221 protein-coding genes, 1 pseudogene and 4 riboswitches (1 of these 226 cut by a window edge) are annotated in these 227,529 nt (G+C 70.5%); of the genes and pseudogenes, 91 read left to right on the forward strand and 131 right to left on the reverse strand.

All coding sequences use genetic code 11. From position 1 onward, the window contains the following. A protein-coding gene (locus caldi_RS05575) for a tetratricopeptide repeat protein (protein ID WP_264844113.1) crosses the window boundary here: on the reverse strand, positions 1-368 show its 5' end (the start). Its footprint begins 820 nt before the window's first position; the window shows 368 of its 1,188 coding nt (coding positions 1-368); it begins with the start codon at positions 366-368; its stop codon lies beyond the left edge, outside the window. Positions 369-617: 249 nt separating this feature from the next. Here caldi_RS05575 and caldi_RS05580 point away from each other — a divergent pair, with 249 nt between their 5' ends. The 6 genes from caldi_RS05580 (at position 618) to caldi_RS05605 (ending at position 8,783) form a co-directional block, all read left to right on the forward strand. Then, complete coding sequence (locus caldi_RS05580) at positions 618-1,244, forward strand: response regulator (protein WP_264844114.1); 627 nt, start codon at positions 618-620, stop codon at positions 1,242-1,244. Between the two features lie 18 nt (positions 1,245-1,262). Continuing rightward, on the forward strand, positions 1,263-2,180 hold the full coding sequence (locus caldi_RS05585; protein ID WP_264844115.1) for a substrate-binding domain-containing protein: 918 nt from the start codon (positions 1,263-1,265) through the stop codon (positions 2,178-2,180). Positions 2,181-2,182: 2 nt separating this feature from the next. After that, positions 2,183-3,559, forward strand: a complete 1,377-nt coding sequence (locus caldi_RS05590; protein WP_264844116.1) for a HAMP domain-containing sensor histidine kinase — start codon at positions 2,183-2,185, stop codon at positions 3,557-3,559. A gap of 116 nt (positions 3,560-3,675) precedes the next feature. Continuing rightward, positions 3,676-4,425 carry a 4Fe-4S dicluster domain-containing protein gene (locus tag caldi_RS05595; protein ID WP_264844117.1) on the forward strand — a complete coding sequence of 250 codons (750 nt, stop codon included), beginning with the start codon at positions 3,676-3,678 and terminating at the stop codon, positions 4,423-4,425. Positions 4,426-4,438: 13 nt separating this feature from the next. Then, positions 4,439-5,572, forward strand: a complete 1,134-nt coding sequence (gene nrfD, locus caldi_RS05600; protein WP_264844118.1) for an NrfD/PsrC family molybdoenzyme membrane anchor subunit — start codon at positions 4,439-4,441, stop codon at positions 5,570-5,572. After that, positions 5,556-8,783 (forward strand): molybdopterin-dependent oxidoreductase, encoded by a 3,228-nt coding sequence (locus caldi_RS05605; RefSeq protein WP_264844119.1) that lies wholly within the window; start codon positions 5,556-5,558, stop codon positions 8,781-8,783. Before nrfD ends, caldi_RS05605 begins: the two co-directional genes overlap by 17 nt. A gap of 46 nt (positions 8,784-8,829) precedes the next feature. Here the strand turns inward: caldi_RS05605 and merA are convergent, their stop codons facing one another. Together merA and caldi_RS05615 are read right to left on the reverse strand one after the other, a co-directional pair. Next, positions 8,830-10,530: a mercury(II) reductase gene (merA, locus tag caldi_RS05610; RefSeq protein WP_264844120.1), complete on the reverse strand. Its 1,701-nt coding sequence runs from the start codon at positions 10,528-10,530 to the stop codon at positions 8,830-8,832. A 199-nt stretch (positions 10,531-10,729) separates the two neighbouring features. Beyond that, positions 10,730-11,089 (reverse strand): ArsR/SmtB family transcription factor, encoded by a 360-nt coding sequence (locus caldi_RS05615; RefSeq protein WP_264844121.1) that lies wholly within the window; start codon positions 11,087-11,089, stop codon positions 10,730-10,732. Between the two features lie 326 nt (positions 11,090-11,415). On the opposite strand from caldi_RS05615, the gene caldi_RS05620 reads away from it, so the two are divergent. The 4 genes from caldi_RS05620 to caldi_RS05635 all read left to right on the forward strand — a co-directional run bounded on the left by caldi_RS05620 (position 11,416) and on the right by caldi_RS05635 (position 16,294). Then, positions 11,416-12,288, forward strand: coding sequence for a metalloregulator ArsR/SmtB family transcription factor (locus tag caldi_RS05620; protein WP_264844122.1), 873 nt, complete (start codon positions 11,416-11,418; stop codon positions 12,286-12,288). Positions 12,289-12,345: 57 nt separating this feature from the next. Continuing rightward, positions 12,346-13,065 carry a metallophosphoesterase family protein gene (locus caldi_RS05625; protein ID WP_264844123.1) on the forward strand — a complete coding sequence of 240 codons (720 nt, stop codon included), beginning with the start codon at positions 12,346-12,348 and terminating at the stop codon, positions 13,063-13,065. A gap of 595 nt (positions 13,066-13,660) precedes the next feature. Then, positions 13,661-14,056, forward strand: a complete 396-nt coding sequence (locus caldi_RS05630) for an ArsR/SmtB family transcription factor (RefSeq protein ID WP_264844124.1) — start codon at positions 13,661-13,663, stop codon at positions 14,054-14,056. A gap of 3 nt (positions 14,057-14,059) precedes the next feature. Continuing rightward, positions 14,060-16,294: a heavy metal translocating P-type ATPase gene (locus caldi_RS05635; RefSeq protein ID WP_264844125.1), complete on the forward strand. Its 2,235-nt coding sequence runs from the start codon at positions 14,060-14,062 to the stop codon at positions 16,292-16,294. Here the strand turns inward: caldi_RS05635 and caldi_RS05640 are convergent. The 10 genes from caldi_RS05640 to caldi_RS05685 form a co-directional block, all read right to left on the reverse strand. Beyond that, positions 16,228-17,544, reverse strand: coding sequence for a polysaccharide deacetylase family protein (locus tag caldi_RS05640; protein ID WP_264844740.1), 1,317 nt, complete (start codon positions 17,542-17,544; stop codon positions 16,228-16,230). The two genes, caldi_RS05635 and caldi_RS05640, sit on opposite strands and share 67 nt — an antisense overlap. A 176-nt stretch (positions 17,545-17,720) precedes the next feature. After that, the gene (locus caldi_RS05645) at positions 17,721-18,107 is read right to left on the reverse strand and encodes a TIGR04086 family membrane protein (protein WP_264844126.1); all 387 of its coding nucleotides are present in this window, start codon (positions 18,105-18,107) and stop codon (positions 17,721-17,723) included. 140 nt (positions 18,108-18,247) lie between these two features. Further along, positions 18,248-19,048, reverse strand: coding sequence for a CDP-diacylglycerol--serine O-phosphatidyltransferase (gene pssA, locus caldi_RS05650; protein ID WP_264844127.1), 801 nt, complete (start codon positions 19,046-19,048; stop codon positions 18,248-18,250). Beyond that, positions 18,955-19,683, reverse strand: coding sequence for a phosphatidylserine decarboxylase family protein (locus caldi_RS05655; protein WP_264844128.1), 729 nt, complete (start codon positions 19,681-19,683; stop codon positions 18,955-18,957). The genes pssA and caldi_RS05655 overlap by 94 nt, the downstream gene beginning before the upstream one ends. 64 nt (positions 19,684-19,747) lie before the next feature. After that, positions 19,748-22,642 carry a helicase C-terminal domain-containing protein gene (locus caldi_RS05660; RefSeq protein WP_264844129.1) on the reverse strand — a complete coding sequence of 965 codons (2,895 nt, stop codon included), beginning with the start codon at positions 22,640-22,642 and terminating at the stop codon, positions 19,748-19,750. A gap of 13 nt (positions 22,643-22,655) precedes the next feature. Next, positions 22,656-23,048 (reverse strand): hypothetical protein, encoded by a 393-nt coding sequence (locus caldi_RS05665; protein ID WP_264844130.1) that lies wholly within the window; start codon positions 23,046-23,048, stop codon positions 22,656-22,658. Positions 23,049-23,118: 70 nt separating this feature from the next. Then, positions 23,119-23,766, reverse strand: a complete 648-nt coding sequence (locus tag caldi_RS05670; protein WP_264844131.1) for a histidine phosphatase family protein — start codon at positions 23,764-23,766, stop codon at positions 23,119-23,121. Positions 23,767-23,831: 65 nt separating this feature from the next. After that, entirely contained in the window at positions 23,832-24,908 is a 1,077-nt protein-coding gene (locus tag caldi_RS05675) for a YeiH family protein (RefSeq protein ID WP_264844132.1), read from the reverse strand. Positions 24,909-25,009: 101 nt separating this feature from the next. After that, positions 25,010-26,233, reverse strand: coding sequence for a sulfate adenylyltransferase (gene sat / locus caldi_RS05680; protein ID WP_264844133.1), 1,224 nt, complete (start codon positions 26,231-26,233; stop codon positions 25,010-25,012). Between the two features lie 26 nt (positions 26,234-26,259). Continuing rightward, entirely contained in the window at positions 26,260-26,958 is a 699-nt protein-coding gene (locus tag caldi_RS05685) for a phosphoadenylyl-sulfate reductase (protein ID WP_264844134.1), read from the reverse strand. 179 nt (positions 26,959-27,137) lie between these two features. Between caldi_RS05685 and caldi_RS05690 the strand changes: the two genes are divergently transcribed. Together caldi_RS05690 and nirK are read left to right on the forward strand one after the other, a co-directional pair. After that, positions 27,138-27,449: a cupin domain-containing protein gene (locus caldi_RS05690; protein ID WP_264844135.1), complete on the forward strand. Its 312-nt coding sequence runs from the start codon at positions 27,138-27,140 to the stop codon at positions 27,447-27,449. A 405-nt stretch (positions 27,450-27,854) separates the two neighbouring features. Further along, on the forward strand, positions 27,855-28,940 hold the full coding sequence (gene nirK / locus caldi_RS05695) for a copper-containing nitrite reductase (RefSeq protein ID WP_264844136.1): 1,086 nt from the start codon (positions 27,855-27,857) through the stop codon (positions 28,938-28,940). Between the two features lie 594 nt (positions 28,941-29,534). On the opposite strand, the gene caldi_RS05700 is transcribed toward nirK, so the two are convergent. Beyond that, positions 29,535-30,617: a hypothetical protein gene (locus caldi_RS05700; protein ID WP_264844137.1), complete on the reverse strand. Its 1,083-nt coding sequence runs from the start codon at positions 30,615-30,617 to the stop codon at positions 29,535-29,537. A 186-nt stretch (positions 30,618-30,803) separates the two neighbouring features. Here caldi_RS05700 and caldi_RS05705 point away from each other — a divergent pair, with 186 nt between their 5' ends. The 4 genes from caldi_RS05705 to caldi_RS05720 are packed head-to-tail and all read left to right on the forward strand — an operon-like array spanning position 30,804 to position 33,537. After that, positions 30,804-31,970: an aminotransferase class V-fold PLP-dependent enzyme gene (locus caldi_RS05705; RefSeq protein WP_264844138.1), complete on the forward strand. Its 1,167-nt coding sequence runs from the start codon at positions 30,804-30,806 to the stop codon at positions 31,968-31,970. 19 nt (positions 31,971-31,989) lie between these two features. Further along, complete coding sequence (locus caldi_RS05710; RefSeq protein WP_264844139.1) at positions 31,990-32,940, forward strand: CopD family protein; 951 nt, start codon at positions 31,990-31,992, stop codon at positions 32,938-32,940. Positions 32,941-32,973: 33 nt separating this feature from the next. Beyond that, a complete protein-coding gene (locus caldi_RS05715; protein ID WP_264844140.1) occupies positions 32,974-33,291 on the forward strand; it encodes a cupin domain-containing protein in 318 nt (105 codons plus the stop codon). 27 nt (positions 33,292-33,318) lie between these two features. Continuing rightward, positions 33,319-33,537 carry a DUF3343 domain-containing protein gene (locus caldi_RS05720; RefSeq protein WP_264844141.1) on the forward strand — a complete coding sequence of 73 codons (219 nt, stop codon included), beginning with the start codon at positions 33,319-33,321 and terminating at the stop codon, positions 33,535-33,537. Here caldi_RS05720 and caldi_RS05725 read toward each other — a convergent pair. The 7 genes from caldi_RS05725 to mtnP all read right to left on the reverse strand — a co-directional run bounded on the left by caldi_RS05725 (position 33,527) and on the right by mtnP (position 40,811). Beyond that, entirely contained in the window at positions 33,527-34,912 is a 1,386-nt protein-coding gene (locus caldi_RS05725; protein ID WP_264844142.1) for a hypothetical protein, read from the reverse strand. The genes caldi_RS05720 and caldi_RS05725 overlap by 11 nt on opposite strands. Before the next feature lie 61 nt (positions 34,913-34,973). Then, entirely contained in the window at positions 34,974-35,336 is a 363-nt protein-coding gene (locus tag caldi_RS05730; protein ID WP_264844143.1) for a YlbF family regulator, read from the reverse strand. A gap of 15 nt (positions 35,337-35,351) precedes the next feature. After that, entirely contained in the window at positions 35,352-36,407 is a 1,056-nt protein-coding gene (locus tag caldi_RS05735; RefSeq protein ID WP_264844144.1) for a hypothetical protein, read from the reverse strand. An 81-nt stretch (positions 36,408-36,488) separates the two neighbouring features. After that, on the reverse strand, positions 36,489-37,805 hold the full coding sequence (locus caldi_RS05740; RefSeq protein ID WP_264844145.1) for an amidohydrolase: 1,317 nt from the start codon (positions 37,803-37,805) through the stop codon (positions 36,489-36,491). A gap of 27 nt (positions 37,806-37,832) precedes the next feature. Beyond that, positions 37,833-38,729 carry a hypothetical protein gene (locus caldi_RS05745; protein WP_264844146.1) on the reverse strand — a complete coding sequence of 299 codons (897 nt, stop codon included), beginning with the start codon at positions 38,727-38,729 and terminating at the stop codon, positions 37,833-37,835. A gap of 4 nt (positions 38,730-38,733) precedes the next feature. Further along, a complete protein-coding gene (locus caldi_RS05750; protein ID WP_264844147.1) occupies positions 38,734-39,999 on the reverse strand; it encodes an adenosylhomocysteinase in 1,266 nt (421 codons plus the stop codon). A gap of 26 nt (positions 40,000-40,025) precedes the next feature. Beyond that, positions 40,026-40,811: an S-methyl-5'-thioadenosine phosphorylase gene (gene mtnP, locus caldi_RS05755; RefSeq protein ID WP_264844148.1), complete on the reverse strand. Its 786-nt coding sequence runs from the start codon at positions 40,809-40,811 to the stop codon at positions 40,026-40,028. Between the two features lie 107 nt (positions 40,812-40,918). On the opposite strand from mtnP, the gene caldi_RS05760 reads away from it, so the two are divergent. Then, complete coding sequence (locus caldi_RS05760) at positions 40,919-41,734, forward strand: LysM peptidoglycan-binding domain-containing protein (RefSeq protein WP_264844149.1); 816 nt, start codon at positions 40,919-40,921, stop codon at positions 41,732-41,734. A 4-nt stretch (positions 41,735-41,738) separates the two neighbouring features. Here the strand turns inward: caldi_RS05760 and ndk are convergent, their stop codons facing one another. Then, entirely contained in the window at positions 41,739-42,194 is a 456-nt protein-coding gene (gene ndk / locus caldi_RS05765) for a nucleoside-diphosphate kinase (protein ID WP_264844741.1), read from the reverse strand. 192 nt (positions 42,195-42,386) lie between these two features. Then, positions 42,387-42,818 carry an adenosylmethionine decarboxylase gene (gene speD / locus caldi_RS05770; protein ID WP_264844150.1) on the reverse strand — a complete coding sequence of 144 codons (432 nt, stop codon included), beginning with the start codon at positions 42,816-42,818 and terminating at the stop codon, positions 42,387-42,389. A 229-nt stretch (positions 42,819-43,047) separates the two neighbouring features. Between speD and caldi_RS05775 the strand changes: the two genes are divergently transcribed. The 7 genes from caldi_RS05775 to caldi_RS05805 all read left to right on the forward strand — a co-directional run bounded on the left by caldi_RS05775 (position 43,048) and on the right by caldi_RS05805 (position 50,858). Next, complete coding sequence (locus caldi_RS05775) at positions 43,048-44,934, forward strand: sigma 54-interacting transcriptional regulator (protein ID WP_264844151.1); 1,887 nt, start codon at positions 43,048-43,050, stop codon at positions 44,932-44,934. A gap of 243 nt (positions 44,935-45,177) precedes the next feature. Further along, complete coding sequence (locus caldi_RS05780) at positions 45,178-45,939, forward strand: enoyl-CoA hydratase/isomerase family protein (protein ID WP_264844152.1); 762 nt, start codon at positions 45,178-45,180, stop codon at positions 45,937-45,939. 103 nt (positions 45,940-46,042) lie between these two features. Further along, a complete protein-coding gene (locus caldi_RS05785) occupies positions 46,043-47,383 on the forward strand; it encodes an amino acid ABC transporter substrate-binding protein (RefSeq protein ID WP_264844742.1) in 1,341 nt (446 codons plus the stop codon). Between the two features lie 92 nt (positions 47,384-47,475). Beyond that, the gene (locus tag caldi_RS05790; RefSeq protein ID WP_264844153.1) at positions 47,476-48,369 is read left to right on the forward strand and encodes a branched-chain amino acid ABC transporter permease; all 894 of its coding nucleotides are present in this window, start codon (positions 47,476-47,478) and stop codon (positions 48,367-48,369) included. Then, positions 48,366-49,388 carry a branched-chain amino acid ABC transporter permease gene (locus caldi_RS05795; RefSeq protein ID WP_264844154.1) on the forward strand — a complete coding sequence of 341 codons (1,023 nt, stop codon included), beginning with the start codon at positions 48,366-48,368 and terminating at the stop codon, positions 49,386-49,388. Before caldi_RS05790 ends, caldi_RS05795 begins: the two co-directional genes overlap by 4 nt. Continuing rightward, entirely contained in the window at positions 49,385-50,125 is a 741-nt protein-coding gene (locus caldi_RS05800; RefSeq protein WP_264844155.1) for an ABC transporter ATP-binding protein, read from the forward strand. The genes caldi_RS05795 and caldi_RS05800 overlap by 4 nt, the downstream gene beginning before the upstream one ends. A 7-nt stretch (positions 50,126-50,132) precedes the next feature. Beyond that, a complete protein-coding gene (locus tag caldi_RS05805; RefSeq protein ID WP_264844157.1) occupies positions 50,133-50,858 on the forward strand; it encodes an ABC transporter ATP-binding protein in 726 nt (241 codons plus the stop codon). A 37-nt stretch (positions 50,859-50,895) separates the two neighbouring features. Here caldi_RS05805 and caldi_RS05810 read toward each other — a convergent pair whose 3' ends face one another. Beyond that, positions 50,896-51,348, reverse strand: a complete 453-nt coding sequence (locus caldi_RS05810) for a type II toxin-antitoxin system RatA family toxin (protein WP_264844158.1) — start codon at positions 51,346-51,348, stop codon at positions 50,896-50,898. Positions 51,349-51,369: 21 nt separating this feature from the next. Beyond that, positions 51,370-52,656, reverse strand: a complete 1,287-nt coding sequence (locus caldi_RS05815) for an aspartate aminotransferase family protein (protein WP_264844159.1) — start codon at positions 52,654-52,656, stop codon at positions 51,370-51,372. A 224-nt stretch (positions 52,657-52,880) separates the two neighbouring features. Between caldi_RS05815 and caldi_RS05820 the strand changes: the two genes are divergently transcribed. Then, the gene (locus tag caldi_RS05820; protein WP_264844743.1) at positions 52,881-54,236 is read left to right on the forward strand and encodes a phosphomannomutase/phosphoglucomutase; all 1,356 of its coding nucleotides are present in this window, start codon (positions 52,881-52,883) and stop codon (positions 54,234-54,236) included. Between the two features lie 104 nt (positions 54,237-54,340). Here caldi_RS05820 and thiW read toward each other — a convergent pair whose 3' ends face one another. The 9 genes from thiW to caldi_RS05865 all read right to left on the reverse strand — a co-directional run bounded on the left by thiW (position 54,341) and on the right by caldi_RS05865 (position 64,711). Continuing rightward, on the reverse strand, positions 54,341-54,838 hold the full coding sequence (gene thiW / locus caldi_RS05825; RefSeq protein ID WP_264844160.1) for an energy coupling factor transporter S component ThiW: 498 nt from the start codon (positions 54,836-54,838) through the stop codon (positions 54,341-54,343). 5 nt (positions 54,839-54,843) lie between these two features. Further along, a complete protein-coding gene (locus caldi_RS05830; RefSeq protein ID WP_264844161.1) occupies positions 54,844-55,554 on the reverse strand; it encodes a VanZ family protein in 711 nt (236 codons plus the stop codon). Positions 55,555-55,566: 12 nt separating this feature from the next. Continuing rightward, positions 55,567-56,874 carry an aspartate kinase gene (locus caldi_RS05835; RefSeq protein ID WP_264844162.1) on the reverse strand — a complete coding sequence of 436 codons (1,308 nt, stop codon included), beginning with the start codon at positions 56,872-56,874 and terminating at the stop codon, positions 55,567-55,569. Between the two features lie 129 nt (positions 56,875-57,003). Next, entirely contained in the window at positions 57,004-58,332 is a 1,329-nt protein-coding gene (metX, locus tag caldi_RS05840; protein ID WP_264844163.1) for a homoserine O-acetyltransferase MetX, read from the reverse strand. A gap of 144 nt (positions 58,333-58,476) precedes the next feature. Next, positions 58,477-58,577: riboswitch (SAM riboswitch) on the reverse strand. Positions 58,578-58,644: 67 nt separating this feature from the next. Next, on the reverse strand, positions 58,645-60,219 hold the full coding sequence (gene murJ / locus caldi_RS05845) for a murein biosynthesis integral membrane protein MurJ (protein WP_264844164.1): 1,575 nt from the start codon (positions 60,217-60,219) through the stop codon (positions 58,645-58,647). Between the two features lie 150 nt (positions 60,220-60,369). Next, positions 60,370-61,851, reverse strand: a complete 1,482-nt coding sequence (spoIVA, locus tag caldi_RS05850) for a stage IV sporulation protein A (RefSeq protein ID WP_264844165.1) — start codon at positions 61,849-61,851, stop codon at positions 60,370-60,372. A 717-nt stretch (positions 61,852-62,568) separates the two neighbouring features. Continuing rightward, on the reverse strand, positions 62,569-63,486 hold the full coding sequence (gene rbsK / locus caldi_RS05855) for a ribokinase (protein WP_264844166.1): 918 nt from the start codon (positions 63,484-63,486) through the stop codon (positions 62,569-62,571). Positions 63,487-63,583: 97 nt separating this feature from the next. After that, positions 63,584-64,081, reverse strand: a complete 498-nt coding sequence (locus tag caldi_RS05860) for a hypothetical protein (protein WP_264844167.1) — start codon at positions 64,079-64,081, stop codon at positions 63,584-63,586. A gap of 201 nt (positions 64,082-64,282) precedes the next feature. Next, positions 64,283-64,711, reverse strand: a complete 429-nt coding sequence (locus caldi_RS05865) for a CBS domain-containing protein (RefSeq protein ID WP_264844168.1) — start codon at positions 64,709-64,711, stop codon at positions 64,283-64,285. Between the two features lie 178 nt (positions 64,712-64,889). Between caldi_RS05865 and caldi_RS05870 the strand changes: the two genes are divergently transcribed. Next, positions 64,890-65,087: a hypothetical protein gene (locus tag caldi_RS05870; RefSeq protein ID WP_264844169.1), complete on the forward strand. Its 198-nt coding sequence runs from the start codon at positions 64,890-64,892 to the stop codon at positions 65,085-65,087. Between the two features lie 128 nt (positions 65,088-65,215). Here caldi_RS05870 and gabT (caldi_RS05875) read toward each other — a convergent pair whose 3' ends face one another. The 14 genes and pseudogenes from gabT (caldi_RS05875) to caldi_RS05935 form a co-directional block, all read right to left on the reverse strand. Continuing rightward, positions 65,216-66,562, reverse strand: coding sequence for a 4-aminobutyrate--2-oxoglutarate transaminase (gabT, locus tag caldi_RS05875; protein WP_264844170.1), 1,347 nt, complete (start codon positions 66,560-66,562; stop codon positions 65,216-65,218). Between the two features lie 352 nt (positions 66,563-66,914). Continuing rightward, positions 66,915-68,324 (reverse strand): amidase, encoded by a 1,410-nt coding sequence (locus caldi_RS05880; protein WP_264844172.1) that lies wholly within the window; start codon positions 68,322-68,324, stop codon positions 66,915-66,917. Next, positions 68,317-68,514, reverse strand: coding sequence for a hypothetical protein (locus caldi_RS05885; protein ID WP_264844173.1), 198 nt, complete (start codon positions 68,512-68,514; stop codon positions 68,317-68,319). The genes caldi_RS05880 and caldi_RS05885 overlap by 8 nt, the downstream gene beginning before the upstream one ends. Before the next feature lie 15 nt (positions 68,515-68,529). Beyond that, positions 68,530-69,804: an ArgE/DapE family deacylase gene (locus caldi_RS05890; protein WP_264844174.1), complete on the reverse strand. Its 1,275-nt coding sequence runs from the start codon at positions 69,802-69,804 to the stop codon at positions 68,530-68,532. Positions 69,805-69,816: 12 nt separating this feature from the next. Further along, positions 69,817-70,602: an SDR family NAD(P)-dependent oxidoreductase gene (locus caldi_RS05895; protein ID WP_264844175.1), complete on the reverse strand. Its 786-nt coding sequence runs from the start codon at positions 70,600-70,602 to the stop codon at positions 69,817-69,819. Next, positions 70,602-71,336, reverse strand: a complete 735-nt coding sequence (locus caldi_RS05900; protein ID WP_264844176.1) for an SDR family oxidoreductase — start codon at positions 71,334-71,336, stop codon at positions 70,602-70,604. The genes caldi_RS05895 and caldi_RS05900 overlap by 1 nt, the downstream gene beginning before the upstream one ends. Positions 71,337-71,817: 481 nt before the next feature. Continuing rightward, on the reverse strand, positions 71,818-72,177 hold the full coding sequence (locus caldi_RS05905) for a P1 family peptidase (protein ID WP_264844177.1): 360 nt from the start codon (positions 72,175-72,177) through the stop codon (positions 71,818-71,820). 115 nt (positions 72,178-72,292) lie between these two features. Then, positions 72,293-72,559, reverse strand: a pseudogene (locus tag caldi_RS17735) (P1 family peptidase); the annotation flags it as partial. 33 nt (positions 72,560-72,592) lie between these two features. Further along, positions 72,593-73,594, reverse strand: a complete 1,002-nt coding sequence (locus caldi_RS05910) for a polysaccharide deacetylase family protein (protein ID WP_264844178.1) — start codon at positions 73,592-73,594, stop codon at positions 72,593-72,595. Positions 73,595-73,752: 158 nt separating this feature from the next. Next, positions 73,753-74,826 carry a branched-chain amino acid ABC transporter permease gene (locus caldi_RS05915; RefSeq protein ID WP_264844180.1) on the reverse strand — a complete coding sequence of 358 codons (1,074 nt, stop codon included), beginning with the start codon at positions 74,824-74,826 and terminating at the stop codon, positions 73,753-73,755. Then, entirely contained in the window at positions 74,823-75,701 is an 879-nt protein-coding gene (locus caldi_RS05920) for a branched-chain amino acid ABC transporter permease (protein ID WP_264844181.1), read from the reverse strand. The genes caldi_RS05915 and caldi_RS05920 overlap by 4 nt, the downstream gene beginning before the upstream one ends. Positions 75,702-75,733: 32 nt before the next feature. After that, positions 75,734-76,441: an ABC transporter ATP-binding protein gene (locus tag caldi_RS05925; RefSeq protein WP_264844182.1), complete on the reverse strand. Its 708-nt coding sequence runs from the start codon at positions 76,439-76,441 to the stop codon at positions 75,734-75,736. Between the two features lie 2 nt (positions 76,442-76,443). Next, positions 76,444-77,235: an ABC transporter ATP-binding protein gene (locus caldi_RS05930; RefSeq protein ID WP_264844183.1), complete on the reverse strand. Its 792-nt coding sequence runs from the start codon at positions 77,233-77,235 to the stop codon at positions 76,444-76,446. Between the two features lie 18 nt (positions 77,236-77,253). Continuing rightward, positions 77,254-78,591, reverse strand: coding sequence for an ABC transporter substrate-binding protein (locus tag caldi_RS05935; RefSeq protein WP_264844185.1), 1,338 nt, complete (start codon positions 78,589-78,591; stop codon positions 77,254-77,256). Between the two features lie 301 nt (positions 78,592-78,892). On the opposite strand from caldi_RS05935, the gene caldi_RS05940 reads away from it, so the two are divergent. Further along, complete coding sequence (locus caldi_RS05940) at positions 78,893-80,164, forward strand: ArgE/DapE family deacylase (RefSeq protein WP_264844186.1); 1,272 nt, start codon at positions 78,893-78,895, stop codon at positions 80,162-80,164. Between the two features lie 40 nt (positions 80,165-80,204). On the opposite strand, the gene caldi_RS05945 is transcribed toward caldi_RS05940, so the two are convergent. Together caldi_RS05945 and caldi_RS05950 are read right to left on the reverse strand one after the other, a co-directional pair. Further along, positions 80,205-81,656, reverse strand: a complete 1,452-nt coding sequence (locus tag caldi_RS05945) for a sigma-54 interaction domain-containing protein (RefSeq protein ID WP_264844187.1) — start codon at positions 81,654-81,656, stop codon at positions 80,205-80,207. A 19-nt stretch (positions 81,657-81,675) separates the two neighbouring features. Then, positions 81,676-82,458: an IclR family transcriptional regulator gene (locus caldi_RS05950; protein WP_264844188.1), complete on the reverse strand. Its 783-nt coding sequence runs from the start codon at positions 82,456-82,458 to the stop codon at positions 81,676-81,678. Between the two features lie 857 nt (positions 82,459-83,315). Here caldi_RS05950 and caldi_RS05955 point away from each other — a divergent pair. From caldi_RS05955 to caldi_RS05995, 9 genes are all read left to right on the forward strand, one after another. Beyond that, positions 83,316-84,455 (forward strand): M24 family metallopeptidase, encoded by a 1,140-nt coding sequence (locus caldi_RS05955; RefSeq protein WP_264844189.1) that lies wholly within the window; start codon positions 83,316-83,318, stop codon positions 84,453-84,455. A gap of 42 nt (positions 84,456-84,497) precedes the next feature. Beyond that, positions 84,498-85,880 carry an ABC transporter substrate-binding protein gene (locus caldi_RS05960; protein WP_264844190.1) on the forward strand — a complete coding sequence of 461 codons (1,383 nt, stop codon included), beginning with the start codon at positions 84,498-84,500 and terminating at the stop codon, positions 85,878-85,880. Further along, complete coding sequence (locus tag caldi_RS05965) at positions 85,862-86,869, forward strand: carbohydrate ABC transporter permease (protein WP_264844191.1); 1,008 nt, start codon at positions 85,862-85,864, stop codon at positions 86,867-86,869. The genes caldi_RS05960 and caldi_RS05965 overlap by 19 nt, the downstream gene beginning before the upstream one ends. Further along, entirely contained in the window at positions 86,866-87,699 is an 834-nt protein-coding gene (locus caldi_RS05970; RefSeq protein WP_264844192.1) for a carbohydrate ABC transporter permease, read from the forward strand. The genes caldi_RS05965 and caldi_RS05970 overlap by 4 nt, the downstream gene beginning before the upstream one ends. A gap of 14 nt (positions 87,700-87,713) precedes the next feature. Beyond that, entirely contained in the window at positions 87,714-88,472 is a 759-nt protein-coding gene (locus tag caldi_RS05975) for an IclR family transcriptional regulator (RefSeq protein WP_264844193.1), read from the forward strand. A 109-nt stretch (positions 88,473-88,581) separates the two neighbouring features. Further along, positions 88,582-89,697, forward strand: coding sequence for a mandelate racemase/muconate lactonizing enzyme family protein (locus tag caldi_RS05980; protein ID WP_264844194.1), 1,116 nt, complete (start codon positions 88,582-88,584; stop codon positions 89,695-89,697). Positions 89,698-89,757: 60 nt separating this feature from the next. Then, positions 89,758-90,771: a zinc-dependent alcohol dehydrogenase gene (locus tag caldi_RS05985; RefSeq protein ID WP_264844195.1), complete on the forward strand. Its 1,014-nt coding sequence runs from the start codon at positions 89,758-89,760 to the stop codon at positions 90,769-90,771. Between the two features lie 71 nt (positions 90,772-90,842). Then, positions 90,843-91,835, forward strand: a complete 993-nt coding sequence (locus tag caldi_RS05990; RefSeq protein ID WP_264844196.1) for an aldose epimerase family protein — start codon at positions 90,843-90,845, stop codon at positions 91,833-91,835. Beyond that, the gene (locus caldi_RS05995; RefSeq protein ID WP_264844197.1) at positions 91,819-92,595 is read left to right on the forward strand and encodes an SDR family NAD(P)-dependent oxidoreductase; all 777 of its coding nucleotides are present in this window, start codon (positions 91,819-91,821) and stop codon (positions 92,593-92,595) included. The genes caldi_RS05990 and caldi_RS05995 overlap by 17 nt, the downstream gene beginning before the upstream one ends. A 337-nt stretch (positions 92,596-92,932) precedes the next feature. On the opposite strand, the gene gabT (caldi_RS06000) is transcribed toward caldi_RS05995, so the two are convergent. The 8 genes from gabT (caldi_RS06000) to caldi_RS06035 all read right to left on the reverse strand — a co-directional run bounded on the left by gabT (caldi_RS06000) (position 92,933) and on the right by caldi_RS06035 (position 101,509). Next, positions 92,933-94,279 carry a 4-aminobutyrate--2-oxoglutarate transaminase gene (gene gabT, locus caldi_RS06000; protein ID WP_264844170.1) on the reverse strand — a complete coding sequence of 449 codons (1,347 nt, stop codon included), beginning with the start codon at positions 94,277-94,279 and terminating at the stop codon, positions 92,933-92,935. Positions 94,280-94,331: 52 nt separating this feature from the next. Next, the gene (locus caldi_RS06005) at positions 94,332-95,336 is read right to left on the reverse strand and encodes an ornithine cyclodeaminase family protein (protein ID WP_264844198.1); all 1,005 of its coding nucleotides are present in this window, start codon (positions 95,334-95,336) and stop codon (positions 94,332-94,334) included. A gap of 18 nt (positions 95,337-95,354) precedes the next feature. After that, the gene (locus tag caldi_RS06010) at positions 95,355-96,077 is read right to left on the reverse strand and encodes an ABC transporter ATP-binding protein (protein WP_264844199.1); all 723 of its coding nucleotides are present in this window, start codon (positions 96,075-96,077) and stop codon (positions 95,355-95,357) included. Further along, positions 96,074-96,802: an ABC transporter ATP-binding protein gene (locus tag caldi_RS06015; protein ID WP_264844201.1), complete on the reverse strand. Its 729-nt coding sequence runs from the start codon at positions 96,800-96,802 to the stop codon at positions 96,074-96,076. The genes caldi_RS06010 and caldi_RS06015 overlap by 4 nt, the downstream gene beginning before the upstream one ends. Further along, the gene (locus tag caldi_RS06020) at positions 96,799-97,767 is read right to left on the reverse strand and encodes a branched-chain amino acid ABC transporter permease (RefSeq protein WP_264844202.1); all 969 of its coding nucleotides are present in this window, start codon (positions 97,765-97,767) and stop codon (positions 96,799-96,801) included. Before caldi_RS06020 ends, caldi_RS06015 begins: the two co-directional genes overlap by 4 nt. Before the next feature lie 3 nt (positions 97,768-97,770). Beyond that, positions 97,771-98,637: a branched-chain amino acid ABC transporter permease gene (locus caldi_RS06025; protein WP_264844203.1), complete on the reverse strand. Its 867-nt coding sequence runs from the start codon at positions 98,635-98,637 to the stop codon at positions 97,771-97,773. Positions 98,638-98,719: 82 nt separating this feature from the next. Continuing rightward, a complete protein-coding gene (locus tag caldi_RS06030; RefSeq protein ID WP_264844204.1) occupies positions 98,720-100,045 on the reverse strand; it encodes an amino acid ABC transporter substrate-binding protein in 1,326 nt (441 codons plus the stop codon). 75 nt (positions 100,046-100,120) lie between these two features. Further along, positions 100,121-101,509 carry an aminotransferase family protein gene (locus caldi_RS06035; RefSeq protein WP_264844205.1) on the reverse strand — a complete coding sequence of 463 codons (1,389 nt, stop codon included), beginning with the start codon at positions 101,507-101,509 and terminating at the stop codon, positions 100,121-100,123. 292 nt (positions 101,510-101,801) lie between these two features. Here caldi_RS06035 and caldi_RS06040 point away from each other — a divergent pair, with 292 nt between their 5' ends. Beyond that, on the forward strand, positions 101,802-103,007 hold the full coding sequence (locus caldi_RS06040; protein ID WP_264844206.1) for an aminotransferase-like domain-containing protein: 1,206 nt from the start codon (positions 101,802-101,804) through the stop codon (positions 103,005-103,007). A gap of 52 nt (positions 103,008-103,059) precedes the next feature. On the opposite strand, the gene speB is transcribed toward caldi_RS06040, so the two are convergent. From speB to caldi_RS06065, 5 genes are read right to left on the reverse strand one after another with little or no spacing between them, the layout of a single operon-like run. Beyond that, entirely contained in the window at positions 103,060-104,025 is a 966-nt protein-coding gene (gene speB, locus caldi_RS06045; RefSeq protein WP_264844207.1) for an agmatinase, read from the reverse strand. Positions 104,026-104,055: 30 nt separating this feature from the next. Next, entirely contained in the window at positions 104,056-104,775 is a 720-nt protein-coding gene (locus caldi_RS06050) for an amino acid ABC transporter ATP-binding protein (protein WP_264844208.1), read from the reverse strand. After that, a complete protein-coding gene (locus caldi_RS06055; RefSeq protein ID WP_264844209.1) occupies positions 104,768-105,421 on the reverse strand; it encodes an amino acid ABC transporter permease in 654 nt (217 codons plus the stop codon). Before caldi_RS06055 ends, caldi_RS06050 begins: the two co-directional genes overlap by 8 nt. Before the next feature lie 2 nt (positions 105,422-105,423). Next, positions 105,424-106,299, reverse strand: coding sequence for a basic amino acid ABC transporter substrate-binding protein (locus caldi_RS06060; RefSeq protein ID WP_264844210.1), 876 nt, complete (start codon positions 106,297-106,299; stop codon positions 105,424-105,426). Then, a complete protein-coding gene (locus tag caldi_RS06065) occupies positions 106,296-106,976 on the reverse strand; it encodes a GntR family transcriptional regulator (protein ID WP_264844211.1) in 681 nt (226 codons plus the stop codon). The genes caldi_RS06060 and caldi_RS06065 overlap by 4 nt, the downstream gene beginning before the upstream one ends. A gap of 307 nt (positions 106,977-107,283) precedes the next feature. Here caldi_RS06065 and galE point away from each other — a divergent pair, with 307 nt between their 5' ends. Continuing rightward, complete coding sequence (gene galE, locus caldi_RS06070; protein ID WP_264844212.1) at positions 107,284-108,297, forward strand: UDP-glucose 4-epimerase GalE; 1,014 nt, start codon at positions 107,284-107,286, stop codon at positions 108,295-108,297. Between the two features lie 443 nt (positions 108,298-108,740). Here the strand turns inward: galE and caldi_RS06075 are convergent, their stop codons facing one another. From caldi_RS06075 to caldi_RS06090, 4 genes are read right to left on the reverse strand one after another with little or no spacing between them, the layout of a single operon-like run. After that, on the reverse strand, positions 108,741-109,181 hold the full coding sequence (locus tag caldi_RS06075; protein WP_264844213.1) for a hypothetical protein: 441 nt from the start codon (positions 109,179-109,181) through the stop codon (positions 108,741-108,743). A 12-nt stretch (positions 109,182-109,193) separates the two neighbouring features. Further along, positions 109,194-110,042 (reverse strand): thiamine pyrophosphate-dependent enzyme, encoded by an 849-nt coding sequence (locus caldi_RS06080; protein WP_264844214.1) that lies wholly within the window; start codon positions 110,040-110,042, stop codon positions 109,194-109,196. Further along, positions 110,039-111,250 carry a transketolase C-terminal domain-containing protein gene (locus caldi_RS06085; protein ID WP_264844215.1) on the reverse strand — a complete coding sequence of 404 codons (1,212 nt, stop codon included), beginning with the start codon at positions 111,248-111,250 and terminating at the stop codon, positions 110,039-110,041. Before caldi_RS06085 ends, caldi_RS06080 begins: the two co-directional genes overlap by 4 nt. Continuing rightward, positions 111,247-111,528: a 4Fe-4S binding protein gene (locus tag caldi_RS06090; RefSeq protein ID WP_264844216.1), complete on the reverse strand. Its 282-nt coding sequence runs from the start codon at positions 111,526-111,528 to the stop codon at positions 111,247-111,249. The genes caldi_RS06085 and caldi_RS06090 overlap by 4 nt, the downstream gene beginning before the upstream one ends. Before the next feature lie 467 nt (positions 111,529-111,995). On the opposite strand from caldi_RS06090, the gene caldi_RS06095 reads away from it, so the two are divergent. From caldi_RS06095 to caldi_RS06125, 7 genes are all read left to right on the forward strand, one after another. After that, complete coding sequence (locus tag caldi_RS06095; protein ID WP_264844217.1) at positions 111,996-113,045, forward strand: DctP family TRAP transporter solute-binding subunit; 1,050 nt, start codon at positions 111,996-111,998, stop codon at positions 113,043-113,045. A gap of 70 nt (positions 113,046-113,115) precedes the next feature. Further along, positions 113,116-113,673, forward strand: coding sequence for a TRAP transporter small permease (locus caldi_RS06100; protein ID WP_264844218.1), 558 nt, complete (start codon positions 113,116-113,118; stop codon positions 113,671-113,673). 3 nt (positions 113,674-113,676) lie between these two features. Next, positions 113,677-114,954: a TRAP transporter large permease gene (locus tag caldi_RS06105; protein WP_264844219.1), complete on the forward strand. Its 1,278-nt coding sequence runs from the start codon at positions 113,677-113,679 to the stop codon at positions 114,952-114,954. A gap of 12 nt (positions 114,955-114,966) precedes the next feature. Next, the gene (locus caldi_RS06110; RefSeq protein ID WP_264844220.1) at positions 114,967-115,737 is read left to right on the forward strand and encodes a DeoR/GlpR family DNA-binding transcription regulator; all 771 of its coding nucleotides are present in this window, start codon (positions 114,967-114,969) and stop codon (positions 115,735-115,737) included. Between the two features lie 35 nt (positions 115,738-115,772). Beyond that, entirely contained in the window at positions 115,773-116,594 is an 822-nt protein-coding gene (locus caldi_RS06115; RefSeq protein WP_264844221.1) for a class I fructose-bisphosphate aldolase, read from the forward strand. Between the two features lie 3 nt (positions 116,595-116,597). Beyond that, entirely contained in the window at positions 116,598-117,635 is a 1,038-nt protein-coding gene (locus tag caldi_RS06120; RefSeq protein ID WP_264844222.1) for a zinc-dependent dehydrogenase, read from the forward strand. Beyond that, a complete protein-coding gene (locus caldi_RS06125; protein ID WP_264844223.1) occupies positions 117,632-119,128 on the forward strand; it encodes a xylulokinase in 1,497 nt (498 codons plus the stop codon). Before caldi_RS06120 ends, caldi_RS06125 begins: the two co-directional genes overlap by 4 nt. 239 nt (positions 119,129-119,367) lie before the next feature. Here the strand turns inward: caldi_RS06125 and caldi_RS06130 are convergent, their stop codons facing one another. The 10 genes from caldi_RS06130 to caldi_RS06175 all read right to left on the reverse strand — a co-directional run bounded on the left by caldi_RS06130 (position 119,368) and on the right by caldi_RS06175 (position 129,089). Continuing rightward, positions 119,368-120,105 carry an SDR family oxidoreductase gene (locus caldi_RS06130; RefSeq protein ID WP_264844224.1) on the reverse strand — a complete coding sequence of 246 codons (738 nt, stop codon included), beginning with the start codon at positions 120,103-120,105 and terminating at the stop codon, positions 119,368-119,370. Positions 120,106-120,500: 395 nt separating this feature from the next. Further along, the gene (locus tag caldi_RS06135; protein WP_264844225.1) at positions 120,501-121,124 is read right to left on the reverse strand and encodes a coiled-coil domain-containing protein; all 624 of its coding nucleotides are present in this window, start codon (positions 121,122-121,124) and stop codon (positions 120,501-120,503) included. Between the two features lie 157 nt (positions 121,125-121,281). Next, a complete protein-coding gene (locus tag caldi_RS06140; protein ID WP_264844226.1) occupies positions 121,282-122,049 on the reverse strand; it encodes an SDR family NAD(P)-dependent oxidoreductase in 768 nt (255 codons plus the stop codon). A gap of 94 nt (positions 122,050-122,143) precedes the next feature. Beyond that, positions 122,144-123,532 carry a glutamine synthetase family protein gene (locus caldi_RS06145; RefSeq protein WP_264844227.1) on the reverse strand — a complete coding sequence of 463 codons (1,389 nt, stop codon included), beginning with the start codon at positions 123,530-123,532 and terminating at the stop codon, positions 122,144-122,146. A gap of 39 nt (positions 123,533-123,571) precedes the next feature. Continuing rightward, a complete protein-coding gene (locus tag caldi_RS06150) occupies positions 123,572-125,083 on the reverse strand; it encodes an amino acid permease (RefSeq protein WP_264844228.1) in 1,512 nt (503 codons plus the stop codon). 29 nt (positions 125,084-125,112) lie between these two features. Then, positions 125,113-125,301, reverse strand: a complete 189-nt coding sequence (locus caldi_RS06155) for a hypothetical protein (RefSeq protein WP_264844229.1) — start codon at positions 125,299-125,301, stop codon at positions 125,113-125,115. A 37-nt stretch (positions 125,302-125,338) separates the two neighbouring features. Further along, positions 125,339-126,124 (reverse strand): gamma-glutamyl-gamma-aminobutyrate hydrolase family protein, encoded by a 786-nt coding sequence (locus caldi_RS06160; RefSeq protein ID WP_264844230.1) that lies wholly within the window; start codon positions 126,122-126,124, stop codon positions 125,339-125,341. 223 nt (positions 126,125-126,347) lie between these two features. Next, complete coding sequence (locus caldi_RS06165; RefSeq protein WP_264844231.1) at positions 126,348-128,360, reverse strand: sigma-54 interaction domain-containing protein; 2,013 nt, start codon at positions 128,358-128,360, stop codon at positions 126,348-126,350. Positions 128,361-128,417: 57 nt separating this feature from the next. Continuing rightward, positions 128,418-128,633, reverse strand: coding sequence for a ferritin-like domain-containing protein (locus caldi_RS06170; RefSeq protein ID WP_264844232.1), 216 nt, complete (start codon positions 128,631-128,633; stop codon positions 128,418-128,420). A 54-nt stretch (positions 128,634-128,687) separates the two neighbouring features. Beyond that, entirely contained in the window at positions 128,688-129,089 is a 402-nt protein-coding gene (locus tag caldi_RS06175) for a thioesterase family protein (protein ID WP_264844233.1), read from the reverse strand. Positions 129,090-129,466: 377 nt separating this feature from the next. Between caldi_RS06175 and gnd the strand changes: the two genes are divergently transcribed. The 7 genes from gnd (at position 129,467) to caldi_RS06210 (ending at position 136,108) form a co-directional block, all read left to right on the forward strand. Next, complete coding sequence (gene gnd, locus caldi_RS06180) at positions 129,467-130,393, forward strand: phosphogluconate dehydrogenase (NAD(+)-dependent, decarboxylating) (protein ID WP_264844234.1); 927 nt, start codon at positions 129,467-129,469, stop codon at positions 130,391-130,393. Further along, positions 130,390-132,012 (forward strand): glucose-6-phosphate dehydrogenase, encoded by a 1,623-nt coding sequence (gene zwf, locus caldi_RS06185; protein WP_264844235.1) that lies wholly within the window; start codon positions 130,390-130,392, stop codon positions 132,010-132,012. The genes gnd and zwf overlap by 4 nt, the downstream gene beginning before the upstream one ends. Further along, a complete protein-coding gene (locus caldi_RS06190) occupies positions 132,009-132,638 on the forward strand; it encodes a cyclase family protein (RefSeq protein ID WP_264844236.1) in 630 nt (209 codons plus the stop codon). The genes zwf and caldi_RS06190 overlap by 4 nt, the downstream gene beginning before the upstream one ends. A 199-nt stretch (positions 132,639-132,837) precedes the next feature. After that, positions 132,838-133,599, forward strand: a complete 762-nt coding sequence (locus caldi_RS06195) for a glucose 1-dehydrogenase (RefSeq protein ID WP_264844237.1) — start codon at positions 132,838-132,840, stop codon at positions 133,597-133,599. 41 nt (positions 133,600-133,640) lie between these two features. Next, positions 133,641-134,669 (forward strand): zinc-binding dehydrogenase, encoded by a 1,029-nt coding sequence (locus tag caldi_RS06200; protein ID WP_264844238.1) that lies wholly within the window; start codon positions 133,641-133,643, stop codon positions 134,667-134,669. A 13-nt stretch (positions 134,670-134,682) separates the two neighbouring features. Next, the gene (locus tag caldi_RS06205) at positions 134,683-134,907 is read left to right on the forward strand and encodes a ubiquitin family protein (protein ID WP_264844239.1); all 225 of its coding nucleotides are present in this window, start codon (positions 134,683-134,685) and stop codon (positions 134,905-134,907) included. Between the two features lie 49 nt (positions 134,908-134,956). After that, on the forward strand, positions 134,957-136,108 hold the full coding sequence (locus tag caldi_RS06210; protein WP_264844240.1) for an iron-containing alcohol dehydrogenase: 1,152 nt from the start codon (positions 134,957-134,959) through the stop codon (positions 136,106-136,108). 417 nt (positions 136,109-136,525) lie between these two features. Here the strand turns inward: caldi_RS06210 and caldi_RS06215 are convergent, their stop codons facing one another. Beyond that, entirely contained in the window at positions 136,526-137,407 is an 882-nt protein-coding gene (locus caldi_RS06215) for a fumarylacetoacetate hydrolase family protein (RefSeq protein WP_264844241.1), read from the reverse strand. Between the two features lie 398 nt (positions 137,408-137,805). Here caldi_RS06215 and caldi_RS06220 point away from each other — a divergent pair, with 398 nt between their 5' ends. The 15 genes from caldi_RS06220 (at position 137,806) to caldi_RS06295 (ending at position 153,876) form a co-directional block, all read left to right on the forward strand. Beyond that, positions 137,806-139,020, forward strand: a complete 1,215-nt coding sequence (locus tag caldi_RS06220) for an ABC transporter substrate-binding protein (protein WP_264844242.1) — start codon at positions 137,806-137,808, stop codon at positions 139,018-139,020. A 91-nt stretch (positions 139,021-139,111) separates the two neighbouring features. Continuing rightward, positions 139,112-140,008: a branched-chain amino acid ABC transporter permease gene (locus caldi_RS06225; RefSeq protein WP_264844243.1), complete on the forward strand. Its 897-nt coding sequence runs from the start codon at positions 139,112-139,114 to the stop codon at positions 140,006-140,008. Beyond that, the gene (locus caldi_RS17615; protein WP_319951799.1) at positions 140,005-141,753 is read left to right on the forward strand and encodes a branched-chain amino acid ABC transporter ATP-binding protein/permease; all 1,749 of its coding nucleotides are present in this window, start codon (positions 140,005-140,007) and stop codon (positions 141,751-141,753) included. The genes caldi_RS06225 and caldi_RS17615 overlap by 4 nt, the downstream gene beginning before the upstream one ends. Beyond that, a complete protein-coding gene (locus caldi_RS06240) occupies positions 141,746-142,474 on the forward strand; it encodes an ABC transporter ATP-binding protein (RefSeq protein WP_264844244.1) in 729 nt (242 codons plus the stop codon). The genes caldi_RS17615 and caldi_RS06240 overlap by 8 nt, the downstream gene beginning before the upstream one ends. 41 nt (positions 142,475-142,515) lie before the next feature. After that, positions 142,516-143,253, forward strand: coding sequence for a FadR/GntR family transcriptional regulator (locus tag caldi_RS06245; protein ID WP_264844245.1), 738 nt, complete (start codon positions 142,516-142,518; stop codon positions 143,251-143,253). Then, positions 143,240-144,595, forward strand: coding sequence for a lactate racemase domain-containing protein (locus caldi_RS06250; protein WP_264844246.1), 1,356 nt, complete (start codon positions 143,240-143,242; stop codon positions 144,593-144,595). The genes caldi_RS06245 and caldi_RS06250 overlap by 14 nt, the downstream gene beginning before the upstream one ends. Then, a complete protein-coding gene (locus tag caldi_RS06255) occupies positions 144,574-144,870 on the forward strand; it encodes a UxaA family hydrolase (protein ID WP_264844247.1) in 297 nt (98 codons plus the stop codon). The genes caldi_RS06250 and caldi_RS06255 overlap by 22 nt, the downstream gene beginning before the upstream one ends. Continuing rightward, positions 144,851-146,029, forward strand: coding sequence for a UxaA family hydrolase (locus tag caldi_RS06260; protein WP_264844248.1), 1,179 nt, complete (start codon positions 144,851-144,853; stop codon positions 146,027-146,029). The genes caldi_RS06255 and caldi_RS06260 overlap by 20 nt, the downstream gene beginning before the upstream one ends. After that, on the forward strand, positions 146,005-147,192 hold the full coding sequence (locus caldi_RS06265; RefSeq protein ID WP_264844249.1) for a four-carbon acid sugar kinase family protein: 1,188 nt from the start codon (positions 146,005-146,007) through the stop codon (positions 147,190-147,192). Before caldi_RS06260 ends, caldi_RS06265 begins: the two co-directional genes overlap by 25 nt. Next, the gene (gene pdxA, locus caldi_RS06270; RefSeq protein WP_264844250.1) at positions 147,189-148,217 is read left to right on the forward strand and encodes a 4-hydroxythreonine-4-phosphate dehydrogenase PdxA; all 1,029 of its coding nucleotides are present in this window, start codon (positions 147,189-147,191) and stop codon (positions 148,215-148,217) included. The genes caldi_RS06265 and pdxA overlap by 4 nt, the downstream gene beginning before the upstream one ends. A 33-nt stretch (positions 148,218-148,250) precedes the next feature. Continuing rightward, positions 148,251-150,425: a dihydroxy-acid dehydratase domain-containing protein gene (locus caldi_RS06275; protein WP_264844251.1), complete on the forward strand. Its 2,175-nt coding sequence runs from the start codon at positions 148,251-148,253 to the stop codon at positions 150,423-150,425. A 37-nt stretch (positions 150,426-150,462) separates the two neighbouring features. After that, a complete protein-coding gene (locus tag caldi_RS06280; protein WP_264844252.1) occupies positions 150,463-151,209 on the forward strand; it encodes an SDR family NAD(P)-dependent oxidoreductase in 747 nt (248 codons plus the stop codon). 18 nt (positions 151,210-151,227) lie between these two features. Continuing rightward, a complete protein-coding gene (locus tag caldi_RS06285) occupies positions 151,228-152,007 on the forward strand; it encodes a glucose 1-dehydrogenase (protein ID WP_264844253.1) in 780 nt (259 codons plus the stop codon). 68 nt (positions 152,008-152,075) lie between these two features. Then, positions 152,076-153,032, forward strand: coding sequence for a quinone oxidoreductase family protein (locus tag caldi_RS06290; protein ID WP_264844745.1), 957 nt, complete (start codon positions 152,076-152,078; stop codon positions 153,030-153,032). A gap of 46 nt (positions 153,033-153,078) precedes the next feature. Continuing rightward, positions 153,079-153,876, forward strand: coding sequence for a 2-keto-4-pentenoate hydratase (locus caldi_RS06295; protein ID WP_264844254.1), 798 nt, complete (start codon positions 153,079-153,081; stop codon positions 153,874-153,876). Between the two features lie 463 nt (positions 153,877-154,339). Here the strand turns inward: caldi_RS06295 and caldi_RS06300 are convergent, their stop codons facing one another. The 13 genes from caldi_RS06300 to caldi_RS06360 all read right to left on the reverse strand — a co-directional run bounded on the left by caldi_RS06300 (position 154,340) and on the right by caldi_RS06360 (position 168,393). After that, a complete protein-coding gene (locus caldi_RS06300; RefSeq protein WP_264844255.1) occupies positions 154,340-154,777 on the reverse strand; it encodes a GNAT family N-acetyltransferase in 438 nt (145 codons plus the stop codon). A gap of 90 nt (positions 154,778-154,867) precedes the next feature. Next, positions 154,868-155,689 (reverse strand): ATP-dependent sacrificial sulfur transferase LarE, encoded by an 822-nt coding sequence (gene larE, locus caldi_RS06305; protein ID WP_264844256.1) that lies wholly within the window; start codon positions 155,687-155,689, stop codon positions 154,868-154,870. Beyond that, a complete protein-coding gene (gene larB / locus caldi_RS06310; RefSeq protein WP_264844257.1) occupies positions 155,676-156,374 on the reverse strand; it encodes a nickel pincer cofactor biosynthesis protein LarB in 699 nt (232 codons plus the stop codon). The genes larE and larB overlap by 14 nt, the downstream gene beginning before the upstream one ends. After that, complete coding sequence (larC, locus tag caldi_RS06315; RefSeq protein WP_264844258.1) at positions 156,364-157,722, reverse strand: nickel pincer cofactor biosynthesis protein LarC; 1,359 nt, start codon at positions 157,720-157,722, stop codon at positions 156,364-156,366. Before larC ends, larB begins: the two co-directional genes overlap by 11 nt. Next, entirely contained in the window at positions 157,719-158,486 is a 768-nt protein-coding gene (locus tag caldi_RS06320) for an HpcH/HpaI aldolase family protein (protein WP_264844259.1), read from the reverse strand. The genes larC and caldi_RS06320 overlap by 4 nt, the downstream gene beginning before the upstream one ends. Positions 158,487-158,499: 13 nt before the next feature. Next, positions 158,500-159,576: an Ldh family oxidoreductase gene (locus caldi_RS06325; protein WP_264844261.1), complete on the reverse strand. Its 1,077-nt coding sequence runs from the start codon at positions 159,574-159,576 to the stop codon at positions 158,500-158,502. 40 nt (positions 159,577-159,616) lie between these two features. Continuing rightward, on the reverse strand, positions 159,617-160,444 hold the full coding sequence (locus caldi_RS06330) for a carbohydrate ABC transporter permease (RefSeq protein ID WP_264844262.1): 828 nt from the start codon (positions 160,442-160,444) through the stop codon (positions 159,617-159,619). Further along, a complete protein-coding gene (locus tag caldi_RS06335) occupies positions 160,444-161,376 on the reverse strand; it encodes a carbohydrate ABC transporter permease (RefSeq protein ID WP_264844263.1) in 933 nt (310 codons plus the stop codon). The genes caldi_RS06330 and caldi_RS06335 overlap by 1 nt, the downstream gene beginning before the upstream one ends. Before the next feature lie 73 nt (positions 161,377-161,449). Further along, entirely contained in the window at positions 161,450-162,877 is a 1,428-nt protein-coding gene (locus caldi_RS06340; protein WP_264844264.1) for an ABC transporter substrate-binding protein, read from the reverse strand. Between the two features lie 25 nt (positions 162,878-162,902). Next, positions 162,903-164,543, reverse strand: coding sequence for a thiamine pyrophosphate-dependent enzyme (locus tag caldi_RS06345; protein ID WP_264844746.1), 1,641 nt, complete (start codon positions 164,541-164,543; stop codon positions 162,903-162,905). A gap of 52 nt (positions 164,544-164,595) precedes the next feature. Further along, positions 164,596-166,503: a TRAP transporter permease gene (locus tag caldi_RS06350; protein WP_264844266.1), complete on the reverse strand. Its 1,908-nt coding sequence runs from the start codon at positions 166,501-166,503 to the stop codon at positions 164,596-164,598. 52 nt (positions 166,504-166,555) lie between these two features. Continuing rightward, a complete protein-coding gene (locus caldi_RS06355; protein ID WP_264844267.1) occupies positions 166,556-167,614 on the reverse strand; it encodes a TAXI family TRAP transporter solute-binding subunit in 1,059 nt (352 codons plus the stop codon). After that, positions 167,611-168,393 carry a FadR/GntR family transcriptional regulator gene (locus tag caldi_RS06360; RefSeq protein ID WP_264844268.1) on the reverse strand — a complete coding sequence of 261 codons (783 nt, stop codon included), beginning with the start codon at positions 168,391-168,393 and terminating at the stop codon, positions 167,611-167,613. The genes caldi_RS06355 and caldi_RS06360 overlap by 4 nt, the downstream gene beginning before the upstream one ends. A 610-nt stretch (positions 168,394-169,003) precedes the next feature. On the opposite strand from caldi_RS06360, the gene caldi_RS06365 reads away from it, so the two are divergent. Then, positions 169,004-169,972 carry a CapA family protein gene (locus tag caldi_RS06365; RefSeq protein WP_264844269.1) on the forward strand — a complete coding sequence of 323 codons (969 nt, stop codon included), beginning with the start codon at positions 169,004-169,006 and terminating at the stop codon, positions 169,970-169,972. Here caldi_RS06365 and caldi_RS06370 read toward each other — a convergent pair. From caldi_RS06370 to caldi_RS06380, 3 genes are all read right to left on the reverse strand, one after another. Then, the gene (locus caldi_RS06370; RefSeq protein WP_264844270.1) at positions 169,956-170,369 is read right to left on the reverse strand and encodes a HEPN domain-containing protein; all 414 of its coding nucleotides are present in this window, start codon (positions 170,367-170,369) and stop codon (positions 169,956-169,958) included. The two genes, caldi_RS06365 and caldi_RS06370, sit on opposite strands and share 17 nt — an antisense overlap. Beyond that, positions 170,351-170,860 carry a nucleotidyltransferase domain-containing protein gene (locus caldi_RS06375; protein ID WP_264844271.1) on the reverse strand — a complete coding sequence of 170 codons (510 nt, stop codon included), beginning with the start codon at positions 170,858-170,860 and terminating at the stop codon, positions 170,351-170,353. The genes caldi_RS06370 and caldi_RS06375 overlap by 19 nt, the downstream gene beginning before the upstream one ends. 139 nt (positions 170,861-170,999) lie before the next feature. Beyond that, entirely contained in the window at positions 171,000-172,685 is a 1,686-nt protein-coding gene (locus caldi_RS06380) for an S-layer homology domain-containing protein (RefSeq protein WP_264844273.1), read from the reverse strand. A gap of 210 nt (positions 172,686-172,895) precedes the next feature. On the opposite strand from caldi_RS06380, the gene caldi_RS06385 reads away from it, so the two are divergent. After that, positions 172,896-173,639: an SDR family NAD(P)-dependent oxidoreductase gene (locus tag caldi_RS06385; protein WP_264844274.1), complete on the forward strand. Its 744-nt coding sequence runs from the start codon at positions 172,896-172,898 to the stop codon at positions 173,637-173,639. Next, positions 173,639-175,216 (forward strand): copper amine oxidase N-terminal domain-containing protein, encoded by a 1,578-nt coding sequence (locus caldi_RS06390; protein ID WP_264844275.1) that lies wholly within the window; start codon positions 173,639-173,641, stop codon positions 175,214-175,216. Before caldi_RS06385 ends, caldi_RS06390 begins: the two co-directional genes overlap by 1 nt. Here the strand turns inward: caldi_RS06390 and caldi_RS06395 are convergent. The 6 genes from caldi_RS06395 to caldi_RS06420 form a co-directional block, all read right to left on the reverse strand. Continuing rightward, positions 175,203-176,027 carry a serine hydrolase gene (locus tag caldi_RS06395; RefSeq protein ID WP_264844276.1) on the reverse strand — a complete coding sequence of 275 codons (825 nt, stop codon included), beginning with the start codon at positions 176,025-176,027 and terminating at the stop codon, positions 175,203-175,205. The genes caldi_RS06390 and caldi_RS06395 overlap by 14 nt on opposite strands. Before the next feature lie 137 nt (positions 176,028-176,164). Continuing rightward, the gene (locus tag caldi_RS06400; RefSeq protein WP_264844277.1) at positions 176,165-176,926 is read right to left on the reverse strand and encodes an SDR family oxidoreductase; all 762 of its coding nucleotides are present in this window, start codon (positions 176,924-176,926) and stop codon (positions 176,165-176,167) included. Next, the gene (locus caldi_RS06405) at positions 176,917-178,266 is read right to left on the reverse strand and encodes an aldehyde dehydrogenase family protein (RefSeq protein WP_264844278.1); all 1,350 of its coding nucleotides are present in this window, start codon (positions 178,264-178,266) and stop codon (positions 176,917-176,919) included. Before caldi_RS06405 ends, caldi_RS06400 begins: the two co-directional genes overlap by 10 nt. Before the next feature lies 1 nt (position 178,267). Continuing rightward, complete coding sequence (locus caldi_RS06410) at positions 178,268-179,329, reverse strand: hypothetical protein (protein ID WP_264844280.1); 1,062 nt, start codon at positions 179,327-179,329, stop codon at positions 178,268-178,270. Between the two features lie 40 nt (positions 179,330-179,369). Next, positions 179,370-180,623: a chorismate-binding protein gene (locus tag caldi_RS06415; RefSeq protein WP_264844281.1), complete on the reverse strand. Its 1,254-nt coding sequence runs from the start codon at positions 180,621-180,623 to the stop codon at positions 179,370-179,372. Then, positions 180,610-181,293 (reverse strand): cyclase family protein, encoded by a 684-nt coding sequence (locus caldi_RS06420; RefSeq protein WP_264844282.1) that lies wholly within the window; start codon positions 181,291-181,293, stop codon positions 180,610-180,612. Before caldi_RS06420 ends, caldi_RS06415 begins: the two co-directional genes overlap by 14 nt. A 113-nt stretch (positions 181,294-181,406) precedes the next feature. Between caldi_RS06420 and caldi_RS06425 the strand changes: the two genes are divergently transcribed. The 5 genes from caldi_RS06425 to caldi_RS06445 all read left to right on the forward strand — a co-directional run bounded on the left by caldi_RS06425 (position 181,407) and on the right by caldi_RS06445 (position 186,281). Continuing rightward, a complete protein-coding gene (locus tag caldi_RS06425) occupies positions 181,407-181,868 on the forward strand; it encodes a GNAT family N-acetyltransferase (protein ID WP_264844283.1) in 462 nt (153 codons plus the stop codon). Between the two features lie 24 nt (positions 181,869-181,892). Then, positions 181,893-182,801: a 2-oxo acid dehydrogenase subunit E2 gene (locus tag caldi_RS06430; RefSeq protein WP_264844284.1), complete on the forward strand. Its 909-nt coding sequence runs from the start codon at positions 181,893-181,895 to the stop codon at positions 182,799-182,801. 183 nt (positions 182,802-182,984) lie between these two features. Beyond that, the gene (locus tag caldi_RS06435; RefSeq protein ID WP_264844285.1) at positions 182,985-184,883 is read left to right on the forward strand and encodes a S9 family peptidase; all 1,899 of its coding nucleotides are present in this window, start codon (positions 182,985-182,987) and stop codon (positions 184,881-184,883) included. A 23-nt stretch (positions 184,884-184,906) separates the two neighbouring features. After that, positions 184,907-185,839 (forward strand): DMT family transporter, encoded by a 933-nt coding sequence (locus tag caldi_RS06440; RefSeq protein WP_264844286.1) that lies wholly within the window; start codon positions 184,907-184,909, stop codon positions 185,837-185,839. Between the two features lie 226 nt (positions 185,840-186,065). After that, complete coding sequence (locus caldi_RS06445; RefSeq protein ID WP_264844287.1) at positions 186,066-186,281, forward strand: hypothetical protein; 216 nt, start codon at positions 186,066-186,068, stop codon at positions 186,279-186,281. A gap of 5 nt (positions 186,282-186,286) precedes the next feature. Here caldi_RS06445 and caldi_RS06450 read toward each other — a convergent pair whose 3' ends face one another. The 6 genes from caldi_RS06450 to caldi_RS06475 all read right to left on the reverse strand — a co-directional run bounded on the left by caldi_RS06450 (position 186,287) and on the right by caldi_RS06475 (position 192,867). Continuing rightward, a complete protein-coding gene (locus caldi_RS06450; RefSeq protein ID WP_264844288.1) occupies positions 186,287-187,723 on the reverse strand; it encodes a sensor histidine kinase in 1,437 nt (478 codons plus the stop codon). 24 nt (positions 187,724-187,747) lie between these two features. Then, a complete protein-coding gene (locus caldi_RS06455) occupies positions 187,748-188,443 on the reverse strand; it encodes a response regulator transcription factor (RefSeq protein WP_264844289.1) in 696 nt (231 codons plus the stop codon). A 140-nt stretch (positions 188,444-188,583) separates the two neighbouring features. Continuing rightward, positions 188,584-189,756, reverse strand: a complete 1,173-nt coding sequence (locus tag caldi_RS06460; protein ID WP_264844290.1) for an ABC transporter permease — start codon at positions 189,754-189,756, stop codon at positions 188,584-188,586. Then, positions 189,746-190,513, reverse strand: coding sequence for an ABC transporter ATP-binding protein (locus tag caldi_RS06465; protein ID WP_264844291.1), 768 nt, complete (start codon positions 190,511-190,513; stop codon positions 189,746-189,748). The genes caldi_RS06460 and caldi_RS06465 overlap by 11 nt, the downstream gene beginning before the upstream one ends. Further along, entirely contained in the window at positions 190,510-192,198 is a 1,689-nt protein-coding gene (locus caldi_RS06470; protein WP_264844292.1) for an efflux RND transporter periplasmic adaptor subunit, read from the reverse strand. The genes caldi_RS06465 and caldi_RS06470 overlap by 4 nt, the downstream gene beginning before the upstream one ends. A 186-nt stretch (positions 192,199-192,384) precedes the next feature. Then, positions 192,385-192,867 (reverse strand): hypothetical protein, encoded by a 483-nt coding sequence (locus caldi_RS06475; RefSeq protein WP_264844293.1) that lies wholly within the window; start codon positions 192,865-192,867, stop codon positions 192,385-192,387. Between the two features lie 443 nt (positions 192,868-193,310). On the opposite strand from caldi_RS06475, the gene caldi_RS06480 reads away from it, so the two are divergent. The 3 genes from caldi_RS06480 to caldi_RS06490 all read left to right on the forward strand — a co-directional run bounded on the left by caldi_RS06480 (position 193,311) and on the right by caldi_RS06490 (position 195,007). Beyond that, positions 193,311-193,961 (forward strand): NuoI/complex I 23 kDa subunit family protein, encoded by a 651-nt coding sequence (locus caldi_RS06480; protein WP_264844295.1) that lies wholly within the window; start codon positions 193,311-193,313, stop codon positions 193,959-193,961. A gap of 105 nt (positions 193,962-194,066) precedes the next feature. Next, positions 194,067-194,756 (forward strand): class I SAM-dependent methyltransferase, encoded by a 690-nt coding sequence (locus tag caldi_RS06485; RefSeq protein WP_264844296.1) that lies wholly within the window; start codon positions 194,067-194,069, stop codon positions 194,754-194,756. Further along, positions 194,756-195,007 (forward strand): Ykof family thiamine-binding protein, encoded by a 252-nt coding sequence (locus caldi_RS06490; protein WP_264844298.1) that lies wholly within the window; start codon positions 194,756-194,758, stop codon positions 195,005-195,007. The genes caldi_RS06485 and caldi_RS06490 overlap by 1 nt, the downstream gene beginning before the upstream one ends. Positions 195,008-195,227: 220 nt before the next feature. Here caldi_RS06490 and caldi_RS06495 read toward each other — a convergent pair whose 3' ends face one another. Further along, on the reverse strand, positions 195,228-195,479 hold the full coding sequence (locus caldi_RS06495) for a DUF2249 domain-containing protein (protein ID WP_264844300.1): 252 nt from the start codon (positions 195,477-195,479) through the stop codon (positions 195,228-195,230). A 198-nt stretch (positions 195,480-195,677) separates the two neighbouring features. Further along, a complete protein-coding gene (locus caldi_RS06500; protein WP_264844302.1) occupies positions 195,678-198,560 on the reverse strand; it encodes a S8 family serine peptidase in 2,883 nt (960 codons plus the stop codon). Positions 198,561-198,846: 286 nt separating this feature from the next. Here caldi_RS06500 and tatB point away from each other — a divergent pair, with 286 nt between their 5' ends. Beyond that, positions 198,847-199,194, forward strand: coding sequence for a Sec-independent protein translocase protein TatB (tatB, locus tag caldi_RS17620; RefSeq protein ID WP_319951800.1), 348 nt, complete (start codon positions 198,847-198,849; stop codon positions 199,192-199,194). A 7-nt stretch (positions 199,195-199,201) separates the two neighbouring features. Here tatB and caldi_RS06510 read toward each other — a convergent pair whose 3' ends face one another. The 7 genes from caldi_RS06510 to gcvT form a co-directional block, all read right to left on the reverse strand. After that, complete coding sequence (locus caldi_RS06510; protein ID WP_264844303.1) at positions 199,202-199,537, reverse strand: hypothetical protein; 336 nt, start codon at positions 199,535-199,537, stop codon at positions 199,202-199,204. A gap of 61 nt (positions 199,538-199,598) precedes the next feature. After that, on the reverse strand, positions 199,599-200,840 hold the full coding sequence (locus caldi_RS06515) for a serine hydroxymethyltransferase (protein WP_264844305.1): 1,242 nt from the start codon (positions 200,838-200,840) through the stop codon (positions 199,599-199,601). A 58-nt stretch (positions 200,841-200,898) separates the two neighbouring features. Continuing rightward, positions 200,899-200,980: riboswitch (ZMP/ZTP riboswitch) on the reverse strand. 114 nt (positions 200,981-201,094) lie between these two features. Next, the gene (locus caldi_RS06520) at positions 201,095-201,928 is read right to left on the reverse strand and encodes a lipoate--protein ligase family protein (RefSeq protein ID WP_264844307.1); all 834 of its coding nucleotides are present in this window, start codon (positions 201,926-201,928) and stop codon (positions 201,095-201,097) included. Then, on the reverse strand, positions 201,910-203,367 hold the full coding sequence (gene gcvPB, locus caldi_RS06525) for an aminomethyl-transferring glycine dehydrogenase subunit GcvPB (protein ID WP_264844308.1): 1,458 nt from the start codon (positions 203,365-203,367) through the stop codon (positions 201,910-201,912). The genes caldi_RS06520 and gcvPB overlap by 19 nt, the downstream gene beginning before the upstream one ends. Continuing rightward, positions 203,368-204,708: an aminomethyl-transferring glycine dehydrogenase subunit GcvPA gene (gene gcvPA, locus caldi_RS06530; RefSeq protein ID WP_264844309.1), complete on the reverse strand. Its 1,341-nt coding sequence runs from the start codon at positions 204,706-204,708 to the stop codon at positions 203,368-203,370. A 3-nt stretch (positions 204,709-204,711) separates the two neighbouring features. Beyond that, complete coding sequence (gcvH, locus tag caldi_RS06535; protein ID WP_264844310.1) at positions 204,712-205,110, reverse strand: glycine cleavage system protein GcvH; 399 nt, start codon at positions 205,108-205,110, stop codon at positions 204,712-204,714. Between the two features lie 78 nt (positions 205,111-205,188). Then, positions 205,189-206,322 carry a glycine cleavage system aminomethyltransferase GcvT gene (gene gcvT / locus caldi_RS06540; protein ID WP_264844311.1) on the reverse strand — a complete coding sequence of 378 codons (1,134 nt, stop codon included), beginning with the start codon at positions 206,320-206,322 and terminating at the stop codon, positions 205,189-205,191. Positions 206,323-206,392: 70 nt separating this feature from the next. Further along, a riboswitch (glycine riboswitch) is annotated at positions 206,393-206,487 on the reverse strand. A gap of 694 nt (positions 206,488-207,181) precedes the next feature. Here gcvT and caldi_RS06545 point away from each other — a divergent pair. Then, positions 207,182-207,664 (forward strand): hypothetical protein, encoded by a 483-nt coding sequence (locus caldi_RS06545; RefSeq protein ID WP_264844312.1) that lies wholly within the window; start codon positions 207,182-207,184, stop codon positions 207,662-207,664. A 104-nt stretch (positions 207,665-207,768) separates the two neighbouring features. On the opposite strand, the gene caldi_RS06550 is transcribed toward caldi_RS06545, so the two are convergent. The 11 genes from caldi_RS06550 to caldi_RS06600 all read right to left on the reverse strand — a co-directional run bounded on the left by caldi_RS06550 (position 207,769) and on the right by caldi_RS06600 (position 217,509). Continuing rightward, positions 207,769-208,152 (reverse strand): DUF192 domain-containing protein, encoded by a 384-nt coding sequence (locus caldi_RS06550; RefSeq protein ID WP_264844313.1) that lies wholly within the window; start codon positions 208,150-208,152, stop codon positions 207,769-207,771. After that, positions 208,149-209,066, reverse strand: a complete 918-nt coding sequence (locus tag caldi_RS06555; RefSeq protein WP_264844314.1) for a type II secretion system F family protein — start codon at positions 209,064-209,066, stop codon at positions 208,149-208,151. Before caldi_RS06555 ends, caldi_RS06550 begins: the two co-directional genes overlap by 4 nt. A gap of 15 nt (positions 209,067-209,081) precedes the next feature. Then, complete coding sequence (locus tag caldi_RS06560; RefSeq protein WP_264844315.1) at positions 209,082-210,137, reverse strand: type II secretion system F family protein; 1,056 nt, start codon at positions 210,135-210,137, stop codon at positions 209,082-209,084. A 3-nt stretch (positions 210,138-210,140) separates the two neighbouring features. Beyond that, entirely contained in the window at positions 210,141-211,712 is a 1,572-nt protein-coding gene (locus tag caldi_RS06565; RefSeq protein WP_264844316.1) for a CpaF family protein, read from the reverse strand. A gap of 6 nt (positions 211,713-211,718) precedes the next feature. Further along, complete coding sequence (locus caldi_RS06570) at positions 211,719-213,008, reverse strand: response regulator (protein ID WP_264844317.1); 1,290 nt, start codon at positions 213,006-213,008, stop codon at positions 211,719-211,721. A gap of 5 nt (positions 213,009-213,013) precedes the next feature. Further along, on the reverse strand, positions 213,014-213,769 hold the full coding sequence (gene cpaB / locus caldi_RS06575; protein ID WP_264844318.1) for a Flp pilus assembly protein CpaB: 756 nt from the start codon (positions 213,767-213,769) through the stop codon (positions 213,014-213,016). Positions 213,770-213,781: 12 nt separating this feature from the next. Continuing rightward, positions 213,782-214,702: a pilus assembly protein TadG-related protein gene (locus tag caldi_RS06580; RefSeq protein ID WP_264844319.1), complete on the reverse strand. Its 921-nt coding sequence runs from the start codon at positions 214,700-214,702 to the stop codon at positions 213,782-213,784. Continuing rightward, positions 214,674-215,069: a TadE/TadG family type IV pilus assembly protein gene (locus caldi_RS06585; RefSeq protein WP_264844320.1), complete on the reverse strand. Its 396-nt coding sequence runs from the start codon at positions 215,067-215,069 to the stop codon at positions 214,674-214,676. The genes caldi_RS06580 and caldi_RS06585 overlap by 29 nt, the downstream gene beginning before the upstream one ends. Before the next feature lie 135 nt (positions 215,070-215,204). Next, the gene (locus caldi_RS06590; protein WP_264844321.1) at positions 215,205-215,417 is read right to left on the reverse strand and encodes a Flp family type IVb pilin; all 213 of its coding nucleotides are present in this window, start codon (positions 215,415-215,417) and stop codon (positions 215,205-215,207) included. 114 nt (positions 215,418-215,531) lie between these two features. After that, positions 215,532-215,636, reverse strand: a riboswitch (cyclic di-GMP riboswitch). Positions 215,637-215,848: 212 nt separating this feature from the next. Next, positions 215,849-216,571 carry a response regulator gene (locus caldi_RS06595; protein WP_264844322.1) on the reverse strand — a complete coding sequence of 241 codons (723 nt, stop codon included), beginning with the start codon at positions 216,569-216,571 and terminating at the stop codon, positions 215,849-215,851. Positions 216,572-216,603: 32 nt separating this feature from the next. Beyond that, positions 216,604-217,509 (reverse strand): sensor histidine kinase, encoded by a 906-nt coding sequence (locus caldi_RS06600; RefSeq protein WP_264844323.1) that lies wholly within the window; start codon positions 217,507-217,509, stop codon positions 216,604-216,606. 155 nt (positions 217,510-217,664) lie between these two features. On the opposite strand from caldi_RS06600, the gene caldi_RS06605 reads away from it, so the two are divergent. Further along, on the forward strand, positions 217,665-217,991 hold the full coding sequence (locus caldi_RS06605; protein WP_264844324.1) for a hypothetical protein: 327 nt from the start codon (positions 217,665-217,667) through the stop codon (positions 217,989-217,991). A gap of 108 nt (positions 217,992-218,099) precedes the next feature. Here caldi_RS06605 and caldi_RS06610 read toward each other — a convergent pair whose 3' ends face one another. The 5 genes from caldi_RS06610 to caldi_RS06630 all read right to left on the reverse strand — a co-directional run bounded on the left by caldi_RS06610 (position 218,100) and on the right by caldi_RS06630 (position 221,352). Further along, a complete protein-coding gene (locus tag caldi_RS06610; RefSeq protein ID WP_264844325.1) occupies positions 218,100-219,668 on the reverse strand; it encodes a recombinase family protein in 1,569 nt (522 codons plus the stop codon). A gap of 120 nt (positions 219,669-219,788) precedes the next feature. Beyond that, complete coding sequence (locus caldi_RS06615) at positions 219,789-220,004, reverse strand: type II toxin-antitoxin system HicA family toxin (protein WP_264844747.1); 216 nt, start codon at positions 220,002-220,004, stop codon at positions 219,789-219,791. 8 nt (positions 220,005-220,012) lie between these two features. Beyond that, positions 220,013-220,243, reverse strand: a complete 231-nt coding sequence (locus caldi_RS06620; RefSeq protein WP_264844326.1) for a type II toxin-antitoxin system HicB family antitoxin — start codon at positions 220,241-220,243, stop codon at positions 220,013-220,015. A 31-nt stretch (positions 220,244-220,274) separates the two neighbouring features. Next, the gene (locus tag caldi_RS06625) at positions 220,275-220,796 is read right to left on the reverse strand and encodes a restriction endonuclease (protein WP_264844327.1); all 522 of its coding nucleotides are present in this window, start codon (positions 220,794-220,796) and stop codon (positions 220,275-220,277) included. Positions 220,797-220,986: 190 nt separating this feature from the next. After that, positions 220,987-221,352 (reverse strand): helix-turn-helix domain-containing protein, encoded by a 366-nt coding sequence (locus caldi_RS06630; RefSeq protein ID WP_264844328.1) that lies wholly within the window; start codon positions 221,350-221,352, stop codon positions 220,987-220,989. 161 nt (positions 221,353-221,513) lie between these two features. Between caldi_RS06630 and caldi_RS06635 the strand changes: the two genes are divergently transcribed. From caldi_RS06635 to caldi_RS06680, 10 genes are all read left to right on the forward strand, one after another. Continuing rightward, the gene (locus caldi_RS06635) at positions 221,514-221,756 is read left to right on the forward strand and encodes a helix-turn-helix transcriptional regulator (protein WP_264844329.1); all 243 of its coding nucleotides are present in this window, start codon (positions 221,514-221,516) and stop codon (positions 221,754-221,756) included. A gap of 38 nt (positions 221,757-221,794) precedes the next feature. Beyond that, on the forward strand, positions 221,795-221,947 hold the full coding sequence (locus caldi_RS06640; protein ID WP_264844330.1) for a hypothetical protein: 153 nt from the start codon (positions 221,795-221,797) through the stop codon (positions 221,945-221,947). Next, a complete protein-coding gene (locus caldi_RS06645; protein WP_264844331.1) occupies positions 221,944-222,453 on the forward strand; it encodes a hypothetical protein in 510 nt (169 codons plus the stop codon). The genes caldi_RS06640 and caldi_RS06645 overlap by 4 nt, the downstream gene beginning before the upstream one ends. Positions 222,454-223,130: 677 nt before the next feature. After that, positions 223,131-223,373 carry a hypothetical protein gene (locus caldi_RS06650; protein ID WP_264844332.1) on the forward strand — a complete coding sequence of 81 codons (243 nt, stop codon included), beginning with the start codon at positions 223,131-223,133 and terminating at the stop codon, positions 223,371-223,373. 2 nt (positions 223,374-223,375) lie between these two features. Next, positions 223,376-223,705 carry a hypothetical protein gene (locus tag caldi_RS06655; RefSeq protein ID WP_264844333.1) on the forward strand — a complete coding sequence of 110 codons (330 nt, stop codon included), beginning with the start codon at positions 223,376-223,378 and terminating at the stop codon, positions 223,703-223,705. A 378-nt stretch (positions 223,706-224,083) separates the two neighbouring features. Beyond that, positions 224,084-225,355 carry a replication initiation factor domain-containing protein gene (locus tag caldi_RS06660; RefSeq protein ID WP_264844334.1) on the forward strand — a complete coding sequence of 424 codons (1,272 nt, stop codon included), beginning with the start codon at positions 224,084-224,086 and terminating at the stop codon, positions 225,353-225,355. Positions 225,356-225,358: 3 nt separating this feature from the next. Continuing rightward, complete coding sequence (locus caldi_RS06665; protein WP_264844335.1) at positions 225,359-225,802, forward strand: DUF669 domain-containing protein; 444 nt, start codon at positions 225,359-225,361, stop codon at positions 225,800-225,802. Positions 225,803-226,020: 218 nt separating this feature from the next. Further along, positions 226,021-226,179, forward strand: coding sequence for a hypothetical protein (locus caldi_RS06670; RefSeq protein ID WP_264844336.1), 159 nt, complete (start codon positions 226,021-226,023; stop codon positions 226,177-226,179). A 249-nt stretch (positions 226,180-226,428) separates the two neighbouring features. Further along, on the forward strand, positions 226,429-226,578 hold the full coding sequence (locus caldi_RS06675) for a hypothetical protein (protein WP_264844337.1): 150 nt from the start codon (positions 226,429-226,431) through the stop codon (positions 226,576-226,578). Between the two features lie 75 nt (positions 226,579-226,653). Beyond that, positions 226,654-226,830: a hypothetical protein gene (locus tag caldi_RS06680; RefSeq protein ID WP_264844338.1), complete on the forward strand. Its 177-nt coding sequence runs from the start codon at positions 226,654-226,656 to the stop codon at positions 226,828-226,830. The last annotated feature ends 699 nt before the right edge of the window (positions 226,831-227,529 follow it).

Below are 227,529 nucleotides of genomic sequence, written 5' to 3' on the forward strand. Positions count from 1 at the left end.
CGGAGCCCCGCCGTGAAGGCCGCCTCCGCCTCGTCCCACCTTCCCTGGCGCAGGAGCGCCTCGCCCAGCCAGTACCGGTACAAGGCACACTCCGGGTCCAGTCGGGCCGCCCGGCGGAGTTGCTCCGCCGCCTCGGCAGGGCACTCCAGGTGCAGGAAGAGGATCCCCAGCCGCGCGGCGAACTCCGGCCGCGGCGGTCCCGCCACCGCCAGATCCCGGGCCACCACCGCCGCCTCGGGTGTCTTTCCCCACATCAGCAGGCGCAGGGCCCGGCCCCACGCGGGGGGCAGGCCGCCGCACGGCGGGAGCTGGGCAGCGGCGCGGCGCACTTTCAGGTAGGTGAAGATCCCCCTGCGGAGTCGCTGCATCGGTACGTCCCCCAACCGCGGTTTACCTGGCAGGAATTCTCTCTTGGGGCGAACCGTTCCTTTCCGTTTCCGCCAGTTTTTGATCGACAGGGTTCGACACGCTGCGACGCCTGCCCCGGTGACCGGTAAGACCCGAAAGCACGGTCGGTCCAGTTCTTTCGGGCCATGCGTGTCTATGTCAGGTCACGGTACCGTCAAGGGGAAGAGGACCAAGGCGCCACGTGCGGTGGCAGAAGGGGGTCGCCGGCCATGCGCATCCTCATCGTGGACGACCACGCGGTCCTCCGGTCGGGCCTCCGCCTCCTGTTGCACGGCAAGGACGGTCTGGAGGTCGTGGGGGAGGCGGGGGAGGCCGCGGAGGCCCTCGCTCTCGCCCGGCGGCTGCGGCCCGAGCTGGTCCTCCTGGACCTGAGCCTCCCCGGACTGAGCGGGCTGGACCTCCTTCAGCGCCTGCGCGCCGAGATGCCCTGGCTCAAGGTCCTGGTCCTGACCATGCACGACGACCCCGAGTACCTGCGCCGTGCCCTGGAGGCCGGCGCGGCGGGGTACGTGATCAAGCGCGCGGCGGACGCGGAACTGCTGGCGGCCATCCGCGCGATCCGCAGGGGCGAGACGTACGTGTATCCGACCCTCGCGGCCCAGCTGGTCACCCGGCCCCCGGAGGGCGCTGCCCCGCCTGCTTCCCCTCCTCTCAGCCAGCGCGAGATGGAAGTGATGAAGCTTCTCGTCCTGGGCCACACGAACGCCGAGATCGCCGACCAGCTGGGGGTGAGCGTGAAGACCGTCGAGACCCACCGGGCCCGGCTGATGGAGAAGCTGGGGCTGCGGACCCGGGCCGAACTCGTCCGCTACGCGCTGTCCCACCACGTGGTCTGATCGCCGGGGGGAATGACCATGCACCGCGCCGGTGCTCTGCTCTCGCTCGTGCTCCTCCTGACCGGCTGCACCGTGCCCAGGCCCGTCACCCGCGTCAGCCTCCACCGCACGGGCCCCGCCCCGGAGGTGCCCGACGCCGGCGCAGCGGACGCTGCCCCCATCCGGATCGCGGCGGCGTCGATCCTCTCCCCGCAGGAGACGCTGCGAAGCTACGGCGCCTTCCTCGCGTACCTCGAGAAGAAGGTCGGCCGGCCGATCGAGCTGGTGCAGCGGCGAACCTACCAGGAGACGTACGACCTCCTGAAGTACGGCAGCATCGACCTCGCCATGGTCTGCACCTACGTGTATGTCCTGGGCCATGACGAGATCGGCCTTGAAGTGCTCGCCGCGCCGGAAGTGGGCGGGAAGCCCGAGTATCAGTCGTTCGTCATCACCCGGGGGGACAGCGGCATCACCCGCTTCGAGCAGCTGGCGGGAAAGCGCTTCGCGTTCACCGACCCCCTGTCCACGACCGGACGGATCTACCCTCTGACGCTCCTGAAGGCCCAGGGGCGTGACCCGGGCACGTTCTTCCAGTCTACGACTTACACGTATAGTCACGACAACTCGATCGCCGCGGTCGTCCGTGGAGTCGTCGACGCGGCGGCGGTGGACAGCCTCGTGTACGAGCAGTGGCTCCGTGGCCACCCGGACGCAGTGGACCGGCTGCGGGTCATCGACCGCTCCCCTGTTCTGCCCAGCCCGCCCATCGTCGCCAGCCCACGGCTCGACCCCGAGCTCAAGAACACCGTGCGGACGGTCCTCCTGGAGATGCACCGTGACCCGGAAGGGCGCGCGGTCCTGGCCTCGCTCGGCGTCGACCGCTTCGTCACACTCCCGGACGCGGCGTACGATCCTGTCCGCAAGCTGGCCGAGGCAGCCGGCGTGGCCCCATGAGCGTGGGCGAGCGCGTCGGCAGGCTGCTTGACTGGACCCAGGCCTTCAGCGTCCGGGTGAAGATCATGGGCCTGGCCGTCGGCATGGTGCTGCTCATGGGGCTCGGCGCGTCCCTGCTCGCCCAGTCCGCCTTCCTGCGGTCGACGAGCGCCGAGCTGGAGCGGCGGGGCGTGTCCATCGCTTCCGACGTGGCTGCACGGGGCGCCGACCTGCTCCTGACCCACAACCTGCTCGGCCTGCAGGAACTGGTCCTGGCCACCCTGCAGAACAACGAGGACGTACGCTACATCGTGGTGCTGGATGCCAGGCACCGGGTCGCCGCCCACACGTTCACTGGCGGATTCCCGACGGACCTGCTCCGCCTCCCCTTCCCCGCGCCCGGGGAACGGGCGCGGGTCGAGCTCGTCATGACCGAGGAGGGGCTGCTGCACGACGTCGCTGTTCCCATCCTGGGCGGCTCGGCCGGGACCGTTCGGGTCGGCATGTCGCCCCAGCGCCTGCGGCGGGAGGCGATGGACCTCGCGCATCGGCTGAGCACGATGATCCTGCTGGTAGCCGGTGTGGCCCTGGCGGGAGCGTACCTGCTGACCCAGGTCCTCACCCGACCCATCCTGCAGCTGGCCGAGGTGGCCAAGGAGGCGGCCGCTCACAACCTCAGCCGGCGGGCGCCGCCCGGACCGCCTGACGAGATCGGGGTCCTGACCCGGGCCTTCAACGAGATGCTCGACCGCCTCCAGGAGTCGCAACGGGTGAAGGACGAACTGCTCGACCGCGTGATCGCCGCCCAGGAGGAAGAGCGCCGCCGGATCGCCCGGGAGCTCCACGACGAGACCGGCCAGTCGCTCACCTCCCTGATCGTCGGGCTGAAGGCGCTCGAGGAGGCACACCCGGAGGCGCGCGACACGGCAGCCGAGCTGCGGCGGCAGGCCGCCGCCACCCTCGACGAGATTCACACCCTGATCCTGGCGTTGCGCCCACGGGCTCTGGACGAGCTGGGCCTGGTACCGGCCCTGCGCCGGTTCGTGAGCGACTTCTCCCAGAAGCATGGGATCCGGGTCGACTTCCAGACCCTCGGGGATGACCTGCGCCTGCCCGCGCGGGTGGAGACATGCCTCTATCGGATCGTCCAGGAGGCGCTGACGAACGTCGCCCGCCACGCCCGGGCGAGGGCAGTGAGCGTGGTCATCGACGTATGGCCGCACCAGGTGTCTGCCGTCATCGAGGACGACGGGGTGGGCTTCGACCCCAATCAGGTCGGAGGGGGCCGCCTCGGGCTCGCCGGCATGCGGGAGCGGGCAGCCCTCTTTGGCGGCCAGCTGAGGGTCGAGAGCAGCCCCGGCGGCGGCACCACGGTCGCCGTGAAGATCCCGCTGGAATAGCCGGTGTCAGGGTTTCCCTGACACCGGCGGCGTGTTTCGGGGTTTCACCGATACCCCGGTGACGGCCGCGCTGCCATGCTGGTAAGCGGAGACAATGCCTCAAAGGGGGGCACCGCATGGCAGGGAAAGAGCTGGCGCCACTGCCCGCCGCCGCGGCCGGACCGGAAGCCGACGTCCTGCTCCGGATGCAGGCCGATCTCCGGCGGGCGCTGGAGAAGCCCGTCGCCGAGCGCCGGTGGGTCATGGTGATCGACCTGCGCAGGTGCATGGGCTGCCATTCCTGTACCATCGCCTGCATCGCCGAGAACAAGCTTCCGCCCGGTGTGGTCTACCGCCCGGTCATCGACGAGGAGATCGGAACCTACCCGCACGTCTCGCGTGTGTTCACGCCGCGTCCGTGCATGCAGTGCGACAGCCCGCCCTGCGTGCCGGTCTGCCCCGTGGCCGCCACGTTCAAGCGGCCGGACGGCGTCGTCGCGATCGACTACGACCGGTGCATCGGCTGCCGGTACTGCATCGCCGCGTGTCCGTACAACGCCCGTACCTTCGACTTCGGCGAGTATTACACCGAGGATACGCCGGCCCTTCAGCCGTACGAGAAAGCCCCCACCTACGAGTACGGGCAGAAGCGGGTGCGCAGTGGCGGTGCCTCGCCCGTGGGCAACGCGCGCAAGTGTCACTTCTGCCTCCACCGCCTCGAGGAGGGCATGCTCCCCGCGTGCGTCACCTCCTGCGTGGGCCGGGCCACGTACTTCGGCGACGCCAACGACCCCGAGAGCTTGGTCCACGAACTCATCGGCCGGCCCAACGTTCAGGTGCTGAAGCCCGAGGCCGGCACCATGCCGCGCGTGTACTACCTGGTCTAGGAGGTGCTGTGGGATGCGAGCAGCCCGAGCCGTCCTGTACGGCCTCTGGACCGTGGCCTTCGCGCTCGGCCTCGTGGGCGTCTGGCAGCGGATCGCCTACGGGCACACGCTGGCCGGCTACGGCAGTTACGTCGTCTGGGGCCTCTGGGTGGCGGCCTACGCGTATTTCGTGGGCCTGTCTGCCGGGTCGTTCCTCTTCGCCGCGCTGGTGAACGTCCTGAACGTGAACGTCCTCCGGCCTCTCAGCCGCACAGCCTTGTTCACCGCCCTCGTCAGCATCGCCGTGGCCCTCCTGGCCGTTCTGTTCGACCTCGGCCACATGAACCGGGCGTTCGAGGTCTTCACGTCGCCCAACTTCTCCTCCATGATGACGTGGATGGTCTGGCTCTATGCGGCCTACGGAATCCTGCTGCTGGCCCTCATGTGGTACGAGCGCAATGGCAACACCGGCATGGTGAGGGCGCTCTACACGGTCGGGATTCCGCTGGCGATCGCCTTTCCGGGCGGGGGCGGCGCCCTGTTCGCCACGCTGTCCTCCAAGCCGTACTGGCACCAGCCCCTCTACCCGATCTTCTTCGTGGTGGGAGCCCTTCTGTCCGGCGCGGCCCTTATGGCGGCCCTCGCTTCCGTGTTCTGGCCCGACCGGTCGGACATGCTCCACGTCCTGGGGCGCACCGTTCTGGGCCTGATCGCCCTGGACCTGGTCCTGGAGTGGGCGGAGTTCTCCATCCCCCTCTGGTACGGCGTCAGCCCGGAGAAGGAAGTCCTGATGCAGATCCTCACAGGCCGCTTCTGGTGGGTCTTCTGGGTCGTGCACCTCGTGCTGGGCAGCGCGGTCCCCGTCGCCCTGCTGCTCTGGCGGCCGCATCACGCCACGTGCGTGGGGATCGCCGGCGCCCTGACGGCGCTGACCTTCCTGGCCGTGCGCCTCAACATCGTCATCCCCGGCCAGGTGACCCCTGAGCTGAGGGGGCTGGAGAACGCTTTCTCCGATCACCGCCTGACCTTCTCCTACGTCCCCACCACCCACGAGTGGCTGGTACTCCTGTTCCTCGTGGCAGTCGGGCTTGGCGCCCTGTGGCTGGGCTTCCGGTACCTGCCCCTCATCGAGACCCGGGAGGTGGAGACACATGAGCGGTACTCGTGAGAAGGAGATCACCCGCCGCGACTTCCTGAAGGCCGGCCTGCTTGTGGGTGGCGGCGTCTTCCTGGGGAGCCAGCTGGGGCGGATCACCGAGCTCCTGCAGAAGGCGGAGGCCGGGACCCTGTCGCCCGCGGAGGCCTACGAGCTCGCGCAGATCGAGAACCAGCTGTTCACGGTGTGCCTGCAGTGCAACACGGGCTGCCCGATCAAGGTGAAGATCCTCGACGGGGTGGCCGTGAAGATCGACGGCAACCCGCTGTCGCCGTGGACGATGCACCCGCACTTGCCCATGAAGACGAAGATGACGGAACTCGCCACGGTGGAGGGCGCCATCTGTCCCAAGGGCCAGGCGGGCATCCAGACCGTGTACGACCCGTACCGGATCCGCAAGGTGCTCAAGCGGGCCGGCCGGCGCGGCGAGAACAAGTGGATGACCATCGACTTCGACCAAGCCATCCGGGAGATCGCCGAGGGCGGCTACCTCTTCAAGCACGTGCCCGGGGAAGAGAACCGCTACGTGCCCGGCCTGAAGGACGTCATGCTCCCCAAGGGCGTGAAGATCCCGAAGGAGATGGCGGCCGACGCCGCCAGGGTCGGCGAGCACAAGCTCAGCCTGGAGGAGTTCAAGGCGAAGTACAAGGACTACCTCCAGTACCTGATCGACCCGGACCACCCCGACCTGGGCCTGAAGGCGAACCAGTTCGTCTTCAACTGGGGCCGGGCCAAGTCCGGCCGCGACACCCTCATCCGCCGCTTCACCGCCGCGGTCGGGTCCGTCAACGCCCACGGCCACACCACCGTCTGCCAGGGCTCGCTCTACTTCACCGGCAAGGCGATGAGCGAGCAGTACGCCTTCGACCCCAAGAAGGGCGAGTACAGCTGGGGCGGCGGCGAGAAGTTCTACTGGCAGGCCGACATCGAGAACTCGGAGTTCGTCCTGTTCGTCGGCGCGAACCTCTTCGAGGGCAACTACGGGCCGCCCCTGCGGGCGCCGGGGATCACGAACGGGATCGCGGAGGGCCGGCTGAAGATCGCCGTCGCCGACCCGCGCTTCTCCAAGGTGGCCGCGAAGGCCTGGAAGTGGCTCCCGATCAAGCCGGGTTACGAGGCCGCCCTGGGCCTGGCGCTGGCCCGCTGGATCATCGAGAACCGGCGCTTCGACGAGCGTTTCCTCGCCAACGCCAACCGGGCCGCGGCGGACGCCGACGGGGAGCCCTCCTTCTCGAACGGCGCCTGGCTCGTCAAGATCGTCGACGGCAAGCCCACCACCTTCGTCCGGGCGTCGGAGCTCGGCCTGCCCACGCAGGAGCGGAAGGCGAAGGTCGGGGACAGGGAGGTCACGTACACCTTTGATCCCCTCGTGGTCCTGAAGGACGGCCAGCCCGTCCCCTTCGACCCGACCGACAAGGAGAACCCCGTCGAGGGCGACGTGCTTGTCTCGGCCACGATCAACGGGGTTCAGGTCAAGTCGGCGGTCCAGGTCCTTTACGACGAGGCGGCAAGCCGCTCCATCAAGGAGTGGGCGGACCTCTGTGGCCTCCGGGAGCAGGACATCGTCGAGGTGGCCCGGGAGCTAACGAGCCACGGGAAGAAGGCGGCCATCGACATCCACCGGGGCGTTTCGCAGCACACGAACGGCTTCTACAACGTCGGGGTCTTCTACTGCGTGAACCTCCTCCTCGGCAACTTCGACTGGAAGGGCGGCATGGTGAAGGCGTCCACGTACGACAACGTGGGGACCAAGAAGGGCAAGCCCTTCAACCAGGACGCCTTCCCGGGCAAACCCACGACCTTTGGCCTCAGCATCATCCGCCACGACGCGAAGTATGACAAGACGACACTCTTCCAGGGCTACCCCGCCAAGCGCCCCTTCTTCCCGCTGTCGAGCGACGTGTACCAGGAGGTCTTCGCCTCCATCGGCGACGGCTACCCGTATCCGGTCAAGATCCTCTTCCAGTACATGGGCTCGCCCGTCTACTCGCTGCCCGCCGGGCACAAGGTGGCCGAGATCCTCCGCGACGTGGAGAAGCTGCCCCTGTTCGTGTCGTCGGACATCGTGATCGGCGAGACCTCCATGTTTGCCGACTACATCTTCCCGGATCTCAGCTACCTCGAGCGCTGGGAGTTCCAGGGCTCGCACCCGAGCAACACCGTCAAATCTCAGCCCATCCGTCAGCCGGTGATCGCACCTCTGACCGAGACGGTCACCGTCTACGGCCAGGACCAGCCGATCTCCTTCGAGACCATGCTTCTGGCCCTGGCGGAGAAGCTCGGGCTGCCGGGGTTCGGCAAGGACGCCTTCGGTCCCGGGCGCCACTTCACGAACATGGACGAGTACTACCTGCCCATGGCCGCCAACGTGGCCTTCGGCGACAAGGAAGACGGCAGCGACGCCGTCCCGGAGGCCAGCCCCGAGGAGATCGAGCTCTTCATCAAGGCCCGCCGGCACCTGCCCAGGACGGTGTTCGATCCGGACCGGTGGAAGGCGATCGTGGGCGAGGAGCACTGGGCCCGCACGGTTTACGTCCTGAACCGGGGCGGGCGCTGGCAGGACCCCGGCAAGCAGTACGACGGCGAGAAGGTCAAGAACGTCTACGGAAAGCAGATCAACCTGTACCAGGAGAAGACCTACCTGGTGAAGGACTCCATGACGGGGAAGCACCTCTCGGGCATCCCGACCTTCTTCCCGCCGTACCAGGACGCCCTCGGGAACAGCCTCCTGGGCGAGGAGAACGAGTACCCGCTCAACCTGATCACGTTCCGGTACATCCAGCACACCAAGTCCCGCACCTCCGGGAACTACTGGGTCCTCCCCCTCGACCCCGAGGGCGGGCTCCTGGTGAGCGCCGCGGACGCGGCGAAACTGGGCCTGCGGACAGGCGACCAGGTGAAGATCGTCTCGGCCTCCAACCCCGACGGCGTGTGGGACTTCGGCCCGGGCGGACGGAAGGAGATGATTGCCACCGTGAAGGTGGTGCAGGGCATGCGGCCCGGGGTGGTCGGGTTCCCGCTCGGCTACGGCCACTGGGCGTACGGCGCCTGGGACGTGATCATCGACGGCCAGGTGGTGAAGGGCGACGGCCGGCGCGGCCGGGGCGTCCACGGCAACGCCGCCATGCGGGTAGATCCGCATCTCAAGAACGTGAGCCTGCAGGACCTCGCCGGCGGCAGCGTAGTCTTTTACGACACGCGGGTGAAGCTGGTGAAGGTGTGAGCTTTCGGCGACATGCGAGCGGTGGGGCCGGCGCCCCACCGCTCGGCTATCCTGCGCAGCACGAGAGCCGGGCGACGTCGACGTCGAAGGTGAGGGCCGCCAGCTTGAGGCCCTCGGCCATGGTGAGGTAGGGGCAGAGCGTCTCCTTCAGGTCCTGGATCGTCAGGCCGAACTTGACGGCCAGCGTGGCGGCGTAGATCACGTCGCCGGCGTTGTCCGCCACCACGTGGGCGCCCAGGAGCCGGCCGGTGTCTGCGTCGGCGACGAGCTTGAACACGCCGGTGGTCTCCCGGTTGGCCAGCGCCCGAGGCACCGCCTCGAGCGGGAGCACGGAGGTGCGGACCGAGTGGCCCGCCGCCCGGGCCCCGGCCTCGGTGAGCCCCACGCTGGCGATGGCCGGCGTGGTGAACGTGACCCGGGGCACGACGCGCAGGTCCGCCCGGCGGTCGGTGGCGCCCAGGGCGTTGTCGGCCGCCACGGCCCCCTGGTAGGCGGCCACGTAGACGAACTGCGGGCCCATCGTCACGTCGCCGGCGGCGTGGATGTGGGGCACGTTGGTGCGGAGGTGGTCGTCGATCACCACCTCACCCCGCGCCCCGACCTGGACCCCCGCCCGGTCGAGGGCCAGTGCGGCCGTGTTCGGCCGCCGGCCGGTCGCCACGAGGAGCTCCTCGGCCTCGACCGCCCGCTGCCGCCCGCCCGCCTCCAGGACGACCCGCTTCCCGGCGCGGCCCTCTTCGACCCGCAGGTAGCGGACCCCCGTGAGGACCTCGATCCCCTGCTCAGCGAGCATCCGGGCCACGACCGCCGAGATCTCCGGGTCGTACGCCTTCAGGAGCCGCTCGCCGCGCTGCATGAGCGTGACCCGGGCGCCCAGGTGGCGAAAGAGCTGTCCCAGCTCCAGGGCGACGTACCCCGATCCGATGACGGCCAGGCTCTCGGGCACCCGGCGCAGCTCCAGCGCCGTGGTGCTGGTGAGGAAGTCGACGTCCCCGAGCCCCGGGATGTCCGGTACGGCGGGGTCGGCTCCCGTCGCGATGAGGAACGCCTTGCCGCGGATCAGCCGGTCGCCGACCTGCACGGCGGTCGCATCGACGAACCGGGCCTCGCCGCAGACGAAGTCGAAGCCGTACGCGTCGATCAGGGCCTCGTACTTCTCGCGGCGCAACCTGGTCACAAGCTCGCCCTTCTGCCCCACCAGGAGGCTCATGTCGACCGGGCCCGCACTCGTGCTCAGCCCGGCGAAGGGATGGCTGCGGGCCCGGAAGTGGATCTCTGCCGCCCGCAGGAGCGTCTTCGAAGGTACGCAGCCGATGTTCACGCAGGTCCCGCCGGTCACCCCGCGCTCGATCATCACCACCCGGGCTCCCCGCTCGCTGGCCTGGATGGCCGCCGAGAAGGCTGCGGCCCCCGAGCCGATGATCACCAGGTCATAGGGGTCACCCTTCCCCTGGATGTCGCGGACGGGCAGGCCCGCACGGTCGACCGGTTGCCGGACCGATTCGCCCTCCGGGTCCAGGAACTCGAGCTCCCCCGGCTCATAGCCGGCCCGGCGCACCGCCTCCCGGAGCTGCTCCGGGTCGAAGCCGGCCGGCAGCCGGAGGCGCGCCTCACCGCGCCGGAAGTCGGCGCGCACGTCCTGTGCCCCGACCCGGACGAGCGCCTCCGTCACGTGCTCCTCGCAGCCCGTGCAGGTCATCCCCCGCACCTCGAGCCGCGCCGCCCGTGCCGCGGTCTCCTGTGCCATCGTGACACCAGCTCCTGACCCGTACTGGAATGCACGGCCTGCTTCACGCCGTGGCCAGCCGCTGTGACCGTCCTGCGGAGCGAACGTCCTGGGGGCCCACGCGCAGCCCTCTCAACTCATGCCGGTGACAGTCAGGGCCGCCGTGACAGCTCTCCGGGGGCAGGGCGCCAGGGCCGAAAAAGCCCTGTCTTGAGGCGGCTCATCCCTGTCCCATCCGGGTGCAGGAGCGGACATGCTCGGCGTTGTCCGCGACGACCGCGCGCGCCAGCCGGATGATCTCCCGGATGCGCGGGTCGGTGACCCGGTAGTACACGAACTTCCCCTCGCTCCGGGAGGTGACGTACCCGCACCACTTCAGGCAGGCCAGCTGGTTCGAGACCTGACTCTGGGACATCCCCACGGCCTCCGTGATCTGGCTCACGTTCATCTCCCCGCGTTCGAGGAGGAACTCGATGATCTTGAGCCGGGTGGGGTTGGCGAGCCCGTCGAAGAACTTCGCGTGGAGTTCCCACCGGCGGGTCTCGTCGCCCGGCAGCCAGACCGCCTGTCCGTGCTCCATCGCGTGGCCACCTCGGGAGATCATATCTAGATCTCGAAATATATGGTTTCAGTGTAGCTCCGCAGACGCGCGAGCGTCAAGTCCGGAGTGTGGATGTCCGGTGTATGGACGAGGGGCCGGACGGCCAAGACCGCCCCGTGCACCGCAACGGCCATCGGGACGGGCAGGGTCACGGCGGGCGCCCCCCGGTACCCCGCCGGGCAACCGGCCCCGTGCCGTGTGGCAGCGAGGCGTGTCGGGGGTGCGATCACCACGAGGTTGACTCATCATCCAATCGTGATAAGATGATCCCGATGAGACCGCTCGGTGGAAAGGCGGCAACGTGCATGGAGCAGCTGGTGGCCCGTGCCAAGGCCCTCGCCGATCCGACTCGCCTCAAGCTCCTGCGCATCCTCGTCGAGCGGGAGTGCTCGGTCCACGAACTGGTCGACGTCCTGGCCACAGGCCAGTCCCGGGTCTCCCAGCACCTCGCCCGGCTGAAGGCGGCGGGCCTCGTGCGGGAGCGCAGGTCCGGCCGCGAGGTCTTCTACTCCGCCCGGGCCGACGTCCTGTTCGGATTGGACCAGGATCTGTCGGCGTTCTTCCACACTCCGATCGAACGGCTCCCAGACATGCGCGGCGAGTGGCGGCGCTGGTGCGCCGCCGGCCCCTCGCAGCCGGATCCCACCGGGCAGACGGGCGGTGCCGGCGCGCGGGGCGGGGACGCCCTGCCGCTCGTCTTCAAGCCGGAGCCGGCGGCGGCAGCCGGCCGGCCCACGGGAGGGGCAGGGCAGCGAAGGCCCAGGGTGCTTTTCCTCTGCACGGCCAACTCGTTCCGGAGCCAGATCGCGGAGGCGTGGGCCCGGGTCCTGGGCGGACGCCGGGTGGAGGTGCAGAGCGCCGGGCTCGAGCCCACGCGAATCCATCCGCTGGCCGAGGCGGTGATGCGTGAGGTGGGCATCGACCTGGAGGGTCAGTATGCCAAGGCCGTGACGCCGGAGATGCTCGACCAGGCGGACGTGGTGGTCACGCTGTGCGGTCCTGCCCTGGCCTGGTTCCCCGCCACCCGGCGCGAGGTGCGGCGCGAGCACTGGCCCCTGCCGGACCCGACGGTGCTGGGCGGGCCGGAGGACACCGTGCTCCGCGAGGGTCGCCGCGTCCGGGACCAGATCCGGCGCCGGGTCGAGGCGCTCCTGGATTCCCTCGGGCGGGCGTCGTGACTTCCGGCCCCGGCCCCTGCGCCTCCACGAATGCTGCACAGGAAGGACCGGTGGGGAATGAAGCTTGCGGTCTTCTCCGACATCCACGGGAACGTCCACGGGCTCGAGGCGGTGCTGAAGGATATCGAGGCACGGGGCGCCGACGTGGTCTGGTGCGGCGGGGACCTGGTCGGCTACGGGGCCAACCCGGGAGAGGTCGTCGAGGCCATCCGGCGCCGGGGCATTCCCACCGTGATGGGAAACTACGACGACGGCGTGGGTTACTTCCGCGTCGCCTGCGGCTGCGACTATCCGGACGAGGCCGCCATGGAGCGTGGCCTCCGCTCCATGGCCTGGACCAAGGCGCACACCACCGACGACCACAAGGCGTTCCTGCGGAACCTGCCGTACCGCCTGGAGCGGGAGTTCGACGGCCACCGGGTGGTGCTGGTGCACGCCAGCCCGGCCCGGCTCAACGAGTACCTGTACGAGGACGTCCCGGACGAGGTCTTCCGCGCGCACCTCGCGGCGACCGGGGCGGACGTGCTGGTCTTTGGCCACACGCACGTCCCGTTCCACAAGGTCCTCGGGGGCAGGCACCTCGTCAACTGCGGCAGCGCGGGCAAGCCCAAGCACGGCAACCCGAACGCCACGTACGCACTCCTGACCCTGACCCCCGGCCACGTGGCCGTCGACATCATCGAGGTCCCGTACGACTTCGAGGCCGCTGCCCGGGCCATCGAGGCCACCGATCTACCTCCCGAGTTCGCCCGGATGCTGAGGGAGGGCCGTGGGTAACGGCGCCTCCGGCCGGGTACAGTCCAGGTCGCCCACGACGGGGGCGCCGGCCCTGAGCCTCAGATGTGCAATACAGGAACCGCTACGGTCCGGCTTGCGGGTACGGAAGTGCACAACAGCCCCCTCGCGCACCGGGACCGTGGGGGGTGGGAGTCGAAATCACGGCCTGAGGTTTTCCATAAGTGCACGTTCTGTCAACCAAGGCACAGGCTCCGGCCCGCAGATGTGCAATACAGGAACCGCTACGGTCCGGCTTGTGGGTACGGAAGTGCACAACAGCCCCCTCGCGCACCGGGATCGTGGGGGGACAGGGTCACAATCACGACCTGAGGTCTTTCATACGTGCATCTTCTGTCAACCCACGCACATCCTCCGGCCTTCCGTTGTACGTAGCAAACCCACTACGCGACGGCGTCGTGCTGGAGTGGCACCTTGACCCGTGGAACGACCGGCCACGGTCCGGTGGACGGCGGCCGCCTCGGATCGGCCACCCCGGCGCAGGTTGACACCGCCCCCCGGATGCGCGATCTTGGTCAAGGATGCACTTGATCGTTTAACCAACCTCACAAGCTGAACAGACGGGAGGGAACCGCCCGTGGCAGCAGAGCCGGCGCGGGGCCGGCCGGAAGTGGCCCCGGTCTGCCAGGTCAACGTGGTCCATGAGGACCGGGTGAACCGGCTCCGGCCCGAGGTGGAGAGGATCGAGGGTCTGGCGGGGATCTTCAAGGCCCTCGCCGACGACACGCGGCTGAAGGTGGTGTACGCACTGAGCCGCGACGAACTGTGCGTGTGCGACGTGGCCGCCCTGATCGGCGGCAGCAAGGCCGCCGCCTCCTACCACCTCCGCCTCCTCCACCACATGGGGCTGGCGAGGTACCGGAGAGAAGGCAAGCTCGTCTACTACCGCCTCGCCGACCCGCACGTCGGGGAACTGGTCCGGCAGGTCCTGGAGCGGGTCGAAACGGCGAAGTCCGTTCCAGGAGGGCGCTGACGGATGGCGCGTGCCGGGGACGCCCTTCGGGCAAGCAGGGCGGTGCTCCAGGTCGACGGTATCACCTGACTGGACTGCGCCGCCAAGTTCGAGCGCAGCGTGGCGGCGCTCCCTGGCGTGACCAGGGCGGTGCTCAACCCGGCGACCGGCAGGCTGACGGTCGAGGGCGTGGTCGACCTCGAGGCGATCCGCCGGGAGGGCCGGAAGGAGAACTACACCATCGCCCCGATCGGGACCGTCCCGGCCGATCCAACCCCCGCCGGAGAGAGGCGCGCCCCGGGCCGGGGCGCCCGCCCCACCGGGCGGGGCGTCGACTGGGGCCTCGTCCGGACGCTGGTGTCCGGCGCGGCCCTTGCCGCCGCCTTCGTCGCCGCACGGGCCGGTGCGGCTGCAGCCGTCTTCGTCCCGCTCTACGTGGCGGCCATGGTGATCGGCGGCTGGGGCAACGCCCGGAAGGCGTACCACGCCCTGCCGCGGCTCGACTTCAACATGAGCGTGCTCATGACCGTCGCCGTCATCGGGGCGGCGGCCATCGGCGAGTGGGAAGAGGGCGCCATCGTCGCCTTCCTGTACGCCGTCTCCGAACTGCTCGAGTCCCGGACGATGGACCGGGCCCGCCGGTCCATCCGCGAGCTGATGGACCGAGCCCCGCGGGTGGCGACCGTCCGCCGCGACGGTGGCGAGGTGCAGGTCCCCGCCGCCGAGGTCCGGGTGGGCGACGTGGTGATCATCTGGCCGGGCGAGATGATCCCGGTCGACGGGCGGGTCGTCGCCGGACGGTCGGCGGTCGACGAGGCTCCCATCACGGGCGAGTCCGTCCCGGTCGACAAGGAGCCCGGCGCCGAGGTCTTCGCCGGCACCCTGAACACGGACGGATCCCTCGAGGTCGAGGTGACCCGCCGGGCCGAGGACACGACCCTCGCCCGGATCATCCACCTGGTGGAGGAGGCGCAGGCGAGGCGGGCGCCCTCGCAGGCCTTCGTCGACCGCTTCGCGGCCGTGTACACCCCGATCGTCCTGACCCTGGCGGCGGGCCTGGCGGTGGTGCCGCCGCTCGTCTTCGACCGGGACTGGGGGCCGTGGATCTACCGCGGCCTGGCCCTCTTGGTGGTCTCCTGCCCCTGCGCCCTGGTCGTCTCCACACCGGTGGCGATCGTGAGCGCCATCGCCAACGCAGCGCGGCACGGGGTACTCATCAAGGGCGGCGTCCACCTCGAGGCAGCCGGCGCCCTCACGGCCGTCGCCTTCGACAAGACGGGCACCCTGACCCGGGCCCGGCCGGCGGTCACGGACGTGGTCCCGCTCGGAGACCGCACGGCCGGTGACCTGCTGGCGCTCGCCGCCGCCGTCGAGGCGCGCTCGGAGCACCCGCTGGCGGCGGCCGTCCTGCGGGAGGCCCAGGCCCGCGGCCTCCGCCCCGAGCCGGCCGGAGACTTCGCCGCGCTGGCGGGTCGGGGTGCCCGGGCCACCGTGGGCGGCGAGACGGTCTACATCGGCAACCCGGCGCTGTTCGAGGAGCTCGGGATTCCCGTCGGGCCGGCCGGGGAGCAGGTGCGCCGCCTGCAGGCGGAAGGGAAGACCGCCGTTCTGGTGGGTACGGCGCAGGGGCCGCTGGGGGTCATCGCCATGGCCGACGAGGTGCGGGAGACCGCCCGGGCCACCCTCGACGCCTTGCGCAGGGCCGGCATCCGCCACACCGTCATGCTCACGGGCGACAACGAGGCCACCGCACGGGCCATCGCCGCGCGCGTGGGCGTCGACGAGGTTCAGAGCCAGCTCCTGCCGCAGGACAAGGTGCGGGCGGTCGAGGCCCTCCGCCGGCGCCACGGGAAGGTCGCCATGGTCGGCGACGGGATCAACGACGCCCCGGCCCTCGCGGCGGCGACCGTCGGCATCGCCATGGGCGGGGCGGGCACGGACGCCGCGCTGGAGACGGCGGACATCGTGCTCATGGCCGACGACCTGACGAAGCTGCCCTTCACCGTCCGGCTGAGCCGGGCGACCCTGCGGGTCATCCGGCAGAACATCGCCTTCTCCATCGCGGTGAAACTCCTGGCGGTCCTGGCGGCGTTCCCCGGCTGGCTCACCCTCTGGCTGGCCATCCTTGCCGACATGGGGGCCTCCGTCCTCGTCACGCTGAACGGGATGCGGCTCCTCCGGGTGGAGCCCCGTCACCGGACCGACCCGCCCACCTCCGAGGCCCGCGCGAGGAGCTCACTCAGGGACACGACGCGGTAACCATCCTGGCCGAGCGCGCCGAGCACGGCCGGGAGGGCGGCTGCGGTCGCGGGCCGGTCGGCGTGCAGCATCAAGATGGCCCCCGGGAACGCGGCGGCGCGCGCCTGCTCGACCAGGAGAGCGGGCTCCGGATCGTTCAGGTCCCGCAGCCCGATGCTCGACCACAGCACGGTCTCGAGGCCCAGGCGGCGGGCGGCGCCCAGCACCCGGGCGTCGAAGCGCCCCAGGGGCGGGCGGAAGAAGCGCGGCGGCGGGGCGCCGGCCTCCAGAAGGGCCCGGCGGGCGGCGTCGAGGCTGGCGGCCACCTCCTCCGCCGGGAGCGCGGTGAGGTCCTCGGCCTCGAGCCCCTGGATGCCGACCTCGTGGCCGCGGGCCAGGAGCTCGAGGATGACGCTGCCGCCACCGCGGGCGGCCGCGCCGGTGACGAAGAATGTCGCGCGGGCCCCGGTGCTGTCGAGGGCCCGCACCAGGGCCGGAAGCGACGTCGCGTCCGGGAGGCCGTTGAACGTCAGCGCCACGAGTTTCTCCGCGGGCGGGAGGCGCAGCGAGAAGAGCGGTTCATCCGGCGCCCCCGCGGGGGCAGGCCGCGGGGCCGGCGGGGCGGTCGGGAGAACGCCGGGGGGCAGCAAGCCGGGCCCCATCACCCCCCGCGCGCCGCCGGCGCCCGGCAGGGCCGGGACCGGGACGGCCGGCGGGGCGAGGGTGCCGTACACTTGCACCCGGATCCCGCCGGGACCCTCGAAGACGAGATCTGCCAGCCCGGCCGGGAAGGAGGGACGGCCGGGGGCTGCAGGGCGCTCCCCGGACGGCTCGCGGGTGCCCGCGGCGACGGGCCCGGCGCCCTGAGGGGTCCGATCGGAGGTTCTGGGCTGGGAGGCGGGCTGCACGGGCCCAGCGGTGGCCTTGCCGGGCGCAGGCGGCAGCTCGGGCGACGCCTTCGCCGGGCGCGCCGGCGCGGGTTCGCCCGGGATCACGAGCACCCTGCCGGCGACGATGCGGTCGGGGTTGCGGATGCCGTTCGCCTCGGCGATCGCCCGGATGCTCACCCCGTACCGCAGCGCGATCTCGCTGAGGGTTTCCCCGTACCGGATCCGGTGGCGAACCGCCACCGGGCCTTCCGGGACAGGCCCCCCTGGTCCTGCCGCCCCGGAGGCCACCTTCGGGTGGGCGGCGCCCCGGCCGGGGGGAAGCCACCCGACGCTTCCGGTGAGGGCGGCCGCGACGAGCGCCGCCGCCGCGCGCATTAGCACGTCCCTCAACGTCCCGTCCTGCCGTTCTCCCATGGCCCCTCATACACCCCATCCGTGCCCCGGAGCACCTCACCCCTTCCCGGGCGCGGCTCCCGGGGCAGGTTCCTCGCGGAAGTCTGCCCCGGGTTGCCATAACGTATGCGCCACTCGCTCTTGCGGCCTCGGAGCGGGTCCGGTCACCGCGTGGCGACGCCGGCCACCCCCCCCAGCGCCCCCACCCCGGCGAGCAGGGCGGCACGCCGGAGCAGGGCCCCTACGGCCGGAAAGCTCGCCGCGACGCCGCCCAGCAGGGTGAGCAGCACGGCGAGCCCCACGCCGGTCAGAAGGCCGTTCACCAGCCCGGCGGCCCCAGCACGCCTGCCGCTCAGGAATCCCGCTGCCAGGCCGCCGATCAGCTGGGCAGCCACGCCCAGGACCTGCAGCGTGCGCGGCGTGACCGGCAGCCGCCACGCCACCAGCGCCAGCACCAGGGCGCAGACCGCCATCACCGTGAGCCCCGTGACGAGGCCGTCCCAGATGGCCCGGCCGGCCACGCCGCCGGTCGCGCTCTCCGAGCGCTGCATCGGCCTTCCCTCCCGGCCGCACGCCGTGGGGCCTCCGGCAGGCCCCGGCCACGCGTGCACCCCCGGGAGAGACTATGCGGGCCGGCGCCCGCACATGGCAGGAGCCGGCCCACGGAGTTCGATCCGTGCCGGGTGGCCCCTCAGCGCCCGCCGGCGGTGCGGAGGGCAGCGACCTTCTCGCCGGCCCGCCGGAGCAGGTAGAGGTACGGGCCCAGGAAGGCGTAGGTCACCAGGGGCAGCAGGATGAGGCTCGACGGGTCGCGGCGCAGCGCCACCAGCACCAGGACGACCGGGCCGGCCCACTCGAGAACGCGAAACCGCGCCCCGCGCAGCTTCTTGAAGTCGGGGTACGGGATCGTCGACACCATGAGGTAGGCCAGGACCAGCAGGGCCCCCTGCAGGAAGCGGGGATCGGTGTACCCGGCCCGCTCCCCGTAGTAGACCAGGCCGGCGAGCAGGGTGCCGGCCGCCGTGATGGGAAGCCCCACGAAGTACCCGCTCACCCGGACGATGTTGAACCGGGCCAGGCGCAGCGCCCCGCAGATGGGGAAGACGGCCAGGAGCGCCAGGCCGTAGGGTCCGAGCTCTTCCAGGGCGGCGAAGTAGGCCAGCACGGCCGGCGCCACGCCGAAGGAGACCACGTCGGCGAGGGAGTCGAGCTCCTTGCCGAACTCCCCGGCGGCGCGCACGAGCCGCGCGATCCGCCCGTCGAGCCCGTCGGCCAGGAGCGACCCGGCGACGAGGAGCGCCGCCCGCTCGTACTCCCCCCGCACCGTGTACACGATCGAGAAGACGCCGAGGGCCAGGTTGACGAGCGTGAAGATGTGGGGGATCATCGAGAGGCCCTTCAGGCCCCGCTCCCGGAACCACTTGCCTCCCCGGATGCCCCGGATGCGCCACTGCCTCCGCCCCGGGCGCCGGCCTCCTCCTGCTCCTTCCATCTCGGCGGCAACCTCCCGATGATCGTCTGTCCGCCCCGGACCCGCTGGCCGGGGCGCACGGTGATCTCCGTGCCCCGGGGCAGGTACACCTGGGTGCAGGAGCCGAACTTGATGAGGCCGAAGCGTTCGCCCCGCCGGACGGCCTCACCGGGCCCCACCCAGTTGACGATGCGCCGCGCCACCAGCCCCGCAATCTGCACGACCAGGGCGCGGTAGCCGGGCCCCTCGATGCCCGTGTAAGCCCGTTCGTTGGTCTCCTCGACGCGTTCCCGCCACGCGGCGAGAAACCGGCCGGGCACATACTCCCGGTACGCGACCCGCCCGGCGACGGGCGCCCGGTTGACGTGCACGTCGAAGATCGACAGGAAGATGCTCACCCCGACCGCCGGGCCGCCGAGGAACCTGGGCTCGTCGACCTCCCGGACCCAGAGCACCCGGCCGTCGGCCGGAGCGACCACGTCGGCCTCGTCGCCCGGGATGGCCCGTTCGGGATCCCGGAAGAACCAGAGCACCAGGAGGGTCAATAGCCCGGGGACGATGGCGGCGTACGGCCAGAGCCACCACGCGGCAGCCGTCAGGAGACCGAGACCAAGGGCGAAAGGCCAGCCCTCCCGGGCGATCAGGGGTCGTTTCAACGGATGCACCTCTTGCCGTCGATGTGACGTCGTGGAATGCGACGCCCTGGGACGCGGCGCCCTATCACGCTTCGCCGTGCATGGCCGCAGTCCCTGGCGGATCCCGGAGAAAGCGGGCCGCCAGCGTGGCGATCTCGTCCGCGGGGGCCGTGGCCACCCGGGGGTCCGGGAGCGAGCGCAGGAACTGCCGTCCGTAGCGGGCCTCCCGGGGATCGATGCGGCGGTCCAGGACCACCACGACCCCGCGGTCCGTCCCCGTGCGGATGAGCCGGCCGAAGCCCTGCTTGAAGCGGATGATCGCCTCCGGCAGGCTGAGGTGCTGGAAGGCGGACAGCCCCCGGGCTTCCAGGTCCTCCGACCGGGCCTCCATCACCGGGTCGCCGGGCGGCTGGAACGGGAGCCGCACCACGACCACGCAGGAAAGGTCCTCCCCGGGGATGTCGACCCCCTCCCAGAAGGAGGCCGACCCCATCAGCACCGCCCGCTCCCCGGCCCGGAACTCCTCGACCAGGCGCCCCCGGGCGCCGTCGAGACCCTGGGCCAGGAGCACGAGCCCGGCCGCTTCGAGCGGCCCTTTCAATTCATTGTACACCTGGCGCAGCTGGCGGTGGGAGGTGAACAGCACCAGCGTCCTGCCGCCGACCTGCACGAGCAGGTCGGCGAGGAGGCGCGTCGCCGCCGCCTGGAACTCCGCCTCGCCGGCCCTGGGGGTCGGGATGTCTTCGGGGATGAGCACGAGGGCCTGCTCGCCGTACCGGAAGGGCGAGGGCACCTGTGCGAGCGCCAGCCGCCCTTCCGGCAGCGCGTCCAGGCCGAGACGCTCGAGCACGTGATCGAACCGGCCGCCCACCGTGAGGGTCGCGGACGTCAGGACGGCCGAGCGCACCCGGTCCCACAGGAGCTCCCGGAGGAGCGGCCCCACGTGCACCGGGGCCGCCCGCAGGGTCACGGCGGCGGGCCGGTCGCCACCGGAGCGGGGCGGCTGCGCCTCGATCCAGCGGACCATCTCGGGCCCGTGCTGCGCCAGGACGGTGTCCAGGTCCCTGACCGCCTGGCGGACGACCGCCTCCTCCCGCGCCACCTCGAGCCGCAGGCTGTCGAGCCCGCCGTGGCCCGCACCGGCCAGCTGCTCCAGCTCCTCGCCGAGCCGGCGCAGCCCTTTCGCCAGGCGCCCGAGGGCAACTCCCGCGTTCTCGTGGGCGAGCCGGATCGTGTCCCATTCCGGGCGCGCCCGGACGGCAGGGGTGACGCGCAGGGAGCGGGCACCGTCCTCCTCCCCGCCGCCGGTAGCCAGCGCCAGGGCCCCGGCCAGGCCGAACAGCTCGTCGACCCGCTCCCGGGCTTCCTGCACCTGGCGGAGGAGTTCCTCGACCTCCGGCCGGGCCTCGCGGAGCCGCCGCGCCACGGCCGGCAGGACTCCTCCCGGGGCGGTCCCGCGCGAAGGCCGGTAAAGGCGCAGGAGGCTACCGGCCAGGTCCCACTGCCCGAGGGCCACGCCGAGGTGCTCGGTCGCCGCGCTCTCCAGGTGGTGCGCCTCGTCGATGATCACGTGTTCGTAGGGGGGCAACACGCCGCCCCCGGCCTTCAGGTCGGAGAGAAGGAGGGCGTGGTTCACCACCAGGACGCGGGCGTCCCGGGCCCGGCGCCGGGCGCGGAAGGCGAAGCAGTGCCGTTGGTACCAGCGGCAGCGCTGCCCCAGGCAGGTCACGGACTCGGACTGGATCCGCCGCCAGTACTCCTCCTGGGCGGCCAGCACCCCGAGTTCGGCCCGGTCAGCCGTGTCGGTCTGTGCCAGCCACGGAACGGTGCGGAGGAGGAATTCCCGCTCGTCGGGTCCCGTGGCCAGGTCCGCCCCCTCCACGGCCTCCTCCCACTTGCGAAGGCAGACGTAGTTCGAGCGGCCCTTGGCCAGGGCGACCGGCACCTCGTCCTCCCAGCCGAGCGCCCGGAGGAGGAACGGGAGGTCGCGCTCCCACAGCTGCTCCTGCAGCGTGATCGTGTGGGTGGAGACGACGACCCGTCCCCCGCCGCGCTTCGCCCAGAGCAGCGCGGGCACCAGGTAGGCCAGGGACTTGCCCGTACCTGTCCCGGCCTCCGCCACGAGGACCTGCCCCCGGCCGAGGGCCGTGACCACCCGGCGGGCCAGTTCGAGCTGCTGCGGCCGGTGCTCGTACGGCCGGCCTGACCGGACCGCGAAGGCGCTCGCCACGGCGCCTCCGGGGCCGAGCACGGCGTCGACCTCCCCGGGGTCCAGGGCGGGAGGCGCCTCCGGCTCCTCCTCGTCCTCGGGCCCGTGCAGCGGCACGGCGGCCGGGGGGATCCAGGCCCTGCGGTCGCGGGGCGCCTCGCCGGCGGCCTGACGGCGAGCCCTGGCCTTCTCCAGGAGGCGGGAGAGCGCGTTGGCGGGCGGCGCGAGCCGGCCCAGGTCGTCGAGCACCGCCAGCTCCATCGCCTCGATCCGGTCCAGACACAGGGCGGCGATCCGGCCGCAGGCCCGCGCGTCGTCCACCGCGCGGTGGGCGCGCGGCAGCCCGACCCCCAGCTCCTCGGCCAGGGCGCCGAGGCGGAAGCTGCGGGCCAGGGGAAACGCCAGCCGGGCCAGCTGCACGGTGTCCAGGAGCGGCGGCAGCGCGGGCAGCCCGGCCCGGCGGAGGGCGGCCGCCAGGAAGGCGCCGTCGAAGGCGGCGTTGTGCGCGACCACCGGCGAGCCGCCGACCAGCGCGAGGAACTCGGGCAGGACCGCCTCCGCCGGCGGACGGCCGGCCACGTCCGCGGGTGTGATGCCGGTCAGCTGCTGGAAACGCAGCGGGATGGGGCGGCCGGGGTCGGTGAGCCAGGACCGGGCCGCCACCTCCTGGCCGTGCTCGAAGACCACGGCCCCGATCTCGATGATCCGGTCGGCGGCCGGGTCCCCGCCGGTGGTCTCCAGGTCGACCGCCACGTACCGCTCGACCAGCACGCCCGCGCCTCCATCACAAGCGTTCGTACAGGCGGGAGGCGACGGCGCTGCCGGCCGCGTAGCACAGGGCCACGAGCAGGGCCTCTGACAGCACGGGGCCCGGCTCGAGCCGGTACTGTCCCATGAGGTACGCCGACTGGCCGAACGCCACCAGGCCGCCCGCCACAAGTGCGGCCCCGACCGGGGGCAGGGTCCGGCTCCCGACCCGGGTGAGCACCAGGGCCAGGAGCGAGAGCAACCAGAACTGGAGCGCCCGCTCCCAGAAGGCCGCGGTCGCCACGTACTGCCACAGCGCCGGCCAGAAGCCCGGACCGCCTTCCCGCCAGGCGGCCAGGGCGATGAGGCCGGCGATGACGATGCCGCCGCCGGTCGAACCGGCCGCCAGGAGCCGTGCCCACGCCGGCACCCGCCTCACCCCCGGACAGGTGTATGCCCGGGGCAGGCGGCCCAGCACGCCGCGACGCGCCGCGGCCCCGTCAGCCGCCCCGGCGCAGGACCTCCCCGTCCGGGACGGCGGCCAGGAAGCCGGTCTCGTTGAGGGTGCGCAGCCGGGGGCGCTCGCTCCACTCGATCACCGTGAGCCCGCAGTTGTCGAGGAGAAGCCGTCCCCGCCGCTCCGGGTCGAGGCCGAGCACCCACGCCACCACGGAACGGATCACCCCGCCGTGGGTGACCACCACCACCGTCTCGTCGGGGTGGCGCGCGGCGATCTCCTGCACGGCCTCCAGCACGCGTGCCTCGAGCTCGCGGAACGTCTCGCCGCCGGGGAAGCGGGTGTCGACCGGGTGATCCTTCAGCGCCGCCCAGAACTCCGGGAAGGCCTCCGCCACCTCCCTGCGGGTGAGGCCGGCGATGCGGCCCACGTCGACCTCCCGGAGCCGCCTGTCGAGGTGGACCGGGGCCGGGCGCGCCAGGGCCCGGGCGATGGCGTCCGCCGTCGCCCGCGCGCGGATCAGGTCGCTCGAGTAGATGGCGGCCACGGGTTCGGGCGCCAGCCGCTGCCCCAGGGCCCGGGCCTGCGCCAGGCCGAGGGCGCTCAGGGCGACGTCGCTCTGACCCTGCCAGCGTCCGTCCCGGTTCCACTCGGTCTCCCCGTGGCGCGCCAGGAGAAAGGTCGTCGGCATGAATCCACCCCAGCCTGTCCGGTCCTCCTCAAGATAACACAACGCCGTCACCGGAACCAGACGCTTCAGCCGAAGAGCCACCAGGCAACGGCCAGCGCGGCGAGGGTGTTGAAAAGCGTTGCCAGGGCGTACACGGCCACCGGCCGCAGACCCTCCGCCACGAGCCCGCGAAAGCTGGTCTCCAGCCCGATGCTGACGAACGCCAGCGTCAGGAACGCGTTGCGGAGGGAAGCGACCGCCTCCAGGGCGGCCCTGTCGAGATGCCCGGTTCCCGCCAGCGCGCTCGCGGCGAACGAGGCCGCCACGAAGCCCAGGACGAACTTGGGGAACCGCGCCCACAGCTCACGCGGCCGGGGCCGTGCCCCCGCGCCGGGCTCCAGACGGGTCACCCAGTACAGGCTGAGGAGCGCGGTGACGGCGCCGATGAGGAGGTTGTGGCTGATCTTCACCACCGCCGCCACCCGCATGGCCCGCTCGCCGTACAGGGCGCCGGCTGCCAGCACCGCCGCGGTGGTGTCGATGTTCCCGCCGATCCACGCCCCGGCCACCGCGTCGGGGAGGGCGAGGAGCCGGGCCGCGAGGGGCTGGAGCACCATGAGCGGAAGGGCGAAGGCGACGACGAGGGCGGCAGCGTAGGCCACCTGCTCGCGGCGGGCCCGGGTCACGCCCGCAGCCGCCACGGCCCCGGACATGCCCACGGAGACCGCCGTGGCCAGGATCGCCCGCAGGCGGGGGTCGACTCCCAACGCCCCGGCCACGAGCCAGGTGGTGACGAACACGACCAGGACCAGGACGACGGACTGCAGGATCGCCCGGACGCCAACCTGCAGCACGTCCCCCACGCTGATCCCGGCGCCGAGCAGCACGACGCCGATCTTGAGGTAAAGCTCGGTCCGGGCGGCCCGGCGCACCCGGCCCCGCAGACCCATGGCCCCCAGGAGGCCCCGGGCGGCCAGCCCGAGGCCGGCCGCCCACAGCGGGTAGTCCACGAGGCCCAGCCCCGGCAGCCGGCGCGCCTCCCCGGCCAGCCAGCGGGACAGCAGGGCGAGGCTCAGGACCAGTGCCCCCGAAAGCGCCCAGCTGGCGGCACGCCGCCACACGACCGCCCGGGCGGCCAGCGGCGCCCCAACCGGCCCCGCCATCTTCCGACCTCCCCCGACGGACTCACCAGAGTAATGAGGGCAGCCACCCCGCGAACACGAGGAACAGCAGGCCGAGCCCGACGAGCGTGGCCAGCCAGTCCTCACTCACCGCCAGGCACCTCCTCTCCGCCGGCGACGGGCTCGAGCGCCTCCGCCTCCGTCCGCATCCCTTCGGCCAGGAGCCGGGCCACCTCCGGGCGGGTGAACTCGGGCGGGGGAAGCACCCCGGCCCGTAGCATCTCGCGCACCCGGGTGCCGGACAGGATGAGGCGGTCGGCCTCCGGGTGGGGGCAGGTCCTGTCGGACGCCATGCCCCCACAGGTCCGGCACCAGAACGCCCGGTCGAAGAAGAGCGGCGTGAGGCCCAGGCGGTGGGGGTCGAACTCCGAGAAGATCCGCTGGCTGTCGTGCGGGCCATAGAAGTGGCCGACCCCGGCGTGGTCGCGGCCGACGATGAAGTGGCTGCAGCCGTAGTTCTTGCGGCAGATGGCGTGGAACACCGCCTCGCGCGGCCCGGCGTAGCGCATCGCCGCCGGGAAGGCGGCCAGGAGCACGCGCGCTTCGGGGTAGTAGCGGCCCAGGAGCGCGCGGTAGCAGCGGACGCGCAGGGCGGCGGGAACGTCGTCGTCCTTCGTGGGGCCGAGCAGCGGGTTCAGGAAGAGGCCGTCGACCAGTTCCAGGGCGACCTTCTGGATGTACTCGTGCGCCCGGTGGACGGGGTTGCGCGTCTGGAACCCCACCACGTGCCGCCAGCCCCGCGCGGCGAAGATCCGGCGCGTCTCGGCCGGGTCCAGGGCCAGGTCGGGGAACGGGGCGGGCGGGCGCTCCAGCAGCCAGACGGGTCCGGCGAGGTAGACCTCGGGCTGCCGCCGCAGGCGGGCGACGCCGGGGTGGGCCGGGTCGCACGTGCCGAAGACCCGTCGCGCCTCCCGCTCCGGGTCGTAGCTGAACGCCTCCCGGACCTGCATCAGCCCCAGGGGCCGCCCCTCCGGACCGACGAGGGCGACCTCCGCACCCGGGCGGAGTGTGGTGGCCAGCCCCACGGGCACCGGCAGGGTGACGGGCAGGGTCCAGGGGAGACCGTCCGGCAGGTGCATGTGTTCGAGCACGCTGTCGTACTGGGCCCGGTCCATGAACCCGTCCAGGGGGCTGAAGACACCGGTGGTGATGCACTCGAGATCGGCGGTGCGGACCGGATCGAGGCGGACGGCAGGCAGGTGCCGCACCCGCTCCCGGGCTGCGCACAGGGCATCCCCGCGGAGCACGCGGTCCACCAGGGTTCCCCCGTGCGGAGGCACCAGGCCCGCCGCAGAACGGTCCGGCATGCCCTTCACCTCCCACGTGCGGGTCCCTACCGGTGGAGGCCGCATTCCGTCTTGGCGAAGCCGGGCCAGCGCCCGGCCCGGGGATCCTCGCCGGGGCGGACGGGGCGGGTGCACGGGATGCACCCGATGCTCGGGTAACTGCGGTCGTGCAGGGGGTTGTAGGGCACGTCGTGGGCCCGTATGTAGCCCCACACCGCGTCCCACGTCCACCGGGCCAGCGGGTTGACCTTGACCAGGCCGAACCGGTGGTCCCACTCCACCTCCGCGGCCCCCGCCCGGGTGGGCGACTGCTCCCGCCGGATGCCCGTGACCCAGGCCTCGAGGCCGGCGAGCACCCCCCGGAGCGGCTCGACCTTCCGGAGCCGGCAACACGTGTCCGGGTCCCGGGCCCACAGCCCGTCGCCGTACCGTCCGGCCTGCTCCGCCAGCGAGAGGGCCGGCCGCACCTGCTCGAGGCGCACGTCGTAACGGGCCGCCACCCGCTCGCAGGTCTCGTAGGTCTCCGGGAAGAGCAGATCGGTGTCCAGGTAGAACACCCGGACGCCCGGGCGGATGCGGGACGCCATGTCGACGAGCACCACGTCCTCCGCGCCGAAACTGCACGCCAGGGCGACGCCGTCGGGCCCGAAGGTGTCGAGCGCCCAGCGCAGGACGTCCTCAGGCGGCCGGCCGGCCAGTTCCCGCGCGGCGAGTTCGACTTCCCGGGGCCCCATCGCGACACTCATCGGGTGGACCTCCTCCCCCGGCCGCTGCGTCCGCTCGCGCGAACCGGGGCGCAGTTGCCAGTCTACGCGCCAGGCCCCGGCGTGGCCCCCGCCCGGCCCCGGTGACCTGCGTCACGGCGCCCGGACCCCGCCGGGAGTAGGCTTCAGGCGGAGACAGGCCTCGGGAGAGGTGTGGGATCATGTTCGCCGACCTCCGGGCCGTGGTCCGGTACGACCCGGGACAACCGGTCAGCCAGCTCATCGCCGAGAACGCCGACTGTCGTGTGGTCCTCTTCAGCCTGGAGCCGGGGCAGGCGGTCCCGCCCCACGTCAGCACCTCGACGGTGGTGATGGCGGTGCTGGAGGGCAACGGCCGCCTGAGCGTCGGCGAGGAGGACCACGAGGCCGGCCCCGGCGGGATCGCCGCCTGTCCGCCCTTCGTGCCCCACGGCATGGCGGCCGCCCCTGGCTCCCGCTTCGTGGTGCTGGCGGTCATCGCCCCACGGCCGTGACGGGCCCGGCGAGGATCCCCCCACGGGCGGGCGCGGCGCCGGCGCGCCCTCCTCCGACCCACGCGCCCCACCCGGCACGTGGGTCGATTCTTTGTGCCTCCGGCCCGCCAGGCTCACCGGTGTCCGCACCCGGGTTCCGCACAGAGGGGCGCGCCACCGGGCAGGTGAGGTCGAGACGGTCTGGGCGCCTGCTAGTACTTTTGGGTTATGCAAGTCGTGTCACCACCTCGGTTCCTCCAGGTATTTCGCGCGGTGAACCATGGCCTCCCGCTCGGGTGGCCGCCTGATTCTTGCGGGCGTGTGACGGCGGTCACCAGCGCCCCGCCGCCGGTCTCCTACGCTAGAAGTGCATACCCCCGAAGCTCGGTAGTTCGTGAATGGGGCGTTTCGCGAGGAGGTACCACCATGAAGCGTGATCTGCATAGGGTATTCCGCTGGAGCGTGCCCCTGGTGGGCGTCCTGCTCCTCACCAGTGCCTGTGCCGGTTCCGGCCCCCGGGCGGCGAGCGCGCAGGGGTCGGGCGCAGCCCAGCAGACGCCGGCCGTCCAGCCTGCCGTGGCCGATGCCAGGCCGATCAGCGCCGACCCCGCCGCCATCCCGGGTCCGGTCGGGCGCCGCGAGCCGACCACCGTCCGGGTCGACCTCGAAACCCGGGAAGTCAACGGCCGGCTCGCCGACGGCATCACGTACAAGTACTGGACGTACAACGGCACCGTTCCGGGCCCGATGCTGCGGGTGCGCCAGGGAGACACGGTCGAACTCCACATCAAGAACGCGGCGGACAGCGGCATGAACCACTCGATCGACCTGCACGCGGTCACCGGCCCAGGCGGCGGCGCAGTCGGCACCCAGGTGAAGCCCGGCGAGGAGAAGGTCCTGCGGTTCAAGGCGATGAATCCCGGCGTGTACGTCTACCACTGCGCCACGCCGTACATCCCGGCGCACATCGCCAACGGCATGTACGGGCTGATCGTGGTGGAGCCGCCGGAGGGCCTGGCGCCCGTCGACAAGGAGTTCTACGTGATGCAGGGTGAGTTCTACACCGACCTCAAGCCGGGCCAGAAGGGTCACGCGAACTACGACGGCGAGGCCCTGGCCGCCGAGGAGCCGAACTTCGTGGTGTTCAACGGCGCCTTCCAGGCCCTGACCGGGGAGAAGGCCATGCGGGCGAAGGTCGGCGACCGCATCCGGATCTTCATCGGCAACGGCGGGCCCAACCTGATCTCCTCGTTCCACGTGATCGGCGAGATCTTCGACAAGGTGCACAAGGAAGGGGCCAGCGAGGCCACCAGCAACGTCCAGACCACGCTCGTCCCCGCCGGTGGGGCGGCCTGGGCCGAGTTCACGGTCGACGTGCCGGGCACCTACACGCTGGTCGACCACTCGATCAGCCGGGCGCTCGGCAAGGGTGCCGTGGCGCAGATCGTGGTCGAGGGCGACCCGAAGCCCGAGATCTTCGACGCCCCGGGAGCGGGCGGGAACAGCCACTGAGGCGCCCCACCCCGGACGGGACCGCCGAACCGACAGCATGGGGCCTGGCTCGCCGCCAGGCCCCCGTCGCGCTCGCCGGGCCTCTCCGGCCCTCCGCCCGCCGCGGGCTGTGGCCGAGTTGGGCGGCGCCGGACCCGGCGGGCTTGTGGCCGCCGTCACCGCCGGCCCCCGGTGTTCCACAACTCGGTACGTCGATCTGCAGCGTGGGACGAGAGGCAATTCGTGAGGGTCGAGCGCCGGCGTTGTGTGGTACCGATTGCCCCACGCCCCCGCCGACCCCGCCGGAGTCACCGTGCAGGGCGCGCGATGGGGACCGGAAATGATCATTATGTCGACCCAGCAAACTCACTGCCTGGCCGGCTTCGGCTTTATGTGAACCCGGAGTCGCCGGTGAGGCAAAACGTGCGAGTCAACGGCCCCGTTTGACTCGTACCGATTGCCTGTTGGAGGGTGTGCGATCGACCGGCTCTCCGCGTCCCGCCGATCCCCGGGTGGCCGGGGCCGCTGACCCGGACCGCGGTGGACTGGCAGAGGAATTGCCATGTCTGGCCGACGGCTCCGGGGCCGGGGCGCGAGCGCCGGACCCCGCCGCCCCTACGCCCCCGTGCGGGCCGGCCGTGCGGCGAGGGCCGTCTGGATGAGGAAGAGCAGCACCGCGGCCACGTTCAGGAGCCCGCCCCAGTTGCGGACGCCGGGCAGCAGGGCCAGGTCCCCGACCAGCCGGAGGACGGCCGAGCCGTGCAAGAGGGCCAGGTGCAGGTAGAAGCGGGGGGTGAAGCGGACCGGCGTGCCGAGCACGGCCGGGAAGATCACCGGCGCGTGGCCGAAGATCATCGACATCACGAAGCCCAGGAAGAGCGCGTGCAGCATCGCGTCGTACGCCGCGCCTGCCGCCGACCCGGCGAACCGGATCCACAGCAGGCCGGCCGCCCCGAGCCAGGCGTACCCCGCGAGGAGGCACACCGCCATGAACCGGGTGAGCCCGGCTAGGCGCACGGTGCGGCGGGCGATGTCGTACCGCACGAGCCACAGCGCCTGCAAGAACAGCCCGACGCCGGCGAGGCGGACGCCTGCCACGGGTGCGGCCACCGACACGATCAGCCCCGCGACGAAGATGGCAACGGCGGTCACGAACGTCAGCCGGGCCCAGCGGGTGGGCTGCCCCATCCGGGAGAGTTCGACGCGCTCCCCGAGGATGGTCAGTACCAGGAACCCCGCCCACCACGGGACGACCCGGTACACGGGCAGGCCCGCCAGCCACAACGCGCCCCCGATCGCCCACAGGGCGGCGCCGGCACCCATCGTCGCCGCGTGCAGCGACGGCTGGATGCGGTAAATCAGGACGAAGGTCCCGACTAGCCCCAGGCCGCCGGCCGTCATCAGGACCTCCCCCAGCCGGAGGGCCGCCGGGACCATGTAGAGAACGGCCCCCGTCCCGGTCAGGATCGGGGCCAGGTACGGCAGGCGCCTGCCCAGCGCCACGGCCCGCTCCAGGCTGATGAGGGTGCCCAGGAAGCCCAGGATGATCAGCGGCCCGTGCGCACCCAGACCCCCCGGGACGCCTTCCGCCGGCAGCCAGCCGAGTCGCGCCAGCCCGACCCACAGGGCCGCCAGCAGTGCGGCCATGGCGGCTGCCACCGGCAGTCGGGCCGGGCGAGGCCGAAAAACCGTCTGCACCTCCGTCGTCCCCCTTCGTTCCCGAGACACGTCCTGCCCGGGAGCCGGGCTGCGCGCGGGCAGCCCCACATGCCCATGTTGGCGCCGCGCGGTCCCCGTCGCGCTGTGATCGGCATCACTTTGGGACGCCCGGTGGCCCGGATAATGAGAATCAGTACCATCCAGATCGAAAGGCGGTGGCCCGCCTTGCCATCCTCAGGTTCCGTAGTCTACCTGGACAACGCCGCGACCTCGCACCCGAAGCCCGAGGCCGTGTACCGTGCGGCGGACGGGGCGCTGCGTGCCGGCGGCAACCCCGGCCGCGGCGGCCACCGGGTTGCCCTGGCCGCCGGCCGGCGGGTGCTTGCCGCCCGCGAGGCGGTGGCGGCGCTCTTCGGTGTGAAGGATGCAGCCCGGGTACTGTTCACGTCGAGTGCCACCGACTCCCTGAACCTGGCCCTGAAAGGCCTCCTGCACCCCGGGGACCACTGCATCACCACCGTGGCGGAGCACAACGCCCTGCGCCGCCCGCTGGTGGCCCTGGCCCTCCGGGGGGTCGAGGTGACGTGGCTCCCCGTGTCGCCGGAGGGGATCGTGGACCCGGGCGGGGTCCGGGCCGCCCTGCGTCCGAACACCCGGCTCATCGCCCTGGCGCACGGTTCCAACGTCACGGGCGCGCTGCAGCCGGTGGCCGAGCTGGGGGAGATCGCCCGCCGCGCCGGCGTCTTCCTCCTCGTGGACGCCGCCCAGACCGCGGGTTCCCACCCCATCGACGTGGAGGCAATGGGGATCCACCTTCTCGCTGCCCCCGGACACAAGGGCCTCCTGGGCCCGCAGGGGACCGGCATCCTTTACGTCGCCCCCGACGTGCCGCTCCGCCCCGTCCGCGAGGGCGGCACGGGGTCCATGGCCACCCTGGCCGAGCAGCCGGACGTGTTCCCCGAGGGGTTCGAGAGCGGGACGCTCAACGTCCCGGGCATCGCTGGAGTGGGGGCCGGGGCGGATTTCCTGCTGTCGGTCGGGGTCGAGGCGGTCCACGCCCGGGTGGGCGCCCTGACCGCGGCACTGGTGGAGGGGCTCCGTCGCCTGCCAGGTGTGACCGTCCACGGCCCCGCGGACCCGGCGCGCCGGTGCGGGGTGGTGAGCCTGAGCGTGGACGGGCTCGACCCGGGCGCGCTGGAAGAGCAGCTCGACTCGGCGTTCGGCGTCGTCGGGCGCGCGGGCCTGCACTGCGCGCCCGGGGCCCACGAGGTGCTCGGCACTCTGCCCCTGGGCGGCACGATGCGCCTGAGCCCCGGATACTTCAACACGGAAGAGGACATCGAGGCCGCGGTGAAGGCCGTCGCTGCCGTGGCGGCCCTGGCCCGGCGCTGAGCGGGAGGTGCTCGGCGGGATGGAGCCGTTCGTCGAGGTGCGCCCCAGCGTGCCCCGCGTCCTGGACAAGTACGTGCTCCCGAAGGTGGCGTTCACCCTCGTGACGGCCGCGTCGATGGCCGGCGCGGTGCTGACCGGCCTGCGCCACGGCTGGTTCGGCTGGCCCGCCCTGGCGGTGCGCTGGAGCGCGTACTGGGTCCTGGCGCTCCTCCTCGGCTCGCAGATGTGGAAGCTCTTCTACCTCGCGCCCTCGGTCCGGCAGCGGCCAGTGCCGGAGGCGGTCGACTACGGCGAGGCGATGGTGCGCCTGCACCGAGCCTGGCAGAGGGTCCTGCTGCCGGCGGCGATCCTCCTGGTGGGAGCCGATCTGGCCCTGTACCTCCGCCACGGCCCCATTGCGCGGCCCTGGGTCGTCGTCGCGGGGGGCGCCCTGGCCCTGGCCGCCGCGGGAATCGCCGGCGACTGGTGGGCGCGGCCCGACTGCCGCCGGCCGGGCGCTCCCGCCTGGCTCGCCCTCGGCGGGCTGGCGGGCGCCGCCCTGGCGCTGGGCGGGCTTGACGTCGTCCTGCAGCCGGCGACCGCTAGCCCGTGGCTCCTCGTCCCGAACCGGGTGCTGCACGTGTGGGCCTTCTCGGCCTGGCTGGGCGGGGCGCTGTGGAACATCTTCATCGCCGTTCCGGCCGGGCTGCCCCGGGTGAACATGGACACCGTGATCCTGGCCAACTTCCAGCTCGAACGCTTCCGCGTGGTGGTGCGGACCGTCTTCCCCACCCTCGTCGCCACGGGGCTCGTCCAGACCTGGGCAATGTTCGGCTGGGGGTGGCAGCCGCTCCTCACCAGCGCGTGGGGCCGTCTGGTCCTGACCAAGCTGGGCCTCATCGCCCTGCTCGTGGGTGTCTTCATCACGTGCCCCATGTGGCGGGCCTGCTCCCCGATCCGGGGGGTCTGCAACCTCGACGACCTGGAATGACGCTACGGGTGGATCACAGGAGGCGCGATCTCCATGGAGCCGACCATCTACACTTGTACCGAACGGAAACCCCCCGGCACCCCGCCCGTCCTGAAGGAAGAACTATACCGGGCGGACGCCCACGACTTCAACCTCGTCCGGGCCGACCCCGGCGCCGACCGGCCGCCCCACCCGCACGACGCGGGCGACAGCTTCATGCTGGTGCTCGAAGGGGAGTTGCACCTGCACGTCGACGGGCGGGTGTACCCCCTCATGCCGGGCCAACTGGCGGTGATCCCCCGCGGCGCGGTGCGGGGATTCACCGCTGGTCCGCAGGGGGCGACGTTCTTCGCCGCCCACCTTCGGGGCTGACCTGCTGGCTGGCCGAAGGGTGAGCCGATGGGCCGGGTCTACCTCGTCTTTCGAAGCACCCACGAGACGCTGAAGGCCGAGTCCGTTCTGGCGGTGGCGGGGCTTCCTTGCAAGGTTGTGGTGAAGCCGGCGTCGATCCGGCTCGACTGCGGCCTCGCCGTGCGCACCGATCCCGGGCAGCAAGACACGGCCCTGGCCGCCCTCCGGCAGGCGGGCCTGGAGCCGAGGGGGGTCTTCAACCTCTGAGGCGGGCCTGACCCACCGCCGCCGGCGCCGGCCGGGGCGGCAGCTTGGGCCAGCGCACCCCCGCCCGCCAGACCGTCAGCGCGCGGGCCTCGGTGTAAGCCAGGAGCAGGCTGCCGCCGAGGCCCGCCGCCATCCCCGCCCGGACCAGGGGGGCCGAACGAACCCAGAGCCCGGCCACGCCCAGGGCCAGGCCGCCCAGCCACAGGGCCAGGAGCGCGTCCCCCAGGCGGCGGTCGGCGATCTCGTGCAGGAACGGGAGCTGCTCCCCCGGGGTGTGCTTGCGGAACCGCTCGAGCCAGACGATGAACGGCAGGATCCGGTACAGCTGCCCGATGGTCACGGTGCCCACCCACCCCACGAGCGCCGCGTACACCCAGGCGATCAGCCGCTCGGGCCGGGAGAAAAGCCACGGCGCCAGGCCGGCGTAGCCGGCCGCGCCCACGACGGCCAGGGCCGCGAACAGGGCCGACCCCGCCAGGGCGAAGCGGACCGGCGGCTCCAGGCGCCGGTGGGCGCGGCGCGGGGCGCTGCGCCAGACGAGGCGGGCGTACAGGAGGGCCGCCACCGCTCCGACGGCGACCAGCGCCCGCACGGCGGGGCCCCGGGCCGCCGGAGGGAGGAAGCTCCCCGCCAGCGCCAGCCCGAGGGGTACCGCGGACAGGGCCGCCAGCACCGGGTCCGCGGCGCGGGCGGGCGGCGGCGCCCCCACGGCGAAGAGCGGCGTGAGCTTCAGGCTCACGAACGCGATGAGCACGGTGAACCAGCCCCCGGCCCCGAGGGCCAGGTGGCTGCCGGTCACCGGCCCGGTCGCCCGGATGAACCCCCAGCGCAGGCTGAGGGCCAGTGTCAGCCCCCAGGTGGCGGTCAGCACCAGGTAAGCGGCCGCGATCGCCATGCCGGCGCCGACCCGGTCCGGGTGGGCGCGGCCCCGCAACGTGAGAGCCAGGTGGAACGCGAACACCAGCACCGAGGTCATCAGCAGGGATGCCCCGGCGATGATCCGCGGCGTGTGCAGCCACCCGAAGCCGGTGACGAGAAGGGCCACGCCGGCGGCGTGGACCCCCAGGTGGACCAGGGCCAGTCGCTCGCTGTAGAGTCGCGCGTGCAGGACCACGGGGGCCATCTGGTAGACGGCCCCCATGGCCAGGGTCGTCCCCCACCCGAGCACGAACAGGTGGAGGGCGGTCAGCACCGTCCCGTTGTGCACCCAGTGGCGGAGGAAGGCGGCAGGGTGCAGGGAGGCCACGGCGAAGGCCGCGACGAGCGCGGCCGTCGCCGAGAGGAAGAAGGCCAGGGGAACCCAGGGAGCCGGGGCCGCCTCCAGCTTCAGGGCGTGCTCGTGCCGGACGCCCGGCTGCGTCACGGCGATCACCACCGCAGTAGCGACCTTCGGAGGGAAGCGTACCCGGCTCTCTCCGGTCCGGATGTGACCCCCATCACCTGCCTGGCCCGGAGCCCTGCGCCGCCACCGGCAGGCCGAGGGCCTCGGCGAGAATCCGGTTGATCTCGCTCCAGAGCTGGGTGAGCTGGGCTTCGGCCTCCACGTACTCCCGGGCCACCGGGTTCGCCTGCACCGCGGCGGCCAGCTCCTGCAGCGCCTTCAGGTGTTCCGCATCCGGCGTCTTGCCCTGCGCCTGCAGCGCGGCCAGCTCCCACTGCTTGCTCCGCAGCGCCAGGAGCTGCTTCTCCGCCCGCGAGTCCGCCTTCACCCGGCGCCGGGCCTCCTGGAACGTCTGGTTCTCCGGACTGGCCTGGAGGGCCTTGGCCAGCTTGTGGGCCAGCTCGTGGATGTAGCCCACGCCCTCACCCCCTCCTTACCGGAGTACGACGATCGCCGACGTCACGTGCACGCCCCGTGCGTCCGAACGCAGGTTCAGGCGAGAGGCCAGGAGCCGCGTGCCGTCGGGCGACCAGCGCGGGTGGAAGTAGAGATCGGCGCGCTGGTCGGGCTGGCGGACCGCCGTCTGTCCGGAGTCCAGGTCCAGGACGTGAATCCCGCTCTGCCTGTGGGGGCTGCGGAAGGCGATCTTCCGGCCGTCGGGCGAGACGTGGGGCATGATCCCCCCGCCGGTGGTGAGGCGTTCCGGCTCGCCGCCGGCGGCGGGGACCCGGTAGAGGTCGAGGTCGAGCCGGTCCGGGTGGCGCCGCCCCGACCCGAACACGAGCCACTGCCCGTCCGGCGACCAGGCGACGCCGCCCGGGAGGAGGTCGCCCTCCGGGCCGGCCTCGGCCAGGATCCGGGTCATGCGCGTCCGGAGGTCGAGGTGCACCAGGCGGCCTCGCGTGGTGAAGGCGATCCCCTCTCCGCCCGGATGCCAGGCAAGGTAGCCGAGGGGCTCGCCGGCCTCCACCAGCACCTGCTCGCCCGTGCCATCGGCCCGCATCCGCACCAGTTGACCGTGGTCCGACTTCCCGTCCTGCGGGTGCCGGATGAGGGCGATCCAGCGGCCGTCGGGCGACCAGGACGGCTGGGTGTCCCACGTGTCGCGCCCTGCGGCGAGGGGCCGGGCGGACGAGCCGTCCGCCGCCATGACCCAGGTCCGCCCGTCGCGCATGAAGACGATCTGCGTCCCGTCCGGCGACCAGTCCGGGAAGCCGTCGAGCACGTCTCCGCCCGTGAGCGGCTCGGGCGGGCCGGGCGCGGGGGCGGCGGGCGCCGGTCCTGCCGGCACGGCCGGCGGCGACCCGGCCGCCGGCGCCGGCGGGGCGGACGGGGTCTCCAGGGCAGCCGGCACCCGGAGCAGCGCCGCGCCGGCGGCGAGCCGTCCCAGGGGCTGCGCGACCAGGAGGAGCCCCGCCGCCAGAAGGAGGGGGTGCACGAGGCGCTGCGCGAGGGCCTCGTCGCCGCGCCGGGACCAGCGGTTGGCCATGTCGCATCCCCCCGGGACCCGCGTCGGTGGCGGGCCCGGGCAAGGCTATGCCGCCGCCGCCGTCCCCATGACGCGGGCCCGTCAGGCCGCGCCCACCAGGCGCCGGGCGTGCTCGGCCGCCTTCGCCGTGATCTCCGCCGCGTCCATCGTGGTCAGGCGGCGGTCCTCCACCACCACCCGGCCGTCGACGAGGACGGTCTCGACGTCGCCGGGGTTGGTGGAGTAGGCGAGGATCGAGAACGGGTCGTGGACCGGCGTGAGGCCGGGGCGGCGGGCGTCGACCAGGATGAGGTCCGCCCGCTTGCCGGGCTCCAGGGTGCCGATGCGGTCCTCCAGCCCCAGTACCCGGGCGCCGCCGGCCGTGGCGGCGTGGACCGCGTCGTAGGCCGTGAAGGCCCGCGGGTCGCCGGAGGCGTTCTTCTGCAAGAGCGCCGCCAGGCGGATCTCGCCCCACAGGCTCATCTGGTTCGCCGAGGCCGCCCCGTCCGTGCCGAGGCCGACCGGCACCCCGGCCCTGCGCCACGCCAGGATCGGGGCCACCCCGCAGGCCAGCTTGAGATTGGAGACCGGGCAGTGGGCGACCCGGCCGCCGGCGGCGGCGAAGATCTCCATGTCGGCGTCCGTCGGGTGCACGCAGTGCGCCCCCACCACCGGGTGGCGGGTGAGCCCCGCGTCGCGGATGATCTCGAAGGCCGTCTTGCCGTAACGCTGGCGCAGGAGCTCCACCTCGTCGCGGGTCTCCACGAGGTGGATGTGGATGCCCACGCCCATCTCGGCCGCGGCCTCCGCCACCTTCTCGAGCTCGGGCGGTGCCACCGTGTACGGGGCGTGGGGGGCGAGCATGGTGAGGACCCGCCCGTCCGCCTTGCCGTGCCACGCCCGGTAGAAGTCCCAGGCGTCGGCCAGGCGGGAGCGGAAGTCCTCGCCGCTGCCGATGATCCCCCGGCTCAGCACCGCCCGCGCGCCGGTGTCGGCGACCGCGCGGGCGGCGTCGGCCATGAAGAAGTACATGTCGTTGAACGTGGTGACCCCGGCCAGCAGGCTCTCCAGGCAGGCCAGGGCCGTGCCCCAGTACACGTCCTCGGCCGTGAGGTTCGCCTCGACCGGCCAGATCTTCGTCTCCAGCCACTCCATGAGCCGCATGTCGTCGGCGTAGCCGCGCAGGAGCACCATGGCGGCGTGGGTGTGGGTGTTCACGAGGCCCGGCAGCACCAGCCGGCCGGTCGCCTCGATGGTCCGCTGCGCCCATCCCGGCGCCCTCACCTCGGCCGGGGCGGCCTGCGCCGGCCCGGCGTAGGCGATGCGCCCATCCTCGATCGCCACCAGACCGCCCTCGTACACGGCGTCGGGGCCGGTCATCGTCAGCACGGTACCTCCGGTGATGAGGATCCTCTCCACGCCGCACTCCTCCTCGACGTCGTGCCTTCAGCCGGCCTCCTGCCCCCTGGCCAGCTTCCGGACCCATCCCAGGCTCTCCTCGGTCTCCTCCGGCGTGGCCAGGGCCGGGCGGTGCTGCAGCACCAGGCGCACCCTCTTGTTCTGCCTGACCGCCTCCTCCGCCACCGCGGCGGCCCCCGCCCAGCCGTCGTCGAACGTGAGCGCCGGGCGGGCCGGTACCCCGGACGCAGGGTCCTCCCCGGAGGCCCGCCCCTCGTGCAGGTGCACGGCCTGCACCCACGGCAGGAGCGGATCCGCCAGCTCCCCGGGCGGGCGCCCGTACAGGCGCGCGAGGCGCCCCAGCCGGGCCGTGTCCAGGCACACGCCCAGCACGCCGAACTCCCCCAGCAGCTCCGGCCACAGGCCGTCGACGTAGAACCAGCGGGCGGGGCCGTCGATCTCCAGCAGCACCCCGGTGCCCAGGCGCTCCCGGGCCTCCGCGAGCGGCTCGAGGGCCTGCCGGGCGGCGTCGGCCAGGGATTTGCGGCTCCAGGCGTCGGGCGCCAGCCATTCGGCGGGACCCGGCCAGCGGGCCGGGTCGTCCTCGGCCAGCGGCGGGTAGGGGAAATGGAAGACCACGTCCCGCGCGCCCGCCGCCTTCGCCTGCTGCAGGGCCCGGACGGCGCCTTCGGCGGCCTGCCGGCGCAGGTCCCGGTCCCGCTCCAGGAGGCGCAGGTAGCCGCCTGCGCCCTCCCGGACGGGCGGCCAGTGGACGCTCACGATCCAGTCGTGGGCCTCCGCCGCCGCCACCGCGGCCCAGAAGCTCGCCAGGTCCTCGAACAGCCCCAGCTCGCCGCCGTGCCAGCCGGCATCCAGCCGGATCCCGTCCTGCTGGACCTCCTCCCCGGCGTAGCGGCCCCGGACGGTGAGGAACAGGTGAACCACGGCGTCACACCCGCCACGAGCGCAGATACTGCTCCTGTTCCGGGGTCAACCGGTCGATCTCGACGCCCAGGGCCCGGAGGCGCAGCTCGGCCACCCGCACGTCGATCTCCCGGGGCACCGGCACGACGTCCCTGGGCAGTTCGTGCCCGTGCCGGGCGATGTGGAGCTGGGCCAGGCACTGGACGGCGAAGGAGAGGTCCATGATCTCGGCGGGGTGGCCGTCGGCGCCGGCCAGGTTCACCAGGCGCCCGTCGGCCAGGAGGTAGACCCGCCGCCCGTCCGGGAAGCGGTACTCGTCGACGTTCTTCCGCACGCGCACCGGCGGGCCGCAGAGGGCCTCCAGGTCGGGCTTGGCGACCTCCACGTCGAAGTGCCCGGCGTTGGCCAGGATGCAGCCGTCCTTGATCACCTCGAGGTGCTCGCGCCGCACCACCCCGCGGTTGCCGGTCACAGTGACGATGAAGTCGGCGATCGCGGCAGCCCGGCGCATCGGCATCACCTCGAAGCCGTCCATGAGCGCCTCGTTGGCGGCGATCGGGTCGACCTCGGTGACCACGACCCGGGCCCCGAGCCCCCGGGCCCGCATCGCCACGCCCTTGCCGCACCAGCCGTACCCGGCCACCACGGCGACCTTCCCGGCCACCGTGAGGTTCGTGTTGCGCATGATCCCGTCCCAGGTCGACTGGCCGGTGCCGTAGCGGTTGTCGAAGAGGTACTTCATATAGGCGTTGTTGACGGCCAGCATCGGGAAGGCCAGGGTGCCTTCGGCCGCCATCGCCCGCAGGCGCTGCACGCCCGTCGTGGTCTCCTCCGACCCGCCCCGGATGTCCGGCAGGAGCTCCCGGTGGCGCGTGTGCAGGGCGGCCACGAGGTCGCCGCCGTCGTCGAGGATCTGGTCGGGCCGGGCGGCCAGCACCCGGTCGATGTGGGCCTCGTACTCCTCGGGCGTCGCGCCGTACCAGGCGTGCACCGTCACGCCCCGCTCGGCCAGGGCGGCGGCGACGTCGTCCTGGGTGGAGAGCGGGTTGGAGCCGGTGATGTGCACGTCGGCGCCCCCGGCGGCCAGGACCGTCGCCATGTAGGCCGTCTTGGCCTCCAGGTGCAGGCAGATGGCGATACGCTTCCCGGCGAAGGGGCGCGTGGCCTCGAACTCCTTGCGGACCTCGTTCAGCACCGGCATGTGCCGGGCCACCCAGTCGATCTTCCGGTGACCCTCCGGCGCCAGCCCCGGGTCCCGGAGGCTGGAAACCGCCACCTTCGATTCGGACACGGGTGCGAGCCCCCCTCTTCCCCGTCTCACATCCGGATCCCCGGCGACGCGTGGGCGCAGCGGCACCCCCGCTCCTCCGGAAGGTTGTCGAGCGCGAGCATGGCCAGACGCCGCAGCCGCTCGGCATTCTGCGCCATGACCTCCAGGACCTCTTCGTGGGTCAGGGGCTGGGGCGAGATGCCGGCGGCGAAGTTCGTCACCATGGAGACGGTGCTGTAGCAGATCCCCGCCTCGTGGGCGAGCACGACCTCCGGCACGCCGGTCATTCCCACCACGTCGCCTCCGAGCCGCTGGTACGCCTTGATCTCGGCCGGCGTCTCGAACCGGGGCCCCTCGGTGCACACGTACGTGCCCTCGCGGTGAAAACCGAGGCCCAGCGTCTTCGCCGCCTCCGCCAGCACCCCCCGGAGTTCGGGGCAGTAGGGCTCGGTGAAGTCGACGTGCACCACCCCTTCCGGCCCGCCCTCGAAGAACGTCGACGGCCGGCCCTTCGTGAAGTCGAGGAACTGGTCGCAGAAGACGAAGTCGCCCGGGCGCATGTCGAGGTTCAGGGAGCCCACCGCTGTCGTGGCGATGATCCGCTCGACGCCCAGGCGCTTGAGGGCCCAGATGTTGGCCCGGTAGTTGATCCGGTGGGGCGGGACGGAGTGCTTCTCGCCGTGGCGCGCCAGGAAGGCGACCTCCTTTCCCCGGTACGTCCCCACCTTCACCCGGACGTCCCCGTACGGCGTCGACACCTGCTCCTCCCGCAGGCCGGTCAGGATGGCCGGGTCGTAGACCCCCGTACCGCCGATGAGCGCATACCGTACCACGCCGCCACGCCCCTTCTGACAACGCTACCCAGACCGCGACATAAGCTGTTGCCGGAGAGTGTTCCCGGGCAGTTCGCCCGATCCCTTCACGGTTGAGGTGGGGACGCATGAGCGATCGCCCCCATTCCCCCACCCCGGCCGGCAGCAGCGGAGACCGACGCGAGGGAGCGGGGGAGTTCGTCCGCCGGTGGCGCGGCGGAAACCTGGGCCGCCTGGTCCTGGTCGAGACCGCCGACCTGGACGGGGACGGGCGCCCGGAGATCGTCGCCCTGGCCGGCAGGGACCTCAAGGTCTTCGACTGGAGTGGCGGTACCTACCTGCTTCGCTCCGAGGCGCTGCTCCCCCGGGACGGTCTCTCCCTGGCTGCCGGCGAGCTCGGGCCCGGGGGCCCCGCCGCCGTGGCGGTGGGCACCCGGGACGCGGTTCTCCTGTACACCCTGACGGACCTTGGCCTGCGGCCGCTGTGCGAGACCCTGCTCTACCCGGGCGCGTACTTCCGCAGCATCGACCTGGCCGACGTCAACGGCGACGGCCGGCCCGAGGTCGTGGCCGCCGCCTCCGGAGCCCAGACCATGTACATCTTCCAGGTGGCGGCCACGAGCAGCGAGGGCCGGCTCGAGGAGCTGGGAAGGGTCTACATCGGCGGCCTGATCACCGGACAGGGCGGCCACGGCGGCGAGCTGGCCGCCGGCACGCGGGACGGTTACGTGGACGTCTTCGTCCCCTGCTCGCTCCTCCCGGAGCCCACGCAGGGCCTGTACACCGTGCGCCGGGGCGACAGCCTGTGGCGCATCGCCCGCCGCTTCGGCATCTCGCCCGGCGCCCTCGCCCGGGCCAACCGCCTGCAAGAACCCTACCTGCTCGAGCCCGGGCAGATCCTCATCATCCCCGCGCCCGCCCGGCACGACGGGCAGGGCGGCTGAAGCGCTACGGCCGCTCGACCACCCACGGGTCGGCGGCGCGCCCGTACTCGACGATGTCCTCCGGCCGGAACCACAGCGCGATCTCCTTCTCGGCCGTGTCCGGCCCGTCCGAACCGTGCACCAGGTTGCGGCCGATGTCGACCGCCAGATCCCCCCGGATCGTGCCGGGTCCGGCCTGTACGGGGTTGGTCGTGCCCATGGTGCTGCGGATGACCTCGATGGCGTTCGGCCCTTCCCACACCATGGCCATGACGGGGCCGGACGTGATGAACCGGATGAGTCCCTCGAAGAACGGCTTGCCGCGGTGCACCTCGTAGTGCTTCTCCGCCAGCTCCCGCGACACCGCCATGAACCGGGCCGCCACGAGCTTGAGCCCGCGGCGCTCCAGGCGGCTGATGATCTCCCCCACCAGACCCCGCTGGACCCCGTCGGGCTTGACCATCACGAAGCTGCGCTCCACCGCCAAGCTGCTCGGACCCCCTGTTTCTTCCTACGGATGCCCAACCGGACGCCATTGTATCCCAGCGCGCCGGGAAAAACCAACCCCCGTGACCCACGGATTCCTTCCGGAATGCCGGCGAGTCAACGGGGGTTGCCGCGTGCCTGGTGTCTGTTGGCACTACCGTCTACAATAGGTCCCCACCTCCGGGCATCAGCGGGCCGCTCCGACGGTCGCGGGGGCCTTCAGGTGCTCGTCCGTCTTGTGCGATGCCCCCTGCTGGAGCGGACCCCACGGGTGCAGGATGCCGCGCTTCGTCTCCGTCGCCGATACACTCTCTGCCTTGAACTGGTCGCAGATGTGCTGGCAGGCGATCCACGGATCCACGTCATCCCCGCACGTGAACACGTCCACGGCTGCGTACCCGAGTTCCGGCCAGGTGTGGATCGCCAGGTGGCTCTCGGAGATGATCACCACACCGCTCACGCCCTGGGGACTGAATCTATGGAATGCAACCTCCCGGACCTCCGCCCCCGCGTTCAGGGCGGCATCCACCATGACCTTCTCCACGTGCTTGATGTCATTCAGCAGCGTGGGGTCGCACCCATAAACCTCCGCCAGAATGTGGCGGCCCAGAGCCTTCATTTCACCTATCAGCCCCCTAATCCCAAAGTCCGGCAGCGCGCACAAAGATCCGGGCCGGCCCACCGGTCGGGGCCCTGCCCTGGGCCCGCCCGACGGCCGGCCAAGTAAATTGTAGCAGACCCCTTCACCCTGTCAATTGGACATCGGTGGCGGTATCGCACGGGCCCGGGAGCGGGCAGGACAGGGAGGGCCCCCGTGGCGAATGTTCGTCCGCCAGGAGGTGGGGCGTGTGCGGCCGCGCATCGCGGTGCTCGGCTACGAGCCGCTCGGGCAGCTCTTCCGGCAGGTGCTCCTCGGCCGGGACCTCCCGTACGAGGTGCAGTTCGTGCAGGCCCTCTTCGAGGAGGCCCTCCCGGCGGCTCGCGAATTGGAACGGTCGGGCCGGGCCGACGCCTTCGTCGCCGGCGCCGTGAACTACCCGCTCCTCCGGGACCGGCTGCGGCTGCCGGTCGTCCCCCTCACCATCACCGGGTACGACCTCCTGCGGGCGATCGCCCGGGCGGCCGACCACGGCCACCGCATCCTGGTGATGAGCTACCGCGAGCGGCGCCTGCCTGCGGAGGACCTGCGGGCCGTGTTCCGGGTCCAGGTGGACGAGGAGGTCTTCACGTCCTGGGAGGAGGCCGACGGCATCGTGCGCCGGCGCCGCGACGCGGGGTGGACGGTGCTCGTCGGGCCGAGCGTGGCGTGCGAGCTGGCCGGGCAGCACGGGCTCCACGGCGTGCTCGCCTACGGGCCGGACACCCTCCTCCGGGCCCTGCAGCAGGCCTACGAGATGGCCACCGCCCGCCTGGCGGAGGCGCAGCGCACGGAAGAGCTGCGCACCATCCTGCAGTTCGCCCCGACCGGGATCATCGCCGCCGACGGCAACGGGCGGATCACGGTCTTCAACCCGGCGCTTGAGCGGCTGACGGGGATCGCCGCGGGGGAGGCCGTGGGCCGTCCGGCCGACGAGGTCGTGCCCGCGCTGGAGCTCGGCCGGGTGCTGGAGAGCGGCGCCCCTTCGCTGGCGGCGGTGGCGCAGCTGGGCCCGCTGGAGGTCGTCACGAACCGGGTACCCGTCACCGTGCAGGGGCGGCCGGCCGGCGTGGTGGCCACCGTGTGGGACGCGCGCTCGGTGGAGGAGTCCGAGGTGGCGGTGCGGCGCGTCCGCCACGGCCGGGGCCTGGTGGCCCGTTTCACCTTCGCCCACGTGGTCGGGGAGAGCCCCGCACTGCGCCAGGCCGTGGCGGCAGCCCGGCGGTTCGCCCGGGCCGAGCAGCCGATCCTCATCTACGGCGAGACCGGGACGGGCAAGGAGCTGTTCGCGCAGTCCATCCACAACGCGAGCCGGCGGGCCGGCCGGCCCTTCGTGGCGATCAACTGCGCGGCGGTGCCGGAATCCCTGCTGGAGAGCGAGCTCTTCGGCTTCGAGGAGGGCGCCTTCACCGGCGCCCGCCGGGGCGGCAAGCCGGGGCTGATGGAGCTCGCACACACCGGCACCCTCTTCCTCGACGAGGTGGCCGAGCTCAGCCCGCCCCTCCAGACGAAGCTGCTGCGGGCCCTGCAGGAGCGGGAGATCATGCGGGTCGGGGGCGACCGGCTCATCCCCGTGGACGTGCGCGTCGTGGCGGCCACCAGCCGTGACCTGGACGCCGAGGTGGCCGCCGGCCGCTTCCGGGAGGACCTGTACTACCGGCTCAACGTGCTGGAGCTGCGGCTCCCGCCCCTGCGGGAGCGCCGGGAGGACGTGCCCCTCCTCGTGCGGCACTTCCTGGCCGGGCGCCCGCAGGCGCTGGTGGAGGCGGCCGTCGCCGGGATCGCGGCCCACCTGGGCGACTACCCCTGGCCCGGGAACGTGCGCGAGCTCGAGAACCTGCTCTCCCGCTTCATCGCGCTGGCGGACACCGAGGAGGGCAAGACCCCGCCTGCCGCCCTGATGGCGGAGCTCGCGCGGCAGCTGCAGAGCCGCGCCCGGACCCGGCGGGTGCGGAGCGCCCGGGAGGACGAGGTCCGCCGGATCGCCGAGGCGATGGCCGCCGAGGGCGGCAACCGGGCCGCCGCGGCCCGCCGGCTGGGGATCAGCCGGTCGACCCTCTGGCGCAAGCTGCGCGAGCTGAACGGCCCCGGCGTCTGACGGTCCGGCGAGGGGCGCGGCCGGGGGAGATACGTCGCGACCTATGTCGCGACGTTTTTCGCGACACATGAGCGAGAGCCCCTCCCGGGCAGACCAAGGGGGCGCACCCGACGGCCGCTTCTGGTGCGCCTCCACGCCATCCCCCGCTGCGGTCCGAACGCTGGCATGGGAATTGCATCAGCCGCCGGGCAATCGATACGCTGCCGTCCCATGCGCGACGCTGGCCTGCAGGGGGAGTGCCGGTTGACCACGGAGACCCGATCGCTGGAATCGCTCACGCTTCACGTCGACGGAGCCATCGCCACCCTGACCATCGCCCGCCCCCGCGTCCGCAACGCCTTCACCACCGCCATGTGGGCCCACCTCCGGGACCAGGTCCGGCGGCTCGCCACGAACCCGGACGTGCGCGTGCTGGTCCTCCGGGGCGAGGGGCGGACCTTCACGTCGGGTTCCGACATCGGGGAGTTCGCCCGGCTGGGCCCGGAGGGCTCGGAGCAGTCGTTCCGGTTGATGGAGGAGGCCATCACCGCCGTCGAGTCGCTGCCGTTCGCGACCATCGCCGCCATCGGCGGTCACGCCCTGGGGGCGGGCCTCGAGCTGGCCCTGGCCTGCGATCTCCGCATCGGCGCGGCGGACGCGCGCCTCGGGATGCCCATCGCCCGGCTGGGGATCACGGTCACCCCGCGCTTCGCCGCCCGGCTGGTGGCGGCCGTGGGGCCCGCCCGGGCCCGCGACCTGCTCCTGACGGGGAGGATCCTCGCCGCGGAGGAGGCCCGCGCGGCCGGGCTCCTCCACTACGTCGTCGACCCCGCCGAACTGGAGCCGGCCGTCACCGACCTGGCAAACCGGGTCGCCGCGCAGTCGCCCGCCGCGGTGCGGGCGGCCAAGCGCTGGATCGCGGCCCTCCTGCCGGCCGTCGACGACGGCGACGCCCGGGCCGTCGACCCGGTGGAGTTCCGGGAGGGGGTGGCTGCGTTCCTCGAAGGCCGCCCGCCACGGTTTTGAAGATTCCATTTCCCGCCTCGTCGTAGGAAAGCAGGATTTGCCCCCATCGAACGGGAAAGTACCACTGATCCAAATGATCAGGGAGGGGTAGTCGTTGGCTGAGATGTCCACGCAACGCGCCCGGCCCCGGCCCTTGCGCCGGCTGGGGCTCGTCGCTCTCGCGACCGGGCTACTCGTCGCGCTCACCGCCTGCGGGGGCGGGGCTCCTTCCGGCTCGTCCGGCGCGACGGGGTCCTCGGGGTCCTCGGGGGCAGCGCCGCAGGGCGGCGCGGCGCAGGGCGGCGGGGCCGCCGGCGGGGGCGAGGTCATCAAGATCGGCGTCGTCCTCCCGACGAGCGGTCGCGAGGCGAAGCCCGGCACGTACCAGTGGGAAGGCATTCAGCTCGCGATCAAGCAGGTCAACGACAAGGGCGGAGTGTCCGTCGGCGGCAAGAAGATGAAGATCGAGCCCGTCTTCTACGACGACGAGTCCGACCAGGCCAAGTCGGCGTCCCTCGTGGAGCGGGCCATGACGGCCGACAAGGTCGTCGCCGTCATCGGCGGGTACTCGACGGCGCTGGGCCAGGCCGAGTCGGTCATGCCGGACCGCTACCAGGTGCCCTGGATCACCCCCGGCGCCGCGGCGAGCACGATCTTCAGCCAGGGCTACCAGTGGACGTTCGGGACCCTGACCCCGGTCTCCGAGCTCGGCTACACCACCGGCAAGTTCCTGGGCTGGCTCGTCGACCAGGGCAAGCTCCAGAAGGGCCTCAAGATCGCGATGGTCCTGGAGAACACGGACCACGGCGTGGACTACGGTAACGGCATCGAGCAGTGGCTCAAGGAGAACCCCGGGTACTTCACGGTGGTCTTCAAGGAGAACTTCGAGCTCGGGGCCCCCGACTTCTCCGGCCTGCTGCAGAAGGTGAAGAACGCCGGCGCCGACATCTTCCTGTCCGACGCCCACCTGCAGGACTACATCACGATGCACCGCCAGTACGTCCAGGCCGGGCTGTACCACCAGATGGTCAGCTACGGCGCCCGCGGGCCCGAGAAGGACGCCCGGGACGCCCTCGGCGACGCGGTGACCGGGATCTTCGCCGGCATCTGGTGGTCGAAGAACCTGCCCTACCCGCAGGTCAAGAAGTTCATCGAGGACTACAAGGCGGCGTACGGCCGTGAGCCCGACTCCTGGTATGCCGCCACCGCCTACGACGCCGTCCGGGCCCTCGTGACCGCCATCGAGCAGGCGGGCAGCCTCGACAAGACCGCGATCCGGGATGCCCTGCGCAAGGTCGAGCTGAAGGATTCGCTCCTGCCCGGACAGGTCCTCAAGTTCGAGGCGAACGGCCAGCTGAAGGCGCCCTTCGTGATCGTGCAGAACAAGCCCGGCGGCAAGGTGGACATCGTCTACCCGGCGGATGCGGCGACGGGCGAGGTCATCGCCCCGATCCCCAAGAAGTGACCCGCGATACGTTTCGGTGACCGTGAAGGCCCGGGCCAGTCTCCGCGGCTGACCCGGGCCACACCGCTCTAGGTGAGCGAGGTGGTCGGCGCTTGACGGCAGGGGAGTTCCTCAACCTCCTGGTAGCCGCCCTGCTCCTGGCAGGAATCTACGCCACCATGTCCTTCGGCATGACCGTCATCTACGGCGTGATGAAGATCATCAACCTCGCACACGCCGGCTTCATGATGCTTGGCGCCTACTTCGCGTACGAGCTGTACCAGCGCCTCGGGGTCGACCCCATCCTGGGGTCGGTCCTCGCCATCCCCGTGTTCTTCGTCCTCGGCGTGGCGTGCTACTTCCTCCTGGTGCGCTGGGTCCCGACCTCGGACCAGCCCACCCTGCCGTCGCTGCTCCTGCTGTTCGGGCTCTGGCTCGTCCTGCAGAACGTGGGCTACTCCGTCTGGGGGAACACGGACCGCTCGATCCTGACCCCGTTCACGCTGTCCACCATCCGCATCGGCCCCGTGTCCATCTCCACGCTGCGGGCGGTGGTGTTCGCCGTCGCCGTCCTCTCCCTGGTCGTGCTCCAGCTCGTGCTGACCCGGACGTGGTTCGGCCGGTCGGTGCGGGCGCTCACCCAGAACAAGCTCGCCGGGCAGATCGTGGGCATCGACACGCAGCGCACGGCGGCCCTGACCTTCGGCCTGGGGATCGCCTTCGCCGGGATGGCGGGAGCCCTGCTCGCCACGCTGTACTCCTTCAACCCCGACTTCGGCCGGCCGTTTCTCCTGCGCTCCTTCGTGATCATCGTCCTGGGCGGGCTGGAGTCGTTCTCCGGCGTGGCCGTGGGGGCGCTCATCCTGGCGCTGGTGGAGACCTTCACGATCCTGGTCGTGCCCGCCGGCTACCAGGTGGCCATCTCGTTCGCCCTCCTGGTGGTGGCGCTCCTGGTCCTGCCCGGCGGCGTGGCCAGCCTCTTCGAGCGAAGGGGGCGGGCGGCATGAGCCGGAGCGCATCGGTGGCGGGCGGCCCGGGGGCCGCCAGGCTGGCCGCGGCGGCGCTGCCGCTGGCCCTGGCGCTCCTGCTGGCGGCCGTCCCCCTGTTCGGGCTCGGACCGAACGTGATCCGCCTCCTCTTCGTCACCCTGGTGTGGGTCACCACCAGCGTGGCCTGGAACATCCTCGGCGGCATCACGGGGCAGGTCTCGTTCGGGTTCGCCGTCTTCTACGGGCTGGGCGCCTACACGGCGGCACTCCTCATCCGGGGCGGCACCCCGCCGCTCCTGGCGTTCCTCGCCGCCGGCGCGGTGGCCACGGTCGCCTCCCTGGTGGTCGGGATCCCGACCTTCCGCCTGCGGGGACCCTACTTCGCCATCGCCACCATTGGCGTGAGCGAGGCCGTGCGGGTGACCATGAACAACCTCGCCTTCACCGGCGGCGCCAGCGGGTACCGGATCGTCGAGCGGGTCCCGTTCAACCAGATGACCCACTACTACAGCGCGCTGGCGCTGGCGGCGCTGGCGATCGCCGTCTCGATCCTGGTCGTCCGGTCGAAGTTCGGCCTCGGCCTCATGGCGGTGCGGGAGGACGAGGACGCCGCGGCCGACCTCGGCTTGAACCCCTTCAAGTACAAGCTGCTGGCGCACGCCCTGGCCGCCGCGCTGACCGGCATGGCCGGGGGCGTGTTCGCCCGCTACGCGGGGTTCATCCACCCCGGCGGCGTGTTCGCCTTCAACACCAGCGTCTCGATCCTCCTCATGCCGGTCATCGGGGGCCTGGGGACCGTCTGGGGACCGGTGATCGGCGGCCTCATCTACGGGACGGTGCAGGAGCAGCTGGTCGCCGCCTTCCCCAACCTGCACCTGCTCCTCTACGGCTCGCTCCTCATCGTGATCATCCTCTTCGAACCGAAGGGCATCGTGGGCCTGGTGGGCCGGCTCGCCCGGTGGGCGGCCGGAAGCCGCCGGCAGGCGGTCCCGGTGGCAGCCCGCGGCGCGTCGACCGGAACGGGGGTGGAGTCATGAGCGCCATCCTCGAGGTGAACGGGCTCACCCGGTACTTCGGGGGGCTGGCCGCCGTCAAGGACGTCACCTTCGCCGTGCCCGAGGGGTCCATCTTCGGCCTGATCGGCCCGAACGGGGCCGGCAAGACCACGCTCTTCAGCATGGTCGCCGGGGCCCTCCAGCCCAGCGGCGGCACGGTCCGCTTCCGGGGCCGGGACGTCACCGGCATCCGGCCGTACGAGGCGGTGGCGTCGGGCATCGTCCGCACGCACCAGATCGTTCGCCCGTTCAAGTCCATGACGGTGCTGGAGAACGTGATGGTGGCCACCTACTTCGGCCGCCACGGCGCCACGAACCCCCGGGTGGCCCGGGAACGGGCCATGGAGGTGCTCGCCTTCGTGGGGATCGAGCACGTGGCGGGGCAGCAGGCGGCGGTGCTGCCGATCGGCCAGCAGAAGCTCCTGGAGCTCGCCCGCGCCCTGGCGGCGAAGCCGGACCTCCTCCTCTGCGACGAGATCGCCGGCGGCCTCACGGACGCCGAGACCCAGAACGTGCTGGGCCTCCTGCGCAAGATCCGGGAGCGGGGCACCACCATCCTCTACATCGAGCACGACATGCGGGCCGTGATGTCGGTCTGCGACCGCATCGTGGTCCTCAACTACGGGCAGAAGCTGGCCGAGGGTACGCCGGCCGAGATCCAGCGGAACCCCGCCGTGATCGAGGCGTACCTGGGCACGTCAGCGGCCGAGGCGGGGTGATCGCGGGATGGCACAGGAGCCGCTGCTCGAGGTGCGGGACCTGGCCGTCGCCTACGGGAGCGTGCAGGTGATCTGGGGGATCTCGTTCCGGGTCGAGGAAGGCCAGGTCGTGAGCATCATCGGCTCGAACGGGGCCGGCAAGACCACCACCCTGCGGTCCCTGGCGGGGCTTCTCCTGCCCCGTGGCGGCAGCATCCGCTTCCGGGGGGAGGACATCACCGCGCTGCCGGCCCACGCCCGGGTGAACCGGCAGATCGTGCTGGTCCCCGAGGGCCGCCAGCTGTGGCCGCGGATGACCGTCGAGGAGAACCTCCTCCTGGGCGCCTTCGCCCCGGCCTTCCGGGGGCGGGCGCAGGAGCGGCTCGCCCGCGTCTACGACCTGTTCCCCCGGCTCAAGGAGCGCCGCCGCCAGCTCGCCGGCACGCTCTCCGGCGGCGAGCAGCAGATGTGCGCGATCGGCCGGGGGCTCATGGCCGAGCCCAAGGTGCTCATGCTGGACGAGCCGTCCCTCGGCCTGGCGCCCAAGCTGGTCGAGGAGATCTTCCGCTTCGTCGACGACATCTCCGCCCAGGGCGTGACGATCCTCCTGGTGGAGCAGAACGTGAAGTACGCCCTCCGGGCGGCCGACCACGCCTACGTGCTGGAGACCGGCCGCATCACGCTCGAGGGGAGCGGCCGGGACCTCCTGCACGACGACCACGTCCGCACCGCGTACCTCGGCGGGGCGGCGTGAGGTGGCCGCCCGCCCGCATCACGGGAAGGCCGGCCCGTCAGCCGGGCCGGCCTTCGCTCTTCTCCAGCCGCTCCTTCACGGCCTTCAGCATGCCCTCGGCGTTGTCCCGGACCACCAGCCGGGCGATCGGGTTGAGCATCGTCGCGAACATGGGGATGCCGATCTCGAAGTCGACCGTGAGGGTCACCTTCGTGCCCTCCGGGGTCTCCTCCAGGATCCAGTCGCCCTCGAACTTCTTGAGGTCCCCGCCGAGCTGGCGGTAGTGGATGCGGAAGTTCTCGTCGTCGAACTCGTCGAGTTCCGTCCACCGCAGCGTGGCGCCCTTCACGGTGCCGACCCACTCGGTCACGGTGGCCCCGGGGCGCCGCTCGAGGACCTCGACGTTCTTCAGGTTGGGCATGAACCGGGGGTACGATGGCATGTCCTTGACGACCTCGTAGACCTGCGCCCGCGGCGCCCGGATGATCTCCTGTACCTCGACGTAGGGCATCTCGGGCCTGTCACCCCTTCCCTACTCGATGTCCGCGTCGACCTCGGCCGCTCGGGCGATGCCCGCCTCGAGCGCGGCGAGGACCCGGTCCAGCTGCTCGTACGTGATGACGGCGGGCGGGGAGACCCGGATCACCCGGGGGTTGTTGAGCGAGTGGATGACGATCACGCCGCGGTCGATGAGCTCGCTGATGAGCACCCCCGCGTGCCCGTCCTTGGTGAGCTCCAGCCCGATCAGGAGGCCCTTGCCGCGCACGTCCCGCAGGACCTGCGGGTAGCGGTCCCGCAGGGCCCGCAGGCGGCTCAGGAGATACTCGCCCTTGGCCGCCGCCTGCTCGAGGAGGCCCTCCTCCTGGATGGCCTCGATGGCGGCGATGGCGGCCCGGCACGCCAGCGGGTTCCCGCCGAAGGTCGAGCTGTGGATGTACGGGTTGGCGTTGAAGAGGTCCCAGATCGGCGCCTTCGCCACGACCGCCCCGATCGGCATGACCCCGCCGCCCAGCGCCTTGGCGGTCGTCAGGATGTCCGGGACGACGCCCCAGTGCTCCGACGCCCACCAGCGCCCGGTCCTGCCCATGCCGGTCTGGACCTCGTCCAGGATCAGGAGGGCCCCCCGCTCGTCGCAGAGCCGGCGGACCCCGGGAAGGTAGTCGTCCGGCGGGACGATGACCCCGCCCTCGCCCTGGATGGGCTCGAGGATCACCGCGGCGGTGTCCGGCCCGATCGCCTTCTCCATCGCCTCCAGGTCGCCGAAGGGGACGTGCGTGACCCCCGGCAGCAGCGGATAGAAGGGCTCCCGGTAAAGCTCCCGGCCGCTCACCGAGAGCGCGCCGAAGGTCTTGCCGTGGAACGCGCCGGTGGCGGCCACGAAGCCCGGACGCTTCGTGTAGGCCCGGGCCAGCTTCAGGGCGGCCTCGTTCGCCTCGGCCCCCGAGTTGCAGAAGAAGCAGTACTGGAGATCCCCGGGGGCGATGGAGGCGAGCAGCCGGCCCAGGTCGGCGATGGGCTTGTGGGGGAGCGTGCGTCCGTGCATGGCCATGCGGTCGAGCTGCTCCCGCACCGCCGCCACCACCCTGGGGTGGCTGTGCCCGTGGAACATGACGCCGTACGAGCCGCAGTCGATGAACTCGCGGCCGTAGATGTCCGTGATGACGGCGCCCCGCGCCTCCCACTCCAGGGTCGTGAACCCCATGAACCGGTAGAGCCGGGCCATGGCGTCGTTGACGTGCTCGCCGTAGTCCCGGAGCGCCTGCTCCACGACCGCGTCGGGGTTCTCCACCCGGGGCCGCGTCTCGGTCTTCTCGGTCAAGCGCATCGTCCTCCCGGTGCTCCGCTGGCACCCGCCGCCATTGTGCACAGATCGGTGTACAGATTCAACCGCCACCGGCCGGATTCCTCGCGCCACCCCGATGCTCATGGCGGCTGGGTGACGGCGAGAAGCGGTACCCTATTCCCGGCAGGAGGAATCGCCCTGCCCCCGGCGAACCGAACTGCCGGAAGGGGGACCGGTAGGACGTGAACGTGGCAGCTGGCATGTTCCGGGAGTACGACATCCGTGGGGTTGCAGGGGACGACCTCACCCCGGCCGTGGCGGAGGCGGTGGGCAGGGCCTTCGCCACATACATGCAGCGGCGCGGCGTGCGGGATCGCCGGGTGCTCGTGGGCCGCGACGGGCGCGCCTCCTCCCCGGAACTCCGGGAGGCCCTCGTCGCCGGGCTCCGGAGCGCGGGGGCCGACGTGGTGGACATCGGCCTCGTCGTCACGCCGATTCTCTACTACAGCCGGGTGCTCTACGGCATCGACGGCGCCGTGATGATCACGGCCAGCCACAACCCTCCCGAGTACAACGGGTTCAAGATCGCCCTGGGGTACGCCACCATCCACGGTGAGGAGATCCAGGCCCTGCGCCGCATCATCGAGGAGGAAAGCTTTGCTGCCGGGTCCGGCTCCTACGAGACCCGCGACCCGGTGCCGGAGTACATCGAGATGCTCCGGGAGAAGATCCGGCTCGACCGGCCCTTGAAGGTGGTGGCGGACGCCGGCAACGGCACGGCGGGCCTCTTCGCCGAGAAGGCGCTGCGGGCCATGGGCGCCGAGGTCATCCCGCTTTACTGCGATCTCGATCCGTCCTTCCCCCACCACCACCCCGACCCGGTCAAGCCGGAGAACCTGCAGGACCTCATCCGGGCCGTGCGTGAGCACGGCGCCGACCTGGGGCTGGGCTTCGACGGCGACGCAGACCGGCTGGGGGTCGTCGACGACGGGGGCGGGATCGTCTGGGGCGACACCTACATGGCGCTGCTCTGGCGTGAGGTGCTGGCCCGGCACCCCGGGGCGCCGGCGATCATCGAGGTGAAGTGCTCCCAGGCCCTGTGGGACGAGGTCGAGCGCCTGGGCGGGCGGCCCCTCTTCTACCGCACCGGGCACTCCCTCATCAAGGCGAAGATGAAGGAGATCGGCGCCGTCTTCACCGGCGAGATGTCCGGCCACATGTTCTTCGCCGACGAGTACTACGGCTACGACGACGCCTTCTACGCCGCCGGGCGGCTGCTCCGGTTCCTCTCACGTCAGCCGAAGCCCCTATCCGCCCTGGTGGCCGAGATCCCGCACTACCATGCCACGCCCGAGATCCGGGTCGACTGCCCCGACGAGCGCAAGTTCGAGGTCGTCGCCGCCCTGCGGGAGCACTTCAAGCGGCAGTACGAGGTCGTCGAGGTCGACGGCGCCCGCGTGCTCTTCCCGGGCGGCTGGGGGCTGGTGCGCGCGTCGAACACCCAGCCCGTCCTCGTCCTGCGCTGCGAGGGGCGCACCGAGGCCGACCTGGAGCGGATCAAGGACGAGATGGAGCAGGCGCTGCGGGAGGTGGGCGGTATCCGTTGTGAGTTGTGAGTTGTGAGTGGTGAGTGGTGGGTTGTGAGGTCCGTGAGGGCCTCCATGCCGGGACCCTGCGGGCAGCGGCGTGCCGGCCAGGGGCCCGCCTCACAGCTCACGGTTCATCTCAGCCACCGCTGCAGCGCGGGAACCCGCCGCAGCACGGGAAGGAGCGCTCCGGCCAGGAGCGCTCCGGCCGCGCTGGAGACCGTGAAGGGGACGATGTAGACGAGGAACCCCACCTGGCGCCCCAACACGAGCTGCGCCACCGGCACGGCCACCAGGGCCCCGAGGACGCCCGTCCCGACGATCTCCCCCGCCAGGGCCGCGGCCACCCTGCCCGACCGCCGGTACAGGAGGCCCGCCAGGAGCGCGCCGAACATGCTGCCGGGAAACGCCAGCGGCGTCCCGGTCCCCAGGGCCACCCGGAGGACGGAGACCGCGAAGGCCACGGAGACGGCGCCACCCGGCCCCAGCGTCACTGCCGAGAGGACGTTGAGGAAGTGCTGGACGGGAAAGGCCTTGGCGAAGGCGACCGGGACGACGACGAGGTGGGAGGTCAGCACCCCGACCGCGACGTACAGGGCGGCCAGGGTGAGCTGATGAACGCGCGGCCGCACCGTCTTCACCCCTTGCGGGAGCTCCGGCCCGCCCCGGCCCGCAGGCGGGCGGCCCGACGGAGGATGAGCCACAAGGCCAGCGCGGCGCCCGCAGCGTCGATGGCGACGTCCGTGAGGCGCCCGTCCCGGCCCGGGACAAAGCGCTGGTGCCACTCGTCTCCGAGCGCGTAGAACGTGGCCCAGGTCCACGACCACCGCGCGGCCGCCCAGCCGGCCAGGCGGGGCCACGTCGCGCGCGTGGCCGAGAGGATCAGGGCCGCCAGCACGCCGTACTCGAGGACGTGGGCGGTCTTGCGGACGATGAGCTCGAGCCAGTAGGCCTGCGCGGGGCTGAGCTGCAGCGGGAGGAACCCCAGCCTCGCCATGACGGGGATCGCCCGCAGGTCCGGCACCGACGAGGCGACGAAGATGACCCCCATCCAGGCCAGGACGGCCAGCCAGTGCAGGGTCACCCGCCACGTGATGGCGGCCGGGCGCAGGCGCTCGGACCGTACCCCCGGGACGCCCCGCACCGCGGGCTGGCTCCGGGATGGGGGCACCGGCCGCAGCGCCGCGCCCGACCCGGGCTTCGCCGGGGGGGCGGACCGCGCCTTCTCCCGCTCCGTCTCCCCGCCGGGGCGCGACGGCGCCGCCGCCCGGCCGCCCTGGAGCGCGCGCAGCGGCGTGTCCGCCGAGCGGCCCGTGCCACGCCGCCTGCGCCGCCTCTTGGACGCCACGGGTCTTGCCCCCTACTTCTGCCCGGCCTTCGCGTCCTCCCCGCCCCGGGTCCCGATGGCCACCGGCTGGTCCCCGTCGCCCAGCCCGAACTTCTCATGGATGGCCTGGACCGCCTCGGCCGCCCGGCTCGCCCGCACCAGGCAGGAGATGCTGATCTCCGAGCCGGTGATCATCTCGATGTTGATGCCCCGCTCGGCCAGGGCAGTGAACATGGTGGCGGCCACGCCGTAGTTGGAGGCCACCCCCGAGCCGACGATGGAGACCTTGGCCACATCCACATCATACACCAGCTGGGTGCCGGGCCACTCCTGCATGACCTCGCGGCAGATGTCGAGGGACACGTCGAGATCGTCCTTCGCCACGGTGAGCGAGATGTCGGCCTGCGTGGCGCCCGGGCCGCCGCTCTGGACGATGTCGTCGATCACGATCTTGTTCCGGGCGAAGGCGCTGAAGAGCTTCGCTGCGATGCCGGGCCGGTCGGGGACTTCGAGAAGGGTGATCCGCGCCACCTTCGAGTTCACCGCCACCCCGGTCACCACGCGCTGGAACTGCGGATTCACCCGCGCCACCACCTTCGTCTTCTTCTCCTCCGTGCCGCCCTCGTCGGGCAGGGGGGACAGGCTCGACAGCACCTCGAACTCGACCCCGTACTGCCGGGCGAATTCCACGCTGCGGAGCTGCATCACCTGCGCGCCGGAGGACGACATCTCCAGCAGCTCCTCGTAAGAGATCTCCTCCAGGCGCCGGGCGTTGGGGACGATGCGGGGGTCGGCCGTGTAGATGCCGTCGACGTCCGTGTAGATCTGGCACGCCTCGGCGTCGAGGGCCGCCGCCAGGGCGATCGCCGTGAGGTCCGACCCGCCCCGGCCCAGCGTGGTCAGGTCGCCGGCGGCGTCGATGCCCTGGAAGCCCGTCACGACCACCACGCGGCCCGCCTCGAGCTCCTTCCGGACCCGGTCCGGCTTCACGTCGAGGATGCGGGCGGCACGATGGGTGTCATCGGTGAAGAAGCCGGCCTGAAACCCCGTCAGCGACACGGCCGGGACCCCGAGCCGCTGCAGGGCCATGGCCATGAGAGCGGCGGATACCTGCTCGCCCGTCGCCATGAGCATGTCCATCTCGCGCGGGGACGGGTGCGCGTCCCCGTTGATGGCCTCGGCCAGGGCGATCAGCGAATCGGTGGTGTCCCCCATGGCGGACACCACCACCACCACGTCGTAGCCTTGAGACCGTTTCCACGCCACGCGACGGGCCGCGCGCAGGATCCGCTCCGTGGACGCGACCGAGGTCCCGCCGTACTTCTGGACAACGATAGCCAACCGGAGTGCCTCCTCTACTGCGCATGGCCGCTTCGGACGGACCTGGAATTATGTTCGGACGTGCCGGCCCGGATACCTGCAAGCCCGTCGGGCCATGTACCGGGGGAGGGGTGGAAATCCGGTGCGGCCTCAGCCACGGGCCCGGTCCAGTTGCCGGTCCAGGAAGGCGGCCACGGCGCCGGCCATGAGGTCGAAATCGACCAGGAAGGCGTCGTGCCCCCAGGGACTGTCGATCTCGAAGTACTCGGCCGTGCCCCCTGCGGCCCGGATGCCCTCCACCATCTCTTTCTGCAGGTAAGTCGGGAAGAGGAAGTCGGAGCGGATGCCCACGACGAGGGCTTCGGCAGTCACCCGGGCGTACGCGGCCTCCATGGAAGGGTACCCCCGGCTGATGTCGTGCAGGTCCATGGCACGGCTCAGGTACAGGTAGGAGTTCGCGTCGAAGCGGCGGACCAGCGCCTGCCCGTTGTAGTGGAGGTACGACTCCACCTCGTAGGCGATCCCGAAGCCGCGCTCCAGGTCGGATTCGCCCGGCGACGGGACGCCGGGGAACTCCATCCCGGGGGCCGGACCCGTGCGGGCCCCGGGGGCGGGCGCCCCGTCCGGGCGTCCGCCGCTGTCCGCGGCGGGGGTGGGCCGTCCGCCGTAGCCCTCATCCCAGTCGGCCGATTTCCGGCCGACCAGCCCGAGCGGCCTCACCCGCCGGCCGAACTGGGCCCACATCGACTCGTCCGAGCGGTAGGTGATCATGCCGAGCATCCGGGCGATCGCCAGCCCGTGCACCGGCCCCGGACCGGGGTAGTACTGTCCGCCCCGGAACTCCGGGTCCCGGAGGATCGCCTCGCGCTGCACGGCGTTGAAGGCGATGCCCTGCGGGTGGAAGCGGCTGCACCCCGCCACCGGGACGACCCCGAGGAGCCGGTCCGGGAAGGTGACGGCCCACTCGATCGCCTGCATGGCCCCGAGGCTGCCGCCGATCACCGCCACCACCCGCTCGATCCCCAGGGCGTCGAGCAGGGCGGCCTGCACCCGCACCATGTCACGGGGGGTGATGACCGGGAACTCGAGCCCGTAGGGGCGGCCCGTCCGGGGGTCCGGGCTCGACGGCCCGGTCGTGCCCCGGCACCCGCCGAGGACGTTCGAGCAGATCACGAAGTACCGGTCGGTGTCGATGGCCTTGCCGGGCCCCACGGCTGCTTCCCACCAGCCCGGCCGGTCTTCCCCGTCCTCGTAGCGCCCGGCCACGTGCGCGTCGCCCGTGAGGGCGTGGCAGACCAGGACCACGTTGTCTTTCCGCGGGCTCAGCGTCCCCAGGGTCTCGTAGGCGACGGTGACGGGCCCCAGCCTGCGCCCGCTCTCGAGCTGCAGCGGCGCCTCCTCCGTGAAGAGCGTCACCGAGTGACGCCGGGCGCACGTCCCCGCTTCCCGGCCCCGGGCCAGCGCGCTTCCTCGAGCCATGTGCCGGTCCTCCTCCCTTCCACGCTCGCCTCTCCCTACGTGAGGGCTCCCGGCACCCGGCCCGGGTCGAATCCCCGTCAAACCAGGTAACGTAAAGGGCTTCCCCGCCCTGGAGAAGCCCACGAAAATACCCCAGTGGAGCCCCTCTTATCTGCGGGAATTGGCACCTTCAGGGACAGCCTGGGGCGCTGCCCCTGGGTTGCCGGGCTTCATCGGGCCAGTCCCTCCACCTCTCTCGATAAGAGCCGCCGCCGCTGCGGCGGGAACGATATGAAATTCTGAGCCGCATCTTACCATGGGGAGACCTGGGCGTCAACGGGGCCCAGGCCGGGGATCGCGGCCGTGCACCAGCCGGCGGACGGCGGCCGCCACCTCCGGCACCCCGAGCCACCACAAGAGCAATCCGTACAGCAGCGCGGCTGCGCCGACCAGGACCAGCGTGGCGATGGCCTTCTGGGGTGCAGGCAGACCGCCCAGGCGCGGCGCGGCGACGAGACAGGCGGCGCCCATCGCCGCGGCCGCCAGCGCCGGTCGGGCGAGGCCCCGGACCAGTGGCCCGACGAGGTCGCCCACCTCCCGCCGCGCCGCCCACGCCTGGACCCCCGCGGCGGCAAAGGCGCCCATGCTGGCCCCCCAGGCGAGGGCGGGCGCCCCCAGGGGCCCGAGCAACAGGGCACCGATGAGCGCCTGGACGCCCGCTCCGGCGAGGAGCGCGAGCGGCGGAACCCAGGGGCGGCCGAGCGTGAACAGGACGTACGCCAGGAGTTGCGTCACGGCAAAGCCCGTGACGCCCACCGCATCGCCCAGGAGGGTGGCCGCTGTGAGGCGTGTGGCCTCCGGGCCGAACGCCCCCCGCTGGTACACGACCTGGACAATGGGCAACCGGAGCGTGAGGAGCCCCGCCGTCACCGGGAGGGCCACGAGCAAGGCGAGGCGCATCCCCTGACCCAGAACGCGCTGCAGGGCCGCCCCATCGCCGCTTCCCCGGGCGGCGGCCAGGGCGGGGTAGGACACCGCGCCCACCGCCCAGACGGCGGTCTGGAGGGCGAACTGGCGGAGCTTGTCCGAGAAGGTGAGCGCCGCGATGGCGCCCGGCGGCAGGACCGGCGCAAACAGTCGGTCGACCACCAGGTACCCGGACTGCAGGAGCGACCACGCCGCCACCGGCGCGAAAAGGGCACCGCCACCCGGTACGGTCTCCGCCCCATCCGCACCCGCTTCGGGCGGTGAAGCTTCGCCGCGTCCGCCCGGGCGGCGCAGCGCGAGGGCGGCGATGGTGGCCAGGAGCCCCACCTGCACCACCGCGCCTGCCAGGTAGGCCCAGGCGAGAGGCAAGGGGCCCCCTGCGCCGGCCAGGGCAAAGGCCACCGCAGCGATCAGAAGGCTCTGGGCGGAACGGCCGAGAGGGGTGTAAACGAACACCCGGTGGGCGTGCAGGAGCGCGGCCAGGACGGAGGCCACTGCCACCAGGACAGGGCCAGCGATGGCGATCCGGGCGGTGTTCACGGCCAGCCGGGCCTCCGCAGAAGGCCAGGCGTGGGTGAACGGGGCGAGCAGGAGCGGCAGCGCCACGAAGACCACAAGCGCCGCTCCGCCGCCAAGGGCGGCCGTGCGGGCGAGGGCGCGGCGCGCCGCGACCCAGGCGCCGGCCCGGTCGCCTCTCCCCACACGGGCAGCGAGGTCGGGGACGAGGGCGCCCAACACCCCGCCGGCCGCCACCACCGTGGCCAGTTCCGGCAGCGTCATCCCGACCAGGTACACGTCGGTGGCGGCGGACGCGCCAAAAGCCCGGGCGACTGCCTGTTCCCGGACGAAACCCGCCAGTTTCTGCACCACGGTGAACACGGTGACGAGCGCCGCCGCCCCCAGAAGCCCACGCTGCCGCATGCCGCCCCCGCATCCCTCCGCTTTCCGGCTGGCACAAACCGTCCCCATCGTACCACATGGACGGGCACACGCGCGGCGGACCCCCCGGCGAGGCTCGCCGCCGGGGGGTGCGCTCGTGGCGGGGACGCGCAGGCCGTGGGGCCATGCGGGCTAGATGATGATGCAGATGAGCCCCCCGCTGCCCTCGTTGATGATGCGGGTCAGGGTCTCCTGGAGCTTCTGCTGGGCATCCTCCGGCATGCGGTAGAGCTTGTTCTGCACGCCGTCGCGTACGAGCTCGTACAGCGACTTCCCGAAGATGTCGAAGTCCCAGAGCTTCTTCGGGTCGTCCTCGAACTTCTCCATCAAGTACTGGACCAGTTCCTCGCCCTGCTTCTCCGTGCCGATGATCGGCGTCACCTCCGTGTGGATGTCGGCGCGGATGAAGTGCAGGGACGGGGCGCTGGCGCGCAGCCTCACGCCGAAGCGGGAGCCCTGGCGCACGAGCTCGGGCTCGTCGAAGGTCATGTCGGAGAGCTGCGGCGGTACCATCCCGTAGCCCGTCTCGCGCACTTCGTGGAGCGCAACGGCGATCTTGTCGTACTCCTGTTTCGCCACCGCCCACTCCCGGAGCAGGCGTACCATGGTGTGCTTGCCCTCGAGCTTGACGCCCGCGATCTCCTCCAGAATCTGGTAGTAGAGGTCTTCCCGGGCCTCGAGCTCGACGACCGCCGTTCCCGTGCCCATGTCCATGGAGCGGAGCTGCGCCGTCTCCACGAACTCGTACGAAGCCAGACGCTCCACCGCCTGGTCCACATCCCGAACCTTCGTGACAGCCTGCACCACCTCCGCCACGGCCGTCTCGAACTTCTCTCGCAGCCACTGACGGGAGTCCAGTTCCTCCACCCACCGCGGCAGGCGCACCTCCAGCTCGCGAACGGGGAACTCCAGCAGCAGCTGCTCGAGGACCATGTGGACGTCGTCCTCGGTGAGCTCCGACACGTCGGTGGGGATGATGGGCGCACCGTACTTCTCCTCCAGCTCGCCGGCGAGATCGAGAGTCTCCTGGGCGTATGGCCGCGTGGTGTTGAGTACGACCACGAAGGGCTTGCCGAGTTCCTTCAGCTCGGCGACGACCCGCTCCTCCGCCTCGATGTACTTGCCCCGGGCGATGTCGGTGATGGTCCCGTCCGTGGTGACCACCACGCCGAGGGTGGCGTGCTCGGCGATCACCTTCCGGGTTCCGATCTCGGCCGCCTCGTGCAGCGGCACCTCGGCGTCGAACCAGGGCGTCAGCACCATGCGGGGCTGGCCCGTTTCGTCCAGGAAGCCGAGCGCCCCCTCCACGGGGTAGCCCACGACGTCGATGAGCCGCACGCGCACCGTGATGCCTTCGTGGGGCGTGAGCTCGACGGCCTCCTCCGGAATGAACTTCGGCTCCACCGTCATGATGGTCCGCCCGGCCCCGGACTGGGGCAACTCGTCGAGCATGCGCGTGCGGAGGAACTCGTCCTCGATCCGGGGCAGGACCAGCCGCTCCATGAACTTCCGGATGAAGGTGGACTTCCCTGTCCGGACCGGGCCGACGACCCCGATGTAGATGTCGCCCCCGGTCCGCTGGGCGATGTCCTGGAAGATGTTGAACTTCTCCACGCTCCCCCTCCTCACCGGCGGCTATGCGAGGGATCGGTCCCGGTCGCCGGCCGCCGCGCGGCGGACCTTCCGGCGCCGCGCCAACGGATTCCGATGCGATTCGTATGAGGGGTGACGGCTCATTATGCGGTGGCCGCTTTCAGGAACTCGCCCCCCGCTGCCGTCCGACCGGGGGGCCAGGGGCTCCGGGCCGGTCGCGCGCGGCTCCGGCACCTCCACGGCCGGAACAGCCGCATGCGGGCGCGCGTACCGTTCCGTCAAGGCACGGGCGAACACGAACGACCCCGCCGGACAGACCCGGCGGGGCCGTGCGGGAGGCGGATCGCGAACATGACTGCGGGGTTATTGCCTTTTCCCTCTCCCGGGCCGTGCAGCCGCATCGCTTCTTCGATGGGCCCGGGCGCAACAACCCCGCAGCAGGGAACCAGGGAGCCTGGCCTGATGGCCCCGGTCAGCCGGCTGTCCGGGCGCTGACTTGACAGCCTCGCTGCCTTGGGGTCGGACCTCCACTGCCATCCGGGTCGGCACCCGCCGGCGAGTGGATCGCCTGATCCTGTGGAGCATCCGCCCGTCCCTGGCTCACCTCGCAGCCTCATCGTACAGCCGGCGGCCGCGTGCCGCAACCACCGAACGTGCCATGCGGCGTAACGAAAAAGGCCATGTCGATCCTAGACTGGTTGTTGCGGCAATTCCGCCCATGCCGCGGTACCCGCTCTCCTACCGCCCCTCAAGAAACCGCAGGAACTCCTCCCTGTGGGGGAGCGACGGCTGCGCGCCGGGGCGGGTGACGGCCAGGGCGCCGGCCGTGCAGCCCCACTGCACCGCCTCGTGCAGGTCGAGCCCCTGCGCCAGCGCCGCGGCCAGAGCGCCGGCGAAGGCGTCCCCGGCCGCGGTGGTGTCGACCACCTTAACGGGAGGCGAAGGCACATGGGCGGTCCCCTCCGGCCCGGCGAACAGCGCACCCTCGGGCCCGAGCTTCACGATCGCCCGCCGGAAGCCCTGGCCCAGGAGTTCCTGGGCGGCGTCGGCGGCCTCCTTCCGCCCCCGGACCGTGATGCCCGTGAGCGCCTGTGCCTCCACCTCGTTCGGGGTCACGAAGTCGACGAGCCGGATCAGGTGGGCGGGGAGCGGGCGCGCCGGAGCCGGATCGAGGACCACCAACGCGCCCGCCTCCCTGGCCAGCTGAGCGGCCCGGATCACCGTCGCCATCGGGATCTCCAGCTGAAGCAGGATAACCCGGGCGGAGGAGAACAAGGGGCGCGCCTCCCCGACGGCCTCCGGCCCCATCGCCCCGTTGGCTCCGGGAACGGCGAGGATCGCGTTCTGACCGCCCGGGGCCACGATCACGACCGCAACCCCGGTGGACTGCCCGGCCACCGGGAGTACGCCGCGCACGTCGACTCCGGCGTCCCCCAGGCTCTTCCGCATTAGCTGGCCGAAGTCGTCCTCGCCCACGCGCCCCACCATCGCGGTCGAGACGCCCAGCCGCGCCGCAGCCACGGCCTGGTTGGCGCCCTTTCCGCCAGGCACGGTGTCCAGGCTCTGGGCCGAAATCGTCTCGCCCGAGTTCGGGAGGCGCGGGGCCCTCACCACCAGGTCGACGTTGAGGCTGCCCACGACCACGACGTCCGCCATGCCTCGGGCCCCCTTTTCCGCTGTGCCCTCGCGTTCGAATAGTTTGCCGCTCAGGCACAGCCACCTCCTGCCGCTGGGGGCCCTGTGGTGCGGACGTTCATCCTCCGGCCGCGTGTCGCTCCGGCAATTGCGGTGGCGATTCGCGCACCGTCACGGAAGCGAGGAGTCCCCCTTCCGCCTGGAGGCGGGTCACGGCGCCCCGGAAGTAACTCGTGTCAACCTCGACGCCAACGCTGTTACGCCCCCACCGAGCGGCCGCCACGTTGGTCGTACTCGACGCCAGCTGGGCGTTGGCTACCTCGCCGATGAGGTCGTCAATCCGGTTCGGGACCGTTCCCGATACGTTCCTCAGAATGGATTTCAGCGAGATCGCCAGCCGGCACTTGCCTTCGTGATACCAGGCGACATCCCACTGCTTCTCCCGCCCAATGCCCGGTACCTCTCGCTCTATCTCTGCCCCGGCCAGCCCCAACCGGTCCAGTTGGTCCGCACAGTACTGCGCCAGGACCTTGAGGCGTTGGGTCGACGTCGCAGCTCTCTCCGTTACAGCGATGCGGTAGAGGTCAGCGACGGCGTCCAGCAGGGAGACGGCCAAGTCAGCACCTCCCGAAGCAGGACCCATGCCACTTGGGCGTGGCAATCAGGTGCCCTCTTTCACCGGAATGCCGACTGCCACCCCACGTGCACCGCGGTTGGAAACAACGGGAGCTGCCTGCCATCATCAACCAAATCGTAAACCGAACTTGTGTTCGCTGTCAAGAGGGGCGGACGATTACCGGAAGGACAACCCCGACGTTCAGATCAGCATGTCGATGATGGCCCGGCGGGTGAGGTACCCCAGCACCTTGCCGTCGGCGTCGACCACCGGGAGGACGCGCCGGTGGCGGCTGAACATGATCTCCGCCGCCTCCTCGAGGGACGCGTCGGGGCCGATCGTGTCGACCTGCCGGGAGACCACCTCCCGGATCGGTAGCACCTGCAGCATCTCCCGCGTCGCACCGCGCAGCCAGAACGGGGTGGGCTGACCGTTCTCCTCCGAGAGCGTGCGGTGGATGAGCCGCACGAGGTCGCCCTCCGTGACGATCCCGTACAGCGAGCCGTTGTCGCCGATCACGGGGAGAAAGCTGATGTTCTGCTCACGCATCATCCGCAGCGCGAGCGCCACGGGATGGCTGGGCCGCGCCGTCCGCTCGACCTGGATCATGGCGTCCCGGACCTGGTTCACTCCGACACCACCTTTTGCTTGCTCGCGTCGATCGTTCCTACCGGCCAACCGGCCCTGGAACATTCTTCATTCTTCCTTCATCCTGCGACCACCGGGCTCCTTCCGCCGCGCACCGAAACGCCGCCGGCGCGGCATACTACCGCGGCGGCCGATTCCGCATGAAGCGGAGGGATCTGATATGCGCGGCGGACAGTTGAAGAACGGGCACGTCCACCACGACGGAAACTCCTGGGAGAGGGAAGAGATCCGCCGGCTGGACAACCTCCGGCGCCGGCTCAGCGTGGCCGTGGCGGCGGGCCGGATGACCGCCCGGGAGGCTGCGGACCTCCTGGTCGACGAGATGATCCCCTCCGCGCTGCAGATCCGCCGGCGCTAGCACCGGTCCCCCAGCGGACGGGTCCGGCAGCCAGGGCTGGCTGGGCGGCGGTCCGGTCCGCGGCGCGGCCCGGCAAGACGGCGCGGCCGGCCACACAGGCCGGCCGCGCGGAGCCCGGACCGCCGCCCTCAGCGCGTCCGCGACACGGAGGCGATCGCCTCCTCGAGGATGTCCAGGCCCTCGTCGAGCTGCTCGTCGGTGATCGCCAGGGGGGCCAGGAACCGGATCACCTGGTTGTGGTGGCCGGCCTTCATGAGGATCAGGCCGTTCTCGTAGCACCGCTTGAAGATGGCCGCGGTCTCCTCCGTGGCCGGCTCCTTCGTCGCGCGGTCCTTCACCAGCTCGATGGCGGCCATGGCGCCGAGCCCCCGTACGTCACCCACCAGCTCGAAGCGCTCGTGCCAGTCCCGGAAGCGGGCCAGGACGCGCTCGCCCACCGCCTGTGCCCGCTCCACGTACCGGTCGCGCTCCATCACCTCGATGACCTTGAGGGCGGCCGCGCAGGCGACGGGGTTGCCGCCGTACGTACCGCCCAGGCCGCCGACCTGCGCGGCGTCCATGATCTCCGCCCGCCCGGTGACGGCGGAAATCGGCAGCCCGTCGCCCAGCGACTTGGCCATCGTCACCAGGTCCGGGACCACGCCCGAGTGCTCGACGGCGAAGAAGCGGCCCGTGCGCCCGAAGCCGGTCTGGATCTCGTCCGCGATGAAGACGATGCCGTACTCGTCGCACAGCGCCCGGAGGCCGCGCAGGAACTCCGGCGGCTGGACCAGGAATCCGCCCTCGCCCTGCACCGGCTCGATGATCAGCGCGGCCACCTTGTCGGGGCCGATCTCGTCCTCGATCGCCCGGCGGACGTCTTCCAGGGCGTGGCGGGCAGTGGCGGCCGGATCGGCAAAGGGCGAGCGGTAGGGGTAGACGGCGGGGAGGCGGTAGATCTCCGGGGCGAAGGGCCCGAAGCCGTACTTGTACGTGGAGACCTTGGCCGTCAGGCTCATGCCGAGGAGCGTGCGGCCGTGGAAGGCGTGGGTGAAGGTGATCACCGCCGGGCGCCCGGTGTAGCGGCGGGCGAGCTTCACCGCGTTCTCCACGGCCTCGGCGCCGCTGTTGAAGAGAGCGGTCTTCTTGGGGAAGTCGCCCGGGGTGAGGCGGTTCAGCTCCTCGGCCAGTCGGACGTACGGCTCGTACATGGTGACGTGGAAGCAGGTGTGCAGGAAACGGTCCACCTGCTCCTTGACCGCCGCGACCACCTCGGGGTGGTTCGCGCCCAGGTTCAGGACGCCGATGCCACCGGCGAAGTCGAGAAACACGTTTCCGTCGACATCCGTGAGCGTGGCGCCCCGGGTCTCGGCGGCGAAGATGGGGGCGACGTTGGCCACGCCCCGCGGAACCGCCGCCTCGCGCCGGCGCAGGAGCTCCTGGGAACGCGGACCGGGGATGGGCGTGCGGATCTGCACCGTCCTGGACACACGCATCTCTCCTCCGACTGGAACTTCGACGGGTTGTGCGCAAACGGCGGATGGACGTCTACGACGGGAACACCCCGAGGTCCACCTCCTGGCCGATCCCGAACTGCCGGGCCCGCTCGTAGAGTGGCAGCGCTTCTCCAGCGCCGAGACCATCCGGGCGCGGGCCTACCCCCGCCCGGCATCTGGATACACCCGGTGGAGCCCGGGACCAGCCGACGCCCTGCAGGCCCTCGACGTGCTCTACCGGGTTGTCCTCGGCCTTGACTGAGATCCCGAGGGGCCGGTACGGTATCAGCGCTACCCCGTAACCCCTCAACTAAAAGGTTGTCTATTCTGTCTCTTCGGCTTGGCGCCCACGTCAGACCAGCGGAGGTGGCCGTCGGTGCCAGCCTGCCACCTGTTCATAGGCATGGGCCACCCGGATCACAGTGGATTCATCAAAGGGACGCCCGATGATTTGTAAACCAATGGGGAGCCCGCCCCGACTAAACCCGCATGGGATAGAGATCGCCGGCAAACCGGACTGGTTAGCGGGGGCGTTCAGCCGCACGAAAGCGTCCAACACGGGTTCAGGCTGGCCCGCAACATTTACCTGCTCCTGGCCGATGGGCGGGGCCGGCAGCGGGATGGTGGGGGCAGCCAGCACATCCACCTGCCCGAGGGCCTGCTCCATCTCCGCCGCAATCCGGGCCCGGATCCGCAACCCGTCTAGGTACTGCACGGCCGAAATCAACAGGCTACCCTCGAGGGTGCCGCGCAGTGCCGGGCTGTAATGCTCGGGCTGGCTGCGCAGGAACGGTACGTGCCAGGCGGCCGCCTCCGCCATGCAGACCACGTACTGGGCCGGCATGACATCCCGAAGGGCTGGAAGGTCCACCTCCATCACCCGTGCTCCCATTTCTGCCAAAATCCGGACGGCCCTGTATACCGCCTCGGCCACCTCTGGATCCACCCGCTCGAAGTACCAGTGCCGGGGGAGGCCGATCGTGATATCGCTAACCCCGGCACTCAGCTCGGCGCTGAAGTCAGGTACGGGTACGTTAGCGGAGCCGGGGTCCGCCGGGTCGTAACCGGCGATGACCTGCAGCAACAAGGCCGCATCGGCCACGCTTCGGGCCATGGGGCCGCAGTGATCCTGACTCCAGGCCAAAGGGAAAATGCCCTGGCGGCTAACTCGGCCGTAGGTGGGCTTCAGCCCCACCACCCCGCAGCAGGCAGCGGGAATGCGGATGGACCCGCCGGTGTCGGTACCTATGGCCACCGTGCAAAGGCCTGCGGCCAGAGCCGCCCCCGACCCTCCGCTGGAACCCCCGGGGATGCAGTCCACATTCCAGGGGTTGCGGGTCGGGCCGAAAAAGGGGTTGTTGGTCGTGATGCCGGCCGCAAATTCGTGGGTATTAGTCTTGCCCACTATGACCGCCCCAGCCTCCCGGAGCCGCACCACGACGGCAGCGTCGGTGTTCGGGACGAAGTCCCGCAGCACCCGCGAGCCGGCGGTGGTGCGGACCCCGGCGGTGCAGACCACGTCCTTGACCGCCACCGGAATCCCGTGCAAGGGGCCACGGTATCGGCCGCCGGCAATCTCCGTCTCCGCGGTACGGGCCGCCGCCAGCGCCTCCTCGGCGGTGACGGTAATATAGGCGTTGATTCGCGGTTCCACCTCCTCAATCCGCTTCAGGACCGCCGTGGTCAGCTCCACCGGGGACAGGTCCCGTCGGCGGATGCGGTCGGCGGCCTCGGTGAGGCTCATGTAGGCCAGGTCAACCATGGCGCTCACCCGCCCTAAGACAACGGACCAGTACCGGCTCCTCCGCTGGGCCCGGCCGGTGGCAGGCCGCCAGACCCTCCTTGATGGTCCGGGCAAAGGCAGCCGCCGCTTCCGCCGTCGCCGGGTCTAACTCCCGGTTGTAGAGCGCCTTCATCAGCCAGCGGGCCAATTCAGGGGTCACCTGCGACACGAATCCTACCCTCCTTCATTCCTGCCAGCCACACCATTCCACGATGAAGCTGGCCAGCACCTCGGCCACCTCGACCACCGAATCGATTTCCACATACTCGTCTACGCCGTGGAGCCGCTCGCCACGGGGACCGAAGTTCAGGGCGGGGATGTTCCAATAAGCGCAAAACCGACTGTCCAGTCCAGCCGTGGCGGCCACCAGCTTGAAAGGACGGCCAGCCACCCGCTCGGCCGTCGCCTTGAAGGTGACCACCAGGGGATCGTTGCCATCCTGCAGCCAGGGTTCTGCCTGCCACCCATACCACACCACCACAGGCGGGTGTTCGGCCAACCAGGGGTCGGCGGCGGCGGCCGCTGTGATGACCGCCTCCACCTCCTGCCGGATTCCGCCCAGGGTCTCCCCCGGCAGGAACGAGATCCGGCAGGTCAGTTCTGCCCAGCCCGGTACGGTGGAGGTCCAGTCGCCAGCTTGCATGGTTCCGATGTTCAAGTGGCAGCTCCGCCCCGTCTCCCGCCCGAAAAACTCGGGCGGATGGCGGCGCGCCCTCTCCTCGTCTAGGTCCAGGAGGGCTTGGTAGATGGGGATCATCTTGCCAATAGCGTTGACGCCCTGGTGGGCGAGGCCGGCGTGAGCGGTCCGCCCCGCCACCCGTACTTTGAAATAGGCCACCCCCACCATGCCAATGCAGATGTCGTCAAACGGCTCGGTCACCACCATGCCGTCTGCCCGGTTCCCCCCTATCAGGCAGGCGAGGGTGCCCCCGGAGCCGCCGGCCTCCTCTTCGATGACGCTCTGCAGCTGTACGGTGCCCGATGGTCGAATGCCGACGTCGAGCACCGCTTTGAGGGCAAAGTAGTTGGCGATCAGGCCGGACTTCATGTCCATGGCCCCACGCCCGTACATCCGGTTACCGACGATCTGCGCCCCCCATGGGTCATAGGTCCACTGGTTGACGGGCTCGGGGGACACCACGTCGATGTGGCCGTTGAGGATTAGGGACCGGCCCCCGCCCGCCCCGCGCAGCGTGCCCAGGACGTTTGGCCGCCCGGCGTACTCCCAGGGGGTTTCGCAATAGGCGGGATGGGCGGCGATCAGCTCCCGGTCGGCCGTAAAGGTTTCCACCTCCAAGCCCAGCCGCTCATACAACTGAGCCATGTACTGCTGCGCCTCCCCCTCCTGTCCAACGACGCTGGGGATGCGCACCACGTCTTGCAGGGCAGAGATCAAGTCATCCGCTTGTCGGCGGAGGTTGGCCCGCACCGCCGCCTGCACTTTCTCCAGCCTTGTCATGGAGCTTCCTCCTCAGGCGGAACGGGTGCTGGGGCGGCTGGGCGGCAGGCCGAATCGGCCGGCGCTGGCGCCCCCGTCCACGGTGATGACGGTGCCGGTTAAGTAGTTGGACGGATTGGAGGCAACCATCAGGCAGGCCGCGGCCACATCGGCGGGGGTACCCACCCGTCCCACAGGGACCTGGAGAGCAAAGCTGACCTTGTACTCCTCGGTCAGGTTGGAGCTGTCAATGATGCCTGGGGCGATACTGTTGACCCGGATCCCGTACTGGCCCAGCTCCATGGCGAGTGTCTGGCTAAACATGACTACCGCCGCCTTCGAGGCGCAGTAATGCGCTGAGCCCACTCGTGCGATCCTGTAACTGCCTGAGGAGATAGTAATGATGTCGCCACCGGTGCCCTGCTTCACCATCTGGCGGGCCACCGCCTGGCAGACCAGGAAGGTGCCCTTAGCATTGGTGTCGAAGACCAAGTCCCACTCCGCTTCGGTCATGTCCAACACTAGTGCCTCGGGATAGACGCCGGCGTTACTGATGCAGATGTCGATACCTCCCCAGGCCGCCACTATGGCGTCCACCATTCCGCGCACCCCTTCGGCGCTGCGCACGTCGGTGGCGTAGGTCAAAAGCCGATCCGGGCCGAATCCCAGTTCGGCTGCCGCTCTCTGCACCTGGGCGAGGTCCCTGTCGTGAATCATCACCCGGGCCCCTTCGGCCAGGAAAGCACGAGCAGTGGCCGCCCCGATGCCCCGACCCGCGCCGGTAACTAGGACGCGCTGATCACGCAGTGATTTCACCATTACATCCAGCCCCCGCCATTCGGACTAATCACTTGGCCGGTGATGAACTCGGCCGCGTCGGACGCCAGGAAGCAGATGACGGCTGCCACATCTTCTGGCTGTCCGACCCGGGGCCAGAGCACCCACCCCGGCTGCTGCACGGTGCCTCGCCGACGGGACATCTCAGTATCGATTAGCCCGGGGGCGACGGCGTTGACATTGATCCGGTGCCCAGCCAGTTCCTTGGCCAGGCACTTGGTCAGCCCGATCACCCCAGCCTTGGCCGCCCCATAGTGGGTACTGCCTGCTAATCCACTCAAGCCAACGGTGGAGGCAAGGTTGATGATGTTGCCCCGCCCCTGCCGGATCATCAGGGGTACCACCGCCCGACACACGAGAAACACGCCGGTCAGGTCGATGTGGATCATGCGCTGCCATTCTTCCAGTGACATATCGGCCAGGCGGGTGCCCGTGCCGCCGATGCCGGCGTTGTTGACCAGCACGTCGATGCGACCGTAAGCTCGAACGGTCTCATCCACGGCCGCGGCTACGGCGACCGGATTGCCCACATCGATGTAGATGCCCAAAGCAGCCGGCCCTTGGGCGGTGCATTCGGAGGCCGTGGCCCAAGCCGTTTCCAGGTCCAAATCGGCGGCTACTACGGTGGCACCTTCCCGAGCCATGGCAACGGCCGTCGCCCGACCAATGCCCCGGCCTGCACCGGTCACTAGGACTACCTTGCCTTTCAGATTCATGTCTGTGGCCACCCAAGTATTGCTTGGCTAAAAGGTACTGAAGCGACCACTCCACCTCGACCCCGACGGCGAAGCCGGCGTGAAGGGGGCCACTGCGGCGCGGCCACTCTAGCGGGTGAGGTGAATGTCCGTGAGGGAGCCGTCCTCCCTGGCGTTGTACGTATAGATGGGGGAGATAACGAATCGGTTCTTAAGCTGCGCCGACCGGAACTAAACGGAGCAAAGAGCACAGAACGTACCTCCTAGGACCTATACCAGGATGTGCGCCAGTCTTACAGCGATGGGAAACCGGGAATGGAATCGACCGACTCCAGGGCGTTGATGATGGCAATCACTAGGGCGTCAGCGGCAGCGGACCCGGCGATGTCCGTATCCTCCTCGGCGGAGACGCCGCCTGCGCTGAGCCGGCTACCGCCGCCCACCGAGAGGGCAAAGATGGTGTTGCCGTCGCACAAAGTGTAAATGGGCCGGAACGCCCGCGTCAGGCCGGCGTAGCCAGGCTGGCTAGCTTGCGGAGGCGGGTTTTGTGCAAGTGGAGGTTGGTGGCCACACAGGCAACGGTGGTGTTAGCGCCGGGCTCCACCATCTTGCTCACCCCGGCTGCCTCAGGCGGCCAAGTGCGTGGCCCGACCTGCGGGACATGCCGTACGAGATGATAGCCGCTGTGGGTGGCAGAGAGGTCATCGGTGGCCGGGTTGACGGCATCGCCTAGGGCGTTGATGACCACCAGAACGCCGACGATAGCGCCGTAGCCCAAGTCAACGCTAGCGGTGCCAGTGACGCCCTTCATCTTGATACCGCCCGGGAACTTGCCGCAGGTGCCGCCGGTGCCGGCTCCCACGTTACCTTACTCCACCGCCCATCGTGGGCGGCCGCTGCGGCCCGATATCCCCACTCGGGGGTCGGCCGCACCTTATTACTGCATACGCCCAGGTCGTAGATGGCGGCACTAGGCACTATGGGCACAACGCCAGCCCCGTAGTCGGTGCCGCCGCCCTGCTCCTCCAGGTATTGTATTGGCGGACGCCCGTGGTGGAGGCCAGGCCGAAGCGGCTGCCGCCGGTGAGCACCACGGCGTGCACCAGCGGCCCATGGTTTTCGGGCGCCAGCCCCTCGGTCTCGACGCTGCTTGGGCCGTCACCAAGCGCAGCGATGCCGGCGCTGGCTCCCCCCTCCGGAATGATGACCCTGACCCCGGTCAGGTTCTCCCGGTCCGTCACCTGTCCTACCCGGACCTGGGAAGATCGGTGATGGCGTTATACCGACCGCTCGGCACGGTCCATTCCTCCTGTCTCACGCGGGGGATACTGGGCTGCCCAGAATTCGGCGATCTGCCGCCCGGTGGCCAACCAGGCCCCGCGCTGGCGCAGGGCTGCGACTACCCGGCGCAGCATCTGCAGTCGGCCGGGTCGGCCGATGAACTGCGGGTGCATGGTCAGGTTGAACAGCCCGCCGTACTCCATCAGCCCGTCTAACTCCTCTTTCCAAATCTGCTCCACCTCTGCGGCAGGTCGAATCGGGCGGGGTGTACGGGTGGAGAACATGAAGAATGGGGCGTCATCCAGTACCCACTGCACAGGCAGCTCCAGGAGCGGAGCCCCCTCACCAGCATGCCAGTAAGGACGGATATCATCCATCAGGTTGGACGAGTACAGGAACCCAAACTTCCGGAGGAACCGCAAGGTGCTGGGCGTGAACTCCCAGGCAGGGGAGCGGTAGCCCACGGGCCGGTAGCCGGTGAGGTTAGCCAGGATCTCCAGCCCTCGCTGGAGGACCGCCTCTTCCTTGGCCGGGTCGTTAGGGTCCGGCCACTCGTGCAGGTAGCCGTGATGGCCCAGTTCGTGGCCGCGGGCGGCGATCTCGCGTATCTCCAGGGGATACCTCTCTGCCACCCAGCCGGGCACAAAGAAGGTGGCCTTCACGTCCAGCTCATCTAATAAATCCAGGATCAGACCCAGGGCCACCTTGGGCCCGTACCGGCCCTGGGACAGAACGCCAACCCGCTGAGCGTTTTCGGCCTCTCGGGAGATCCACAGCGATTCGCCGTCGACGTCGAAGGTCAACATGGCGGCCACAGCTGCCTCGCCAGGCCAGAGTGGTTTTGCGGTCATGGACGGAATACCTCCCACGTGGATGTCGGTGCTGGGAATGCCGGCGACGATGTAAGCAGTGGAGTCCACATAGGCCAAGGTGGTAGCGAAAGTGGACGGCGCGAAGATCTCGTCACCATGGTTAAACTGAGCCTCGGACGCCTGCACAGCGGCAAGCACTTCGGGGCTGCACTGGGTCTTGGGCGTCCTCGGGCCGGCCTGCGGGTCACCTTTTCCTACTAGGTACCCTGGATGGTCCCGTCTAAACCGGGTGGCAGGGACCTCCCAGATGTAAGCAGGCTCTAGGTAAGACACTAGGGCCTGGCTCACGCGCCTGCCTCCTCGGAGTCTGACCCGCTGACTTCCTCCTTGGTTTCCTCCTTAGGACCGAACCACAGCTTGAACACGTCCGTCATCGTGGGCACCACCCCACGGGGCATGGTGACAACGAACAGGACCATGGCAGCACCTAGCAGTAGCAACCGGAACCGGTCCACGTCTTTGAGCAGTTCGTTCAGTACCGTGAGCAGAAGCGTACCAACGATGGGGCCACCAAAGCTCCCCCAGCCGCCGATGACCAGCATGGCCAGCAGATTGGTCATCTGGGCGAAGCTGAGCATGCCTGGCGCCATGACCTTCAGGTAGTGGCCGTAAAAGGCGCCAGCTAGACCGGTAAACACGGCAGAGATGAAGAAGAGCAACAGCTTGTAGCGGAATGGGCTGATGCCTCGGGAGACGGCGTAGGCCTCCGAGTCGCGCAGCGCCTTGAAGGCTAACCCGACCCGCGAGTTTACCACTCTGAAGATTGAATAGGTAGAGACAGCGAACAAGACCAGGGCCACCCAGTAGTAGGCCATAAGCTCATGCTCGGGCCCCAGTCGGTCCAGCCCTAACGACGGCACGCGCAAGCCAAACCCGCCGCCGGTAATCTTCGTGTCATCGGTGACAATCGTCAGGTAGATGATCTGGTGAAACGCCAGGGTCAGCAGCACGACGTATACGCCGCGCAGCCGCAGTACAGGCAGGCCCAAGAGCAAGCCCACCACCCCAGCCACCAGTGCGCCCACGGGCATGGTGATCCAGGGGTTGACGTGTGCGTACACGGCCAGCATGCCGGAGGCGTAACCACCGACCCCGAATAACGCCAACTGGCCGAAGGACGGTATTCCCCCGTAACCCATGACCAGGTTCCACATCTCGTTCACCACGGCCCAGATAAAGAAGCTCACGGCGGTGTGCAAGACATACGAGCTGTTCACGAATACTGGCAGGACCAGCAGGACCAGAAAGATCAGGCCCCAAGTGCTCCAGCTCCACTCCTGCCACGGGGCAGCGCCAGGTGCCAGGGTTAGCCGGCGGTTCAATCCACCGGACTCCAACGCGGTCACATGGTGTCTCACAGCCGCCGTGCCTCCCCCAAGCCGAACAGACCATTGGGTCTGACGATCAGCACAACGATCATCACGAGAAACAGAACCTGCAGGGACCATTTCACGCCGAGGTACAGGCTGACCAAGGCCTCCAGCAGGCCAATCAGGTAAGCCGCCCACATGGTACCCTTTACGCTCCCCAGCCCGCCGAAAATGGTGACGAGCAGGCTCTTGAGCAGGGGCGGCCCGCCCATGGTGGGCGAGAGAAAGTAAATGCCGGAAAGCAGCACCCCTGCTACGGCGGCCAGGGCGGTGCTTATCACCATGACGATGGTGAAGGATCGTTTGACCGGTACGCCCATCAGCCGGGCGGCGGTCATGTTCTGGGCGATGGCTCGGATAGCTAGGCCATGACGGGTCCTGTACAGGAACAGATGCATCATTAGTAGCACGCCCACCGCCACGGCGGCGATGACCAGATCTCGGAAAGAAACGTTTAGCGGGCCTACTTTGAACCCGCCGGGGACGATCTCGGGCAGGGTCTTGTTGCGGCCGCCGAAAGCGAGTAGTACGGCATTTTCGAGTACGATGCCGACGCCGACGGTGGCAATCAGGGTGTTGTTCTCCCAGCCCGGCCGCTCAAGGAGAGGGAGCACCACCATATACTGGAGGATGTACCCTACCAACCCCATGGCGGCCGCAGCCACCGGGACTCCGATCAGGGGGTGAATGCCGGCGGTGGTTACCACCAACCACGCTACGTAAGCACCGGCCATGAAGATGCTGCCGTGGGCTAAGTTCAGCATCCGCAGCGCACCCCAGATCAGGGTCAGGCCCGTTGCCACCAGGGCGTATATGGAGCCCAGGAGAAGACCGCTGTATATAGCTTGGGTAAGCCCTGGCATGGTTCCAACTCCTTCACGGCCACTGGCGGTCGTCACCCGAGATAGGCAGAGAACAGTGCTTCATCCATCAGCAACTCGCCCGCCTGCCCCTCCTTGACAAGGGACCCGCTCTCCAGCAGGTACACCCGCTGTGCCACGTGCACGGCATGCGTCGCGTTCTCGTCTACCAGCAGGATTGACAGGCCACTCGCCGCGATCTCCTTGATCTTCGTGTATACCTCTTCGATGACGATGGGCGCCAGGCCAAGGGAGGGCTCGTCGATCATGAGCAACTTGGCGTCGCTCATCAGGCCTCGACCGAGGGCAAGCATCCGGCGTTCGCCGCCGGAGAGGGTGCGCGCCAGTTGGTTCCGCCGCTCCCCCAGCCGGGGAAAGAGACTGTAAACACGGTCCAGCTTTTCGCCCCGCCTCGCCCAGGCCCGAGGCAGGTAGGCGCCCATCAGGAGGTTCTCCTCCACCGTCATCTCGGGAAACGGGAGGTCGCCCTGGGGGATGTGTACGACCCCGGCGGCGGTAATTTCCTCTGCCTCGAGGCCGGAGATGGTCCTGCCCTCAAACTTGATCTCTCCGGCGGTCAGCGGTACCAGGCCGCTGATCGCCCGCAGAAGGGTGGTCTTGCCGTGGCCGTTGGGACCGAGGATGACCACCGCCTCACCTTGGTTCACGTGCATGGAAAGGTCGTGCAGCACCACCGAACCGCCGTACCCGCAGCGGATCCCAGACACTTCGAGCAGTATCATCCCTACCCCCCTTTCAGGGCTGCGACTAGGTCTCTGGCCTGCTCGCCGAGGTAGACTGCCACTACCCGCTCATCGCGGATGACATCGGACGGGTTGCCCTCTGCCAGCTTTTCGCCGTGGTGGATGATTAGTAGCCGGTCTGCCAGGGCGAGAAGTGCCTTCATCACGTGCTCGATGATCAGCACAGTGACGCCGGCGGCGTTGACTTTGCGCACCAGTTCCACCAGTTGCTCGCGCTCTGCCCGGTTCAGGCCGCCTACCGGCTCGTCCAGCATCAGCAACTTCGGCCGGGTGGCCAGGGCAGAGGCGATCATCAGCCGCTTCTTGTCAAAGACCGAAAGTGTCTCCGCTAGCTGAGCCTGCTTGTCGAGCAGCCCCACGAACTCCAAGGCCGCCAACGCCTCGTCGATTTCTTCCGGCCGGAACCGCAGGGTGGGAGCAACGCTCCCACCCTTGACGCTCCCACCCTGTCGGCCAAAGGCGCTGCCGACCAGGGCGTTGGCCAACACGCTCTGGGTCCCGAAGACCACCGGGGTCTGAAAGGTACGGGCGATGCCGCGGTGGCAGACCTCTTCCGGTTGAAGCTGCTGGATCTCCTCCCCCCGGAACCGGATGGTACCGCTGGTTGGGGGTGTATGTCCGGAAATCATGTCAAACAACGTGGTTTTGCCTGCACCGTTGGGACCAGCAATCCCGTAGACCTGCCGCTCCGCAACGGAGAAGGTCAGGTCCTTGTTTGCCTCCAGCCCGCCGTACCGCTTGGTCAGACCCTGGACCTCGAGAATCACGCCCATCAGGTCTCCCCCTCAGACCTAGGCGAGCCAGGGTGGCAGTTTGAATTGGCCGGTCGTGTACGGTTCCGGGCTGACCAGGACATGTTTCTTGTTCTGGATCTGGTACGTGAGGTGGGGCATGCCCAGGGAGGGATCCTTAGTGTACTCGGGATACGGCCGACCAGACAGGTCGCTTTTGTCAAAGGCCATGGTACCGCAGACGCCCCGGTGGATAATATTTTCCATAATCGAGCAGACCTTGCGGGTATCGGTGGGGTCGCCTGCCATGGCCACGGCCCGCAGGTAGACGTTGGTCATGTCATAGAGGGAGCCGGCGTTGGCGCCGCCCGGCTCTGCCCCGAACTTCTGCCGGTACCGCTGCTTCCACGGCTCGGCGTAGGAGTCTGGCAGGATACCGATGACCGTAGACCAGATGACACCGTTGGCGGCGTCCCCGGCCATCTCCAGGTACTCGGGGATGGAGGGGCCGTACTGCTGGTAGAGAAGCGACGGGGTCGGATCCTTGACAAACTCCTTGGTGAACAATGCCAGGTCACTGGGCGCATAATCAGTGATGAAGATCAGGCCTGGGGGATCCTTCCGGATTTTGGCCAGGGTGGGGCCCCAGTCTGCTACCGGGACGACCACCCTCTCGTAGATGTTGACGGTCCAGCCCCGCTTCTCGGCCTCAGCCTTGAATGTGTCGGCAATACTGATACTGTACGGGTTGTCGGAGGTGATGAGGGTGAGTTTTTTATTGTACGGCTTCCACTGGCCGGACTCGATCAGTTGATCCATGTAGGCGGCAAACCCAATACCGTACCACACCTCTGTTGGGTCGCCCTGGAAGATCATCCAGTACTTGTCCCGGTTTTCCCGCACCGGCTTGGCCGATGCCTCGGTGGTGTTCACGTGCATGTACGGGATCTTTGCCTGGGCTACCAGGTCGAACTCGGGGCCAGAGGAGACGTGGTAGCCCACGATGATGGCGTGGACCTTCTCCACCTCGATCAGCCGCTGGAAGTTGCTCAGCATCTTCTCAGCCGGCATCTCTTCCACGTCCAGGACCACCAGTTCGACCGGGATGCCGCCAACTCCACCCTGGGCGTTGACCTCATCGATAGCCATCTGCAGGCCCCGCTGCATCTCAGTACCGTCGCCGGCTCCCCACCCAGTCAGCGGGAGCGAAGCACCAATCCGGATCTTGTCGACCTTGGTCTTCATCTGGGCGCCGGCGAGGTTGGCCTGCTGGGCGGGCGTGGCAACCATTCGACTAGCCTGGCGAGCCAGGAGTCCGCCAAGCACGAGACCGCCAACGCCGGCCACAGCGGCCGAGCGGAGCAGTTCGCGCCGCGAAAGCCTCTTGGAATCTGACATCCTCACGGCCTCCTTTGGTTGGATTGACGGACGTCGAACCGAAGATTTACAGCCGTGGCCTGCCGTTCTCACCCAACGAGTATTAGCAAAGGTGGTGCCAAGTCCCCTGATGCGGATACATACAGTGTCTAACCCGGTGAACGTCCCTGCGGGTCGCCAGATTCACACATACATGTGCGAATGTGAGCAAGTCGAAGGTGTAACCCGTCGTCCCACTCCTCCTTAGCGATGGGCTATCATCCCGCTACTGGCATGCAAATTGCGTGCAGGGTGGACGTAGCTTGCCGTGGGAGGTAATCACATGGTCACTGCCGACCTGCGCAGCCGGATTGACCGGCACATTCAGAAACACCGCGACCAACTCATCGAGTGGGTGGCGGCGGCGGTACGCATCCCCAGCGTCACTGGCCGGGAGTCGGCCATGCAGGAATACGTGGCCAGGCTTTACGCCAGCATGGGACTGGAAGTCATCCGCCATCAACCTGTAAGGGAGCAGGTGGCGGATCACCCAGCCTTCGTCGATTCCGGTATTCCGTTTTCCAACCGCCAGAACATCATCGGCATCCTCCGCGGGCGCACCGACGCGCCGTCCCTGACCTTGCACGGCCATGTGGACGTAGTCTCCCCGGAGCCCGTGGATCAGTGGAACCATGACCCCTGGGGAGCCGAAATTGTCGGCAATCGCATGTACGGCCGCGGCGCCGGCGACATGAAAGCCGGACACATGGCCAACGCCTTTGCGCTCAAGACCCTGCTGGATTTGGGGCTAAAGCCGCGCGGCACTGTCATGCTGATGAGCACCGTTGAAGAGGAAGCCGGGGGCGGCGGCGGTACGTTAGCTTGCATGGTAAGCGGGTTTCTGACCGACGGGTTTGTGACAACCGAACCCCACAGTCTGAACCTGACCATCTCACACGCTGGCGTGCTCTACTTCCGGGTCAAGGTACAGGGCAGGACTGCGCATGCTGGGCTAGCCCATACCGGGGTGAACGCTATTGTCAAGATGCAGCCGATCGTCCAAGCCCTCTGGGAACTGGACCAGAACCGGGGACAGATGGTTCGGTTTGCGCTGTATGAAGAGGGAAGTGGCAGGTCGTGCCATTTGAACCTGGGTACCCTGCGGGCCGGCGACTGGCCGTCCACGGTGGCCGGCTGGGCCGTCCTGGAGTGCAGGATCGGGTTCGTCCCCGGTGAGACCAGCGGGGAGATCCAGGCGCTGGTTGAGCGGACAGTGCGCGAAGTGGCCGCCGGTGATCCGTGGCTAGCAGAGCATCCCCCGCAGGTAGAGTGGTTCGGCTGGAAGGCGGAGCCCTGGTACCAAGATCCAGACCACGCTTATGTCAGGGCGTTCAAGTCGGCGGCCGAGGCTGTCCTGGGCCGGGAGGTACGGATCCAGGGCCGGGCAGCGGCCAACGATGCGCGGTTTACCGACTATTTTGGACGGGCGGGAGTGGCCTTTGGCCCTATCTGCGGCAACATGCACGGAATCGACGAGTGGGTAGACCTAGATAGCGTGGTGGATACAGCCAGGGTCTTGGCGTACCATATCGCCGAGTGGTGCGGCCTGGAATAAAGATCAGCCGCCGACCAGGTAACCCCGGCCACCGACCGTTTCAGAATCGGCGCTTTCGGTTGGCGCCAGTGTACTTTTTCAGCTTCCGCACCACTGTGGAGTGGCTAACCCCCAGTGCCTGCCCCATCTCCTGGGTGGTGGCGTACAGGCGACTGGCCAGCAGCAGCAGCTGTTCTTCCACCAACCGGACAGCATCCCGGAGGGGCACCAACCCCTGTACGACAACGGGCTGCCCTTCCGATTGTTGAGTCAGCAGCCCGGACCGGCCGGCCAATCCGTTCTGAAACTCCTGCGGCAGGTCCGAGAGGTGGATGACCGGCTGTTCGACCAACACCACCAGCCGTTCGACAAGGTGCTCCAGTTGCCGGACGTTGCCGGGCCAGGGATAGGTTTTCAGCGCGGCCATCGCCGCCTCTGAAAACCGCTTACGGCGCCCGTGCAGCCTGGCAAACCGCTCCAGAAACAGTTCCACCAGCGGAGCGATATCTTCCGGCCGTTCCCGCAGCGGTGGCACCTCGATAGGCAGTACGTTCAGGCGGTAGTACAGGTCTTCGCGGAACCGGCCCTCCCGGACCATGGCTGCAAGGTCCCGATTGGTGGCGGTGATGATGCGCACATCTGCTCGGATGGGTTCAGTGCCGCCAACCCGCGTGAAGGTCCGATCCTGCAGCACATGAAGCAACTTGACCTGCAGGCTGAGCGGCAGTTCACCAATCTCGTCTAAGAACAGCGTCCCGCCCTCGGCCGCTTGTAGGTAGCCGGCCTTGCCGCCTCGTTCCGCACCGGTAAAGGCCCCGCGTTCGTACCCAAACAGGGCAGACTCAAACAACGACTCCGGGATGGCCCCGCAGTTGACTCGCACGAAGGGTGCCCGACAACGTGGGCTGTGGCGGTGGATGGCCCGCGCTACCACTTCCTTGCCCACACCGGTCTCCCCTAGGATGAGCACTGGGGAACTGACCGCCCCAACTTTGCGCACCCACTCCCGGACCTGCCGCATCAGCGGGCTGACCGCAATCATCTCGTCTTGGGGCCCGGAACTGCGCTGTTGCGGGACATCCGAAAGGGCCCTGCTGAGCAGGTGTGCGTCGGCCGCAATGGCGGAAAGAAGTTCGGGGTCTTCGACTAGTTCCGTACCCAGGCCCAATACATGCCGGGACCGTCCCCCAGAGGGAAACCAACGCATGAGTAGCAATCGGCCCCGCAACGTCCGGCACAGGCTTGCGGTCGGGTAGCGCGGCACCACCAGCGGCGCCTCCGCCAGGACACCGGTCAGAAGGTCGTAGATCAACCGACCCACCAATTCCTCGTTCGAGCAGCCGAAAAGGTGCAGGGCTTCCCCCTCGGAGTAGAAGACCTTACCAAGGGGGCTGACCAGGGCATACCAGTGCACTCCTAGTTCGGCCATCTTCCGGGGATGCGTCAAGAGTAGGTTGGCGTCCCGCTGGATAGGTACCGAGTCGAGTGCAGTGGCTCGTTCCGGTCGAGTCACGGATTGACCCTCCCGCAGACTAACCGCTCCTGGGAGCACCCAAGTACTGCGAGATGGAACGGGCCGTGGCCCGCACCGCCTGCGCAATCTCGTACTTGCGCCCTCGCACTCGTTCGATTAGACCGGCCACGCCCACACCGGCCACCACGCGGCCCGTGTGGTTGAAGATGGGTGCGGCCACCGCGGCCAGCCCGTCGTGCACCTCTTCCTCCGTGTAGGCAAAGCCGTCTGCCCGGATCTGCGCCAGATCCCGCAACAACGTGTCCGGATCCGTCACAGTTCGGGGACCCGCGGCCTCCAGCGGCCCCTCCTGAAGGTAGGCCGCAATCTCTTCCGGCGGCAGAAAGGCCATCAGAGCCTTGGAGGTGGCCCCCGCGTGCAGCGGCGAGGTCATTCCCACCTGCATAGCCACGTGGGCCCCCACCGGTGGGTCGGCCCGGTCGATGAGGACAACGGAGCGCTGGGCACGTACCATCAGGTAGGCACACTCGCCCACCGTGTGGGCGAGCGCCCGGAGGGGCTCCCGCCCCTGTTCCAACACGGCAAGCCGTTTGAGCGCGGCCTGCCCGATCTCCACGGCCCCCAACCCCAGGTAATACTTGCGGGTGGCCGGATTCTGGTCCACCACGCCTCGCTCGTACAACGTGCGCAACAGAGAGTGCACAACGCTGGGAGATTCATGCAGAGCACGAGCTAGTTCGGACACTCCCCAGTCCTGGCTGTTTTGGGCTAGAACAAAGAGGATGGCAAGAGCCTTATCTACAGCTCCTACCTTGCGTACGGTCTTCGAACGAGCCCCCATCCAGATACCACCGCCTTCCGAGACCACATTCGCTATTGTCAAATGGGATTCGCCAAGAGCGAATGATTTCCTTCACCTTGTGAGCCTGCTGCATGAAGTCCTTTCCCTTGATGGGCGAACCCAGCCGCGCAGCTGGCAGATCTCCTCGTCGCAGTAGAGGTCGGTGTTGCCGAGGTTGCAGACGACCCACTGCTGGGTCTTACCGCCTTCGCGGGTAGGACTCGACGAGGGTGAGGTAGCGGTAGATGCGGCCGCGTCGGGTTGCGGTGACAACTGGGAGGAAGATGGGGACTCACCTTGGGCGTTGTAGTCACCGCGAAAATACGGCGAAAAACCAGTACGATCATGCACAATCGTCAAAAAGTTTTAACTACACGTTTGACTCGATTTTGGGGATCGCCCCCAGAAAAATGGCCCATTTCAGACCCCGGCGGGGCCCGAAAGAGGCCGGTTACTGTGTCAAAGTCGGGCTTCAGCGCCCTCGCGCCGCCCCCAGGTTCCCGGGCGTTCCCGGAGGCTTGGGGGATTGTGATGGATAACGTCGGCACGAACGTCAGCACGAACGCGGCTTGCCCATGCGGTCGCTCTCAAAGGTGGGCTTGCCGATTGCATGAAGCGAGGAGGAATTCCACGAGGTGGATCGAATGCAGTACCAGCAGTGTTGTTCAATTAAGAGCACGCGTTCAGCATGCTGAACAATCTTGTTTCCGGTTGCGCAGTGCCTCTTGCCCATCAAGTCTGAGCATCTGAGTAAAGGGGGGTCGACCGATCACCGTTGAGTGGTCTCGCACGTCGTGACCAGCAGGGACCGCTGGGTTGATAGGGTGTCGCACTTGAGGATCGTGGGGAGATGAAAAGTGGTTCGAGACCGCCAACTCCGCGCGGCACGTCTCCTGAAAGAGCGACGCTTGGCCTGCGCCGTGTTTGCGGACCCGGCGTCGACTGTGTACCTCACTGGTTACGTACCGCCCGTCGAAACTGGCCCAAGCCCGTTCGAGGGCGGGCCGCCCCTGGTTGTCCTGACCGCCGACGGTGGAGCCCTGCTCATCGTCTCTGACATAGAAGAACCAGCGGCCCGCGGGCGGGCCACGGTGGATGAGGTGATTGCCTACCGAGCCTATAGCCCGAGCGAGAACCTGCCCCGGGAGGACGGCTACAGGGAGGCTCTAATGCAGGCACTCGACAAGGCAAGGTTTCGAGGCGGCGCATTGGGGATTGAGGGAGCAGTGCCGCATCACGCTACCGCCTGGGTGGCGCAGGTTTTTCGTGGCGCCGAGTTCACCAGCGTCAGCGAGTGCCTGAACCCAATTCGCATGGTGAAGGATTCGGACGAAGTGGCCGCCATCCGAAAGGCTGCCGACATCAGCGTGGCGGGGCAGCGGGCCGTCCGCCAACTCGTCCGGCCGGGGCTCAGTGAGGTCGAACTGTTTGCCGCTGTGCGGGGGCAAATGGAACAGGCCTTCGGGCGAAGGTTGCCTGTCCTGGCAGACCTGGTATCCGGCCCTCGGAGCGCGGAGGTGGGCGGTGCACCGTCTTCACGTACTGTCGGGGAGGGAGAGGTTGTCCTGGTCGACTTGGTCCCCTGTGTGGACGGGTACTGGGGCGACACCTGCGTGACTGTTTTCCTGGGTCCTGCTCCTGAAGCAGAACTGCGCCAGGCGCACCGGGTGGTAGTGGAAGCGCTCCAGAAGGGGATCGAGGCGGTGAAACCGGGCATGACCGCGTCGGAACTCGACGCGATCGTTCGTGGCCACGTGCGCAAGTTCGGCTATGACTACCCGCACCACACAGGCCACGGTGTGGGGACGACGTGGCACGAAGGGCCCCGTATAGTCGCGGGGGACCGCACGGTTCTCCGCCCGGGCATGGTCATCGCTCTCGAACCGGGGGTTTACGTTGATGGCCGTTTCGGCGTAAGGGTTGAAGACCTGTTGCTCGTCACCGAGTCGGGCGCTGAGGTCCTCAGCCACCACGACAAGTCCCTGATAGTCCCGTGATGACCGGTTTCCATAACCTCATGAGGCAGGTGTAGCAGGAACATGCTCCAGAAGTTCAGGCTGACTGTCACGGCTGCCCTCCTTTTGGGACTAGTGAGCAGCACGGCCGGGTGTGGCGGCGGCAAGACCCCTACTGCCCCGCGGGAGGGCCCTGGGACCTCGGCGAGCGCTCCGTCTGCCCAGCCCAAGGAGCCCGTCAAGCTGGTCATGTGGTGGTGGGGGGACCAGGAGGCACAAGGCGCCAAGCAGTGGGTGGACGAGACGATTCAGGAGTACCAGAAGCTCCATCCTGAGGTGACCATCGAGGCGGTCCTGCAGACCACCGACGGTTTGTATCCGGCCTTTGAGGCGGCGGCGAAAGCCAAGAAGGGCCCCGACATCCAGTACCTGTGGGGTGGTATAAACACCCTCGGGATGGCCTGGCAGGGCTACCTGGCGCCTATTTCAGACTACATCCCGGAACAAGAATGGAGGCATTATCTGAACCACCACGAGGAACTATACGACGGCAAGCTGTGGTCGGCGCCGTGGTACACACAGCCGTCATTCCCGATCGTTTATAACAAGGAGCTGTTCGCCAAGGCAGGGCTCGACCCCGAAAAACCGCCGAAGTCCTGGGACGAGTTCGTGGCTGCCGCCGAGAAACTGAAGGCTGCCGGCATCACGCCTCTTGCAGGCGGCCTGAAGGATGGCTGGTTCGGCGGTTGGCTTTTCTCGGTGTTCGGTGCACAGAATCTCGATTCCGCTGAAGACATTATCCAGGCGGTGGTCTCGGGAGATCTGACGGACCGCAAGTATTCCGAATGGGTTTACAAGCTTGCAGAGACCATTGAGAAAGGGTACTGGAACCCCGACATCACGTCACTCGAGCTGTATCAGGGACTGGCGCTGTGGACCCAGGGAAAGGCGGCCATGACCTGGGTAGCGGGTTCCGACATTCGCAAGTTCGTCACGCAAATGGGTGCCGAAAGAGTCGGGGTCATGACGGCACCTGTTTTCGGCCGCGGAAAACTCGCAGGGACATTCGGCAGCACCTCACAGACCCTCGCCATTACCTCGTTCTCGCAACACAAGGAGCAGGCCGCCGATTTCATCCGGTTCACTCACGAACCCCAGCGGATGAAGCGGTTCTACGAGATCACTGGGTCGATCCCGGCCGATGATCGGTTCCCGGTTGAGGCAATCACGCTCCCGCAGCAGAAGGAGATCTTTCGCTGGATGACGCAGAATGGCGGGGCGTACATCGAAAACTTCATCCCTGCAAAGCTTGATAGTGAAGGCAACTTCGCGGGCATGCAGCTCCTTTTCTCTGGCAGCAAGAAACCGGATGAGGTGGTTCAGCTACTTCAGGACGTCGTCAAGAAGTGGCGCGATGAGAATCCGGCGGAGGTCGAGCGGTTCAAGTCATGGAAGCCGAACGGGTGACAAGCGGGCGGGAGCTGCCGTCCTCCACGGCAGTTCCCGCCGGCAGGCTCGGGCGGGGTGAAACCCCGGCTGGCCTGGTGCCGCGCCAGAAAGGTTCCTTGTCTGCCGGTAGGCGCCCGAACCGGTACGCCTGGGAGTGGTGGCTATGGGTTGCACCGGGTGCTGTAGCTCTGGCGTTCGTTTACCTGTACCCGGTGCTGGTCCTGTTTCGCGATAGCCTCTACCAGATTACCGGCTACACCAGCACGTTTGTCGGGTTGCGGAACTACCTGTACGTGTTACGAGACGAGCAGTTCCACGCCGCTATCCTGCACAACGTGCTCCTGCTCCTGTGCGTCCCGATCCTCGTGGTTCTCTCGTTAGTCCTTGCGATCGTGCTGTACGAGCGAGTGGTGGGATGGCAGTTCTACCGGACTGTGCTGTTCCTCCCGTATATTCTGGCTGTGCCTGTGGCGAGCGTGGTGTTCAGCCACCTCCTCCAGTACGGGGGCGTCGTGAATTCCTTCCTGCGCTACATCGGCCTTGGGTGGGCAGCAGTCGACTGGCTTGGCAGCCCCAAGTGGGCTTTGCCGACCCTGATGGGGATTATCGTCTGGAAGGAACTCGGGTTCGGAATCGTGCTCTTCCTGGCCCGTCTGTTGTCCCTGCCTCAGGAACTGTTCGAGGCCGCCCGCGTGGACGGAGCTTCCTGGCTACAGGTTCATCGCTATGTGACCGTTCCACAGTTACGAGACGTGATCGGCTTCTACGTCACGGTGGAGAGCATCACCATGCTCAGCTGGGTTTTCAATTACGTTTACATCGTGTCGAACGGAACTGGTGGCCCGGGGACCAGCACGTTGGTCACCGAACTGTACGTATACCGGAAAGCCTTTGGCTATGGCGCCGGCGTCCTGGGTGTTGCGTCCGCCGCATCGGTCTTGCTGTTCCTTGGTTCCATCCTCATGATCATCTGGAACCTGCGGCGGCAAAAGGAGGCGCTGGGATGAGCCATTTCTGGAGACGGGCGCCCCTGGAGGTCCTGCGTCAGGGTATCCTCATCCTCGCCAGCGTATCTGCCCTGTTTCCTCTCTACTTCATGTTAGTAAACAGTCTCAAGAACCCAGTTGAATACCAGACCAGTCCGTTACGACTGCCGGCGTCACTCGACTTCAGCAATTACGCTCAGGCCCTCCATGCGGGTTTCCTGCGGTGGTTTTTCAACAGTATAGTGATCACCGGCGCGAGCATCGTGCTGGTCACTTTCCTCGCGGCGTTGGCGGCCTATGCTGTGGCCTGGATGGGGGTGCCATACGGTCGGACGGCAGTCGCGCTCGTGGCAGGCCTGATGACGGTTCCCCCGATCATTATGGTGATCCCGTTGTTTCGAATGATGGCGGACTTACAGTTAGTGGATACTCATGTGGCAGTGGTGCTGATCTACACAGGGCTCATGATGCCGTTCTCCCTGTTCATGCTCTATAACTTCTTCCGTTCCATTCCCCGCGAGCTTCTGGAGGCCGTGGCGATTGACGGTGCCGGTCACCTGCGCGCCTTCTGGAGCGTTGTCCTTCCGCTTTCGCGCCCCGCGATCGTAACGCTGGCCCTGGTCAACATGTTGTGGGCCTGGAACGAGTTGCTGATCGCGCTCGTCTTCCTGCAAACTGACAAGGCGAAAACGTTGATGGTCGGGATCACCACGTTCCAATCGAAACACAACTTGAACGTACCGGTGATCATGGCGGGGCTCTTCGTAGCAACGATACCGGTCGTTGCCCTGTACCTGGCAGGCCAGCGATACTTCATCCGAGGCCTGACCGCCGGGGCCATCAAGGAGTAGGGGGCCGTGAAACTGTGCCTCATGTACCGGCGCTCGTGCGGGCACTCGACATTCTGGAGCTCGTTGCCAGAGAGGAAGCGATCAGTCTCTCCGAGGTGAGCCGCAAGCTCAACCTTCCCAGGAGCACCGCACACGCGCTTTTGACCACGCTCGGAGCCCGAGGCTACCTTCACCGGCGCGCGGACGGCAAGTTCCAGCTTGGCCTGGCCCTTGTCGGCTTGGCACGCCGGGTCATCGTGGATGTGGACGTCCGGGACGTGGCACGCCCCGTCATGGAACAACTGGTTCACACGGTCCGGGAGACGGTTCACCTGGCGGTGCTGGACCCGGAGGACTTCGAGGTCGTCTACATCGAGAAGATCGAGAGTCCCATGCCGATCGTGCTCGCCTCGTGGGTGGGCAAGAAGAACCCGGCATACTGCACGGCCGTGGGAAAGTCACTTCTCGCCTGGTTACCGGAACCGGAACTCCAGCGCTTTCTCGATCGCGGAGGCTGGCAGCAATTTACCCCGAATACCCGTGCAACCCGTGAGGCACTGGAGAGCGAACTCCGGAATGTGCGTGCGATGGGGTACTCGCTCGACCGGGAGGAACACCACCTGGGTGTCCGCTGCGTGGGGGCCCCGATCTTCGACCGTGCAGGGCGCGCGGTTGCGGCCCTGAGCGTGGCGGGGCCAGCTGGGCGTATGCCCGACGACCGCATTCCGGAACTCGCGCAGCAGGTTCGCGCCGCCTCTCAGCTCATATCCCGCCTCCTCGGGGGGAAGGTGTAAGCGTACCGCCCGGCTCCCCGTCACGCCCCGCCGCAAAGGTTGCGAGGCAGAGGCAGGGGGCCACCGCCCACAAGCGTTGGAAGCGCCCACAGAAAGGGGTCGTCTGGCCATGAAGATCACACAGGTTGAGGCCTATCACCTCCGGCTGCCGGCTGTGGAAGCCATCTGCAACGGAACCCAGGATGCCCTTGTGGTGCGGATTGACACCGACGAGGGGATCAGCGGCTGGGGAGAGGTCGACTCGTCACCGCACGTGATCAAGGCGATTTACGACACGCCGAGTTCTCATACTCTCAGCTACGGGCTTCGGGAACTCCTGATCGGCGAAGACCCGTTCGACATCCGCCGGTTGTGGGACAGGATGTACCGCGGGAGCATTTACTACGGGCGGCGCGGAGCTGCCCTTCAGGCGATCAGCGGCGCAGACATCGCCCTGTGGGACATCGTGGGCAAGGCAACGGGGAAACCGGTCTGGAAGCTCTTGGGCGGTGCCTATCACCGTCGGGTGCGGGCCTACGCGAGCGCTCTCATGCCGGAGAACCCGGATGACGCTGCCGCGTTCGCGCGTCAGAATCTGGCTCGTGGCTTCAAGGCTATGAAGTTCGGTTGGGGTCCGCTAGGAAAGGACCCTGGCCGTGATGAGGCGCTGGTTGCTGCCGTCCGGGATGCGGTCGGGCCTGATGTCGACATCATGATCGACGTCGGCCACGCCTGGGATGCACCGACCGCGATCGAGCGGATTCGCCGCCTCTCTTCGTACAGGCTGTACTGGATCGAGGAGCCCCTCTTTCCGGACGACCTCGACGGGTACGCCCGCCTGTGCGACGCGGTGGACGTGCGGATCGCCGCGGGAGAGGAGGACACGGGCCGGTTCGCCTTTGTCGAGTTGATGGACCGGGGACGGGTTCACGTGGTACAGCCCGACGTGAGCCGGTGCGGGGGACTCACCGAAGCGCTTCGGATCGCGGACCTGGCGTATACGCGCGGGCGCATGGTGGTGCCCCACGCGTTCAGCACCGGTATCCTGCTTGCGGCGTCCCTCCACTTCGCTGCCGCCATTCCCAACGGTGGCCTACTGGAATACGTGGTCGACGGATCTCCTCTCAGCGACGGCCTCGCACGGGTGTCCTTCAGTCTTGAAGATGGCCACATCTCCGTCCCAGACAAACCCGGCCTCGGAATCGAGGTCGACTTGGACGTTCTGGGGCGTTATCGCGTCGAATGAGCGGTGCCGAGATAGAGAACGCCGAGATAGACAACGCGGGGTAAGAAAGAAGGTATCGGCATGCATGCCCTCGTTTGGCACGGCCCCCGCTCGATGGCCCTGGAGGTCGTGCCCGAACCAACCGTCGCCCCTGGCGAGGTGCTTGTGGAGGTCGAGGCCGTAGGCATCTGCGGGTCGGAGATATCTGGCTACCTCGGGGAGAATGCCTTGCGCAGACCGCCACTCATCATGGGGCACGAGTTCATCGGACGCGTGGTGGACGCACCGGGAGCCGGAAGCCTGCTTCCCGGACAGCGCGTCGTGGTGAATCCGCTGCTTTCCTGTGGGGATTGCCGGATGTGTCACCTTGGCCTCGAGAATTTGTGCGAGCACCGCGCACTTCTTGGGGCGCAGAGGCCGGGGGCGTTTGCCGAGCGGGTCGCTGTCCCCGAACGTAACTGCTTGCCGGTTCCTGAAACCCTACCACCGGTGCTGGGAGTGGCGGTGGAACCCCTCGCCTGTGCCCTGCGGGCCGTGGAACTTGGGCATGTCGGCCTGGGGGACCGGGTGGCTGTGTTTGGCGCAGGAGCCATTGGCCTTTTCGCCGTGGCTCTCGCCGCGCGGGCCGGAGCGAGCATGGTCGCTGTCGTGGACGTGAACGAGAGCCGGCTGCGGACGGCGCAGGCGTGGGGCGCCACGCATCTGTTGAACGCCCGTACCCATCCCGGCGAGGAGATCCTTCTCCTGACCGCGTCGCTTGGGGCCGATGTGGTGATCGACGCTGTCGGCCGCAGCGTCACCCGGCGGGAAGCCATCCGCGCGGTCAGACCGGGTGGGCGCGTCGTTCTTGTAGGGCTGCACGAGGCTGAATCACCCATTCAGGCCAATGATGTGGTCCGCCGGGAGATCCACGTCACAGGGTCGTTCGCGTACAGGGTTCACACGTTCGAGCAGGCGCTGTCGCTTATCCAACTCGGAATAGTCCCGACAGGTGGCGGCTGGTATGACGAGAGGACACTCGCCGCAGGGCCCGTGTCGTTCGAAGAACTGGTGGCGGGGGCAGTATCCGTGTCCAAGGTCATCTTGCGGCCGTGACGTACTGGGTGCGGGACGCCGGCTTGCTGTCAATCCATGGGCGGGCGACAGGCACACGGGGGGTGCCCACGTTGACCGCGCGAGTTGAAACGGGTTGGAGCTATCTTGGTCACGATGCTTTGATACTCGAAAATGAATTCGTGCGGGTTGTACTGCTTCCCGGACTCGGTGGGAAGATCTGGGAGCTGACCGACAAGGTGTCCGGGCGGCAGTGGCTGTGGCACAGTCCACGGGTAGAGCCACGGGCCGCGCCCTTCGGGGCTGTCTACGATGACTGGTTTTGCGGCGGTTGGGACGAACTGTTCCCCAACGATGCGCCAGAGGTGTACAACGGGGAGTCGCTAGTGGACCACGGAGAGGTCTGGTCCCTTCCGTGGACCGCTTGCGTGGAGTGCGCCGGGCCCGTTGAGGCGGTTGTACGTCTTACACGCGCCACCCCGATCACTCCGGCCATGGTGGAACGGCGCCTTGTCCTGCGGACGGGCGAGCGGCAGTTGCGGCTTTTCTATCAGATAAGCAACACGGGCTACCGTCCCTTTGACTTCCTCTGGAAGCTCCACCCGGCTCTATCCGTGGCCCCGGGCTACAGGATCGATCTGCCGGCAACCGAAGCACGGATGGAACAAGGATACACCGGTCGCGTCGGACACGCGGAACCGTTCCCGTGGCCGGTGACGGACGGGCTAGACGTTCGCCATGTGCCAGGACCGGAGGCGGGTGTCACGGAACTAGTGTACACCTACGGGCTGCGTGCCGGATGGTGCGCCCTCACCGATCCGGAGGCACTCGTCGGGATCGGCCTTGTATTCCCGTCCGACGTTTTCCGCTCCGTGTGGATCTTCGGTGCCTATGGAGGGTGGCGGGGCCTTTACACCACCATTCTCGAGCCCTGTACCGGCTACCCGTACCGGTTGGCCGATGCGGTCGCTTCGGGCCGGGCAAACCGGCTCGCCCCGGGCGAGTCGCTGAAGGCCGACGTGACTGTCGTTTTCTACTCAGGGGTGCATGAGGTATACGAGATTACCGACGGGGGCGAGGTGAAAGGGTGTGGAACTCAGCGGTAACGTGGCCTTCGTGACCGGTGCCGCCCGGGGCATCGGCGCCGCCATCGCCAGGGCCCTCGTCCGAGAAGGCGCTGCGGTGGTTGTCGCTGACGTGCTCGAGGCGCAAGGTGAGCACGTGGCCTCCACCTTGCGGGAAGCCGGCGGGAGAGCAGTATACGTGCACGTGGACGTGCGCCGGCCGGACGAAGTCGATGCGGCCATGGCGCGAACGCTCGACACGTTTGGTGGCCTGGATATCCTAGTGAATAACGCGGGCGTCTTCTACCCTTCGCCGTTCCCTCAGACGGAGCCATTCGCCGAGTGGTACCGCGTCGTGGAAGTTATCTTCCACGGAACATATCACTGTTCGAAAAGGGCTGCCGAGGTCATGATCCGGCAGGGTCGCGGAGGTCGCATCGTGAACGTCACGTCCGTTCACGAGTTCCTGGGCGAGCGGGCGGCCACACACTATGACGCCGCCAAGGGGGCGGTCGGAGGAATGGCCCGCGCCATGGCCTGCGACCTCGCCCCCCACGGGATTCTGGTCAACAACGTCGCTCCGGGTTTCGTGGACACGGACATGTCAGTCGTAAACGGTGTCAACGAGTTGCAAACCGAGGATTTCCGCAGGGTTTACATCGAAGGACGGCGCATCCCCCTGGCGCGGCCTGCCAGGCCGGAGGAGGTCGCCGAGGTCGTCTTGTTCCTGTGCTCTCCGCGAAACACCTATATGACCGGAACCACGGTTGTGGTCGACGGCGGCCTCAGCATCACATTCTGAGACCCGTCGCCACACGAACGAGCGCCCGGTGGCGTTGCCGCATCGGCGGGGCGCACACCGGGCGTGGTGTTCACACGAGGAACTCGCGGCGTGGACCGCACCGGAGTTCGACAGTTTCGGGGTCGTCTCGAGCACACGAGTACTGGAGAAGCCTGTCGGCAAGCGGGTTAGCGCGATTGGCATAGGCCCGAAGCCTCGAAAAGCATACGAACACGAATACTCGCGAGATCGCTTTGCGTATCGCTTGGTTTGGTATATACGTCAGCTCCCATGCCGGGCGCACAACGCGGCGCGGCCGGCCACACAGGCCGGCCGCGCGGAGCCCGGACCGCCGCCCTCAGCGCGTCCGCGACACGGAGGCGATCGCCTCCTCGAGGATGTCCAGGCCCTCGTCGAGCTGCTCGTCGGTGATCGCCAGGGGGGCCAGGAACCGGATCACCTGGTTGTGGTGGCCGGCCTTCATGAGGATCAGGCCGTTCTCGTAGCACCGCTTGAAGATGGCCGCGGTCTCCTCCGTGGCCGGCTCCTTCGTCGCGCGGTCCTTCACCAGCTCGATGGCGGCCATGGCGCCGAGCCCCCGCACGTCACCCACCAGCTCGAAGCGCTCGTGCCAGTCCCGGAAGCGGGCCAGGACGCGCTCGCCCACCGCCTGTGCCCGCTCCACGTACCGGTCGCGCTCCATCACCTCGATGACCTTGAGGGCGGCCGCGCAGGCGACGGGGTTGCCGCCGTACGTCCCGCCCAGGCCGCCGACCTGCGCGGCGTCCATGATCTCCGCCCGCCCCGTGACGGCGGAAATCGGCAGCCCGTCGCCCAGCGACTTGGCCATCGTCACCAGGTCCGGGACCACGCCCGAGTGCTCGACGGCGAAGAAGCGGCCCGTGCGCCCGAAGCCGGTCTGGATCTCGTCCGCGATGAAGACGATACCGTACTCGTCGCACAGCGCCCGGAGGCCGCGCAGGAACTCCGGCGGCTGGACCAGGAATCCGCCCTCGCCCTGCACCGGCTCGATGATCAGCGCGGCCACCTTGTCGGGGCCGATCTCGTCCTCGATCGCCCGGCGGACGTCTTCCAGGGCGTGGCGGGCAGTGGCGGCCGGATCGGCAAAGGGCGAGCGGTAGGGGTAGACGGCGGGGAGGCGGTAGATCTCCGGGGCGAAGGGCCCGAAGCCGTACTTGTACGTGGAGACCTTGGCCGTCAGGCTCATGCCGAGGAGCGTGCGGCCGTGGAAGGCGTGGGTGAACGTGATCACCGCCGGGCGCCCGGTGTAGCGGCGGGCGAGCTTCACCGCGTTCTCCACGGCCTCGGCGCCGCTGTTGAAGAGAGCGGTCTTCTTGGGGAAGTCGCCCGGGGTGAGGCGGTTCAGCTCCTCGGCCAGTCGGACGTACGGCTCGTACATGGTGACGTGGAAGCAGGTGTGCAGGAAACGGTCCACCTGCTCCTTGACCGCCGCGACCACCTCGGGGTGGTTCGCGCCCAGGTTCAGGACGCCGATGCCACCGGCGAAGTCGAGAAACACGTTCCCGTCGACATCCGTGAGCGTGGCGCCCCGGGTCTCGGCGGCGAAGATGGGGGCGACGTTGGCCACGCCCCGCGGAACCGCCGCCTCGCGCCGGCGCAGGAGCTCCTGGGAACGCGGACCGGGGATGGGCGTGCGGATCTGCACCGTCCTGGACACACGCATCTCTCCTCCGACTGGAACTTCGACGGGTTGTGCGCAAACGGCGGATGGACGTCTACGACGGGAAGACCCCGAGGTCCACCTCCTGGCCGATCCCGAGCTGCCGGGCCCGCTCGTAGATACGGCGGCCGACGACCACGTCCATGACCGCCAGGCCCACGGACTTGAAGAGCGTGAGCTCGTCCGCCCGCTCCCGGCCCGGCCGGTGGCCGCTGTGGATCTCCCCCAGCTCGGCGTGGAGGCGGCCCGCTTCCCACAGCCCCTCACGGATGGGGATCAGGAGATCGCCGGCCTCCGCCAGCGCGGCCTCGCGCGACTCCACCACCACCTTGTCCGCACGGGCCACGACCTCTCCCGGCACCTCCTGCATGTCCGGCCGGAACGACCCGATCGCACAGATGTGCACCCCAGTCCCGACAGCTCCGGCCGGGAACACGGGGGTGTGGGAGGTCGTCGCCGTGACGACGATGTCTGCCCCCCGCACCGCCTCACCGGGGTCCGGGGAGACCTGAAGACGGGGCACCTCCGGCCCCAGCTGGGCCGCCAGCTCCCGGGCGAACGTCTCGGCCTTCTCCCGGCGCCGGTTGTAAAGGCGCACCTCGCGCAGGCGGCGGACCGCCGCCACCGCGCGCAGCGCCATCCGGGCCTGGGTGCCGGTGCCGATGATCGCCGCGACGGCGGCATCGGGCCGCGCCAGGTACCGGGTGGCGAGCCCGGAAGCCGCACCCGTCCGAAGCGCGGTCAGGTACGACCCCTCGAGGAGGGCCAGCGGCTCGCCCGTCTCGGGGTCTGCCAGCAGCACCGCCCCGTGGATCACCGGCTTGTCCCGCCCGGCGTTGCGGGGAAAGACGGAGACGTACTTCACCCCGAGGCTGCCCGCCCCCGCCACCAGGGCCGGCATGAAGAGGGCGGTCGCCCCCTGCTCCGGGACCGGGATGCCGGTGCGCAGGGGCACGTTCGCACGGCCCCCGGAGAAGTGGGACAGGGCCTCGCCCACCGCCTCGATCGCCTCGGGCATGGCAAGCGCCCGCGCTTGGTCCTGCGCGCTGAGGATGAGCATCCCCTGCGGAAGCCTCCTTCAGGCCGGCCGGCGGTTCTGGATCCCCAGGTAGAGCTGGATGAGCTCCGGATGCCCCGCCAGCTCCCCGGGCGTGCCGCAAAAGCGGACCTCGCCCTGCACCAGGATGTAGACCCGGTCGGCGATGCGCAGGGCCTGCCGCACGTTCTGCTCGACGAGCACGATGGGCACGCCGGTCTGCGCAAGCGCCTGGACCTCCCGGAACGCATGCTGCACGAGGGCTGGGGACAACCCCGCGGAGGGCTCGTCGAGGAGGAGCACCCGCGGGTTGTGCATCAGCGCCCGGGCAAGGCTCACGAGCATCTGCTGCCCGCCGCTCAGGGTGCCGGCCGGCTGCCGGAGCCGGCTCGCCAGCTCCGGAAAGCGGGCCAGGACCTGGTCCCGGCGCCGCCGCACCTCGGCGCGGTCCCGGACGAGGTAGGCCCCCATCAGGAGGTTCTCCTCCACCGTCAGGTAGGGGAAGACCCGTCCCCCCTGCGGCACCGTGGCGATGCCCAGCTGGGTGCGGAGGTGGCCGGTCCGGCGGGTGATGTCCTCGTCGCCGAGGAAGAGGCGGCCCCGCCACACGTCGACGACCCCGGCGAGGACCTTGAGCAGGGTGGACTTGCCGCTCCCGTTCGGCCCGAAGATGGCCGTGATCCCGCTGGGAAGGGCCTCGACGTCGACCCCGTGGAGGATCTCCTGCTTGCCGTACCCGGCCACGACACCTTCCGCCCGGATCACGCTTCGTCACTCCCCAGGTAGGCCGCAACGACCTGCGGATTCGCCTTCACGGCGTCGAAGTCGCCCTCGGCGATCTTCTGGCCCCGGTCCATCACGATGACGCGGGAGCACAGGTCCTGGATGAGATCCATGTCGTGCTCGATGACCAGGAACGTGATCCCCTGGCCGTTCAGGGTCCGGATGTACCCGGCGATCTCCCGGGCCAGCACCGGGTTCACGCCCGCGGCGACCTCGTCCAGGAGGATGAGCCGGGGGGAGATCATCAGGACCCGCCCCAGCTCGAGCAGCTTCATCTGGCCGCCCGAGAGGTTCTCGGCCGGCTCGTCCGCCAGGTGGGCGAGCCGCAGGAACTCGAGCCAGTGCCCGGCCGCCCTCGCCAGCTCCTTCGCGGACCGCCCCTGGGGCTGGGCCATGCCGGCGACCAGGAGGTTCTGGCGCACCGTCATCTTGAGGAACGGCGTGGGGATCTGGAAGGTCCGGCCGAGGCCCAGCCGGGCGATGCGGTGGGGCCGCCAGCCCGTGACGTCGTGCCCGGCGAACCGGACGCTGCCGCCGTCGGGCGGGAGCACGCCGGCGACGAGGTTGAAGAAGGTGGACTTGCCGCTGCCGTTGGGACCTATGATGCCAACGATCTCCCCGCCCTCGACGGTGAGCGACACCCCGTCGACCGCCCGGATGCCGCCGAACGAGCGGGCAAGGTTCCGGACCTCGAGCAGCGCGCTCATGCCCCCACCCCCAGACGGCGGAGAAGGTAGCGGGCGTTCTCCCGCCAGCGCCCGCCGCGGCGGCCCTCGAACAGCCCCACGATGCCGTCGGGGAGGTAGAGCACCACCGCGCAGACGGCGAGACCGAGGAGGACCAGGTAGAACACCGACTCGCCCCAGTACGCCCAGATGACCCGGTTGAGGAGCCACAGGATGCCCGCGCCGAGCACGGGGCCCCAGTACGTGCCCAGCCCGCCGAGGAGGACCATCACGACCATCTGGTCCGTCACGGAGACGTCCAGGACGCTCTGCGGGTGGATGAACGTGATCCAGTACGTGTAGATGCCCCCCAGCACCCCGGGGAAGAACGCGGAGAGGGCGAAGGCCTGGAGCTTCACCCGCGTGGTGTCGATCCCGAGGGACTCCGCTGCCATCTCATTCTCCCGGATGGCCTGCAGCTTCTGCCCGAAGGGCGCGCGCTCGAGGAGCCACCATGTCACGGCCATCGTCAGCAGGAAGGCGCCAAACGTGATGTAGTACACGAGCGTGTCGTTGAGCGGGGAGTCCACCTGAATGCCGTGGGGGCCGCCGGTGAACTCGAGAACGAGAGCGACCTGCTTGACCATCTCACCGAAGGCCCACGTGGCGATCGCAAAGTACGGCCCCCGCAGCCGGAGCGTGGGGATGCCGATGGCAGCCGCCAGGAGGGTCGTCAGGAGCCCGCCCAGCGGGAGCGTGGCCGCAAACGGCAGGCCCAGCTCGTTCATGCCGAGCGCCGTCACGTAGGCGCCGATCCCGAAGAAGGCACCGTGCCCGAAGTTCAGGTAGCCCGTGTACCCGCCGATGATGTTCCAGCTCTGACTGAGGGCGGCCCACAGCCAGATGCCGGTGAGGACCCGGAGCCAGAACGCCGGCAGGGCCGGGGGGACGGTGAGCAGCACGCCCAGGCCGGCTGCGAGCGCCACCAGGCGCAGCGAGCGACCCACCGCCTACACCCCCTTCCCGAAGAGACCCCTCGGCGCCACCAGCAGGACGAGGTAGAGCGCGCCGAAGAGGATCAGGAGGGTGTACTGGGCTCCCAGGTACGTGGCGACGAAGGACTGCAGGACACCCAGGGCCAGGCTGGCGGCGATCACGCCGGGCAGGTAGCCCATCCCCGCCAGGACCACGACGAAGAAGGCGAAGATGGTGTACCGGACGCCCATCTCCGCCCACACCGAGAAGAGCGCGCCGAGGAGCGCCCCCGCCATCCCGGTCAGCCCCGTGTGGAGGGCATAGACCAGGGCGGAGAGCCGGCGGATGTCCACCCCCTGGAGCGCGGCGTTCACCTTGTCCTGGGCCGTGGCCCGCACCGCCATCCCGAACCGGGTCCGGTACAGCACGCCCAGGGCGGCCAGAGTCAGCCCGAGGGCGATCAGCCCCGTCACGAGCCGCAGGGTCGGGATCTGGCCGACCAGCGAGATGCTGCCCGTGAACTGGGTGCGCAGGGAACGGAAGTCGTACCCGAACGCGGTGAGCGCCGACCCCCGCAGCAGCGTGGCGACGCCGAAGGTGAAGACGAGGCCCATCAGGGCCGGCCGGGGCCGGCGGCCGCCGGTTACCCGGTGCAGGAACGGGTGGACGGCCAGCCCCAGGGCGAAGGTCACGGCGAAGCTGAAGGGCATGAGCAGCAGGGGATCCCAGCCCGTCGCCTGCTGAAGGAAGTACGCCGTGAAGGCACCGACCATGACCCACTCGCCGACCGCGAAGTCCACGACGTCCATCACACCGAAGCTGAGGGAAAACCCCAGGCTGATGGCGATGTAGAGTCCACCGATCAGAAGGCCGTTGATGAGCGTCTGCAGGAAGAGGTGCATCCGGGCACTCCCTTCTCCGGCGGGCGGTCTGGCGGAAGGCGCCGGATCCCCGTTCGGACCCGGCGCCCCCGCCAGCCACGGATCAGCGCTTGTTCCACGGCGGCGTCGGGTAGGCGGGCCTGGCCATGGGGTTCTGGCCGGAAACCGACACCGTCTTGCCGCCCTGCCACTGGACGATGATGGGCGTCAGCCCGACGTTGTCGTGGTAGAGGGGCCCTTCCGTCGTGAACTTCACGGGGCCGAAGGCCGTGGTCACGTTGATCTTCTCCAGGGTCTCGACGAGCTTGTCCTTCTCGGCCTGGTCGAGCGGCGGCGTCAGCCCCGCCTGCTTCAGGGCCTCCCCGAACACCACGCCGGCCGCGGTGCAGGCCGCCTCGGTGTAGTCAGGGGCGTGCCCGAACTTGGCACTGTAGTACTTCACGTAGTTATCCACGGTCCCGAACACCGGGTCGGTGAACGTCGTGTTCGGCAGCCAGTAGGTCGCGCCGAAGACGTACTCGGCGTCGGGCCCGAGAGCCTTCAGGAAGCTGGCGTTCGTCATGCCGTAGTGCTGGAACCAGATCTTGGGGCTGAATCCCAGGCTTTTGGCCGCCTTGATGATCTCGATGGCCGCCTTCTCGTGGCTGCCGATCGCCACGATGTCCGGGTTGAGGGACTGGAGGGCGGTGACGATCGGGGTGAAGTCCGTGTTGACCGGGACGATGTCGGTCCGGACCACCTTGAGGCCCTTCTGCTCGGCCGCCGCCTTGAGGGAGTCGGCCGTCGCCTTGGAGAAGGCGTCGTCCAGCCCGATGATGGCGATGCTCTGGGGTTTCGGGTCCAACGTCACAAAGAAGTCGATCGCCGCCGGCCCGATCGCGCTCACCGCGGGGATCGTACCGAACGTGTACTTGTACTTCTTCTCCCACACCTTCGGCGACTCGGCCGACCCGGTGATGTGGGGGACCTTGTACTTCTCGGTGATGGCCCCGACGCTGATCGTGACGCCGGAGGTGTACGGGCCGAGCACAAAGTCGACCTTCTCGGTGTTGATGAGCCGCTCGATGGCGTCGGCACCGCTGGCGGGCTTGGACTGGTCGTCGGCGAAGTAGAGCTTGACCTGGTACTTCTTGCCGCCGATCTCGATGCCGCCCTGCTCGTTCACGTAATCGGCCCAGGCCTGGTACCCCTGCTTCGTCAGGTTGCCGCCGAAGTTGTCCTCGCCCGACAGCGACGTGATCACGCCGACCTTGAAGAAGTCCCGCGCCTGGCCGCCGCCGCTCGCCGCCGCGCCCCCGGAACCCGACGGCTGGCCGCCGCCGGGGGCCGCGCCCCCGCCTCCGCCGGAGCTTCCTCCGCAGCCGCTGACGGCGACGGAGACCAGGGCCATGGCAGCGGCAAAGAGCTTCCACTTGCGTGCCTTGTCCATGCAACTCCCCTCCGTGATTCTTGCGGGTTCTGCTGGTTCTGCCGGGTCTGCGTTGGCCCCGGGCCGGCGGCCCGGCTAGCCGCCGACCTCCCGCAGGGCTTCATCGACCACCGCCACGATGCGGTCGGCCTCCTCCCGGGTCAGGACGAGCGGCGGGGAGAACAGCAGGGCCGTACCCGTGCCGACGCCGCTCGCGCTCCAGCCGGCGTACTTGCCGACAATCACCCCCCTCGCCTGGCAGGCGGCCGCGATGCGGTTCAAGAGGGCGCCGGCAAGCGGCCGCCGGGTATCCGGATCCTCGACGAGCTCGAGCGCGGCCAGAAGGCCCTTGCCCCGCACCTCGCCGAACCAGCGGTGGTGGCTCAGGCTCCGGAGGCCGGCGATGAGGTGGGCGCCCACGCGCTCGGCGTTGCCCACGAGGTCCTCGCGCTCCATGAGCTCGATGTTCTTCAGGGCCGCCGCGCACGCCCCGGCGTGGCCACCCCAGGTGTTGACCTGCATGGCGTGCCGGCCCTCGGCAGGATCGCCCAGGAAGCCCTGGAACACCTCGTCGGTGGCCAGGGTGGCCGCCAGCGGCAGGTAGCCGCTCGAGATGCCCTTGGCGACAGCCATCAGGTCCGGCCGGATCCCGTAATGCTGGTGGGCGAACCAGCGGCCCGTGCGGCCGAAGCCGTTGATCACCTCGTCGATGATGAGGAGCACCCCGTGCCGGCGGGCGATCTCCGCCACGGTGGGCAGGTACTCGTCCGGCGGGACCAGGACGCCGACGCCGCTCTGGATCGGCTCCATCACGATGGCCGCGACGGTCTCCGGGCCCTCGGCCTCGATCATGTACTCGATGTACCGGGCGCAGGCCAGGCCGCAGGACGGGTACTTCTGGCCGAAGGGGCAGCGGTAGCAGTAGGCGGGCGGAGCGTGCAGGAAGCCGTCCGGCATGGGTTCGTACTTGACCCGCCGCTCGGGCAGGCCACCGGCCGCGAGGGTCGCCAGCGTGGTTCCGTGGTAGGCGTAGTACCGGCCGATGATCTTGTACCGCTCGGGCTGGCCCCGGTTCTTGTGGTACTGGCGGGCGAGCTTGAAGGCCGCCTCGTTCGCCTCGGAGCCGCTGTTGACGAAGTAGGTGTGCTCCATGCCCGCAAGCCGGCTCACCCGGTCGGCCAGGAGCGCGGCCGGGACGTTCGCCTGGGTGTGCGGGTAGTACGCCAGCTTGCGCAGCTGCTCGTAGGCCGCCTCCGCGATCTCGGTGCGGCCGTAGCCCACGTTGACGCACCACAGCCCTGCGAAGGCGTCGATGTACTCGCGCCCCTCGGCGTCGACCACGGTGGCGCCATGGCCCGCCACCATGAGGAGCGGCGGATTCTCCCGGAGCGTCTTGTGCTGCAGGAGCGGGTGCCAGACGTGGTCCAGGTCCTCCGACAGCGCCTTCTGGGCCTCTTCTGCCGGAATCCCGCGGGACGTCGTCATGACAGGACTCACCCCATCCGAGCGGTGTGATCGGAACGCGACGTCGAACCGATTCAAGCTCATGGCAAGCAAGTTCCGTGCCCGGCCGGCCGCTCTCACCTGCACCCGCGAGGGCAGGCTCGCGGGCGCTGCCACTGCATCCGGGCGGGAGGTGGGGGAAGCGTGGGATGCGCCGGCGCATCGGTGATGCACTTCGGCATCAACTCCAACGCCCGGGCGGGTTGCCGGCCGCCGAGAGGATTTCCCCCGGTGAGGCCGAAAGAGGCCACAGCAACGAAGGAAGGTCGATGGGATGCACAGCGAGACGTGGCAGCGCTTCTTCACCGCCGAGACCGTCCGGGCCCTGGCCTATCCCCCGCCCGGCATCTGGATGCAGCGGGTGCCGCCGGGGGCCGTGAACCTGGCGGCAGGCTACCCGTTCCCCGAGTCCGTCCCCGTGCAGGAGATGCAGGAGGCCTTCGCCCGGCTGGCCCTCGCCGAGGGGGACCGCCCCTTCCAGTACGCGGGTTCCGACGCGATGGCCGGCCTCGACCGTCTCCTCACCGACGGGCTCCGGGCGCGGGGGCTGTGGCGCCCCGGCGACGCCGTGCTGGTCACGGCCGGCGCCCTGCAGGCTCTCGACCTGCTCTGCCGGGTCATCCTGGACGGGCACGTGGCTGCCCTGGTGGAAGCCCCGACGTACATGGAGGCGCTCGAGGTCCTGCGCAACTACACGCCGCACCTGCGGGGAGTCCCCGTGGGGCCGCACGGCCTGGAGGTGGAAGCCCTGGGGCGGCTGCTGCACACGGCCGGCCCAGGGGAGCCGCGCCCCCGCCTTCTCTACACCGGGCCCACGTTCCAGAATCCGACCGGCACCACGCTCCCCGAAGCAGCCCGCCGGACCCTCCTGGACCTGGCAGAGCAGTTCGACTTCCTGATCGCCGAGGATGCGGCGTACGCCGAACTCTTCTTCTCGCCGCCGCCGCCGGCCCTGAAGCAGCTCGACACGGGTGGGCGCGTGATCCACATCGGGTCGCTGTCGAAGGTGATCGCCCCCGGCCTGCGGATCGGGTGGGCCGTGGGCCCTGCGCCGGTCATCGAGGCGATGGCCCTGTACAAGAAGGACCTGGACCACCCGTTCAGCCGGGCCCTGGTGGGCGAGTACCTGCGGGGGACGGACCTCGAGGCGCGGCTCCAGCGCCTGCGGGCCGCCTACCGGGAGCGCGCCGCCCGACTGGTGCAGGCGCTGCGGGCGCACATGCCGGAAGGGGTCACGTGGACCGAGCCGGCGGGCGGCTACTTCGTGTGGCTCACCCTTCCGGAGCCGGTCCCGGAAGAGGACCTCCTCGCCGCCGCCCGGGCCGAGGGCGTGGCGTACGTGCCGGGGCGGCACTTCTACCTGCCCGGTGAGGCCCCCTCGCGCGCCCGGCTGCGGCTGTCGTTCAGCTACGCGCCGCCGGAGGCGCTCGACGAGGGAGTGCGCCGGCTCGGCGCCGCCCTGCGGCGGTTCCTCCGGTGACCCCGGCGCCGGCGCCCCGGGTCCTGACGCCGGCTCCGCCGGCGGACCGGCGTCAGGACCGGCCCACCGCCAGCGCCGCGCGCCGCTGCAGAGCCACCAGCGAGATCATCTCGTAGAGGATGTTCGCGGCCAGGTAGGCCGTGATCTCGCCGGGGTCGTAGGCGGGAAGCACCTCCACCACGTCGAACCCGACGAAGTTCAGTCCCTGGAGCCCCCGCACGAGCTGCAGGGCCTCCCGGGACGTGAACCCGCCCACCTCGGTGGTACCGGTGCCCGGCGCGTAGGCCGGATCGACGGCGTCGATGTCGAAGGTGAAGAACGCCTTGCGATCCCCCACCCGCCTCCGGATCCGCTCGATCACCGCCGGGACGCCGATGTCCTGCACCTCGTACATGGTGATGAGCTCGAATCCGAGCTCCCGGGTACCCACGTAATCCTCCGGGCCGTAGTTCGAGCCCCGGATGCCCACCTGGATCGAGTGGGCGACGTCCAGCAGGCCCTCCTCCACGGCCCGGCGGAACGGGGTGCCGTGGTTGTACTTGCGGCCGAAGTACTCGTCCAGCGTGTCCAGGTGGGCGTCGACATGCACGAGGGCCACCGGCCCGTGCACCTTCGCGCAGGCCCGCAGCTCGCCAAGCGTGACCGAGTGGTCGCCCCCCATCCCGAGGGGGATCACGCCGGCCGCGAAGAGCGGCGTGAACGTCTGGACGATGCGCTCGTAGGTATCCTCGATGTAGCCCGGCACGACCGGCACGTCGCCGTAGTCGACCCCCGAGAGGTACCGGAAGATCTCGATGTCCAGGGCGGGGTTCCAGGGGCGGAGCATGATCGACGAGCGACGGATCGCCTCGGGGCCGAACCGGGCTCCCGAGCGGTGGGTGGTCGCGTCGTCGAACGGGATCCCGACCAGGGCGAAGTCGACGTCCTCCGTCGTGCGCACGTGGGGCAGGCGCATGAACGTGCGGACCCCGGAGAAGCGCGGGGACTCGAGCGAGTTGGCAGGCTGGTACTTGGGCAAGACAAGCCCTCCCGGATGCGGTGTCTGCGTTCAGAGGACCTTGCTCAGGAAGGCCCGCGTGCGCTCGTGAGCGGGCTCGGAGAAGACCTGCCCGGGCGGGCCCTCCTCCACGATCCGGCCCTCGTCCATGAAGATCACCCGGTCCGCCACCTCCCGGGCGAAGCCCATCTCGTGGGTGACGACCAGCATCGTCATGCCCTCCGCGGCCAGTTCCTGCATGACCTCCAGGACTTCCTTGATCATCTCGGGGTCCAGCGCCGAGGTCGGCTCGTCGAAGAGCATGGCCCGCGGGCGCATGGCCAGCGCCCGGGCGATGGCGACCCGCTGCTGCTGCCCCCCGGAGAGGTGGTTGGGGAAGGCCCGGGCCTTGTCGCGCAGGCCCACCTTGGCCAGGAGCTGAAGCGCCAGCTCCTCTGCCTCCGCGGGGGCCATCCCGCGGACCTTCACCGGCGCGAGCATGATGTTCTGCAGCACGTTCATGTGCGGGAACAGGTTGAAGCGCTGGAACACCATCCCGACCTCGCGCCGGACCGCCTGCAGCCCGGGGCCGGGTTCAACCCGCTTCCCGTCCACCCACACCTCGCCGGAGGTGGGCTGCTCGAGGAAGTTGATGCACCGGAGGAGTGTGCTCTTGCCGGAGCCGCTCGGGCCGATGACGCAGACGACCTCGCCCTGCCGCACGTGCAGGTTGATGCCGCGCAGGACCTCGAGCGAACCGAAGCGCTTGCCGAGGTCGACGGTCCTAATCACTGACCCGCCACCTCCGCTCGAGAGCCCGGGCGACCCGGGAGAGGGACAGGGTCATGACCAGGTAGATGACCGAGATGGTGGTCAGCATCTCGAAGGCCTTGAACGTGCGGGCGGTGATGAGCTGGGCCGCCCGGGTGAGCTCGACCACGGAGATGGTGGCCACCAGGGACGAGTTCTTGAGGAGGGACGTGAACTCGTTGACCAGCGGCGGCAGGATGCGCTTGAAGGCCTGCGGCAGGATGACGTAGCGCATCACGCTGAGCGGCGGCAGCCCGAGCGACAGCGCGGCCTCCGTCTGCCCCCGGTCGATCGACTGGATCCCCGCCCGGATGATCTCCGCGACGTAGGCGGCGGAGTTCAGCCCGAAGGCGACGACGCCGGCGACGAACTCGTTCATGTGGATCTGCAGGACCTGGGGAATCCCGTAGAACACCATGAACAGCTGTACGAGCAGGGGCGTGCCGCGGATGACCTCGATGTAAACCTCGGCCGCCGCGGCGATCCAGGTCACCCGGGACAGGCGGGCGAGCCCCAGGACCGTGCCCAGCGCGATCCCGATCGCCACGGCGAGGACGGTGATCTCGATCGTCCGGACGGCCCCCTGGAGAAGGAAGGGCAGCGACGAGCGGATGATCCCGAAATCCATGTCTACTTGAACCACTTCTTCACGAGCGCATCCATGCGGCCGTCCTGCTTCATCTTGTCAAGCACCTGGTCGACGAACTCCCGCAGGTCGTCCGAGTCGGGCCGGAAGGCGATCCCGGTGTCGACGGGGTCGAGTTCGGCCACCATCTTCAGGCGCGGGTCCTGGGCCACGAACGCCTTGGCCACGACGCTGTGCAGGATCATCGAGTCGACCTGCTTCGTGGCCACCGCCATGGCGGCGTCGGTGTACAGCGGATAGCGCTTGACCTGGGCCCCCTCGACCTTGGAGGCGATCTGGTCCTGGGCGCTGCCGAGCTGCACGGCGATCGTCTTGCCCTTCAGGTCGTCGAGCTTCGAGATCCCCTGCGTGTCCTTGTGGACCACGATCGCGTTGCCGCCGGACATGTAGGGCTTGGAGAAGTCGACGCTCTTCTTTCGCTCCTCGGTGATGGTGAGCCCGGCGATCATGAAGTCGAACTTCTTGGCCAGGAGGGCCGGGATGAGCCCGTCAAAGGTGATGTTCAGGACCTCCAGCTCGACCCCCAGCTCCTTGGCGATCTCCCGCGCCAGGTCGATGTCGAAGCCGACGATGTTGTTGTTCTGGTCGAGGGACTCGAAGGGCGGGTAGTCCGCCGAGGTGCCGATCACGAGCTTGCCCGCCTTCTTGATCGCCGCGATGTGCCCGCCCTCGGGTGCCTGAGGCGCTGCGCCGGCGGACGGCTGGGGCGCGGACGGGGCCTGCGCCGCGGGCTGGGACTGTGGCGATGACTGCGTGGCCGAGCTCTGGCCCGATTGCGGTGCGGCCGGCTGACCGCCTCCACAGCCCGCCATGCTGAGGACGAGGCTCAGGATGACTCCTACCAGGGCCAGGCGCTTCATGACGGATCCTCCTTCGTGAGAGGTGTCGTGGGGTCCACGCCGAGGGCGGCGAGCAGGTCCGCCCGAGCGTCGGCGAGGTGGGCCAGGACGGCCCGTGCTGCGGCTTCCCCGTCGCCCCGCCGGAGCGCGTCGACGATGGCCCGGTGCTGCCGGACCACCAGCTCCGGATCGTGGGCGCTGGCGCCGAAGAGCGTCAGCAGCATCCGGGTCTGGCTCCGGAGCATGCGGAAGACGGCGTGCAGGCGACGGTGCCCGGGTAGCCGGCAGAGCATGTCGTGAAACTCGAGGTCGATCTCCACCACGTCGGGGTACTGCAGGTCAGGATCTTGCAGACGGTCGATGACCCCGTCCAGCCCGTCCAGCGCCGCCGGATCGGGCCGCGCCGCGGCGAGGCGCGCGGCCAGCGCCTCGATGGCGCTCCGGAGCGAGTAGATCTCCTCGACGTCGGCGGGGGTGAAGGTGACCACCACGCAGCCGCGGCCCGGCTTGTTCTCTACCAGTCCCTCCTTTTCCAGCTGTCTCAGCGCCTCCCGGAGAGGCGCCCGGCTGACGCCGAGTTCCCGCGACAGCTCGATCTCGACGAGCCGCTGCCCCGGCCGGAGGTGCCCGACCTCGATGGCCGTCCGGAGGCGCCCCGCCACTCGGTCGGTCAGCAGCTCGCGATCGACGGGCTCCATGTGCTCTCCCATCCGCGTCCCCCGTCACACAGCGCGTCTGTACAGGCAATTGCCACTGCATGGTGTCGACTGTTCGATTGTTAGACGTTCATTTTGTCGACAGCTTGCCGATTCGACAAGGCCGCGGAGGACTCCTTCCTGCTTGTCAGCGATCTTCCAACGGGCCCGCGGAGGAACACGCAGCCCGCTGCTCGAAACACGAGCAGCAGGCCTGGTATCTTCGCCGCGCCGCACGTGCCGGCGCCCCGATGCTGCGTGCGGCCTCGCCGCGGCCCAGCGCGGGGGTTCATCCGAGGAGGCAGGGGTGTTGGCCACGATTCTGGTCACGGGCGGAGCAGGGTACATCGGCAGCCACACGGTCCGCGCCCTCCTGGACGCCGGCGACTCCGTCGTGGTCGTGGACGACCTGAGCCGGGGACATCGGGAGGCCGTCGACCCCCGGGCGGAATTCGTGCAGGCAGATGCCGGCGACCGGGAGCGGCTGGCGGCTCTCCTGACCGGGCGGCCGTTCGACGCCGTGATCCATTTCGCCGGGCTCATCGCCGTGGGGGAGTCGATGGCTGACCCGGCCCGCTACCACCACGGAAACGTGGTCAAGAGCGCCGCGCTCTTCGACGTCCTCCGGGCGCACGGCGTCACGCGGGTCGTGTTCTCCTCGAGCGCGGCCGTCTACGGAGAGCCGGAGACCGTGCCGATCCCCGAGGACCACCCCCTCCGCCCGACCAGCGTCTACGGCGAGACGAAGCTGTGGGTCGAGCGCATGCTCGCACACTACGCCCGGGCGTACGGCTTCCGCTACGTGGCTCTCCGCTACTTCAACGCCGCCGGGGCACACCCCGACGGCACCCTCGGCGAGGCGCACGACCCCGAGACCCACCTCATCCCCCTGGCGATCGGGGCCGCCCTCGGGACCCGGCCGCCGCTCCGGATCTTCGGCACCGACTACCCCACCCCGGACGGCACGGCCATCCGGGACTACATCCACGTCTGCGACCTCGCTGACGCCCACCTCCTCGCCGTCCGCCACCTCCTCGCCGGCGCCCCCGGCGGGGTCTACAACGTCGGCACCGGCCGCGGGCACTCGGTGCGGGAGGTGCTGGCTGCGGCCGAGCTTGTGACCGGCCGGCCCGTGCCGGCCGTCGAGGCGCCCCGCCGCCCCGGCGACCCGGCCCGGCTCGTCGCGGCCCCGGACCGCATCCGCCGGGAGCTGGGCTGGGAGCCCCGCTACGGGCTGGAGGACATCCTCCGCCACGCCTGGCGGTGGCACAGCCGGCAGGGCGGCGGCAGGTCCGGCAGCGCGGGCGGATGGCCCGGTGGATGATCCCGGGGCGCAGCGCGTCGCCCGGGTCCCTTCCCGGAGCGACCTTCCGGGCAAGGCAGCGGCTGCGAGGATCGCCGTTGCGGGGCATGCGGGGGGCCGGGACAGAAATCGACCCATGTACCTGCAGGGGTACATGGGTCAAGTCTTGTCCCTGTTTGCCTCGTAATGCCGGAACGGTTGACGGAAGTACGGACTTACGTTGACGGCCACCGCATTTCCGTAAACCTGGTAGCCACCCGCGAGGAAGCCGCGACGGTGCAAAGCGCTCTTGCGGCCCTGCCAGGACAATCTTTGTGCCATCACCGAGGCGCCGGCTGGGACAGAAGTTGTGCGCCTCCGCCTCCACCATGCCGGAACGGGTTGCCCCAGAACCGGGGGGCGGCGGGACCGGCGGGCGACACGGGCCGCCACCGCCCCGGCGGGAGCGCCAACCCGGCGGCCCCCTACGCCGCTCCCGCGGCCGCGGCGGCGGCTTCTGTCGAGACAAGTCCCGTCGCCCCGGCCACGGCAACGGCCCAGGCCGAAAGCACCTCCGGCGCCGAAGAGAACGCCGGCACCTCGAGCCGCTGCCACCCGGCCGGGAGGGCCACCCCCGGCGGGGGAGGCGCGCAGAGCACGTGGACTCCAGGCTGTGCCCCCAGGTGGGGGATGAGGCTGGGGTCCAGCACCACCGCCCAGTCCGCCTTCACGGTCATGGGCGCCCGCTCCCGGATGTACCGGTCGCTCACCCGGGTGACGGCGGCGATGGGCCCCCGCACCGGGGTGATGGAGAACACCCGCCACGTCTGGCTGAACCGGCCGTCGCGGAGCGCCGCGGCGGCGAGGAGCTCGGCCAGCCGTGGCACCGGCTGGCCGGCGCGGCCGTGGAAGATCACGGTGGTCATCGGTGCGCCCCCCTACGCGTCCCGGGAGTCGACCCAGCGCTGCAGCGCCTCGACCTGGGCCTCGTCGAGGGTACGGAACCGCCCCTGGGCCCGGACGTACTCCCGCACCGGGACCTTCGGCTCGGGGATGACGGTCTGCCGCTTCACCCCGTTCTCGATCTCGTAGAGCGGCCACAGCCCGCTGGTGGTCGCCATGCGGGTCACTCGGATCGACTGCTCCGGCGGGATGTCCCACCCGACGTGGCACGGCGCCAGCACGTGAATGTAGCGGAAGCCCCGGATCAGGCTGGCCTTGCGGAGCTTGGCCAGGAAGTCCTCGGGGTAGGCCACCGACGCGGTCGCCACGTACGGCACCCCGTGGGCGGCGAGGATCGCCGGCAGGTCCTTCTTGGGCGTGAGCTTTCCGCCTGGGGTGACGCTGCTGCGCGACGCCAGGGGCGTGGCGCCATCGGCCTGGCCGCCCGTGTTCATGGCCAGCTCGTTGTCGTAGCAAACGTGGAGGATGTCGTCGTTCCGCTCGGCCGCCGCCGAGAGCGCCTGCAGCCCGATGTCCCCGGTCCCGGCGTCGCCCGCCCAGGAGACGACGTGCACGTCCTCGATCCCCTGCGCCTCCAGGCCGGCCCGGATGCCGGCTGCGACGGCCGGCGCCGACTCGAACAGCGTGTGGAAGAACGGGATCTGCCAGGCCGTGTGGAGACTGTTCGCGCCGATCGTGCCGGCGCACGACGCCGGCACGGCGACGATGCTCCGCCGCCCCAGGGCGTGACCCGCCAGCCGGATGGCCAGGGCCGCCCCGCAGCCCGGGCAGGCCAGGTGGCCGCCGGTCAGCCAGGGCTCGACCGGTTCGAGCGGCACGCTCACTGCCCCTCGCCCCCTTCGTCGAGGCCGTACCACAGCGGCTCGCGCAGGGCATCGGCGTCCTTCGCCTCGGAGGCCCGCACCATGCGCTCGATGCCCTCCACCCCCACGTCCTGGCCGCCGAGCCCGGCGATCCAGCCGGCGATCCGGGGCCGCAGCCCGGCGCCCCAGAGCGCGCCCTTGACCTCCCGGGCGACCGCTCCGCCGGCGCCGTACACGATGTTCCGGTCGATGACCACCACGAGGTCGGCGCCCGCCGCCGCGGCCACCAGTTCATCGGCGGGGAAGGGGCGGAACGCCCGGACCTTTAGAAGCCCGGCGGGCCGGCCGGCATCCCGCAGCCGGTCGACCGCCACCCGGGCCGACGCGGCCATGGACCCCATGGTGACGACGAGGGTGCGGGCGCCCTCGGTTCGGTACGCCTCGGCGAGGCCGCCCCACTCCCGGCCGAAGCGTCGCCGGAAGTCCGCGTCGACCTCCCGGATGACCTCCCGGGCAGCCCCCATCGCCCGGTGCTGGTTGTACTTGTAACCCCAGTAGACCTCCGTGTTGGAAGCGGCGTTGATGGCCAGGGGGTTGTCGACGTCCAGGTGCCGGCGCCGGATCAAGGGCAGGAAGGCGTCGACCTCCGCCTGGTCGGGAACGTGGACCGGCTCCCGGGCATGGCTGAGGATGTAGCCCTCGTAGTTCACCATCACGGGCAACTGCACGCGCTCGTCCTGAGCGATCCGGAACGCCTGGATGGTAGTGTCCAGCACCTCCTGCACGGTCTCGCAGAAGAACTGCAGCCAGCCCGAGCTCTCCTGCGAGATGGCGTCCCCGTGGTCGGGCCAGCGGCTGTGCGGCGCGTGCAGCGCCCGGTTCACCACCGCCATGACGATCGGCAGCCGCAGCCCGGACGCCTGGTGGAGCACCTCGCTCATGTAGGCCAGGCCCTGGGAGCTCGTGACGGTGAAAGTCCGGGCGCCGGTCAGGGCGGCGCCGACGCAGGCCGCCATGGCGCTGTGGTCGGACTCCACGCGGATGAAGCGCGCCTTCAGTTCGCCCCGCTCGACGAACCCGGTCAGGTGCTCCATCGCCGGGTAGGCGGGGGTGATCGGGTACATCGGCAGGACCTCCGCCCGGGCCAGGCGGGCTCCCCACGCGGCGGCGAGGTTCCCGTCCATGAGCCGGGCGGCCCGGATGGCTGCGGGCGGATGGAGCGCAGTCATCGGCCGGCCACCTCCAGCTCGGGCACCATCTCGATGGCCCCCCGCGGGCACTCGACCGCGCAGATGCCGCACCCCTTGCAGATGTCGAGGTCTGCATCGGTCATGGAGCCCACCACGCGCCGGGCGCCTTCGGGACAGAACGTCACGCAGACCATGCACAGGTCGCACTTGTTCGGGTCGGTGACGGGCCTCCGGGTCCGCCAGGCGGCCATCTTCGCCCGCGCGCGCAGGGTGCCGGACCGCGCCGCCGGGGTAACTGGCAGATCCGCGGGACGCATCGCCGGGGTCCACCTCCTCCCACGTGTTGGCCCTGGCGCTCCGGAGATCCGGTGGGCGGAGCCCTGGCGGCCGGCCGCCGGGCCGGGGCCGCTCCTGCACGCTGGCTACTGTATGCAGTCTACAACGTGGGATTCGACACAGGTTTGCGAATTCCTCCCGGATCGCCCAATCTTGCGATGAATGAGCCGGATTCCGGTGGGCCCGTTGAGTCCCGCAGGATCGCGTGCCCCTGGCAGCCAGCCCGCCAGGGCCACGGTCACGGGGCGCACCGCCGGGCCCCGGGTGAGGGTGACGACCACGGCGAATGCACCGGGCGAGAGCGGCAAAGCGCACGTGCAGCTGCGTGTTTTTGACTTGGAATGAATCATGTTAAGCAGGAATCGATCCGTTTTGAGCGAACATGGTGCAATGCCGAGCTGAAACGCTCAAGCGCGCACTCCAGTTAACGAGGAGGAGAAGGACCCCGATGCGCTGGAAACCGCTCGCCGCGACCATCGTTGCTGCTGCCCTTCTCGCCGGCTGTGGCTCCGCCACCAAGGAGGGCCCGAAACCGGGTGAGGCCGCTGCCGGTCAGCCGGCCCAGAAGGTGACCCTGACGCTGTCGACCCCGGATCCGGACAGCTCCTCCATCACCGAGGCGGCCAAGCACTTCGCCGAGCTCGTGGCGGAAAAGAGTAAGGGCGCAGTCGAGATCAAGGTCTTCCCGAACGGCACCCTGTACAACGGCGACCCGAACGCCGCCGTGAAGCAGCTCGGCGCCGGCTCCCTGGACATGCTGACCCTCTCCACCTCGCTGTACGCGAACTTCGACTCCCGGTTCACAGCGATTTCCATCCCGTACCTCTTCGACAGCACCGACCAGCTGCTGAAGTACCTGAACGGTGAGCCGGGCCAGGAGCTGCTCGCCGGCCTTGACAGGCTCCAGATCAAGGGCCTTGCCCTCTGGACGCGGTCTTTCCGGCAGATGACCAACTCGAAGCGCCCGATCACCGGCCCGCAGGACCTCAAGGGCCTGAAATTCCGGGTCCCCAACAACCCGCTCTGGGTGGAGTTCTTCAAGGCTGCCGGCGCTGCCCCGACGCCCATGGCCTTTGGCGAGGTGTACAACGCCCTTCAACTGAAGACCATCGACGGCCAGGAAAACCCCATCGACATCGCCAGGAGCGCGAAGTTTTACGAGGTCCAGAAGTACTTGACCATCTCCAACCACATGGCCGACGGTTGGGTCGTGGGCATCAACATCAACAAGTTCGCGTCGCTGCCCCAGGACGTCCAGAAGATCCTGATGGAGGCCGCGGCAGAGACCCAGAGCTGGAAGCTGCGGTACGACCAGGAGCAGGACGCTCAGGCCCTCGAGTTCCTGAAGAGCAAGGGCATGGAGGTCAATACCCTCACGCCCGAGCAGCAGCAGGCGTTCGTCGACCTGGCCAAGCCCCTCTACCCCAAGTTCGCGGAGCTGGTGAGGGACCAGGCTTTCTTCGAGAAGACCCTGAAGTTCGTCGGCAAGGCCAACTGAGTACTCACCAGGACAGCACGGAAGGGGCAGGGGCCACTGCGGCCCCCGCCCCTTTGGGGGAAAGCCTGCGATGATGAAACGGTCGGCGATTCCCAGCGCACGGGTCACCCCCGGCTCTGAGGCCGCGAGGCTCCGGAGGGACCGGATCGAACGCTTCCTCGCTGCCGTCCACCGCTGGCCGGACTACCTGGCCGGCCTCGCCACGGCTGGGATGCTGGTATCCGTCCTGCTTCAGATCGGAAGCCGGCTGGCCGGAAAGCCTGTCGCCTGGACGGAGGAAGGCACCCGCTTCCTCTTCCTATGGATCGTCTTCCTGGGCATCGGCGCGGGGTTCCGCAAGGCCGAGTCGGCCCGGGTGACCTACTTCCTGACCAAGATGCCCCGGCCCGTCCGCCGGCTTGCCCCGCACATCTACGCCGCCACCACCATCGGCTTCTTCGTCCTGGTCCTGATCACCGGCTCCCAGCTGGTACTCCAGCAGATCCGGAGCCACGAGCTGGGCTCCGCCCTCATGATCCCGATGTGGCTGGTGGGCATCAGCGTGCCCGCCTCCGCGGTGCTCGGGATCCTCGGCGTCATCGAGTCGCTGCTCGTGCGGCCCGAACTGCTGCAGGTCGAGGAGGAGTGACGCATGAGCCTCACGCTCCTCCTGCTCTTTGGCGTCCTGGTCCTCTTCGGGGTGCCGCTGGCAACCGCCCTGGGGATCGCGTCGGCCATCACACTGGCCCTTTTCACGGACATTCCGCTGAACCTGGTAGCCCAGTCCATGTTCTCCTCGATGAACTCCTTCCTGATGGTGGCCGTGCCGCTCTTCATCCTGGCCGGCCTCCTGATGGACGAAGGCGGCCTCGGCGAGAAGATCTTCGACTTCGCCAACGCCATCGTGGGGTGGCTGCCCGGCGGGCTGGGTCAGGTGAACGTCGTCTCCTCCATGGTCTTTGCCGGCATGTCGGGCTCTTCGGTGGCAGACATCGCTTCCATCGGGCTCATCGAGATCACGTCGATGACCAAGAACGGCTACCCGAAGGGGTATGCGACCGCCTTGACGCTGGTGACCTCGGTCCTGGCCACGATCATCCCGCCCTCGATCCTGATGGTGATCGCAGGCTCGGTGGCCAACGAATCCATCGGCCGCCTGCTGGTGGCGGGACTCGTCCCCGGGCTGCTGATCGGCGGGGCGTTCATGTTGTATAACCATATCTACTGCGTCAGGCACGGGTATGGAAAGCGCATCCCCTTCGACCCTCGCGCGGCCGCTGCCAAGACGCTCACGGCCCTGCCGGCGCTGCTGGTCCCGGCGGTGCTGATGTACGGGATCGTGGGCGGCTTCTTCACGCCGACGGAGGCTGCCGGTATTGCGGTGCTGTACACGATCCTGATCGCCCTGCTGGTCTACCGGAACGTGAATCTCCGCCAGCTGCCTGGCTTCTTCTTCCGGACGGCCAAGCTGACCGGCACCATCCTCTTCATCGCCGTCACTGCCAAGATGGCCGGTTGGATCTTCGCCTACGACGCCCTGCCGGCAAAGATCGCGGCGCTTCTCACCCGGATCTCCACCAGCCCGACCGTGATCATGCTGCTGACGGTGCTCTTCCTGATCATCGTGGGCATGTTCATGGACGCCACAGCCTCCCTCTTCATCCTTATCCCGATCCTCCTGCCGCCGCTGCAGGCGGTCGGCATCGACCCGGTTCACTTCCTCGTGGTGATGGTGATCACGCTTTCCCTCGGGCTCGTGACCCCGCCCGTCGGCGTCTGCCTCTTCGCCGTGTCGAACCTGACCGACCTGAGCCTGGAACAGGTCACCAGGGAGTCTCTGGGGCTGATGGCCATCCTCGCTGCTGCCGTCTTGCTGATCGCCCTCGTGCCGCAGATCGTCCTGGGACCGCTGCAGTGGATCGGAATCTAGGAGCTGAGTCGGATGTTGCCTGCGGAGCGCCGTGACCGGATCGTCCGGGAACTGCGGAAAGACCGTTTCCTGTCGGTGACGGAGCTGGCTGGCCGGCTTGGAGCCTCCATCTCCACCATCCGCCGGGACCTGGCCGAGCTGGAGCAAGAGGGCGTGATCGTCCGGACGCACGGCGGCGCCGGCCTGAACACCGCCGGACTCCCGAAGGAGATGGCCGGATCGGTCCGGGCGCTGCAGCAGGTCCCCCAGAAGCAGTCAATCGGCCGGGCGACCGCCAGGCTGCTCGCCAACATGAGCACCGCCATCCTCGATGGCGGCACGACTACCCTGGAGGTGGCCCGGGCCCTCAACCCGACCCGCCACCTGCGGGTGATCACGGACAGCGTCGAGATCGCCTGGGAGCTGCGTGACCGGGAGAACGTCACGGTGATCCTCACAGGTGGCATCATGCGCCGCAGTGCGTACAACCTTTTCGGATCTCTGGCCGAGCAGGCGCTTGCCGGCCTGCACGCCGAGGTCTGCGTCATGGGCTGCTCCGGTCTCTCGCTTACGGAGGGCTTGACCAAGCACGACATCGAGGCCCTTCCCGTTCGCCGCCGCATGGTCGAGGTGAGCAGTCGCCTCATCGTGGTCGCCGACTCGACGAAGCTGGGCCGGGTGGGCCTGGTGGCCGTCTGCGGCGTCGACCGGATCCACACCCTGGTGACGGACTCGGGCATCCCGCCGGCGTTCCGGGCCGCTCTGGAAGAGCAGGGTGTCGAAGTGATCATCGCCGATGCCTGACGTTCAGCCACCCATCCCTGAAGGAGATGAGCACCATGTTCCTCGGTAAAGAAATCCGCCTTCGCCGCCTGCTCAACCGCAAGTCCGGTCGCCTGCTGGCCATCACCATCGACCACCCCATCACCCGGGGCGTCCTGCCTGGGCTGGTGAACGTCCGGGAAACGCTGCCCAAGCTGGTCGCCGGGAAGCCGGACGCCATCACGATGCATAAGGGGATCGCCGAGAAGGTGTTCGCCCCCTTTGCCGGGGAGGTCGCGCTCATCCTGAAGACCAGCGCCTACTCGGTCGCCTACCACCCCCACTACGACGCCCCGGTGGCCGACGTGGAGGAGGCGGTCCGCCTCGGCGCCGACGCGGTGTCCGTGGGCATGATCGTCGGCGGCCCGGAGCAGGCGCAGCAGCTGACCCACCTCGGCATGATCAGCAAGGAGTGCGCCCTGTACGGCATGCCGCTCATCGCCCACATCTACCCCAAGGGCTCTATGATCAAGAACCCGTACGACGCCGACGCCATGGCGTACGCGGTGCGCGCGGGCGCCGAACTGGGCGTGGACATCATCAAGACCATGTGGACCGGCTCGGCCGAATCCTTCGCCAAGGTGATCGAGGCCTGCCCGGCCAAGGTTGCCCTGGCGGGCGGCGACGCCGGCGAGAAGCTGGAGGATTACCTCCGCATGACCCGCGAGGCCCTGGACATCGGCCTGGCCGGGGTCACCTACGGCCGCTTCGTCTGGCAGCACGAGTACCCGGCTGCGGTCATCCGGGCCCTGGCCGCCCTCATGCACGACAACGCGTCGGTGGAGGAAGCCATGGAAGTGTACGAAGAGGCGGCTGCCCGCATCCGGGAGGCCCGGTAGGCCATGCGTGCTGCACTCTTGACTGCCCCCAACCAGATCGTCCTGACCGAGGTCCCCACCCCTGCGGCCGGCTCCGGGGAGATCGTGCTGCGGGTCCGGGCGGCCACCATCTGCGGCACCGACCTCCGGATCCTCCGGGGCAAGAAGACCCGGGGTGTGCGCTTCCCCTCGGTGATCGGGCACGAGTTCGCCGGCGAGGTCGTCGAGGTGGGCAAGGGCGTGCAGGAGTTCAAGGCCGGCGACCGGGTGAGCGTCGACCCGGTGATCCCCTGCCATCACTGCGCATACTGCCAGAACGGCATGGAAAACGTCTGCGCGAACCGGACGGCCATCGGCTACGAGTTCGACGGCGCCTTCGCCGAGTACGTGCGGATCCCGGCCACCGCCGTCGCGGGCGGTCACGTGTACAAGATCGGCGACGGGATCGCCTGGGAGCAGGCTGCGCTGGCGGAACCCCTCGGGTGCTGCATCAACGGGCAGGAGCACGCCCGGATCGGGCTGGGCGACGTCGTCGTCATCCTCGGCGCCGGGCCCATCGGCCTCATGCACCTGCAGCTGGCGAGGGCCGCAGGGGCCCGCCAGATCATCGTCAGCGAACCCCTCGCCCACAGGCGGGAGATGGCCGTGAAGCTCGGCGCCGATCGCGCGGTCGATCCTCACGAGGAAGACCTGCAGGCCGTTGTGAAAGGCATCACAGGCGGCCTGGGGGCCGACGCGGTGATCGTGGCCATTGGCATCCCCGCCCTGGCCAACCAGGCGCTCGCCCTCGTGCGCAAGGGCGGTCGCGTGAACCTCTTCGCGGGCTTCTCCGCAGGCGACATGCCGCCCATGGACGTCAACCTCATCCACTACAACGAAATCGTCGTCACGGGAACCAGCGCCCTCACACGCCGCCACTACGAGAAGGCGCTGCGGCTGATCGAGGCCGGCGTGGTGAAGGTGAAGGAGCTGGTCTCGCACCGGTTCCCTCTGGAGCAGATCCATGAGGCGTTCCAGGCGGCGGAGGGCGGCCTCGGCATCAAGGTCGCGATCCAGCCGTGAACGGCACCCTTCTGGGCATCGACGCCGGCACCAGCAACGTGAAGATCTGTGCCTTCGGGCAGGACGGGACGCTCCGGGCGCGGGCGTCCCGCCCCGTGTCGCTGGCAACGCCCCGGCCTCGCTGGGCCGAGCTGGACCTCGACCGGTACTGGGAAGCCGTGACGGACGCCCTGCGGGAGGTGATCCCGCGCTCCGGCCCCGTCATGGGGATCGGCATCGCCACCACATGCCCGCTGACCGTCCTGCTGGACGAGGCCGGACGCCCCCTCCGACCGGGCATCCCGTTCCTGGACACCCGAGCGACAGCCGACGTCGCGGTCATCGGCGAGGCGGCCGGCGGGCCGGAGGCGTTCTTCCGCCTGACGGGTAACCGGCTGAGCCCCTCCACCTGCTCCGCCGGAACGGTTCGCTGGGTGATCCGCGAAGAGCCCCGGGTCTGGGCGAGGACAGCCCGCATCGGGTTCCTGAATAGCTTTCTGGCTGCCCGCCTGACAGGCAACGTGGCGGCCGACTGGACCCAGGCTTCGTACTCCGGCCTCTTCCGGCTGGAGTCAGCGAACGGCTGGGACGGGGAACTGGTGAGGATCGCGGGGATCCCCGAACGGGTCCTGCCGCCGGTGCTCCGCCCCTTCGACCGGGTGGGCGGGGTGACGCCCGAAGTCGCCGCATCCACGGGGCTCCGCACGGGAACGCCGGTGGCCATCGGTGCAGCCGACACCGCCGCGGCCGCCTTCGCCCTCGGGATCGAGGCGGGGGGCGAGTGCTTCGAGTCGTCCGGCACCTCCGGGGTGATCACCTTCTGCCTCGACCGGCCGGACTTCGACGACACGTTCCTGAACCGTTGCCACGTCGTGCCGGGCCGGTGGCTCGCGCACGGGGCCATGTCGGCGCCGGGAGCCGCACTGGCCTGGCTCCGGGAGAAGGTATGGCCCGACCTGTCCGCCCCGGCCGACCTTGAGCGCCTGGCGGCCGCCTCCGAGCCGGGCGCACGCGGGCTGGTGTTCCTTCCTTACATGGCCGGCGAGCGCAGCCCGATCTGGGACCCGGCGGCCAACGGCGCCTGGATCGGGCTGCGCCTGGACACCACCCGGGCGGACATGGCCCGGGCGGTCTACGAGGCGACGGCCTACGGGCTCCGCCAGATCCTCGAGCGCGGCGTCGAGCGCTGGGGGTACCGTCCCGAGGCCATGCTCTGCGTCGGCGGCGGCACCCGCAGCGCCCTGTGGCTACAGATCAAGGCGGACGTGATGGGGATCGTGTGCCGGGCAGCGGAGCTGCCGGACGCGGCGGCCCTGGGTGCCGCGATGCTGGGCGGTATTGCCGCCGGGGTCTACTCCGGAATCGACGACCCGGACCTGCCGAAGCTCCGCGCCGGTGGCCAGGAGATCCGGCCGGGCCCGGCCGAGCGCCGGCAAGCGTACGAGCGGACGTTCGCTGTCTACCGGACGCTTTACCCGGCACTCAGGCACGCCATGCACATGCTGGCCCAGTGACCTGGGCCGCAGTCACTACGAGCTGGGGGCCGTGCGCCTTCAAGGGGCTCAGTCAAGGGGCTTCCGGTTCGCAGGGGCTTCCGGTTCGCACCAGTGACCTCCCGGTGCGGCTCCAGGAACGGCGGGAGCACGAGCCTTTCGCCGAGGCTCGCCGGGTCTTCATCGACCGTGAAGCCGTCCCGGGCCCGCGCGCCCGGCGCGCCGGAGCGGGTCCGGCCCGGTGCGGGAACCCCACCGTCTCACTCGAGGTAGATCATCTTCACCGTCATCCCGCCGTCGATCACGATGTGCTGACCCGTGAGAAAACCAGACTGGTCGGGGTCGGCGAGGAACAGCGCCGCACGGGCGATGTCCTCCGGCCGGCCGACGCGGCCGGCGGGATGCTGGGCGTGGTCCTCCGGGCGGAGCTGGTCGTAGTCCTCCGTCTCGATCCAGCCCGGACAGATGGCGTTGACCCGGATCCCGTACCGGCCGAGGCTCACGGCCAGGGCGTGGTTGAGGCCGAGGAGGCCCGCCTTGGAGGCGCCGTAGGCCTCCGAGTCGGGCTCGGACTGAAAGGCCCTCGTGCTGCTGATGTTGATGATGGCGCCCCCGCCCGTGGCCTTCATGAGGGACGCGGCCTGGCGAGCGCAGAGAAAGGCGCCGGTAAGATTCACGCCGAGCACCCGGTGCCAGCGCTCCTCCGCGTCCTCGGCGAACATCGACCCAAAGCCGGCGATCCCGGCGTTGTTGACCAGCACGTCGACTCGCCCGCAGGTCCGGTGCACGTCGGCGAAGAGGTTCTCGACGGAGCGGGCATCGGAGACGTCCGTGCGGACGAACAGGCCGCCGACCTCGCCCGCCACCGCCCGGCCCTTTTCTTCCTGAACGTCCGCCACCACCACCCGGGCCCCGGCGCCGGCGAACGCCTGCGCGATCGACCGGCCGATGCCCTGTGCGGCCCCGGTCACCACGGCGACCTTTCCAACGAGAGGCACGACGAATCCCTCCCGGCGGCGCGTATTCGTTCCCGCCGGAAGGGTTCCTGCTTGCGGCCCGCTACGCTGCGTTCAGGGCTCCCGCAGGTGCCCGTCGCTGGCGCCGGCGACGGGCGAGCGCGCGGCCGGGGAGTGCGGTCCGAAGGTCTAACCGGCAGCCGCCCGCCGCAGGGCGCCACCGGCTGCACCCAGGTCGGCTGAATCCCGCTCGATGGTGATGGCCGCCCAGTTGAGCCGCGGAACGCACCGCCCACCGACCTTGCCTGGTCCAGTCAAGACCTCCCCTTTTCGCGGCGTGCCGGATCAAGACGGCCGCTTCCGTCTGCCGGTTCCCGCCGGGAGCGTCTCTTTGCAGCGCAGCCGCGCGCAGCACAGGTGTTGCCCCTGTCCAGGTCCTACCTGTGCTTCAACCGGTAGATCGCCTCGTCATGCTCCATCCACTTCACGGCGAAATGGTCCAGCCGCTGGTCGATCTTGTCCAGGCGGTCCCTGATTTCATGCAGGTCTCCCCGGACGTCCTGGATATCCTGCTCGAGTTCCGCCGTGGCAACGCGCACTTCCGTCCTCAAAGTGTGAAGTTCCGCTTTCACCGCCTGAACCTCGGCATTCGTGGCATCGAGTCTCTCCCGAATCGCCCTGACCTCGGCGTTCGTGGCATCGAGTCCCTGTCGAACCGCTTCGACCTCTGCGCCCGTAGCGTCCAGTCTCTCCCGAATCGCCCGAACCTCGGCGTTCGTGGCATCGAGTCCCAGTCGAACCGCTTCGACCTCTGCACTCGTGGCGTCCAGTCTCTCCCGAATCGCCCGAACCTCGGCATTCGTCGCGTCCAGTCTCTCCCGAACCGCTTCGACCTCTGCGCTCGTGGCATCCAGTCTCTCTCGAACCACCTGGACCTCGGCCCTCGTCGTGTCGAGTCCCTCTCTGACCGCTCGGACTTCCGCACGGGTCCCCCTGAGCTCGGCGGTCAGCTCATCGAGCCGGCCCAGCACGACCGCGAGCGGGTCGTCGGTGCCCGTCATCCGATTCCCTCCCCCGTGACCATCGGCGGTGGACAGCCCTGGTAGGGCAAGCGTAACACAAACCGGGTTCCGGTCAAAACCGGCCCAGAGGGAAAAGCCCCGCCCGGCGGTTCGGGAGGGCCGGCCACCGGGCGGGGTCTCTGCAGCAAGAACTCGGTCAAAAATAATTGCTCGTGATCCCCCCGTCGATCACGATCACCGCCCCGTTCGTCCACTCGGACTCGTCAGAGGCGAGGAACACGGCCATGTTGACGATGTCCTCCGGCCGGCCGAACCGCCCGGTCGGGTTGCGGCTGAGGCGGACGCGCCGGGCTTCCTCGTCGCGGAGGAGCCACTCGGTCAGGAGGGGCGTCTCAATCGGCCCGGGGCAGATCGCGTTGGCGCGCACGCCGCGGGGTGCGAACTGGACGGCCAGGGACTTCGTAAGGGAGATCACCGCCCCCTTCGAGGCCGTGTAGGCGTCCTGGGGGACGCTGCAGCCGAGGAGGGCCACGAACGAGGCGATGTTGATGATCGATCCCCGGCCGTTCTTGAGCATCTCCGGGATCCCGTACTTGCAGCAGAAAAAGATGCCCTTCACGTTCACGGCCAAGGTCTTGTCCCACACCGCCTCCTCCGTGTCGATCACGGAGCGGTCCTGCTCCAGCATGACCCCGGCGTTGTTGTAGAGAACGTCCAGCCGTCCGAACCGGTCGACCGTGGTCCGGATCGCCGCCGCCACCTCCGCCTCCTTCGTCACGTCGCAGCGGATCGGCAGGACCTCTCCGGGAGCCCCGTCGGCCAGGCGGGCGGTTTCCTCCGCGGCAGGGCCGTCGACGTCGACCGCCGCCACCCGGGCTCCCTCCCGGGCGAACCGGATCGCGGCGACACGCCCCATGCCGCTGCCGGCCCCGGTGATGAAGCACACCTTGCCTTGAAGTCGCACGGTGACAACCTCCTCGACCTCCGCGCGCGGACCCGGGCGGCCCAGGGCGAGCCGGTGCGCCGCCACGCGCCCGGCTCGCCCCGCCCCACACGGTCTACCCGCGCTCGTAGTACCGCTCCCGCTCCCAGCACGTCACGACGGCGTCGTACGCCTGCTGCTCGACCCGGGCGGCGTTGAGGTAGTGCTCCACCACCTCGGTGCCGAAGATGGCCCGGGCCGCCTCGCTCCGCTCCAGGCGGTCGATGGCCTCGTAAAGCGAGCGCGGTACCCGCGGCACCTTGGCGGCCGCGTAGGCGTTGCCATGGAATTCGGGTCCGGGGTCGATCTTGTGCTCGATCCCGTACAGCCCGGCTCCGATCGCCGCCGCGAAGGCCAGGTAGGGGTTGATGTCCGCGCCGGGGATACGATCCTCGATCCGCAGCGAGGGCCCGTGCCCGACGATCCGGAACCCGCAGGTGCGGTTGTCGCGCGCCCAGGCGACGTTGACCGGCGCCCAGCTCGCCACGGCGTAGCGCTTGTACGAGTTCACGTTGGGGGCGAAGAAGACGGAGAGGTCCTGGGCACAGGCCAGGAGGCCGCCGAGGAACCAGCGCATGATGTCGGACATGCCATGGGGGTCGCCGTCGGCGGGGAACAGGTTGCGGCTACCGGCGAGGTCCCAGAGCGACAGGTGCAGGTGACCGCTCGAGCCGGTCCAGGTGTGGTCCGGCTTGGCCATGAAGGTGATGGAGCATCCGCTGCGGAGTGCAATCTCCTTGGCCCCGTGCTTGAAGAGGATGGCCCGATCCGCGGACTCCAGGGCCTCGGCGAAGCGGATGTTCGCCTCGTGCTGGCCCACACCGGCCTCGCCCTTGGTGAACTCGATCGGGATGCCGGCTGCCTGCATCCCAAGTCGGATCTGGCGGTGGATCGGCTCGCCCCGGGTTCCCTGGAGGATGTGGTAGTCCTCGTTGTACCATCCGTACGGCTCCAGGCCGTGGTAGTTCTTGCGGCGGGCGGTGTCGTAGTCGTCCCGGATGAGGTAGTACTCGAGCTCGGCCGCCGCCATCACGGTGAAGCCCATCGCCCGCGCCTTCTCGAGCTGCCGACGGAGCACCTGCCGCGGCGCCACCGGGACCGGCGTGCCGTCCTCGAACTCGGCGTCGGCCAGCACCAGCGCCGTCTTCTCCAGCCAAGGGATCCGGCGGAGGGTGGACCAGTCGGGCCGAGCCAGCCAGTCCCCGTACCCCTGCTCCCAGCTCATGAGGCGGAACCCGGGCGGGCAGGTCATCTCCATGTCGGTGCCGAGGAGGTAGTTGCAGAAGTGGATGCCGTCCTCCGTCACGTGCTCGAGGAAGAACTCCGCCGACACCCGTTTCCCCATCAGCCGGCCCTGCATGTCCGCAAAGGCCGTGATGACGGTGTCGATCTCGCCGATCTCCACCAGCCGGCGTAGCTGCGCCAGGTCCAGCCGGCTGGCCTGCCGGCTCTGGCTGTCTGCCATCCGGTAACCCCTCCTGTCGGTACGCACTCCGGACCGGGCTCAGGTGGCCACCCGGCCCGTCCGCCGCCACAGGCTCTCCTGCTCGAGCGCCCGTTCGATGCGCTCGAGCTCGTCCTCGGTGCCGAGCCGCCGAGGCCCCTCGAACCGGTGCCGCTCCACCGCGACCCAGTAGAGGACGAGGGCGGCCAGAACGACCGCGAACGTGTAGCCGGTTTTTTCGTTGGGCGGGGCCACGAAGAGCACGGAGATGAACAAGATCCAAAGGATGGCCAGGACGTTCACCAGCGTGCTGAGGGGACCGAGGTTCCACGGGCCGTCGTTCCGGCTGGTCCAAGCGCCCCGTGCGCGGGCCCACAGCTTTAGGGCCATCGGGATGCCGTAGGAGACGTACAGCGCGATGGTGGAGATCGACGTGATGATGGGCAGGGCCTCGGCGTAGACGGCGAACAGGAAGGCGACCACGACGGCGAGCCACACCGCAGCCGCGGGGGTGCGGTACCGCCGGCTCACTGTCCCGAGCCAGCGGTGGCCGGGCAGCCCCCGGTCCCGAGCGAAGGCGAAGATCATCCGGGAGTTCGCCGTCACCGAGCTCAGGCCGCAGAACCACATGGCGATGGTGACGATCCACAGCATCGCCCGACCGAAGACCCCGCCAAGCGCCTGCTCGATGGCCGTGATGTACGGATTCGTCGCCGCCGCCACGGCCTGCGGGTCCCGGATCGCCAGGGTCACGGCGGCGAGCATGACGTACCCGAAGAAGGCCGATACCGCCACGGCCAGGTAGACGCCCCAGGCCGCCCGGACGCGAGGATTGATGGTCTCCTCGGTGACGTGGGCCGAGGCGTCGTAACCGGTGTATGTCCACTGGGCCTGCAAGAGCCCCAGCAGGAACGCCCACCAGTACGGGTAGCTCGTGGTGGTGAAGCCGGTCTCGAAGAGGTAGCTCAGATCCCGTTTCGGGGCGAAGATCAGAAGGGCCCCCACGAGCAGCGCCACTCCGCCCATGTGCCACCAGGCGCTGAGGTCGTTCAGGCGGGCCACCACCCGGATGCCGTAGTGCTTCAGGATCCCGTGGCTCAGCAGCACCACGGCGTAGACGGCGAGAAAGTTGCCCCAGGTCTCCTCCAGTCCCAAGAGCGGGGTGAGGAACAGGGATACCGACCAGTCGATCCCGGCCGTGATCGTGAACTGGCCCACCAGGTTGAACCAGGCCGCGAACCACCCCCACGCGCGGCCGCCCAGGACGTGGCTCCAGTGGTAGATGGCTCCCGAGGTGGGGATCGCCGAGGCCAGCTCGGCCATCGCGGCGGCGACGAAGAGCGTGAAGAAGGTCACCAGCGGCCAACCGAGCCCGTTCACCGCCGGACCACCCATCGTGAACCCGTAACCGTAGAGGCTCACGGCTCCGGTGAGGATCGAGATGATCGAGAAAGAGATCGCGAAGTTCGAGAAGCCGCCCATGTCCCGGAACAGTTCCTGGGCGTAACCGTAACGGTGAAGCTCCCGCCGGTCCCGCTCGAGCTGTTCTACCTCGCGCTGCACGGTGCTCATCCGCGCGCACCTCCCCCTCTTCTACCGGGCTACCGGGCAGAGACCGTGCTCGCCCCGTGCGGCTCCTCGCTGCGGGTCTCCTGCCCCAGTACCTTCAGGTCCATGAAGCTGACATGCTCCTCCTCGCGCCACGTCCGCACGCCGCGGTTCCCGAGCCATCCCAGAAACACCGCGTTCGCGGCAGCGAGGAGCACCACCAAGATGCCGATTGCGGTCATCGCTATCCCCTCCCTCTCCTCGCGCCGAGTCGGCCGACTACACCCGGTCGCCCGAGCGGACCCGCTCACGGTAGCGACCGGCCTCAACGACCAGCCAGCGGAACGGCACGAGCCCCTCTTCGTCGCCGGCCGCCACCATCTCGGGATGCCACTGGACGGCGAGGAACTCCGGCCTGTCCGGCATCACGAGGGCCTCGATCACGCCGTCCGGAGCCGTCCCGATGACCGCCAGGCCCCGCCCGAGGCGATCGATCGTCTGGTGGTGGAAGCTGTTGGTGAGAATCACCTCCTTCCCGTAGAGCTCGGCGAGGACACTGCCCGGCGCCAGGGAAACCGGGTGCACACGGTACCAGCGCGGTCCCTGGCGCAAGTTGTGGGCGAGCGACGTGCCGGGCCGGTCGGAGAGATCCTGGTAGAGAGTGCCGCCGAGCAGCACGTTGACCAGCTGCATCCCCCGGCACACAGCCAGGAGCGGCAAACCTGCCTGCAGCGCGTGGTCCGCCAGCGCGAGTTCGAACCGGTCCCGCTCGGGGTCCACCCGCCCCAGGTGGGGCCCGGGCTCCTGGCCGTAGGTCCACGGGTCGATGTCCTCGCCGCCCGCCAGCACCAGGCCGTCCAGCCGGGTGACGTAGGCCCGGATGAGCGCCTCATCCCTCACCAGGGGGAGGGTGACGGGCAGCCCACCGGCCCGGCGCACGGCTTCCACGTAATCCTCGCTCACCAGCGTGAACGACTGCCCCTCTCGCCCCCGCAGCGTCCCCCCCACCGGTTCCGTCGGACCGATGTGGTACCCCGTGAGGCCGATGAGCGGCGCCTGCTGCATAACCCAACCTCCCCGCGTCGATCACCTGACACGCTTACGCAAACTGCGTGCCAAGTGAGGAAGCGAAGGGACAAGACCCGTACCGACCGCCGGATCGACCCGGGGGCAAAGCGCGAAGCAGGGCGGCCGGGAGTTCTACCCGCGAGTCCGGCCGCCCCATTTCAGCCCATTTTCGGCACCACAAATGGGATGGTGTATCCCATTTGTGGTGTCCTTTTCCCTTTCAGATCGGCGAATGGCGGCTCTCCTGTACGTACTCCGTTCCGGCAGGGGTGAGCCGCGTGCCGGACCGCCCTCGCCGTGGCTCCACGAGGCCCGCCTCCGCCAGGGCCCGGAGACAGCGCCGGACCTCCGCCTCCCCCACCCGGAACCCGGCCGCCCGGGCCGCCCGCACCAGGCTCCGCCGGCCGGTGCCCTCGCCCGACTGCAGGGAATCGAGAAGAAAACGCGCGAGATCAGCACGGCGCACGCCGGCCCCCGTTCCGTTCGGGCGGCCCGCCTGCGCCCGGCGGACGGACGGCGGGAGGTCGGTGACCCGGAATTCCCCGTCGCACACCGTGGCCAGGTACTCCACGCAGCTCCGGAGTTCACGCACGTTCCCCGGCCAGTCGTGCGCCAGCAGGGCGCCCAGGACGTCCGGCGGCAGGGGCCGGGGGTCGCCGAGCTCGTCCAGGAAGCGCCGGACCAGGAGGGGGATGTCCTCCTTGCGCTCCCGGAGGGGCGGGATGTGCAGGGGGAGCACCGCCAGCCGGTAGTACAGGTCGGCCCGGAACCGGCCGGCGGCCACCGCCGCCTCCAGATCCTGGTTGGTGGCGCCGATGACGCGGACGTCGACCGGGCGCACCCGGGTGGCCCCCACCCGCATCACCTCGCGCTCCTGCAGGACCCGCAGGAGGCGGGCCTGCAGGGCGGGGGAGAGGTCGGCGATCTCGTCGAGGAAGATCGTGCCCCGGTGCGCCTGTTCGAACAGACCGGCCTTCCCGCCCCGGCGCGCACCGGTGAAGGCGCCCTCCTCGTATCCGAAGAGCTCGCTCTCCAGCAGGGATTCGGGGATCGCCGCGCAGTTGATGGCGACGAACGGGTACGGCGCCCGGGGCGAGGCATTGTGGATCGCCTGGGCGAACAGCTCCTTTCCCGTGCCGCTCTCGCCGATCAGGAGGATGGACGCCGCCCCGCCCACCAGGCGCATCGCGCGGGCCACGGTGTCCCGGATGGCCTGGCTCTCCCCGACAATGTCGGTGAACGTATAGCGCGCGACGAACCCCCGCTCCCGCAGCTCCAGCCGCAGGCGGCGGTCCGCCTCCTCGAGGTCCTGGGCGTACCGGAGGGTGTAGACGACACCCCGGTCCGCCCCCCGGCTCGCCGCCGTGGCGACCACCTCCCGGCCGCCGACGCGAAGGACCTCCGGACCCCCGCCGGGGACGGGCCACGCCTGCGGCCCGACCCCCAGCGCGGCCCGGATCCGGCCGATGCTCTGGCCGACCACCTGCCACGCCTGCTGGCCGAGGATCTGCTCGGCGGTGCGGTTCACCAGCCGGACGATCCCCGCGCCGTCGACCGCCAGGATGCCCTCGTGCACCGCGTCCAGTACGGCCTCCAGGTCCTGCCGCAGCGCGGAAAACCACTGCAGGACCTGGCGGGTCCCCGGCCGCGTCATGACCTGCTGCTCGTAGACGGCCAGGCGCCGGTGCTCCTCGGGGCCGAAGCGGCCGAGCAGCGTCAGCACCTCCAGGATGGTGGCCGGGTCCAGGACCCGGTCGCCGAGGTCCAGGACCCGCTCCACCCAGGGCGGCACCAGGTGCGGTTCTCCGGGCGTGATGGCCAGCTGCACCCGGGGCACCTCGGACATGCCGGGGTAGACCGGCGTGAGCGCCAGGTGCACGGCGCCGAGTTCCCGCAGCAGCGCGACGGTGTCGACCGCCGTGTCCGGACCGTCGTTCACCACCAGGGCCGCCGTGCGCGCCGGGAGGGCCATGACCTCCTCCCACGCCTGCCGGCGGAGCGTCCGGACGGCCGTGACCACCGCGGTCCCGGGCAGCAGCCAGTCGCCCAGGCGGCTCGTCATGAGGGGGGTCGAGGTGACGACGAGCGCACCCTCGGGCCGCTCGCCGAGCCCGTGCTCGAGCGATCGCCCCTCCACCGCCACCCGATCCCCGAAAAAGGCCTTGAACTGGCCCACGAGGATCCGGGCAGTCCGCTCCCGGTTCGCGACGACCAGGACTCGCTGCGCGCCCATCCACACCACCGCACCGTCGGTATGTTGCGGGCCCCCTGCGGGGGCCCTCCTTCGCGATCACGCGTGCCGCCGGGGCGGCCACCACCCGAAGAGCTGCAGCATGTTCGCCCACATCCAGGCGTGCCGGGCCTCGTCCCGGCGCACGTTCTCAAAGTGCACGGCCAACCAGGGGTCGGGCGCCGTGCGGGCCAGGCGGCCGTAGAATTCGACCGCCTCCGCCTCGTCGAGGTATGCCTCCTCCAGGGCCCTGCGGAAGGTCTCCTGTCCGTCCACGCTCACCCCTCCTCCCACAGGCCAGTTTACGGAAGAGGGGTGCTTCTGGCCCTGTCACGGGGCCTTCTTCTGCTCCACCCGGTTCAGGAAGCGGTCGAGCTGGACGATGAAGCGCTCGTGCCGGCCCTCGCCGATCTTCTCCGTCTCGTCGTGGGCCTCGACGCGGAAGACCAGGCGGCGCCCGTCGACCTCCTCCAGCACCGCCCGGGCCACCACCTCCATCCCGACGGGCGTGGCGGCCAGGTGGCGGACGTCGACGAGGATTCCGACCGTCGTCTCCCCCGGCGCCAGGTGCGGCTGCACGGCCGTGGCTGCCGCGCCCTCCATGAGCCCGATCATGTGGGGCGTGGAGAAGACCCGCACGCCGCCGCTGCCGATCGCCTCGGCGGTGTGTTCCGGCCCGACGCGCAGGCGCAGCTCGCCGGTGAGGCCGGGGGTGAGGGCAGGCGTCGTCATCTTCATCCTCCTCGGTGGGATCACTGCCGGTCGGACGGGTACCGTCCATCCGCACCGGAGCACCGATTTCGCCCCGCAGGGACGTGAACCCTGCCGGCCTCCGCCAGCCCCAGGACTAAGGATCTGGGTGAGATGTGCACTTCAGGACCCGCTAGGATCGCCGTTGCGGGTCCTCAAGTGCACGACCGGGAACGCCGGCGGTGGGATGTGGTCCGGCGGTTTTCAGGGCAAACTTTGCCCCGACGGGAGTCGGTGTTGTGCAGAACCCTTCGCACGAGTGGCCGCACCGGACCCGCCCTGGACGCCCGTCGTGCCGGGGCGATACCTGGCCCCGCCCCGACGTTCGCCGCGCACACTACTGCCGGGGGTGGGCCGTCGTGGACATCGGCCTGATCGGGCTCGGCCGGATGGGGTTCAACCTGGCGCGTAACCTGAGGGACCACGGGCACCGGGTAGTCGTGTACAACCGGTCGCCGGAGAAGGTGCGGCAGGCGGAGGCCGAGGGGTTCGAGGGCACCTACCGCCCAGGCGAGCTGGTCGGGCGGCTCCAGCCGCCGCGGCACGTGTGGCTCATGCTGCCGGCGGGAAGGCCGGTCGACGACGTGATCGACGCCCTGGTGCCGCACCTCCGCGCGGGCGACGTGGTCATCGACGGGGGCAACTCGCACTGGCAGGACACGCTCCGGCGGGCCGAGCACCTGAAGGCATACGGCTTGCGGCTGGTGGACGTGGGGACGAGCGGCGGGATCGAGGGCGCCCGGCACGGGGCGTGCACGATGATCGGCGCGGACGAGGACCTTTTCGCCCGCCTCGAACCCGTCTTCCGGGACATCAGCGTGCCCGGGGGGTACCTCCGCACCGGGCCGGTGGGCAGCGGACACTTCGTGAAGATGGTGCACAACGGGATCGAGTACGGGATGCTGCAGGCGATCGGCGAGGGGTTCGAGATCCTGAGCCGCGCCCCGTTCCCGCTCGACCTGCGGGCCGTGGCGGCCGTCTACGCCCGCGGGTCGGTGATCCGGGGATGGCTGATGGAGCTCACCGAGCGGGCGCTCGCGCGGGACCCGAAGCTGGAGCGGATCGCCGGGGTGGTGCACCACTCGGGGGAGGGCCGCTGGACGGCCGAGACCGCCCTCGCCCTGGGGGTGCCTGCGCCGGTCATCACCACGTCCGTGTTCATGCGCTACCGCTCGGAGCAGGCGGAGAGCTTCGGGGCGAAGGTGATCGCGGCCCTGCGGGGCGAGTTCGGGGGGCATCCCGTCGAGCCGGCCGCAGCCCAGGGCCCGGCGGTGGCGCGGCCATGACGCCGGGCAGCGTGACCCTGGTCCTCTTCGGCTGCACCGGGGACCTGGCCCGGCGCAAGCTCTACCCGGCGCTGTGGCGGCTCTTCCGCCAGGGGCTGCTGCCGGCGGGGTTCCGTGTCGTCGGGGTCGGCCGGCGGGACCTGGGCGACGATGGCTTCCGCGCCCTCGTCCGGCAGAGCGTGGAGGCGCGCCGGGAGGGGCCCGTGGACGAGGCGACCTGGACGCGCCTGGCGCCGCACCTGGCGTACGTCCGGGTCGACCTGAGGACCGGGGCCGGCTACCCGGACCTGGCCGCGCGGCTCGGCGGCGCTGCCGCAGCCGGCGGAGGTGAACGGGTGGGTGGCGGTGGCGCGGCCGGAGGTCTCGACCAGGCAGCGAATGGCACGGCCCGCGCGGGCCCGGGAGGCTACCTTTATTACCTGGCGGTGGGGCCGGAGCTCTTCGAGCCGGTCGTCCACCACCTCCGCGGCGTGGGACTGGCGCCGCCGCCCGGGGCGAGCTGGGTGCGGGTGGTGATCGAGAAGCCGTTCGGCCGGGACCTGGCGTCGGCCCGGCGCCTGAACCGGCGGCTCCGGGAAGCGTTCGAGGAGGGAGAGATCTACCGCATCGACCACTACCTGGGCAAGGAGATGGTCCAGAACATCGCCGTGATCCGCTTCGCGAACGGCCTCTTCGAGCCGCTGTGGAACCGCCAGCACGTCGGCAACGTGCAGATCACGGTGAGCGAGACCGTCGGGGTCGGCGAGCGGAGCGGGTACTACGACCACGCCGGCGCCCTGCGGGACATGGTCCAGAACCACCTGCTGCAGATGCTGGCGCTGACGGCGATGGAGCCCCCGGGGAGGTTCTCGGCCGAAGCGGTGCGGGACGAGAAGGTGAAGGTCCTGCGGGCCCTCCGTCCGCTGGACGGTGAGGACGCCCTTCGCCAGGCGGTGCGCGGGCAGTACGGGCCCGGGACGATCGACGGCAGCCCCGTTCCCGGGTACCGGGAGGAGCCGGGGGTGCGGTCGGACTCGCCGACGGAGACGTTCGTGGCGCTGAAGGTGTACGTCGACAACCTCCGCTGGGCCGGCGTCCCGTTCTACCTGCGCACCGGCAAGCGCCTGCCGGTGAAGGCGACCGAGGTCTGCGTCCAGTTCCGTCCGCTGCCGGCGGTCTTCGACTTCTTCGAGGCGGGCCGGCTGGCGCCGAACCGGCTGGTGATCCGGATCGACCCCCTCGAGGGGCTCTACCTCCAGATGAACGCGAAGCAGCCCGGGAACACGGCCCGGGTGGTGCCGGTCGCGCTCGACTTCTGCCAGAACTGCGGGACCGGCCTGGGTACGGCGGAGGCGTACGAGCGCCTCCTCCTCGACGCCATCCGCGGGGACAGCACCCACTTCACCCGCTGGGACGAGGTGGAGCTGGCGTGGCAGTTCGTCGACCCCATCGCCGACGCGTGGGCGGCCTCCCCCGCCCCCTTCCCGAACTACGCCGCCGGCACCTGGGGCCCGTCAGAGGCCGACCGCCTGCCGGAGCAGGACGGCTTCCGGTGGTGGCCGCCGCAGGTCGACGCCCGCTTCCTCGCCCACGGGGACCTGCCGGCCTCCGTGCCGGTCGGTGCAGGGCGGGAGCGATGAGGATTCACGACGTCTCCATGCCCATCCACCCCGGCATGCCGGTCTACCGGAACCGGGAGGAGAAGCGCCCGGCGTTCGCGGTGACCCGGGACTTCGACGCACAGGGTGCGGGCGTGCGGGAGACCCGAGTCTCGCTGGACACCCACACCGGGACGCACGTCGATGCCCCGCTGCACCTGTTTCCGGACGGGACAGGGGTCGACCGCCTCCCCCTGGAGGCCCTTGTCGGCCCCTGCCGGGTGCTGGACCTCACGGGCGTCCCGGGCGGCATCCGCGCCGCCGACCTGGCACCCCACGGCGTCCGGGCCGGCGAGTTCGTGCTGCTCAAGACCCGCAACTCCCTGCGGGAGGGGTTCGACCCTTCGTTCGTGTACCTGACGGCCGGGGCGGCCGCATTCCTCGCCGGCCGGGGCGTGCGGGGGGTCGGCATCGACGCCCTGGGCATCGAGCGGGACCAGCCTGGCCACCCGACCCACCGGACGCTCCTGGGCCGGGGGATCGTGGTCCTGGAGGGCTTGAGGCTCGGCACCGTACCGCCGGGGGAATACTGGCTTGCCGCCCTGCCCCTGAGGCTAATCGGCCTGGACGCCGCGCCGGCCCGGGTGGTGCTGGTCGAGATGCGCTGAGGTTCGATTCGGCGTCCCTTCGCGTCCGAACGAGGCAGGACCGCAGCCCGTCCGGTTCGTATCTCCAGGTTCAATCCGGCAGTTGTCGCAACGCCCACACCCCTGTCCGGGGGATCCGGCGGTCCTGTGGGCGCGCCAACTGCGCCGGCACGCAGGCGGCGACAGCAAGCGCCGGTTCAAGCAGGGGAGCGGACGAACAGTGGACCTCTTCAGCCTGAAGGGCAAGGTGGCCGTGGTCACCGGAGGCGGGCGCGGGCTGGGGCGGGGCATGGCGCTGGCCCTGGGTGCGGCCGGCGCCGACGTGGTGGTCGTGAGCCGGAGCCTCGACCAGGTGGAGGCGGTCCGGGAAGAGCTGGAGCGCCTCGGGAGCCGCGCGCTCGCTTACGCCGCCGACGTCGCGGACCTGGACGCGGCAGGCGCGGCGGTCGAGGCCGTGCTGGCGGCGTACGGCCGGATCGACATTCTGGTCAACGCAGCCGGAATTCAGGTCCGCAGGCCGATCCTGGAGTTCACGCCCGCGGACTGGGAGCGGGTGATCGGGGTCAACCTGCGTGCGGCGTTCTTTCTCAGCCAGCGCGTGGCCCGCCATATGATCGAGCGGGGCCAGGGTGGCAAGATCATCCACGTGGCCTCCCTCACCAGCTTCATCGGCATCCCGGGGACAGGCATCTATGCGGCCAGCAAGAGCGGAATCGTGGGCATCACCCGCGCCATGGCCGTGGAGTGGGCGCCGTACGGAATCCGGGTCAACGCGATCGCTCCGGGCTACTACCGGACGGAGATGACGGAACCCCTCTTCCGTGATCCCGACCGCAGCCGCTGGGTGCTCTCCCGCATCCCCGTGGGCCGATCGGGTGTGCCGGAGGACCTGGCCGGGACGGTCGTGTTCTTGGCCTCCCCTGCGTCGGACTACGTCACGGGACAGGTTATTCCGGTCGACGGCGGATGGCTGGCCGGTTGACCCTGTGCATGAAGGGAGCCTGAAGGGATGGGGGTTGGCGCATGAAGGCAGTCGTGAAGTACGGACGCCAGCCGGGGCAGGTGGAGCTCCGGGACGTGCCGGTCCCGGAGCCGGGACCGGGCCAGGTGCTGGTGCGGGTGGCGGCGTGCGGCATCTGCGGCTCGGATCTGCACGCGTACCTGTCGGATCCCGGCTATGAGTTCGTGGCCGTGCCCGTGGTCCTGGGGCACGAGTTCTCCGGCACCGTGGAGGCCGTCGGACAGGGCGTGAGCGACTTGGCGCCGGGCGACCGGGTGGTCGGCCTCGCCATCCAGGGCTGCGGGCGGTGCGAGACCTGCCGCTCCGGCTCGTCCCACCTCTGCCCCTCCCGGCGGGTCCACGGGCTGCACCACGACGGCGGCATGGCGGAGTACACGACTGTGGGGCAGGAGCACCTGGTCCGCGTGCCGGACGGAGTTGACCTCCCGGCGGTCGCGCTGGTCGAGCCCCTGTCCGTCGCCGTTCACGCCGTCGTGGATCGGTCCCGGGTGCGCCCCGGCGACCTCGTCGTGGTGAGCGGCCCCGGGCCGATCGGACTCCTCTGCGCCCTCGTGGCCCGCCACGCGGGCGGTACCGTGGTCGTGACTGGCGCCCAGGCCGACGCCACTCACCGCCTGCCGGCGGCGGCCCGGCTCGGCTTCCCCGTCCTGAACGTGGCGGAGGAGCCGCTGTCCGATGGGCTCCGCCGTCTCACCGGGCGATCGGAGGCGGACGTCTGGGTCGAGGCGTCGGGGGCCGGCGCGGCGCTCGAGGCGGCCGCCGGCTCGGTCCGCTCCGGCGGGGTGGTCACCGTCGTAGGGATGTACGCACACCCCGTGGAACTGTTCTTCACGAGCCTGGTGCGCAAGGAGGTCGACGTGCTCTTCAGCTACGCGTCCCACCGGGCCAACTACCTGAGGGCGCTGGCGCTCGTGGCCGGAGGCGCGATCGACCCGACGCCGCTCGCCGACCCCTTCCCCCTCTCCCGGGCGTCCGAGGCCTTTGCCGCCGCCCTGGAGAAGCGCGTGGTGAAGCCGGTCCTGCTGCCGTGAGGGGGTGGCGGCGGTGATCGTCCACGTGCGCGTGGAAGGGGCCGTCGAGTGGTACCATCGGGTCCCCCAGTTCCAGCTCGTGGTGGTCGATGGCGCGTCGGTCGGCAGCGTCCTCGAGCTCCTGGGGCTCAAGCTGACCGGCCGGGAGCGGATCGCCCGCAACGGGCTGCCGGCATCCCTGACCGACCCCCTCGAGGATGGCGACCGCCTGCTGATCACGGCGGAGGAGGCCGGCTGACGGCGCCTCCGGCCCGGCTCGAGACCCGCTTTCGAAAGGAGAGACGCCCATGGACATCTTCCCCTTCCAGATCCCCACCCGGCTCACGATCGGCCCCGGCGCGGTGTCTTCCCTCGGCGAGCAGGTCGCCGCCGTGGCCCGGCGCGCCCTGATCGTGACCGACCCCGGCCTCGTGCGGGCGGGAGTCGTCGAGAAGGTGCAGGCGTCGCTGTCGGCGGCGGGCGTGAACTACGCCGTCTTCGACCAGGTCGAGGAGAACCCGAGCGATTCCACCTGCGAGAAGGCCGCCGAGCTCTGCCGGGCCGAGGGGTGTCAGGCGGTCGTGGGCGTCGGCGGCGGGAGCTCGATGGACACGGCGAAGGTCGTGGCCGCCCTGATGGGCAACCCGGGGAAGCGGCCGCAGGACTTCGAGGGCCGGGAGCAGGTCGAGCGGGACGGGCTTCCCACCTTCATGGTCCCGACCACCGCCGGTACTGGCAGCGAGGTCACGTTCATCGCCGTGATCACGGACACCCGCCGGACGTTCAAGATGACGCTGTACAGCCGGCGGCTCGCCCCGACGGCGGCTGTGCTCGACCCCCTCCTCACCCTCTCGAAGCCGCCGGGCCTCACCGCCGCCACCGGCATGGACGCCCTCACCCACGCCATCGAGTCCTACACGAACCGCTCCTACAACCCGATCTCGGACGCGCTGTCGGTGCGCGCGATCGAGATGATCGGCCGCCACCTGCGGACCGCCGTCGTGCAGGGCAGCGACGTGGAAGCCCGCCACGAGATGCTCCTGGCGAGCCTCATGGCGGGCATGGCCTTCAACTTCACCCGGCTGGGGCTCGTCCATGCCATGAGCCACCCCCTGGGGGCGCACTTCGGCATCGCCCACGGCGTGGCGAACGCGGTCCTGCTGCCGGCGATCATGGAGTTCAACCTGTTCGGCTGCATCGAGCGGACGGCGCACATCGCCCGCCTGCTCGGGGAAGACACGGCCGGCCTGAGCCCGGTCGCGGCGGCCCGCCGTGGCGTGGAGGCCGTGCGGGCGCTGGCCCGTGACGTAGGGATTCCGGAGCGCCTCGGACCCCTCGGCGTTACCGCCGATCGGATCCCGGCGATGGCCGAGGACGCCATGAAGAGCGGGAACATCCCGGTCAACCCCCGGCAGGTGACCGCCAACGACGTGGCGCGGCTGTTCGAGAGCCTGCTCTGAGGAGGGTACTGCGCCCTGGGCGGTCGCCCGCGTGACCGCCCAGGGCGCAGTGTGTTGTGTCGGACCGCCGCCCACCCAGGTGCACTTATGTAAACGTCAGGGAAGAGCAACGCAAAACTTGACTCTCTGGGGTCCGGCTCGACTGTCAAACTCTGCGTCCGCGGGCTATGAGAAGACCGCCGTTCTACCATAACGCCGGTCTTATGTCGCCCCGGAGGTGCTGGAAACGCTTTCGTCTCCCTTCGCCAGGCTCCGCGGATGGGAGCACCCCGCAGAAAGTGACAGGCAAACCCGGGGCTTGCCAGTCACCTTTTGCGATTCGTTCCGCCGTCAGGTACGGCGTTCGGCAGTGCGGGATCAGAGCCACTGGTTCGAGCCGCGGCCCCGAGCCCTGGGGCGGCCGGTCCACGCAGGTCCCTACTCCGCCCGCGCGACGGGGTTGGCGAGGGTGCCGATGCCGGAGATCGTGATCTCCACCCGGTCCCCAGGGAGCAAGGTGAAGTCGTCCGGGGGCACCAGGGCGGTGCCGGTCAGGAGCACGGCGCCATGCGGGAAGCGGTTGTAGCGCCCGAGGTAGGTGACGAGCTCGGAGATCGACCGGCGCATCTGCGAGATGGCGATCGAACCCTCGAACACCGTCTCTCCGCCCCGGCGGATGCGCATCTGCATCGTACTCTGCATCGGGTCGAGGTCGCCGGCCAGGGTGATGACCGGCCCCACCGCGCAGGAGCCCACCCAGATCTTCGCCTGCGGGAGGTAGAGCGGGTTCTCGCCCTCGATCCGGCGCGAGCTGACGTCGTTCCCCACCGTGTAGCCCACCACCTCGAGATCCGGGCTCAGGACGACGGCGAGCTCGGGCTCGGGCACGTCCCAGTCGGAGTCCGGGCGAATGGTGATGGGCGCCCCGGGGCCGACCACCCGGTGGGGCGTGGCCTTGAAGAAGATCTCCGGCCTGGGGGCGTCGTAGACCCGGTCGTAGATGTCCGGCGACCCCGACTCGCGCATCCGCGCCTCCCGGCTGCGGGTGTAGGTCACGCCGGCGGCCCAGACCTCCTGCAGGTCGAGCGGCGGCAGGAGATGGGGCACGTCCGGCGCAGGCGGCCGGAACAGGTCGGAGAGCGGCGGACCGGGGGGTGCTTCGGCGAATGTCCGCTCGGCCAGGCGTAGGCGGTCGGGCGAGGCGAGGAACCCGGCGAGGTCCGCGATGAGCCCCGCGGCCGTGGCGTCGTGGACGCGCCCGTCGCGAACGACCCCGACGTGGGCGCCCTCGCCGGGAACGTGGAAGCGGCAGATCTGCATGGGCGGAGACCTCCCCTGTAGTCACCCGGCGGGCGGAACCCCGGGCGGGTTCGGGTGGCGGCACGGGCCGGGCGGGCGACCGGCAGGGCCAGCCGCCCGGTCGGGCGCCACCAGACAGCGCCGGAACCGTCCGGACGCCAGCGCCGTGCGGAGGCTGGATTCGCCGCGGGCAGTCGCATTCCTGCGCGGCCCGAATGGCGGCCGGCGCGACGGCCGGACGGGCCGTGGGAAACGGCATGAGACGGCCGAACTGTCCCGCGGACAAGTTCCCTTCGTAACTTTCACTGTTGGCGGAAGGAATCAAGCGCCGCGCGCCGAATCGTAGTGCTTCAATGGTCAGAGGTATGACCAGTAATCCAACCCCCCACATCAGGGAGACGGGAGCGGAGGTCGAGAGAATGCGGCGCAGGCTGGGCCTGGTCACAATCGTGCTGGCAGCAGCCCTACTCGTGACGGCGTGTGGTGGCGGGTCCTCCCAGGGCGGCGGCGCGGCCCAGGGCGGCGGGCAGCCGTCCGGGCAGAGCGCGCAGCAGGCCGCCGGCGGTGGCGAGACCAAGCCGATCAAGATCGGCCAGGTCATCCCGATCACCGGCGAGGCGGCCGAGTCCGGGAAGTACCAGAAGCAGGGTGCGGAGCTGGCGGTCGAGCAGATCAACGCCGCCGGCGGGGTCAAGGGTCGTAAGCTCCAGCTCGTCCAGGAGGACGACAAGACCACGAACCCCGGCGCGGTGGCGGCCCTCCAGAAGCTTTTGGAGGACAAGGAGATCGTCGCGGTGATCGGGTCCATCCGGTCCACGCAGGTCCAGGCCATGATGCCGACGATTGCCGAGGCGAAGATCCCCGTGGCGATCGGCGGCACGAACTACGGCCTCACCCACTCCGGCAACCCGTGGGTGTTCCGGTTCCGCCCGCATGACGGGTACAGCGCGCAGGTCCTCGCCAAGTTCACGGTGGAGGAACTGGGCAAGAAGAAGGTCGCCGTCATCCACTCCACCGATGCCTTCGGCACCGGCGGCAAGGACTTCGTGGTCGAGGCGCTCAAGAAGCTGGGCGTGGAGCCGGTCCTGGTCCAGGGCTACAACAACGGCGAGAAGGACTACACGGCGATCCTCACCGCCCTCAAGCAGTCCGGCGCCGAGGCCCTCATCACCTACATGACCTTCTCCACCGACCTCGGCATCATGGCCAAGCAGATCAAGCAGCTCGGCATCAACGTCACGTGGGTCGGGTCCCCGTCGATCACGGCGAAGGACGCCGCCAACCTGGCGGGTGACGCCCTGTACGGGACCTACGGGGTGACGGACTTCCAGGTCGACGGCAGCGAAGCCTCCAAGAAGTTCGCCGAGGCGTACAAGGCGAAGTACGGCCAGAACCCCGACCTCTACTCCGCGTGGACATACGATGCGGTGATGGTCTTCGCCGAGGCGATGAAGAAGGCCCCCGATCTCAAGCCCGAGTCGATCCGCCAGGCGATCCTCAGCATCAAGGGCTTCCCGGGCGCCGAGGGCGAGTACAACTTCGACCAGAACGGCGACGGCCTGCGCCACTACCACGTCGTGAAGAACGAGAACGGCACCTGGAAGCTCTTCAAGACGATCACGATCACCGACTGACGCGCTGGGCGGAGGCGGGGCCCGGCCGGCCCCGCCTCCGCCTCTCCGTGGATCGGTGCAAGGACCCACGCCTCGCCGAAGGAGGGTGCCGATGTCCGAAAGCCTGCCCATCGTCGGCCAGCTCCTCTTCACCGGCCTGTCGATCGGCGGGGTGTACGCGCTGGTGGCGCTGGGGATCGTCCTGATCTACCGGGCCACCAACGTGGTGAACTTCGCCCAGGGCGACTTCAGCATGCTCGGGGCGTACATCCTCGTGGTGCTGACCCAGGGAGCCGGTCTGCCGTACGGCCTCGCCTTCGCCGTCGCGCTGGCGGCGATGGCCCTGTTCGGCCTGCTCTTCGCCCTCGGCGTCTACTACCCGCTTCGCAACCGGACGTTCCTGCCGGTCATCATCGCCACCATCGGCGCGTCGATCATGTTCCAGAACGGCGCCCTGGCCGTCTTCGGCCCGTCGCCGCAGAAGCTGCGCCCGATCATCGACGCCGGCCCCACGGGCGGGGTGACCGTCGGCGGCGTCTTCTTCGACTACCAGTACCTCGTCACGCTGGTCGTCACCCTCGTCCTGGTGGCCGTGCAGCACTTCTTCTTCGAGTACACCCTCCTCGGGAAGAAGATGCAGGCCACCTCCCAGGACAAGGACATGGCCCGCCTCTTGGGGATCCCCGTGACGGCGATGATCGCCCTGACCTTCATCTACAGCACCTTCCTCGGCGGCCTGAGCGGCATGCTCGTGGCCCCCATCTTCTTCGTCACCCACAAGATGGGGGCGGTGCTGGGCCTGAAGGCGTTCGCGGCGACGATCACGGGCGGCTTCGGGGACGTGAAGGGGGCGATCATCGGCGGCCTGGCGCTGGGGATCGTCGAGACCTTCGGCGCCGCCTACATCTCGGTGCCGTACAAGGACGCCTTCGCCTTCCTCGTCCTGATCATCTTCCTGCTGTTCCGGCCCCAGGGCATCTTCGGCGAGAAGGTGGCGGAGAAGGCATGAAGGAGGCACGGCGCTTCCGCGTGCGCCCGGCGTACCTCGCGGGCCTGCTCGGGCTGGCGCTGGTCGTCGGGCTGCCGCAGCTGGTCACGTCCCGGTACGGCACGAACCTCCTGATCCTGGGCGCGGCCTGGGGCGTGGTGGCCCTCGGGATGACCGTGGTGCTGGGCTACACCGGTCAGATCTCCCTCACCCAGGCGGCCTTCTACGGCATCGGCGCGTACGCCGTGGCCCTCCTCACCACCCGGGCCGGGTGGAGCTGGTGGCCGGCGCTCCTGGTCGGGATGGCCCTGGCCGCTCTGGCGGGGGTCCTCCTCGGGATGACCACCCTCAAGCTCGGTGGCCACTACCTGGCGATGGTCACGATCTCGTTCCAGATCATCTTCACGCTCGTCCTGGCCAACTGGATCCCGGTGACGGGCGGGCCGGACGGGATCAGCGGCATCAAGCGGCCCTCGCTCGGCCCGATCGCCCTGGACTCGGCCACGAAGTACGCTTACTTCGCGCTCGGCATCCTGTTCCTGGTGGCGGTCCTGGTCGCCTGGCTCAAGCACACCGCGCTGGGCCGGGCGATGCGGGCGGTCCGGGAGAACGAGCTGGCCGCCGAGGCCCTCGGGGTCGACACCCTCCGGGTCAAGGTGACCGCCTTCACCCTCTCGGCCCTCCTGGGGGCCCTGGGCGGGGCGGTCTACGCCGCGGGGTTCCTGTACATCAGCCCGGACAGCTTCAACTTCGACATCTCGGTGGAGTTCCTGGCGATGGCGCTGGCGGGTGGGGCGGACTCGACCCTCGGCACCATCCTCGGCGCTTCGCTGCTGACCTTCCTGCCCGAGTGGCTGCGCGAGCTCAAGAACATCTACCTGGTCGTCTACGGGCTGATCATCATCCTCGTCATCGTCTTCATGCCGGACGGCCTCTGGGGCTACGTGAACCTCGCCCTGCGCCGGGTCACCCGGCCGGAGCCGGTGGGAAAGGCCAGCCGGGGGCTGAGGGTCGGCGGTAGCGGCGCCCCGGGCGAGCCGATCCTGGAGGTGCAGGGCCTCGTCAAGCACTTCGGGGGCCTGCGGGCCGTCGACGGGGTCGACTTCACCGTGCGGCGCGGCGAGATCCACGCCCTGATCGGGCCGAACGGGTCCGGCAAGACCACCGTGATCAACCTGCTCTCCGGGGTGTACGTGCCCACGGCGGGGTCGATCCGCTTCCTGGGCGAGCCGATCGTGGGGCTGCGCCCGAACCGCATCGCCCGCAGGGGCCTGACCCGCACGTTCCAGAACATCCGCCTGTTCCGGGAGCTCACCGTGTGGGAGAACGTCCTGGTCGGCTCGCAGCGGGCCGGCGGCGGCGAGGCGGAGGTGCGGGAGCGGGCCCTGGCCGCCATCGAGTTCGTCGGCCTCCAGGACCGAGTGCACGAGGTGGTGAAGAGCCTGCCCTACGGGCACCAGAAGCTCGTCGAGCTGGCCCGCACCCTGGCGGGCGAGCCGCAGCTCCTCCTCCTCGACGAGCCGGCCGCCGGCCTCAACCAGACGGAGAAGCAGGAGCTGGTGGCGCTCCTGAGGCGCCTGCACGGGATGGGGCTCACCATGCTCGTGGTCGAGCACGACATGTCGATCGTCGCCCAGCTGGCGGACACCATCACCGTCCTCAACTTCGGCCGGAAGATCGCCGAGGGACACCCGGCGCAGGTCCTGCACGACCCGGTCGTGGTCGAGGCGTACCTGGGCAACCGGGAGGTGGCCCTCGGTGCTTGAGCTGCAGGGCGTGCACACCTTCTACGGGCCGGTGGAGGCGCTTAAGGGCATCTCGCTCACGGTGCGCAAGGGCGAGATCGTCGCCCTCCTGGGGGCCAACGGCGCCGGCAAGTCCACCACCCTCCGCACGATCTCCGGCCTGGTCCACCCGGCGCAGGGGTCGATCCTCTTCGAGGGGCAGCCGATCCACCGCCTGCCCCCGGAGGCGATCGTCCGGCTGGGGATCTCTCACGTCCCCGAGGGGCGGCGGGTCTTCCCCGGCCTCACCGTGAAGGAGAACCTCCTGCTGGGGGCCTCCAACCGGGGGCGCGTGCCCCGGAGCGAGCTCGAGGCGGACGTGCGGCAGATGTTCCGCATCTTCCCGGACCTCGAGCGCCTGCAGGACGCCCTCGGCTGGACGCTGTCCGGCGGCCAGCAGCAGATGCTCGCCATCGCCCGGGGCCTCATGGCCCGCCCGAAGGTCCTCCTCATGGACGAGCCCTCCCTCGGCCTCGCCCCGATCATCGTGCAGCAGGTGTTCCACGTGATCCAGGAGATCAACGCGAGCCTGGGCACCACCGTGCTCCTGGTGGAGCAGAACGCGAGCATGGCACTCCGCATCGCCCACCGGGGCTACGTGATGGAGACCGGCCGGATCGTCCTGGAGGGAGAGGCCGCGGACCTGCTGAAAGATCCCGAGGTGCGGGAGGCCTACCTCGGCGGGCGGCGCCAGGCCGGGTGATGCCGGCGCGGCCCCGCTCGGCTGCGGAAGGGGGATGTGCCGTGCTCGAACCGATCAAGCGGGTGAGCGTGAGCGCGGTGATCGTCGACCGCATCCGCCAGTCGATCGAAAGCGGGTCCCTGCGGCCCGGCGACCGGCTGCCGCCGGAACGGGACATGGCCCGCCAGCTCGGGGTGAGCCGCCTCTCCGTCCGGGAGGCCATCAAGGTCCTGGAGGCCATGGGGCTCGTCGAGGTCCGCCCCGGCGACGGCACCTTCGTCCGCCGCGCCACGGCGGAGAACCTGGTCGACCCGGTGCTCCTGGGTCACCTGGTGGAGGAGGGCACCACCCTGGCCGAGCTGGTCGAGGTGCGGATGGTGCTCGAGGTCGAGATGGCGTCGCTGGCGGCGGGCCGGGCGACCCCGGAGGACATCGAGGCGATGGAGTCCGCTCTGCGCCGCATGGAGGAACAGATCGGGCGCGGGGAGGACTTCCTCGAGGCCGACCGGGAGTTCCACGCCGCCGTCTGCGACGCCACCCGCAACGCGGTCCTGGCCCGGATGTACGAGGGAATCATGGACCTGGTCACCCACCTCCGGCGCCGCACCTGGCGGGTGCCGGGCGCCCCGGAGCGGGCCGTGGCCTCCCACCGGGCCATCCTGGACGCCATCCGGGCGCGGGACCCCTCTCGGGCCCGGGCGGCCATGCGCGAGCACATGGCGAACGTGCGCCGGGACCTCGAGGTGGTCATGGGCCAGGAAATGACCGCCGAAGGGGGAGCCGACCGTGCAGATCGTTGAGGGAGGGCTGGACATCCCGCTGCCGCGCATGGTGCGTGTGCGGCAGCGTTTTCCGGCGGTCGCCGAGCCCGACGTCGCCGCGGCCGTCGCCCGGGAGCTGCGGCGCCCGGAGGTGGCGGGCCGGGTGCGCCCCGGGCAGCGGATCGCCCTGGGGGTCGGCAGCCGGGGAATCGCCCGGCTGGCCGAGATCGTCGGGGCGGTGGTGCGCGAGCTGAAGGCCCTGGGCGCCGACCCGTTCATCATCCCCGCGATGGGCAGCCACGGCGGCGCCACGCCGGCCGGGCAACGGGAGGTGCTCGCCACCTACGGCGTGACGGAAGAGGCCATGGGCGTGCCCATCGTGGCCGACATGGACACGGTGCAGGTCGGCGAGACGCCGGGCGGCGTGCCGGTGTGGTTCAGCCGGCCGGCGCTCGAGGCGGACGCCATCCTGCCGATCGGCCGGGTGAAGCCGCACACCGACTTCCACGGTACGGTGGAGAGCGGCCTGTGCAAGATGCTCGTCATCGGCTTCGGCAAGCACCGCGGGGCGACCCGCATCCACCAGGAGGGGTTCGCCCGCTTCCACGAGCTGATCCCCGCCGCCGCCCGGGTGGTGCTGGACAGGGTGCCGGTCCTGGGCGGGCTGGCGATCGTCGAGAACGCGCACGAGGAGCCGGCCCGGATCGAGTTCGTCCCGGCCGGACGGATCCTCGCGCGCGAGCCCGAGCTCCTCGAAGAGGCCCGGCGACTCATGGCCCGCCTCCTCTTCGACTCGATCGACGTCCTGGTGGTCGACGAGCTGGGCAAGGACATCAGCGGCGCCGGCATGGACCCGAACGTGACGGGCCGCTACGTGGCCGCCCACATGCGGGGCGGCACGCCGGCCGTGCAGAAGATCGTGGTGCTCCGCCTCACCGAGCGCACGCACGGCAACGCCACGGGCATCGGCGTGGCGGACGTGACGACCCGCTGGGTGGTCGAGAACATCGACTACCAGAAGACGTGGACGAACGTGATCACCTCGACCGAACTCGCCGGGGGCCGCACGCCCATCTGGATGCCGAGCGACCGGGAGGCCATCGCCCTGGCGGTCAAGACGCTCAACGGGGTCGACATCCGGTCTCCCCGGATCGTCCGCATCCACAACACGCTGGAACTGAAGGAGATCTGGCTGTCCGAGCCGATGTGGCTCCAGGAGCGCCACCGCAGCGACCTGGAGGCGCTGGGCGATCCCCAGCCGCTGCCCTTCACCCCGGACGGCCAGCTCCGGGACCTGCCGCTGCCGCGGGAGCGCCACGGCCTGTGGCCGTGGACGGACGACGCGAGGAGGGAACCGCCGTGGAGCCGCGGCGCTTCGTGATCATGAAGCCGGGCAAGGACAACGTGGCCACCGCGCTGCGTGACCTGGCCGCCGGCACGGAGGTGGACCTGGGCGGCCAGATCATCCGCCTCCTCGACCCGATCCCCTTCGGACACAAGTTCGCCCTCCGCGACATCGCCGCCGGTGAACCCGTGTACAAGTACGGGCAGGTGATCGGCAAGGCCTCCCGGCCGATCCGGGCCGGGGAGCACGCCCACGTCCACAACATCGAGAGCAACCGGGGGAGGGGCGACCTTGCAGCTTCCGGAGGGTAAGTTCTGGGGTTACCGCCGCCCGGACGGCCGGGTCGGCGTTCGCAATCACGTGCTGATCCTGCCGACCATCGTGTGCGCCGCCAAGACGGCGCAGAAGGTCACCGAGCTCGTGCGCGGGACCGTCTCGTTCTACCACCAGCACGGGTGCGCCCAGATCGGCGCCGACTGGCAGCAGACGGTGCGGACCTACGTGGGGATGGCCGCCCACCCCAACGTCTCCGGGGTCGTGATCATGGGCCTCGGCTGCGAGGGCGTGCAGGCCCGGTGGGTCGCCGACCTGGTCGCCAAGGAGGTCCCCTGGAAGCCGATCGAGCTCGTGCTCATCCAGGAGCACGGCGGCACGCTCCAGACCATCGCGGACACCGCCAGGGCCGCCGCCAAGCTGGTCCAGCACGCCTCGCTGGAGCAGCGGGAGCTGTGCGACGTCTCCGAGCTCATCCTCGCCACCGAGTGCGGCGGGTCGGACGCCTGCTCGGGGCTCTCGGCCAACCCCGCCGTCGGCTACTGCTCCGACCTCCTGATCGATGCCGGCGGCACCGTGATCCTGGCGGAGACGACGGAGCTCATCGGCGCCGAGCACCTGCTGGCCGAGCGGGCCGTGAGCGAGCGGGTCCGGAAGAGGGTCTACGAGGTCATCGACCGCTACGAGAAGAGCGTCCTGCGGATGGGCGTCGACATCCGGGGCGCGCAGCCGGCGCCCGGGAACATCGAGGGCGGGATCACGACCATCGAGGAGAAGTCCCTCGGCTGCATCTACAAGGCCGGGACCAAGCCGCTCCAGGACATCATCGAGTACGCCGAGCGGCCCCGCACGAAGGGCCTCGTCTGGATGGACACGCCCGGCCACGACATCGAGCAGATCACCGGCATGGTGGCAGGCGGCGCCCAGGTCGTGGTCTTCACCTCCGGCCGCGGTACCCCCACCGGCAGCCCCATCGCCCCGACCATCAAGATCGCCACCAACACCCCCATGTTCGAGCGGATGAACGACAACATGGACCTGAACGCCGGCGGGGTGATCGACGGCACCGAGACCGTCGAGGAGGTCGGCCGCCGGCTCTTCGAGGAGGTCCGGCTCGTCGCCTCCGGCAAGCTCACCAAGGCCGAGATCCTCGGGCAGGACGACTTCGGGCTGTGGCGGATCGGTCCGAGCCTGTGAGAGCGATGCCGCCCCGGGTGCTCCTGGTCGCCGACGACTTCACCGGCGCTGCCGACACCGCCGTTCACTTCGCGGCGGCAGGGCTCGACACGGCGGTCTGGGCCGGCGCGCCGGACACCGCGCCGCCCCGGGCGGAGGTCCTGGCCGTGAGCACGAACAGCCGCAGCCTGCCCCCGGCGGCGGCCGCGCGGGCGGTGGCCGCCGCCGTTCGGGCGGCGGGGCCGGCGGACGATACCTTCCTGTTCAAGAAGATCGATTCGACCCTCCGGGGCAACCCGGGGCCGGAGCTGGACGCCCTGGCGCAGGACCGCCTCGCCCTCGTCTGCCCGGCCGTGCCGGCGCAGGGCCGTACGGTCCGCAGCGGCGTCCTGCATGTCCATGGCCGGCCCGTCGCCGAGACGGAGTTCGCCCGGGACATCCGGACCCCGGTGCGGACGAGCCGGGTGGCGGAGGTGTTCGGCCCCGCCGCCGAAGTGTCGCTCGCCGCCGTCCGGGCCGGGGAGGCCGCCCTGCGCGCGGCCGTGCGCGCGGCGGGCGCCCGCCGTGTGGTGGTCGACGCCGAGATGCCGGAGGATCTGGCCACCATCGCCCGGGTGGCCCTGGACCTGGGCGCCGTCCCCTGCGGGGCAGCAGGTCTGGGCGCCGCGATCGCCGCCGAGCTGGCGCGGCGGCTGCGCGCCGTGGACCGCCTCGTCGCCGTCGTCGGCAGCGCCCACCCGCTGGCCCGGGCGCAGGCCGGGTCGCTGGCCGCCTGGCTGGGCTGCCCCGTCACCGAGGTCGGCCCCGGCACGGACGGGGCGCTGGAGGAAGCCGCGGCGGCGGGGGCCGCCGGCACCGGATCCGCGGTCCTGATCGCGCCCGAGAGGACGGCCGACCCCGCGGCGGTGGAGTCGGCCCTGGGCCGGGCGGCGGCGGCGTTCGTGCAGGCCGGGCCGCCGGGGCTCTTGGTCGTCGTGGGCGGGGAGACCGCCCGGGCGGTGCTCGGCGCCCTCGGGGCGACCGGGGTGCGACTCGTGGGCGAGGCGCTGCCCGGGCTCCCCCTCGGTCGCCTCGCCGGCGGGCCATGGGAGGGCCTGCCGGTCGTCACCAAGGCGGGCGGGTTTGGCGACCCGGGGACGCTGGCGGCCCTGGCCCGCCGGTGGAAGGAGGAGAGGCTCGGATGACGTCCGCAGCCGACGGGCGACCCATCGTGGCCGTCACCATGGGGGACCCGGCCGGGGTGGGCCCCGAGGTGGTCCTGAAGGCGGCGGTGGACCCGGCCGTGGCGAAGGTGGCCCGCCCCGTGGTCGTGGGCGACGCCGACCTCCTCGGCCGGGTCGCGGCGGCCCTGGGCCTCCCGGTGCGCCCCGTCCGGGTGCAGGACCCGGCGGAGGCGTCCTTCGAGCCGGGGTCGGTCCCGGTGGTCGACCGCGGGTTCCTGCCGCCCGGCTGGTACAGCCCCGGCCGGATCGACCCGGTGGCAGGCGCGGCGGCCGTCGCGTGCGTCCTGGAGGCCGCGGCCCTGGCCATGGCCGGACGGGTCGGCGCCATCGCCACCGCCCCCCTCAACAAGGCCGCCATGCACGCGGCGGGCTTCACGCGGTACGCCGGGCACACGGAGATCCTCACCGAGGCCACCGGCGCCCGCGACTCCGCCATGCTGCTGGTGGCCAGGAACCTGCGCGTGATCCACGTCAGCACCCACGTGTCCCTCGCCGAGGCCGTGCGCCGAGTGACCCCGCAGCGGGTCGAGCGGGTGATCCGCCTGGCCGACGAGGCGGTGCGGGACCTCGGCATCCCCCGCCCCCGGATCGCCGTGGCGGGGCTGAACCCCCACGCCGGCGAAGGCGGGCTGTTCGGCCGGGAGGACCAAGACGTCCTCGCCCCGGCCGTGGAGCGCTGCCGGGCGGACGGGATCGAGGTGAGCGGCCCCTGGCCGGGGGACACCGTGTTCTACCGCGCCGCGTACCGGGACGAGTTCGACGTCGTGGTCGCGATGTACCACGATCAGGGGCACATCCCGATCAAGATGTACGCCTTCGACCACGGGGTGAACGTCACCGTGGGCCTGCCCATCATCCGCACCTCGGTCGACCACGGCACGGCCTTCGACATCGCCGGTCAGGGGATCGCCCGGCCGGCCAGCATGATCGAGGCGATCCGGCTCGCAGCCCGCATGGCCGCCGCCCGGGCGGCCGCGCGGCGCTGACGGGCCGCCCGCTCCGAGGGAGGGAACGTTCGGATGGCGACCAGGGTGTACCCCCGCATCGACACGCCGGTGAACCCCTACCAGACCAACGTCCAGGGCAAGGCGAACGAGCCCATCTGCGTGGCGGGGCTCCTCGACCACGCCCGGCGGCTGGTCGGCTACGAGGGGCGACCGGACTGGACCCTGGAGGAGATCTACGACCGGCTGGAGGCGAACGCCCCGCGGGTGGCGATCATCGGCGGGTCCAGCGACCACCCCGCCCACATCGTCGACCCCTTCACCGTGGCCCACGCCGCCCTGCGGATCTGGGAGAACGGCGGCGTCCCCTTCGGCTTCAGCATCCCGGTCATGTGCGACGGCACCGCGCAGAGCACGATGGGCATGAGCTACTCGCTGCAGAGCCGCAACGCCGTCGCCATGGCCGTGGTGAACCAGATGGAGTCCCACGGCTACCACGCCGCCTTCGTGATCCAGGGCTGTGACAAGACACCGACCGGCATCCTCTCCGGCCTGGCCCACCTGGACCTCGTGCGGCGCCGGCGGGGTGAGGCGCCCGTCTGGGCCTCCTTCGCCCCGGCCCACGTGCTGCGGGGCGGCAGCATCCCGGAGAAGCTGCGGGCGGAGCTCGAGCAGCTGGCCCGCCGGGCCGAGGCGGAAGGCTACACGGACCTCGCCGAGGACGTGCGCGACACCGCCGCGTACATCCTGCAGTGCTCCAGCAACACCGCCTGGCAGGGAGTCCTGGAGCGGGCCGTGCAGGTCGGGCTGCTCACGCGGGAGCGGCACAAGGCGATCGAGCGGGAGCTCGCCGTCAACACCTGCCACCACCTGGGTGGGGTATGCGCCTTCAACGGCACCGGCAACAGCTCGCGGCACGTGGTGGCCGGACTCGGCATGGCGCACCCCAGGCTCGAGCTCCTGACCGACCCGCCGGATGCGGCCACCGTGGCGGCGGCGGTCGACGACCTCTTCCGCCTGTTCAACCGGCCGGAGTACAGCGTGCGGGAGATCGTCGGCCGGAACATCGCCAACGCGATCCGGATCCACAGCGCCTCGGGCGGTTCCACGAACCTCATGATGCACCTCGTCGCCGTCATGCTGTACGCCGGCTACCGCTTCACCCTCTGGGACCTCGACCGCATCCGCCGCAGCTACCCGGTCCCCGACCTCTTCGACTACAGCCTCACCCAGGGCCGCGACATCTTCGCCCTGGCCCAGCACACCTGCGCCGGGCACATCCGGGGCATGGAGACGCTCTTCCACGAGCTGCTGGAGAACGGCGTGCCCATGGACCTCGACGCCCCGACCGTCACCGGGACCACCTGGCGGGAGCGGCTGGCCGTGCGGGAGGGGCTGTCCGCCCTCGGCGTGCGGGAGAACCCGATCATCCTGCACACCCCGCGGCGGCCCTTCAGCGGCATCGAGGTGCTGACCGGCAACTGGTTCGAGAGCGCCGTGGTGAAGGTGAGCGGGATGACTACGGCGCAGCTCGACGAGTTCGACGGGCGCCCTGCCTTCGTGCTCTACTACGAGAACGAGGACGAGGCGAACCGCAGCCTCCTCGACGTCGGGCTCCTCGCCGGGCTGCGCGCGGCCCGCGCCTTCCCGCGCCCCGAGATGGAGGCCATGTACCGGCTGACCGGCGGCGACGGCGACGCGTCCGAATGGCCCTACGACGAGCTGTGGGACCGGATGGTGGCCGGCGGGCACCTGCGGATCGCCATCGTCATCGCCGGGCAGGGGCCGGAGGCCTTCGGCATGCCGGAGATGTTCACCCCGATGCAGCACATCAACGCGAACCGCCAGCTCCGCCGGCTGACCTGCCTCCTCTCCGACGGTCGCTACTCCGGCGTCACCTACGGCGCCGCCATCGGCCACGTCACCCCCGAGGCGGCCCGGGGCGGCGGGATCCTCTACCTCCGCACCGGCGACGTGCTCCTGCTGGGCCTCCGGCGCCGGCGGATCGACCTCCTCGACGCGGCGGCCTTCCGGGAGGGCCGGCTCGAGCCCTACGCCGGGAACCTGGCCGCCGAGCGCGCCGGGCTCGGGCAGGAGCGCCTCGCCCGGATCCGGGACCGCCGGCGCCAGGTGGCGGCCGTGAACCGGATGGTCGGGTTCACCGACGCCTCGGCCGGCGTGGTCCCGCCGCAGGTGTTCGAAGAGGCCGACGAGCCGCTGCCGGCGCTGGCGGGGGTCTCGCCCGCGTGAACGGATCGGAAGGAGTTCCGCAGAAGGAGGCGCAGGCGTGGAACTGAAAGGCAAGGTGGCCATCGTCACCGGCGGCGGGACCGGGCTCGGGCGGGCGATCTCCCTCCTCCTCGCCCGCCACGGCGTGAACCTCGCCGTGAACTACTCCCGCTCCGAGGCCGACGCGGTCGCCACGGCCCAGGAGGCCGCTGCGCTCGGGGTCCGGGCGATCCCCGTCCGGGCCGACATGGCCGTCCAGCACGACATCTACGCCATGGCGGAGACGGTGGAGAGGGAGTTCGGGCGCATCGACATCCTCATCGCCAACGCCGCCACCACGGTGTTCGTGCCGATGTCCGACCTGGACGGGGTCGACCCGGAGACGTGGGACCGGATCATGAACGTGAACGTGAAGGGGCCGTGGCTCTGCGCCCGGGCCGTCGCCCCGGCGATGCGCCGGGCGGGGGGCGGCCGGATCGTCACGATCTCGTCGATCGCCGGCCTGAACCCCGCCGGCAGCAGCATGCCCTACTGCGTCTCCAAGGCCGCCCTCATCCACCTGACCCGCTGCCTGGCGGCGGCGCTGGCGCCGGACGTGCTGGTGAACAGCGTGGCGCCCGGCCTCCTGGAGACCCGCTGGACCGCGGGCCACTCGGAGGCGGCCCGGGCGCGGTTCATCCAGAGCGCGCTCCTCCGCCGCGTCGCCACCCTGGAGGACGTGGCCGACCAGGTGCTGACCCTCGTCCGCACGGACAGCATCACGGGGCAGACCGTGGTGGTCGACGGCGGCACCGTCCTGCGCTAGGAGGGCTGTGAGCGGGCCATGAACGACCGGAACGTGCTCGACCTCTTCCGCCTGGCCGGCCAGGTGGCGCTGGTCACCGGCGCCGCCTCGGGCATCGGGCAGGCGCTCGCCGTGGCGCTGGCCCAGGCCGGGGCGGACATCGCCCTGGTGGCGAACCGGCGCTCGCCGGAGGAGACCGTGTCCGCCATCGAAGCCGCAGGCCGGCGCGCCGCCGTCCTGCAGGCCGACCTGTCCCGCCTGCGCGCCCGGGACGGGGAGCAACTCGTCGACGAGGTCATCCGGCGCATGGGCCGGCTCGACATCCTGGTGAACTGCGCCGGCACGACCTGGCGCGGCCCGGCCCTGGAGGTCGACGACGAGGCGTGGGAGCGCGACCTGGCCGTCAACGCCCGCGCCCCGCTTTTCCTCTCCCGGGCGGCTGCCCGGCACATGGCGGAGCGCGGGCGGGGGAAGATCGTCAACGTCGCCTCCGTGCTGTCATTTCAGGGCGGCGTCCGGGTGCTGCCGTACGCCGCCAGCAAGCACGCCCTCGCCGGCATCACCCGGGCGCTCGCCAACGAGCTGGCCCCGCTGGGCATCCAGGTGAACGCCCTGGCGCCGGGGTACATCGCGACGGAGTTCACGAAGGTCCTGCAGGACGACCCCGTCCGAAACCGCCAGATCCTCGAGCGCGTCCCCGCCGGCCGCTGGGGCCAGCCGTGGGACCTGGCCGGCGCCGTGGTCTTCCTCGCCTCCGCCGCCTCGGACTTCATGACCGGGCAGGTGCTGGTGGTCGACGGCGGCTGGCTGTCGCGCTGAACCACCCGCCGTTCTGGCTGGAGGCGGTGCAACGCACCACTCACTGGGGGGCATCCGCCGTGATCGCCATGCGCGTCCACCGCTTCGGCGGTCCCGAAGTGCTGCAGCGCGACGAGGTCCCCGTGCCCGAACCGGGCCCCGGCCAGGCCAGGGTCCGGCTCGAGGCGATCGGCCTCAACTATCACGATACCTACACACGGAGCGGCCTCTACCCGGTCTCGCTCCCCTACACGCCGGGCATCGAGGCGGCCGGGGTGGTGGACGCCGTCGGCCCGGGGGTGACGGAGGTCAAGCCGGGCGACCGGGTGGCGTATGCCCTCGCCGGCGCCACGTACGTGGAGTACGGCCTGGCGGAAGCCGCGAAGCTGGTGCCCCTCCCGGACGGCGTCTCGAGCGAACTCGCGGCCGCCGTCCTGCTCCAGGGCCTGACCGCGCACTACCTGGCCACCAGCACGTTCCCCCTCCGCCCCGGCCACCGCGTCCTCGTGCACGCCGCGGCCGGCGGCACCGGGCTCCTCCTCGTCCAGATCGCCAAGCGGCTGGGCGCCACGGTGTACGGCACCGTCGGCTCCCCCGCGAAGGCCGACGTGGCGCTCGCCGCCGGCGCCGATGCCGTGATCCTCTACCGTGAGGTCGACTTCGTGTCGGAGGTAGAGCGGCTCACGGGCGGCGAGGGCGTGCACGCCGTCTACGACTCCGTGGGACAGGCCACCTTCCGGGGCAGCCTGCGCTGCCTGGCGCCGCGCGGGATCCTGGTCTCCTTCGGGCAGTCCAGCGGGCCCGTCGAGCCGATCGCGCCGCTCGAGCTCATGAACGGCTCCCTCTACCTCACCCGGCCGCACCTGCGCGACTACATCCGGACGCGGGAGGAACTCCTGTCCCGCGCCGGCGACATCTTCGCCTGGCTGGCGGCGGGCGAACTGCAGGTGCGGATCGACAGCCGGTTCGCGCTGACGGAGGTGGCCGACGCCCACCGCCGCCTCGAATCCCGCCAGAGCGTGGGGAAGATCCTCCTGATCCCGTGAGCCGGCGGATCCCGGCGATCCCGGTTTGCGAGGGGAGATGTTGCGGATGCTGGACAGCGGGACCCTCCAGGACTGGGCGCAACGCCTCCTGCAGGCCGAGGCGCAGCGCCGACCCCTGCAGCCCATGACCGACGCCTTGCCCCAGATCACTGCAGAGGATGCGTATGCGATCCAGGAGATCGTGATCGAGGAGAAGCTGGGGCTCGGAGCCCGGGTAATCGGCTACAAGCTGGCCCTGACCAGCCAGGGCACCCGGAACGCCCTGGGGGTCCGGGAACCCGTCGCCGGCGTCCTCCTGGACACGGCGCTCGTCGAGGTGGCCGAAGGCCGGAGCCATGCCGTCCTCTCCCGCGGCGACTTCATCGCCCCGCAGGTCGAACCGGAGCAGGCCTTCATCCTGGGCGAGGACCTGGCCGGCCCCGGGGTGACGGTGGCCCAGGTGCTTGCCGCCACCCGGCTGGTCGTCCCCGCCCTCGAGATCCCGGACAGCCGCTTCAACTGGCAGGTCCGCGCCCCGGAGATGATGGCCGACAACGCGGCGGCGTCCCGGATCCTCCTGGGCGGCCGGGGTGTCAGCCCTCTGACCGCCGACCTGCGCCTCATCGGGGTGGTGTTGGAGAAGAACGGCCAGATCGCCGGCACCGCCGCCGGCGCGGCGGTGCTCGGCCACCCGGCCGCCTCCGTGGCCTGGCTGGCCAACCACCTGGCCCGCTCCGGCCGCCACCTCCGGGCCGGCCAGGTGATCTTCACCGGGTCCCCCATGGCCGCCGTGCCGGTGGAGGCCGGCGACGTCGTGCGGGCGACCTTCGACCACCTCGGCGCGGTGGAGGTGCGGTTCGAGTAAGGACCCCCGGGCCTGCCGCGCCAGCGCGGCCGCCGGAACCGGCTGCGGGGGACCGAGATAGGGGTTGACCCACGTACCCCGAGGGGTACGTGGGTCAAGAAACTTCCCTGTTCGCCCCTCTGCCGGATCCGGGGTTTACGGAACCTTATAGTTACGTCCTGTTCCGGCCCATTACGGTAAACCCGCCAGCTCAAGCTCAAGAGGTCGCGACCATCGAAAGCACTCTTGCGCGCACGCCAGGACAATCTTTGTGCCATCCGCGGATACGGCGCCGGGACAGAACCTGTGCACGCCCGCTCCGGCAACAGGGCCCCGTGAGAGTCGTTGCCCCCGGGTACACAAGACGAACGGGTAGGGACAGCCGCACTGGAAGCCGGCTCCAGCATCCGCACGGGCATCTCGGCTCGGCTGCCGGGTCCGACGGCCGCAAGCTCGGCGGAGAGCGTGACGGCGGCCCGGACGCTCATCTGGCCGCCAGTCCCTTGCGGAACTGATACTGCGTCTTGACAACAGCGTACCCGAGGTCTCGATAGAACTGGTGCGCCCTCTCCCGGACGACATTCGAGTTGAGAACGACCTCCTGGTATCCCCGCTCCAGCGCCCAGGCTTCCGCCGCCTGCACGAGCGCCTTCCCGATCCCACGCCCGCGGTGGGATTGGTCCACCACCAAGCCTGCGATCCGGGCATGCGAGGGACCCCCGAGCCAGTGGTGGCCGTGCACGTGCACCCATCCCACCACCTGGCCGGCCGGCGCTTCGGCCACGAGGATCGTTTGATCTTCGTCCACGGCCAGTCCCGCATGGTAGCGCAGGACCTGTTCCTTCGACGAGGCGTAGCCCAGCTGCTCACAGAGCAAAGCCACGCGCTCCGCGTCGTCCGGTCGCATCGGACGAATCTGCACCCGGCACCCCCCCTGAACGCCCGCCGTCCGTTCGAATCGCCACCGCGGACCGCCTGGGACCGCTTCGGGCGCGACCGGCTGGGCGCCGGGTTACCGCACGCCCTCCACCTTCACCAGCACCTCGTTCATGCTGCCCGTCCGGTACCCCAGGAGGTCCATGGTCACGTAGAGGAAGCCCAGGGCGCGCAGGCGATCGGAAACCTCCTCGGCCACCTCCAGGAGCCGGATCCGCTCCTCGCGCCCCACCTCGATCCGGGCGATGTCCCCGTGGTGGCGAACGCGGAACTGGCGGAAGCCGAGCTCCCACAGGACCTGTTCGGCCGCCTCCACCTGCCGGAGCTTCTCCGCCGTGATCGTGCTCCCGTAGGGGAAGCGGGAGCTCAGGCAGGCGAAGGCCGGCTTGTCCCACACCGGCAGGCCCAGGCGCCGGGACAGGGCCCGGACGTCGGCCTTGGTGAGCCCGGCCTCCTTGAGGGGCGAGCGGACGCCGAACTCCTGCGCCGCCTGCGCGCCGGGGCGGTGGCCCAGGGCGTCGTCGGCGTTCTCCCCGTACGCGAGCCAGCGGAAGCCCAACTCCCGGGCGAGACCCTCAAGCCGCGTGAACAGCTCCGTCTTGCAGAAGTAGCAGCGGTTCGCGGGGTTGGCGGCGTACCGCGGATCGTCCAGCTCGTGGGTCTCGATGACCAGGTGCCGCACCCCGATCTCGGCCGCCAGGCGCCGCGCCTCCTCCAGCTCCCGCCGGGGCAGCGAGGGCGAATCGGCGGTGACGGCGACGGCCCGCTCCCCCAGGACGTCGAAGGCCACCTTCACCAGGAAGGTGCTGTCCACGCCGCCCGAGAAGGCGACGAGGACCTCCCCCATCCCCCGCAGGATCGCCTGCAGCCGGCTGTACCGTATCTCAAGCGCCTCCACTGCGCTCACGTCCTTCCCAGATCGCCCGGTGGATCGTGGCCGCGGCGTACCCGGCGCCGAACCCGTTGTCGATGTTCACCACGGTGACCCCGGGCGCGCACGAGTTCAGCATCGCCAGGAGGGCCGCCAGCCCGCCCAGGCTGGCGCCGTAGCCCACGCTGGTGGGCACGGCGACCACCGGGCGGTCCACCAGGCCGCCCACCACGCTGGCGAGCGCCCCCTCCATCCCGGCGACGACCACCACGACGGCGGCCTGCCGGATGGCCCCCACCTGGCCGAGGAGCCGGTGGAGCCCGGCGACCCCCACGTCGTAGATCCGCCGCACGGCGCTCCCCATGGCTTCGAGGGTCACCGCCGCCTCCTCGGCGACCGGCAGGTCGCCGGTCCCGGCGCAAACGACCGCCACGTACCCGGGCCGCGGCGGCGCCGGGGCGCGGTCCAGGCGGATCACCCGGGCGATCTCGTGATAGGTGGCGTCCGGGACCCGGCCCCGGACGACGGCGAAGTGCTCCGGCGTCGCGCGCGTGGCCAGGAAGCGGCCGTGCGCCTGCGCCAGGCGCTCGGCGATCGCCGCCGCCTGCTCGGGCGTCTTCCCCTGGCAGAGGACGACCTCCGGGAAACCGCACCGGGCCTCCCGGTCGAGGTCGAGGTGGGCGAACTCCAGCGGCTCCCCTTCACGCGCCATCGCCGGCACCGTCCCGGACGAGGCGGGCCGCGGCCGCCAGCGCCTGCTCCCACACGCGCCGCAGCGGCACCCCGTGCTCCCGGGCCGCGGCCCGGCAGTCCTCGTACTCCGGCATCGCGTTCACGACCCGGCCGCCGAGCCGGGCGACCTTCACCTGCACCGGGCCGTACGGCGTCTCGACCGTGACCCACTCCCGCGGGAGCACCCAGCGCTCGACCTCGGATCGCCGCAGCCCGATCGTCGTGGTCTCGGCGAAGACGATCGCCGCCAGCGCGTCCGCCTCCTCCCGCCGGGCCAGCACGTGCAGGAGCACCCCCGGCCGGCCCTTCTTCATGTGCGCGGGGGTCAGCCACGCGTCCAGGGCGCCGCCTTCGAGGAGCCGCTCGAGCAGGTGCGGGTAGACCTGCGGGTTCATGTCGTCGATGTTCGTCTCCAGGAGGACCACCCGTTCGAGCGCCCAGCCGGGCCCGGGTCCACCGGCGCCGGCGGCCCCGGCCGGGGCTGGGACGCCCGCTCCGAACTCGGCCGTAACCGGATCGCCGAGGTGCACCCGCAGGACGTTGGGGATCACCCGGTCATGCTTGCCGGCGCCGTAGCCGGTGGCCCGGATGCGCATCGGCGGCCGCGGGCCGAACGCGCGGCACACGGTCGTGAGGACGGCGGCGCCGGTCGGCGTGAGGAGCTCGCCCTCCACGTCGGTGGCGTAGGACGGCACCCCCTCGATGAGGTACGCCGTCGCCGGCGCCGGCACCGGGTAGCGGCCGTGAGCGGTCTCCACGAACCCCCGCCCCACGTGGAGCGGGCTGGCGTGGCACTCCGGCATCCCCAGAAGGTGCAGGGCGACGGCCGCGCCGCAGATGTCGACGATGGCGTCGACCGCCCCGACCTCGTGCAGGTGCACGTCCGCCGGGGAGACCCCGTGGACCCGGGCCTCCGCCTCCCCCAGCCGCTCGAAGATCCGCCGGGAGAGCGCCTTGACCGGCCCGGCCAGCGCGCTCCGGTCGATGAGGTCCAGGATCTCCCGCAGCGGCCGCGCCGGCGCGTGGTGGCCGTGAGGGCCGTGGTCACCGTGGTGGTCGTGGTGGTCGTGGCCGTGGTCGTGGCCGCGGATGTGCCCGGCGCCGTGGCGGGGCGGGGCGTCGGGGTCGGCACCGCCCTCCAGAAGGACCTGGAAGCGGGTCGCGGCGATGCCGCGCCGCGTCACCCGCTCCCGCTTGAGTTCGTAGCCGGAGATCTCCAGCTTCTGCAGTTCCCGCTGCACGGCGTCCAGGTCAACGCCGGCGTCCAGGAGCGCGCCCAGGATCATGTCGCCGCTGGCGCCGGCGAAGGCGTCGAAGTAGAGGATCATGACCGGATCGCGGCCACCACGTCCGTCAGCGACCGGACGATCAGGCTGGCGATGTTGAAGACGAGGTACCGCGCCCCCTTCTCCCGCCAGGCCCGGTACGCGGCGGGGTCGCCGACCAGGATGCCGGGCGCCTTCCCCGCCGCGGCGATCCGCCGGATGGCGCCCTCGATGGCGCCCTGCACCTCCGGGTGCCCGGGGTTGCCGGGGTGGCCCATGGAGGTCGAGAGGTCCGTCGGGCCGATGAACATCGCGTCGATGCCGGGGACAGTGAGCAGGTCGTCGAGATTCCGGAGGGCCTCCACGGTCTCCACGTGCGTGACGACCGCCGTCCCGGCGTTACTCCGCTCGATGTGCTCCAGCCCGCCGAAGAATCCCCAGCCCGCCGCCCGGGTGGAGTTCGCCACCCCGCGGATGCCCTCGGGCGGGTACTTGGCCGAGCGCACGGCGAGCTCCGCGGTGGCACGGTCGTTCACCTGCGGGACCTGCACGGCCGACGCGCCGATGTCCAGCGTCCGGAGGATCTCCTGCGTGTTGGCGGAGGAGACCCGCACCACCGGCACCACGCCGGCCGCGCGGGCGGCACGGATCAGGTTCTCCGTCGTCTCGATGCCGGCAGGCCCGTGCTCGTTGTCGAGGATGACGAAGTCGAACCCCGCGAACCCGGCCATCTCGACGAGGGCGGGATGCGGGATGCTCACGAAGAGGCCGACCAGGGTCCGCCCCTCGCGCAGCCACTCCTTCAGGCGGGTGTCGATGACCGCCACCGGCAACGCCTCCTCACTCGTGCAGCGGGGGCAGCGGGACGCCGTAGCGCCCGGCGAGCTCCCGGAACTCCTGCAGCACGCCGGGCCCGAGCGGGATGCCGAGCCGGCGCCGCTCCGCCTCCTGCTCTGCCTCCACGTCCCCCGGCGCCCGCACCCGGTCGGTCCCCGGCGCAGGCGGCACCGCGCGCACCTCGCGCACGAGCCGGTCGACCCGCGCCCGGTACTCCTCTTCCGGCAGGAACAGGTCGGGGCGCAGCGCCAGGAAGAAGTGGCCGAGCTGCTGGGGCTCGGTGAGCCGCTCGTACATTCTTGGCAGGTGCGGCCCAAAGGGAGCGCCGGAGAGGATGCCCGCCAGGAGCTCGACCACCATGGCGAGCCCGTAGCCCTTCACCCCGCCGGCCGGGAGCACCATGCCCTCCTGGGCCGCCCGCGGGTCCGTGGTGGGGACGCCCTGCCTGTCGGTGGCCCATCCCGGGGGGATCTCCGGCCAGCCCTCCCGGACGGCCCGGAAGATCTTGCCCCGGGCGACCTGGCTGGTGGCCATGTCCAGCACCACAGGCCCCTCCTCGCCCGCCGGGAACGCCCACGAGAGCGGGTTGGTGCCGAAGAAGGGCTGCGAGCCGCCCCAGGGCGGCATGCTGGCCGGGGCATGGGTGGCGGCGAAGCCGATCAGCCCGGCCGCGGCCATCCGCAGCGTGAAGTAGGCCAGCGCGCCGCAGTGGGTGGAGTTGCGGACCACCACGACCCCGACCCCGGCCTCGCGGGCCTTGCGGATCGCCAGGTCCGCCGCCCGGACGGCGACCACCTGGCCGAAGCCGTGCTGCCCGTCGAGCAGGGCGCTCACGGGGGTCTCCTGCAGCACCCGCACCTCGGTGCGGCGGGCGACCAGCCCCGCCTCGAGCCGCTGCAGGTAGATGCCGAGGCGGCTCGTGCCGTGGGTGTCCACGCCCCGGAGGTCGGCGGCCACGAGCTGGCGGGCGACCTCGGCGGCGTCAGCGGGGTCCACCCCGGCCTTCTGCAAGAGCGCGGCCGCCCACGCCTCCAGCCGGGCGGCCTCGATGCGGGGAACAGCCTGCGGAGAGGTTTCCATGCGCCGTCTCTCATCTCCTCCTGCGGCGTGACTTCTGGAGTTACCCTTTCACCGCGCCGGCCGTGAGCCCTGCTACCACGTACTTCTGGAGGTAAATGTAGAGCACGACCACGGGGATCGTGCCGAGCACGGCGGCGGCCATCAGCTCGCCCCAGAGGTACACGTCGCCCAGGATGAGGTTCGTCAGTCCCACCGTGAGCGGGTGGGTGCGGGTGTCCGAGATGAAGACGAGGGCGTACAGGAACTCGTTCCAGGAGTTCGTGAAGGCGAACAGGGCGGCGGCGACCAGCCCGGGCTTGGAAAGCGGCAGCACCACCCGCGTGAGGGCTTGCCAGCGGGTGGCGCCATCGATCAGGGCCGCTTCCTCCAGCTCGGCCGGGATCGACCGGAAGAAGCCGACCAGGAGCCAGGTGCTGAGGGGGACCGTGAAGCTCGGGTAGGCGGCGATCAGCCCCGCGAGGGAATTGGAGAGCCCCAGGTCCTTGATCACGCGGTACAGGGGGATGAAGAGGATGGTGGGCGGCACGAGGTAGGCGACCAGCACGCTGAAGGCGACGAAGTGGCGCCCCAGGAACCGGAGCCGGGCCAGGGCGTAGGCACCGACGGTCCCCACCGCCGTGGCGATGAGCGTGCTCGTCAGCGCCACGATGAAGCTGTTCTTGAACCAGGTCAGGAAGGGGAAGTTCCGCACCAGGTTGACGTAGTTGTCGAGCACGAAGGGCTCCGGCCAGAACATCGCGTTCAGGTTGCCGATCTGGGCCCGGGTCTTGAAGGACGTCACGACCATCCAGTAGATCGGGAACCCGACCACCAGCACGAGCGCCGCCAGGGAGACGTAGGCCAACCACCGCCCGCGCTGACCCGCCATTAGGCCCCCACCTCCCGCTGCGTGTACCGGGTGAAGAGGAAGATGAGGAGGGCCATCAGCGGCATCGCGAAGATCGACACCGCCGTGCCCTTCCCGAGGTTGAGCCCGTCGATGGCGATCTCGTACGTGAGGGTGCCGACGATGTGCGTGGCGCCGCCGGGCCCGCCCCGGGTCAGGATGTAGACGGCCTGGAAGTCGTTGAAAGTCCAGATGGTGGACAGGAGCGTCGCCACGATCGCCACGTACTTGATGCCCGGCAGCGTGATGTGCCAGAACTGGCGGAAGCGGCTCGCCCCGTCGACGGCGGCGGCTTCGTACAGCTCGTGGGGGATGGTCTGCAGGCCCGCCAGGATGGTCACGCCGAAGAAGGGGAAGCCCCGCCAGACGTTCGCCGCGATGATCGAGGCCATCGCCGTCTTCGGGTTGGCGAGCCACCCGATCGGCTGGGACAGGATGCCTGCATGAACCAGGATGTAGTTGATGACCCCGAGGAGCCCGTCGAACATCCACAGGAAGTTCAGCGAACTCACCACGGTGGGCGTCACCCAGGGGATCAGGAGGAATCCGGTCCAGAAGTTCTTCGCCCGGATCCCGGCGTTGAGCGTGAGGGCCATCACGAGCCCGATCACCAGCTTGAGCGCCACCGCCACGGTGGTGAATACCACCGTGTTCCAGAGGGCCCGGCGGAAGAACGGGTCGTGCCAGAGCTCGACGTAGTTCTGCAGCCCGATGAACACCGGCCGGTAGCCGATGAGCTTCTGCGTCATGCTCAGGTAGATCGCCAGGACGCCGGGGTAGGCGATGAGCCCGAACACCGAGACGACCACCGGCGCGATGAACAGGAAGCCGAGGAGCCAGTCCCGGCCCAGGATTCGGGCCGCGCGGCTGGTCCGGCCGGCCGGCCGGGTCGCGGCGATGGGTACGTCCGCCATGAGGGCCTGATCCCCCCTGATCTGGAGGTGGGGCGGGGCCCCGGGGACCACCCGGGGGCACCGCCCCTGCCGGTTATCCGACGGCCTTGTAGATGCTTTCGATCTTGCGCTTCGCCGCCTGGATGGCCTGGTCGATGGGCGTGCCCTGCAGGACGGAGGACGCCATGTCGGTGAGGACGTGCTGGGCCCGGACCTCGGCCGCCGCGGCGGTGATGGGCCCCGGGTAGCCGGGCAGCCGGGCGTACATGCCGTTCTGCATGATCGCCTCGAAGTTCGGGTCGGTCTTCCAGTACGGGTCCTCCGCGTGGAGCTTGTAGAGCGGCGCGGCCTGGCCGATCGAGTTGGTCATGTACTCCTTCCACTGCTCGGGCGACATGATGTACTCGATCAGGTCCTTGCAGAGGTCCGGGTGCTGGGTCTTCTTGAAGATGCCGAAGTTCCAGCTGTTGTCGGCGGTGAAGTTGCCCTTGGGGCCAGCCGGGGTGACGGAGAGCCGCGTCTTGCCCGCCAGTTCGTGCTTCTGCGAGACCAGGGCGTAGTAGATGGAGGCTCCGTTGTTCGTCATGGCGATCTTGCCGGCGAGCCACGCCTCGTTGTTGTTCGCGTCGGTCCAGCCCGCGGCGCCGGGGGGCTCCACCTGGTGCTTCAGGAACAGGTCCACGGCGTACTGTAGCGCCTGACGGGTCTCGGGGGTGTCGAACGTGAGGGTCTTCCCGTCCTCCTTCACCCAGCTCGCGCCGTGACTCCACATGATCGCCATCATGAAGTCGTCGCCGTCGAAGGAGCGGTTGAGCGTCTGTCCGAAGCCGTAGATCCCCTTGGCCGGGTCCTGGACCTTCTTGGCGACCTCGACCACCTCGTCCCAGGTCTTCGGGGGCTGGAGGTTCTTCTCTGCCAGCAGGTCCTGACGGTAGTAGAACATCGACAACATGGAGTACCGCGGGACAGCCCAGTACTTGCCGTCGAACTTCACCATCAGGTTCACGCGCTCGTCGCTGGTGAAGCCCTTGTTCTTCTCCAGGACCCGGGCGAGCACGTCGTCGACCTCGAGGAGCTGTCCCATGCCCTTGTAGCGGACCGGGGCGACGGCGTCGAGCTCGCCGAGGTCGGGCGGGTTGCCGGCCTCGATGGCCGCCGCGTACTTCGTGAAGATGTCGTTGAACGTCGAGAACTCGATCTCCACGTCGACGTTCTTCTTCTCGGCCCACGTCCGGATCTGCTTCTCCAGGATCTCGTTGCCCTTGGTGACGAAGCTCTTGAAGAGCCAGATCCGCAGCTTGGGCTTCGCCAGCCCGGTCACGGCCGGGGCCGATCCCGCCGCGGCGCCGGTGGCCGCCCCCGATGCCGCCCCGCCGCCCCCGGCCGGGGCCGGGGACGGCTTCGAGCACGCCGACAGGAGCGCCCCGAGGCCGCCTGTGGCGAGCCCCGCCGCGGCGATGCCCGCGGCCTTCAGAATCTGCCGTCGACTGAGACCTTTCGGCTCACGAGACTTCCCTGACACGGTGGATGACCCCCTTCTGGTTGGTTCATTCCCTCGCCGAGAGGCGTTCGGGCCGGGTGATGAGCTCCATCACGGCCGGGCCTCCGGCGGCGAGCGCCCGCCGGAGGGCAGCGGGGAAGTCGCGGTTGCGCTCGACCCGCTCCCCGTGGGCCCCCATGGCCCGGGCGAGGTCGGCGAAGCCGGGGTCGCCGAGCGCCCAGCCGATGGGCCGCCCGGGGTAGCGCCGCTCCTGGTGCATGCGCATCGTCCCGTACATGCCGTTGTGGAAGACGATGCTGACCACGGGCACCCGGTGCCGGACGGCCGTCTCGAGTTCGTTCGCCGTCATGAGGAAGCCGCCGTCGCCGGCGAGGCAGACCACGGGCCGCCCCGGGGTCGCCATCGCCACCCCGATGGCGGCCGGCAGCCCGTAGCCCATCGCCCCGGAGATGGGGCCGAAGTGGGTGCCCGGCCGGCGGAACCGGTAGAACCGGGCGGGCCAGCCTGAGAAGTTGCCGGCGTCGGTGACGATCGCTGCCTCGGGCGGGAGGATCGCCTGCAGGTCGTGCATGACGCCCTCGGGGTCGACGGGCTCGCTCTCTGCCATCGGCCGGGGGGCGGTGATCCGCTCGTACACGGCCCGCAAGGCCCCTGCCGCCTCGCGCCGGTGCCGGTGGCGGTCGCTCCCGGGGAAGTCCGACGCGCGCACGGCCTCCAGGAGGTCACCGAGCGCCATGCCGGCGTCGGCCACGATCCCGACCTCGACGTCGCAGACGGCCCCGATCACCTCGGGAGCGATGTCGACCTGGATCACCCGGGTTTCCGGCGCCGGCAGGGTGTAGCCCTGGGTGGTGAACTCGGTGAGGCGGCTGCCGACCACCAGGAGCACGTCGCGGCTGCGGACGAAGTCGACGATCTCCGGCCGGGTCGCCATCCCGAGGCCGCCGAGGAAGAGCGGGTGGTCGTTGGGGAACACGTCGAAGCGGCGGAAGCCGGCGAACACCGGGGCAGCCAGGGCCTCGGCGAACTGCACCAGCACCGGCGTCGCGCCGGCCCGCAGGACGCCGCCGCCGGCCAGGATGCCCGGCCGCTCGGCATCGAGGAGGAGCCGGACCGCCGACTCGACCTCGTCCGGGGCCGGCCGGGGCCGGGGGCGGGGCGGGGGTGCCGGCGGCCGGAAGTCGACCTCGCGGTCCAGGACGTCCTCCGGCAGCGCCACCACGACCGGGCCGGGACGGCCGGCGGTCGCCACCCGGAACGCCTGGGCCACCAGTTCCGGCACCCGGGCGGGGTGCTCGACCTGCACCGCCCACTTGGCGACCGGGCGGAAGAAGGCCGCCAGGTCGACCTCCTGGAACGCCTCCCGGTGGAGGAAGCGCGTCGGCACCTGCCCGAGGAGCACCACGAGCGGGGTAGAATCCTGGCGGGCCGTGTGAACGCCGATGGCCAGGTTCCCGGCTCCGACCCCGCGGGTCGCCATCGCCACGCCGGCCCGGCCGGAGGCCTTGGCGTACCCCTCCGCGCAGAAGACCGACCCGCCCTCGTGGCGGTTGAGCACGAGCTGGACGTCGGGCATGTCGTAGAAGGCGTCGATGACCGGCAGGTAGCTCTCGCCCGGGACGCAGAAGACGTGCGTGACCCCGTGCCGGCGGATGATCTCGGCCACCGCCCTGCCGGCCGTCATCACGGGTGACAAGCGCAAATCCACCCCCGCATGCGGTGTCGTTGCGGCGCTCCGGCTACGCCCCCTGGGCGGGCCGGCCGCCCGCCGGCGCGGGGACCGCGGCTGGCCGGCGGCCGGTCAGCCGCTGAAGGAGCACCGCGCCCAGGAGCAACCCGAAGCCCACGGCGTCGGTGACCAGTCCCTGGTCGATCAGGAGGAACGCGGCTGCACCCAGGAGCACGCGCTCCAGCCAGGTGGCGGGGCGGAAGAGGTAGCCCCGCAGCGCCGCCGCCAGGGCGACGGAGCCCGTCGTCGCGGTCACCAGGGCCCACGCGATCTGGCCCGGAGAGCCCAGGAAGAGCAAGGCGGGACCGAACACGAACATGTACGGGACGATGAACCCGGCCGCCCCGACCTTGACGGCTTCGATGCCCGCATCCCAGAAACGGGCCTTGCCGATCCCGGCCGCCGCGTACACGGCCAGGGCGACGGGCGGGGTGATGGCCGAGATCGCCGCGAAGTAGATGACGAACAGGTGCGCGGCGACGGGGTGCACCCCCATCTTCACCAGGGCCGGGATGAGGAGGGCCGCCTGGACGATGTACGCGGGGGTCGTCGGCATGCCCATGCCGAGGATGAGGCCGGCGACCATCGTCAGCACCAGCGCCGGCAGGAGGTGCTGCCCGGCGATCCCGAGCACCAGCGAGGTGAAGCGCAGCCCGAGCCCGGTGAGGGCGATGACCCCGATGATGATGCCCGCCGCCGCGCACGTCGCCGCCACGGCCAGCGTGTTGCGGGCGCCGCTCTCCAGGGCCTCCAGGATGCTCCGGACCCCCATCCGGGTGTCCCGCCGCAGCCAGCTCAGGACGAGCACGGAGGCGGTCGCCCACAGCGCCGCGTAGGTGGCGGTGAAGCCGGCGACCATCAGCGCCAGGATGAGGATGACGGGCAGGAAGAGGTGCCCGCGGCTCAGGATGACGTCGCGAAGCCGGGGCACCTCTTCCCTCGGCACGCCCTTGAGGTCGGAGCGCAGCGCCTCGAAGTGGATCGAGAAGAAGAGCGCCACGTAGTAGAGGAGCGCCGGGATCAGCGCGTGCTTCGCCACCTGGATGTACGGGATGCCGAGGAACTCGGCCATCACGAAGGCCGCCGCCCCCATGACCGGCGGCATGATCTGCCCGCCGGTCGACGCCGTCGCCTCCACCGCGGCCGCAAACGGGGGCCGGAACCCCGCCCGTTTCATGAGCGGGATGGTGAGCCAGCCGTCGACCATCACGTTGGCCACGGCGCTGCCGGAGATCGTGCCGAAAAGGCTCGACGACACCACCGACACCTTGCCCGGGCCGCCCCGGCTGCCGCCCGTGATCGCCGTCGCGAAGTCCGTGAAGAACTGCCCGACGCCGGACTTGTCCAGGAACGCCCCGAACACCACGAACACGATCACGTACGTGGCGCTGACGCCCAGCGGGATGCCGAAGATGCCTTCGGTCGTGAGGTACAGCTGGTCGAGGAGGATCTCGACGCTGAACCCCGGGTGCTTCAGGATGCCCGGCAGGTAGGGGCCGGTGAGGGCGTAGAGCAGGAACACGGCGGCGGTGACCGGCAGGACGAGCCCGGTGGTTCGCCGGGCGGCCTCGAGGACCACCAGGACCAGGATGGCGCCGAAGACCTTGTCGCCCAGCCGGAGGGGATCGACGTAGTAGATCCGGTTGACCACGTACTCGTAGTTCACGAAGAGGTAGCCGATCGAGGCGATGCTCAGGACCAGGAGGCCCAGGTCGGCGGCCCACCCCCACCAGCGGCCCTGCTCCCGGGCCCGCGCCGGAAAGGTGAGGAAGATGAGCGCCAGGCTGAACAGCAGGTGCGTCCCCCGCAGGATGATGGCCTCCGGCGTGCCGGTGGCCACCACGTACAGGTGGTACGCCGCCATGACGATGGCCACGACGCTGGTGATGCGCCTCACGACGGCTGCGGCCCGCTCCAATCGCAACGCCCCCCGGCTGCCCTTTCTCCCCGGTGACCGGCAGCGCCGCCGGCTACTTCTTCAGCACCTCGTCGAAGAACCGCTTCGCCCCGGGGTGGAAGGGCACCCCGACGTCGACCGCCATCTTCTCCGGCGTCATCCCCTTGATCGCGCTGGCGATGGCGGCCAGCTGGTCCCGGTTGTCCACCACGAGCTTGGTGATCCGGTAGGCGAGATCCGCCGGGACCTTCTCGCTGGCGATGAGGTGAGTGTAGGTACCCACCGTGACCGCATCCTCGTCCTGACCCGGGTACGTCCCCTTGGGGATCACGAGCTTCGCGTAGCCCTTGTTCTTCTGCCGGAGTGCGGCAAGCTTGTCGTCCGGAAGACTCAGGACCCGGATGGCGCGCCCGGTGGCGAGGTCCATCACCGAGGAGGCCGGGATGGTGGTGATGAGCATGAAGGCGTCCGCCTGGCGGTTCTTGATGAGCTCGACAGCATCGGAGTAGCTGACGAAGTGGACCTTGGCCAGATCCTCGTATTTCAGGCCGTAAACCTCGAGGACCTCCCGCGTGATCTGCTCGCCCGTGTTGCCCTTGGGCTGGGTGGCGAGGCGCTTCCCCTTCAGGTCGGCGACGCTCTTGATGCCGGAGTCCGCCGGCACGATCATCTGGAAGTACTGGTTGTACAGTGTGACGAGGTTCAAGACGTCCTTGGTGGCCGTCTCGAACGGCGGCCGCCCCTCGTACCCGTCAGCGGTGGAGTTCGCGTTGCCAAAGCCCAGGTCCGCCTTGCCCTCGTGGATCGCCTTGACGTTGGCGATGCCCGCCCCCGGCTGCACCGTGATGGTGACGCCCGGGATCTCCTTCTGCACCATCTCAGCGATGGCGCCGCCCAGCGGCGTCCAGGTCCCACCCTGCGGGCCCGTCATCATGCGCAGCTGGGTCGGCGCCGCGGCGGCCTGCCCGCCGCCGGCGGAGCCCTGCGCCGGCGCCGCCCCGGCCTGGCTCCCCTGACCCGCACCGGACGGGGCCGCCGGCTGGGAGGCGCCGCCCCCGGCCCCGCCGCACCCTGCCAGGGCGACCAGGACCAGTGCCGTCAGGACACTCAGGATCACCCTCGTTCGTTTCACTCCGCTCTCCTCCCCTCGTTCTTCCGGAACTTGACCGGGCCGTCGTGCCCCGTGCCGGGCGACGGCCGGCGCTGCGCCTCCGCCCAGCGGAGCCGCGCTTCGACCTCATCGAGGTGGGCGATGAGGGCCCGGCTCGCCGCCTGCCCGTCCCCCGCCTCGATCGCCGCCAGGATCCGGCCGTGCTCCTCGGCGATCTTCTCCGCCCGCCCGGGAGCGTCCAGCAGCACCTCGGTGGACCGGCTGAGCCCCTCGACGAAGAGGCTGGCGAGCGATCCCATGAGATGGGTGAAGACGGCATTGCCGGCCGCCCGGGCGATCGCGTAGTGGAAGGCGAAGTCCTCCGCCACCGTGTGGCCGTCGAGGGCGAGCCGCTCCCGGAAGGCCGCGTGGGCCGCCCGGATCCGGTCCAGGTCCTCGGGCGTGCGGCGCTCCGCCGCCAGCCGGGCGGCCTCGGCCTCGAGCGCCCGCCGGGCCTCCAGCAGGTCGTACAGGGTGTAACCATCGGGCAACAGCATGAGCTCGAGCGCCCGGCCCTTCGCGGCCGGCGTCCCCGGCCGGACGAAAGCGCCGGAGCCCGGCCGGATCTCGACCACGCCGGCCCGCTCCAGAACCGTGAGCGCCTGCCGCAAGACCGGCCGGCTCACCCCGAACGTGCCGGCCAGGTCCCGCTCCGACGGAAGGCGGTCGCCCGGCCGCAGTTCGCCGGACCGGACGGCCTCGAGCAGGCGCTCGACCACTTCTTCGTACGTCCGCACCCGCCGGATGGGGGAAAAGGCCACACCCAGTCTCCTCCCGCCCTGCCGGTCCGTGCCGCCGCTTGTCCCACGCGGCAGGAGGAAGTCCACTTCGCCGTGGTGAAGTGGCTAATCCAGTGGGAGTAACACGAATTGTCATCGATCGTGTAAATACAGGATTCGTCCCTTCTTCCACCGTCCCTCCCGAGTTCGAACAACCTCGTTAATAGAAACACGGAATCGGTGCGCGCCGTTTCATTCAAAACCTCGATACTTCCCGGTTCGCCTCTGACGCACACGTCCGGTCGTCTCCCCGCGTCAGGCGAAACCGGGCCAGGAGAAGTCGGCGCGCACGCCGAACTTTCTGCACATGAACACGGTGGCAAACGCTCGTCGCGCCCGGTCCCGGATACCCGTACGCGCGCTGGTCCTCCTCCTGAGCGCGTCTGCCGCCTGGCTGGCTGCCGGCTGCGCGACCCGGACCGCCCCGGCGGACCGCCCTGCCCTCGCCGGCAGGGACCCGGGGCCAGCCGGAGCTGTGGCTTCAGGCAGCCCGGGCACGGCCGCCACCGATCGGCCTGCCGCGGCACCCGACACGGCGGCCGGCGCGGCGCCGCCCCTGCCCCCGCCGAGGCGGGAGGGCACCCTGGCGGTCGTGGGCGACATCATGCTCGCGCGCGGGGTGGCGACCGCCATCGCCCGCCACGGTATCGAGTACCCCTTTGCCGCCGTGGCCGGGCGGCTGCGGGCGGCCGACTACGCCTTCGCCAACCTCGAGTCTCCGCTCGGCGTGAAGGGAAAGCCGATCCCCGGGAAGGGCATCTGGTTCCGTGCCCGGCCGGAGACCGTGGCTGGGCTGCGCTTCGCGGGCATCGACGGCCTCACTCTGGCAAACAATCACATCCTCGACTACGACACGGAGAACTTCCTCGAGACCCTCGCCATCCTCCGTGAGAACGGCCTTGGCGTCGCCGGGGCCGGCGAGGACCTCGAGACCGCCCGCCGGCCACTGATCGCCGAGGCCGGCGGGGTTCGGGTGGCGTTCCTCGGCTACAGCCAGTTCGCGGACCTCTTCTGGGACTGGCACTACCGCCGTCCCTTCGCCGCGACCGACTCCCGCCCCGGCGTGGCGCCGATCCGCGAGGACACGCTGGCGCAGGACATCGCCCGGGCCCGGGAGCAGGCGGACGTCGTCGCGGTCGCTTACCACTGGGGCGACGAGTACGTCAACTACCCGGGCGCGGAGCAGCGCCGGCTCGCGCACAGGACGATCGACCTGGGCGCGGACCTCGTCCTCGGCTTCCACCCCCACGCCGTGCAGGGGGTCGAGCGGTACAGGAAGGGCCTGATTGCTTACAGCCTGGGCAACTTCGTCATGGACCAGAAACGGCCGGTGACCCGGGAGAGCATGATCCTCGAGATCCGGCTGACCCCGGAGGGGGTCGACGCCTACCAGGTGGTACCGGTGATGATCGAGGACGCGCAGCCCCGCATCCTCGACGGCGACGCCGCGCGGAACCTGCTGGAGAAGATCGAACGCATCTCGGCACCTCTCCGGGACGACGGGGCCCCGGCCAAGTCCGGGGCCGGGGCCGGGTCTGGCCGTGTCACGGCGACCCGATGACCGCGCGGGCATGACTCACCACGAACGCGGCCTCGCGGATGGCCTGCTGCGCGTCTTCCGGTCCGTACTCTGCCGTGGGGATGAAGTCGATGTCCCCGTAGAAGGCGAACTCGCGTTCCTTCCGCAGCCGCTTCGTGATGCGCGCGATCTCCTCCGCCTGGGCTCCCACCTGGGGCGGGAACCGGTCGCGGTATTCCACGATCAGCGGCCCGACGTCGTGCCACTTCGGCGGGTCGATCCCGATCGAGTGGAGCATGGCCTTGGTCGCCAGTTCGACCACTTCCTGCGCCTCCCGAACCACGTCGGAGTACGCGCCCTTCGATTCCAGGAGGGCCAGCACGTCGAGCCGCACCGTCGCCTTTTCGAGGTACGCAACGGCTAGCGGGCTGGTGGCCACAGGTCGATCACCTCCCCTGGCTCCAGGTCCGGCTTCAGCACCCAGTACCACCGGCTCCCCTGCCGGACCCGGCGGGCTCCGAGTTTCTCCAGACGCTCCTTGAGCGTATTCAGCACGGACTCGAAGAACCGGCCCTCATCATGGAGGAGGATGGCCTCCTCGACCATGTCCAGGTAGAGGTGGCTGCCCGCCTGCGCCTCGGCCACTGTCTTGAACACGGGCGAAAGGCTCGTATGGATCCCCGCACCTTCGAGCCGCTCCAGGTCTCGGGCCAGGGCCTGCTCGACGCAGGCGAACCCGGCCATCCGCCTGACCCGCCCCTCAGGGAGCTCGCGGCAGATCAGCAGCAGGTCGATGTCGGAGTCCGGCCCGGGTGTTCCCCGGGCGACGGAACCGAACACGGCCAGGGTGACCAGGTTCTGCCCGTAACACGCCAGCGCGGCCTCCCGAAGGCGCGGCAGCAGCCCCGCAAAGGCTTCGCGCAGGCGCACGGGCATCACTCCCTTTCCAGCCCATTATGCCTGAGTTTTCCGTACCGGTCAAGGACTGGCAACCAGACAACCAGACGGACGAAGGAGGGGCCTGCCGGCCCCTCCTTCCTGCCTCGCGCCACGGGACGGGGATCCGGGGCTAGGCCTCCTCGTTCCCTCGGCCCTTGCCGCCCTTCGGCCCCTCCACCTTGATCTTCGTCAGCACGCCGCCGCGGCCTTCCGCCTCGACCCGGTCGCCAACCTTCAGGTCCTCCCAGGTGGCGCTGCGGACCCCCTTGATCTCGATCCGGGCGCCGGCGGCGATTTCGTACGTCTCTTCGCCGTCCTCCGTCTCGATCGTCACCAGCGCGCCCTTGTCGCCGTCTGGCGGCTCGATGGCCGTGATGACGCCCTTGACCCCGATCTCTTGCTCTTTCTCACCTTCCCCGCGATCCTCGACCTTGACCTTCGTCAGGACGTCGCCAGCACCCTCGGCCTGGACCCGGTCACCCACGCGGAGGTCCTCCCACGTGGGGTCCTTGACCCCCTCGATCTCGATCCGGGCCGTCTCGGCGATCTCGTAGGTCGCCTCACCGTCGTCCGCCTCGATCGTTACCTGCGGGCCCTTGTCGCCGCCCGGCGGGACGATCGCCGTGACCACGCCCTCGACCTCGATCTTTTCCGCTTCCTCGCGATCCTCGACCTCGATCTTCGTCAGGACGTCGCCAGCACCCTCGGCCTGGACCCGGTCACCCACGCGGAGGTCCTCCCACGTGGGGTCCTTGACCCCCTCGATCTCGATCCGGGCCGTCTCGGCGATCTCGTAGGTCGCCTCACCGTCGTCCGCCTCGATCGTCACCTGCGGGCCCTTGTCGCCGCCCGGCGGGACGATCGCCGTGATCACGCCCTTGACCTCGACCCCGGCCTCTTCCTTCTGCGGCGCGCGGGCGACCACCAGGAGCGCGTTGCCGTCCTCGTCCAGGTCCACCTCCACCCACAGGCCGGACTCGAGCTGGTCCACGGAGGCCACCTTGCCGCCGATGAAGACCCGGGTCGCGGACGTGACCGGCACCGAGTACACATCGCCGGAGACCGTCTGGATCTCCAGCTCCGTGCCCGCGCTCAGGAGCGTCCCCTGGATCTCCTCCTGGTCCTCACCGGGGGCGGGCATCTGCTGGTCCGTGCGGTCGAGCAGGGCGGCCATCTCGGCCCGGGTCACCGGCTTGTGCGGCTTGAAGGTGCCGTCGGGGTACCCGGCGACGATCCCCTTCTCCGCTGCCACCGCGATGTACCCCACCGCGCCCGCCGGGATCGCCGCCGCGTCCTTGAAGGGCAGGGGCTCGTTCATCCGGGACAGAGCCTCCTGCTGCAGCCCGAGCGCGCGGACCAGCAGGGTGGCGATCCAGAGCCGGGACGCCTCCCTGTCCGGTTGCAGCTGGTCCTCCGTCGAGTCGAAGAGACCCTTCTCCAGAGCCACGGCCACGTACCCGACAGCCCACGGGTATTCGCGGTAGACCTTCTCCGCGTCACGGAAGTTCAGCTGCACGCCCGTGCGGCTCCGGGCCTCCTCTTCCAACCCCATGAGCCGGACCGCGGTGACGACCGCTTCGATCCGCCGGATCGGGGCGTTGGGGCGGAACGTCCCGTCCTCGTAGCCCCGGAAGATCGCCTTCACCTGCATGCGGGTGATGTACTGCAGGGCCCACTGGGCGCTCTCCACGTCGTTGAACTCCAGGACGACCCGCACCTTGCCCTTGCCCGGGGCGGCCTTGGGCGCCGCGCTGGCCGACGGCCCCGCGGCCAGGGCGATGACTGCCGCCAGCAGCCACGCCGTCCACCGTTTCATGCCATGTCCCTCCCTGCGTTCAGACTTCACTGCCCCCAACCGTCCCCTCACTCCATGTTTTCGTCTTGAACGGATGGGTTTCTGGGGGTCGGCGTCCGCCTCCGGCAGGACCGCCCCGTGCGGGCGGCGAAGCGTGATCCGCAACCGGGGTCGAGCGCACGGCCGCCGCGTGAGGCCGGCGCCCAGGATGGACGGAGGAGTGACACCACCGTGACCGACAGGAAGACCGCGATCGTGACCGGCGGCGCCCGGGGCATCGGGCTGGCGATCGCCAGGAGACTGGCCCGCGACGGCCTCCGCGTGGCCATCGCCGACCTGGACCTGGAGAAGGCCGAGCGCGAGGCTGCCGCCATCCGGTCGGAGGGCGGCGAGGCCATGGCCATCCGGGCGGACGTCACCGACCCGGCCGGCGTCGAGGCCATGGTCCGGGCGGTGGTCGATCGCTGGGGCCACCTGGACGTGCTCGTCAACAACGCCGGGATCGCCGGCCGCACGGCGCCCATCCAGGACCTGGACGTGGAGGACTGGCAGCGGGTGATCGACGTCGACCTGACCGGCGTCTTCCTCTGTTGCCGGGCGGCAGTGCGGGCGATGCTCCCCCGCGGCAGCGGGCGGATCATCAACATCGCGTCCATCGCCGGAAAGGAGGGCAACCCGACCCTGGTGCCCTACTCGGCGGCGAAGGCCGGGGTGATCGGCCTCACGAAGGCCCTGGGGAAGGAGCTCGCTCAGTCGGGCATCCTGGTCAACGCGGTCGCCCCGGCGGTGATCGAGACGGAGATCCTGCAGCAGATCGCCCCGGAAACCGTGCAGTACATGCTCAGCAAGATCCCCATGGGCCGGGCCGGGAAGCCCGAGGAAGTCGCCGAGCTCGTCTCCTGGCTCGCCTCCCCGGCCTGCTCGTTCTCCACGGGCGCCGTCTTCGACCTGAGCGGCGGCCGGGCGACGTACTGATGCCGAGGCGTGGCCTGAAGGCTCTCGTGGCTGCCGCCGCGTTGGCGGCGGTCGTGGCCGGGCTGGCCTCCCGGGCGGCTGCGGCGCCGGCTGCGGCGTACCGGGGGTTCCCGGTCGCCCGGCTGGTCGTCGACGGGCTGGCCATCGAGAACGGCGTGCCGCCGCTCCGGCTGGGCGGCCAGACGTTCGCCCCGCTGCAGGCGATCGCGGAGGCGGCAGGTGTCCGGCTGGAGTGGGATCCGGTGCAGGCCCGGATCCACGTCGACGGGCAGCCGGCTGCGACAGCGATCCCGACCGTCACCGTGGACGGGACCGTTCTCGTCCCCGTCCGTCCGGTGGCCGAGGCCATCGGAGGTACGGTCCGCTGGGACCCGGAGACGGAGACGGCCTTCGTCTACGGCCCGGGGCGCGACCCCACCTCGGCGGCGGTGGTCCATCGCGGTGGAGGCGTTCCCCTGGCGCTCGCGCGGGCGCTCGCCGGCGACCTGGACAGGATGTGGGCCCGGGTGGCCGGGGAACTCGGTCACTCGCCGGCCGGCAGGACGCCGGAGGTGTGGCTCTTCGAGGACCGCGAGGAGTGGTACCGCCACCTGGTGGCAGAAGGCGTGCCGGAGGCCAGCGCGCGCCGGGTCAGCGAGCACGCGGAGGGCACCGCGAGCGGGGGGGACCACGTCCACGTGGTCGTTTCCGCCGACGAACCCTTCGAAGCCGAGGTCCGCGTCGCCCTGCTCCACGAGCTGGGCCACGTCGCCCTCGATCGCCGGAACCTGAGCGGGCGGCTGCCGCAGTGGGTGCACGAGGGCCTGGTGGAGACGGTCGCCCGCCGCCTGGAGGGACACCTGCCCACCACGCCGCAGGGTAACCGCTGGCGGGGCGCGCTCCGCAAGCAGGTCCTCGACGACTGGCTCGAAGGCCGCCGGGCCGGCCTCATCGCCGACCCGGACGAGTTCTTCGATCGCTTCGCCGAGTTCCCGGCCCACGCAGAGGCAGCGCTGGCGGTCGACCGGCTCGAGCGCGACCGGGGAGCCGAAGCCCTCGCCCGGTACGTCGACGCCGTCGCAGCGGGCGGCGAACCCCATGCCCTGTTCGAGGAGATCTTCGGCGTCTCAATGGAAGCGTTCGAGTCGGAGTTCCAGTCCGCACTGCGGGAGGGGGCCCTGCGGCGCCCGGCGCTGCGCGCGGTCTTCGAGGTACCGGCCGGCACCCGGGCGTGCCTGACCGCCTACGGTCCGGGACGGAGCCGGAGCGACGTGTGGACCCTGGACACCGCCGGGCAGGTGACCGTCACCGTCGGGCCGGACGGTACCGCATCGGTCAGCGCCCCCCGACGGCGCCGGTACTACGGCCGGCTGGACGAGCCGCCCGGCGGCGATGAGGCGGTCGTCTTCGTCACCTGGGACCAGCCCGCCGAACTGGGTGGCCGGCGCCTCAAGGCGGTCGGTATCGCCTTCCAACGCGCCGGCGGCGAGTGGGCCTGGACCGCTACCAGCCTGTACTGGACGGACGGCCAGCCCGAACTGTGGTTGGACCCTCAGACGCCGGCGGGGCTCCGCCTCGTCGAGGTCAGCTCCCGGTGACGAAGTGCCGGTAGAGGGCCGCGGAGACGTCCGCGAGGAGCAGCGACGCCTCGTTGTCCGGATGGAAGCGCAGGTCGCGGCAACCCCGGGTCATCAGGGCGAGCACGTACCGCCGGCCGCGCGCCTCGACGAGGCCCACGTCGTTGCGGGTGCCCCGGATCGCCCCGCTCTTGGAGGCGACCCGCACGGCCGGCTCCCTGCCCGGTTCGACGAACCCGTCGTAATCCGGCAGGCGGCGCGTGATTTGCTCCGTGTACTGCTGCCGGCCCAGGATGTCCAGCATCTCGCCGCAGGCGGCGGGCGTCAGGACGGCCCGGGCGGCGATGAGCCGCATGAGACGGCCGAGGTCGGCCGGGGTGGACCGGTTCGGCGGCGCTCCCTCCGGCGCCCGGAAGAGCTTGTGATCGAGGTGCGTCCCCCGCAGCCCGAGTTCCCGCATCGAGTCGTTGACGGCCTCACGGCCCACCCGGTCGATGAGCAGGTTGGTCGCCGTGTTGTCGCTGACGGTGATCATCAGCGTGGCCAGGTCCTTCACGGTGAGCGCCAGGCCGGGCGTGAGGTCCTTGAGCACCCCGGAGCCGGGGACGATGTCCTCGGCCCGGAGCACGAGGCGCTCGGCAAGGTCCAGACGCCCCTCGCCGGCCTGCTTGTAGACTTCGTACAGGATGGGGAGCTTGATCGTCGAGGCGGCCGGGAACGTCTCCTCGGCGTTCCACTCCACCGTCTCGCCGGTGTCGAGGGACTGCGCCCAGACGCCCAGGGTGCCGCTGAAGCGCTCCGCCAGTGCGCGGATGTCGTCCGTGATCGCCAACCGAGGGGGAAGCCTCCTTCCGTATGGCCGGCCGAGCCCTGTACCCGACGGAACCCTCCCGGCCAGCCCTCTCATCCCGAGGATTTGACACGGCCGCCGCTCTTCCTGGCCGCTGCCCGCGCCCCTTGTGCATCCCCCTAGTGCATCACCCGCCCCCCGTCGACCACGATCACCTGGCCGTTGACGTGAGACGCGGCCGGCGACAGCAGCCAGGCGACGACCTCCGCCACCTCCTCGTACGTCCCGAGCCGGCGCAGAGGGGTCTGAGCCGCCATGGCGGCCAGCGCCTCCTCCGGCAGCGCCCGGGCGAGCGGCGAGTCGAGTGGCCCCGGCGCCACGCAGTTCACCCGGATCCCGAGCGGCCCCAGTTCCCGGGCCGCCGACCGGGTGAGGCCGACGAGCCCCGCCTTCGCGGCGGCGTACGCCGGTCCGAACGAGCCACCGGTCAGGGCAGCCACCGAGCTCACGTTGACCACCGCCGCGCCCCCGGGCGCCCCCGCCAGGAGCGGGAGCGCGTGATACAGCACGTGGAACGGCCCGTCGAGGTCGACGGCGAGGACCTGCCGCCACCCGGCCGGGGTGACGGCGGGCCACGGGGCGACGGGCGCGACCCCGGCGTTGTTGGCGATCAGGTCGAGCCCGCCCCAGGCGTCCTCGACCTGCCGCACCAGGTCGGCGACCTGGTCCGGGTCGGCCAGGTCGGCCCGCAGGACGAGGGCCCGCCGGCCCGCGCGCTGCACCTCGCCGGCGGTGTCCCGGGCGCCCGCCTCGCCGCGATGGTAGTGGACGGCGACGTCCGCCCCCGCCGCGGCCAGCCGCCGCGCGACCGCGGCGCCCAGGCCCCGGGATGCGCCGGTGACCAGGGCTCGCCGCCCGCTGAGGTCAGTGGTCACCGCCACGGCTGCCCCTCCTCCCGGAAGGCCTTGCTGGTGAAGAGGAACTCCGACAGCCGGCCGTGGTGCGGCGCGCCGGGCTCCGTGAACCAGGGCGGCACCGGGCCGGCGAACACCTTGGCGATGGTCGGCTCCGTGAGGCACGCCTCGACGAGCCCCGGGTCCCGGGTGAGCAAGGTGACCGCGAGGGAGCCCCGCAGAAGAGGCAGGGGATCGGCGCCGGCCGGGAGCTCGGCGGCCGTCGCCCAGGGCGCCGGCAGCTCGAGGCCGAAGGGCGGGGCGAAGGGGTCGGGGCAGCGGACGAGTTCGGGCTGAACGAAGGTGACGCCGTCGTGGACGACCACCCGGCCGGGGGTCCGCCGCGCCGCGTCCGGGTCCTTCCAGGCGGGGACCCGGGCGGCGGGGTCGAGGGGGTCGAGCAGGGGGATCGCCGCCAGCTTTCCGGCCAGGCCGTCCAGGAGGCCCGGCACCTCGCCCCGGACCAGGACGGCACTCGCGCAGGTGCACTTGCGGCCGCCGTCGTGGAGGATGCACTCGAGGAGGAAGCCGGCGGTCGCGTCGGGGTCGGCCGGGGCGTCGACCAGCACCCTGCTGCGGCCGGGGCCGTTCATGAGGACGCGGGCGTCGCGGCCGAGGAGGTCGGCCAGGACCGGGCCGCCGTAGGCGACGGTCCGGTCGCACGCCTCCACCAGCGCGGGTACCAGGTCGTGGCCGCCCGGGAGCAGGGCGATCCGCTCGGCCGGGAAGCCGGCCGCCCGCAGGGCCAGGGCCAGGCGCCAGGGCGTCAGCGGGTCGTCGGAGCCGGGCCGGACGGCGACGCTCCAGCCCATCGCCAGGGCGAGGACCCAGGTCAGGTGCACGGTGGGGTGGTTCGACGGGGCCACGAACCCGAGCACCCGTCCGGCCGGGACCCACGCGTACGTGCGGCCGTCCGGCAGCGCGACCCGGCGGGTACGGAAGACCGTGAGGTCCCCGCCCGGCGCCTGCCAGTGCAGTGCGGAGCGGATCTCGCGCAGCCCGCCGGCGAGTTCGGCGAGGGCCTGGCGGCTCCAGGCGAGCGGCGCCCCGGTGGCCCGGGTGACCAGGCGGGCGTGGTCCTCCGGCCCCAGGCCCCCCAGCCGGCTGCCGGTCAGCAGCTCGCCCGCCCGGGCGATGGCGTCCCAGCGCGATTCCGGGTCCTCCTCCGGGCCGGGGGCAGCGGCGCGCAGCCGCGACACCACCCGGTGCACCAGGAGGGCAGGCGCGTGGTGTACGCGGGCGAGGGGTTCGCCGCGGTAGTCCCGGAGGACGGACGTCGTCAGCGAAGCCGCTTCGTGGCCACAGCGCCAGATCGGCACCTCCAGCACGTCAGTACACCCCCTCGACCTCGGGTCCGCTGCCCCCCAGCGGCGCCACCCGGGCCAGGCCGTCCCACGGGTCCGGCAGGGAGGGCGGCACCCGGATCGCCCGGTCCCGCTCCAGATGCCACGGCAGGAAGAGCTCGCGGGTGAGGACGCTCAGGCGCACCTGCCCCTCCTCGCCGTACCCCACTTCCCTCGAGGGGTCCCGGGGGTCGACCAACCGCACCACCGCCCCGGGCGACGGCGGCACGAAGACGCAGCGATGGGGATCCCCGGGGCGGCGGGGGCGCTGGCAGGCGATGCCCATGAGCGTGTTGCCGTACCAGCCCACCACGGTCACGCCGGGGAGCAGTTCCTCCTCCAGCAGCCGGAGGGCCTCGTCCGACAGGCTGGTGCCGAACCAGATGATCCCCTTCACCCGGGCCCGCAGCCGTTCGTACGCCTCCGGGTGCTCGCACAGCGCCTGCAGGAGCGGCGGGGTGGTGGTGACCACCGTGACCGGCTGGGTCCGGAGGATCGCCAGGGCCTGCTCGATCACGTGGGCGGTGTAGCGGCGGACCTCGTCGAGCCGGCCGGCCCGGTACAGGCGTTTCACCCAGCGCGGGTCCAGGTCGACGGTGTGGCACAGGGAGCCGCGCAGGCGCGCCAGCCGGGCCACGCTGGTCCCGACGAGGTGGGGCCCGCTGGGCCCGACGTGCAGCCAGTCGCCGGCGGCGGGGTCAGGGACGTGCTCGTCCCGGGGGCCCCGGTGGGCGCCGGGAAAGCCGTGCAGGTCGAGGATCCGGCTGATCCGCAGCACGCCCCGGTACCGCTCCCGGGCGTCGACGATGCGCCGGGGCGGTCCGGTGGTCCCGCCCGTCTCCCACACGGCGAAGGGGCCGCGCGCGCCGCGGGGGATGAGGTCGGCGGCGGGGACCGTCCGCCACTCGTCGGCCACCGGGGGAAAGCGCGCGAGGTCGGCGAAGCCCCGGACGTCGCGGCGCGGGTCGAAGCCAAGAGTCTGCGCCCGCCGGAGCCAGTACGGCGAGCCGGTCTCTGGATCGAAGTGCCAGGCGATGATCGCCCGCACGTGCGCGTCGAGGCCGGCGCGCCCGCAGGCGCCGGAAACGTCATGCCCGCTCAGCGTCCACCACCTCCGCCCCGAGCGCCTCCAGGGTCCGGCGGGCCTTGGCGAGGCACTCCGCCCACTCGGCCTCCGGCTCGCTCTCCGGCACCACCCCGGCGCCGGCGCGTACCCGGACCGTCCCGCCCTCGATGGCGGCGGTGCGGATGGTGAGCCAGAGCTGGACGTCCCCGCCGGGGAGCAGCGCGCCCACGGCCCCGGCGTACCAGCCGCGGGGGACCGGCTCGAGCGCCTCGATCAGGGCCACCGCCGGCCCGCGCGGCACCCCGCTCACCGTCCCGGCCGGGAAGCACGCCCGGATGAGGTCGGCCGGACCGGCGTCCTCCCGCAGTTCCCCGGCGATGTGCGAGGCCAGGTGCACCAGCCCCGGGTGGCGCTCGGGCACCAGGAAGGACTCGACGGCCACGGAGCCCGGCCGGCACACGGACAGGAGATCCCGCCGGCCCTGCTCGACGGCCACCGCGTGCTCGAAGCGGTCCTTGCGGCTGGCCAGGAGGGCAGCAGCCGGTCCGGCCCCCTCCGGCCGGGTGCCCGCCAGGAGGTGCAGTTCGGCCCGCCGGCCGGTCAGGGTGACGAGGGGCTCGGGCGAGACGCCGGCCAGGACCGGCGCGCCGGGGCCGTCGGCGAGGAGGAACCTCAGCCCCGGCGGGTCCGACGCCGTGAGGCGGCGGAACACCCCGGCCGGCGGGAGCCCGCAGGGCGCGGACAGGGGCACCGAGAGGACGACCTTCTGCAAGACCCCGGCGGCCATCCGGCGCCGGGCCTCCTGGACGGCGGTGGAGAACCCTGCCCGGTCCCAGAGCGGCCGGGCGGCGGCCGGCGGGCCGCTGCCGGTTCGCACGCCGCCGGAGGCCCCGGGCGCGCCGGCCGGTTCGGGGGCCGGCAGCTCCCCCCGGTACCAGAGCGTGCCGGTGTGCCGGTCGAACAGGGCCGCGGCGCCCGGCAGCCAGAACCGGGCCGAACCGTCCCAAGCGAGGGTCCCCACCACCGCGCCGAGGAGGGCCGCCGCGCCGGGCGGGAGCGCGCCGGCCGCCTCCGGGGCGGCCCTTCCCGCCAGGGACAGGGCGCCTTCCAGTGTCGACGCCCGGGCCACCGGCTGCCAGGCCACCAGGTCGTAGCGCCTCCCAGCCGCCACGAGGCCCCCCAGGACGGCCACGGGCGGGGCGAGCGCTGCGGCGAGGTCGGCCGGACCCCAGGCGGGGAGCGGTCGGGACCGTGCGGGGGGGTCACCCGGGCCCATCGGGGGTCCCCCCTTCCAGGGCGACGGCCCGGACCGGCGCCGCCTCGGCGCCGTGCACCACGATCGGCAGCGCCGAGAGCCAGACGCGCCGCGAGCGCAGGGCCGCCAGGTTGCGGATGTACTCGAGGATCGGGATGCCGGCGCCGAGAAGCGACCGGTGCACCGGGAAGGCGCGGTCGCCCGGCTCCTCGGTGAGGCAGTCGAGGCCGACCAGCCGCACCCCCCGCTCGACGCACCACGCGGCGGCGGTGGCGTCGAGGTACGGGGGCTTCTGCCAGAAGTCCGGGTCCCCCCAGTGGCGGTCCAGGTAGTCGGTGCGAACGAGGAGCCGGAGCCCGCGCAGGTCCTCGCCGCCCATGACGGCGTCGAGGTCGGCGGCGGTGATCGGCTCGCGGAGGCCCTTGTGGGTCAGGTCGGCCACCACGGCCGGGCCCAGGAAGATCGCCGGGTCGAGTTCGGCCACGCCGGGCGCGCCGGGGAAGAAGTGGCTCGGCGCGTCCACGTGGGTCGCGTTGTGGGGGTTCATCACGAACTGGCTGAACGTGCGGCCCTGGCCTGCGGGGTCGGTGTCCGGGGTCAGGATCCGGCGCAGGTCGAAGCGCGCGTACCAGGCCGCTCCGTACGCCGGCATGCCGGCGCGAAAGCCGTGGGTGAGGTCGACGATTCGCACGGCCGGTGAGGGCGTCTGCCCCGCGCCCCCTTTCGCGCTGTGGTGCTGCCATCGTATGAAGGGACCCCGGCCCTGGCCCGCGCATAGAAGTGGCCCACGGGAGGTGCGCCGCGGTGGAGATCGGGCCGATGGCCCTGCACGAATGGCCGTGGCTCCTCGCCCGGTCGGTGGCCACGGGCTGGGAGCAGCTCATCCCGGCGCAGCGGGCGGCCACCACGCCGGCCTTGTTCGCCGCGCGGGTGGAGCACATGCTGCGCCTGGCGCTCGGCTTGCCGGGAGGTACCGCCCTCGTGGCGCGGGAGCGGGGGGAACCCATCGGGTACACCGTCGTGGCCGTGGCGCCGGACGAGCTCACCGGCATGCCCTGCGGCCACCTCGTCGACATCTGGGTCGAGCCCGGGCGGCGCGGCAAGGGGATCGGCCACCGGCTCACGGCCGCCGGGGAGGCGCACTGCCGCGCGCTCGGCCTTCCCCTGGTCCGCCGGGTGGTGGCGGCGCACAACCGAACCTCGCTCGCGCACGCCCTCGCCGACGGCTGCCAGGTCGAGCGGCTCACCCTCGTGAAGGTGCTCTGACGCCCCGGGGCGGAGGTGAGGGCCTTGTCCGCAAGCGTCGTCATGCCCGCCGGCGGCACGGTGCTCCAGTGGCTCAAGCGGCCCGGCGACTGGGTGGCGCCCGGGGAAGCCGTCGTCACCGTCGCGGTGGGCGGAGCCGCCCACGCCCTCCCCGCGCCGGCCGGCGGCGTGCTGGCGGCCGCGCTGGTGCGGCCGGGGAGCGCGGTCGCCCCCGGCGAGGACCTCGCCTACATATCGCCGGCCGTGGCCGGACCGGGGGGCCAGCGGCTCCTGCCGTGGGACCACCTGCGCCTGCGAATCGCCCACCACATGCAGTACAGTTCGAACGCGGCAGCCCACGTGACGACCGGGGTCGAGGTGGACGTCTCCCGCCTCCAGTCGCTGCGGCGGGCGCTCCGGGAACGGGGGATGCCGATCGGGCTGACTCCGTTCCTCGTGCGCGCCGCCGCCGAAGCCCTCCTCGACTGGCCGTGCCTCAACGGGCAGGTCACGCCGCTCGGCCTCGTGCTCCCGGACCGCGTCAACATCTGCGTCCCGGTCGACGTGCCGGGAGGAGTCGACCTGATCGTGCTCCGGGACGCCCCGTACAAGACCGTGTCCCACCTCGCCGCCGAACTCCGTTACCTGAGCGCCCTCGCCCGCGCCGGATACGGCGGCCCTCACATCAGCGAGGGGGGCACCTTCACCGTGACCAACCCCGGCAGCCTGGGGTCCGTCTGGGGGACGGCCGTCATCAACCAGCCCAACTGCGCCATCCTGGCGTGCCAGGCGGTCGTCGACCGGCCGGTGGCCCTTCCGGGCGGGCGGATCGAGGTCCGGCCGGTCATGAACCTGAGTCTCTCCTTCGACCACCGGGCCCTGGACGGCGTGGTCACCCTGGGGTTTCTCAACCGGGTCAGGGAAGTCGTGGAGGCGGCGAACGTCCCGGTCTGAGCCCGTCGTCGGGAAGAAACCGCCCCCCGCACCGGGCCGCTGCCCTCGCGCGGCCCGGCCGGGGGGACACTGTTCACGGTTCGTTGTGGCGCTTTCCTCGTGCCGGCGCGCCCGTCCCGGCAGGGAACCGGGCGGGGGACTCCGAAACTTGCATTAGATGGTAACAAGGCGGGGACGCAGCGCATGCGACAGCCAACCCGGATCGTCCGCCCCTACGGCACCTGGGACAGCCCCGTCAGCCCGGCCCGGCTCGCCCAGGGAATCCGGCTGAGCGACGTGCAGTGGGATACCGACGGCAGGACGCTGGTCTGGCTCGAGGGCCGCTCGGCCCAGGGGGTGCTGGTGGCGGCGGGCCAGGACGGCGAGGCCCCCCGGGACCTGGCGGCCGGATTCTCCGTGCGGGCCCGGGTCGGGTACGGCGGCGGGGATTTCACCGTGGCCCACGGCACCGCCTACTTCGTCGCCGACGGCCGCCTCTGGCGGCAACCGCTGCGGGGCGGCCCCGTCGTCCCCGTCACCCCGGCCTTCGGCCAGCCGGCCGCGCCGGCGGTCTCCCCGGACGGGCAGTGGATCGTGTACGTGCACTCGTACGAGCGCCAGGACTGCCTGGCGATCACGCACGCCGGAGGCGACGGCTGGCCCCAGCGCCTCGTGTGGGGCGACGACTTCTACATGCAGCCCCGCTGGCACCCGGATGGGCGGCGGATCGCCTTCATCGCCTGGAATCACCCGCAGATGCCGTGGGACGGGACGGAGCTGCGCCTGGCCACGCTGGAGGTGGGCGGTGGCCGGCCGCCCGCCGTTACCGGCGTTCGCACCCTGGCAGGCGGCACCGGGGTGTCGATCTTCCAGCCCGAGTTCTCCCCGGACGGCCGCTACCTGGCCTACGTCTCCGACGAGTCCGGCTGGCCGAACCTGCACCTGTACGACCTGGAGGCGGGCACCCACCGCGCGCGGGTCACGGAGCCGGCCGACCACGGCCGGCCGGCCTGGGTGCAGGGGCTGCGGACGCACGGCTTCAGCCCCGACGGCCGCTACATCTACTACATCCGCTCTTCCCAGGGATTCAGCTCGCTGTGGCGGTACGACCTGTCCGAAGGCCGGGCGGAACCGGTCGCCCCTCCGCCGGACGAGTACACGGTCCTTTCCCAGATCGCCGTCGCGCCCGGCACCGGGGAGATCGCCCTGATCGCCTCGTCCCCGGTCGCCCCGCCCCGTGTCGTCGTCCACCGGCCGGGGCAGGGTACCCGGGTGCTTCGCCGCAGCGCGCCCGAGGACATCCCGCCGGAGGCGCTCGCCCGTCCCTGGGCCGTCTCCTGGCCCACGGCGGGCGGCCAGGAGGCTCACGGCCTCCTGTACGAGCCCACGAACCCGCGCTTTGAGTCGCCGGGGCGGCCGCCGGGCATCCTCCGCATCCACGGCGGCCCCACATCCCAGTCCCTGCCGGGCTTCTCGCCGGACGCGCAGTTCTTCGCGACCCGGGGCTACGTGGTCCTCGAGGTGAACTACCGCGGCAGCACCGGCTACGGGCGGGCCTACATGGAGGCGCTGCGGGGAAACTGGGGCGTGGTGGACGTGGAGGATGCGGTCAGCGCCGCCCGGTTCCTCGGGGAGGCGGGCATCGCGGACCCGGACCGGCTGGTGATCATGGGTGGAAGCGCCGGCGGTTACACGGTCCTCCGGGCGCTGACCACTCATCCCGGCACGTTCCGGGCAGGGATCTCCCTGTACGGCGTCTCCAACCTGTTCACGCTGGCCGCCGAGACCCACAAGTTCGAGGAGCGCTATCTGGACTCGATCGTGGGGCCGCTGCCGGAGGCCGCGCACCTGTACCGCGAGCGGTCCCCCCTCTTCGCCGCCGACCGCATCACGGACCCGCTGGCCCTGTTCCAGGGTGCCGACGACGAGGTCGTTCCCCGAAACCAGTCGGATGCGATCGCCGAGTCCCTGCGGCGCCGCGGGGTGCCGCACGAGTACCACGTGTACGAGGGCGAGGGGCACGGCTGGCGCAAGGCGGAGACCGTGGAGGCGTTCTACCGCGCCGTGGAGGCGTTCCTCCGCCAGCACGTGCTCTACGCCTGAAGGAACCGCTCCGGGAGGCCCGCATGCGTCGCTGGAAAGGTTACGCCCTCGTCCTGCTCGCCGCGGTGCTCTGGGGGTCGCTGGGCATCGTGGGGCGCCGGCTGTACGCCGGCGGGCTTTCCCCCGAGGTCGCCGTCACCTACCGCTCCCTCGGGACCGCGGTCTTTCTGGGCGCCTACCTGGGCTTGGTCCGTCCTGCTCTCCTGGCGGTCCGCTCCCGGGACCTGCCCTTCCTGGCGCTGTACGGTCTGGTGAGCGTCGGCCTTTACAACCTCCTGTACTTCACGGCGATCCGGCTGATCCCGGTCGCCACGGCGGCGGTGCTGCTCTACACGGCCCCGCTGTTCGTCGCGATCCTCGGCCGGGTCCTGTTCGACGAACCGCTGACCCCGGCCAAGTGGGTCCTCCTCCTCGTCACCCTGGTGGGCACCGCCCTGGCCGCCGGCGCGTACGACCTCACGCAGGTGCGCCTCAACGCCACCGGGCTCCTGGCCGGGCTCGGGGCGGGCTTCACGTACGGCCTCTACAGCATCTTCGGTAAGTACGGCCTCGGGCGGTACAGCCCCTGGACCCTGGTCCTCTACACCCAGATCGCGGGCACGGCGGTGGTCGCCCCGCTGGCCGGGGCCGCCGCGCTCGCCGCGCCCCTGCGCCGCCCCGACCTGTGGCCGGCCCTCGCCTACATGATCCTGGGCCCGACGCTGTTCGCCTACGCCGCATACCTCGGCGGACTGCGGGAGATCGAGTCCAGTCACGCAAGCATCACGGCGACGGTCGAACCCGTGGTCGCCGCCATCCTGGGCGCCGCCGTCCTCGGGGAGGTCCTGGCGTGGCCGCAGGTCCTCGGGATCGCCCTGGTCCTCGGCGGGGTCGCGCTGCTGCAGGTCCGGACCTCCGGCGGGCCGCCTCCCGGGACTCCCTCCGCCGTCCGCCGCGCCGCCGGATCGCCCCTGTGAGCACCGGCGCGCCGCCCTGAGCGCTCGCGCCCCCCGGGTCGCGGCACGCCGTGGCAGCCGCCCCGGCCCGGACGTACGTTGGCCCCGGGGGTGATCCCGGTGTTCGAGATCCGGCAGCAGCTCAGCCCCGAGCTCCTGATCATCCTGGTGCTGGTCCTGCTCCTCCTGCCGGCCATCCGCTGAAGCACGTTGCCCTCCCCGCCCACCGGCCGCCGGCCGGTGGGCGGTGCGCGCCCGGCGCGCCGCCCAGGCAGGGAGCGGCTGGCTCATGTCCCTGGCCGGGGCGGGAACCGGTTACCTCGCCGGACACGTGCTGCCGCAGCTGGTCACCTTCCTGGCGCTGACCAGCGTGATGCTCGGCTGCCTGGCGCTGTGCGACACCCTGCGGCTCCTGGCCGGCATCGCCCGGGCCGCCGACGCGCGTGGCGCGCAAGGGCCGTGATCGAGTCAGGCAGGACCGTGCGGCCCGCGGGGCGGCAGCGCCGGGAGTGCGAACCAGAAGCGGGCGCCTCCCCCGGGGGCCGGCTCAACCCCCACCCGGCCCCCGTGCGCTTCCACGATGGACTTCACGATCGAGAGCCCCAGGCCGGCGCCGCCCTTGCGCCCGTCCGGTCCCGGCGCCTGGTAGAACCGCTGCCAGATCCGGTCCCGCTCCTCCGGCGGCACCCCGGGGCCGCGGTCGGTGACGCGGATGCGGACCTCGCCCCCGTCAAGAACCCGGTCGATGCGCACGGGCTCTCCCGGGGGCGAGTGGCGTACCGCGTTCTCCACCAGGTTGTGCAAGACCTGGTCCAGCCGCTCGGGGTCGGCGTAGATCCAGGGACCCGGGACCGGAGGCGGCTCGAGCACCAGCACGGTGCCCGACTGCGCGAGCACCGGCCCTGCCCGGTCGGCGAACGCCCTTAGCCAGTCGTCGACGGCCACGGGCTGCATGCGCAGCTCCAGCTGCCCGGCCTCCAGGCGGGCCAGGTCGAAGAGGTCCTGGATCAGCCGTGAGAGGCGCGCCGACTCGGCAGCGATGATGCCATAGTAGCGCTCCCGCTCGGCCGGGGGCACCACGCCGTCCCGCAGTGCCTCGGCGAAGCCGCGCACGGAGGTGACCGGCGTCCGCAGTTCGTGCGAGATGCTCGCGATGAGGTCGCGGCGGAGAGCCTCCGAGCGGCGCAGGCCCTCTACCAGGTTCTGCACGCGCTCGGCCATGTGGTTGAAGGAACGGGCCAGGTCGGCCAGCTCGTCCGCACCCTCCTCGGGGACGCGCCGCGTCAGATCGCCCTCGGCGGCCGCGCGGGCGGCCTCGGTGACGGCGGTCAGGCGGCGGACGATCATCCGGCTCATCAGGGAGGCGAGCACCGCCGCCGCCACGAGCCCGGCCACCGTCCACGCCGCCACCAGGCGTTCCGTCTGGCGCAGGGCCGGCTCGAGGGGTTCGACCGCCTGGAAGAGGACGATCGCTCCCACAGGGGGGCCGCCGGGCAGAGCGAGCGGGGCTGCCCCGGCAACCACGCCCAGCCGGCCGGAGAGGACGGCGCCCACCCCGTGCCCCTCGCCGAGCGCCCGGCGCACGAGCTGCGCTTCGGGTCCCACCAGGGTGGCGCCTTCGAGGGCCTGCGCGGGGGGATAGTCGGAGACGACCCGGACCACGCGCAGGTTCGAATCGACCAGGATCGCGTCGGCGCCCAGGACCCCTGCCGTGAACTGCAGGACGGCGGTGCGCGGCACCCTGAGCAGCCGCCGGCCGGCGTCCTGGGCCCGCACGGCGAGCTGGTCGGCCGTCGACCGCAGGAGCTGGGCGCGCACCAGGCGCGGCACGGCGAGGGTCAGCGCCCCGCCCACCAGCGCGACCGCCAGGAGGTAGGTGAGGAGGAGCCGGGTGCTGATGCGCATGATCGCTCGCTGCCGCGCCCCCCGTCAGGCGTCGGGATCGGGTTCGAATCGGTAGCCGATGCCCCACACCGTGCGGATGTACCGGGGGTTGTCGGGCTCCGGCTCGATCTTCTTGCGCAGCCGCTGCACGTGCACGTCGACGGTCCGGTAGTCCCCGTAGAAGGAATAGTCCCAGACCCGCTCGAGGAGCTGCTGCCGGGTGAACACCCGGTTCGGGTTCTGGGCCAGGGTGGCCAGGAGGTCGAACTCCTTGGGCGGGCAGTCGACCGGCTTCCCGCGGACCGTCAGGGTCCGGGCGGCGAGGTCCAGGACGAAGTCCGGGAACTCGAGCCGCTCCCGGCGTCCGGGGCGCTCGGTCCGGCGGACACGGCGCAGCACCGCCTTCACCCGGGCCACCAGCTCGCGGGGGCTGAAGGGTTTGGTGACGTAGTCGTCGGCCCCCAGCTCCAGCCCGAGGACCCGGTCGACCTCGTCCGTCCGCGCGGTGAGGAGGATGGTCGGGACGTCCCGTTCCACCAGCGCCCGGGCGACCTCCAGGCCCGGCGTACCGGGCAGCATGAGGTCCAGGATCACCAGGTCGGGCCGGGCCCGGCGCACCGCGTCGAGCGCCTCGTCGCCGCTGCCGGCTTCCGTGACCGTGAACCCCTCCTGCTCGAGGTAGAGGCGGCAGAGCTCTCGGATATGCCGCTCGTCGTCGACCACCAGGATGCGCGTGCTCATGCCCCGGCCCCCCTCTGCCCCGGCGGGCGTGTGCCGTGCGGGCAGCCGGCGATGAGCTTCTGCGCGCGCCGGCGCCAGTCCTGCCATCCGGGCCCCGCAGGGGCAGAGCGGTCAGACCGGGACGGGTCTCCGATCGGGCGTCACTCCGAACGCAGCGCGGCGATCGGGTCGAGGCGGGCCGCCTGGTAGGCCGGGTATACGCCGAAGAACAGGCCGACGAGGATCGAGAAGGTGAGGCCGGCCGTGGCTGCCATCAGGTTCACCTGGGCAGGCCAGCCCGCCATCCGGGCGATCCCCGCGTTCACCAGGGCACCGGTCCCGAGACCGATCACCCCGCCCACCGCGCTCAGCAGGACCGCCTCGGCCAGAAACTGGATCAGGATGTCGCGCTGGCGCGCCCCCACCGCCTTCCGGATGCCGATCTCCCGTGTACGCTCGGAGACGGACACCAGCATGATGTTCATGATCCCGATCCCGCCGACCACCAGGGAGATCCCGGCGATGGCCCCGAGCATCAGGGTCAGGGTGGCCGTGGTCTGCTCGATGGTCTGCACGATCTGGTCCTGGCTGAACACCCGGACCGGGTCGAGGCCGTCGGTGCGCGGGTGGCGCAGGCGGAGGATCCGCAGCACGTGGTCGGTGGCGATCGAGGCCAACTCGGGCGAGCGGGCCTGCAGGTACAGCGAGCTGACCTGGGTGCCCAGGAGCGTCCGGGCCGTCGTGATCGGGATGTAGAGGTAGTTGTCGGAGCTTTGCCCGAAGGCGGCTCCCTTGGGCTCCAGGACCCCCACGAGCGTGAAGGGCTGGCCCTGGATCCACACGGTCTCGCCGGGACGCGGCGGTGGACCGTCTCCGACGAGGTCCTCGAACGCCGTGGCCCCGGCCACCGCCACCCGGCGGCGGCCCTCGACGTCGTCCGCGGTGAGAAACCGCCCCTGCGACACCTTCAGGTCGCGGACGCGGTCGAGCCCGGCGGTGACCGCCTGCACCCGCACGTCCGCCGAGGTCGTCCCCCACTTGACGCGCAGCTGCCCTTCGATCACGGGGATGGCCATGGTGATGGTGTCCACGCGGCGCGCCAGGTCGGCCGCGTCGGCCTCGGTGAGCACCGTGCCCCGGAGCGGGCTGACGATGATCAGGTTCGACCCCAGGCTCTGCATCCGCTGCGCCACCTGGTAGGTCGCCCCCTGGCCGATGCTGACCAGGGCCGTCACGGCGGCGACCCCGATCACGACCCCCAGGACGGTGAGGGCCGAGCGCAGCTTGTTGCTGGCGATGCCCTTCCAGGCGACGCCCAGCAGCTCACCGCTCACCCCGTCCACCCCCCTGGCCCGCGTCTGCCGCCCTTTCCGGGCCCGGACTCGCCGCCCTCCCGGCCCCGGCCTGCTTCGGCTGCTCGACGATCTCCTCCCGCACCAGCCGCCCGTCCCGCATGTGGACGATGCGCTGGCAGTGCAGTGCCACGTCCGGGTCGTGGGTGACGATCACCACCGTCTGCCCCGCCCGGTGCAGTTCCTGGAACAGGGCCAGGACCTCCTCCCCGGACGCCGAGTCGAGCGCGCCGGTGGGTTCGTCGGCCAGGAGCAGACGGGGTCCCGCCGCCAGCGCCCGGGCGATCGCCACCCGTTGCTGCTGCCCCCCCGAGAGCTGCGTGGGCAGGTGGTGCAGCCGGTCGCCGAGCCCGACCGCCTCCAGCGCCTCCTTGGCTCTCCTCCTCCGCTCGGCGGAGGGCACGCGCCGGTACAGGAGCGGGAGTTCCACGTTCTCCAGGGCCGTCAGGCGCGGTAGCAGGTTGAACTGCTGGAAGACGAAGCCCACCAGCCGGTTGCGGATGCGCGCCAGCTCGTCGTCCGTCCGGCGGGCAACCACCTCGCCCGCCAGGACGTACTCCCCCTCGGTGGGACGGTCCAGGCAGCCCAGGATGTGCATGAGCGTGGACTTGCCCGAACCGGAGGGACCCATGATCGCCACCATCTCGCCGCCGGCCACGTCCAGATCGATGCCGGCCAGGGCCTCCACGTCGCCGGCCCCGGTCCGGTACACCTTCCGGAGCCCCCTCACGGCGATCACCGGTTGCCGCCTCCCTGCGGGGCCTGCCGGTCGTGGGGTTGCCCGCCCGCCGGGCGCTGGCCCCCACCCGGGCCGAACGGCAGCCCGAACCCTCCGGTACCGGGCGGCCGGAACCCCGCGCCCTGCGTGCCGGATCCTGCCGGTCTCCGGGCGACGACGACCGTGTCGCCCTCCGCCAGCCCCTCCAGCACCTCCACCACCTGCTCGTTCTCCAGGCCGGTGCGGATGGGACGGCGCACCACCTGGTCTCCCTCCGGGACCTGGACGAAGGCCCTTCCACCCTGGCGCTCCACCGCCTCCGCCGGCACCACGAGGACGCCGTCCTTCGCGGCCACCCGCACGGAGGCCGAGGCGGTCATGCCCGGCCGGATGTCCGGCTGTCCCGGGACGGTGATGGTGACGGCGAAGATGGTGACCCCGTTCTGGACCGTTCCCTCCCCGGCGATCTTCTCGACCCGCCCCGTCAGGGTCCGCCCCGGCAGGGCGTTGACGACCACGGAGGCCGGCTGCCCCGGCCGGAGCCGGGGAACGTCGAGTTCGTCCACCTGCAGGGTCAGGGTGAGGACGCTGGTGTCGACGATCGTCGCCAGGACGCGGGCTCCGTTCTGGCCCGTCCCGACGGTGTCGCCGACCGCCACGTCGCGCGCGGTGACCACTCCGTCGATGGGGGCAACGATCTTGAGCTTGGCGAGATTCTGCTCGCGCTGGGCGAGGGTCTCACGGGCCTGCTCGACGGCGATCTGCTCCGCGCGCACCTCCTGCGGAAGCGTGGGGTTTTCGAGGCGCATCACGACCTGCCCGGCAGTGACCCTCCGGCCCTCGCTCACGAGCACCTCCCGGACCACGCCGGCCGCACGGGCGGTCACCACCTGTTCCTGTCCCCAGACGGTCTGCCCGGAAAACGACATGCTGCCCTGGGGAACCTCCACGGTGAGCTGCCCGGCATAGCCCGCCCCCAGGACGCCGGTCTCGTCGAGGGCGACGTCCACGTCATAGCTCTCCACACCGCCCGAGCGCGCCGGTTCGGAGGCGACGGCAACCACGGTACCGGTGAGTTCCCCGTCGAAGGCATCCAGCCGCACCCGCGCCGCCTGGCCCGTGTGGAAGAACGGCAGGGCCACACGGTTCACGCGCGCGCGGAACAGGAGCTGCTCCCCGGAGGCCACCCACGCGACGGGCTGGCCTGCGCTCACCCGGTCCCCCCGCTTGACCTCCAGCCGGGAGAGGCGGCCGGATACCGGCGCCCGCACGGTGAGCGCCTCGGACAGGTCCAGCGGGCTCCCTTCCGGGATGCCCAGGCGCTGATAGAGACGGTTCTCCGCCGCGGCCAGGCTCAGGCGGGCCTGCTCGACCTGCGCCACCAGGTCATCGTTGCGCAGTTCGATGAGGGTCTGGCCCTTCCGCACGGTGTCTCCTTCCACGAAGTTCACGGCGACGACGGTACCCGAAACCTCGGCGGTGATGTTCGCGCGCTGGCCCGCCTCCAGGGTCCCGGTCCCGGACACCGTCAGCTCGATGGAGCCCCGGCGCACCGGGACGGTCACCAACCCGGCAGGCGCCGCCGTGCGGGAGGCCCGGTTCGCGAGTTGCCAGCCCAGCAGCGCGATGACGGCGACCGACGGGAGCGCCACATACGCGAACTGGCGAACCCGGCGAGAAGACACCCGTGCGCCCATCGGTACCATCGGCCCCAACAACTCCTCTCTCGGGTCCATCATGTCAAGTGTACCGTGCCAAGGCCTCATGGCGGGTCCCCGCCGCGGCGCCGGGCTACCGCAGGAACCGCGCGGTAGGGGGCGGCACCGGCCGCCCCTGCCGCAACCCTGCCGTTCCGTCGGTGCCGTTCCGTCGGTCCGGGACGAAAGGCCGCGCTATGCGCTGGTCCCGCTGCCCCCGGCCCTGCTCCGGGCCTGCTGCAGAAGGACCTGCATGAACTCCCTCTGCCGCTGCAGCACCGTTTGCTGGGCCTTGAGCACGTTCAGCCTCGCCTGGAGGAATTCCTTCTTCGCCGAGTCCGTTTCCCCGGCAAGCTCCTTCTCGGCTTCTGCCACGGCCCCGGTGAGGCGCTCGATTCCCCGGTCGATCCGCTCCACCGCGTTCTCCAGCCGCTGTACCCACTTCGCGGGGTCCTGCTCCAGCGCCTGCTGCCACCCGTCCCAGCCGCGCGGCGGATAGAGCAGTGCGCCTCCCTTCCAGTGCCTGGCCGCCGGCCCGTGCCATCCCCACCGGGGGGCGCTCCGCGGCTCCCCGGCGCTGCCGGAGCCGTCCCTGCTCGCCGCCAGAGCCGTACCCGCCACGGCGACCGTCGCCAGCATCCCCACCGCTGCGACCCATTTCCAACCGGTGCGTGCCAAGGCTCGCTCTCCCTCCCCACGGTTCTGGTCGCTCCGTCATTCATCTTGGCCGCTCCGGTTGGCCGGACTGTGACCGGAGTGTGAACAACTTGTGAACACAGCGACACCGCGTGGTGGCCCTCGGCGTAGCCAGCCGCGGATCGGTTGCCCACGATCTGTGCCCACGACGTTCCCGCCCCGGCCTGCACGAAGGGGTACGGGCCTCGATGGGCGGCGGGCACCGGACAGCGGTTCCGGTGCCCGCCGGGCGTTGGCCGTCGGAGGTGTTTTCGCGCACGGATGAGCTGTCGGGGGGCCTGGACGGGGCGGCCGCCCCGCACGTGGTCGAGGTGCCGTGACCGGCCAGGACCGGCCCGGAAGGCTGTTCGTGCCTCTTGTCTCATGGTACAATAGGGGCCGGCGGTGGAACGCTCGCGCAGGCTCCCCGAAAGGAGAGACCATGCTTGTATTTGATTCAAGAGGCCTTCCGTACCGGTAAGTCGCTACTGCAGGGGCTCACGGTCACCTTCCGGGAGATGGTCTTCGAGCAGCCCATCACCGTTCAGTATCCCTGGCAGAAGCCCGAGGTGCCCGACTGGTTCCGGGGCATTCCCGTTCTGAAGACGAACCTCCTGACCGGGGAGTACCGGTGCACCGCGTGCATGCAGTGCGTGGAGGCCTGCCCCGTCGACGTCATCCATATTGAGTGGCACACGAACAAGGAGACCAAGAAGAAGGAGCTCGACCGGTTCGCCATCGACATGAGCCGGTGCATGCTCTGCAACCTCTGCGTGGAGGCGTGCCCGTTCGACTCGCTCGTCATGGCGAGCGACTACGAGCTGTGCAAGACGAACCCGGAAAACCTCGTCTTCGAGATGGAGGATCTCCTGAAGATCGGCCTCAAGTACTCCCGGCCGATCATGGAGCCGCACGGCCGGGGCGTGAAGGGTCCGCCCACGTGGGTCTTCGCCACCCAGACCGGGGCCACGGAGAAGGACATCCAGGACCCGGAGGGCTACCTGGGTCGCGCGCCCCTCGGCCCCAAGCAGTTCCAGGAGAAGTACGGGGCGCAGCTGGAGGCGGCGGCCGCGACGCACACCGCGGCGGACGACTAGCCGTCCCTCCTCCGAAGGGCAACGGCGCACGGGGATTTCCGGGATGCCCGGTGGCGCAGCCGGCCGGCCACGCCACCGGGCCCGCTGTCTTTCGGAGGTGGGCGCATGGCGCTCTTCGACGCGATCGCCGGAAGCTACGACGACTGGTACCGGACTCCGCTCGGCGCGTACGCCGACCGGGTCGAGAAGGAGATCGTGCTCGACCTGGCCGCGCCGTCCTCCGGCGAGACCGCCGTCGACCTGGGCTGCGGGACCGGCCAGTACGCCCTGGCGCTGGCGGCGCGGGGTCTCCGCGTCACCGGGGTGGACATCTCCGCCCGGATGCTCGACCGCGCCCGGGCCAGGGCCGAAGAGACGGGCCTCGCGGTCCGGTGGGTCGAGGCGGACGTGCGGGAGGTGCCCCTGCCCTCCGCCGCGTTCGACCTCGCCACGATGGTGACGGTGCTCGAGTTCGTGCCGGAGCCCGAGCGGGCGGTGGCAGAGGCCCTGCGCCTTCTCCGGCCCGGCGGCCGGCTGGTGGCGGCGGTCCTGGGCGAGGGGTCAGGCTGGGCGAGGCTCTACCGGGAGGAGGCCGAGCGCGCCCCCGACTCCGTCTTCGCCCACGCCCGCTTCTTCACGGCGGACGGCCTGGCCCGCCTCCTGGGCATCGCCCCGTCCGAGGTCCGGAAGGGGCTCTTCCTCGACCCCGCCGAGGCCGCCGGCGCGCCGCCGGAGGCCTGGCCGCGGCTCGATGCCGCCGCCCGGGCGCGGGGCGCGGCGCCGGGCTTCCTCGCGGCCCTGCGGCGAAAGGAGTGATGAGCGTGCTGTCCTGCCAGGTCTCCCTGTATCCCCTGGGCACGGCCGGCTACGACGGCGTGATCCGGGAGGCGGTCCGCGCCCTTGACGACCCGCGCGTGCGCGTGACCGTCGGCGAGATGAGTTCGGTCCTGGTGGGGGAGGACGACGCGGTGTGGCAGGCCCTGCGGCGGCTGTTCGAAGCGGCCGCCGCAGGGCCCGTGGTCATGGTCGCCACCCTCTCGAACGAGTGCGGGTGCCGGCCCGGCTGAGGGCCCCTCGCGCGCAGCGCACTTCCCGGGCGTGGCGGCGGTCGGACGGGTTGGGGGTCAGGGTGACATCTCCCTCGCCGCCAGCCGGACGGACTCATCGCCAACCCGAAGGGTCGCCGCACCCTGCAGGCACTGGAGGAGGACCGCCGACCCCGGGTGGCGGTGGGCCGGAAGCGACTGGCGCGGAGCGAAGGTTCCGCCAGCACGACCGGCGAGTGCCTCATGCCTGCGTCCCCTTCCAGAACGTGATGCGCCAGTCGCCCTCCGGGGTCTGTTCGGCGTGGTGCTGAAAGCCCATCTGCTCCATGACCCGGTAGAGCGGGAACGGTTCGAAGGTGTTGAGAAGGACGAACACCTGACCGGGCTGCAGGTTCTGCACCGCCGCCATGATGTCGCCGAAAGGCTCACGCCCCTGGGCATGGTAGTGGCGCACGTCCAGCACCACCTGGGGGCCTGCGGGCGGCTTCGCCATGACGTTCCCCTCCTGGTTCCGTCCGGGGCACCTCCCCGTCGGGATCGGGAAGCATTCTCCCCTCAGTGTAGCGGCCCCTGCCCGACCCGGTCGTGACGCGGGTCACCGATCGGGATGCAGGCGAAAAGGTCCGCCCCGCTGCCCACAGGCAGCGGGGCGGACGCCGCTCGGTGCGGCTCCGGGCCGGGCGGCCCCCAGCTACTTGGGGTACGTCAGGGTCACCGTGAAGTCGGCGTTCCCGGACCGGGCGACCGCCAGCACGGTGTACCGGCTGGGCCTGGCGAGGAGCGAGACCGTGGCCGGGTTGAGCCCGGAGCCGGCGCTATACGCGACGACCTGGCCGGAGGCGTCCAGGACGTACAGGTCGAGCGCCGCCCTCCCCGTCCAGCCCAGGCTCACGTTCAGGGCGCCGGTGCGGCCGGCCGTCACGTCGAACCGGGCGGTGCGCTGCCCGCCGGCCCCCAGGCGGCCGGAGCGGACCTCCTGCGCCAACCCCTTGCCCGCGGGGTGCATCACGGTGAGCACGTACGTGCCCCGCGGCGCCTGCGGCTGGATCACCGCCGAGTACGTCCCCGCGGCCTTGGCCTCGAAGCGGACGCCCCGGGCCAGGTCGGCGGAGGTCCCGCCGCCCACGGTCGCGCCATCCGGCCCGAGCACGACCACCGACATCCCGGCGCCGTCGGTCTTGCCCTGCAGCGTGACCGGGCCCGGCGCCGGGGCCTCGAACCACACACGGAGGGGGCCGACCCACGGGTTCAGGCTGCCCGTGAAGGTCTCGGCGACGGTGCCGGGGACGGGCCCGGGCTCCTGCCCGCCGCCGTTGCGGACGACGACGGAGACAGGCTCGGTCTCGGCGCGGTTGCCCGCCTTGTCGGTGGCCCGGGCGGCGATGCGGTGCTCGCCGTCGGCAACGGCGGTGCTGTCCCACTGGACCCGGTACGGCGCCGCGGTGGCGGTGCCCACCGGCTTGCCGTCGACCAGGAACTCCACGCGCTCCACCCCGGTCCCGTCATCCTCCGCCTCCGCCGCCAGGGTGACCGTGCCGCTCAGCGTCTCCCCCGCCGCCGGAGCGGTCAGGCGCACGTCGGGCGGGACCCTGTCGGCCGGAGGCTCGCCGGGCGGCGGGTTCTCTCCGCCGGCGGCCACGTCGCCCGAGACCACCAGCGCGTAGCGCTGCGGCCCCTGCGGGACGTTGTAGCCCCGCACGGTGACCGTGTAGGTACCCTCCTGGGGCTGGTCGATCCACACGTTCTCGACGTTGTTGACCCGGTCCGGACCGTCCTGGCCGAGCATGTGGTTCCCGAGGATCACCTTGCCGTCCGGACCCCGGACCTCGAGGTCCAGGTCATTGACCAGCGCCTTCTGCGCGGCCGGGCTGGCGGGGTAGTCGCTCCAGACCAGGGTGGCCCGGAAGGCCTGACCCGGCTTCACCGTGTAGGTGTACGTCTTGGCGTCCCCCGTGGACAGCGCCGTGGACTCGTTGTCGAACAGCATCGGCCGGCCGAGGGTGGCGTCGAGGTCGATGCGGCCCCAGCCGTAGTCCCGGTGGTCGCCCTGGATCGGACGCGCGCCGTTGATGAGGGCCGCCTTGAGGAGCGACGCCTGCGGCGTCACGCCGAGGTCCTTCTCGAAGTGCTGCCGAACCAGGGCCGTCACGCCGGCGCTCAGGGGCGTGGCCATGGAGGTGCCGCCCATGAACGCGTACCGGCTGTCGTAGCCCTGCCAGAAGTTCTGGTCCGGCGCCTTGCTCGACCTCGCCGACAGCACCCAGGTCCCCGGGGCGACGAGGTCGGGCTTCACGCGCCCGTCGTCGGTGGGGCCGCGGCTGGAGAAGAGGGCGACCTCGTCGACGTTGTCCCCGTACTTCCCCTTGTCCGGGCGGTTGTTCTCCGAGGCGCCGATGGTGATGGCGTTCTTGGCCGTGCCGGGGGAACTGACGGTGCCGTAGTTCGGCTTGCCGTCCCGGTCGTGATCGCCGTCGTTGCCGGCGGCGAACAGGATGGCCATGTCCCGGTGTTCCCACACGAAGCGGTCGACAGCCTGGGCCTGGGCGTCGTACACGTCGCCGCCGCTCTCGACCGGCACGCCCCACGAGTCGGAGTGGATCCGGGCACCGGCGCGGTAGGCCTGGTCGAAGAGGATCGTCAGGTCCTCCGGAATGCCACCCAGCCCGCCCTGGCCGTCCAGCACCGACTGGAAGACCAGCCGTGCGCCCGGTGCCATCCCCCGGACCCGGCCGTCCGAGGCGGCTCCCGTCCCGACGATCGAGCCGGCCACGTGGGTGCCGTGGCCGTGGGTGTCCGAGGCGTCCCCCTGCCGGCCGAGGGCGTAGAGGGCCTGTACCCGTCCGGCGAAGTCCGGGTGCATGTCATCCAGGTTGCCGGTGTCGAGGCCCGTGTCCGCCACGCCGACGACCTGGCCGGATCCGTCCAGCCCCTTCGGCCAGGCGGCGCTGCGCACGCGCAGCACGCCGGCCGCCTGGTCGTTCCAGAGCCGGTACGGCTGCACCCGCTCCACGTAGACGACGTCGCCCGAGCGGGCCCAGCTCATCGCCTGGGCAGCGTCGAGCCGGGCCACGACGAAGCGGCCACGCACCGCCACGGGCCGCACGCCGAGCGCCTGCAGGGCGCCGGCGGCGCGGTCCCCCGGTCCGAAGCTCAGCGCCCGCACGTAGAGCGGCCCGCGTGCCGTCCGGAGACCCGGGTCGACCTTGGCCTGCGGGGTGAAGTGCCCCACCGCCCGCACGTGGGGCAGCACCCGCACCGCCCGCGCCTGCGCCCCGTCCATCCGGACGAGGAACGCGAAGTCCGGCAGGTAGTCGCCGACCTCGGCGCCCAGCCGCCGCAGGGCGGCGACCCACTCCGGGCGGACGGGACCGTCGAACTTCACTACATAAAGAGATCGGCCCTGCTCCTGCAGCGACGGACTGAAGCCCTTCCAGAGCTGGACCGTGGCCGTCCGGAGGCGAAGCACCTCCGGGGCGGCGGCGCTTGTGTGTCCCGGCGCGCCGACGGGCCCCGCGACCGTGAGTCCGAGTGCCACGAGAGTGGCTACAGCAAGTTGCCGCAGTCTCTTCCGCATTCGGTGCCCCCCAACGCGACCTGCCCGCTCTTCATCTTCCTAGTTGATGTAAGTGCAGACAGCGAGTGTTAGATAGCACGATATTTCGGGGGGCTGTGGCATTCTCCTGCCCCGGCGCGGCCGGGAATCGCTGTTTGGCGAACTACCTCCTTCCAGATGGGTGTCCAGGGTCGGGGGTTTCGGTTTCGGCTTCGGCCCGTCGGCCTCCCCGCCCGCCGGCGGCCTTACCCTGCCGCCTGCGTTGTGCTAGCATGTGTGCTAGCATGGGCAAAGGGGGGCGGGGGCCTTGTTCGAGAACATCGGGTTCACGGAGCTTCTCCTGATCTTCGTCGTGGCCCTGGTCATCTTCGGGCCCCAGAAGCTTCCGAGCCTCGGGCGCAGCCTCGGCAGCGCCCTGCGCGAGTTCCGGAAGGCCGCGCGCGACATCACCGAGGAGATCAGCCGCGCCGCAAGCCTGGATGAACCGCCGGCGCCTCCGCGGGCCAGCCCCTCCCGGTCGCCGACCGAGGCGCCCCCGGCTGCAGCCGCGGCACCGGCCGCCGGGACGCCTGCCGCCGCCCCGGCCGGGGGCGGCGAGGAATCCCCGCCGGGCTCGGAGCGCAAGGAGACGGAGGCCCCCCGGGAGACCGTCTGAAGGCCTCTCAGGGGGTCTCCGTCACGTGGACCGCGAGGGCGCCGGAGCGCCGCAGGTCCACGGCGGCCTGCCGGGCGACGTCCGCCGCCGCCGTCCGGGCGACGAGGAGGGCGGTGTCCGCCGGCGCCTCGGGCTCCTCCGCGGCGGTCATGCCGGTCCAGTACGTGATCGCCCGCACGTCGGGGCCGGACTCCCCCCACGCCATGCGCATCGCGTCCCGGTCCTCGGGGCCGACCACGCGGACCTCCAGGTCTGCCCAGCCGTACGCCTCGGCGAGGTGGGCGGCGGCCAGCTCGGCGTCGCCCCGCCAGCGGAACTCGGCCAGCACCGTTTGCACGTGCATCCCCCGGGGCCGCCCGGAAGCGGGCCCCGGGGGTTTAGTGTGCCGCAGCCGGCGTCCTCCTTCACTCCCCTTCGACCAGGGGGAAGCGGGCCGTGAGCTCCCGGACCTCCGCGGCAACCTGCTGCAGCCGGGCCTCGTCGCCCCGGTGCTCGATCGCGGTCGCGATGAGCTCTGCGATGCGATCCATCTCGGCCTCGCGCATCCCCCGCGTGGTGACCGCCGGCGTCCCGATGCGGATCCCCGAGGTGACCATGGGCTTCTGTGGGTCCCGGGGCACCGCGTTCTTGTTCACCGTGATGCCCACACGGTCCAGGAGCTTCTCCACGTCCCGGCCGGTCAGGCCCATCGGGATCAGGTTCACCAGCATGAGGTGGTTGTCCGTGCCGCCGGTGACGAGGCGGAAGCCGCGGCGCAGGAGGCCGTCGGCCAGGGCCCTGGCGTTGCGGACGATCCGCTCGCTGTAGTCCCGGAACGAAGGCTCCAGGAGCTGCTTGAAGGCCACCGCCTTGGCGGCGATCACGTGCATGAGCGGCCCGCCCTGCGTCCCCGGGAACACCGCGCTGTCGATCGGCTTCGCCAGCTCCGCCTTGCAGAGGATCAGCCCGCCCCGGGGGCCCCGCAGCGTCTTGTGGGTGGTCGACGTGACCACGTGGGCGTGAGGCACCGGGTTGGGGTAGTGGCCCGTGGCCGACAGTCCGGCGAAGTGGGCCATGTCCACCATCAGGTAGGCGCCCACCTCGTCGGCGATCTCCCGGAACCGGGCGAAGTCGAGCACCCGCGGGTAGGCCGAGTATCCCGCCACGATCAGCCGGGGCCGGTGCGCCTTCGCCAGCCGCAGGACCTCGTCGTAGTCGACCCGCTCCGTCTCGGGGTTGAGCCCGTACGAGACGAAGCGGTACAGCTTGCCGGAGAAGTTCACGGGGGAGCCGTGGGTGAGGTGGCCGCCCTCCGCCAGGTTCATGCCCAGGACCGTGTCGCCGGGCTGCAGGAGGGCGTGATAGACGGCCATGTTCGCCTGGGCGCCGGAGTGGGGCTGGACGTTGGCGTGTTCGGCCCCGAAGACCCGCTTGATGCGCTCCCGGGCGATGTCCTCCACCACGTCGACGTTCTCGCAGCCGCCGTAGTAGCGCCGGCCGGGGTAACCCTCCGCGTACTTGTTGGTGAGCACCGAGCCCATCGCCTCGAGCACGGCCCGTGGCACGAAGTTCTCGGAGGCGATCAGCTCGATCTTCTCCCGCTGCCGCTGCTCTTCCCTTTGAATCGCCTCGTAGATCTCCGGGTCGAAGTCCTTGAGCGCCGTCATTCCGGTTCCCTCCTGCAGGTGCCTGAAAACGCGAGAGGCAGCGGGGGGTATCCCTCCACTGCCTCGCCCAGGCGAGCGGCCATCCCGACCCGCGCTCCCCGGTGGTGTCCCACCTTCCCTCGCCAGTCACGCGGGCCATGTGGAAGATACCCCCATTATCGGCGGCCGGCCCGGCGGCTGTCAACCGCGTCATCGCCGGCGCATGGCCAACCGCCGCGCCGCCCGTGCGGGCCGGTCGCCCGGAGGGCCGTGCGTCAGCGCCGCAGGTTCCAGGCGTCGGTCCCGTAGCGGGTCGTCACCAGCTCCTCCGTCAGCCGGCGCTCGGCGGGGGTGAGCTCACCCCGGACGAACTCCACGCCGAGCGCCTCCGTGAAGCCCTCCGGCAACGCCCGGGCGGCCTCGTCCCAGGTGACCTCCCGCCCCAGCAGTTCCCGCAGCCCGGCGGCACGGCTGCGGAGGTGGGCGACGGCCGCGGGGCGCTTCTCGGGGTCCACCCGCAGGAGCGTGAACAGCAGCTCGGCGTCGAGGTCCAGGAGCACGCTGCCGTGTTGCAAGATCGTCCCGTGCCGCCGCGTCTGGGCGCTGCCCACCACCTTGCGCCCGCCCACGACGAGCTCGTACGCCGACGGGGCGTCGAAGCACGCCGCCGACGCCTCGCCGCCGAGCCGGGGGTCCGGCTCGCCGCCGGCCAGCTCGGCCGGGGCGCCCAGGCGGCGGATGGCCGCCACGAGCCCCCCGGCCAGCGTCCGGTACGTCTCCAGGACGCTGCCCGGGAGCAGTTCCTCCCGGATGACGACGCTGTACGTCAGCTCGACGTGGTGGAAGATCGCCCGGCCGCCCGTCGGCCGGCGGACGTACCCGTAGCCGAGGCGCCGGCAGGCGTCGAGGTCCACCTCCGCCGCCATGCGCTGGAAGTACCCGATCGACACCGCCGCCGGCCGCCAGCCGTACAGGCGCAGGGTGGGCGGCACCTCGCCCCGGGCGTGCACCGTCTGGATGGCCTCGTCCACGGCCATGTTCGTCGCGGCGTCCGCGAAGCCGCTGACGACGAGGCGCCACCGCCTCTCCCTCAGCTCTGCGGGCGCCACCGCAGATTCGGCCTCCTGGCGGCCAGGGCCTCGTCGAGCCGCCCGACGGGGGTGCGGTGCGGCGCGCCCTTGACCCGCTCCGGGTCCTCGTGGGCTTCCCGGTAGATCTGCCGCATCACGGCGATGAAGCGGTCCAGCGTCTCCTTGGGCTCCGTCTCGGTGGGCTCGATCATGAGCGCCTCCTCGACGATGAGGGGGAAGTACACGGTGGGCGGGTGCAGGCCCTCGTCCAGCAGGCGCTTGGCCACGTCGGCCGTCCGCACCCCGGTCTCCTGCTTGAGCGTGCGGCCGGAGAGGACGCACTCGTGCTTGCAGAAGCGGTCGTACGGCAGGTCCCAGAGCCGCTTGAGGTGCGCCTGGATGTAGTTGGCGCTGAGCACTGCGTGCTCGCTCACCTGCTTGAGCTCGGGCCCGTAGGCCATGACGTAGGCCGCCGCCCGCACCGCGACCCCGAAGTTCCCGTAGAACGAGCGCACCTTGCCGATGGACTGCGGGCGGTCGTAATCCCAGCGGAAGCGGTCGCCTTCCTTCACCACGAGCGGCACGGGCAGGAAGGGCTCGAGCGCCTTCTTCACCCCGAGCGCCCCGGCGCCCGGCCCGCCGCCGCCGTGGGGCGTCGAGAACGTCTTGTGCAGGTTGAGGTGCACGACGTCCATGCCCATGTCGCCGGGGCGGGCGTAGCCGAGGATGGCGTTGAGGTTCGCCCCGTCGTAGTAGATGAGGCCCCCGGCGGCGTGGACGATGTCGGCGATCTCGAGGATGTTCGTGTCGAACAGGCCGAGGGTCGACGGGTTCGTGATCATGAGCGCCGCCGTGTCCGGCCCCACGGCCTGCCGCAGCGCCGCCACGTCCACGTTGCCGTCCCGGTCGGAGGGGACCGTCACGACCTCGTAGCCCGCCATGGCCGCCGTGGCCGGGTTGGTGCCGTGGGCGGAGTCGGGCACGATGACCTTGCGCCGCGCATGGTCCCCCCGGGACTCGTGGTAGGCCCGGATCACGAGGATGCCGGTCAGCTCGCCGTGCGCGCCGGCCGCGGGCTGCAGGCTCATCCGGTCCATGCCGGTGATCTCGCAGAGCCACCGCTCGAGGTTCCACAGCAGCTCCAGGTTGCCCTGCACCGTCTCCTCCGGCTGCAGCGGGTGGCTGAGGGCGAACCCGGGCAGGCGCGCGGCCTCCTCGTTCACCTTGGGGTTGTACTTCATCGTGCAGGAGCCCAGCGGGTAGAAGTCCACGTCGACCCCGTGGTTCATGCGGCTGAGGCGCGTGAAGTGGCGGACGACCTCGACCTCGGACACCTCGGGCAGGTTGGCGGGCTCCTGGCGGACCAGGTCGGCCGGGAGGAGGTCGGTCACCGGCTTCTCCGGGACGTCCAGCGCCGGCAGGGAGTACGCCCGCTTGCCGGGGCGGCTCAGCTCGAAGATGAGGGGTTCCGTCGCCACCTACTTCACCTCCCTGAGCGCGGCGACCAGGCCGTCGATCTCGGCCCGGGTGCGCTTCTCCGTGACGGCGAAGATCATGGCGCCCGCCAGCTCGGGGTAGGCGCCCGAGGGCGAGAGGCCCCCCAGGATGCCGCGGTCGAGGAGATGCCGGTTCACCACTTCCGGCCGGACGGGGCTCCTCACGGTGAACTCCTTGAAGAACGGCGCCCGGAAGGCCGGCTCCCAGCCCGGCAGGGCGGTGATCCGCTCCCAGGCGTAGTGCGCCTTCTGCAGGCACTGGCGGGCCACGTCCTGCAGCCCCTTCTTGCCCAGCCAGCTCAGGTACACCGTCGCCGCCAGGGCGTTCAGCGCCTGGTTGGTGCAGATGTTCGAGGTCGCCTTCTCCCGCCGGATGTGCTGCTCCCGGGCCTGCAAGGTGAGGACGAAGCCGCGCCGGCCCTGGGCGTCCACCGTCGCGCCGGCGATCCGGCCGGGCAGGCGGCGCACCAGCTCCTGCCGGGTGGCCATCATCCCCAGCCACGGCCCGCCGAAGGAGACCGGCTGCCCGAGCGCCTGCCCCTCGCCCACCACGATGTCCGCCCCGTAGTTGCCCGGTGCCTCCAGGACGCCGAGGGAGATGGGGTCCACGGCGACGACGAACAGGGCGTCCACCCTGTGCGCCAGCTCGCCGATCTGCCGCACCGGCTCGAGCGCCCCGAAGAAGTTCGGCATCTGGACCATGACCGCGGCGGTCTCGGCGGTGATGAGGGGCTCCAGCGCGGCGAGGTCGGTGACCCCGTCGGCGATGGGCGCCTCCACCACCTCGGCGCCCAGTCCGTGGGTATAGGTGCGGATGGCCTGGCGGTAGTCGGGGTGGACGCTGCGGGCCGCGACCACCCGGCGCCGGCCCGTCGTCCCGATCGCCATGACGGCCGCCTCGGCCATGGCGGACGCCCCGTCGTACATCGAGGCGTTGGCGACGTCCATGCCGGTGAGCTCACAGATCATCGTCTGGTACTCGTAGATCGACTGGAGCACGCCCTGGCTGATCTCCGGCTGGTAGGGCGTGTAGGCGGTGAGGAACTCGCCCCGGCGCACGATGGCATCCACCACGGCCGGCACGTAGTGGTCGTAGGCCCCGCCGCCCAGGAAGCAGACGTGGTCCCCCGTGTGCGCGTTCTTCCCGGCCAGCCGGCGCATCTCCGCCAGGATCTCCATCTCGCTGCGCGGCGCCGGCAGGTCGAGGGGCCGCTTCAGGCGCACGGCCTCCGGGATGTCGGCGAAGAGCTCGTCCGTCGAGCTCACGCCGATGTCCCGGAGCATTTCCGCCTTCTCTTCTTCGGTGATGGGGATGTAGCGCATGGGTCAGTGCCCCGCTTCCTTGAGGAAGGCCTGGTAGGCGGCGCTGTCCATGAGCGCGTCCAGCTCGGCCGGGTCCTTCAGCTCGACCTTGATCATCCAGCCCTGGCCGTACGGATCCTGGTTGACGAGCTCCGGGTGATCCTCGAGGGCCTTGTTGACCTCGACCACCTTGCCGCTGACCGGGGAGAACAGGTCGGACACCGTCTTCACGGACTCCACGGTGCCGAACTGCTTGCCCTGAACCACCTCGGCCCCCACGGCGGGCACCTCGACGAAGACCACGTCGCCGAGCTGGTCCTGGGCGAAGGCCGTGATGCCGACGGTCCCGACGTTCCCCTCCACCCGGATCCACTCGTGCTCCTTCGTGTAGCGCAGGTCGGCCGGATAGTGGAGATCTGCCATCGCCGATGCCTCCTCATGATGATCTCGTGCACGACCATCTCGTCGTGCTACTGGCCCGCGGCCGGGCCGGTCTGCGGCCTAGGCCGTCGGGTGCGCCGCCGGGCCCGTGCGCCGGTAGAACGGCCGGGGAACCACCCGGGCGCGCAGGGCCCGGCCACGGATCAGGACGTCGAACTCGGTACCCTCGGCGCCGAGGTGGGCGGGGACGTAGCCCATGCCGATCGGCTTGCCGAGGGTCGGCGACTGCGTGCCCGAGGTCACACGTCCCACCACCTCGCCGTCCCGGGCGATCTCGTAGCCCTGCCGGGGAATCCCGCCGCGGTCCAGCATCTCGAAGCACACGAGCTTGCGGCGCAGGCCCTCCTCCTTCTGGCGGGCCAGCGCCTCACGGCCGATGAACTCCCCCTTCTTCAGCTTGACGAAGGAGCCGAGGCCGGCCTCGAGCGGGGTGGTGGTGTGGTCGATCTCGTGGCCGTAGAGCGGCATCGACGCTTCCAACCGCAGCGTGTCCCGGGCGCCGAGGCCCGCGGGCAGCAGCCCGTGGGGCCGGCCGGCCTCCAGGAGCGCGTGCCAGAGGGTCGCGGCGTCGGCGGCGGGGACGTAGATCTCGAAGCCGTCCTCGCCCGTGTACCCCGTCCGGCTCAGGACCAGCGTCCGGAGGCCGGCGACCTTCACCCCGTACGCCGCCGCGTAGTACTCGATGGCCCCCAGGTCCGCCTCGGCGAGGGGCTGGAGGATGGCCTGAGCCCGCGGGCCCTGCAGGGCCAGCTGGGCGACCTCGCCCGAGATGTTGCGCACCGCGAGCCCCCGGATGTCCCGGGTGTTCTCGGTGACCCAGGCGAAGTCCTTGTCCGTGTTCGCCGCGTTCACGACCATCCAGAAGTGCTCCGGCCCGAGCCGGTAGACCAGCACGTCGTCGACGACGGTGCCGTCGGGGTAACACATCGGACTGTACAGGGCCTTCCCGTCGGTGAGGCGCGAGACGTTGTTCGTCACCAGCCGGTCGACGGCCTCCCGGGCCCCGGGCCCGGTGAACTCGAACTCGCCCATGTGGGACACGTCGAACAGACCGGCCGCTGTCCGTACCGCCCGGTGCTCCTCCACGATGCCCGTGTACTGGACTGGCATCTCCCACCCTGCGAAGGGGACCATCCGGGCGCCGAGCCGGACGTGGGCGTCATACAGGGGCGTGCGGCGCAACTCCTCTGCCAAGGCCCACCACCTCCCGTCCGCCAGACCTAGTGTGCGCTGGAAAACCACGAGGGCACAGCGGCAGGCCTGCGCTGTGCCCTCTGTCCCGTGACCTGAGAGATTCCCCCGCTGCGGGGTTACCCCTTGGGTGGCCGCGTGGTCCCGGCACTCTCCAGAGTCCCGTCCGGCATCCGGTCACGCCTGCCTGAGAGTTTCCGCCCGGCTCCAGCACAGCAGGGCCTTGCTCCTTCGGCGCCCGGTTCGGCACCGCCGCTCCTCCGGCGGGCCCGCCGGGACTCTCCCGGGGCCATCATCCGGCCGGTATGGGTTTGTCTGCCACGCTTAGCGTAGGGAAACGCGTCCCGAAGTGTCAAGCCTCCGCTCGCACGCCTGGCCCCCGCTGGTACGACGTCACGGCGGCGATCGGCGTCTCCGGAGCGGCCTCAGAACAGAGCGTCCCGGCTGGCCAGTCCGGCGGGATCCCGTATCTGACCCGTCCTGCGCGTCTCGGGCGGGAGCCGTCGAACCGTGGAGGTCAAGCCGTTCACTGCTCCGGAACGTTGTTGCGCCTCGCGGGACGAAGTGCACTTCAGGAACCGCAGCGCTCCTCGTTGCGGTACCCGAAGTGCACCGCTCCCCCGTCACGACGTGCCAGTGCGGGGGCCGCGGCGCATTCTTGATGTGCTTTGTTTACGTAATATCCGTGTTCTGTCGACACCAATCGGCCGGTGGCGCGTTCACAGGGGCCCTGTGTGCACTTCGGGAACCACGACACTCTTTGTAGCGGTTCCTGTACTGGGAGCGCGGTTCAGGACACGACGCCAACACCTACATGGTCCTGGACCCGCACCGTGCGGCGCGTGAAGCCGAGCTTGAACGCGTGAAGATTCGGCTCGAACGGGAAGCGTACAAGGGCGAGGCCGTGATCAAGGAACTGGCAAACGTGCAGGTCGCAAGCAATCGGTTTCACGACAACGCTCGGCCCGGCTTTCTGGTCAACCCGCTCACAGGTGAACGCCTCGAATTCGACCGGTGGTACTTGGAGGGCGTGGCGCTCGAGTTCCAGGGTCGCCAGCACTACGAGCCTACGGAGGCGTTTCCCGACCCCGAGAAGCAGCGACAGCAGCGGGCGCGCGATCTCATCAAGCTCGCCCTTGCCAGGGAGCACGGCGTGAGGGTGGTTCTCATCCACCCGGAGGACCTGACCTTCGAACGGCTCCGGGCCAAGCTGGAGGGCCTCCTCCCCCTGCGAGAGCTCCACGAGGAGGACCCCGTCGTCCAGTACCTCCGTACGGTCAGCCGGCGCTACGTCCGCAAGGCGGCCCGGCCTACAGCGCGGAAAGTGGCCGCCGGGACCGTGTGACCCCGCCCGATGCGGTGAGAACGGGGGCGGAGCGCTCGAACCGGGAGACCCGGTGCTCGGGCCGTTCGCTGCGAAAGCGCCGGCGCACCCGCACAGGGTGACCCTCACGATACCGGCTCCAGTACGATACGGTCACCCGGCCGGGTGGCGGTGCGCGCTACCGTGCCGGCCGGGAGTTCCACTGCGAACCGGGCTCCGGGCACCAGACCGCCGGGGCTCCACGGCCGGAGGGGCGTCAGCGCGCGCAGGATGCGCCCGTCGGGGCCGACGAGCAGCACGTCCACCGGGATCCGCATGAAGAAGCCGTGCACCCCCGCGCACGGTCGGATCACGAGGCCTTCCCCGTCCCGCAGTGCCGTGCGGCCCATGAGGCCCCGGAGCCGCCGCCAGAACGTGTCCGCCACGGCGGCCCGTTCGGCGAGGACGGCGCCCCGGGTATCGTTGCGCACCCGGACCGCGGGCGGAACCCGGCGGGTGAGCCGGCTCACGGGCGCAGCACCCCCAGGAACTGGATCACGACGGGCCCGAGGATGACCACGAAGAGGCTCGGGAAGATGAAGAAGACCAGCGGGAAGAGGAGCTTGAGCGGGAGCTGCATGGCTCGCTCCTCGGCGCGCTGCTTGCGACGAAGCCGCATGGCGTCGGACTGCGCCTTGAGCACCCGGCTGATGCTCACCCCCAGCTGATCGGCCTGGACGACGGCCGCGACGAAGGTCCGGAGCTCCGGAGAGCCGGAGCGGTCGGCAAGGGCCCGCAGGGCGTCGGCCCGGGTCTGGCCGAGCCGGATGTCCCGGAGGTACTCCCGGAACTCGCCGGACACGGGCTCCGGGAACTTCTCCGCCACCTTCTGCACGGCCCCGTCGAAGCCCAGGCCGGCCTCGACCGAGACCGACAGGAGGTCGAGCACGTCCGGGAGGGCCCGGGCCAGCATGCGCCTCCGCCATGCCCCCCGCCGGGCCGCCCAGACGCCGGGAAGGCGCCAGCCCAGGACTCCGAGGCTGGAGGCGAGCACGGCCGGCAACAGCGGCGCCCCGGCCAGCAGCCGGTCGAGGCCGAGGAGCAGGCCCCCTAGCACCCCCAGGGTCGCCAGCGCGGCCTGCAGGCCGACGAAGCGCGCAGGGTCGATCCGCAGGCCCGCCTCGTCGAGCCGGCGCCGCGCGGTGTCCACCAGCGCCCGGGGTAGAAGCCTCCCGAGTGCCCGCAGTCCGCTCTCCACCAGCGGCCGCACCACCCGCTCGGTGAAGGGAAGCGTGAGCTCTTCGGGCTGGGCTCCGGCGGCGCCGGGCCCGTGGATCTCCTGCAGGCGGCGGGCCAGGGGGGTCGCTGCGGCCGGGGTCATGGCAGCGACGGCGAGCAGCGCCCCGGCGGCGAAGCTGAGACCCACGATCAGGGCTTCGAGCACCGCATCCACCCCCCCTCACACGTCCATGTTGACCAGGTGCCGGATCACCAGGATCCCGGTGGTCTGCATGAGGAGCCCCATGGCCAGCATCACCCAGCCGAGGGGGTGCTGCACCAGGAGGCCCACGTGTCCCGGGTTCATGACGTAGAGCACCAGGCCCAGCGCCGGCGGAAGCAGCGAGATGATCCACCCCGACAGCCGGCCCTGGCTCGTGAGCGTGCGGATCTGGCCCAGAAGCTGGAGCCGGTCCCGGAGGGTGCCGCCGATCCGCTCCAGCACTTCCGCCAGGTTGCCTCCGACCTGCCGCTGGATGAGGACGGCCGTCACGGCGAGGTCGAGATCCGCCGACCCCATCCGGCGGCTGAGCGCGGTGAGGGCATCCTCCAGCGGCACCCCGACCTTGTGCTCCCGCAGGACCCGGGCGAACTCGCCGGCGACGGGGTCCGGCATCTCCCGGCTCACCACGGCCAGGGCCTGAAGGAACGAATACCCGGACCGCAGGGCTCCTGCCACCAGCGCCAGGGCGTCGGGAAGCTGGGTCTCGAAGGCCCTCAGCCGGCGCGCCAGGCGCTGACGGAGCCAGAGGGCGGGGAGCCCGTACCCGGCGAGCCCGGCCGCCCACGCAGCCGGGCCGAGCCCCAAGGCCAGCCCGAGCAGGGCGCACCCGCCCGCCGACGCGATCCGCAGGAGGAGAAACTCGCCCGGCAGCATGCGGATGCCGGCCTGCTGGAGCCGCTCGAAGGCCGGGCTGTGCAGGGGAGTCCGGGGCCGGTCTGCGCTCCGCCCGCCGGTGCGACCCGCCCGGAAGCGGCCGAGGCGAGCCCCGATCGCCGCCAGGACCCGGGCGGCACCACGCGCCGCGGACCGGCGGCGAAGAAGCGGCGGGTCGCCGGAAGGATCGCCCGCGCCCGGAGGCCCGACGGCGCCGGGCGGCTCCGCGCCGGGCACCGCCGTCCGGCGCAACCGCTCGAGGTCGGCCAGGCGCCGGCGGACGGGGTCTCCCTCCTCCGGGCCGAGGATAAGGGCGGTCGCCAGGGCCGTGAGGGCGAAGATGAGGGCAGGCCAGAGCACGGCTCAACCCTCCAGGAAGATCTCGGGCGGCAGCTCCCGGCCGGCCGCCACCAGGCGTTCGTAACAGCGCGGGCGGATGCCGGTGGCGACGTGCCGTCCCACCACCCGCTCCCCGTCCATGCCTTCCTGCCGGTAGACGAAGAGGTCCTGGAGGACGATGACGTCGCCCTCCATGCCCTGCACCTCGGTGATGTGGGTGATGCGGCGGGTCCCGTCGCGGAGGCGGGCGCAGTGGACGATGAGGTCGACCGCCGAGGCGATCTGCTCCCGGATCGCCCGCACGGGCAGGTCGACGCCGGCCATCAGGACCATGGTCTCGAGGCGGCTGAGCATGTCCCGTGGGCTGTTGGCGTGCCCGGTGGTGAGGGACCCGTCGTGACCGGTGTTCATCGCCTGGAGCATGTCGAGGGCCTCACCGCCCCGGCACTCCCCGACGACGATCCGGTCCGGCCGCATCCGCAGGGCGTTCCGGACGAGGGCCCGGATGCTGACCTCGCCCTGCCCCTCGATGTTGGCAGGGCGGGCCTCCAGGGAGACCACGTGCTCCTGCCGGAGCTGCAGCTCGGCGGCGTCCTCGATGGTGATGATCCGCTCGTCCGGAGGGATGAACGACGACAGGGCATTCAGCACGGTGGTCTTCCCGGCACCGGTCCCGCCCGAGACCACGATGTTGAGCCGCGCCGCCACGCACGCCTCCAGGAACTTGGCCATGGCGGGGGTCAGCGTTCCCCACTCGACCATCTTCTCGATGGTGATGGGGGTCCGGGCGAACTTCCGGATGGTGACGGTCGGACCGTTCAGGGCGAGCGGCGGGATGATGGCGTTGACCCGGGAGCCGTCCGGGAGGCGGGCGTCGACCATCGGAGAGGCCTCGTCGATGCGCCGCCCCAGCGGCGCCACGATGCGCTCGACGATCAGCAGCACGTGGGCGTCGTCGTCGAAGCGCACGTCGGTGCGCTCGATGCGCCCGTGCCGCTCCACGTAGACCGTGTCCGGGCCGTTCACCATGATCTCGCTGACCTCGGGGTCGTCGAGGAGCGGCTGGAGGGGCCCGTAGCCCATGAGGTCGTCGTAGAGCGTCCGGGCGACCGCCTCGCGCTCGAGGGGGGAGACGGACTCCTCGTCCTCCAGCGCCTGCTGGATGAGCGCCAGCGCTCGCTCCCGCTCCGCGGCGCCCGCATCGGGCGTCCCGCGGGCCCGGCCAGTCGCGGGGACCTGGCCGTCCAGCGTGCGCGCCAGCTTCTCCTGGACGCGCTGCCTGAGCGCCGGATCGACCGGCCGCCGGCGGTACGGGGCCGGCGACCGCGGGGGCGCGGCGGGGCGCGCCGGGGCCGCGGCGGCGGCGCCGTCGGGCACGGGCGGGCTGCCGTGGCCCCCGGCCGGCCGGAGGCGCCCGCCCCGGTCGGCCGCAGGCGACGAGGAGACCGGGGCCGAGGCCGGAGGCTGGGCGGAAACCGCCGGAGAGTCCGCCGCCGGAGCAGGCGGGGGCGCCGGAACAGGCGAGGGTGCCAGGGCGAGGCCGGTGCGCAGGGCCGGGTCTTCCATCCTGGTCTGGAGGCGCTTGTACAGGCTCAACGGGGCTCACCTCCCCAGGCCGAGGCCGAAGAGGCCGAGCATCCTTCGCCCGAGGCCGGGACCTCGATCCGCCGCAGGTCCAGCCGGCACGGGCGAGGCGTGGGCCGCAGACGCCATGACACCGTCCGCTGCGCCGGCGATCAGCCGGTGGGCCAGCGCCGAGATCGCCTCCGAGAGGGCCACGCGTGCCCGGCGGGTGACCAGGAGCTGGCCGGCGTTGGCCGACCACGACGCCGAGGCCGGGTCCCAGGGCAGCTCGTGGGCGACGGGATACTGGAGGCTGCGCTCGATGTCCTCGCGCCGCGGGGCTTCAGCGCTGCCGGTCATGTTCAGGACGAGGTCGACGCGCTCGCGCGGGTAGCCCAGGCGCCCCACCAGGATCTCGAGCAGCCGCGCCGTGTTCTGCAGGGCCGGGATCTCGGGCACGGAGACCACCACGATTCGGTCCGAGAGGTCCAGCGCGGTCAGCACGCCCTCCCTCAGCCCCCGCCCGGTGTCCACCACCACGTAGTCGTGCTCCCGCCGGAGCGCCTCCAGCGCCTCCGCCACGTAGTTGCGGCCGGGTTCGGCACGCCCCTCACCGTCGACCTCGGCGGCCTGGTGGGGGTACGGCGGCGCGGCCAGGAGGCCCAGCCCGGGAATCCCTCCCCGGGTGAGGGCCCGCCGCAGGTGCTCGGGGGTGAGGGGTTCTTCCACGCGGCACACGTCCAGCCACGTGGCGGCCGCCCGGACCCCCAGGAGGCTGTGAAGCACGCCGAACTCGAGGTCGAGGTCGACTGCAGCCACCGGCAGCCGGGTCTTGAGCGCCAGGGAGGCCGCCAGGTTGCAGGCGAGGAGGCTCTTCCCCACCCCGCCCCGGGCACTCACGAGCGTGACCACCTGGCCCCGCGGGCGCTGGGGACCGGGCTGCGGATCGGCCCTGGTCCGGCCGGCGGCCCGCCGCGCAGCGCTCACCAGCTCCTCGTACGTGAAGGGCTTGATCAGGTAGTCCCGGGCGCCCGCCTGCATCGCCCTGCGGAGGTACTCCGGCTCACCCTGGACGGAGATGATGACCACGCCGGCTCCGACGCCCGAGGCCGTGATGGCCGCAGTGGCCGCGATGCCGTCCAGCACTGGCATGTTCACGTCCATCAGGACGACGTCCGGCCGGAGGTTCCGGGTGAGCTCCACGGCCGTCTGGCCGTCGGCGGCCTCCCCGAGGACGACGAAGCCCTCGTCGAGGCCGAGCATCGCCCGGATCGACTGGCGAACCTGCTCGGAATCGTCCGCGATGATCACCCCGAGCCGATCGGCCACGGCCGCTACCTCCCCAGACCGTAACGGGTGTCGTCCAGGATGACCGGAGGCACGTCGGCCTCGGCCACCGCCGGGCGCAGCACGAGCTTCAGGTGGCCCACCGCCTCGGCCAGGGCGACCTCCACGGCCTCGGCCGGGGTGAGGGCCAGCGTGTAGGAGGTCAGCCGCGCGGACTCGGACGCCCTGGGCGTGTCGTCCCCCGGCTTCGCCGCAGGGGCGGGGCCACGGGCCAGAACCGTGACCCCCTGCAGGAGAAGCCGCGCCTGGGCGGTGCGCGGGCGGCCGGCAGTCTCACCCTGGCCGGAGCCGGCGCCGCCCCCGGGCTCCGAGAGGACCAGGATGAGGTCGACCTGGTCACCGGGCTGAGGGTAGCCGCCCGCCCCGGACGTCTCGTTCACCGCCACCGTGACGGCCCGCCGGCCGGCCGGGATGCGGAAGGGCAGCGCCGCCCGGGCGGGGTCGGCGAGGTGGCTCTGCAGGAGGATCGCACCGGCGGGCACGTCCGTCTGCGCGATCCGGCCACGGATCGCGTCGGGTCCGGAGACCGCCCCGGCGGCGAGATCCCTGGGCGCCTGCCGGACCTCGAACTGGTCCGCGGTGAGGGGGGTGCGGGCCGGGACGGCGGTCCGGGCGACGAGCACGGGCACCATCTCGACGGCGGCCCCGGCGGCCCTCCGGCCGACCGCCGCGTAGGCCACGCTGGCCGCCACCAGGCCGGCGAGGGTCGGGATGAGGAAAAGGCGCGCCCACCTGCCGGACAAGCCAGCCACCTCCTACTTCACGAGACGCACCACGTGGGCGCCGTAGTCCGGGGCGCTGTCGCTGCCCTCGCCGGTCGTGACGAAGCGCAGGAATCGCCCCGTGACGCTGGCGCCGTCCACTGCTTCCAGGAAGAACACGCCGAAGGCCACCACCGTGACCTCGCCGCGGCCGTTCGGAAAGGCGCTCACGATCGGCACCGTGACCAGACGCGCCGAGCCGGGGCGCACCGTGCGGAACGTCGCGTCCGGGTCCGCCTGGATCCGGGCCTCCACGGCCCGGCGGGTGGGCCCGGACATCACGCCGGGCTCGGTCTCGACCACGTCGCCGACCCGCACCCACCCCCGGAAACCTTCCCGGAGGTGCTCCTCGTACCGGCTGGCCCCTCGCCCCTCGAAGGCCAGGGCGCGGAAGTTGCCCGGGCTGATGGCCCCGGTTCCGGCGTCTCCCTTCAGGGTCACCTGCTCCCCGTAGGTGTACGTGGCCTCGGGGACCCCCAGGGGCACCGCCCCGCGGGCACCCGAGAGAACCTGCCGGGCGGCGACGGCCTCGGCCGGGACGGTCACCCGGAGGTACCCGAGCACCGGCGCCAGGTACAGGGGTTCGTCCGCCTGCAGGGCGACCCGAAGGCGGGAGCGCGCTGCATCCACCTCGATCGCCGCGCCGGCCGCCGGAACGCCGTTCGCCTCCAGGTACCGGGCGGCCGTCTGGACCGCCCCGTCCGGGTCGTCCGGCAGAAACGGGGCGCCGGCGAGGGCGGCGGCGTCCGCCACGGCGCTCAGCCGGGCGCGGGTCACGTACAGCCGGCCCGCGTCCACCACCAGCGCGGCCAGGCCGGCCAGCGCCGCCAGGCCGGCGGCGACCAGGACCGCCACGCTGCCGCGCTCGCCCCGAGACCGGCGGGACTCACTCCACACGGGATACCAGCCGGACACGGAGGGTCGCCTCGCTTCCCATGACGTTCTCGATGAAGGGCGTCACCGGACGGAAGGGGTACCCCAGTTCGATCGTCAGCTCCGCGCCGGGGAAGCGCTCCGCCTCCGGGGGGGCGATGGAGATGGTGAGTTGCCTGGCGTCGACGGCGGCCGCCGACTCCTGGATCCTCTCGACGATCTCGCCGTCCGTCGCCCCGGTGATGCCCAGGCGCACCCCCTCCCGGGCCGCGTGCTGGAGGGACAGGTACGCCGCACCGAGGCGGCCGAAGTCGACCATCCCGAGCAGGAGCAGCAGGAGGATCGGCAGCACGAGCGCCAGCTCGACCACGGACTGGCCGCGCTGGCCCCGCAAGGACCCTAACCGCACGGCCGCCCCACCTCCGGAGATCCTGCAAACGAGGCCCGAGGTCGGGCCTCGGGCCTCGCGCAGGTGGGTATCCGCTTCGCGTCCCGCCCCCGTGGGGGTGCCGGGGGCGTGGCGTCCCCGGTTGGGGGCGCCGGGCTAGCTGCTACTGGGAGGCGGGTTCGCCACGCCATTCAGCGTCTCGGCGATCTTCTTGAAGATCTTGTCCAGGCTGCCGGTCATCGTGCCCAGGACACCAATCAGTACGACAGCTACGAGCGCCAGGATCAGCCCGTACTCCACCATGCCCTGGCCGTGCTCCTCCCGGAGCCGTGCCCACAGGTTCCTCGCCCGCACGTACAGAGCCAGCATGTCCTCTACCCTCCTTCCCTCCGGGTCGGGCAGAAAGACTCCCGTCCGTCGGGCCGACGGGAGCCTGGCCGCCCTTCCTCCCGGGGGGAAAGGGGATGGGCCGGCACGGTCCCGTTCGGCAGCCCGGCTGCCATGGGCGCCACCCCGGGGGGAAGGGTGGCAGCCTGTAGGCCCGTGGCTTTGCGCCCGCCGCTTTCGCGGCGTTTGCCTTTTCGTGGGAGCAACCGGTAGCCTTCCTGCCGGCGCCCATGGCGCCTGCCCTCGGCGACTCCATGGTAGCAGGAGCACCGTGGCAGGCGCATGAGTCCGCGGTCTCATTTTTCCGCTGATACCGGAGTCCCGGCACGCCGGGACCCCGGTCCCACCTTCCGGGACCGGGGTCCCATCCCCGCCGCCGGCGAATCCGGCCGTCCGGCCGGGGCCCGGCGCACTCAGGGGTTCGCTGCCGCACCTCCGGTGTCTCCTCCCGGGGAGCCCCCGATGCCGTCGCCGCCCCGGCGCTGTCCCGGGTCGGGAACCAGGCCGGACCGGATCGCCCAGAGCGCCGCCTGCGTGCGGTCGGAGACGCCCAGCTTCTCGAAGATGTGGGTCAGGTGGTTCTTGATGGTCTTCTGGCTCAGCCAGAGGGCCTGGGCGATCTCCCGGTTCGTCGCCCCCTGGCTCACGAGCCGAAGCACCTCCCGCTCCCGCTCGGTGAGGAGCGTTCGCCCCATCGGGGAGGGCTCCCGCCCCAGGGCGAGCTCGCGCAGCACCTCGCCGGCCAGGGTGGGGTGCATGTACGATCGCCCGGTCGCCGCGTGGCGGATCGCGGTGATCAGGCTCTGGGAATCCGCGTCCTTCACGAGGTACGCGTGGGCGCCCGCGCGGATCGCCCGGAGGAGGTACTCCTGGTCCTCGTGCATCGTGAGGATGACGATGCCGAGATGGCGCGCGCGGGAGCGCAGGCGGCTGATCACCTGCAGACCGCCGCCAGGCATCGAGATGTCCAGGGTGACCACGTCCGGGTCGAGCTCGAGGCAGAGGGAGACGGCCTCGGCGGCCGTGCTCGCCTCGCCGACGACCGTGAAACCCGGTTCAAGTTCGAGCACCCGGCGCAGCCCCTGACGGAACAGCGTGTGGTCGTCCGCGATCAGGATCCGCACGGGGTCCGCCACCGTCTCACCCCCGTCCCTTTCTTGCACCGGCCCTACGCGTCCGAGGCCGGCAGAACCGGCACCACGAACTGGAGGCGGGTGCCCTGACCGGGCTGCGACTCCACCTCGAGCCACCCCCCCAGCACCCGGGCCCGCTCCGCCATCCCCGCGAGCCCGAAGCTCCCCTCGCGCCGCCCTTGCAGCGCCGGGTCGAATCCCACCCCGTTGTCCTGGACCGTGGCCCGCAACTCGCCCTGGCGCACCTCCACTGTCACCTGGGCCCGCGATGCCCCGGAATGCCGGGCCACGTTGGTGAGCGCCTCCTGGACGGAGCGGAAGACGGCGATCTCGAGCGCCGGGTCGAACCGGCGGTCGGCGCCGAAGCTGGCCAGGTCCACCTCGACGCCGGTGCGGGACTGGTACTCCTTGATGTAAGCCCGCAGGGCGGGCACCAGCCCGAGGTCGTCCAGGGCCATGGGCCGCAGGTCGAAGATCACCTTGCGCACGTCCTGCAGGCTGATCCGGACCAGGTCCTTGAGCTGGCTCAGCTCCTGGCGCAGGCGCTCCCGGTCCTGGTCCAGGAGGCGCAGGCAGACGTCGATCCGCAGCACCACGTTGGCCAGGAGCTGCGCGGGCCCGTCGTGGATCTCCCGGGCCACCCGCCGGCGTTCCTCCTCCTGGATGCGGATCGCGGACATGCCGATGTCCCGGGCGCTCCCGCTGCCGCCGGGTTGCCCGAGAACCTGCCGGGATGCCGCCGTGACCTCCCGCGCCAGGGAGGCAAGGTCGTCCGCCAGCCTCATGGCCTCCGCCACCGGACCCGGCGCCGCTCCGGCGGGACTCGCCAGGGCTCCGGCGAGGCGCCGGGCCCGGGCCTCGGCCGCCGTCAGGGAAGCCACCCACGCCTGCGCGACGTGCGCGGCCGACTCCGGCCCCACTGGCGTGGAACGCCCTCCCATGGCAGGCCATCCCTCCCCTGGCGCTCGCCCAAGTATTCGGCCAGCAAAAGGTTGAATCCTGCCACACCCACCGGCATGCCCGTAATCCGGTTTCTGTCACCATGGGCCCCGGCCCAGGCATAGCGTGGTCTAGAGATCTGAGGGAGGTGACCACCTTGGCGCACCTGAAGTGCGTGAAGGTGCCGGTCGTGCTCGGCCTCGGGGCCACTCAGCACCTGATCTGCACGGAGATCCCGCTCCGGCCCCCGGCTTTCGAGGTCAAGGACACGGAGAAACGTGTGGAGATCACGCAGTGCAGCGTCGGCGGCGTGGTCAGCACCAACGAGAAGTGCGTGGCCAAGGTCATCATCGACGCCGTACTCAAGAAGAATATCAATTTCAAGACCGCTCAGAAGGAAGTCGATGAGCAGGAGCCCCTCCAGGGGGCCCTCGAGAGCCGCATCATCTGCGGCGACCTTCGTCACTGCTTCGTGAAGCAGTAGACGACCCTGAACCCTTTCGCCGGTAGTAAGCGGCCGCCCTTTGGTGACTGCGCTAACGGCCCGGGCTCGAGCTGGCCCGGGCCTCGTAGTGCATGCGTTACACGTCGCCTACTCGCCCCGGGGGATCACCGTCACCCGGGGCCGATGCATGTGTGGGGTCGGGTGCAGGACGAAGTGGTCCATCAACTCCAGTGCGATCCGCCGGCGTTCTTCAGGCCCTAGCTGGTCGAGGACGCCGGCCAACTGCTCCCGATACTCGGCCGCCTTCGCTACCCGGACCGATGTGTCCCGTGGCTGGAGGTGCCGGAGACGGTCCTGTAGCTCTGCTTCCAGGCGGTGCAATTCGTCCCGCTCGGCGCGCAGCTGCCGCAAGGTTCGCTCGGTCTGCTCTTCATCCCAAAGCCCCCGGGCAAACAGGAGTCCGACCCTCTCGATCTCGGCCGACTTCTCCTCCAGCCGGCGCCTGACCTGCTCCAACTCCGCGGCCACTCGGGCAAGCTCCTCCGGGTTACCGGCCGAGCTCTCCAGGGCGTGGGCTATGAGTTGGGGGTCAAGGATCCACTCGCGAAGCGTGGCCCACACGGCCTCCTCTACCCACGTCGCCAGTTTGTTCGGCAGGGGGCACCGGCGCTGCCATCGGTTCCGGCATGTCATGTACTGCCGGCCGCCCGCGCCGTGGGCGCCGTAGTAGATCGGGCCGCCGCATAGTCCGCAGCGACCCAACCCCCGCAGCCAACGGTCGGACCCGGTGTAGCGCACCGTCCGGTGCTGGTCGAGCACCCGTTGGGCGGCCTCCCAGGTTTCCGGGTCCACGATGGGCGGGACCCGCACGGTCCGCCACTCGGACGGGGGACGCGACCGGAAAGTGAGCTTGAGCCCGCGCTGCCGTCGCCACTCCGGGGGGAACTGGCGCAGGGCCTGGATTCCGGCGGCGTCGACCCGGTTGAGACGGGCTTCCCCGCGGTACACGGGGTTACGCAGGATGTCGTGCACCGTGCTCCGGTTCCACTGCGGCCGCCGTCTCCTGGGCGTGGGGACCCCGAGGGCCGTCAACCGCCGTGCGATCTCTTCCGCCGGTGCCCCCTCGATGCACCACTGATACATGCGCCGGACCCATTCTGCTTCTTCCGGCTTGATTTCCAGTGGCTGGCCGCTCTTGACCCCGGCCGTGTAACGGTAGCCGTAGGGCTGGAACCAGTGCGGTATTCCGCCGGCCGCGATCTTGCCGGAACGCCCGCGGCGGGTGCGTTCGAGGATCTTTGCCTTCTCCAACTCGCTGAACACGCCGCGGATAGCGAAGAACGCCTGGCCGTCCGGGTCTTTCCGGTAGGTGTGCTGCACGAACTCCAGCTTGGTGCCGGCGCGTTCGATCTCTTCCGCGATCAGGAGTTGGTGCACCAGCTTCCGGCTGAACCTGTCTGGGTCCAGGCAGATGAAGTAGTCCACCTTGTTCCGAGCGATGAATTCCCTGACCTGGTCCAGCGCGGGCCGCTCAAGCCAGTCACCGCCAACGTGATCCTCCCATTCATACGTCCTGAGTTCCGCCCCCGCTGCACGTGCCAGTACCTGAGCCCTCGCGAGGCAGGCGGCCCGCTGTTCCGGGATCGAGTACCCTTGCTTCCCCTGTTCTTCCGTGCTCACCCGGTAGTACAGAACGACGGTCAGAACCGTCCCCATTCCTACCCTCCAACCGGTGAAGTAGCCATCGGATCACGCGGACGACGCGCCAGGCCGGCGGGCGGTCCATCACACCACCCCCGGTGTACGCTTACCGGGGGCGGGCTTGGACTAGAACTTTTAGAGGAGTTCGTTCAACTCGTCCACAGTGAGGTCTGCCTGTTCCAGGATGTAACCCAGGAGGCGGGGACCGATCGTTTCTCCAGAATGGACGGGAACTGTGACCAGTCGACCACCGGGGCGCCGCAAGAAATGATGGCTCCCTCGCACCCTGACCACGACGAAACCGGCTCGCACGAGAGCCCGGACGAGCTCCGCTCCGGTGATCCGGGGCATCCTGGGACTCACGCCGTGACCTCCACTTCCTCGATGGTCACGTCCGCATCACCGGGAGGGATCGGGTCTCCTGAAGCGGACAGGGCCTCGATGTAGCCCTCTATGGCTTCTCGAACCCGCTCCAGGACCTCGGGGCGGGTTTTACCGTGCGTTACGCATCCCGGCAGGGCCGGAACCCTGGCCACGTACTCCCGCCCGTCGCTGTCCCATTCCACGACGACCTTGAACCTCCTGGACACCCGGCAACACCTCCGCAAAGTCGCCCCGACCTCATCGCTGCTGGGCTCCCCGCACCCGGTTGATTTGCTCCACGTACTTCGCCAAGTCCGTGCGGGACATGAGCACCACCCCGGTCCTTTTGGCCATGTCCTGGGCATCTGGGGTGAAGCCGTGGGAATTCGTGACCACCATGGCGATGTGCGCCTTGTAATACGCCTTCGCGGCCAAGGCTTCCTGGACGGCCCGGATGCCCACGGGGCGCCGCCAGCGTTTGGCCTGGACCACCCATCGCCGGCCGTTGTTCGGTTCGACCAGGATCAAGTCGGCCCCCTTGTCGCCCTGGTAGGGTGTCCGCTCCACGGTGAACCCGGCGTTTCGGAACTGGCGTTCCAGCCACTTCTCGAAGTCTAGACCGGACATGTTGTACGTTTCCCGGACTCCCTTGCCGCCGAGGCGTATGTCGTCGGCTTTGTCGGTCAGCCACTCCTCCAACATCTCAAATCCGAGTTTTATCAGTCCCAATACGACGGTAAAGGCAAGAGCGATGAGGAAAAGCCAGATCGCTGAGCCCATCAACTCCCCCCCCATGTATGAGCCTTCCTTGCCCGAACGGATGTTCTAGTGCTACGATGGAAGCCCAAACCATCGATAGCGAACCTGTGTTTGGGGGAGTGCCGAGTGGAAGCCGAGCAACTGAGAACTGCTCTACTACGCTGTGCGAACCGGGCGTTACGCCGGGCGGACGCCGAGGCGGCCGCGGTGCTTACTCGTTGCGCGGCCGCGATACCTTCGGCGCAAGACCGAGGATCACGTCTTGCGCAGCCTTGTCGAATCCGGCTTCCTGCAAGTGCCACCGTAGGCGCTCTTCAAGGTCCGCATTCCAACGCACGTATTCTTGGGGATGGTCACTTGCCCCCAGCAGATAATCGACGGTGACGCCGAGTATTTCTGCCAGACTTGGTAGGGTTTCGATTTTAGGAAACTGCTCACCGGAAAGCCAGCGGGAAACTCGAGACTGGTGCACCTTGAGGCGGGCAGCAAGATCGATGGCCTTAATACCCCTCTGTTCCATTAGCTCCGCGAGTCGGCTGGCGAACACCCTCGCCAGCTTTTTCCGCTCTTGCTCCACGCGCACACCCCCACGCGTATTGTAGCGTTTTGGGCACATCAAGGCCCCTTTTCTCCAGAAGGGCATATTTGCGCTTGACTCTTTCCAGACACGCATGTAGTATTGGCCTCGGAGGTTTCCCGTTGAGAAAGTCATGGCTGATATATGCGAGGTGAGCACATATGGGCGAGACGCTACGGGACCTTCGTAGGGCGGCGAATCTGACACAACTTCAGGTTGCGCAGGCCCTCGGCCTGGACCATCGGGGGTACATGAGGCGCGAAACGGGAAGGGCGAAGTTGACCGCCGAGGAGTCGCTGAAGCTCGCTGAACTGTTCGGTGTCCCGGTCGAGCGCGTGATTCGGGCGCGCCGTGTGGCTGAGGACGGGCGTAGGGATTACTGGCGGCGGAAGGTGACGGCGTGAGCCGGCCTTGCGCGCTCGCTTTTCGGGAGGTGTGCGGGGTGGTTCCCGAACCGGCGCCGGCGACCGAGGAGCGGCGACCGAACCGGGATCGGGTGGTCCGGGTCATACGGTGGCTCCTGGCGCGGGTGAACGCTGACACGCCCCCAGCTCAGCAGGACGGCGAGACCCCCGAGGAGGTGCGACGGGAGTGAAGTATCAGCCTGGGGACTGGGTGATCTTCTCCGGGCAGCTGCCCCAGGAGTATCGGGACGCGTTCGACGAGACATGGCGCGCGATCGGGCGCATGCAGGTTGTGGACGTTCTGCCGCAGTGCCGGCTTCCCGGGGATAACGAACCCCGCGAGGCCCTGGTTCTCCGCGTGGGGACCTCTGGAAGTGTTCTTGTGCGACCCGAATGGGTCATACCCTGGGTGCCCGATCTTACCCCTTTCATCCGCCAAGTGCTGGCCTTGGCCCATGAATACGTGGGTGCCGTGAAGCAGTTCGACGTGGAGCTTCGCAGCGAGAAGCCTACTCTTTCCCTGTTTGTCAACTACGACGTTTTCCGTGCTAACGTGCAGGCCCGGAAGCTGGCCCCCGTTCAGACATCCGCTGTTGCGCACTTTGAATACGTCTACGTGGAGTTCGCTGACCCCAAGGGCTGGACAATCCGAATCAACAGTTTCGTGCCGGACCAGACGCCGGCGCCCGTCAGTTGACCCATCGCCCCCTGGGCGGGAGCGTGTGCCGCTCCTGTCCCGGGGGCGTTTCGGTACGAGGAGAGTGGGCGCGTGAGCATCAAGGGCGGCCGCAGGAACACCCGGACGGTCCCCGTGGCCGCCAGGGTCCGGCCCTGGTACGCCGGGATGTGGTGGGCTCTGCGCCGCCAGTGCCCGGACATGGAGCCCCAACGGCTCATGGAAACCGCGATAGAGCTTCTGTGGCTCCATTTCGAGCAGGCCCGAGGACTGGACAGGGCCGGCATCATCGAGGAGGCAGTACGGGCTGTTGAGCGTGCCAATGGACGCCGGGCGCCGGCTGGAGCTTAGACGGGTCGACGGCCGATACGTGGTTCTCTTGGTAGAGCAGCGAGGGACGGTCACTCGGACCTGGGTCTTGTACGGGCCTACCTCGTGGGCCTCGGCCCACTGGCGCCTGTGGCTCCTGGCGACAAAAAGGATTCCCATGCCTTCGCAGGTAGGACATGGAAGCGAAGCCCCGCCCGGGCTTGAGGGCGAGGGTCCGGGGCCGGGGAGCCCGTCAAGGCCTCCGGCGTAGCCGGCGCCCCGAAGGGGCTCGGCCTTGACGGGCGGGGTCCCCGGCCCGGTAGCCTGAGCCCGGCCCGGGCGGGGCGGGGCGGGAATCGCATGGTGGTGGCTAAGTCGGGGGTGGAATCATGATCCGGGCCAGGGTCGAGTATCGCGGGTGTGCCGCCTGCCGGCGGCTACATCCCGTGAGCGAGATGGTGGCGGTGAAGGGTCGCGTGGTCAAGTCGGCCCCGGGAACATGGCGGCCGGGCAAGGTCCTGGTGATCGGCGAGGTGTGCCGGCGGTGCGCCGGGCGGCCGGAGGCGCTGGATAAGGTGGCGCTGCGGGCCTCCTCCGAGCTGGTGACGTTTGAGCCGGTGCGGGAGGGGTGAGCATGGCCCGTGAGACGAGCGGCGGTCGCATCGGCCGCACGGTCTACATGGAGCCTGAAACCTGGGCTCGGCTAGAGGCCATGGCCCGAGGCGAGATTCCGCACCCCGCGTTTTCTCTGTACGAGATTCGGCGGGGGTCCGTCTCCAGCGTGCTGGAGCACATCGCCCGGTGGGACGCGGAGGCCGTCGTGTCGCAGCTGCGCGAGCGGATTGCAGAACTGGAGTCACGCCTACGCCGGGTGCCTGAGGCCCAGGTGCACGCCGAAAGGCTGTTGCAGGCGCTTGCCGGTACGGCCGAGGCCCTGGAGGCCCTGCGGCGGATTCGGGTTTAGTGCATGCGTTTACCGAGGCCTTCGAGCTGCGCCAGGCGCTCGAGGTGCATGCACCACCGCCCGGGCGGAGTGAATGCACAAGGGGCGCCGGCGCTGCCGGCGGCCAGGCCGAAAGTGCATGCAGCGGGCACCCGCCCGCTGTAGCCCCCGGGTGTCTAACAGGGGGCCGCACCAATACATGTCCACACAACATGATGTTCCATACGGTGGAACGATATGCAGCTTGGCGAACTAAATGAGCGCAGGGCGGCCGAGCGCCGCGGCATGACCCTGGAGGAGTATCGAGGCTGGAAGCAGGAGCGCCAGGAACGCCGTCTACGGTGGCAAGGAGTGGGGCAACTGAGCCGGGAGCGCGCTGCGGCCCGGCGGGGGATCACGTTGGATGAGTACATGCGCCTCTGCGAGGAGGCCGAACGCCGACGTAAGGAGCGGGCCAGCGAGAGGCAGGCCCAACGGGAAAGGCGGGAGCGGCTGACGGCCCTGCTGGCCGAGCAGCGGCGCCGCATGACATACCCCGGAGAGGGGACCGACCTCGGGGACGGCGTGCGCCTCCTGCATGTGGCGGTCGACTCCCTGGCCGTCACGGTCTACGGAGAGGTGCCCGCACCCCTCGTGGAGAGGTGGCTGAACCTGAAGCAGGAGGCACGAGAGGCGGACGCCCCCCAGGAAAGCGGTTTGGTGTTTCGGGGCAACCACTTGCTGGTGCAGCCATGGGGCTGGAGAAGTTATGCCATATGGCTCCAGAGCCCAGACCTGTCCGTGATGGTCACGAACCGCACAGGTTATCCGCCTCTCTATATTCAGCTTCGGGCCTCGTACCTCTACACCGTTGGCCCGGCGAAGGCGTGGGAAGAGGTGGCGGCTTGGATCGATACGTGGATCATGCGTAACAGTGCGCGGGTGAGCCGTATCGACCTATGCGCCGATCTCCAGGGATGGGATCTATCGGAGACTCCGCTGACCCACTTCCTCACGATGGCGAAGATCCGTGAGCGCCGGCCCGATCTGGTGCTGGATGATGGCCGCGTCATCTACTTCGGCAACCGCACGTTCACGTTGTACTTCGGCAGGCGTTCGTCCCCGATCATGGCGCGCATCTACGACAAGACCGCTGAGGTAGTGGCCACGGGCAAGACCTGGTTGTACAACTACTGGTCCGGGTGGGACGGGCAGAGCCGGGTAGTCCGTGTCGAGTACACCATGGGGAGGGAGTGGCTTGAGGCATTCGACTTGGCCGAGGCAGAGCCCGCAGATGTCCTGGAGGCGGTGGGCGATCTCTGGCGGGAGGCTATGGCCTGGCTGACGCTCCGTCGGCCGACGTCCGACCCGAACAAAAGCAGATGGCCCCTCGCCGAGTGGTGGGTGAGACTGGCAGGGGCCGGGTGGGCGGATTGCCGGCAGGGGCTCGTCCGGGGCGCCCGGTTCCGGGTCATGGACGCGGAGGCAGAGGCGTTGGCGCCCGGCCTACTGGGGTACCTGACCTCGGTGGCGGTAAGGAAAGGGTACCGCATACCACAGCGGGGAGCCGGACGTTCTGTGATGGCGATTGCCGCAGAGGTGCTACGAGACTACATGCGCCGTAAGAGCGAGACGTGGGAAGATGCGATACGGCGCAAGGCACAGCGTTCGAACATCGTGAGGAGGGATTAAGCGATGACCCAGGAGATTCTGGCCGAGCTCGCTGCCCTGGAGGAAGCCTACCAGCAGGCACCCGAACGTGACTACGAGGACCTTCCTGACGGAGATTATACTGCCTACGTGTACGACGGCACGGTCGAGAAGAGCAAGGGGAGCGGTCGGCTCCAGTGGAAGCTGACCCTGCGGATCACCGGGCCGAAGTACCGGGGAAGGTACGCGTGGTACTACCGGGGCCTGAAGGAGCAGGAGGACCTGAGTCGGCTCAAGGGCGACCTCAATAGGTTGAAGCTGAAGCTGGAGAGCATTACGGACTTGCCCGAGTTGACCAAGACCAAGGTTCGGGGTATGCACATCAGCTTCCGACTCAAGACGGGATCGGACGGGTTCCAGCGGATGTACCTGGGCGGACCGGCGCCCGTACCGAAGGGGGGCGAGGAACTGGAGCCTTCTCCGTTCTGAGAGTCAAACCCAACTTGGACATGCCGGCATCTAGCCGGATGTCTAGCGTGGCTGGTGGCCTGGTGCGGGGCATGATGCCCCGCACTTTACGTTTTTGCACATATCAGCGACTCTAGCATACCTAGTGTCTTTCTTTGGGGGGCGGACGTAATGAACCTTGTTTTAATCGCCACTCATGGCGTGTAATGGGGGTGAGGGGACGGAAGGGGGCGGCGCCGGTGAATAGCTACTGGGTACGGCTGCCGACCGGGGACCTCGTCGAAGTGGTCTACCGGGCCGACCTGGGCACCATGCTGGTTGCCGCCCTGCTCCTGTTTCTAATCGCCTGGGAGGCGGCGGCCTGGCTTTGGAGCTTGATTCGGGGGCTTTTCACATGACGAGTGCGGCCGCTGCCAACTGGGAGGATTACACTTCTCTCGTTCTGGTAGTCCTCATTTCGTCAACTATCATCGTGTCCATCAGGAGCATGTTAATGGTGATGCGCCGGTATGTACGGGGCCGCGTTTAGCGCCTTTGTGGCGTGGTGGCTGAGTTTGGACGAGGTGCGGTCGATCTTCGCCGGTGCACTCCTTCTCGGTCTGTTCGTCCCCGCTGTCTTCAGCCTCTGGGATTGGGGGACCTAGCTCATGTCCTTCGACCCGCAGATTTCCGAGGTGCTGCGTTACGCGAACAACTTCTTCGCCAGCGGCTACACCATCGTCGCCCTCGTCGCAGGTATCGCAATCGGGGCTTTCGCCATTCGGGTGCTCTTGAGTCTCTTCCAACGCCGAGCGTGAGCTTTCGGGGTCGGATGACCCCGAGGATGCTTTCCGGTCCGGCTTCGCCGGATCACATGCGAAGGGGGGTCCTGCATGAGCTTCGATGCCAGCCCGCTTGTGAGTGGCCTGGGTCCCAAGGTCGCGGAGAGCCTCGCCAGCCTCGCGCCTATCCTCCTGATCCCCGCGGGGCTGATCGTGGCGGTCGCGATCGGAAGCATTCTCCTGTCGTTCCTCGGGCGCGTGCGGTCCGGGGCTGCGAAGGGCAAGTAACCCGAACGAGCGCCGGCGGGCGGGTTTCCCGCCCGCCTTGGCGCGAGGGGGTGTCGTGGGTGTGGTCGCTCGATACATGGGCTATCACGCAGGCCGCAAGGATCACCCTAGAAAGTACATGGCCGATGCTTCTGGCACCCGCGGTGCTTTGGTTTGGCTTCGTGATCGCTGGAGCAACCATCGGTTTCGTCCGTCGGGTTCGCTGACTCTAGCACCTCTACTGCCCGGGTGGTCTTACGCTGACTGGTTTCCGGGGCTGGAGGAACGTTTTCGAGAGTTCTTGGGCTACATTTGGCCAGTAGTTGCACTTGTAGCGGGGCTCATTCTTGCTGCTTGGCTAATGGACTTACTGGCCGATATTGCGGCCGATATTACACGGTTGGGGGACCCGGACGATGAGGACTAAGCGGGTTCCTCTCGCTCTATTCGTGGCGACCCTGCTTCTTCTGGCGCCCGCGCCGGCTGTGGCAGTGACTGTAGGCCCGTTGGGCTCGGCAACGTGGACGGGCCTCTATGGGACGGAGAGCCCGGACCGCGTGCCTGGCCTCGTCGATGGGAGCGAGACCAACGGGTATTTCGCCTGCGCGGTATCGGCCAGCGAGTACGCGGTTGGCGTGAGGTTCGACCTGGGAACGACCTACGATCTCGACCGAGTGTACGTGAACGTTGAAACCGGACTATCCGGGAGCTCGGTAAGTG

It is taken from the genome of Caldinitratiruptor microaerophilus (assembly GCF_025999835.1).
Lineage (GTDB): Bacteria > Bacillota > Sulfobacillia > Symbiobacteriales > ZC4RG38 > Caldinitratiruptor > Caldinitratiruptor microaerophilus.

Coding starts and splice junctions, on each gene's coding strand:
- caldi_RS05580 (WP_264844114.1), top strand. CDS start 618: ATGCGCATCCTCATCGTGGACGACCACGCGGTCCTCCGGTCGGGCCTC.
- caldi_RS05585 (WP_264844115.1), top strand. CDS start 1,263: ATGCACCGCGCCGGTGCTCTGCTCTCGCTCGTGCTCCTCCTGACCGGC.
- caldi_RS05595 (WP_264844117.1), top strand. CDS start 3,676: ATGGCAGGGAAAGAGCTGGCGCCACTGCCCGCCGCCGCGGCCGGACCG.
- nrfD (WP_264844118.1), top strand. CDS start 4,439: ATGCGAGCAGCCCGAGCCGTCCTGTACGGCCTCTGGACCGTGGCCTTC.
- caldi_RS05605 (WP_264844119.1), top strand. CDS start 5,556: ATGAGCGGTACTCGTGAGAAGGAGATCACCCGCCGCGACTTCCTGAAG.
- merA (WP_264844120.1), bottom strand. CDS start 10,530: ATGGCACAGGAGACCGCGGCACGGGCGGCGCGGCTCGAGGTGCGGGGG.
- caldi_RS05615 (WP_264844121.1), bottom strand. CDS start 11,089: ATGGAGCACGGACAGGCGGTCTGGCTGCCGGGCGACGAGACCCGCCGG.
- caldi_RS05620 (WP_264844122.1), top strand. CDS start 11,416: ATGGAGCAGCTGGTGGCCCGTGCCAAGGCCCTCGCCGATCCGACTCGC.
- caldi_RS05625 (WP_264844123.1), top strand. CDS start 12,346: ATGAAGCTTGCGGTCTTCTCCGACATCCACGGGAACGTCCACGGGCTC.
- caldi_RS05645 (WP_264844126.1), bottom strand. CDS start 18,107: ATGCAGCGCTCGGAGAGCGCGACCGGCGGCGTGGCCGGCCGGGCCATC.
- pssA (WP_264844127.1), bottom strand. CDS start 19,048: ATGGAAGGAGCAGGAGGAGGCCGGCGCCCGGGGCGGAGGCAGTGGCGC.
- caldi_RS05670 (WP_264844131.1), bottom strand. CDS start 23,766: ATGCCGACGACCTTTCTCCTGGCGCGCCACGGGGAGACCGAGTGGAAC.
- caldi_RS05675 (WP_264844132.1), bottom strand. CDS start 24,908: ATGGCGGGGCCGGTTGGGGCGCCGCTGGCCGCCCGGGCGGTCGTGTGG.
- sat (WP_264844133.1), bottom strand. CDS start 26,233: ATGCCGGACCGTTCTGCGGCGGGCCTGGTGCCTCCGCACGGGGGAACC.
- caldi_RS05685 (WP_264844134.1), bottom strand. CDS start 26,958: ATGAGTGTCGCGATGGGGCCCCGGGAAGTCGAACTCGCCGCGCGGGAA.
- caldi_RS05690 (WP_264844135.1), top strand. CDS start 27,138: ATGTTCGCCGACCTCCGGGCCGTGGTCCGGTACGACCCGGGACAACCG.
- nirK (WP_264844136.1), top strand. CDS start 27,855: ATGAAGCGTGATCTGCATAGGGTATTCCGCTGGAGCGTGCCCCTGGTG.
- caldi_RS05710 (WP_264844139.1), top strand. CDS start 31,990: ATGGAGCCGTTCGTCGAGGTGCGCCCCAGCGTGCCCCGCGTCCTGGAC.
- caldi_RS05715 (WP_264844140.1), top strand. CDS start 32,974: ATGGAGCCGACCATCTACACTTGTACCGAACGGAAACCCCCCGGCACC.
- caldi_RS05720 (WP_264844141.1), top strand. CDS start 33,319: ATGGGCCGGGTCTACCTCGTCTTTCGAAGCACCCACGAGACGCTGAAG.
- caldi_RS05735 (WP_264844144.1), bottom strand. CDS start 36,407: ATGGCCAACCGCTGGTCCCGGCGCGGCGACGAGGCCCTCGCGCAGCGC.
- caldi_RS05760 (WP_264844149.1), top strand. CDS start 40,919: ATGAGCGATCGCCCCCATTCCCCCACCCCGGCCGGCAGCAGCGGAGAC.
- speD (WP_264844150.1), bottom strand. CDS start 42,818: ATGAAGGCTCTGGGCCGCCACATTCTGGCGGAGGTTTATGGGTGCGAC.
- caldi_RS05785 (WP_264844742.1), top strand. CDS start 46,043: ATGTCCACGCAACGCGCCCGGCCCCGGCCCTTGCGCCGGCTGGGGCTC.
- caldi_RS05795 (WP_264844154.1), top strand. CDS start 48,366: ATGAGCCGGAGCGCATCGGTGGCGGGCGGCCCGGGGGCCGCCAGGCTG.
- caldi_RS05800 (WP_264844155.1), top strand. CDS start 49,385: ATGAGCGCCATCCTCGAGGTGAACGGGCTCACCCGGTACTTCGGGGGG.
- caldi_RS05805 (WP_264844157.1), top strand. CDS start 50,133: ATGGCACAGGAGCCGCTGCTCGAGGTGCGGGACCTGGCCGTCGCCTAC.
- caldi_RS05810 (WP_264844158.1), bottom strand. CDS start 51,348: ATGCCCTACGTCGAGGTACAGGAGATCATCCGGGCGCCGCGGGCGCAG.
- caldi_RS05820 (WP_264844743.1), top strand. CDS start 52,881: ATGTTCCGGGAGTACGACATCCGTGGGGTTGCAGGGGACGACCTCACC.
- metX (WP_264844163.1), bottom strand. CDS start 58,332: ATGGCTCGAGGAAGCGCGCTGGCCCGGGGCCGGGAAGCGGGGACGTGC.
- murJ (WP_264844164.1), bottom strand. CDS start 60,219: ATGCGGCAGCGTGGGCTTCTGGGGGCGGCGGCGCTCGTCACCGTGTTC.
- rbsK (WP_264844166.1), bottom strand. CDS start 63,486: ATGGCGGACGTCGTGGTCGTGGGCAGCCTCAACGTCGACCTGGTGGTG.
- caldi_RS05870 (WP_264844169.1), top strand. CDS start 64,890: ATGCGCGGCGGACAGTTGAAGAACGGGCACGTCCACCACGACGGAAAC.
- gabT (WP_264844170.1), bottom strand. CDS start 66,562: ATGCGTGTGTCCAGGACGGTGCAGATCCGCACGCCCATCCCCGGTCCG.
- caldi_RS05880 (WP_264844172.1), bottom strand. CDS start 68,324: ATGGTTGACCTGGCCTACATGAGCCTCACCGAGGCCGCCGACCGCATC.
- caldi_RS05890 (WP_264844174.1), bottom strand. CDS start 69,804: ATGACAAGGCTGGAGAAAGTGCAGGCGGCGGTGCGGGCCAACCTCCGC.
- caldi_RS05895 (WP_264844175.1), bottom strand. CDS start 70,602: ATGGTGAAATCACTGCGTGATCAGCGCGTCCTAGTTACCGGCGCGGGT.
- caldi_RS05900 (WP_264844176.1), bottom strand. CDS start 71,336: ATGAATCTGAAAGGCAAGGTAGTCCTAGTGACCGGTGCAGGCCGGGGC.
- caldi_RS05920 (WP_264844181.1), bottom strand. CDS start 75,701: ATGCCAGGGCTTACCCAAGCTATATACAGCGGTCTTCTCCTGGGCTCC.
- caldi_RS05925 (WP_264844182.1), bottom strand. CDS start 76,441: ATGATACTGCTCGAAGTGTCTGGGATCCGCTGCGGGTACGGCGGTTCG.
- caldi_RS05930 (WP_264844183.1), bottom strand. CDS start 77,235: ATGGGCGTGATTCTCGAGGTCCAGGGTCTGACCAAGCGGTACGGCGGG.
- caldi_RS05935 (WP_264844185.1), bottom strand. CDS start 78,591: ATGTCAGATTCCAAGAGGCTTTCGCGGCGCGAACTGCTCCGCTCGGCC.
- caldi_RS05940 (WP_264844186.1), top strand. CDS start 78,893: ATGGTCACTGCCGACCTGCGCAGCCGGATTGACCGGCACATTCAGAAA.
- caldi_RS05950 (WP_264844188.1), bottom strand. CDS start 82,458: ATGGGGGCTCGTTCGAAGACCGTACGCAAGGTAGGAGCTGTAGATAAG.
- caldi_RS05960 (WP_264844190.1), top strand. CDS start 84,498: ATGCTCCAGAAGTTCAGGCTGACTGTCACGGCTGCCCTCCTTTTGGGA.
- caldi_RS05965 (WP_264844191.1), top strand. CDS start 85,862: ATGGAAGCCGAACGGGTGACAAGCGGGCGGGAGCTGCCGTCCTCCACG.
- caldi_RS05970 (WP_264844192.1), top strand. CDS start 86,866: ATGAGCCATTTCTGGAGACGGGCGCCCCTGGAGGTCCTGCGTCAGGGT.
- caldi_RS05980 (WP_264844194.1), top strand. CDS start 88,582: ATGAAGATCACACAGGTTGAGGCCTATCACCTCCGGCTGCCGGCTGTG.
- caldi_RS05985 (WP_264844195.1), top strand. CDS start 89,758: ATGCATGCCCTCGTTTGGCACGGCCCCCGCTCGATGGCCCTGGAGGTC.
- gabT (WP_264844170.1), bottom strand. CDS start 94,279: ATGCGTGTGTCCAGGACGGTGCAGATCCGCACGCCCATCCCCGGTCCG.
- caldi_RS06005 (WP_264844198.1), bottom strand. CDS start 95,336: ATGCTCATCCTCAGCGCGCAGGACCAAGCGCGGGCGCTTGCCATGCCC.
- caldi_RS06015 (WP_264844201.1), bottom strand. CDS start 96,802: ATGAGCGCGCTGCTCGAGGTCCGGAACCTTGCCCGCTCGTTCGGCGGC.
- caldi_RS06025 (WP_264844203.1), bottom strand. CDS start 98,637: ATGCACCTCTTCCTGCAGACGCTCATCAACGGCCTTCTGATCGGTGGA.
- caldi_RS06030 (WP_264844204.1), bottom strand. CDS start 100,045: ATGGACAAGGCACGCAAGTGGAAGCTCTTTGCCGCTGCCATGGCCCTG.
- caldi_RS06035 (WP_264844205.1), bottom strand. CDS start 101,509: ATGACGACGTCCCGCGGGATTCCGGCAGAAGAGGCCCAGAAGGCGCTG.
- caldi_RS06040 (WP_264844206.1), top strand. CDS start 101,802: ATGCACAGCGAGACGTGGCAGCGCTTCTTCACCGCCGAGACCGTCCGG.
- caldi_RS06055 (WP_264844209.1), bottom strand. CDS start 105,421: ATGGATTTCGGGATCATCCGCTCGTCGCTGCCCTTCCTTCTCCAGGGG.
- caldi_RS06060 (WP_264844210.1), bottom strand. CDS start 106,299: ATGAAGCGCCTGGCCCTGGTAGGAGTCATCCTGAGCCTCGTCCTCAGC.
- caldi_RS06065 (WP_264844211.1), bottom strand. CDS start 106,976: ATGGAGCCCGTCGATCGCGAGCTGCTGACCGACCGAGTGGCGGGGCGC.
- caldi_RS06075 (WP_264844213.1), bottom strand. CDS start 109,181: ATGACCACCGTGATCTTCCACGGCCGCGCCGGCCAGCCGGTGCCACGG.
- caldi_RS06085 (WP_264844215.1), bottom strand. CDS start 111,250: ATGACTGCGCTCCATCCGCCCGCAGCCATCCGGGCCGCCCGGCTCATG.
- caldi_RS06090 (WP_264844216.1), bottom strand. CDS start 111,528: ATGCGTCCCGCGGATCTGCCAGTTACCCCGGCGGCGCGGTCCGGCACC.
- caldi_RS06095 (WP_264844217.1), top strand. CDS start 111,996: ATGCGCTGGAAACCGCTCGCCGCGACCATCGTTGCTGCTGCCCTTCTC.
- caldi_RS06100 (WP_264844218.1), top strand. CDS start 113,116: ATGATGAAACGGTCGGCGATTCCCAGCGCACGGGTCACCCCCGGCTCT.
- caldi_RS06105 (WP_264844219.1), top strand. CDS start 113,677: ATGAGCCTCACGCTCCTCCTGCTCTTTGGCGTCCTGGTCCTCTTCGGG.
- caldi_RS06110 (WP_264844220.1), top strand. CDS start 114,967: ATGTTGCCTGCGGAGCGCCGTGACCGGATCGTCCGGGAACTGCGGAAA.
- caldi_RS06115 (WP_264844221.1), top strand. CDS start 115,773: ATGTTCCTCGGTAAAGAAATCCGCCTTCGCCGCCTGCTCAACCGCAAG.
- caldi_RS06120 (WP_264844222.1), top strand. CDS start 116,598: ATGCGTGCTGCACTCTTGACTGCCCCCAACCAGATCGTCCTGACCGAG.
- caldi_RS06135 (WP_264844225.1), bottom strand. CDS start 121,124: ATGACGGGCACCGACGACCCGCTCGCGGTCGTGCTGGGCCGGCTCGAT.
- caldi_RS06145 (WP_264844227.1), bottom strand. CDS start 123,532: ATGGCAGACAGCCAGAGCCGGCAGGCCAGCCGGCTGGACCTGGCGCAG.
- caldi_RS06150 (WP_264844228.1), bottom strand. CDS start 125,083: ATGAGCACCGTGCAGCGCGAGGTAGAACAGCTCGAGCGGGACCGGCGG.
- caldi_RS06155 (WP_264844229.1), bottom strand. CDS start 125,301: ATGACCGCAATCGGCATCTTGGTGGTGCTCCTCGCTGCCGCGAACGCG.
- caldi_RS06160 (WP_264844230.1), bottom strand. CDS start 126,124: ATGCAGCAGGCGCCGCTCATCGGCCTCACGGGGTACCACATCGGTCCG.
- caldi_RS06165 (WP_264844231.1), bottom strand. CDS start 128,360: ATGGGCGCGCAGCGAGTCCTGGTCGTCGCGAACCGGGAGCGGACTGCC.
- caldi_RS06175 (WP_264844233.1), bottom strand. CDS start 129,089: ATGACGACGCCTGCCCTCACCCCCGGCCTCACCGGCGAGCTGCGCCTG.
- zwf (WP_264844235.1), top strand. CDS start 130,390: ATGACGCCGGGCAGCGTGACCCTGGTCCTCTTCGGCTGCACCGGGGAC.
- caldi_RS06190 (WP_264844236.1), top strand. CDS start 132,009: ATGAGGATTCACGACGTCTCCATGCCCATCCACCCCGGCATGCCGGTC.
- caldi_RS06200 (WP_264844238.1), top strand. CDS start 133,641: ATGAAGGCAGTCGTGAAGTACGGACGCCAGCCGGGGCAGGTGGAGCTC.
- caldi_RS06210 (WP_264844240.1), top strand. CDS start 134,957: ATGGACATCTTCCCCTTCCAGATCCCCACCCGGCTCACGATCGGCCCC.
- caldi_RS06215 (WP_264844241.1), bottom strand. CDS start 137,407: ATGCAGATCTGCCGCTTCCACGTTCCCGGCGAGGGCGCCCACGTCGGG.
- caldi_RS06220 (WP_264844242.1), top strand. CDS start 137,806: ATGCGGCGCAGGCTGGGCCTGGTCACAATCGTGCTGGCAGCAGCCCTA.
- caldi_RS06225 (WP_264844243.1), top strand. CDS start 139,112: ATGTCCGAAAGCCTGCCCATCGTCGGCCAGCTCCTCTTCACCGGCCTG.
- caldi_RS17615 (WP_319951799.1), top strand. CDS start 140,005: ATGAAGGAGGCACGGCGCTTCCGCGTGCGCCCGGCGTACCTCGCGGGC.
- pdxA (WP_264844250.1), top strand. CDS start 147,189: ATGACGTCCGCAGCCGACGGGCGACCCATCGTGGCCGTCACCATGGGG.
- caldi_RS06275 (WP_264844251.1), top strand. CDS start 148,251: ATGGCGACCAGGGTGTACCCCCGCATCGACACGCCGGTGAACCCCTAC.
- caldi_RS06285 (WP_264844253.1), top strand. CDS start 151,228: ATGAACGACCGGAACGTGCTCGACCTCTTCCGCCTGGCCGGCCAGGTG.
- caldi_RS06290 (WP_264844745.1), top strand. CDS start 152,076: ATGCGCGTCCACCGCTTCGGCGGTCCCGAAGTGCTGCAGCGCGACGAG.
- caldi_RS06295 (WP_264844254.1), top strand. CDS start 153,079: ATGCTGGACAGCGGGACCCTCCAGGACTGGGCGCAACGCCTCCTGCAG.
- larB (WP_264844257.1), bottom strand. CDS start 156,374: ATGGCGCGTGAAGGGGAGCCGCTGGAGTTCGCCCACCTCGACCTCGAC.
- larC (WP_264844258.1), bottom strand. CDS start 157,722: ATGATCCTCTACTTCGACGCCTTCGCCGGCGCCAGCGGCGACATGATC.
- caldi_RS06325 (WP_264844261.1), bottom strand. CDS start 159,576: ATGGAAACCTCTCCGCAGGCTGTTCCCCGCATCGAGGCCGCCCGGCTG.
- caldi_RS06330 (WP_264844262.1), bottom strand. CDS start 160,444: ATGGCGGGTCAGCGCGGGCGGTGGTTGGCCTACGTCTCCCTGGCGGCG.
- caldi_RS06335 (WP_264844263.1), bottom strand. CDS start 161,376: ATGGCGGACGTACCCATCGCCGCGACCCGGCCGGCCGGCCGGACCAGC.
- caldi_RS06380 (WP_264844273.1), bottom strand. CDS start 172,685: ATGAAACGGTGGACGGCGTGGCTGCTGGCGGCAGTCATCGCCCTGGCC.
- caldi_RS06390 (WP_264844275.1), top strand. CDS start 173,639: ATGCCGAGGCGTGGCCTGAAGGCTCTCGTGGCTGCCGCCGCGTTGGCG.
- caldi_RS06415 (WP_264844281.1), bottom strand. CDS start 180,623: ATGGGCCCGGGTGACCCCCCCGCACGGTCCCGACCGCTCCCCGCCTGG.
- caldi_RS06435 (WP_264844285.1), top strand. CDS start 182,985: ATGCGACAGCCAACCCGGATCGTCCGCCCCTACGGCACCTGGGACAGC.
- caldi_RS06440 (WP_264844286.1), top strand. CDS start 184,907: ATGCGTCGCTGGAAAGGTTACGCCCTCGTCCTGCTCGCCGCGGTGCTC.
- caldi_RS06450 (WP_264844288.1), bottom strand. CDS start 187,723: ATGCGCATCAGCACCCGGCTCCTCCTCACCTACCTCCTGGCGGTCGCG.
- caldi_RS06455 (WP_264844289.1), bottom strand. CDS start 188,443: ATGAGCACGCGCATCCTGGTGGTCGACGACGAGCGGCATATCCGAGAG.
- caldi_RS06470 (WP_264844292.1), bottom strand. CDS start 192,198: ATGGTACCGATGGGCGCACGGGTGTCTTCTCGCCGGGTTCGCCAGTTC.
- caldi_RS06485 (WP_264844296.1), top strand. CDS start 194,067: ATGGCGCTCTTCGACGCGATCGCCGGAAGCTACGACGACTGGTACCGG.
- caldi_RS06490 (WP_264844298.1), top strand. CDS start 194,756: ATGAGCGTGCTGTCCTGCCAGGTCTCCCTGTATCCCCTGGGCACGGCC.
- caldi_RS06495 (WP_264844300.1), bottom strand. CDS start 195,479: ATGGCGAAGCCGCCCGCAGGCCCCCAGGTGGTGCTGGACGTGCGCCAC.
- caldi_RS06500 (WP_264844302.1), bottom strand. CDS start 198,560: ATGCGGAAGAGACTGCGGCAACTTGCTGTAGCCACTCTCGTGGCACTC.
- caldi_RS06510 (WP_264844303.1), bottom strand. CDS start 199,537: ATGCACGTGCAAACGGTGCTGGCCGAGTTCCGCTGGCGGGGCGACGCC.
- caldi_RS06515 (WP_264844305.1), bottom strand. CDS start 200,840: ATGACGGCGCTCAAGGACTTCGACCCGGAGATCTACGAGGCGATTCAA.
- gcvPA (WP_264844309.1), bottom strand. CDS start 204,708: ATGCGCTACATCCCCATCACCGAAGAAGAGAAGGCGGAAATGCTCCGG.
- gcvH (WP_264844310.1), bottom strand. CDS start 205,110: ATGGCAGATCTCCACTATCCGGCCGACCTGCGCTACACGAAGGAGCAC.
- caldi_RS06590 (WP_264844321.1), bottom strand. CDS start 215,417: ATGCTGGCTCTGTACGTGCGGGCGAGGAACCTGTGGGCACGGCTCCGG.
- caldi_RS06600 (WP_264844323.1), bottom strand. CDS start 217,509: ATGGGAGGGCGTTCCACGCCAGTGGGGCCGGAGTCGGCCGCGCACGTC.
- caldi_RS06610 (WP_264844325.1), bottom strand. CDS start 219,668: ATGGGGACGGTTCTGACCGTCGTTCTGTACTACCGGGTGAGCACGGAA.
- caldi_RS06615 (WP_264844747.1), bottom strand. CDS start 220,004: ATGCCCCGGATCACCGGAGCGGAGCTCGTCCGGGCTCTCGTGCGAGCC.
- caldi_RS06625 (WP_264844327.1), bottom strand. CDS start 220,796: ATGGGCTCAGCGATCTGGCTTTTCCTCATCGCTCTTGCCTTTACCGTC.
- caldi_RS06635 (WP_264844329.1), top strand. CDS start 221,514: ATGGGCGAGACGCTACGGGACCTTCGTAGGGCGGCGAATCTGACACAA.
- caldi_RS06650 (WP_264844332.1), top strand. CDS start 223,131: ATGATCCGGGCCAGGGTCGAGTATCGCGGGTGTGCCGCCTGCCGGCGG.
- caldi_RS06655 (WP_264844333.1), top strand. CDS start 223,376: ATGGCCCGTGAGACGAGCGGCGGTCGCATCGGCCGCACGGTCTACATG.
- caldi_RS06665 (WP_264844335.1), top strand. CDS start 225,359: ATGACCCAGGAGATTCTGGCCGAGCTCGCTGCCCTGGAGGAAGCCTAC.
- caldi_RS06675 (WP_264844337.1), top strand. CDS start 226,429: ATGTCCTTCGACCCGCAGATTTCCGAGGTGCTGCGTTACGCGAACAAC.
- caldi_RS06680 (WP_264844338.1), top strand. CDS start 226,654: ATGAGCTTCGATGCCAGCCCGCTTGTGAGTGGCCTGGGTCCCAAGGTC.